Source organism: Dehalobacterium formicoaceticum (genome assembly GCF_002224645.1).
Classification (GTDB): Bacteria; Bacillota; Dehalobacteriia; order Dehalobacteriales; family Dehalobacteriaceae; genus Dehalobacterium; species Dehalobacterium formicoaceticum.
Genome location: NZ_CP022121.1, coordinates 3,507,501 through 3,738,186, shown reverse-complemented (window position 1 = coordinate 3,738,186; position 230,686 = coordinate 3,507,501). Strand labels below are relative to the sequence as shown.

General features: G+C 42.8%; 201 protein-coding genes, 7 pseudogenes, 2 CRISPR repeat arrays and 6 riboswitches (1 of these 216 running past the window's edge). Of the genes and pseudogenes, 161 read left to right on the top strand and 47 right to left on the bottom strand.

The window, feature by feature from the left end; all coding sequences use genetic code 11:
- The 9 genes from CEQ75_RS18085 to CEQ75_RS18045 all read left to right on the top strand — a co-directional run.
- Window positions 1-175, top strand: the final stretch of a protein-coding gene (locus tag CEQ75_RS18085) for a TDT family transporter (RefSeq protein WP_089612414.1). Its footprint begins 806 nt before the window's first position; only the last 175 of its 981 coding nucleotides appear in the window; its start codon lies off the left edge, out of view; its stop codon occupies window positions 173-175.
- A gap of 48 nt (window positions 176-223) precedes the next feature.
- Window positions 224-595 carry a hypothetical protein gene (locus CEQ75_RS18080; protein WP_338031980.1) on the top strand — a complete coding sequence of 124 codons (372 nt, stop codon included), beginning with the start codon at window positions 224-226 and terminating at the stop codon, window positions 593-595.
- 28 nt (window positions 596-623) lie between these two features.
- Window positions 624-2,894 (top strand): vitamin B12-dependent ribonucleotide reductase, encoded by a 2,271-nt coding sequence (locus tag CEQ75_RS18075; protein WP_089612700.1) that lies wholly within the window; start codon window positions 624-626, stop codon window positions 2,892-2,894.
- An 83-nt stretch (window positions 2,895-2,977) separates the two neighbouring features.
- Window positions 2,978-3,168: riboswitch (cobalamin riboswitch) on the top strand.
- A gap of 241 nt (window positions 3,169-3,409) precedes the next feature.
- Window positions 3,410-4,102, top strand: a complete 693-nt coding sequence (locus CEQ75_RS18070; protein ID WP_089612413.1) for an adenosylcobinamide amidohydrolase — start codon at window positions 3,410-3,412, stop codon at window positions 4,100-4,102.
- 227 nt (window positions 4,103-4,329) lie between these two features.
- A riboswitch (cobalamin riboswitch) is annotated at window positions 4,330-4,514 on the top strand.
- A 98-nt stretch (window positions 4,515-4,612) separates the two neighbouring features.
- Window positions 4,613-5,377 (top strand): cobalt ECF transporter T component CbiQ, encoded by a 765-nt coding sequence (cbiQ, locus tag CEQ75_RS18065; RefSeq protein WP_089612412.1) that lies wholly within the window; start codon window positions 4,613-4,615, stop codon window positions 5,375-5,377.
- A 10-nt stretch (window positions 5,378-5,387) separates the two neighbouring features.
- The gene (locus CEQ75_RS18060; RefSeq protein WP_089612411.1) at window positions 5,388-6,245 is read left to right on the top strand and encodes an energy-coupling factor ABC transporter ATP-binding protein; all 858 of its coding nucleotides are present in this window, start codon (window positions 5,388-5,390) and stop codon (window positions 6,243-6,245) included.
- A 238-nt stretch (window positions 6,246-6,483) separates the two neighbouring features.
- Complete coding sequence (locus CEQ75_RS18055) at window positions 6,484-8,805, top strand: xanthine dehydrogenase family protein molybdopterin-binding subunit (RefSeq protein ID WP_089612410.1); 2,322 nt, start codon at window positions 6,484-6,486, stop codon at window positions 8,803-8,805.
- Entirely contained in the window at window positions 8,802-9,638 is an 837-nt protein-coding gene (locus CEQ75_RS18050; RefSeq protein WP_089612409.1) for an FAD binding domain-containing protein, read from the top strand. The genes CEQ75_RS18055 and CEQ75_RS18050 overlap by 4 nt, the downstream gene beginning before the upstream one ends.
- Window positions 9,638-10,111 (top strand): (2Fe-2S)-binding protein, encoded by a 474-nt coding sequence (locus CEQ75_RS18045; RefSeq protein ID WP_089612408.1) that lies wholly within the window; start codon window positions 9,638-9,640, stop codon window positions 10,109-10,111. Before CEQ75_RS18050 ends, CEQ75_RS18045 begins: the two co-directional genes overlap by 1 nt.
- Before the next feature lie 167 nt (window positions 10,112-10,278).
- On the opposite strand, the gene secF is transcribed toward CEQ75_RS18045, so the two are convergent.
- From secF to CEQ75_RS18030, 3 genes are all read right to left on the bottom strand, one after another.
- Window positions 10,279-11,205 (bottom strand): protein translocase subunit SecF, encoded by a 927-nt coding sequence (gene secF, locus CEQ75_RS18040; RefSeq protein WP_089612407.1) that lies wholly within the window; start codon window positions 11,203-11,205, stop codon window positions 10,279-10,281.
- Window positions 11,202-12,461 carry a protein translocase subunit SecD gene (gene secD, locus CEQ75_RS18035; protein ID WP_089612406.1) on the bottom strand — a complete coding sequence of 420 codons (1,260 nt, stop codon included), beginning with the start codon at window positions 12,459-12,461 and terminating at the stop codon, window positions 11,202-11,204. Before secD ends, secF begins: the two co-directional genes overlap by 4 nt.
- A gap of 148 nt (window positions 12,462-12,609) precedes the next feature.
- A complete protein-coding gene (locus tag CEQ75_RS18030; protein WP_089612405.1) occupies window positions 12,610-13,017 on the bottom strand; it encodes a hypothetical protein in 408 nt (135 codons plus the stop codon).
- 783 nt (window positions 13,018-13,800) lie between these two features.
- Window positions 13,801-13,986: riboswitch (cobalamin riboswitch) on the top strand.
- Window positions 13,987-14,159: 173 nt separating this feature from the next.
- On the opposite strand from CEQ75_RS18030, the gene CEQ75_RS18025 reads away from it, so the two are divergent.
- The 14 genes from CEQ75_RS18025 to CEQ75_RS17965 all read left to right on the top strand — a co-directional run bounded on the left by CEQ75_RS18025 (window position 14,160) and on the right by CEQ75_RS17965 (window position 29,894).
- Window positions 14,160-14,921: an energy-coupling factor ABC transporter permease gene (locus CEQ75_RS18025; protein WP_089612404.1), complete on the top strand. Its 762-nt coding sequence runs from the start codon at window positions 14,160-14,162 to the stop codon at window positions 14,919-14,921.
- A gap of 3 nt (window positions 14,922-14,924) precedes the next feature.
- Window positions 14,925-15,248, top strand: a complete 324-nt coding sequence (locus CEQ75_RS18020; RefSeq protein WP_089612403.1) for an energy-coupling factor ABC transporter substrate-binding protein — start codon at window positions 14,925-14,927, stop codon at window positions 15,246-15,248.
- Window positions 15,249-15,377: 129 nt separating this feature from the next.
- Window positions 15,378-15,530, top strand: a complete 153-nt coding sequence (locus CEQ75_RS18530; RefSeq protein ID WP_242965321.1) for a DUF2292 domain-containing protein — start codon at window positions 15,378-15,380, stop codon at window positions 15,528-15,530.
- A 266-nt stretch (window positions 15,531-15,796) separates the two neighbouring features.
- Window positions 15,797-18,871 carry an S-layer homology domain-containing protein gene (locus tag CEQ75_RS18015; RefSeq protein WP_198306590.1) on the top strand — a complete coding sequence of 1,025 codons (3,075 nt, stop codon included), beginning with the start codon at window positions 15,797-15,799 and terminating at the stop codon, window positions 18,869-18,871.
- A 21-nt stretch (window positions 18,872-18,892) separates the two neighbouring features.
- On the top strand, window positions 18,893-20,170 hold the full coding sequence (locus tag CEQ75_RS18010; RefSeq protein ID WP_089612401.1) for a DUF4430 domain-containing protein: 1,278 nt from the start codon (window positions 18,893-18,895) through the stop codon (window positions 20,168-20,170).
- Between the two features lie 54 nt (window positions 20,171-20,224).
- A complete protein-coding gene (locus tag CEQ75_RS18005) occupies window positions 20,225-21,139 on the top strand; it encodes an energy-coupling factor transporter transmembrane component T family protein (protein WP_089612400.1) in 915 nt (304 codons plus the stop codon).
- Window positions 21,112-22,809 (top strand): ABC transporter ATP-binding protein, encoded by a 1,698-nt coding sequence (locus tag CEQ75_RS18000; RefSeq protein WP_089612399.1) that lies wholly within the window; start codon window positions 21,112-21,114, stop codon window positions 22,807-22,809. Before CEQ75_RS18005 ends, CEQ75_RS18000 begins: the two co-directional genes overlap by 28 nt.
- 26 nt (window positions 22,810-22,835) lie before the next feature.
- The gene (locus CEQ75_RS17995) at window positions 22,836-24,371 is read left to right on the top strand and encodes an S-layer homology domain-containing protein (protein ID WP_089612398.1); all 1,536 of its coding nucleotides are present in this window, start codon (window positions 22,836-22,838) and stop codon (window positions 24,369-24,371) included.
- 53 nt (window positions 24,372-24,424) lie between these two features.
- Window positions 24,425-25,123: an ECF transporter S component gene (locus tag CEQ75_RS17990; protein WP_089612397.1), complete on the top strand. Its 699-nt coding sequence runs from the start codon at window positions 24,425-24,427 to the stop codon at window positions 25,121-25,123.
- A gap of 278 nt (window positions 25,124-25,401) precedes the next feature.
- Window positions 25,402-26,211: a class I SAM-dependent methyltransferase gene (locus CEQ75_RS17985; protein ID WP_089612396.1), complete on the top strand. Its 810-nt coding sequence runs from the start codon at window positions 25,402-25,404 to the stop codon at window positions 26,209-26,211.
- A 171-nt stretch (window positions 26,212-26,382) separates the two neighbouring features.
- Window positions 26,383-26,745 (top strand): VOC family protein, encoded by a 363-nt coding sequence (locus CEQ75_RS17980; RefSeq protein WP_089612395.1) that lies wholly within the window; start codon window positions 26,383-26,385, stop codon window positions 26,743-26,745.
- Between the two features lie 268 nt (window positions 26,746-27,013).
- Window positions 27,014-27,499 (top strand): acyl-CoA thioesterase, encoded by a 486-nt coding sequence (locus CEQ75_RS17975; protein ID WP_089612394.1) that lies wholly within the window; start codon window positions 27,014-27,016, stop codon window positions 27,497-27,499.
- A 62-nt stretch (window positions 27,500-27,561) separates the two neighbouring features.
- The gene (locus tag CEQ75_RS17970; RefSeq protein WP_157677530.1) at window positions 27,562-28,365 is read left to right on the top strand and encodes a hypothetical protein; all 804 of its coding nucleotides are present in this window, start codon (window positions 27,562-27,564) and stop codon (window positions 28,363-28,365) included.
- A gap of 68 nt (window positions 28,366-28,433) precedes the next feature.
- Window positions 28,434-29,894, top strand: coding sequence for a trimethylamine methyltransferase family protein (locus CEQ75_RS17965; RefSeq protein WP_089612392.1), 1,461 nt, complete (start codon window positions 28,434-28,436; stop codon window positions 29,892-29,894).
- Window positions 29,895-29,961: 67 nt separating this feature from the next.
- Here the strand turns inward: CEQ75_RS17965 and CEQ75_RS17960 are convergent, their stop codons facing one another.
- The gene (locus CEQ75_RS17960) at window positions 29,962-30,759 is read right to left on the bottom strand and encodes a methyltetrahydrofolate cobalamin methyltransferase (protein WP_089612391.1); all 798 of its coding nucleotides are present in this window, start codon (window positions 30,757-30,759) and stop codon (window positions 29,962-29,964) included.
- 28 nt (window positions 30,760-30,787) lie between these two features.
- The gene (locus CEQ75_RS17955) at window positions 30,788-31,414 is read right to left on the bottom strand and encodes a cobalamin B12-binding domain-containing protein (RefSeq protein ID WP_089612390.1); all 627 of its coding nucleotides are present in this window, start codon (window positions 31,412-31,414) and stop codon (window positions 30,788-30,790) included.
- Between the two features lie 702 nt (window positions 31,415-32,116).
- Here CEQ75_RS17955 and CEQ75_RS17945 point away from each other — a divergent pair.
- The 14 genes and pseudogenes from CEQ75_RS17945 to CEQ75_RS17880 all read left to right on the top strand — a co-directional run bounded on the left by CEQ75_RS17945 (window position 32,117) and on the right by CEQ75_RS17880 (window position 49,088).
- On the top strand, window positions 32,117-33,076 hold the full coding sequence (locus CEQ75_RS17945; RefSeq protein WP_089612699.1) for a choline kinase family protein: 960 nt from the start codon (window positions 32,117-32,119) through the stop codon (window positions 33,074-33,076).
- Window positions 33,077-33,412: 336 nt separating this feature from the next.
- Entirely contained in the window at window positions 33,413-33,847 is a 435-nt protein-coding gene (locus CEQ75_RS17940) for an RrF2 family transcriptional regulator (protein WP_089612698.1), read from the top strand.
- A 41-nt stretch (window positions 33,848-33,888) separates the two neighbouring features.
- Complete coding sequence (gene metA / locus CEQ75_RS17935; RefSeq protein WP_089612388.1) at window positions 33,889-34,827, top strand: homoserine O-acetyltransferase MetA; 939 nt, start codon at window positions 33,889-33,891, stop codon at window positions 34,825-34,827.
- Window positions 34,828-34,878: 51 nt separating this feature from the next.
- Entirely contained in the window at window positions 34,879-36,048 is a 1,170-nt protein-coding gene (nifS, locus tag CEQ75_RS17930) for a cysteine desulfurase NifS (protein WP_089612387.1), read from the top strand.
- A gap of 47 nt (window positions 36,049-36,095) precedes the next feature.
- Window positions 36,096-36,461: a Fe-S cluster assembly scaffold protein NifU gene (gene nifU, locus CEQ75_RS17925; protein ID WP_089612386.1), complete on the top strand. Its 366-nt coding sequence runs from the start codon at window positions 36,096-36,098 to the stop codon at window positions 36,459-36,461.
- Window positions 36,462-36,602: 141 nt separating this feature from the next.
- Complete coding sequence (locus tag CEQ75_RS17920; RefSeq protein WP_089612385.1) at window positions 36,603-37,895, top strand: homocysteine synthase; 1,293 nt, start codon at window positions 36,603-36,605, stop codon at window positions 37,893-37,895.
- A gap of 24 nt (window positions 37,896-37,919) precedes the next feature.
- Window positions 37,920-38,849 carry a cysteine synthase A gene (gene cysK, locus CEQ75_RS17915; RefSeq protein WP_089612384.1) on the top strand — a complete coding sequence of 310 codons (930 nt, stop codon included), beginning with the start codon at window positions 37,920-37,922 and terminating at the stop codon, window positions 38,847-38,849.
- 249 nt (window positions 38,850-39,098) lie between these two features.
- Entirely contained in the window at window positions 39,099-40,520 is a 1,422-nt protein-coding gene (locus CEQ75_RS17910) for an S-layer homology domain-containing protein (RefSeq protein ID WP_089612383.1), read from the top strand.
- 153 nt (window positions 40,521-40,673) lie between these two features.
- Window positions 40,674-41,384: an ABC transporter ATP-binding protein gene (locus CEQ75_RS17905; protein ID WP_089612382.1), complete on the top strand. Its 711-nt coding sequence runs from the start codon at window positions 40,674-40,676 to the stop codon at window positions 41,382-41,384.
- Complete coding sequence (locus CEQ75_RS17900) at window positions 41,384-43,732, top strand: ABC transporter permease (protein WP_089612381.1); 2,349 nt, start codon at window positions 41,384-41,386, stop codon at window positions 43,730-43,732. Before CEQ75_RS17905 ends, CEQ75_RS17900 begins: the two co-directional genes overlap by 1 nt.
- An 18-nt stretch (window positions 43,733-43,750) precedes the next feature.
- Entirely contained in the window at window positions 43,751-45,001 is a 1,251-nt protein-coding gene (locus CEQ75_RS17895) for an efflux RND transporter periplasmic adaptor subunit (RefSeq protein WP_089612380.1), read from the top strand.
- A 51-nt stretch (window positions 45,002-45,052) separates the two neighbouring features.
- On the top strand, window positions 45,053-46,048 hold the full coding sequence (locus tag CEQ75_RS17890) for an NAD(P)/FAD-dependent oxidoreductase (protein ID WP_089612379.1): 996 nt from the start codon (window positions 45,053-45,055) through the stop codon (window positions 46,046-46,048).
- Window positions 46,049-46,328: 280 nt separating this feature from the next.
- Window positions 46,329-46,595 carry a metal-sensing transcriptional repressor gene (locus CEQ75_RS17885; RefSeq protein ID WP_089612378.1) on the top strand — a complete coding sequence of 89 codons (267 nt, stop codon included), beginning with the start codon at window positions 46,329-46,331 and terminating at the stop codon, window positions 46,593-46,595.
- A 49-nt stretch (window positions 46,596-46,644) separates the two neighbouring features.
- Window positions 46,645-49,088, top strand: a pseudogene (locus CEQ75_RS17880) (heavy metal translocating P-type ATPase).
- A gap of 9 nt (window positions 49,089-49,097) precedes the next feature.
- Here the strand turns inward: CEQ75_RS17880 and CEQ75_RS17875 are convergent.
- The 14 genes from CEQ75_RS17875 to CEQ75_RS17810 all read right to left on the bottom strand — a co-directional run bounded on the left by CEQ75_RS17875 (window position 49,098) and on the right by CEQ75_RS17810 (window position 64,914).
- Window positions 49,098-50,462, bottom strand: coding sequence for a B12-binding domain-containing radical SAM protein (locus CEQ75_RS17875; RefSeq protein WP_089612377.1), 1,365 nt, complete (start codon window positions 50,460-50,462; stop codon window positions 49,098-49,100).
- On the bottom strand, window positions 50,459-51,808 hold the full coding sequence (locus CEQ75_RS17870; protein WP_089612376.1) for a B12-binding domain-containing radical SAM protein: 1,350 nt from the start codon (window positions 51,806-51,808) through the stop codon (window positions 50,459-50,461). Before CEQ75_RS17870 ends, CEQ75_RS17875 begins: the two co-directional genes overlap by 4 nt.
- Window positions 51,789-52,460, bottom strand: a complete 672-nt coding sequence (locus CEQ75_RS17865) for a class I SAM-dependent methyltransferase (protein WP_089612375.1) — start codon at window positions 52,458-52,460, stop codon at window positions 51,789-51,791. Before CEQ75_RS17865 ends, CEQ75_RS17870 begins: the two co-directional genes overlap by 20 nt.
- 13 nt (window positions 52,461-52,473) lie before the next feature.
- Complete coding sequence (locus CEQ75_RS17860) at window positions 52,474-53,463, bottom strand: GNAT family N-acetyltransferase (protein ID WP_089612374.1); 990 nt, start codon at window positions 53,461-53,463, stop codon at window positions 52,474-52,476.
- Window positions 53,460-54,554 carry a hypothetical protein gene (locus CEQ75_RS17855; protein ID WP_089612373.1) on the bottom strand — a complete coding sequence of 365 codons (1,095 nt, stop codon included), beginning with the start codon at window positions 54,552-54,554 and terminating at the stop codon, window positions 53,460-53,462. Before CEQ75_RS17855 ends, CEQ75_RS17860 begins: the two co-directional genes overlap by 4 nt.
- Window positions 54,555-54,577: 23 nt before the next feature.
- Window positions 54,578-55,891: a B12-binding domain-containing radical SAM protein gene (locus CEQ75_RS17850; RefSeq protein WP_089612372.1), complete on the bottom strand. Its 1,314-nt coding sequence runs from the start codon at window positions 55,889-55,891 to the stop codon at window positions 54,578-54,580.
- Window positions 55,888-56,583: a Crp/Fnr family transcriptional regulator gene (locus CEQ75_RS17845; protein WP_089612371.1), complete on the bottom strand. Its 696-nt coding sequence runs from the start codon at window positions 56,581-56,583 to the stop codon at window positions 55,888-55,890. Before CEQ75_RS17845 ends, CEQ75_RS17850 begins: the two co-directional genes overlap by 4 nt.
- Window positions 56,584-56,778: 195 nt before the next feature.
- Window positions 56,779-57,159 (bottom strand): pyridoxamine 5'-phosphate oxidase family protein, encoded by a 381-nt coding sequence (locus CEQ75_RS17840; RefSeq protein ID WP_089612370.1) that lies wholly within the window; start codon window positions 57,157-57,159, stop codon window positions 56,779-56,781.
- Window positions 57,160-57,315: 156 nt separating this feature from the next.
- Window positions 57,316-58,110, bottom strand: coding sequence for an NADH-quinone oxidoreductase subunit B family protein (locus CEQ75_RS17835; protein WP_089612369.1), 795 nt, complete (start codon window positions 58,108-58,110; stop codon window positions 57,316-57,318).
- A 15-nt stretch (window positions 58,111-58,125) separates the two neighbouring features.
- Window positions 58,126-59,709: a hydrogenase large subunit gene (locus CEQ75_RS17830; protein WP_089612368.1), complete on the bottom strand. Its 1,584-nt coding sequence runs from the start codon at window positions 59,707-59,709 to the stop codon at window positions 58,126-58,128.
- 4 nt (window positions 59,710-59,713) lie between these two features.
- Window positions 59,714-61,186, bottom strand: coding sequence for a hydrogenase 4 subunit F (locus CEQ75_RS17825; protein WP_089612367.1), 1,473 nt, complete (start codon window positions 61,184-61,186; stop codon window positions 59,714-59,716).
- A gap of 4 nt (window positions 61,187-61,190) precedes the next feature.
- Window positions 61,191-61,847, bottom strand: coding sequence for a hydrogenase (locus CEQ75_RS17820; RefSeq protein ID WP_089612366.1), 657 nt, complete (start codon window positions 61,845-61,847; stop codon window positions 61,191-61,193).
- A 29-nt stretch (window positions 61,848-61,876) separates the two neighbouring features.
- Entirely contained in the window at window positions 61,877-62,824 is a 948-nt protein-coding gene (locus tag CEQ75_RS17815) for a respiratory chain complex I subunit 1 family protein (RefSeq protein WP_089612365.1), read from the bottom strand.
- A 44-nt stretch (window positions 62,825-62,868) separates the two neighbouring features.
- Window positions 62,869-64,914, bottom strand: coding sequence for a proton-conducting transporter transmembrane domain-containing protein (locus tag CEQ75_RS17810; protein ID WP_089612364.1), 2,046 nt, complete (start codon window positions 64,912-64,914; stop codon window positions 62,869-62,871).
- Between the two features lie 265 nt (window positions 64,915-65,179).
- Between CEQ75_RS17810 and CEQ75_RS17805 the strand changes: the two genes are divergently transcribed.
- Window positions 65,180-66,406, top strand: a complete 1,227-nt coding sequence (locus CEQ75_RS17805; protein ID WP_089612363.1) for a M20 family metallo-hydrolase — start codon at window positions 65,180-65,182, stop codon at window positions 66,404-66,406.
- Between the two features lie 49 nt (window positions 66,407-66,455).
- On the opposite strand, the gene asnS is transcribed toward CEQ75_RS17805, so the two are convergent.
- The gene (gene asnS / locus CEQ75_RS17800) at window positions 66,456-67,847 is read right to left on the bottom strand and encodes an asparagine--tRNA ligase (RefSeq protein WP_089612362.1); all 1,392 of its coding nucleotides are present in this window, start codon (window positions 67,845-67,847) and stop codon (window positions 66,456-66,458) included.
- 346 nt (window positions 67,848-68,193) lie between these two features.
- Here asnS and CEQ75_RS17795 point away from each other — a divergent pair, with 346 nt between their 5' ends.
- The 11 genes and pseudogenes from CEQ75_RS17795 (at window position 68,194) to mttB (ending at window position 79,804) form a co-directional block, all read left to right on the top strand.
- Window positions 68,194-68,883, top strand: a complete 690-nt coding sequence (locus CEQ75_RS17795) for a phosphoribosylaminoimidazolesuccinocarboxamide synthase (protein ID WP_089612361.1) — start codon at window positions 68,194-68,196, stop codon at window positions 68,881-68,883.
- Between the two features lie 225 nt (window positions 68,884-69,108).
- Window positions 69,109-69,288, top strand: a riboswitch (cobalamin riboswitch).
- Window positions 69,289-69,424: 136 nt separating this feature from the next.
- Window positions 69,425-69,790: a sirohydrochlorin chelatase gene (locus tag CEQ75_RS17790; RefSeq protein WP_089612360.1), complete on the top strand. Its 366-nt coding sequence runs from the start codon at window positions 69,425-69,427 to the stop codon at window positions 69,788-69,790.
- A gap of 53 nt (window positions 69,791-69,843) precedes the next feature.
- Window positions 69,844-71,088 carry a glutamyl-tRNA reductase gene (gene hemA, locus CEQ75_RS17785; protein WP_089612359.1) on the top strand — a complete coding sequence of 415 codons (1,245 nt, stop codon included), beginning with the start codon at window positions 69,844-69,846 and terminating at the stop codon, window positions 71,086-71,088.
- A 1-nt stretch (window position 71,089) separates the two neighbouring features.
- Window positions 71,090-71,761 (top strand): precorrin-2 dehydrogenase/sirohydrochlorin ferrochelatase family protein, encoded by a 672-nt coding sequence (locus CEQ75_RS17780; RefSeq protein ID WP_089612358.1) that lies wholly within the window; start codon window positions 71,090-71,092, stop codon window positions 71,759-71,761.
- Window positions 71,751-73,289 (top strand): uroporphyrinogen-III C-methyltransferase, encoded by a 1,539-nt coding sequence (gene cobA, locus CEQ75_RS17775; RefSeq protein WP_089612357.1) that lies wholly within the window; start codon window positions 71,751-71,753, stop codon window positions 73,287-73,289. Before CEQ75_RS17780 ends, cobA begins: the two co-directional genes overlap by 11 nt.
- A gap of 494 nt (window positions 73,290-73,783) precedes the next feature.
- Window positions 73,784-74,617, top strand: coding sequence for a pyrrolysine--tRNA(Pyl) ligase large subunit (gene pylSc / locus CEQ75_RS17770; RefSeq protein WP_242965319.1), 834 nt, complete (start codon window positions 73,784-73,786; stop codon window positions 74,615-74,617).
- 46 nt (window positions 74,618-74,663) lie between these two features.
- Window positions 74,664-75,749: a methylornithine synthase PylB gene (gene pylB, locus CEQ75_RS17765; protein WP_089612356.1), complete on the top strand. Its 1,086-nt coding sequence runs from the start codon at window positions 74,664-74,666 to the stop codon at window positions 75,747-75,749.
- Window positions 75,746-76,912: a 3-methylornithine--L-lysine ligase PylC gene (pylC, locus tag CEQ75_RS17760; RefSeq protein ID WP_089612355.1), complete on the top strand. Its 1,167-nt coding sequence runs from the start codon at window positions 75,746-75,748 to the stop codon at window positions 76,910-76,912. The genes pylB and pylC overlap by 4 nt, the downstream gene beginning before the upstream one ends.
- A gap of 45 nt (window positions 76,913-76,957) precedes the next feature.
- Entirely contained in the window at window positions 76,958-77,302 is a 345-nt protein-coding gene (gene pylSn, locus CEQ75_RS17755) for a pyrrolysine--tRNA(Pyl) ligase small subunit (RefSeq protein ID WP_089612354.1), read from the top strand.
- A gap of 225 nt (window positions 77,303-77,527) precedes the next feature.
- The gene (locus CEQ75_RS17750) at window positions 77,528-78,154 is read left to right on the top strand and encodes a cobalamin B12-binding domain-containing protein (RefSeq protein ID WP_089612353.1); all 627 of its coding nucleotides are present in this window, start codon (window positions 77,528-77,530) and stop codon (window positions 78,152-78,154) included.
- A gap of 135 nt (window positions 78,155-78,289) precedes the next feature.
- A pseudogene (gene mttB, locus CEQ75_RS19125) lies at window positions 78,290-79,804 on the top strand ([trimethylamine--corrinoid protein] Co-methyltransferase).
- Between the two features lie 67 nt (window positions 79,805-79,871).
- Here mttB and CEQ75_RS17735 read toward each other — a convergent pair.
- Entirely contained in the window at window positions 79,872-81,302 is a 1,431-nt protein-coding gene (locus tag CEQ75_RS17735) for a sigma-54 interaction domain-containing protein (RefSeq protein WP_089612350.1), read from the bottom strand.
- A gap of 403 nt (window positions 81,303-81,705) precedes the next feature.
- Here CEQ75_RS17735 and CEQ75_RS17730 point away from each other — a divergent pair, with 403 nt between their 5' ends.
- The 4 genes from CEQ75_RS17730 (at window position 81,706) to CEQ75_RS17715 (ending at window position 85,893) form a co-directional block, all read left to right on the top strand.
- Window positions 81,706-82,923: a phosphotransferase gene (locus tag CEQ75_RS17730; protein ID WP_089612349.1), complete on the top strand. Its 1,218-nt coding sequence runs from the start codon at window positions 81,706-81,708 to the stop codon at window positions 82,921-82,923.
- Window positions 82,924-82,968: 45 nt separating this feature from the next.
- On the top strand, window positions 82,969-84,027 hold the full coding sequence (locus tag CEQ75_RS17725; protein ID WP_089612348.1) for a DMT family transporter: 1,059 nt from the start codon (window positions 82,969-82,971) through the stop codon (window positions 84,025-84,027).
- Window positions 84,028-84,039: 12 nt separating this feature from the next.
- Window positions 84,040-84,324, top strand: a complete 285-nt coding sequence (locus CEQ75_RS17720) for a DNA-binding protein (RefSeq protein ID WP_089612347.1) — start codon at window positions 84,040-84,042, stop codon at window positions 84,322-84,324.
- A 102-nt stretch (window positions 84,325-84,426) separates the two neighbouring features.
- Window positions 84,427-85,893, top strand: coding sequence for a trimethylamine methyltransferase family protein (locus CEQ75_RS17715; RefSeq protein ID WP_257912348.1), 1,467 nt, complete (start codon window positions 84,427-84,429; stop codon window positions 85,891-85,893).
- A 249-nt stretch (window positions 85,894-86,142) separates the two neighbouring features.
- On the opposite strand, the gene CEQ75_RS17710 is transcribed toward CEQ75_RS17715, so the two are convergent.
- Window positions 86,143-87,006 carry a LysR family transcriptional regulator gene (locus tag CEQ75_RS17710; RefSeq protein WP_089612346.1) on the bottom strand — a complete coding sequence of 288 codons (864 nt, stop codon included), beginning with the start codon at window positions 87,004-87,006 and terminating at the stop codon, window positions 86,143-86,145.
- A gap of 851 nt (window positions 87,007-87,857) precedes the next feature.
- On the opposite strand from CEQ75_RS17710, the gene CEQ75_RS17705 reads away from it, so the two are divergent.
- From CEQ75_RS17705 to rbr, 24 genes are all read left to right on the top strand, one after another.
- The gene (locus tag CEQ75_RS17705; protein ID WP_089612345.1) at window positions 87,858-89,402 is read left to right on the top strand and encodes a BCCT family transporter; all 1,545 of its coding nucleotides are present in this window, start codon (window positions 87,858-87,860) and stop codon (window positions 89,400-89,402) included.
- A gap of 104 nt (window positions 89,403-89,506) precedes the next feature.
- Window positions 89,507-90,697, top strand: a complete 1,191-nt coding sequence (locus tag CEQ75_RS17700) for a M20 family metallopeptidase (protein WP_089612344.1) — start codon at window positions 89,507-89,509, stop codon at window positions 90,695-90,697.
- Between the two features lie 155 nt (window positions 90,698-90,852).
- A complete protein-coding gene (locus CEQ75_RS17695; protein WP_089612343.1) occupies window positions 90,853-92,043 on the top strand; it encodes an MFS transporter in 1,191 nt (396 codons plus the stop codon).
- A 411-nt stretch (window positions 92,044-92,454) separates the two neighbouring features.
- A riboswitch (cobalamin riboswitch) is annotated at window positions 92,455-92,633 on the top strand.
- Between the two features lie 111 nt (window positions 92,634-92,744).
- Complete coding sequence (cobU, locus tag CEQ75_RS17690) at window positions 92,745-93,305, top strand: bifunctional adenosylcobinamide kinase/adenosylcobinamide-phosphate guanylyltransferase (RefSeq protein ID WP_089612696.1); 561 nt, start codon at window positions 92,745-92,747, stop codon at window positions 93,303-93,305.
- Between the two features lie 59 nt (window positions 93,306-93,364).
- The gene (gene cobC, locus CEQ75_RS17685) at window positions 93,365-93,985 is read left to right on the top strand and encodes an alpha-ribazole phosphatase (protein ID WP_089612342.1); all 621 of its coding nucleotides are present in this window, start codon (window positions 93,365-93,367) and stop codon (window positions 93,983-93,985) included.
- A complete protein-coding gene (locus CEQ75_RS17680; protein WP_089612341.1) occupies window positions 93,982-95,490 on the top strand; it encodes a cobyric acid synthase in 1,509 nt (502 codons plus the stop codon). Before cobC ends, CEQ75_RS17680 begins: the two co-directional genes overlap by 4 nt.
- Window positions 95,483-96,430 carry an adenosylcobinamide-phosphate synthase CbiB gene (gene cbiB / locus CEQ75_RS17675; protein WP_089612340.1) on the top strand — a complete coding sequence of 316 codons (948 nt, stop codon included), beginning with the start codon at window positions 95,483-95,485 and terminating at the stop codon, window positions 96,428-96,430. The genes CEQ75_RS17680 and cbiB overlap by 8 nt, the downstream gene beginning before the upstream one ends.
- 5 nt (window positions 96,431-96,435) lie before the next feature.
- Window positions 96,436-97,506 carry a pyridoxal phosphate-dependent aminotransferase gene (locus CEQ75_RS17670; RefSeq protein ID WP_089612339.1) on the top strand — a complete coding sequence of 357 codons (1,071 nt, stop codon included), beginning with the start codon at window positions 96,436-96,438 and terminating at the stop codon, window positions 97,504-97,506.
- Window positions 97,499-98,896 (top strand): cobyrinic acid a,c-diamide synthase CobB, encoded by a 1,398-nt coding sequence (locus CEQ75_RS17665; RefSeq protein ID WP_089612338.1) that lies wholly within the window; start codon window positions 97,499-97,501, stop codon window positions 98,894-98,896. Before CEQ75_RS17670 ends, CEQ75_RS17665 begins: the two co-directional genes overlap by 8 nt.
- A 26-nt stretch (window positions 98,897-98,922) precedes the next feature.
- Window positions 98,923-99,564: a precorrin-8X methylmutase gene (locus CEQ75_RS17660; protein ID WP_089612337.1), complete on the top strand. Its 642-nt coding sequence runs from the start codon at window positions 98,923-98,925 to the stop codon at window positions 99,562-99,564.
- Window positions 99,554-100,675, top strand: a complete 1,122-nt coding sequence (gene cbiD, locus CEQ75_RS17655) for a cobalt-precorrin-5B (C(1))-methyltransferase CbiD (protein WP_242965316.1) — start codon at window positions 99,554-99,556, stop codon at window positions 100,673-100,675. Before CEQ75_RS17660 ends, cbiD begins: the two co-directional genes overlap by 11 nt.
- A complete protein-coding gene (cbiE, locus tag CEQ75_RS17650; protein WP_089612336.1) occupies window positions 100,668-101,297 on the top strand; it encodes a precorrin-6y C5,15-methyltransferase (decarboxylating) subunit CbiE in 630 nt (209 codons plus the stop codon). The genes cbiD and cbiE overlap by 8 nt, the downstream gene beginning before the upstream one ends.
- The gene (gene cbiT / locus CEQ75_RS17645) at window positions 101,284-101,862 is read left to right on the top strand and encodes a precorrin-6Y C5,15-methyltransferase (decarboxylating) subunit CbiT (RefSeq protein ID WP_089612335.1); all 579 of its coding nucleotides are present in this window, start codon (window positions 101,284-101,286) and stop codon (window positions 101,860-101,862) included. The genes cbiE and cbiT overlap by 14 nt, the downstream gene beginning before the upstream one ends.
- A 67-nt stretch (window positions 101,863-101,929) precedes the next feature.
- Window positions 101,930-102,484 carry a precorrin-2 C(20)-methyltransferase gene (gene cobI, locus CEQ75_RS17640; protein WP_089612334.1) on the top strand — a complete coding sequence of 185 codons (555 nt, stop codon included), beginning with the start codon at window positions 101,930-101,932 and terminating at the stop codon, window positions 102,482-102,484.
- 11 nt (window positions 102,485-102,495) lie between these two features.
- Entirely contained in the window at window positions 102,496-102,624 is a 129-nt protein-coding gene (locus CEQ75_RS19275; RefSeq protein ID WP_276327714.1) for a hypothetical protein, read from the top strand.
- 1 nt (window position 102,625) lies between these two features.
- Window positions 102,626-103,378: a precorrin-4 C(11)-methyltransferase gene (gene cobM / locus CEQ75_RS17635; protein ID WP_089612333.1), complete on the top strand. Its 753-nt coding sequence runs from the start codon at window positions 102,626-102,628 to the stop codon at window positions 103,376-103,378.
- On the top strand, window positions 103,375-103,743 hold the full coding sequence (locus CEQ75_RS17630; protein WP_089612332.1) for a hypothetical protein: 369 nt from the start codon (window positions 103,375-103,377) through the stop codon (window positions 103,741-103,743). Before cobM ends, CEQ75_RS17630 begins: the two co-directional genes overlap by 4 nt.
- Window positions 103,740-104,420, top strand: a complete 681-nt coding sequence (locus CEQ75_RS17625) for a cobalamin biosynthesis protein (RefSeq protein WP_089612331.1) — start codon at window positions 103,740-103,742, stop codon at window positions 104,418-104,420. The genes CEQ75_RS17630 and CEQ75_RS17625 overlap by 4 nt, the downstream gene beginning before the upstream one ends.
- 19 nt (window positions 104,421-104,439) lie before the next feature.
- Window positions 104,440-105,180, top strand: a complete 741-nt coding sequence (gene cobJ, locus CEQ75_RS17620) for a precorrin-3B C(17)-methyltransferase (RefSeq protein WP_089612330.1) — start codon at window positions 104,440-104,442, stop codon at window positions 105,178-105,180.
- Complete coding sequence (gene cobK / locus CEQ75_RS17615; protein ID WP_089612329.1) at window positions 105,177-105,950, top strand: precorrin-6A reductase; 774 nt, start codon at window positions 105,177-105,179, stop codon at window positions 105,948-105,950. The genes cobJ and cobK overlap by 4 nt, the downstream gene beginning before the upstream one ends.
- A gap of 116 nt (window positions 105,951-106,066) precedes the next feature.
- Window positions 106,067-106,780, top strand: a complete 714-nt coding sequence (gene rd / locus CEQ75_RS17610; protein WP_089612328.1) for a rubredoxin — start codon at window positions 106,067-106,069, stop codon at window positions 106,778-106,780.
- 37 nt (window positions 106,781-106,817) lie between these two features.
- Window positions 106,818-107,978, top strand: a complete 1,161-nt coding sequence (locus CEQ75_RS17605) for an FprA family A-type flavoprotein (protein ID WP_089612327.1) — start codon at window positions 106,818-106,820, stop codon at window positions 107,976-107,978.
- Entirely contained in the window at window positions 107,978-108,361 is a 384-nt protein-coding gene (locus tag CEQ75_RS17600; RefSeq protein ID WP_089612326.1) for a desulfoferrodoxin, read from the top strand. Before CEQ75_RS17605 ends, CEQ75_RS17600 begins: the two co-directional genes overlap by 1 nt.
- A gap of 21 nt (window positions 108,362-108,382) precedes the next feature.
- Window positions 108,383-108,919, top strand: coding sequence for a rubrerythrin (gene rbr, locus CEQ75_RS17595; RefSeq protein ID WP_089612325.1), 537 nt, complete (start codon window positions 108,383-108,385; stop codon window positions 108,917-108,919).
- Between the two features lie 92 nt (window positions 108,920-109,011).
- Here the strand turns inward: rbr and CEQ75_RS17590 are convergent, their stop codons facing one another.
- Both CEQ75_RS17590 and CEQ75_RS17585 read right to left on the bottom strand, forming a co-directional pair.
- Entirely contained in the window at window positions 109,012-109,554 is a 543-nt protein-coding gene (locus tag CEQ75_RS17590) for a sortase (RefSeq protein ID WP_157677527.1), read from the bottom strand.
- 73 nt (window positions 109,555-109,627) lie between these two features.
- Window positions 109,628-111,604 carry an Ig-like domain-containing protein gene (locus CEQ75_RS17585; protein WP_198306589.1) on the bottom strand — a complete coding sequence of 659 codons (1,977 nt, stop codon included), beginning with the start codon at window positions 111,602-111,604 and terminating at the stop codon, window positions 109,628-109,630.
- 542 nt (window positions 111,605-112,146) lie between these two features.
- On the opposite strand from CEQ75_RS17585, the gene CEQ75_RS17580 reads away from it, so the two are divergent.
- Window positions 112,147-112,389, top strand: a complete 243-nt coding sequence (locus CEQ75_RS17580; RefSeq protein ID WP_089612322.1) for a GIY-YIG nuclease family protein — start codon at window positions 112,147-112,149, stop codon at window positions 112,387-112,389.
- Window positions 112,390-112,480: 91 nt separating this feature from the next.
- Here the strand turns inward: CEQ75_RS17580 and CEQ75_RS17575 are convergent, their stop codons facing one another.
- The 6 genes from CEQ75_RS17575 to CEQ75_RS19110 all read right to left on the bottom strand — a co-directional run bounded on the left by CEQ75_RS17575 (window position 112,481) and on the right by CEQ75_RS19110 (window position 116,662).
- Window positions 112,481-112,945 carry a CBS domain-containing protein gene (locus CEQ75_RS17575; RefSeq protein ID WP_089612321.1) on the bottom strand — a complete coding sequence of 155 codons (465 nt, stop codon included), beginning with the start codon at window positions 112,943-112,945 and terminating at the stop codon, window positions 112,481-112,483.
- A 200-nt stretch (window positions 112,946-113,145) separates the two neighbouring features.
- Window positions 113,146-113,667 (bottom strand): hypothetical protein, encoded by a 522-nt coding sequence (locus CEQ75_RS17570; protein ID WP_089612320.1) that lies wholly within the window; start codon window positions 113,665-113,667, stop codon window positions 113,146-113,148.
- Complete coding sequence (locus CEQ75_RS19270) at window positions 113,654-114,265, bottom strand: J domain-containing protein (RefSeq protein ID WP_089612319.1); 612 nt, start codon at window positions 114,263-114,265, stop codon at window positions 113,654-113,656. Before CEQ75_RS19270 ends, CEQ75_RS17570 begins: the two co-directional genes overlap by 14 nt.
- A complete protein-coding gene (locus tag CEQ75_RS17560) occupies window positions 114,201-115,118 on the bottom strand; it encodes a DUF5685 family protein (RefSeq protein ID WP_157677526.1) in 918 nt (305 codons plus the stop codon). Before CEQ75_RS17560 ends, CEQ75_RS19270 begins: the two co-directional genes overlap by 65 nt.
- A 78-nt stretch (window positions 115,119-115,196) precedes the next feature.
- Window positions 115,197-116,006 carry a cardiolipin synthase gene (cls, locus tag CEQ75_RS19115; protein WP_242965502.1) on the bottom strand — a complete coding sequence of 270 codons (810 nt, stop codon included), beginning with the start codon at window positions 116,004-116,006 and terminating at the stop codon, window positions 115,197-115,199.
- Window positions 115,937-116,662, bottom strand: a complete 726-nt coding sequence (locus CEQ75_RS19110) for a PLDc N-terminal domain-containing protein (RefSeq protein WP_242965314.1) — start codon at window positions 116,660-116,662, stop codon at window positions 115,937-115,939. Before CEQ75_RS19110 ends, cls (CEQ75_RS19115) begins: the two co-directional genes overlap by 70 nt.
- A 317-nt stretch (window positions 116,663-116,979) precedes the next feature.
- Between CEQ75_RS19110 and CEQ75_RS17550 the strand changes: the two are divergent.
- Window positions 116,980-118,031, top strand: a pseudogene (locus CEQ75_RS17550) (glucose-1-phosphate adenylyltransferase); the annotation flags it as partial.
- Window positions 118,032-118,069: 38 nt separating this feature from the next.
- The gene (glgD, locus tag CEQ75_RS17545; RefSeq protein ID WP_157677525.1) at window positions 118,070-119,194 is read left to right on the top strand and encodes a glucose-1-phosphate adenylyltransferase subunit GlgD; all 1,125 of its coding nucleotides are present in this window, start codon (window positions 118,070-118,072) and stop codon (window positions 119,192-119,194) included.
- On the opposite strand, the gene glgP is transcribed toward glgD, so the two are convergent.
- Window positions 119,185-121,260, bottom strand: a complete 2,076-nt coding sequence (glgP, locus tag CEQ75_RS17540) for an alpha-glucan family phosphorylase (protein ID WP_089612316.1) — start codon at window positions 121,258-121,260, stop codon at window positions 119,185-119,187. The two genes, glgD and glgP, sit on opposite strands and share 10 nt — an antisense overlap.
- A gap of 166 nt (window positions 121,261-121,426) precedes the next feature.
- On the opposite strand from glgP, the gene CEQ75_RS17535 reads away from it, so the two are divergent.
- From CEQ75_RS17535 to CEQ75_RS17510, 6 genes are all read left to right on the top strand, one after another.
- Complete coding sequence (locus CEQ75_RS17535) at window positions 121,427-122,101, top strand: uracil-DNA glycosylase (protein WP_089612315.1); 675 nt, start codon at window positions 121,427-121,429, stop codon at window positions 122,099-122,101.
- Between the two features lie 201 nt (window positions 122,102-122,302).
- On the top strand, window positions 122,303-123,223 hold the full coding sequence (murB, locus tag CEQ75_RS17530; RefSeq protein ID WP_089612314.1) for a UDP-N-acetylmuramate dehydrogenase: 921 nt from the start codon (window positions 122,303-122,305) through the stop codon (window positions 123,221-123,223).
- A gap of 34 nt (window positions 123,224-123,257) precedes the next feature.
- Window positions 123,258-123,692, top strand: coding sequence for a hemerythrin domain-containing protein (locus CEQ75_RS17525; protein WP_089612313.1), 435 nt, complete (start codon window positions 123,258-123,260; stop codon window positions 123,690-123,692).
- A 20-nt stretch (window positions 123,693-123,712) separates the two neighbouring features.
- A complete protein-coding gene (gene queC / locus CEQ75_RS17520) occupies window positions 123,713-124,381 on the top strand; it encodes a 7-cyano-7-deazaguanine synthase QueC (RefSeq protein WP_089612694.1) in 669 nt (222 codons plus the stop codon).
- A 137-nt stretch (window positions 124,382-124,518) separates the two neighbouring features.
- Window positions 124,519-125,049 (top strand): hypothetical protein, encoded by a 531-nt coding sequence (locus tag CEQ75_RS17515; RefSeq protein WP_089612312.1) that lies wholly within the window; start codon window positions 124,519-124,521, stop codon window positions 125,047-125,049.
- A 177-nt stretch (window positions 125,050-125,226) separates the two neighbouring features.
- Window positions 125,227-125,922 (top strand): TerC family protein, encoded by a 696-nt coding sequence (locus CEQ75_RS17510; protein WP_157677524.1) that lies wholly within the window; start codon window positions 125,227-125,229, stop codon window positions 125,920-125,922.
- An 8-nt stretch (window positions 125,923-125,930) separates the two neighbouring features.
- Here the strand turns inward: CEQ75_RS17510 and CEQ75_RS17505 are convergent, their stop codons facing one another.
- Window positions 125,931-127,082, bottom strand: a complete 1,152-nt coding sequence (locus CEQ75_RS17505) for a glycosyl hydrolase family 18 protein (RefSeq protein WP_089612310.1) — start codon at window positions 127,080-127,082, stop codon at window positions 125,931-125,933.
- A gap of 225 nt (window positions 127,083-127,307) precedes the next feature.
- On the opposite strand from CEQ75_RS17505, the gene CEQ75_RS17500 reads away from it, so the two are divergent.
- On the top strand, window positions 127,308-127,523 hold the full coding sequence (locus CEQ75_RS17500) for a hypothetical protein (protein WP_089612309.1): 216 nt from the start codon (window positions 127,308-127,310) through the stop codon (window positions 127,521-127,523).
- A 34-nt stretch (window positions 127,524-127,557) separates the two neighbouring features.
- On the opposite strand, the gene CEQ75_RS17495 is transcribed toward CEQ75_RS17500, so the two are convergent.
- The 4 genes from CEQ75_RS17495 to CEQ75_RS17485 form a co-directional block, all read right to left on the bottom strand.
- Complete coding sequence (locus CEQ75_RS17495) at window positions 127,558-127,965, bottom strand: hypothetical protein (protein WP_089612308.1); 408 nt, start codon at window positions 127,963-127,965, stop codon at window positions 127,558-127,560.
- A 132-nt stretch (window positions 127,966-128,097) separates the two neighbouring features.
- Window positions 128,098-128,235: a hypothetical protein gene (locus CEQ75_RS18525; RefSeq protein WP_157677523.1), complete on the bottom strand. Its 138-nt coding sequence runs from the start codon at window positions 128,233-128,235 to the stop codon at window positions 128,098-128,100.
- Between the two features lie 50 nt (window positions 128,236-128,285).
- Window positions 128,286-128,495, bottom strand: coding sequence for a hypothetical protein (locus CEQ75_RS17490; protein ID WP_089612307.1), 210 nt, complete (start codon window positions 128,493-128,495; stop codon window positions 128,286-128,288).
- A 347-nt stretch (window positions 128,496-128,842) separates the two neighbouring features.
- On the bottom strand, window positions 128,843-130,234 hold the full coding sequence (locus tag CEQ75_RS17485) for an IS4 family transposase (RefSeq protein ID WP_420828388.1): 1,392 nt from the start codon (window positions 130,232-130,234) through the stop codon (window positions 128,843-128,845).
- Window positions 130,235-130,365: 131 nt separating this feature from the next.
- Here CEQ75_RS17485 and CEQ75_RS17480 point away from each other — a divergent pair, with 131 nt between their 5' ends.
- From CEQ75_RS17480 to CEQ75_RS17410, 15 genes are all read left to right on the top strand, one after another.
- A complete protein-coding gene (locus tag CEQ75_RS17480) occupies window positions 130,366-131,502 on the top strand; it encodes an O-antigen ligase family protein (protein WP_089612306.1) in 1,137 nt (378 codons plus the stop codon).
- Window positions 131,503-131,655: 153 nt separating this feature from the next.
- Window positions 131,656-132,177, top strand: a complete 522-nt coding sequence (gene purE, locus CEQ75_RS17475; protein WP_089612305.1) for a 5-(carboxyamino)imidazole ribonucleotide mutase — start codon at window positions 131,656-131,658, stop codon at window positions 132,175-132,177.
- A gap of 26 nt (window positions 132,178-132,203) precedes the next feature.
- A complete protein-coding gene (gene purB / locus CEQ75_RS17470) occupies window positions 132,204-133,496 on the top strand; it encodes an adenylosuccinate lyase (RefSeq protein WP_089612304.1) in 1,293 nt (430 codons plus the stop codon).
- Between the two features lie 44 nt (window positions 133,497-133,540).
- Window positions 133,541-134,962, top strand: a complete 1,422-nt coding sequence (gene purF / locus CEQ75_RS17465) for an amidophosphoribosyltransferase (RefSeq protein WP_089612303.1) — start codon at window positions 133,541-133,543, stop codon at window positions 134,960-134,962.
- 1 nt (window position 134,963) lies between these two features.
- Window positions 134,964-135,992, top strand: a complete 1,029-nt coding sequence (gene purM / locus CEQ75_RS17460) for a phosphoribosylformylglycinamidine cyclo-ligase (protein WP_089612302.1) — start codon at window positions 134,964-134,966, stop codon at window positions 135,990-135,992.
- A gap of 1 nt (window position 135,993) precedes the next feature.
- Complete coding sequence (purN, locus tag CEQ75_RS17455; protein WP_089612301.1) at window positions 135,994-136,626, top strand: phosphoribosylglycinamide formyltransferase; 633 nt, start codon at window positions 135,994-135,996, stop codon at window positions 136,624-136,626.
- A 52-nt stretch (window positions 136,627-136,678) separates the two neighbouring features.
- Window positions 136,679-138,205, top strand: a complete 1,527-nt coding sequence (gene purH, locus CEQ75_RS17450) for a bifunctional phosphoribosylaminoimidazolecarboxamide formyltransferase/IMP cyclohydrolase (protein WP_420828403.1) — start codon at window positions 136,679-136,681, stop codon at window positions 138,203-138,205.
- A gap of 36 nt (window positions 138,206-138,241) precedes the next feature.
- Window positions 138,242-139,507 (top strand): phosphoribosylamine--glycine ligase, encoded by a 1,266-nt coding sequence (gene purD / locus CEQ75_RS17445; protein ID WP_089612693.1) that lies wholly within the window; start codon window positions 138,242-138,244, stop codon window positions 139,505-139,507.
- A 222-nt stretch (window positions 139,508-139,729) separates the two neighbouring features.
- Entirely contained in the window at window positions 139,730-140,836 is a 1,107-nt protein-coding gene (gene gcvT, locus CEQ75_RS17440; RefSeq protein ID WP_089612299.1) for a glycine cleavage system aminomethyltransferase GcvT, read from the top strand.
- A gap of 36 nt (window positions 140,837-140,872) precedes the next feature.
- A complete protein-coding gene (gene gcvH, locus CEQ75_RS17435; protein ID WP_089612298.1) occupies window positions 140,873-141,256 on the top strand; it encodes a glycine cleavage system protein GcvH in 384 nt (127 codons plus the stop codon).
- Between the two features lie 2 nt (window positions 141,257-141,258).
- Complete coding sequence (gcvPA, locus tag CEQ75_RS17430; protein WP_089612297.1) at window positions 141,259-142,605, top strand: aminomethyl-transferring glycine dehydrogenase subunit GcvPA; 1,347 nt, start codon at window positions 141,259-141,261, stop codon at window positions 142,603-142,605.
- Window positions 142,602-144,059: an aminomethyl-transferring glycine dehydrogenase subunit GcvPB gene (gene gcvPB / locus CEQ75_RS17425; RefSeq protein ID WP_089612296.1), complete on the top strand. Its 1,458-nt coding sequence runs from the start codon at window positions 142,602-142,604 to the stop codon at window positions 144,057-144,059. Before gcvPA ends, gcvPB begins: the two co-directional genes overlap by 4 nt.
- Before the next feature lie 182 nt (window positions 144,060-144,241).
- Window positions 144,242-145,636 carry a dihydrolipoyl dehydrogenase gene (gene lpdA, locus CEQ75_RS17420; protein ID WP_089612295.1) on the top strand — a complete coding sequence of 465 codons (1,395 nt, stop codon included), beginning with the start codon at window positions 144,242-144,244 and terminating at the stop codon, window positions 145,634-145,636.
- Between the two features lie 20 nt (window positions 145,637-145,656).
- Window positions 145,657-146,658 (top strand): lipoate--protein ligase, encoded by a 1,002-nt coding sequence (locus CEQ75_RS17415; protein WP_089612294.1) that lies wholly within the window; start codon window positions 145,657-145,659, stop codon window positions 146,656-146,658.
- An 83-nt stretch (window positions 146,659-146,741) separates the two neighbouring features.
- Window positions 146,742-147,050 carry a YerC/YecD family TrpR-related protein gene (locus CEQ75_RS17410; RefSeq protein WP_089612692.1) on the top strand — a complete coding sequence of 103 codons (309 nt, stop codon included), beginning with the start codon at window positions 146,742-146,744 and terminating at the stop codon, window positions 147,048-147,050.
- 100 nt (window positions 147,051-147,150) lie between these two features.
- On the opposite strand, the gene CEQ75_RS17405 is transcribed toward CEQ75_RS17410, so the two are convergent.
- On the bottom strand, window positions 147,151-147,588 hold the full coding sequence (locus CEQ75_RS17405; RefSeq protein ID WP_089612293.1) for a hypothetical protein: 438 nt from the start codon (window positions 147,586-147,588) through the stop codon (window positions 147,151-147,153).
- 279 nt (window positions 147,589-147,867) lie between these two features.
- Here CEQ75_RS17405 and cas6 point away from each other — a divergent pair, with 279 nt between their 5' ends.
- From cas6 to cas5, 13 genes are all read left to right on the top strand, one after another.
- Window positions 147,868-148,608: a CRISPR-associated endoribonuclease Cas6 gene (gene cas6, locus CEQ75_RS17400; protein ID WP_089612292.1), complete on the top strand. Its 741-nt coding sequence runs from the start codon at window positions 147,868-147,870 to the stop codon at window positions 148,606-148,608.
- Window positions 148,609-148,792: 184 nt separating this feature from the next.
- A complete protein-coding gene (gene cmr1 / locus CEQ75_RS17390; RefSeq protein WP_157677522.1) occupies window positions 148,793-149,731 on the top strand; it encodes a type III-B CRISPR module RAMP protein Cmr1 in 939 nt (312 codons plus the stop codon).
- Complete coding sequence (locus tag CEQ75_RS17385; protein ID WP_089612289.1) at window positions 149,728-150,222, top strand: type III-B CRISPR-associated protein Cas10/Cmr2; 495 nt, start codon at window positions 149,728-149,730, stop codon at window positions 150,220-150,222. The genes cmr1 and CEQ75_RS17385 overlap by 4 nt, the downstream gene beginning before the upstream one ends.
- Window positions 150,219-151,487 carry a type III-B CRISPR-associated protein Cas10/Cmr2 gene (gene cas10, locus CEQ75_RS17380; RefSeq protein WP_089612288.1) on the top strand — a complete coding sequence of 423 codons (1,269 nt, stop codon included), beginning with the start codon at window positions 150,219-150,221 and terminating at the stop codon, window positions 151,485-151,487. Before CEQ75_RS17385 ends, cas10 begins: the two co-directional genes overlap by 4 nt.
- A 3-nt stretch (window positions 151,488-151,490) precedes the next feature.
- Window positions 151,491-152,564, top strand: a complete 1,074-nt coding sequence (gene cmr3 / locus CEQ75_RS17375; RefSeq protein WP_089612287.1) for a type III-B CRISPR module-associated protein Cmr3 — start codon at window positions 151,491-151,493, stop codon at window positions 152,562-152,564.
- Window positions 152,561-153,739 carry a hypothetical protein gene (locus tag CEQ75_RS17370; RefSeq protein ID WP_089612286.1) on the top strand — a complete coding sequence of 393 codons (1,179 nt, stop codon included), beginning with the start codon at window positions 152,561-152,563 and terminating at the stop codon, window positions 153,737-153,739. The genes cmr3 and CEQ75_RS17370 overlap by 4 nt, the downstream gene beginning before the upstream one ends.
- Window positions 153,740-153,768: 29 nt before the next feature.
- Window positions 153,769-154,716: a type III-B CRISPR module RAMP protein Cmr4 gene (gene cmr4 / locus CEQ75_RS17365; RefSeq protein ID WP_089612285.1), complete on the top strand. Its 948-nt coding sequence runs from the start codon at window positions 153,769-153,771 to the stop codon at window positions 154,714-154,716.
- A complete protein-coding gene (cmr5, locus tag CEQ75_RS17360; RefSeq protein WP_089612284.1) occupies window positions 154,716-155,123 on the top strand; it encodes a type III-B CRISPR module-associated protein Cmr5 in 408 nt (135 codons plus the stop codon). Before cmr4 ends, cmr5 begins: the two co-directional genes overlap by 1 nt.
- Window positions 155,113-156,252 carry a type III-B CRISPR module RAMP protein Cmr6 gene (gene cmr6 / locus CEQ75_RS17355; RefSeq protein ID WP_089612283.1) on the top strand — a complete coding sequence of 380 codons (1,140 nt, stop codon included), beginning with the start codon at window positions 155,113-155,115 and terminating at the stop codon, window positions 156,250-156,252. Before cmr5 ends, cmr6 begins: the two co-directional genes overlap by 11 nt.
- Before the next feature lie 27 nt (window positions 156,253-156,279).
- Window positions 156,280-158,085, top strand: coding sequence for a CRISPR-associated DxTHG motif protein (locus CEQ75_RS17350; RefSeq protein ID WP_089612282.1), 1,806 nt, complete (start codon window positions 156,280-156,282; stop codon window positions 158,083-158,085).
- A gap of 38 nt (window positions 158,086-158,123) precedes the next feature.
- Window positions 158,124-160,181, top strand: a complete 2,058-nt coding sequence (locus tag CEQ75_RS17345) for a hypothetical protein (RefSeq protein WP_089612281.1) — start codon at window positions 158,124-158,126, stop codon at window positions 160,179-160,181.
- Entirely contained in the window at window positions 160,174-161,124 is a 951-nt protein-coding gene (locus CEQ75_RS17340; RefSeq protein ID WP_089612280.1) for a CRISPR-associated protein, read from the top strand. Before CEQ75_RS17345 ends, CEQ75_RS17340 begins: the two co-directional genes overlap by 8 nt.
- 41 nt (window positions 161,125-161,165) lie before the next feature.
- Window positions 161,166-161,861, top strand: a complete 696-nt coding sequence (gene cas5 / locus CEQ75_RS17335) for a CRISPR-associated protein Cas5 (RefSeq protein WP_089612279.1) — start codon at window positions 161,166-161,168, stop codon at window positions 161,859-161,861.
- Window positions 161,862-162,145: 284 nt separating this feature from the next.
- Window positions 162,146-165,754: a CRISPR direct-repeat array (repeat unit 30 nt; unit sequence GTTTTTAGCCTACCTATAAGGGATTGAAAC).
- Between the two features lie 243 nt (window positions 165,755-165,997).
- Here cas5 and istB (CEQ75_RS17330) read toward each other — a convergent pair.
- The 4 genes and pseudogenes from istB (CEQ75_RS17330) to CEQ75_RS17315 all read right to left on the bottom strand — a co-directional run bounded on the left by istB (CEQ75_RS17330) (window position 165,998) and on the right by CEQ75_RS17315 (window position 175,689).
- Window positions 165,998-166,777: an IS21-like element helper ATPase IstB gene (istB, locus tag CEQ75_RS17330; RefSeq protein ID WP_089608935.1), complete on the bottom strand. Its 780-nt coding sequence runs from the start codon at window positions 166,775-166,777 to the stop codon at window positions 165,998-166,000.
- Window positions 166,774-168,363 (bottom strand): IS21 family transposase, encoded by a 1,590-nt coding sequence (gene istA / locus CEQ75_RS17325; protein ID WP_089608934.1) that lies wholly within the window; start codon window positions 168,361-168,363, stop codon window positions 166,774-166,776. Before istA (CEQ75_RS17325) ends, istB (CEQ75_RS17330) begins: the two co-directional genes overlap by 4 nt.
- A 105-nt stretch (window positions 168,364-168,468) precedes the next feature.
- Window positions 168,469-174,783: direct repeats of the CRISPR family, unit length 30 nt; unit sequence GTTTTTAGCCTACCTATAAGGGATTGAAAC.
- A 61-nt stretch (window positions 174,784-174,844) separates the two neighbouring features.
- Window positions 174,845-175,027 (bottom strand): annotated as a pseudogene (locus CEQ75_RS17320) (terminase small subunit); the annotation flags it as partial.
- A gap of 149 nt (window positions 175,028-175,176) precedes the next feature.
- A complete protein-coding gene (locus CEQ75_RS17315) occupies window positions 175,177-175,689 on the bottom strand; it encodes an Ltp family lipoprotein (RefSeq protein WP_089612278.1) in 513 nt (170 codons plus the stop codon).
- Window positions 175,690-176,005: 316 nt separating this feature from the next.
- On the opposite strand from CEQ75_RS17315, the gene CEQ75_RS17305 reads away from it, so the two are divergent.
- The 32 genes and pseudogenes from CEQ75_RS17305 (at window position 176,006) to ligA (ending at window position 208,823) form a co-directional block, all read left to right on the top strand.
- Window positions 176,006-178,423, top strand: coding sequence for a CRISPR-associated helicase/endonuclease Cas3 (locus tag CEQ75_RS17305; protein ID WP_089612276.1), 2,418 nt, complete (start codon window positions 176,006-176,008; stop codon window positions 178,421-178,423).
- 25 nt (window positions 178,424-178,448) lie between these two features.
- Complete coding sequence (gene cas4, locus CEQ75_RS17300) at window positions 178,449-178,958, top strand: CRISPR-associated protein Cas4 (protein WP_089612275.1); 510 nt, start codon at window positions 178,449-178,451, stop codon at window positions 178,956-178,958.
- A gap of 87 nt (window positions 178,959-179,045) precedes the next feature.
- On the top strand, window positions 179,046-180,041 hold the full coding sequence (gene cas1b, locus CEQ75_RS17295) for a type I-B CRISPR-associated endonuclease Cas1b (protein WP_089612274.1): 996 nt from the start codon (window positions 179,046-179,048) through the stop codon (window positions 180,039-180,041).
- Between the two features lie 103 nt (window positions 180,042-180,144).
- Entirely contained in the window at window positions 180,145-180,408 is a 264-nt protein-coding gene (gene cas2, locus CEQ75_RS17290; protein WP_089612273.1) for a CRISPR-associated endonuclease Cas2, read from the top strand.
- 260 nt (window positions 180,409-180,668) lie between these two features.
- Window positions 180,669-181,997 (top strand): hypothetical protein, encoded by a 1,329-nt coding sequence (locus CEQ75_RS17285; RefSeq protein ID WP_089612272.1) that lies wholly within the window; start codon window positions 180,669-180,671, stop codon window positions 181,995-181,997.
- A 2-nt stretch (window positions 181,998-181,999) separates the two neighbouring features.
- A complete protein-coding gene (locus CEQ75_RS17280; RefSeq protein WP_089612271.1) occupies window positions 182,000-183,589 on the top strand; it encodes a Cas10/Cmr2 second palm domain-containing protein in 1,590 nt (529 codons plus the stop codon).
- Complete coding sequence (locus CEQ75_RS17275; protein ID WP_089612270.1) at window positions 183,580-184,236, top strand: RAMP superfamily CRISPR-associated protein; 657 nt, start codon at window positions 183,580-183,582, stop codon at window positions 184,234-184,236. Before CEQ75_RS17280 ends, CEQ75_RS17275 begins: the two co-directional genes overlap by 10 nt.
- Window positions 184,237-184,239: 3 nt before the next feature.
- Complete coding sequence (locus tag CEQ75_RS17270; protein WP_089612269.1) at window positions 184,240-185,766, top strand: RAMP superfamily CRISPR-associated protein; 1,527 nt, start codon at window positions 184,240-184,242, stop codon at window positions 185,764-185,766.
- The gene (locus CEQ75_RS17265) at window positions 185,763-187,172 is read left to right on the top strand and encodes an RAMP superfamily CRISPR-associated protein (protein WP_089612268.1); all 1,410 of its coding nucleotides are present in this window, start codon (window positions 185,763-185,765) and stop codon (window positions 187,170-187,172) included. The genes CEQ75_RS17270 and CEQ75_RS17265 overlap by 4 nt, the downstream gene beginning before the upstream one ends.
- Window positions 187,169-187,750 (top strand): type III-D CRISPR-associated protein Csx19, encoded by a 582-nt coding sequence (gene csx19, locus CEQ75_RS17260; RefSeq protein WP_089612267.1) that lies wholly within the window; start codon window positions 187,169-187,171, stop codon window positions 187,748-187,750. Before CEQ75_RS17265 ends, csx19 begins: the two co-directional genes overlap by 4 nt.
- Before the next feature lie 2 nt (window positions 187,751-187,752).
- The gene (locus CEQ75_RS17255) at window positions 187,753-189,921 is read left to right on the top strand and encodes a TIGR03986 family type III CRISPR-associated RAMP protein (RefSeq protein ID WP_089612266.1); all 2,169 of its coding nucleotides are present in this window, start codon (window positions 187,753-187,755) and stop codon (window positions 189,919-189,921) included.
- 242 nt (window positions 189,922-190,163) lie between these two features.
- The gene (gene hisZ / locus CEQ75_RS17250) at window positions 190,164-191,300 is read left to right on the top strand and encodes an ATP phosphoribosyltransferase regulatory subunit (protein ID WP_089612265.1); all 1,137 of its coding nucleotides are present in this window, start codon (window positions 190,164-190,166) and stop codon (window positions 191,298-191,300) included.
- 19 nt (window positions 191,301-191,319) lie between these two features.
- Window positions 191,320-192,051 carry an ATP phosphoribosyltransferase gene (hisG, locus tag CEQ75_RS17245; RefSeq protein ID WP_276538686.1) on the top strand — a complete coding sequence of 244 codons (732 nt, stop codon included), beginning with the start codon at window positions 191,320-191,322 and terminating at the stop codon, window positions 192,049-192,051.
- Complete coding sequence (hisD, locus tag CEQ75_RS17240; protein ID WP_420828426.1) at window positions 192,029-193,312, top strand: histidinol dehydrogenase; 1,284 nt, start codon at window positions 192,029-192,031, stop codon at window positions 193,310-193,312. The genes hisG and hisD overlap by 23 nt, the downstream gene beginning before the upstream one ends.
- A gap of 5 nt (window positions 193,313-193,317) precedes the next feature.
- The gene (gene hisB, locus CEQ75_RS17235; protein WP_089612690.1) at window positions 193,318-193,902 is read left to right on the top strand and encodes an imidazoleglycerol-phosphate dehydratase HisB; all 585 of its coding nucleotides are present in this window, start codon (window positions 193,318-193,320) and stop codon (window positions 193,900-193,902) included.
- Window positions 193,903-193,920: 18 nt separating this feature from the next.
- On the top strand, window positions 193,921-194,556 hold the full coding sequence (hisH, locus tag CEQ75_RS17230; protein WP_089612263.1) for an imidazole glycerol phosphate synthase subunit HisH: 636 nt from the start codon (window positions 193,921-193,923) through the stop codon (window positions 194,554-194,556).
- The gene (gene hisA, locus CEQ75_RS17225) at window positions 194,534-195,268 is read left to right on the top strand and encodes a 1-(5-phosphoribosyl)-5-[(5-phosphoribosylamino)methylideneamino]imidazole-4-carboxamide isomerase (protein ID WP_089612262.1); all 735 of its coding nucleotides are present in this window, start codon (window positions 194,534-194,536) and stop codon (window positions 195,266-195,268) included. The genes hisH and hisA overlap by 23 nt, the downstream gene beginning before the upstream one ends.
- Window positions 195,268-196,020: pseudogene (hisF, locus tag CEQ75_RS17220) on the top strand (imidazole glycerol phosphate synthase subunit HisF); the annotation flags it as partial. The gene hisA and the pseudogene hisF, both read left to right, overlap by 1 nt.
- Window positions 196,000-196,398 carry a phosphoribosyl-AMP cyclohydrolase gene (hisI, locus tag CEQ75_RS19105; RefSeq protein WP_242965496.1) on the top strand — a complete coding sequence of 133 codons (399 nt, stop codon included), beginning with the start codon at window positions 196,000-196,002 and terminating at the stop codon, window positions 196,396-196,398. The pseudogene hisF and the gene hisI, both read left to right, overlap by 21 nt.
- Before the next feature lie 229 nt (window positions 196,399-196,627).
- The gene (fdhD, locus tag CEQ75_RS17215) at window positions 196,628-197,446 is read left to right on the top strand and encodes a formate dehydrogenase accessory sulfurtransferase FdhD (protein WP_089612260.1); all 819 of its coding nucleotides are present in this window, start codon (window positions 196,628-196,630) and stop codon (window positions 197,444-197,446) included.
- Between the two features lie 54 nt (window positions 197,447-197,500).
- Window positions 197,501-198,646, top strand: a complete 1,146-nt coding sequence (locus tag CEQ75_RS17210; RefSeq protein WP_089612259.1) for an aminotransferase class V-fold PLP-dependent enzyme — start codon at window positions 197,501-197,503, stop codon at window positions 198,644-198,646.
- A 270-nt stretch (window positions 198,647-198,916) separates the two neighbouring features.
- A complete protein-coding gene (locus CEQ75_RS17205) occupies window positions 198,917-199,204 on the top strand; it encodes a hypothetical protein (RefSeq protein ID WP_089612689.1) in 288 nt (95 codons plus the stop codon).
- 4 nt (window positions 199,205-199,208) lie between these two features.
- On the top strand, window positions 199,209-199,484 hold the full coding sequence (locus CEQ75_RS17200; RefSeq protein WP_089612258.1) for a phage holin family protein: 276 nt from the start codon (window positions 199,209-199,211) through the stop codon (window positions 199,482-199,484).
- Window positions 199,460-199,693, top strand: coding sequence for a hypothetical protein (locus CEQ75_RS17195; protein ID WP_089612257.1), 234 nt, complete (start codon window positions 199,460-199,462; stop codon window positions 199,691-199,693). Before CEQ75_RS17200 ends, CEQ75_RS17195 begins: the two co-directional genes overlap by 25 nt.
- A gap of 305 nt (window positions 199,694-199,998) precedes the next feature.
- Window positions 199,999-200,129, top strand: a riboswitch (molybdenum cofactor riboswitch).
- Between the two features lie 100 nt (window positions 200,130-200,229).
- Window positions 200,230-201,450, top strand: coding sequence for a molybdopterin molybdotransferase MoeA (locus tag CEQ75_RS17190; protein ID WP_089612256.1), 1,221 nt, complete (start codon window positions 200,230-200,232; stop codon window positions 201,448-201,450).
- A 52-nt stretch (window positions 201,451-201,502) separates the two neighbouring features.
- Complete coding sequence (gene moaA / locus CEQ75_RS17185; RefSeq protein ID WP_089612255.1) at window positions 201,503-202,465, top strand: GTP 3',8-cyclase MoaA; 963 nt, start codon at window positions 201,503-201,505, stop codon at window positions 202,463-202,465.
- Between the two features lie 3 nt (window positions 202,466-202,468).
- The gene (gene mobB / locus CEQ75_RS17180) at window positions 202,469-202,975 is read left to right on the top strand and encodes a molybdopterin-guanine dinucleotide biosynthesis protein B (protein WP_089612254.1); all 507 of its coding nucleotides are present in this window, start codon (window positions 202,469-202,471) and stop codon (window positions 202,973-202,975) included.
- A 52-nt stretch (window positions 202,976-203,027) separates the two neighbouring features.
- Window positions 203,028-203,468 (top strand): MOSC domain-containing protein, encoded by a 441-nt coding sequence (locus CEQ75_RS17175; RefSeq protein WP_089612253.1) that lies wholly within the window; start codon window positions 203,028-203,030, stop codon window positions 203,466-203,468.
- A 40-nt stretch (window positions 203,469-203,508) separates the two neighbouring features.
- Window positions 203,509-204,162: a molybdenum cofactor guanylyltransferase gene (gene mobA / locus CEQ75_RS17170; RefSeq protein WP_198306588.1), complete on the top strand. Its 654-nt coding sequence runs from the start codon at window positions 203,509-203,511 to the stop codon at window positions 204,160-204,162.
- Window positions 204,163-204,186: 24 nt separating this feature from the next.
- Window positions 204,187-204,480, top strand: a complete 294-nt coding sequence (gene hisE, locus CEQ75_RS17165; RefSeq protein WP_476700543.1) for a phosphoribosyl-ATP diphosphatase — start codon at window positions 204,187-204,189, stop codon at window positions 204,478-204,480.
- Between the two features lie 153 nt (window positions 204,481-204,633).
- Complete coding sequence (gene pcrA / locus CEQ75_RS17160) at window positions 204,634-206,793, top strand: DNA helicase PcrA (protein ID WP_089612250.1); 2,160 nt, start codon at window positions 204,634-204,636, stop codon at window positions 206,791-206,793.
- Window positions 206,794-206,825: 32 nt separating this feature from the next.
- Window positions 206,826-208,823: an NAD-dependent DNA ligase LigA gene (gene ligA, locus CEQ75_RS17155; protein WP_089612249.1), complete on the top strand. Its 1,998-nt coding sequence runs from the start codon at window positions 206,826-206,828 to the stop codon at window positions 208,821-208,823.
- 137 nt (window positions 208,824-208,960) lie between these two features.
- On the opposite strand, the gene cls (CEQ75_RS17150) is transcribed toward ligA, so the two are convergent.
- Entirely contained in the window at window positions 208,961-210,481 is a 1,521-nt protein-coding gene (gene cls / locus CEQ75_RS17150) for a cardiolipin synthase (protein WP_089612688.1), read from the bottom strand.
- Window positions 210,482-210,824: 343 nt separating this feature from the next.
- Between cls (CEQ75_RS17150) and CEQ75_RS17145 the strand changes: the two are divergent.
- Window positions 210,825-211,381, top strand: a pseudogene (locus CEQ75_RS17145) (HPP family protein).
- 120 nt (window positions 211,382-211,501) lie between these two features.
- Window positions 211,502-211,924, top strand: a complete 423-nt coding sequence (locus CEQ75_RS17140; RefSeq protein WP_089612248.1) for a universal stress protein — start codon at window positions 211,502-211,504, stop codon at window positions 211,922-211,924.
- A 519-nt stretch (window positions 211,925-212,443) separates the two neighbouring features.
- Here CEQ75_RS17140 and CEQ75_RS17130 read toward each other — a convergent pair.
- Window positions 212,444-213,726 (bottom strand): IS3 family transposase gene (locus CEQ75_RS17130; RefSeq protein WP_089612246.1). Its coding sequence is split into 2 segments (ribosomal slippage): window positions 212,444-213,420 and window positions 213,420-213,726, totalling 1,284 coding nucleotides; the frame shifts between segments, so codons are not numbered across the junction.
- An 83-nt stretch (window positions 213,727-213,809) separates the two neighbouring features.
- Between CEQ75_RS17130 and CEQ75_RS19625 the strand changes: the two genes are divergently transcribed.
- The 4 genes and pseudogenes from CEQ75_RS19625 to CEQ75_RS17105 form a co-directional block, all read left to right on the top strand.
- On the top strand, window positions 213,810-213,956 hold the full coding sequence (locus CEQ75_RS19625) for a group II intron maturase-specific domain-containing protein (RefSeq protein ID WP_242965308.1): 147 nt from the start codon (window positions 213,810-213,812) through the stop codon (window positions 213,954-213,956).
- A gap of 90 nt (window positions 213,957-214,046) precedes the next feature.
- Window positions 214,047-215,636, top strand: coding sequence for an IS21 family transposase (istA, locus tag CEQ75_RS17120; RefSeq protein WP_089608934.1), 1,590 nt, complete (start codon window positions 214,047-214,049; stop codon window positions 215,634-215,636).
- Window positions 215,633-216,412: an IS21-like element helper ATPase IstB gene (istB, locus tag CEQ75_RS17115; RefSeq protein ID WP_089608935.1), complete on the top strand. Its 780-nt coding sequence runs from the start codon at window positions 215,633-215,635 to the stop codon at window positions 216,410-216,412. The genes istA (CEQ75_RS17120) and istB (CEQ75_RS17115) overlap by 4 nt, the downstream gene beginning before the upstream one ends.
- Before the next feature lie 475 nt (window positions 216,413-216,887).
- A pseudogene (locus CEQ75_RS17105) lies at window positions 216,888-217,472 on the top strand (group II intron maturase-specific domain-containing protein); the annotation flags it as partial.
- Window positions 217,473-217,587: 115 nt separating this feature from the next.
- Here the strand turns inward: CEQ75_RS17105 and CEQ75_RS17100 are convergent.
- From CEQ75_RS17100 to CEQ75_RS17090, 3 genes are read right to left on the bottom strand one after another with little or no spacing between them, the layout of a single operon-like run.
- A complete protein-coding gene (locus CEQ75_RS17100; RefSeq protein ID WP_089612244.1) occupies window positions 217,588-218,160 on the bottom strand; it encodes a manganese catalase family protein in 573 nt (190 codons plus the stop codon).
- 21 nt (window positions 218,161-218,181) lie between these two features.
- Entirely contained in the window at window positions 218,182-218,454 is a 273-nt protein-coding gene (locus CEQ75_RS17095; protein WP_338031977.1) for a spore coat protein CotJB, read from the bottom strand.
- Window positions 218,444-218,617, bottom strand: a complete 174-nt coding sequence (locus CEQ75_RS17090) for a spore coat associated protein CotJA (RefSeq protein ID WP_089612243.1) — start codon at window positions 218,615-218,617, stop codon at window positions 218,444-218,446. Before CEQ75_RS17090 ends, CEQ75_RS17095 begins: the two co-directional genes overlap by 11 nt.
- 203 nt (window positions 218,618-218,820) lie before the next feature.
- Between CEQ75_RS17090 and CEQ75_RS17085 the strand changes: the two genes are divergently transcribed.
- The 5 genes from CEQ75_RS17085 (at window position 218,821) to CEQ75_RS17070 (ending at window position 225,808) form a co-directional block, all read left to right on the top strand.
- On the top strand, window positions 218,821-222,600 hold the full coding sequence (locus CEQ75_RS17085; protein ID WP_089612687.1) for a phosphoribosylformylglycinamidine synthase: 3,780 nt from the start codon (window positions 218,821-218,823) through the stop codon (window positions 222,598-222,600).
- A gap of 129 nt (window positions 222,601-222,729) precedes the next feature.
- Window positions 222,730-222,873 (top strand): hypothetical protein, encoded by a 144-nt coding sequence (locus CEQ75_RS18520; RefSeq protein ID WP_157677520.1) that lies wholly within the window; start codon window positions 222,730-222,732, stop codon window positions 222,871-222,873.
- 128 nt (window positions 222,874-223,001) lie between these two features.
- Window positions 223,002-223,727 (top strand): EcsC family protein, encoded by a 726-nt coding sequence (locus CEQ75_RS17080; protein ID WP_089612686.1) that lies wholly within the window; start codon window positions 223,002-223,004, stop codon window positions 223,725-223,727.
- A gap of 297 nt (window positions 223,728-224,024) precedes the next feature.
- Window positions 224,025-224,996: a 3'-5' exoribonuclease YhaM family protein gene (locus tag CEQ75_RS17075; RefSeq protein ID WP_089612242.1), complete on the top strand. Its 972-nt coding sequence runs from the start codon at window positions 224,025-224,027 to the stop codon at window positions 224,994-224,996.
- Window positions 224,997-225,043: 47 nt separating this feature from the next.
- The gene (locus CEQ75_RS17070; protein ID WP_089612241.1) at window positions 225,044-225,808 is read left to right on the top strand and encodes an exodeoxyribonuclease III; all 765 of its coding nucleotides are present in this window, start codon (window positions 225,044-225,046) and stop codon (window positions 225,806-225,808) included.
- A gap of 90 nt (window positions 225,809-225,898) precedes the next feature.
- Here CEQ75_RS17070 and CEQ75_RS18775 read toward each other — a convergent pair whose 3' ends face one another.
- Window positions 225,899-226,807 carry a C40 family peptidase gene (locus CEQ75_RS18775; protein WP_089612240.1) on the bottom strand — a complete coding sequence of 303 codons (909 nt, stop codon included), beginning with the start codon at window positions 226,805-226,807 and terminating at the stop codon, window positions 225,899-225,901.
- Window positions 226,808-227,075: 268 nt separating this feature from the next.
- On the opposite strand from CEQ75_RS18775, the gene gatC reads away from it, so the two are divergent.
- The 3 genes from gatC to gatB are packed head-to-tail and all read left to right on the top strand — an operon-like array spanning window position 227,076 to window position 230,292.
- Entirely contained in the window at window positions 227,076-227,360 is a 285-nt protein-coding gene (gene gatC, locus CEQ75_RS17060; protein ID WP_089612239.1) for an Asp-tRNA(Asn)/Glu-tRNA(Gln) amidotransferase subunit GatC, read from the top strand.
- 21 nt (window positions 227,361-227,381) lie between these two features.
- Window positions 227,382-228,842, top strand: coding sequence for an Asp-tRNA(Asn)/Glu-tRNA(Gln) amidotransferase subunit GatA (gene gatA / locus CEQ75_RS17055; RefSeq protein WP_089612238.1), 1,461 nt, complete (start codon window positions 227,382-227,384; stop codon window positions 228,840-228,842).
- Between the two features lies 1 nt (window position 228,843).
- Window positions 228,844-230,292, top strand: a complete 1,449-nt coding sequence (gatB, locus tag CEQ75_RS17050; RefSeq protein WP_198306586.1) for an Asp-tRNA(Asn)/Glu-tRNA(Gln) amidotransferase subunit GatB — start codon at window positions 228,844-228,846, stop codon at window positions 230,290-230,292.
- The last annotated feature ends 394 nt before the right edge of the window (window positions 230,293-230,686 follow it).

The following is a 230,686-nucleotide window of genomic DNA, read 5'->3' as shown; positions in this document are numbered from 1 at the left end:
CAAGGGGCAGCAAACGATACCTCTCCTTCATGAGCTAGCGTGGCTGCAGCTGTGGTTGGCTGTGTTGATTACCTTATATGTGTTTTTTAAGTATCTGCAATACTTAATCACTACAATGAAAGAGGAGAAAGAGAAAAAGGTCTTCTCCCAAAAAGATAAAACATATGAGATATAATAATAGAAGAAAATAAGGCTAGTTTTATTGAGAAAAGGAGGAAATAAGGTGACTTTATGTGAAAAATGCCGGGTGGAAATCCCGGCAGGAGATGAAATGAAGCTGCATGGGAAAATCGTTTGTGAGGATTGTTTCGTAGCTGGAGTTCAGCCTCCCAAGACTTGTGATGTTGCAGCGGTGCACAGCGCTAAAATGCATCGCCAAATGACCGGTCAAACGGGAACAGAAGGATTAACTGATTTACAGAAAAATATTTATGAATTTGTCCGGGAGCAGGGACAGGTTACCCGGGATCAACTAGTGGAGCGTTTTGCGCTGCCTTTGGCAGAAATCGAAAAACAATTTACTGTTTTAAGGCATTGTGAGCTATTAAAAGGGAAAAAAGAAGCAGGTGTTGTATATATTACTTTCATGAATTAATAAATAGATGATTGGCGGGGTACAGAAAATGTTAGATTTAACAGAAAATGCTTTAGCAATATTGGAGCGCCGGTATTTAAACCGAGATGAAAAAGGAGAAATAATTGAAAGTACGGAAGAGTTGTTTGATCGGGTCGCCAAGTCGATCGCGGAGATAGATCTGGTTTATGGAGCTAAGGAAGAAGAGGTGGCTGCACTTCACGATCGTTTTTATCATCTGATGACGAGCCTTGATTTTCTGCCCAACTCCCCTACATTGATGAATGCGGGGCTGCCATTGGGGCAGCTATCGGCTTGTTTTGTTTTGCCGGTGCCCGACACGATGGAGGGGATTTTTGAGGCAGTTAAGAATACGGCATTGATCCATAAGAGCGGCGGGGGAACCGGGTTTAGTTTCAGCCGGCTCCGGTCAAAAGGCTCCGTTGTGCGTTCCACCGGTGGGGTAGCTTCCGGTCCCATTAGTTTTATGAAAGTTTTTAATACGGCTACAGAAGCAGTCAAACAAGGAGGCAAGCGCCGGGGTGCCAATATGGGTATTCTTCGGGTTGACCACCCTGACATTTTAGAATTTATTAAATGCAAAGAAGATAAATCGGAGTTGACAAATTTTAATCTCAGTGTGGGTATTACCGAGGAATTTATGGCTGCGGTGAGAAAAAAAGAAACCTATCCGCTGAGAGATCCTATTGGGAAAAAAGTGATGGGTGTTCTGGATGCAGCCCAAGTATTTAAGCTGATAGTGGAAAAAGCCTGGGAAAGCGGGGAGCCGGGGATTGTCTTTCTGGATCGCATCAACGGGGACAACCCTTTGCAGCATATGGGGGAAATTGAAAGCACCAATCCATGCGGAGAGCAACCTTTGCTGCCAAATGAGTCCTGTAACCTGGGTTCTATTAACCTGGCCCGGATGGGAAAAGATGATGGTCGGGGCATTGACTACGAAAAGCTGAAGGAAACGGTTCATCTGGCCGTTCATTTTTTGGATAACGTCATTGATGCCAACACCTATCCTTTACCGGAAATCGGGGCCCGATCCAAAGAAACCCGGAAAATCGGTCTGGGGGTGATGGGTTTTGCCGATCTTTTAACTTTATTGGGAATTTCTTATGATTCGGAAGAAGCTGTCACTGTGGCGGAACAGATCATGAAATTTATCAATAGTGAGGCTAAGAAGGCTTCCATGAATTTGGCGCAAGATCGAGGTACTTTTCCACAGTATCATGGAAGCCGCTGGGAAAAAGAAAACATGCCCCTGAGAAATGCCACCACCACCACCATTGCCCCCACCGGCACCATCAGTATGATTGCCGGATGCAGCAGCGGGATTGAGCCTCTTTTTGCTGTGGCCTACACCAAGGTCTGCATGGATGAAGACAAACTGATGGAGGTTCATCCTGTATTTAAGCGCCTTGCCTTGGAAAAAGGCTTTTATACACCTGAATTAATGGAAAAGGTCAAAAAACTTGGTTCTGTGAGCATGATTAAAGGTATTCCTGATGAGGTGAAACGTATTTTTGTGACAACTCAGGATATTTCTCCTTATTGGCATGTCCGCTTGCAAGCCGCATTCCAAAAGTATACGGATAATGCCGTAAGTAAAACCATTAATTTTCCCCGAAATGCTCATGTAAAAGAAATTGAAGAAGCATATTTCCTGGCTTATGAATTGGGGTGTAAAGGACTGACTGTGTACCGGGATGGGTCGCGGGAGGGTCAGGTACTTAATGTAGGTGAAGTGACCGATCCGGATCAGATAAATGTGTCCAGTACCTCGGGTGATGGCAAGATTGCTCCTCGGCCTCGTCCGGAAATCACCCAGGGAATCACGGAAAAGGCAATTGCCGGTTGTGGGAATTTATATATCACGGTGAACTATGACACCAATGGAATTTGTGAAGTATTTACCAATTTGGGCAAAGGGGGAGGATGCCCTTCCCAGACGGAAGCCACCAGTCGTCTGGTGTCACTGGCTTTAAGATCGGGAATCAGCCCCGATGCTGTGATTGAGCAAATGAAAGGAATCCGCTGCCCATCGACCCTAAGCCGTAAATCCAAAGGGACAAATATCCGAGTTTTGTCTTGTCCCGATGCCATCGCCCGTTCTTTAGAAAAGGTTTTGGACGTTGCTGTGATGGAAAGCAATGGTCATGACTTGAATGATATGGCCAATGAAGTTGAGAATCTTTATAAGCAACAAGAAAAGAAGAAAGATATTACCTGCCCGGAATGCGGAGGTGATCTGGAACATGAAGGAGGCTGCGTCCTCTGCCGATCTTGCGGATATAGTAAGTGTGGTTAAGATCAGCCCAAAAGATTGTGAATAATATTGTGAAATATTTCTTGCTTTCTTTAAGGTTAGGTGTTAGAATGTTACAAACAAATGAATAGTACTTGGAATTAGGTGCCCTTGAATAAGAATCATCAAGGGGTAATAGGGAACCAGGTTAAAATCCTGGACGGTCGCGCCACTGTAAACGAGGAGTTTTGCTTTGAAATCCATTAAGGATTTTCATGATAGGAAAGCAAAATGATGATATGTGAGTCAGGAAACCTGCCTAGTTCGAAAGGTGTAATTTCCTTTCGCGGAAAAAGGGGTGCGCAGTATGCATTGTTTATAACCTCATTTTCTTAAGAAGATGAGGTTTTATTATTTTAGCCATAACAACTCCTTAATTTTTTGCCCGGCTTGTAATCTGGGCCGGGCTGAAAAATTTTTTTAGATCTTAAGGAGCGATGACATAATATAAAAGCATATTAAAAAAATCCAGGTTTGAGAGGGGATTTCAGTAGGTTTGAGGCAGGTGCAGAGGTAAAATGTTTGAATATGAAATTCAAGTACCGGGGATCAGGTTATATGAAAAAAATAATATATTAGTGCTTTGTTCAGAAAAAAAACTGATCACATTAAATTCTTCCGTCTTAGGCGGAGGATTCAATACGCCCAATTTTGTCGTAAACCAACAGGTCATATCCGGTTATTCCGGGGATGACCCTATGGAGGATCTTGCCAAGGGGATTAAAGAAATTGAAATATCACCGGATCAATGTGTGGGCATGATGACGGCTGCCCATGTGAAAGATGCAGCGGTGGAGTCTGAAGGTAATCAGGATATATCAGTTACTGCCATTGTCACTGCAGGAACCAGTAATGCCATGGCAGCGGGAGGCACCCCTCCACCCATGGATTTTCAGGGTATGGGTACTATCAACATCATTCTGCTTGTGGATGGCAATTTGACCGAGGGAGGCATGGTCAATGCTGTGATCACGGCCACAGAAGCTAAAACCATGGCTCTGCAAGATCTGAAAATTAAGGATATATTTACCGGTGAACCCGCTTCCGGTACATCTACCGATGCGGTAGTCATTGCCGCGACCGGGAAAGGGGAAAGCCTCCCCTATGCCGGTACGGCAACTGTAGTAGGTGGTATGATCGGACGTACTGTAAGGAAATCAGTGACAGAAGCCATCCATCGGTATTTCCGATATAAGGAGATTCATGGTTAAAAAAACTCACTTATCTTGGGTAGAAGATCTGTCTTCGGGAAATTACCGAAATCACGAACTCCTTCTGTATTTCGGAAGGAGTTTTTAATTATTAATATTGGTTTTAGGTCTTTATATTGTAGACAGGGAGATATGTACAGGTTTCTTTGTGTAAGTGTGTGAAAGGAATTAAAGATCATTTGATTAAGTAGTTGTATTTTGGAGATTACTGATGTAAAATACATTTAAATGAATATTGTATTTTAGGTGCCGTTAAGGAGAATAGGGAAACCGGTGTATATTCCGGTGCGGATCCGCCGCTGTAATCGAAGACGAATCCCCGTAATGCCACTGCCTGGTAGGTTCAGGGTGGGAAGGTGCGGGAGGAGGATGACACGAGAGCCAGAAGACCTGCCTTAAATAAAAGTTTTCGCCAGAGGAAACTGGGAAGACTATTATATAAGGATCATTATGGATTCCCTTGGCTGGAGGCTGAGGGATTTTTCATTTGCAGATAAGTGAGGGTTAATCATGTTTTATGTGGACCAATTTGTTTATACCAATAAAATGCGTGGGATTCATCCTGGGGAGAAGTTTGCTTTTGCCATGGCTACTCTGGTTATTTGTTTCACGGCTCATAAACCGCTGATTCATTTGCTTATTATCGGTATTATGTTGGGTCTTTTGGTTTTTAAAGCCCGTGTTCCCTGGAGGGTAGTTGCCAAACTGATGCTCGTACCATTGAGTTTTTTGCTGATTGGCGTAGTGACCATTGGTGTGCTCATTGTTGATGATCCTGCCGGAATGTTGGCCAGTCTAAAACTGGGACGCTTTTATCTGGGTGTCACGGAAACCAGTCTGGCTCAATCCTTTTCCATTATGATGCGGGCGCTGAGCGCGGTGACTTGCCTGTATTTTATTGCCTTAACCATACCGATGATTGAGTTGATTTATCTGCTGCAAAAAATGAAGGTGCCCGCGATATTTGCGGAATTGATGATGTTGATGTACCGCTTTATTTTTGTTTTTGTGGAAACGGCCTTTAATATTTACACTGCCCAGTCTTCCCGCTGGGGATATTGCAATTTTAAGCGGTCGATCTACTCTTTTGGCATCCTTTTTGGAAATCTGTGCCAGAAAGTATTTTTTAAAACAAAAGCTTTATATGATTGTTTATTATCCAGAGGTTATGAAAGCGAACTTAAGGTGATTAACCCCAAATATCACTTTTCTCTGGCGAATATTGCTGTTTTTAGTCTGATAGACCTTGGACTGATTATTTTAGCTTTCATTTAGGAGGTCAATAATGTCTGAATATATTTTAGAGGCAGAAAACCTGAATTTTTCTTATATGGATGGCACGGTTACCTTGAAAAATCTATCCTTGAAATTTGAGAAAGGGAAAAAGTTTGGAGTAGTGGGGAATAACGGTGCCGGGAAATCTACCCTCTTTTTACATTTTAATGGCGTGCATCGGCCGGAAAAAGGAAAGATCATTTATAAAGGGGCTTCAGTTAATTATAACTCCAAAAGTTTGAAAGAACTGCGCAAAAATGTAGGGATTGTTTTTCAGGATCCTGATAGCCAGCTTTTTTCAGCCAGCGTATATCAGGATGTTTCCTTTGGCCCGGTGAACATGGGATGGCCGGAAGAAAAAATTCGTACCAAGGTAGAACAAGCTTTAAAAAGAACGGGTACCTGGGATTTTAAAGATAAACCCACTCATTTTCTCAGTCATGGACAGAAAAAGAGAGTAGCTATTGCCGGTATTTTGGCTATGGAGCCGGAGGTCATCTTTTTGGATGAACCTACCGCCGGTTTGGACCCTTATTATTGTGCGGAAATGATGCAGTTATTGGATGATTTTAATCAAACGGGGGCGACATTGATTTTATCCAGTCATGATTTAAATGAGATATATGCTTGGGCGGACTATATTTTTGTTATGAACAAGGGAGAAATCATTGCCGAAGGATTGCCGGAGGAAATATTTCGTAATGCTCAGGTGTTAAGAAAGGCTAATTTGAGGAAACCCTGGGTGCTGGATGTCTTTGACGAACTGGTAAAAAACAAGGCGATTAAAGAAGAAACACCCATCCCCAGAAAAAAAGAACAATTAATGAGCTTATTTTCCCAATTGCAGGTTTTGGATCGTTTAAATTAATGTAAGAACAGCACCATATTTGAGTGCTGTTTTTTTTATCAAATTCCAAGACTCCCACTTCTATAAGTGGGAGCTCCTATTTTCACTTCAGGTGGGGTAGATTCCCCATCTGAAGGCCCCGATGTTCAGCTTTAGCTGAACGAGTTCACTGCTGTGCTTGTTCTTGCTATGATTATCATAATAAAACACGATTGGTGCAATAATAAGATAGATAAGACATGGTTAGGGGGGAAAAATTATGGCTGTTGGCGTCAGTGTACCCAGAAAGGAATCCTGGTCAAAGGTCACCGGCAGGGCGAAATACAATAATGATTTCCATGAACGGGGTATTTTATATGTAAAAATGTTAACCAGCACCATTGCTCATGGAAAGATCAAGTCCCTGGACATTAATGAAGCTTTGTCTGCCCCCGGAGTTCGGGCGGTAGTCACCGGTAACGATTTCCCGGTCTTGATCGGCACAGCTTTATTTGACCAACCCCCTATCGCTAAGGACAAGGTACGCTATTTTGGTGAGCCGGTGGCACTGGTGGTTGGGGAGAATGAATGGCAGGCTATGGAAGGGGTAAAAAGGATCAAAGTTGACTATGAACCTCTTCCTGCGTTGAATTCCCCGTCAGATGCCATGAAGCCTGAAGCCATTATTATTCATGAAAACTTGGGGCAGTATGCTGATAATCAGGAAATTGCGTCGATACCGGGCACCAACATTAATAATCATATAAAAATACGTAAAGGTGATCTGCAAAAGGGCTGGGCAGAAAGTAATACTGTGGTAGAACTAAGTTTCTCCCATCCCCAGGTAAATCACGTGGCTATGGAGACGAGAAACTGCCGGGCGGAAATTTTGCCCGACGGGAGAATCATAATTCACACCTCATCTCAAGCCCCTTTTTCTGTCAAGAAGCATTTGAGCCAGATCTTTCAGCTTGATGAAGGAAAAGTTATTGTGCGTACGACGTTGGTGGGCGGAGCATTTGGAGGTAAGGTAACTGGCCAATTGGAGATCCTGGCCTATATGGCCTCCAAATCGGTGGGAGGCAGGCCGGTGAAAATCGTCAACACTAGGGAGGAAGATTTTACCGTATCACCCTGTGGTATGGGGCTGGAAGGAAAAATTAAATTAGGCGCCACCAGAGATGGCATCATTAAGGCAGCGGAATTTACCTATCTGGTAGACTGCGGAGGCTATGCCGATATTGGCCCCCGTATGGCTAAATCCATTGCTATTGACTGCACTGGCCCCTATAATATTGAAAACCTTTGGTGTGACGCTTACTGTGTCTATACCAACCATCCCTATATCACTTCTTTGAGAGGTTTCGGCCATGGGGAATATACCTTCTGTATGGAACGGGCGGTAGACAAATTAGCATTTCTTCTAAAAATGGATCCTTTAGAATTACGTCTGAAAAATGCCCTCAAACCTGGTAATTTCTCTCCTACTCAGGTGAAGTTAACTTCCAGTAATCTGGGGGATTTAACTCAGTGTCTGGAGAAAATGAAAGCATTAATAAACTGGCAGGAAGGCATGCGTTTGGAAATCGGAGGAAACAAAGTACGGGCTAAAGGGATCAGCTGCCTTTGGAAAACCTCTAATTCTCCCTCCGATGCTATCTCAGGAGTGTTTATCAGTTTTAATACAGACGGCAGTATCAACCTAAATTGCGGAGCAACTGAAATAGGTCCGGCGATGAAAACTACCGCCGCTCAGATATTGGCGGAAAAAATGAAGATGGATGTCAATCGCATCCATGTTTATCTGGATGTGGACACCCAAACCTCACCGGAACACTGGAAGACAGTGGCCAGCATGACCACCTTTATGATGGGACAGGCTGTTCTGGAGGCAGCAGAAGACGTGATCCGTCAGCTGAAAAGTTTAGCGGCCACCGTGATGAGATGCTCGCCGGATCAATTGGATATTGCCGACGAAAAAGTCCTTTTGAAGGAAGATCCTGAGATTTATGTGGCATTTGCCGATGTGATCCATGGTTACAAGTACCCCAACGGCAATGGTATTGCCGGACAAATTTTAGGTCGGGGAAGCTATATCATGAATCATCTTACTCCCCTTGATCCGGAAACGGGAAAGGGTAAACCTGGCCCGGGTTGGACCGTGGGTGTCCAGGCAGTGGAGGTGGAATATGATACTGAGGAATTTACCTATCGATTGGTTAAGGCGGCCACAGTGATGGATGTGGGAAAAGTGATTAATCCCAAGTCTGCCCGGGGTCTTATTACCGGGGGGATGAGCATGGGACTGGGCATGGGCAGTCGGGAAGGATATACATATGGGGCGGACGGGATAGTGCTGGACACCAGTCTTCGTACCTACAAGGTAATGCATTTTGGAGAAAATCCGGAATATCTGGTGGAATTCGTAGAGACCCCCCAGGTAGATGCACCCTACGGTGCCCGGGGATTGGCAGAGCATGGTGTCATCGGCATGCCCGGTGCCTTGGCTAATGCTCTTTCCGCGGCGGCCCAGGTGGACTTAAACCATTTTCCCATTACTCCGGAATTTATTTGGAAAACGAAAACAGGAGGGATGACATGATTCCCTTTGATTTTGATTATTATCGACCGGATACCCTGGTTGAGGCGGCACATGCTTTCGATGAATTAAACAGGCAAAATAGATCCCCTATTTATTACGGAGGGGGTACGGAAATCATCACCATGGCCCGGACGGATAATATCCATACCCAGGCAGTGATTGATTTAAAAAACATTCCCGAATGTCGGGTACTAGAGATTAGGGACGATAAACTTATCATTGGCGCTGGGGTAACACTCACCCAGATTACCGAGTCAAGAATATACGCTCTTTTGGTGAAGGCCTGCGGTCGCATAGCCGATCACACCGTGCAAGGGAAGATTACCATCGGAGGTAATATTTGCGGCACTATTATATACCGAGAGACATCACTTCCCTTGCTACTTACTGACAGTGAGGCTGTTGTCGCCGGAATAAACGGGACGAGACGAGTACCTTTCCGAGAGATTTTTCGGGAAAGAATTAATCTGGGAAGTGGGGAATTCCTGGTACAGTTGATCATCAGTCAGGATTATCTTGAGCTTCCTTATATCCACGTAAAAAAAACGAAAAATGAAAAAATAGACTATCCACTGGTTTCCCTTGCAGCCATCAAAAAGGATGGCAAGATCAGGATAGGTTTAAGCGGGGTTTGTTCCTTCCCCTTTAGGTCAGTGGAACTGGAAGATGCTCTCAATAACAGAAGTAAATCGCCGCAGGAGCGGGTCAGTGATGCTCTGATGCATTTACCGGCACCCATTCTGGATAATGGTGTCGGCTCGGCAAAATTCCGAGAATATGTTTTAAAAAATACCCTGCTCAATTCGTTGACCACCCTGGAGGAGGCAGAGTAATGCAGATTTACCATGCGGGTCAAAATAATATTGATTTGAATATTAACAATCAAATCAGGTCGGTGTCCATTAGACCATCTGATACCTTATTATATGTATTAAGGGAACACTGCGGATTAACCGGTGCCAAGCCGGGCTGTGAGAACGGGGATTGCGGTGCCTGTACCGTGCTTATTGACGGTTGGCCTATTAAGTCCTGTCTGATGCTGGCCATAGAAGCCGTGGGCCATAAAATTACTACTGTGGAAGGTCTGGAAAACGCCCCTATTCAAAAAGCATTTGTGGAAAAGTGGGGTTTTCAATGCGGGTATTGCACCTCAGGTTTCTTAATGGTTTGCCATGCTTTGGCAACTATTCATCCTAATGCGGATGACCTGGTGATGGAAGAATGGCTGCAGTCAAATATCTGCCGCTGCACCGGTTATGAAGAAATCAAAGAAGCAGTACAAGCTGTCCTGGCTAATCAAGTTTAGATTTTTAGGTGTATGGTTAGTATAACTGAATCTTTGCATTATAAAACGAGGTACCTATCCCCTTGTGTCATGAAAAGAATAAAAAAAGGAAATGTTCCGGAAGCTATTTTTGCCTCCGGAACATTTCCTTTTGAATTTCATTAGCTTTTGTTAGGTTTTCGAATTATTTAGGCATGAGCGGATTTAACTTTTTGCTTGTGATTTTGCCACATGGTCCATAGCGGTCCGGCAATGCAAATTGTAGAGTAGCAGCCGGAAATTATGCCGAACATCATAGGCAGAGCAAATGCTCTGATAGATCCAATATCATAGATTTGGGCAAAGATGTATACAACAGTAATGCTCATAAATACGGCAACATTTGTATTGATTGAACGCGTCATTGATTGGGTGATACTGGTGTCAACCAACTCTTCTGTTGAGACCTTTTTGCCCAACAGCCTTTCATTTTCCCTGATGCGGTCGTAAATCACAATGGTGTCATTAATAGAGAAGCCGATAATAGTCAGTATGGCTGCGATAAAAGAGTCGTTTAACGGTATTTTGAAGATGATAAAAGCACCGGTTACGATTAAAGCGTCATGAAGCAGTGCTACAATTGCCATAGCGCCTGCGGAAAGCCCGCCGATGTTCTTAAACCGCAGTCCCACATACACCAGAATAAGGAGAAATGATAGTCCGATCGCAATCATGCCGTTTATAAAAAAGTGTCTGCCGATAAATGGCTCAACGGTTAAGGATTCGGACAATGCCAGCTTTGCGTCGGGAAATGCCTTAGTAAGCACCGATGTAATGGTTTCTTGCTCCTGTGAGGTAAGAGCTTCATTGCTTGCCAGGCTGACAATGAGCATTTGTTCATCTTTAGCCATATTGGATTGGAGTTGGCAGTTGGTTGTTCTTCCTACGGCCTGTTCCACAATTTTCTCCGCCTGCTCCGCGTTAATTTGGCCGGAATAGGTATACTTGACGATCGTGCCCCCCTTAAACTGAATATCAAGCTGAATGCCGTTGATAAAAGCGGCAACAATACTGCTTAAGATAAGGAGAATAGAAATTGCGAAAAATATCTTTCTGTGCTGATAGAATCTGATCATTTTACAGCCTCCTTTGCACCATAATACTGCGGTCTTTGTAATGCCTTAAAATTGCTGAGTGAGCGTATCATAAGACGTGATGCCGTAACCCCGGCAACAAAGTTCATGATCACGCCGCATAAAAGCGTATAACCGAAAGATAGCATGGAACCGGAGCCGAAAATAATCAAGATTATGGCTACTATCATCACCGTAATATTACCGTCAAAAACTGAGGAAAAGGCCCTTTCAAAGCCGCTGTTAATTGCACTTCGCAAAGTTTTTCCCGTATTAAGCTCTTCCTTAATCCGTTCAGATACGATAACATTTGCATCCACACCCATACCGATGGATAAAATCACACCGGCAATACCCGGCAGGGTCAGTGTGAACTGGGGTATAGATAAGGCTAATAGCTGGCCGGTTACCTGTAATAGTAAAGCGATGCATGCAACCAGTCCGGGTATGCGATAATAGAGAAGCATGAATAAACAAACCAGGGCAAATGCCACCTTTCCTGCCATAACCATCACGGACAAGGCATTGCTGCCCAGCGTCGGACTTATAATATTTAAATTTTTTACGACTAGTGAAAAAGGCAGGGCACCGGAGTTAATTTTATTTGAAAGTGCCGAAGCTTCTTCCAAACTTTCCAGGTTTGTTATTTCCGCATTGCCGCCGGTAATTTGTGATCTAACGACTGGTGCGGAAATTAGGGTTTCATCCATATAAATGGAAATACTTTGTCCAATCAGTCTTGCGGTAGCTTGGGCAAATTTAACCGCGCCATCATTGGATAATTCCAGTGTGACAACAGGTTGCATATTATTCTGTTGTATTTGGGCGGAGCTTTTTTTAACATCTGCGCCTTCTAAGACAATATTGCCATCCGGATCCCGAAAGGTCAGCTTAGCAGTTTCGCCAAGCTCGGATACGGCTTTTTGCGGGTCAAAATCTGCTTCATCGGATTTCCAAGGGAATCTAACAATAACCTTGCCGTTACTTTTGTCAACGGTAACATCCCGGTCAGTAATATTACTGGCATCCATACGTGTCTCAAGAATGGCTCTTGCTGCCTGGAGTTCACTCTCAGTTGGTGCCCGGTCCAGGTCTTTCGGCTCATAGGTGGCTTCTACTCCACCCCTGATGTCGATGCCGTAACGCATTTTGTCGGCACCTTTAAGCTCAAAATTGCCAATTTTTAATCCAAATACAGCAAGCAAAAACAAAGCAGCAGTTAATAAAACGATTATAAAAAATACAGGCTTTGACTTCATAAATAATTCCTCCAATTGTGATCCGTCATGTACCCTGCATTTCTTCAATAGTGCGGGATCCAGACGGATGAAATGTCACGGATAAGTATATTAAAAAAAGACTTATCCGGAAGGGACATATTATTATCCCATCATGAATTTAACCATGTCATTTCATACCATCTGTTTTATGGAGAAATGATAGCACAACGCTGAAATAAGACTGTGTATAGGCTTGATCCGAGAGCCTTGAATAATGGATAAAACAGGCTATTTGGATGATGACGATAGCAATAAGCGTACTTAGACTGTTTTGTGCAGCCAGCCACCGTAATTGCTTTACCGAAAAAATAAAGGATTCCATAGAGGTGTTTGCAGCGGCTAAATAATCAAAAAGACCGGTATTTGCTCCGCCGTTCACTGATGAATGTTCACTTCTGCCGCATAGAGGTGAAATATCAAACATATCAGAAGAGGTAACGCCACCGGTATTTAAAATAATTATGAAACTTGATAAAAATAAGGAGCATAAGAGCAGATACAATATAATACGATTGTTGGTGGTCTTTGTAATCATACTCCAGTTCTCCTTGTAGTATATTTCCGGGCGGTATATCCCGGCTAAATTAATATGGCTATTATGGCCAATAATATGATCCTGTATTTAAAGCAAAAATTATATACTAGCATATTATAGCACTGATTTATTGATAATAGGAATAAATTATAAATTTAATCATGAATTTAATAAAAATCAAATTTAACAAAAATTGTTATGGGGTACACTTTGTCTATGAATAAACTCTCACTTATACTGTATTACGGTTCTAGTGAGGTTTAGGTAACGCTTTAGAATTTGCCATTTGTTATTCCTTATTTGGTAGTTCGGCCGGCTTTATGCCGGTCTAGGTACATTTTTCTTGTAGTAAGTATTATCTTTGATGATTATTTTTATTTTTTAAATTCGCCAGATACAACTCAACACAATCCTTTCTTGTTATGATACCCGGCCAGGATTGAGCCGGGTAATTTTTTATCCGATAACTAACTGCCACTAATACCGCTGCAGAAACCCCTATTTTTGCCTAATTCAGTCTATATAGAGTATCACGAGCTATCATTGTCCACTACATATAGGGTAGAAAATCGTAAATTGAACTTTTTGCTGTGGAATCATATATTGCTTTTTTAAACCACCTATGTTATAAATATTGTAGTAAGATACAAATAATAGTGTATGCAAGGATTTTCTGGAAGATAAACTAGTAGAAACCTGCATGTTATAAGCTTTTAGCATAAAGATATTAAAAAGGCGTGTGTTTTGATCTCAAAGAGATATTTTGTTTGCATAGAAATAAAATTTAATATTGATCTATTAGGTGCCTGTATGGGAGAATAGGGAAACCGGTTTTATTCCGGTGCGGATCCGCCGCTGTAATCGAAGACGAATCCCCAAGATGTCACTATCCGGTTTTTATGTGGATGGGAAGGCGTGGGAGGAGGATGACACGAGAGCCAGAAGACCTGCCTTTTAGAAAGCTGTAGCCCGAGGAGAGAACGGCTTGGCTTGCTAAGGTTTACTGTATGTAGATTCCCCCCTGTATTAAAATTAGGGGGGATTTTTATTTTATAAAAGATTATATTACGGGAGGGAGGCGGTTAAGGTAGTTTGAAATTGTTACCTTCAAGAAATAAAAACAAAAAAAGGAGGAAAAATTCATGAAAAAGTATTTGCAATTGTTTGCAGCTTTTATACTTATGTTAGGAATTTTTAGTTTCTTTCCCCAAGAAGCTCGTGCTATGCACATTATGGAAGGATTTTTACCTGCCAAATGGGCAATTTTCTGGTCTGTGCTGACCTTGCCGTTTATTATCCTGGGTATTATATCCATTTCTAAAAAAGTTTCCAAAAACCCAGAGCTGAAGTTGCTGTTAGGAGTATCCGGTGCCTTTGCCTTTGTTTTGTCTGCGCTGAAGATTCCCTCAGTTACAGGCAGCAGCTCCCATCCTACAGGGGTTGGCTTGGGCACTGTGCTATTCGGGCCTCTTGCTATGGGTGTGATTGGTTGCATTGTTTTGTTGTTCCAGGCAATTCTTCTGGCCCATGGGGGTCTGACCACCTTGGGAGCCAATACTTTTTCTATGGGTGTGGCAGGTCCTTTTGTTGCATACGGTGTATTTGTATTTTCGAGGAAGGTCGGTTTATCCAACGGAATTGCCGTATTTCTGGCCGCCGCTTTGGGGAATTTGATGACTTATGTTGTCACCTCCCTCCAGCTAGCATTGGCTTTTCCAGCAGAAGTGGGCGGAATTGCTGCATCGGCGGTTAAATTTTTAGGTATTTTTGCCGTAACACAGGTTCCTTTGGCGATCAGTGAAGGCTTGCTAACCGTTGTCGTTTTTAATTTCTTGACAACTTACAGCAAGAACGAAATGGGATTACTTAATCTGATTTCCCCGAACAAGAAGGAGGCGAAATAAAAAATGAAGTATTCCTGGATTTTGATTCTAATCGTGATTATTTTAGCCGTAACTCCTTTATTCTTGGTGCAAGATTCTGAATTTGGCGGCGCGGATGGTCTTGCGGAAGAAGCCATTACGGAAGTTGATCCTTCTTATGAGCCATGGTTTACTCCTTTCTGGGAACCACCGGGAGGAGAAACGGAAAGTCTGCTTTTTGCGCTCCAGGCTGCTTTGGGGGCAGGATTTTTGGGATACTATTTTGGATTGAAAAAAGGACAGGCCAAGGCTGCAGCTAAATTAAGTAAGCTAGATGGCGAGAAATCAGGAGTTTTATCAAATAACTAACTAGCACTAAGTTCCTGGATAACGATTGTTAAGCATAAGATGGAGCAAAACTCCATCTTATGCCAAAAACTCTGTTTTAGGCATCAATAATTATTCGGACAAAATAAAATCAAATGGGAGGGGGATCGAGTGAAAGAAGCTAATTTAAAAATGATGGTGACGGAAAAGGAGAAAAAACTAATTGAGTTGATTCGCAGTACGGGATTTGGCGAATTGAAGGTTATTATCCAGGATTGGGAACCGGTGAGAATTGAAGAAATCACTAAATCTATAAAATTATAAGGCGTTCTTATTTAATGAAAATACCGAGCTTTGCATGAAAAACATATGGGAAGCAGATCCGAATATGTTGACGAAATAATGTACCTGGTTATAGAAAATGAGCTAGTGACGCTGACCGAACAACGGAGGCATCATCTTTTTGGATGATGTCTTTTTTTGTTTATCAAAAAGGATCAACCTTGCTGAAGCTAAGAGAAATTTTAGATTGACCTTGTCTGAACGTGTATTTTCAGTTTAAAGAAAAAATGAAAAAGAGGGGGATAAACATGAAAATTAAGAAAAGTATGCTTTGCTGTCTTCTAATAACTCTTTTACTTGTTTTTTCCGGTATCGTTAGCGCTAGTGAAAGTGTTAATTTTTATAAGGAAGCCCAGCAAAAGACAGTCATCTTTTACGCGGACAACAAGAATAACTTAACCCATTGGCAGGAAATAGTGGGATTGACGGAGGCTGGGGAGAATTTACAGGATGATCCATGGCAGCTGCCGGAATGGAATTTAGATACTTTAAATGAAGAGGCCGGTGTTTTGGATTATTTGTCTTTGATCCTTAGCATAGACGCGTCAGGAGAGGATCCGGCGAATATCGAAGGCAGAAACCTGGTTGCGGAATTAGCCGCATTGCAGGAAGACAACGGAGGTTTTGGCGCCGAAACGATGCTGACTTATTGGGCGATGATTGCCTTGGATCGGACTAACGGGAACTATAACACGGAAGCTGCTGTTGCTTATCTGTTAGGTCAGCAAAACGAGAGCGGCGGTTTTTCCTGGACTAATAAAGATCAGACTCCTGATACGGATTCTACTGGATTTGCTTTGGTGGCACTAGCCAACCATCAAGATGCAGATGGAGTGGAAGCAGCTTATGCAGAAGCTATGGATTATTTGCACTGTGTTCAGAAGGAGACGGGTGGATTCGGTACGGATGCAAATGCTTTAACAGAAAACTGTGAGTCTACCGCCAGTGTAATATTGGGTTTATTGGCTATTGAAAAGGATGTTACTGCAGTTGGATGGCAGAAGAATAATGATAACATGATTGATGCTTTGCTCCGTTTTCAATTGTCCGACGGTTCATTTAGTCATGTGGCCAATGCTTCTTCAGACTTGATAGCGACCAGATTTGCATTGATGGCCTTGGCCCAGGTTGTGGAAAGTGGTAATGGAGGTTCCGGAGGCTCCGGTGAACCGGGTGGTGATCCATCTGAGGAAAAAACTGTTCGGGTACGGGTGGAGGGACATGAAACCAACCTGGCGGATGAGAAAGTAACAGTGACCGGCACCGCTCTGGATGCCTTAAAAAAAGCGGTGGGAGAAGAAGAGGTTGAGGATTTTGACGGTTGGATCAGCCGGATCAAAGGAGAAGCCGGTCAGACGGGGATTGTCGAAGGGATAAATACAAATTGGTTGTATTACGTAATCCGGGATGGGGAGATTGAACCCGGTGCCTTTGATCTGGGATCAGGCGGTTATAAGGTGAAGGATGGAGATGAAATCGTCTTCTATATCGGAGCCGCCGATAATACCACTTGGGTGGGAAAAACCTATTTACCCCAGGTAAGTGTCAGTCCGGCAAATATTAAGGAAGGAGAGACGGTTACCATCACCATCGGCGCGAAAAAATATAATTGGCCGGACGGGCTGAGTGATTTGACTGAAGAGGAGAAAGGGGTTATTGGTAATTATGCTGTTAAGGTTGGAGAGACAAGCTATACCAGTGAAAATGGTCAGGTAAACATCGCCTATGTGACAAAGGGAACGATAAATTTTACGGTATCAAACAGCAGTGATCAAGGGTATCCCGATGTAGTTACCTATAATGGAAGTTTTATCGTGCAAGATAAGGGAAATTCCGGGGGAGGCGGTGGCAGCGGCAGTTCCGATGATATAACGGTAAAAGTATATATTGTGGGAAAAGGCGGTGCGAAGGATGTCCTCTTTGGACCCGACAATGTAACCATATCCAAAAAGGACACCTATGGTTGGACTGCGTTGGGGGCTTTGGATGCCGCTGGTTTGGACTGGGCAGCTTCCAAAGACAGTGAAGATCTGGTGGTGGAAATTGAAGGCCAAAAAAATCAGGGTCAAAACGGTTGGATGTTTAAGGTCAACAATACCGTGCCTGAGGTTGCGGCCGGAGTGACCAAGGTAAAAGCGGGGGACAAAATTCTCTGGTGGTACAGCATGGATGCCATGGATACCCATGGGCCTGATTGGCCCAGTGGTGCTTCAGCAGGGGCAGGAAGTGTTTCTGTTGGGACTGAGGAGAAAATTACAAAATCGATGGTCACAGCATACATAGACAATCTGGTAGGATTAAAGGAAAATAAACTGCTGAATGCTGATAAAAAAATGACGGCTCAAGAGGCGGTTGCTTTAAAAGAAGAATTGGAAAAGCATAATGTGTCTTTATCCTTGGATGCAGGCACAGAGGAGTCATTTTTATCTGATGGTGAAGTAGCTTTACTGATTTCGGCGCAAGCCCTGAGCCAAGGGGGAAAAATTAGGCTGAACGAGGTAGGTTCCGCTGACCGGCCCAAACAGTTTGCTGTAAAATTAGTCTCTTCTATTTATGAATTAGCTTCCGAGAGCGCGAAATTTAATCAGTCAGCAATTATTGCGATCAGGACACCTTTTACGGATGGACTGGAGATGAAACAAATATTCCCTGCTTGGTATAACGAAGAATCTGAAATGTGGGTGCCTGTTCCGGGAATAATTGACATGGAGACTGGTTTAGTTGTTTTCCGGGTTGACCATTTTACTAAAATCGCCGTGCTCCAACTGCCGGAAGGAAAGAGCTTCTCCGATGTGGATGAAAGTATGGCTTGGGCAAAAGATGCCATCGAGATTCTGGCCGGACAAGGTTATATCAGCGGTACCGGCGGCGGTTTTGAACCCAAGCGGTCGATCAACCGAGGGGAGTTTGTTAAGATCATGGTTGCAAGTGCCGGGTTGGAGCCTCAAGTATATGGGAATGGATTGTTTAAAGATGTAAAAGCAGATGATTGGTTTGCCGGTTATGTGCAACAAGCTTATGATATGAATATTATTACCGGTGAGGGCGGTAACTTCCGTCCCAAGGACAATATCACCAGAAATGAGGCCGCAGCTATTTTCTACCGGATGCAGGAAAAGGCGCCGATCGCCGATCAAAACCTGTCCTTAAACTTTAAAGATGCAAAGGGGATCCCGACATGGGCGGTGCCTGGAATTCACTTTGTGCATGAGCAGGGATTGATGACCGGATATGAAGACAATACTTTTAGGGGCGGTAATTTCCTGACCCGGGTAGAAGCGGCAGTAACAGTGTACCGGTACTTAGGAGCCGAAGGAAATTAACACCCGGGAGGTGAAAATGAAGTGAAAAAGAAATACGTTTTTTCTTTGTTGCTTTTGCTCTTTCTGATTCTACTTATGACTTGGGGATGCGGGGGGCAAGAAGCGGAAAATCCACCGTCGAACAATACCACCCAAGCGGTTACGGAAATGGATACCGATACAGGAAAGGAAAGGGGAGAAACCAAAGAAGAAAATAAGGTAGAAGCCGAAGAAACTAAAGAAACAGTGGAAACCGGGTCTGATATCAAGACGGAAAAAGCGTCAAAGGATTCAGAAAAATCGGCAGATAAAAAGCTGCCTGTGCAAGGGGAGACTGCTTCAAATAAGAAAACATCTACTCTGCAAGCAGATCAGGCAAAAGAAAAAAGCACCGGCCCGTTAAAAAAACTTGATCAGCAGAAAACACCGGAAAATTCAGTTAAACCGGTCAAGAAAAATGCCGTTACTTTGCTGGTAACCAAGGATTTTGGCGCTCAGGTAATCACTGCAAAAAAAGTGGAAATAGAAAAAGACGGGACCGTTTTAGATCTTTTGGAAGCTAATATGAAGATAGAAACCGATTATGACGGTGGCTTTATTAAGGGGATTAATGGTTTGAAGACGGATAAAGGAGGACTTTCCGGCAAAAGAACAGACTGGTTTTTTTATGTTAATGGGGTTTGTGCCGATATGGGAGCGGACGCATATCATCTTCAGGGGGGAGAAGTCGTTTGGTGGGATTATCATCTTTGGCATGGTATGGGTTCTGCCAATCCAGCGGTGATCGGCAGTTATCCCCAACCTTTTATACACGGCTACGGGGGACAGGCAGGCGCCACTACGGTGATGTATACACCGGATAAAAAGGCGCTGGGCGAAAAGATGAAAAAAGCTTTGACAACGCAAGGAGTAAAAACAGTAAGCATTAAAGAGATTGACGAGAATGTGCTAAAAAAAAGAAAAGGGCCGGTATTGGTTCTTGGAGAGTGGCAGGAATTGAATCAGATAAAGTGGCTCCAGGATTTCAATAACGCCTATCGGAAAACCGGGAGTTCGGTTCATTTTACGGACCAGGGGCTGGATCTGCTTCTATATAACGGGGAAGCGGGTCGGAGGGTCTCCGGCAGTACCGGCGTGCTTCTGGCTACCGGTTCCGGCTTGGGGGATAAAGCGCCTCTTTGGATCATGTCCGGTACAGACGAAAAAGGTTTGGAAGAAGCGGTAAATCTGCTGGCGAGTGAGCCGAATAAAATCAGCGGGATGTATAGCGCAGCCATTAAGGCCGGGAAAGTTGTCCGGTTGCCCCTGTTATCGGACTGATTTTAGCAAAGATTTCAAAATATTGCTTTAATAAAAAAAGAAAGCGGGAGAATTATGCTGGCGTACAAAGAAAAAAACAACTTAATTCACCAGCTCCATCCATTGACAGCTGTATCTTTTATCGGGGTGGTCTTTCTGTTGGCCTTGCTCTTTTCTCATCCGGTATATCTTTTGGCGCTTTTTGGTGGGGTAAGCCTGGTGATCATTGCCGCCGGCATTGTTCCACAGTGGAAGGGATACTTAAAATTTACCGTGATTATGGTGCTATTTATGATGGTGATCAATGCCATTTTTTCTAATGCTGGCACTACGATATTGCTCACCGGACCCAGGATTCCCTTATTGGGAGAAGTTGAAATCACTATGGAGGCCTTAGCCTACAGTGTCGGGATGGGGATACGTCTCTTGGTGATTATCAGCGTATTTTGCCTTTATTCCTATGGGGTGCATCCTGATAAGGTGCTGAAGCTTCTTAGCAGACGAGGCAACAAATCTGTCTTAGCCATCACCCTATCCACCCGGCTTTTTCCTTTGATTACCCAGGATTATCAACGCATCACGGAAATTCAGCGTTGCCGCGGGGTAAAATTTGATAAGGGAGGCTGGTGGGAAAGAATCAAAAAATCCATTCCCGTGATGAGCGTCCTGCTTCTGTCCAGTTTGGAACGTGCCCTGCAACTGGCGGAATCCATGCATGCCCGGGGCTATGGCAGCGGTCCCCGGACCGCTATTCGCCATGATCTGTGGCGTCCCAGAGATCGGATAATTATTGTGGCACTATGTATCGGCCTTGGTATTGGCCTTTGGGCAGTTTTTAGCGGAACATCTGCTTATGCATATTATCCCAGAATGGAAAGAATTCAAGTAGATTCAGTCAAAAACGCAGGAGTGTTAATCGTACTTTTGAGTACGCCGGCGTTGTTGAGTTGGGGGTGGGGAAAGTGGCCTTTATTCAGATCAAAAATTTGACCTATACTTATCCGGATCGTGAAGAAGCAGCTTTAGACCGGATTAACCTGGAGATTCCGGAAGGGCAGTTTGTGCTGATTGTCGGAGGATCCGGCTGTGGAAAATCCTCTCTGATCAGAGCCATATGTGGACTGATCCCGGAATTCTATGGGGGTACGATATCAGGTCAAGTGCTGCTGGATAGAGAGGATGTATCTCAAATGAACCGCAGAAAGCGCACCGGAAAAGTGGGCATGGTTTTTCAGGATCCTGAAGGGCAGTTGGTGATGACATCGGTGGAACAGGAATTAGTCTTTGGAATGGAAAATCTGGGGATGCCCGACAGTTTGATGAAGCGTCGTTTAATGGAAGTATCCGGCGCATTGGATTTGGGCGGGATTATGGGTGGTTTTGCCCCGGAATTATCCGGGGGTCAGAAGCAAAAAGTTGCGCTGGCCGCAGTTTTGGCGATGCAGCCGGAAATCCTGCTCTTGGATGAACCTACTTCCCAGTTGGATCCTGTTGCCGGTGAGGAAATATTGACTGTTATCCGCCGTTTAAATGAAGATAACGGGATTACCGTTGTGTTGATTGAACAAAGGCTGGAACGCTGTTTTCATCTGGCGGATCGGGTGTTGGTGATGGAGCAGGGCAAAATCCTTTCCGATCACCATGCTCCTGATACCCTGGCCCGGTGGGCTGCTGAGCATCAGATGCCCTTTATTCCTCCCTTGGTCAAATTGTTTGCCGGAGCCGGCTTCCCGGAAATTCCCGTGACGGTGAAAGACGGGAGAAAAATTCTCAGAACCTATTGGCCTGCGGAGGGTATTAAGATGCCGAAAGGTTCTTCGAGTCAGGAAATAACCGGAGAAGCTCCCCGCGATACGGAAAAGATGATGGTGCGGATGGAAAAACTGTGGTTTTCTTATCCGGGCGGGAAGGAGATTTTAAAAGATATTAATCTGGAGATACCCCAAGGGTCATTCACTGTGCTCATGGGGGAAAACGGGTCGGGAAAAACCACCTTGTCTAAATTGATTAACGGTCTTTTAAAACCGGATCGGGGGTGGATAGAAATTTTAGGCCGCAATACGGCAAAAATGTCCGTGGAAGAAATTGCTCCTTTGGTAGGTTATCTGTCCCAGAACCCTAATGACTATTTGTTTTTGCCTACTGTCCGGGAGGAAATTACTTTTGCATTGAAAAATTTTCATTTGGAGGACGGAGGGATTTCCGGAGAGATCACGGAAAAATTAGGGTTAACGGCACATCTGGACAGAAACCCCCGGGACTTAAGCTCCGGAGAAAGGCAACGGGTCGCCCTTGCTTCTGTGCTGGTATGTCGCCCTAAACTGTTGTTGCTGGATGAACCGACACGGGGACTGGATTACTCCCTAAAAGAAAAATTGGGCAAGATGCTTTTGGATCTGCAAAAAGAGGGGATAAGCATCTTGATGATTACCCATGATGTGGAATTTGCGGCTGAATATGCTGAGGATATTTTGCTCATGGCCGGCGGCAGGATCGTAGGACAGGGGGATAAATATGAAATGCTGGCGGATTCCACCTTCTATGCTTCCCAGGTGAGCAAGCTTTTCAGAAATATCGCAGACAGGGTGGTAACTTTATCCCAGGCACAGAGGATTTTGGAAGCTCTTCATCTGACTGATCAGCGGGCGGCAGCTCTTTAACTTTAATTTTATGGGAGGGATAATTTATGAAAAAATTGATAACTGCTTTAATTGGTGTGCTTTTTTTATGGGGAATGCTGAACCCGGGCGCGGCTTTTGCGGGAGAGCCTTTCGGTGGTAAGCAGGGAGAACAGGGCATTGAAAAGGCGCTGATATATTTTCAGGGGGTGCAGAATGCAGACGGAGGATTTACTGCGCAAAAAGGTGGAACCAGCAGTAAGAAATTGACCGGCTGGGTAATCATTGCTTTGGAAGCAGCAGGAGAAGATGCAGCTGATGGATCCTGGGCTCCTTCCGGAAAGAGTCCCCTTGATTTTCTGAAGAACAGCCCTCAACCCCTGGAAGAAACCAGTGACTACGCGCTTCAGTTGCTGGCGTATGCCGCTGCGGGCCAGGGTGCTTCTACGGAGGCTCAGGAGCTGACATCAAAAATTCTTTCTTTTCAACAGGAGGACGGACAGTTCTGGCAGCCTGATAAAGGGGAACAAGGGATGATCAATGCCCATATGTGGTCGGTCCTATCATTGTCTGCTGTGGGGAAGGAGATTCCTCAAAAGGATAAGGTAAAAAGCTGGCTGCTCCGTCAACAGAATCAGGATGGGGGTTTTGGCTGGCTGGAAGGCATGGATAGTGATGTGGATGATACCGCAATTGCAATACAGACATTGATTATGTTAGGAGAGACCCCTGATTCCCCATCCGTTCGGAAAGCCTTGGCCTTTATCAAAGGGCTGCAACAGGAAAACGGCGGCTTTAGCGCCGGGGATTGGATGGGAGGGGATGCGAATGCATCATCTAATGCCTGGGCGATTCAAGGGATCCTGGCGGCTGGGGAAAATCCTCAGGGGGCTGATTGGACTGTGGGGCAGCATAACCCTGTTACCCATCTACTCAGTCTGGCGAATCAGGATGGTTCCTTTAACTGGAAGGAAGGAGTCAGTTCCTCCCCTGTCAATACCACGGTATTTGCTGTGCTGGCTTTGGCCGGGAAACCACATCCCGTCAATATGACTTATGGGTTTCAAAACAGCACCGCGGGTACCTCGGGCTTATTTTCCGACTTATCATCTGACTATTGGGCTTATGAAAGCATTGAGGCCTTAGTGAAAGAAGGAGTTTTGAGCGGATATCCGGACGGTACTTTTGGTCCGGAAAGACCGGTAACTCGGGCTGAATTCACCAAGTTTTTGATTTCAGGGCTGGATTTGCCGAAAGGGAATAATGATTCTGCCGCCCGGTTTAGTGATATTCCTGAGAATCATTGGGCGCGGTCTTTTATATCTGCGGCAGTAGATCAGGGATATATTAACGGCCGACCGGACGGTACTTTTGACGGAAACGGAAAAATCATCGGAGCGGAATTGTCGGCAATGTTGGTCCGGGCCCTGCCGCAAGATAAGAAAGATCAATTGACGGAAGGACCTAAGTGGTATTCCAGTTATGTTGAGACAGCGCGAAAAGAAGGGCTGCTCTACCCCCAATTTGAGGAAAATGTCGTGGCTACCAGAGCCCAGTGTTCCTTTAGCATTAATCAATTGATAAAACTTTTGTCTAAAAATTAGCACTGCAATTAATTATAAAGGGAATTATAGTGAATTAAATGGAGATCAAAGAGATGAAAAAGAACCTTCTGCCCCTGGTGAGCATCATTTTAATGGCTCTGCTGCTCCTTTTAAGTACAGTGCCGGAAACTCCTTTTTACGGTATTAATTGGGCTCTTTTTTCCCTGATCATCGTGGGGATGGCATTGCTTACTTTTTTCCTGCGCTTTGAGCAGCAGGGGGTCTCTTCCAAGGTAGTGGCGCTGACGGCAGCAATGGCTTCCCTGGCCGCCATTGCCCGGGTGCCCTTTGCCGTGATTATGAGTCTACAGCCCACCACCTTTCTGGTTATGATTAGCGGTTATGTTTTTGGGCCGCAAACCGGCTTTATGGTGGGCGCCTTAGGAGCCCTGACATCCAATTTCTTCTTAGGCCAGGGACCGTGGACTCCCTGGCAGATGTTTAGTTGGGGAATGTGCGGGGTAAGCGGGGCACTGTTAGGCATGAAAAGCAAAGGCTATAAACCGGTATCTTTTGCCCTTTTAGGGTTTGTGAACGGCTATTTGTTTGGCTGGGTGATGAACCTTTGGCATTGGCTGGGCTTTATTTATCCCTTGACCTGGGAAACTTTCTTAGCCACCTACGCCATCAGCTTTCCTTTTGATACCATTCACGCCGTAGGAAATGTCGCTTTTTCCCTTGTCTTTGGTAAATCATTCTATCATATTTTAAGCAGGTTTAAAAAGAAGATGGTGATTTCTTTCAACCGATAAATTATAAAATATCCGACACCGGACAAGGAATACATCTTTACAGGGAAGCTTTGGTAATTTATCATTATTAATGATAAATGAATTTAACATTAAAGCGGTAATATCATATCAAAAAAATTTCTAAAGCAATTCTCTTTTCAATGGAGCGGCCTAAGTCAGAAAGGTGGATATATTGCCGGGATGGTATCTTTCGTCGCGAACCAGGGGGTGACTGATATGTGCTTGGATCTTTGGAAAGTGTGGTAGCTTTTAATGCTCTTTTTTGAAAGGATGATGAAATGAGTATGGAAGATATAATTTCTAAGTGGCAGTTAAAGGTAAAAAATAAACAGGCAAGCATTGATATGTGGAATTCGAGGGCCCCGGGCTTTGAAAAAAACAAGTCCTCATCCTTAGAAGAGAGCAGCTTTTTGCAGCTACTTGAAACCTACAAAATGCTCAACCCGGATGCATCCGTACTTGATGTGGGATGCGGTACGGGAAGCTACACAACCGCCATCGCCAGAAAATGCAAAGATGCTATTGGGCTGGACTTTTCTCCTGAGATGATTGAGATTGCCAAGAGAAAGGCTGCAGATGAGCGTATTAATAATGTTGAATTTCGCAGTGCAGACTGGCACGAAATTGATTTATCTGAGGCCGGTCTGGAAAAAAGGTTCGATCTTGTCATAGCGCGAATGACGCCGGCTGTACAGAGTGCGGTCACTTTTCAAAAACTTTCCTTGGCCAGCAAAGGCTGGTGTGTGCTGTCAAAAGCAACTCGCCGTGTCGATCCTGTTTCTGATGCGGTAAAAAAGCTGGTGGGGATCGAGGAAAGACGGGAAAGCGATCTGGATATTGTCTATGCCTTTGAGCTGCTTTGGTACCAAGGCTTGCAGCCACGTTTTGAATACGAGGAGCAGCACTGGCATCTGGAAAATACACCGGAAGAAGCATATGACTTATATATTAACCGTGTAAAAACCTATCGTGACATAACATCAGACGAGGAACAGGAAATAAAAGACTATTTGCAGTCCATTAAAATGAACGGACTGATCTGTGAAGATATTGACACCACAATAACCACATTGTACTGGCATGTTTAAATCATTTTGTTACCTAAAAAAATCGTCGCCGCTTGTGGCGAAGCAGGAAGACCTGCGCTGATATTGAAAATATTTTTATTATAAGTATAATATAATATATGATGAAAGATGTAGTTTTAATCTTTTCCTGAAAAGAGTAAGAAAATAGAAAAATAAGGCAGGCGAGAAAATATGAAATTTTGTTGGTGCACCATAAAGGTTAATAATTTGGAAGAATCTTTAAAATTCTATCAGGATATAGTAGGCCTTAACTTGGATCACAGGTTTAAATCCGGTCCGGTGGAAATTGCCTTTATGGGAAACGATGAAACTAAACTTGAATTGTTACATGACGAAACGGCAAATCAGGTAGATATGGGCCAGGATATTTCCCTGGGGTTTGAGGTTGAATCGGTAGATAAAATGATGGCATTTCTTAAAGAAAAAGGGATAGCAATACATAGCGGCCCAATCCAGCCAAATCCCCATGTAAGGTTTTTCTTTGTTTTGGATCCCAATGGGCTAAAAGTGCAGTTTGTAGAAAATATAGAATAAGAAAACAAAAGCAGCTTATTTGTGCTTCATTTACAAAGGGCAAGTATCCGAGAGGTAAATATTGCAAATTAAATAACAAATATCAAAGTATGTTGTTATAACAACATACTTTTTTATCTTCCCATGCATTTTATTTAAAATTGAAAAAAATTCAGAGATATTGTGGTACAATAAAAGGTAAATATTTTTGTTAAAATTGGAGAATGCTGACTAGAATCATATGATAAGGAGAACGGAACGAACCTTAAAATTATGCTGGGAGGAACCAATGGATAATTTTAAAAACAGGACCCAAATAACCATGTCCATCGTCACAGAGCGAAGTCAGGCAAATTATGCCGGCAATATCCATGGAGGAGAAATTATGAAACTGATGGATTCCGCTGCCGGTGCTGTGGCTTATAAATATGCCCGAACCAATGTCGTTACAGCCAGAGTGGATGAATTACAGTTTCATTTACCCATCTATATAGGTGCATTAGTGACATGTACGGCGACCGTGGCCTATGTTGGCAGCTCATCTATGGAGGTGATTGTTACTGTGGATACGGAAGATTTAAGGTCGGACAATCCTCCCCAAAGAGCATTGTCAGCTTATTTTACGATGGTATCGTTGGATGAAAATGGTATCCCAAGTAAACTTCCTGACCTTAAGATTAATACTGAAGAGGAAAGAACTCTTTATGAAGAAGGGAAAAAACGTCATGAGGAACATCGCAAGGCCAGAATAAAGTTAAAGAATTTCAAGGTATGATTGATGGTTTTATGGTAAAATTATTAGGACAAGTAAATGTAATAGAAAAGGAGAAAAAATACATGGAGCAGAAAGAACAGAATGTGAAGCTGTTTATTACGGATGAGCTCGAACTATTTTTAGATGCTGAGTCTATGATGAACGATGACGTAGAAAACTTATGCAAGTTATTTGGTATTGAAAGAAAGAATCGAGATGGAATGAAGATCCTACTGGAGTCACCGGGATTTAATGATATACAGGACGCTGAAATTTGGGTGCGGGACCAGCCTTTTTGGAAGCCTAAGGTGCGTTTTGCGAACATGCCGACCCTCTTTGGTGATGCTTTTAGGAAAATCAAAGTTAAAGAGTTACGGGAGATCAGAGACAGCTTATTAAATGATGAAGATGCTGTCGGTGGATTACAGTATGCCAAGACCATCATTACAGACCATCGGGATAAAGCAGATGCCCAGGATTATTATACCTGTGGATGTTGTTGTGCCTTTTTTGATGATGATCTGGCGGCGCAAAATTGTTTTGCAGAGGCATTGAGGTTAAAACCGGATTTTTATGAGTGCATGATCGATCAGGGAATGAATTTTCTGAAATTAGGTCGGGAGTCTGAGGCTTTTAAATTATTGAAACAAGCTTTTCAGCATCTGGATCCCACCGGGCCAGTTTGGTTTCAAGTGGGGCGATATCATTTAGAGAAAGGAAATCTGGCAAAAGGGATCAGTGCTTATCGTCAGGCTGTGGCATTGCAGCCGGAATTAGGGGATGAGGAAATTATTCTGGCCAAAGAAGATGGCCCGATAAAAATATCTCACATCATAGCCCAAAATGCTTCTATTGGGGAACTTTCTCAGGAGGAAGTCCTTTCATAAAGAGATAAATCTTTTGAGGATTAAGGTTTAAAAATTAAAATGACGAGAAACTATTTTAGGAGGCACAAATGTTCAGGCATCGAGCGAATTATTCAGAACAAGGACCGGTATTAAAATGGGTCACAGAAGATCAAGTGGAAGAATTGCATCTGGCTTCTTTGGAGGTTTTAGAACGAACGGGGATGCAGATAGATCATCCGGAAGCATTAAAACTCTTGAAGGATGCCGGCTGCATCGTGGAAAAAAACCGGGTGCGTATTCCCGGTTGGTTGGTTGAAGAAGCAATCCGACTGGCTCCCAGAAAAATTACAATTTCCAATCGGTTGGGAGAAAGAGTCATGCACCTGGAAAAGAATCGGGTTTATTTTGGATCAGGATCAGATTTGCCCTTTACCATTGATTTTGAAACCGGAATCAGACGCCGATCTGTCAAAAAAGATGTAGAGCAAGCATGTCAGGTCATGGATTACTTGCCAAATTTCGATTTTGTCATGAGTTACGCCATCGCTTCTGATTCACCAAGTCAGGCCAGTGACCTTCATCAGTTTGAAGCCATGACGCGCAATACGGTAAAGCCCATTGTCTTTACCACCCACAATGAAAAAAACACCCGGGCGCTCATTGAAATGGCAGCTGCTGTGGTGGGCGGTTATGAGGAATTACGCAAGAATCCCTTTTTAGTCCTTTATTCAGAACCTATATCTCCTCTCGTACATACCAAAGACGGCATTGGTAAAATGTTTGCTTGCATAGAGCATGGCATCCCTGTTACCTATGTTTCGGGGGTTGTAGCAGGAGGAACGACTCCTGTGACCAAAGCCGGTTGTATTGTGCAGATGAATGCAGAGACTTTGGCAGGACTGGTGATGGCTCAGCTTAAACAAAAGGGAGCTGCGATTATTGTTGGCGGCAACGGGACACCTTTGGATATGAAACATCAAACCACTCTTTATGGTTCCCCGGAACATGCCATGAATTACGCGATATTAACCCAGCTTTCTCAATACTATCAGATTCCTATTTTCACAGAAGCCGGATGTGTCAATGCACCCATACCCGATATTCAGGCCGGCTTTGAAGCAGGGATGAATCTTTTAATGGCGCGATTAAGCGGTGCCAACCTGGTCCATGACGTAGGATATTTAGAGGGAGGTAAGACAGCCTCATTACCTTTTCTCACCATGTGCAATGACTTTATAGATATGGTGCACTATATGGGGAAAGGGACTACGATTAATGAGGATACCTGTGGCGTTGATACCATTGATGAAGTGGGACCTGGAAACAATTTCCTGGCCAGCCCCCATACCTATACACATTTCCGAGATGAGATTTGGAATCCTCGTCTATTTACCCGGATGTTTTGGGAAATATGGGAAGAGAAGGGTTCGAAGAACATGCTGGAGCGGGCACGGGAATTGACGTCAAATATTCTGAAAACACATCAAACCCAGCCTCTTTCCCAGGAGGCAACGGAAGAAATGGCAAGAATCATTGCCCGTGTGGAAAAGGAAGATTTATTTCTCTAAGAAATAAAAAAAGATTAAAAGAAACAATTTGTTTCTTTTAATCTTTTTTAGTATTAAAGCAAGAATTTTATTCGTATAAACCGTTTCTATGAGCGGTTAAGTAATTCATGCAGAATTGATCCTGACCCAAAAGTGCTTGGGAGGCATAAACAAAGCCCATCATGGTTTTGTCCAAAGGATCAAGGATGTAGCCATCCATGCCTTTAACCATGGTTTGAATCATGAAGACGTGATTCAAAATCTTTCGGTTAGGCAAGCCATAGGAGATGTTGCTCAATCCGCAGATGCCGTGTACCTTGGGATATTTTTGTTTTACAGCGTAGATGGTATCTAATACTTCAACCCCGGCCATGTCACCTGTGCTTACAGGTTTTACCAAAGGATCAATATAAATATCACCCTCTGGAACTCCCGCTGCCACCATGTCGCCGATTAATTTATCGGCTATTTTTAATCGATCGGCTGCGGTTTCCGGCATCCCGGAATCATCCATGCAAAGACCAACGATTTTTGCTTTGTATTTCAAAACCATGGGTAAAATTATTTCAAAACGTTCTTTTTCTCCGGTGATGGAATTGATCATCGGCTGGCCATTTTTCACTAAAGCTAAACCCGCTTCCAAGGCTTTGGGATTGGGGCTATCCAGGCAAAGAGGAGCAGAAACTGCGGATTGTACCGTTTCTACAAGCCAAGCCATGGTTTCTTCTTCGTTAAAGACCATGGTGCCACAGTTAACATCTACATAGTCAGCACCGGCTTCAACCTGTTTTTTTGCCAGGTCTTTGATAAACTCAGCATCTCTGCTTTCCACAGCCGGTTTAATTGCTTTACGGCTGGTATTAATCAATTCACCTACGATTAACATCTATTCAATCACTCCTTCTTTGAAAGTATTAAGCCATCAATTTGCCGCAAAGATCTGTTGCCGATGCGGCATCAGGAGCGAATCCGTCTGCACCGATTTCATCAGCAAAGTCTTGGGAAATAGGTGCGCCGCCAATGATGCATTTTACTTTGAGGCCTTCTTCTTTCACCAATTCAATAGTATCCTTCATATGTAGCATGGTGGTGGTGAGAAGAGCGGACATAGCAATAATATCAGTGTTATATTCTTTGGCACCTTCCACGAATTTTTCCGGGGAAATGTCAGTACCCAAATTGATTACTTTGAATCCGCCGCTTTCCAGCATCATAGCGACCAAGTTTTTCCCGATATCATGCAGGTCACCTTTGACGGTTCCGATAATAACGGTACCTTTATTAGGCATATCCGAGTCAGCGATTAAAGGTTTAACAAGTTCAATACCGGAGGACATGGATTTAGCGGACATAAGAACTTCAGGAACAAACATTTCTCCGTTTTTGAAACGAGCTCCGACCACGTTCATACCAGCGATTAAACCTTGGTTGATAATTTCAAGAGGATCAGTACCTGCATCAATTAATGCTTGAGTTTGTTCTTTAACCTGCGCTTCTTTACCTGCGATAACACTCTGGGATAACGATTCAAAATTTGCCATAACTTTTCGTCTCCTTTGTTAATTTATTTTGACACTAAATAAATTAATGTGTCTTCTATATTTGATATTATACCATTTAAAATTGGTTTTACCAATTAGAATCAGAAGTAAATTTATCAAATTATTTGCCAAAAACATAAAATAAGTCTAATATTTTGACTATTTTGTTTACCTGAAATAAGTTGCGATGAACAGAACCGTTAAAATTCGATAAGGGTAAAAGGTTTTCCGCGGTTAAATATCATTATGGCTGCAAAATATCGTTCTGATGCATGGTATTATTTGTAATAGCGGAAGTCTTGGAATATGAGTTAATAATGACTGATAATAAGTCCGGTTGGACTTGGTAGGGTGGAGATTTCCTAATTGGCTTATTTATCCAAACAAGAAAGCCTTATTGCTAAGAGGAAAAGAACAAAAAAATATATTCTGAATTATACCAGGGGTTCGGCATGGAATTTGCAAGTGATATTATTGCAGAGTTATATTGTTAAAAATACTAGCGGGTCAATCGGTTTCTTGGACAATATAATTTCCATATTTTATATATTTAGATCTTCTGGAAAAAATCACATGACAGAGGAGGCTAATATCAAGAAAAAGACTCAGAAGACAGAATATGAATAAATGTTTAAGAAAGAATATGATCAAAATATTAAAGATAACAAAATTAACATCACAATCGAAGGGGAGAGATTAATTGTGAAGAGCCAACTCGTATATGATGCAGCTATCAGTCTTGAACATATTGGGAAAATATTTGAAATACTCAGTAAGGTTCCCGAATTTGTTGAAAAAAAATCTCAGGTGAGTGGGATAGAAATTCTGCCCGGTGGTCTTACGAACTTTAATTTTAAAGTCACTGTTGATGATGTAACCTACGCCGTTCGTGTTGCCGGTCCCGATACCCATGAATACCTTGATCGACCGGCAGAAAAATATAATGCCCAAATCATGTCTGATATCGATATTAATGCGCCAATTATCTACTATGACGAATATTATGGCCACCAGGTTTGTAAATATATAGATGATTGCATCACGTTGCATATTCCTGATTTTAAGAATAGTGAGGATTATTTGTCAAAAGCAGCAAAGGTATTTAGAAAGTATCATACTTGCGGCCAGCCATTTAAAGCTGATTTTGATCCTCTCAAAGAAACTTATGCTTATTTAAAAATTTTAAAAGAGAAGAATGCCGAATTGTACGAAGGCTCTGAACAGATGTTGGAATACGTGGAAAAAATCAAAGAGTCTTTTGCGCGGCATCCCCAGGAACTTGCTCCCTGTCATAATGACCCTTTATGTGAAAATTGGCTTGATGATAAAAAGAACTTCTATTTAATTGACTGGGAATATGGTGGAAATAATCAACCTATGTTCGACCTGGGTGCTTTAGCTATTGAAGCAGAATTAAGCCCGGAACAAGAAAGATTCTTCCTCAAAGAGTATTATGGCAGGGATATTACTGATAAAGAATATGGTCTTTTAATTATTAATCGCTTCCTGTGCGATTATCTTTGGTCATATTGGGCGATTCTGCAAATTGCTACAGGTAAGTCTCATGATGAATATTGGCCATATGGGCAGAATAGATTTAATAGAGCAATGAAATTAGTGGAAAACGGTTCCTTAGACAAAGCTCTGGCGGAGTTTAAATAAGATTATTTGAAAACAGTAAAATAGTAAAATAGTAAAAAAAGCAGTCTCGAAAAAGACTGCTTTTTTAATTATTAGAGGATTTTTGAATAATTCATTGAATTATTCTCTGTACCTATAGAAAAATGTAAATGGGGTAATATATTAGGAAGCGAAGCAAGTTGAAGTGTAAGTTTAAAATGGTCTTAGCCGTAATTTTTTACATTTTTTAAAGAAAATTTAAAATTACTATTGACAACTGCCGGGAAAAAAGATATAAATCTAAATAAATACTATTAATTTACTAGGAATTAAATAGCTGTTATGAGCATTGTTTTGGATCTGAATTGTGAGGTGAAAATGCTTAATATTTCAACGAAGGGAAGATATGGTTTACGTGCTGTATTGGATCTGGCGGTTCATCAAGACGGGGATCCTGTCCCTTTAAGCAATATCGCAACTCGGCAGAATATTTCCGAAGGTTATTTAGAACAACTAATGATCCCCTTGAAAAGAGCGGGTATAGTCAGGAGTGTGCGCGGTGCTCAGGGAGGTTATCTTTTAGTAAAGCCTCCTGGGGATATCTATGTAGGAGAGGTGATTCGAGCCCTGGAAGGTCCTATTGCGCCTACTGCTTGTGTTAATGAGCAGGACCCGGAGTATTGTGATCGGGGGGAATATTGTGCTACCAAGATCCTTTGGGAAAAAGTCAGAGATTCGGTAGCGGAAGTATTGGATTCTTTCACCTTGGAAGACTTGATTAAAGAAATGGATCAAAGTAATCAGAAGAGCTAAGTTCGTGATTCATAGTTATTTTATATTAAGGAGAAATTCATATGCCTGTAATTATTCCTAATGATTTACCGGCCAGAGACACTCTAGCCAGAGAAAATATATTCTTTATGGATGAAAGTCAAGCCTTTCGTCAGGATATTCGTCCTTTGGAAATCGCCATCGTTAATTTGATGCCGACAAAAATTGCAACAGAAACTCAATTAATTCGCTTGTTAGGGAACACGCCTTTGCAGGTAAGAATAAAGCTGTTAACGACGGAAACATACAAGTCGAAGAATACACCCGAGGAGCACCTGCTCAGTTTTTATAGCGGGTTCAGTGATATTAAAGATTTGAAGTTTGACGGCATGATTATTACAGGTGCACCGGTGGAAAAATTAGAGTTTTCGGAGGTGGATTATTGGGAAGAATTAGTTCAAATTATGGATTATTCCAGAACCCATGTTACCTCCACCTTGCATATTTGTTGGGGCGCCCAAGCCGGACTTTATCATCATTATGGAGTGCCTAAGTATTTATTAAGAGAGAAAATTTTCGGTGTTTTTCCCCAACGGGTTCTTGTTAAGGGCAATAATTTGTTAAAAGGATTTGATGATGTCTTTTATGTACCTCATTCCCGTTATACGGAAGTGCGGCGGAAAGATATTGATCAAATTCCGGAATTGGTTGTACTAGCTGATTCGGATCAATCGGGGGTTTGCATTGCAGCCTCCCGTAATGGCCGCCAGATTTTTCTAACCGGTCATGGGGAGTATGATCCGCTGACTTTGAGTACAGAATATAATCGAGATCTAGACCAGGGATTACCGATCTGCATACCCCAAAATTATTATTGCGGAGATGATCCCGCACAAGAACCTATCGTAACTTGGCGTGGACACGCTAACCTCCTTTATTATAATTGGCTCAATTATTCAGTATATCAAGCGACACCGTATAATTTGAATGAGATTACAGGATGGCAGGAAGAGGCTTGGTGAAACCTGTCGTCAATTGATAAAGGTGGGAAAAGACATTAAGGAGGGAAATGCATGAAAAAAGTGTACATGGATCACAGTGCCACCACACCCCTTCATCCGGAAGTTATCGATTTGATGAAATTCGCTATGGAGCATGTTTATGGAAATCCATCGAGCCTGTATTCTCTTGGACAGGAAGCGAAAAAATATGTGGACGAGGCCAGGCAAAAAGTGGCTGATTTAATCGGGGCTGGTTTTGATGAGATTTATTTTACCGGAGGGGGAACGGAGTCAGATAATCTTGCCATCCAGGGAGCTGTCTATGGTAATGAGAAAAAAGGCAACCACATCATTACCTCAGCCGTGGAACATCCGGCTGTTTTAGATTGCTGCCGAAATTTAGAGAAAAAAGGTTATGAACTGACGATTTTACCTGTGGATCAATATGGGATGGTGGATCCGGAGGAAGTAAATAAAGCGATTAAAAAAAATACCGTGTTAATATCAGTAATGCATGGTAATAATGAAAACGGAACGATCCAACCTGTTCAAGAAATCAGCAAAATTGCCAAGAAACAGGGTATTTTCTTTCATACCGATTGTGTGCAAACTGTTGGTAAAATTCCAGTCCATGTGGATGATTTAGGAGCAGATCTCTTAACCATTTCCTCTCATAAAATTTATGGGCCGAAGGGAGTGGGGCTGCTTTATAAAAGAAAGGGTGTCCGGGTGCAGCCTCTTATCTATGGCGGCGGACAAGAAAGAAGGATTCGTTCCGGAACGGAAAATACCCTGGGCATCATAGGTTTTGGTAAAGCAGCCGAAATTGCTGCCCGTGATCTGGAGACAGAAAACCGACGGGTTAAGGTTTTACGGGATAAACTCATTAAAGGGGTTCTGGAGAAAATTCCCCAGTCCTATTTAAACGGACATAAGGAAAAACGACTGCCCCATAATGCTCATTTTAGTTTTGCCTATGTGGAGGGAGAATCCCTGTTATTAAGTCTGGACATGAAAGGTATTGCTGTTTCTACCGGTTCTGCCTGCAGTTCTACTTCCTTACAGGCTTCTCATGTCTTAATTGCTTGCGGACAATCCCAGGAACTGGTACATGGCTCAATCAGATTTACCTTGGGGAGAGATAACACAGAAGAAGATGTTGACTATGTATTAAGTGTACTTCCCGGCGTGGTGGAACGTTTCCGGAGTTTTTCACCTCTGGGCGGTGAGAACGCACTATAAAGTGAAACTTTTAAATAAATCTAAAAGGTCCGAGAGGAGTGGTAAGTGTGTATAATCCAACAGTAATGGACCATTTTGAAAATCCCCGCAATGTGGGGGAAATTGCCGACGCGGATGGTATGGGTGAAGTAGGCAATTTATCATGTGGTGACATTCTGCGCGTTTATATTAAGGTAAAAGATAATATTCTGGAAGATGTTAAGTACAAAACCTTTGGTTGTGGTGCAGCCATTGCCAGCGGCAGCATGTTAACAGAGCTGGCCAAAGGCAAAACTGTGGAGGAAGCCCTGGCGATTACCAATAATACAGTGGCGGATGCTTTAGGCGGATTACCCCCCAAGAAAAAACATTGTTCCAACTTAGCAGCAGATGCCTTGCATAAAGCTTTGGAGGACTGGCAGACCAAGAAATAGGTTATTGAAATATTACGAGGGCTGAAATTCTTTTAATAAGAATTTGGCCCTTGTTACTATCCAAATGTTATTTCATGCTGTTTCTGAAAAAATAAATAGAATCCCTTTTAACATGGGAGCATAAGATAGGGAGTGATTTTCATGAGTGAAAGAGAGTTAAAATTTGATACCCTGCAGGTTCACGCCGGGCAAACAGTCGATCCTGCCACCGGTTCAAGGGCGGTTCCTATTTATCAAACCACATCCTATGTCTTCCGGGATGCGGAACACGCTGCGAATCTATTCAGCTTGCAGGAACCGGGAAATATTTATACCAGAATGATGAATCCCACTTCAGATGTTTTCGAAAAAAGAATGGCAGCTTTGGAAGGCGGGGTAGGTGCTTTAGCCTTAGCATCAGGTTCAGCAGCCATTACATATGCCATTTTTAATATTGCCGGCACCGGGGATGAAATTATTTCAGCCAGTACTCTTTACGGAGGAACTTATAATTTATTTTCTACAACTTTGCCTAAATTAGGCATTAAAACCATCTTTGTTGATCCCGATGAGCCGGAAAATTTCCGCCAGGCAATTAACGATAAGACCAAAGCCATCTATATCGAAACATTAGGCAATCCCGGGATTAATATTACGGATATTGAAAGGGTAGCAGTGATTGCCCATGAAAATGGTCTGCCCTTAATCGTTGATAATACTTTCGGGACCCCGTATCTGATCAGGCCGATTGAATTCGGCGCGGATATTGTTATCCATTCAGCGACAAAATTTATTGGCGGTCACGGTACGACCATGGGTGGTGTGGTGATTGATGCCGGCAAATTTGATTGGATCAAAAGCGGCCGGTTTCCCGGACTGACGGAGCCGGATACCAGTTATCATGGCTTGAGGTATGCGGTGGATTTAGGTCCTTTGGCTTATATCACAAAAATGAGAGTGCAGCTTTTAAGAGATATGGGTGCATGCATCAGCCCCTTTAACTCCTTTCTTTTGCTCCAAGGTCTGGAAACCCTCTCCTTGCGGGTGGAGAAACATGTCTCCAATGCCATGAAAATTGCCAAGCATCTTGATGAACATCCCCTGGTCAACTGGGTTAACTATCCCAGCCTGCCCACCAGTAAATATCATGCATTGGCTCAAAAATATGTGCCCAAAGGCTCAGGATCCATTTTCACCTTTGGCATTAAAGGCGGCGTAGAAGCGGGTAAAAAATTTATTAATAATGTGGAAATCTTCTCCCTTTTGGCCAATGTGGCAGATGCCAAATCCCTGGTCATTCATCCCGGAAGTACCACCCATGGCCAGCTCTCCGAGCAGGAACAAATATCTGCCGGTCTTAGTCCGGATATGATCAGGCTCTCTATTGGAATCGAAGATGTGGATGATTTGATTTGGGATTTGGATCAGGCTTTACAAAAAGCAACTGAGAAATAAGGTAAAGATTCTGGAGGTGGAGAAATGGCTAAAATTGCGCAGAGTCTCACAGATTTAATTGGGCATACTCCTTTGTTGGAACTAACGAATTTTAATCAAAAAAATAATCTTTCGGGAAAACTGATAGCGAAACTGGAGTATTTTAATCCCGCCGGCAGTGTCAAAGACCGGGTTGGTTATGGGATGATTGTGGATGCGGAAGAAAAAGGTTTGCTGCAAAGTGATTCGGTGATTATTGAACCTACCAGCGGCAACACCGGCGTTGCCCTGGCTTTTGTTTCTTCCGCTCGGGGCTACCGTTTAATTCTTACCATGCCGGAGACCATGAGCCAGGAAAGAAAAAGTCTCTTAAAAGCTTTGGGGGCAGAATTGGTCCTGACCCCAGGCACGGAAGGGATGCAAGGAGCCATTAAAAAAGCAGAGGAATTGGCCGCCGAAATTCCTCATGCCTTTATTCCCCAACAATTTGAAAATCCGGCTAATCCGGAAATCCACCGCAAAACCACTGCTCTGGAGATCTGGCAGGATACGGAAGGCCAGGTTGATATTTTTGTGGCCGCTGTTGGTACCGGAGGGACTCTTACCGGAGTGGGGGAGATTCTTAAGGCAAAAAATCCAAATGTGAAAATCATTGCGGTGGAGCCCCAGGTCTCACCGGTTATTTCCGGGGGTAAGCCGGGACCTGGCAATAAGATTCAGGGAATTGGTGCCGGATTTATTCCCAAGGTGCTCAACACGTCGATTATTGATGAAGTAATTCCTGTTAAAAATGAAGATGCTTATGAAACAACCCGCAGTCTGGCGCAAGCAGAAGGTCTGTTGGTGGGGATCTCTTCCGGAGCTGCCGCTTATGCAGCAATGCAGGTGGCGAAAAGACCTGAAAATACCGGAAAGACCATTGTTGTGATCTTTCCCGATACGGGAGAAAGATATTTGTCAACAGATCTTTTTTAAGGTAAAAGCTAACAGGAAGGTAGTTCTTGCTGAGGACTTTAAAAATTGGGGTCATGACCCTGATAGAAAAATGTGAGGATGAGGCAGTTTATGGCTTCATCCTCTTTGTTTTGGCCACTTTCCATGATTTTCTTCACATCTCTAAATGATCATTAAGTATTAACTCTGCATAACTTGGGAGGCAGAAACCCTCACAAATTAATTTCATGGTCCGAAATATATAATACAAAATTTAAAGGAGTTGAGTTCATGAAAAAATTCTTGACACTGGTTCTTGCACTGCTGTTTTTATTTGGGGCAGGAGCGCTGGCTGTTCAAGCAGACCAGAATTACAAGGAGAAAAACAGTCCGCAAAAAGGCTGGGAAAAGCATCAAAAGTTAAAAGATGTTAAAGGACATTGGGCGGAAGATGCAATTTTGATGATGAACACCAAAGGTTTTATCAAAGGTTATGAAGATGCAACTTTTAAACCCAATAAACCGGTAACCCAGCTGGAAGCCATCGTCATGATTGTACGTGCCCAGGGACTGGAAGATGAAGCGCAGGATCAGAAATTGAATGATTTATTGAAAAAAACGGCTCAGATTCCCGCTTGGGCAGAAGGTTATATGGCGGTTGCCTTGAAAGAAAACATTCTGGATGAGGGGGAAATGCTCTCTTTTCGTCCTAATCAGGGAGCTAAAAGGATTCAGGTTGCGTTGTGGATCACCCGGGCTTTAGATTTGGATGATTATCTGGATAGCGATGACGACCTGCCCTACCTGGATAAAAAGGATATCCCGGAAGATCTTTACAATGCAGTGGTTCTGATTTCTGAGTCTGGGATTATGAAAGGGAATAATAAAAACTATTTTCTGCCCAACAAAGCCATTACCCGGGCCGAAATGGCAATTCTTTTAGAAAGAATTAACGGCGCAGGAACCGATGCCAATATTTATATCAGTGAATTTAGCGGAATTATTACCGATGTGGATGATGATGAAATTACCGTTAAGGGATGGAGTGTCAGTAAGACTTTCGATTTTGATGATGAGGTCACCGTTTATCTCAATGGCAAAAAATCTGATGTCGATGATTTGGACGTGGATGACTATGTGAAATTGACCCTGAACAAGAAGGGTGACGTGATAGCTGTAAAAGCCACCTCTCCTGACCAAGATGATATTAATGAAGATGATGAAAAAGAATTCGAAGGAAAAATCGTTGCGATTAATTTAATTGATGATGATGAAGGTTTTATTACTATAAAATCAGGAAATAAAAACTACCGTTTCCAAGTGGATGAAGATACTGATGTTGAAATGGACGATGATGGAGAAACACTGGAACTGGATGAGCTGAAATTAGGTTGGAATGTAGAAATAATGGCAGAAGGTAAAATGGCTAGATCCATCATCATTGAATCTAGTGATAATGATAATGATGACGATGATGAAGAAACAGAGTATGAGGGTATCATTACCAAAATTGATAGCAAAAACAAACGTATCGTGATTAAAGATGAAAATGGCAAAACATATACATTTTTTGTCGATAAAAAAACTGAGATCACCATCGATGAAGATGACGATAAAGATGATGCCGAATTATCTGATCTTAGGATCGGTGATGAAGCAGAAATCGGAGCCAAGGGTAATCTTGCTCTGAAAATCGAGGTTGACAGAGATTAGGATCATTAGTGGTACCGGACTCCATGGGAGCCCGGTTTTCTTTTTTTATAATCCTTTAATTCCAAAATAAAGAGGCTGGAAAAATCGGTCAGGCCTGTTACAATAATGACAGAAGAATAATGTGAAACTTTGATAAAGAAAGGGGGGTGGATCATGACCCGGGAAACGGTGATGGAACTTGAGAACTTAAGCAAGACTTATCAAATGGGAGAGGTTACGGTTAAAGCTTTAATTGAGGCCAATTTTCAATTATTTGAAGGGGAATTTATGGTGATTCTTGGTCCCAGCGGGTCCGGGAAAAGCACCTTGTTAAATATCATGGGGGGCATGGATTTACCTACGTCCGGGCGTCTTTTGGTGCACGGGGAGAATATTGCCCAGTATAACGACCGGAAGTTAACATCTTATCGCCGGGAGCAGGTGGGATTTGTTTTTCAATTCTACAATTTAATGGCTAATTTAACGGCCCGGGAGAATGTGGAATTGGCCACGGAACTCTGTCGTGACGCCTTGGATATTGATATGGTGATGGAGGAAGTGGGATTGGGGGAGAGAAAGAATTTTTTTCCGTCTCAATTAAGTGGCGGGGAACAGCAACGGGTGGCCATCGCCCGGGCGGTGGCCAAAAACCCCACTCTGCTCCTTTGCGACGAGCCCACTGGTGCCTTGGATTACCAAACCGGTATCCTGATTCTTACTTTGCTGAAAAAAATCAATCTGGATTTTAATAAAACAGTAGTAATTATTACCCATAATGTGGCCATCGGTGGGATGGCTGACCGCGTTATCAAAATGAACAGCGGCCGCATTGTGGAAATAGGGGAAAATCAGCATCCCATTCCTCCGGAAAGGGTTGAGTGGTAATGCAAAAACTGGATCTCCGCTTAATACGCATGATATGCTATTCCAAGGGACAATTTATTTCGGTGACGGTAGTCGTGGCTGTTGCTTTGTCTATCTATATCCTGCTCAATGTAACAGGGGTCAATTTAAGAAATGCCATCAATTACTATTATGAGATTACCAAATTCAACGATATCTATGTCCAGTTGGTAAAACTCCCTCAAGGCGCCTTGGAAGAGGTAAGGACTCTTCCCGGAATTAAAGAGGTTCAGGGCAGAATCAGCGTGGATGTACCCTTGGAGGTGGAAGATGAGGATGAAAGGGTCACGATCCGATTAATATCTCTCCCTGAGGAAGAGAAGATTAATATCCTCTATCCCATTGAGGGAAATGCAGGGAACTTAGGGACAGACAATGTCCTGCTCCTGGAGCAGTTTGCCGAGGCGCGCAATATTCAGGTAGGAGATATGATTTACCCGATGATTAACGGCCGGGAATATCCCTTAACCGTTTCCGGTATTGTGGCCAGCGGAGAATTTGTCTATTTAATGGAGGATGAGCAGTCTATTTTACCGGCCCCGGAGCAATTCGGAGTGGCTTACGTGAATGAAGAGTTTGCCCGGTCGGTAACAGGTTACCGGGATAGCTTCAATGAACTTTTAGTGCTCCTTCAAGATCAGGATCAAATTGATGATCAGGTAGACAGACTGGAAGAAGAGCTGGATTCCTATGGGGTAAAACGCATTATTAAAAGAGAAGATCAACTGAGTCATAGTGTCTTGATGCAGGAAGTGGACGGGCTTGAGAAAATGGCCCAATCCATCCCTCTGTTGTTCCTGGTGGTAGCGGCTTTGATTATCTTTATCATGCTCTCCCGTATAGTACAAAATGACCGCATGGCCATTGGCATCTTAAAAGCTCTGGGTTATGGCAATCTCAGTGTCTTGGCTCATTACACCAAATATGCCTTGCTTATTAGCTTATTGGGATCTCTCATTGGAATCGGCAGCGGTTTGCTTTTGACCGATCCTTTAAGTCAGGTCTATGCCTTTTATTTTAATCTGCCGTTGATTAGGAATCAAATCCAATATTCCTATATCTTAAATGCATTTCTCTTAACGGCTGTTTTCTGTGTGACCGCCGGTTTTTTAGGTGCCAGACCGGTGTTAAAAATATTGCCGGCGGATTCTTTGCGGCCTGAGACGCCGAAATCGGGGAAACATATCCTGCTGGAAAAGATCCCTTTTATTTGGAACAAGCTATCATTCAGCTGGAAAATGGTGATTCGCAATATTGTCAGAACCAAAAAAAGGTTTGCTTTTTTAATGCTGGGACTTGCCTTGTCCTATGCCATTAATACTGTGCCTATGTATCTGGCGCAGATCATGCCGGAGATTTTCCACCTGCAATATCAGGTGTTTCAAAAAATGGATTATGCCGTTGAATTTACTCATCCTCTGCATCATCGGGCTGTTCGTGAGTTGGATCAGCTGATTCAGGCTGATGCAATTGAAGGAAAATTGGAATATCCTTTTGAATTAACCAATGGCTGGCTTAAAGAAACGGTAACGATCATTGGCATCCCCGGAGATTCGCAGGTTTATCATTTTTTTGATCAGAATCAGCAGCCGCTGATCTTGCCTGATCAAGGGATTGTCCTTACGGAAACCTTAGCCCAAAAACTTCAGGTGCAGGTGGGAGATGAAATTACAGTAAAAAACTTTGTGCCGGGGAGAGATGATGTTAACTTAGAAGTCGGTGGTATTATCCGACAGTATTTAGGCACTAATGCATATATGGAGTTAGATTATATGGGAGAGACCTTATTGGATCAGAACATGATTACCGGTGTCAATATTCTTTCCTCACATGATCCGAAAGAGAAATTAAAGGATGTAAAGAATATTGCTGCTGTAAGTTCCGTAGCTGATATGAAAAATCTGTTTTTAGAATATCTGGATACCATGAACCTTGCTACCTATCTCTATTTATTGTTTGGTGGTATTTTGGGCTTTGCGGTAATCTATAACGGAACTACCATCAGTATTGCAGAGCGCAGCAAAGAATTTGCCTCTTTGCGGGTCATGGGTTTTGATAAAAAGGATATTTTTAAACTGCTGAGCATGGAAAACTTGCTCATGTCGGTGCTTGCGATCTTGCTGGGAATTCCTTTGGGGATAGGAATGATTCAGGGGGTTGTGCATTCATTTAGTTCCGATATGGTGACCCTTCCTTTGATTTTAACGCCGAGAATATTTATTGAGACTATCTTTGCGACGGTTGTTTTTGTCATCATTGCTCAATTGGCTGCCAGGAACAAGATTTACCGGCTGGACTTTATTGATGCCTTAAAAAGCCGTATTTCCTAAAAAATCGGAGAGAAAGGAATGAGCGTAATGAAGAAGAAGTTTGTGGGGGCGGGATTGGCAGTTTTGGGACTGCTGCTGGCAGGATATCTGTTCTTTTTCCAGGATCAGGGTATCAGTGTAGAAACTAGCCGGGTAACGCGGGGTGATATTTATCAATACGTGGAAGAAACCGGGGTAGTTCAAGCCCGTGAGTTGGCTGCAGTTTATGCACTGGCGGGAGGAGCTCTCACGGAGGTTTTTAAAGAAGTCGGGGATCCGGTAAATACCGGGGATCTTCTGGCCAAAATGGACAATCGGGAAGTTCTTTTGCAGATCCAGGCTCTGGAGGCTCAGCAGCAATCGGCACAAGCACGGTACCAGGAAACAACTAAATCGGCGGACCAAAATATGATCAATAAACTGGCCGCCCTGTTGCGTTCAGCTGAGGCTTCTTATCAAGAGACGCAAAGACAGGCGGAAAACAACAAGATTCTATATGACAGCGGTGCCCTCAGTTTGGATAGTTATCGAAATTCCCTGACGCTATTGGCACAGGCTAAGGCTAATGCAGAAGCTGCCAAGAGCGATTTGGCCCAAGCCCAAAAAAGCACCTCTGTTAATGTCCAAAAGGAGATGCAGGGGCAAATTAACCAGATTCAGGCTGAGATTGATTTACTGAAAAAGCAAAGCACAGATTTGGTTATTAAAGCCCCTGCTGATGGTTTGGTTTTGACCAGGGAAATAAAAGCAGGCAGCTTTGTTCAGCCGGGTACCTTGCTTTTTGAGATCGGCAGTGCCGAGGACACTTTTCTGGAAAGCGACATTTTATTGGATAAAATCGGGCATGTGACAGAAGGGGCAGAGGTACTGATCACCAATGAAGACATGGGGATCAATGACCTGAAAGGCAAGGTACGAAAAATTTATCCCACGGCCTTCAGTAAAGTATCGGAGCTGGGTATTGAACAAAAAAGAGTGAAGGTGGAAGTTGATTTTAGCGCTGCTGAAAAGACCTTAAAGCCGGGATACGAAGTGGATCTTAAGATTATAACGGCCGGAAGAAAACAAGCCTTACTCATCGACGAAAAGGAAGTTTTTGACCGGCAGGGGAAAGACTATGTTTTTGTTGTGGAAAATCAGCAAGCTGTCCTGAAGGAGATTGAAACAGGGATCAAGAGCGGAGATCTGGTAGAAGTGCTTCATGGATTAACGGAAGGAGAAGAAGTTATCCTCTCCCCTGATGAAACCATAGAGTCTGGGAAAAAAGTCCAATCCCAATCCGGCTCATGAACAACACATAAGCTTTCATTTCCGGGAGACAATAATCCTGAGGTGAAATCAATGGAGAGGACCTTAATCCTGGGTGGTGGAACAGGTGGAATTGTCTCTGCCACTGTATTAAAAAAAACAATGGGATCAAGCATGGAAGTCACGGTTATAGATCGATTGGAAAATCATTATTATACCCCTTCCTTTCCCATGCTGATGATCGGAGCCCGCAGAGAGTCAGAAATAGTGCGCCCCCTTGCATGTCTGAGAGAAAAGGAGATTGGCTTTATCCATGAGGAAGTGAAAGGGATTGATCCGGATCATCAGCAGGTTATTACGAACAAACAAATTTTAGCATATGATTATTTAATTCTCGCCTTAGGGATTGAATATCATCCGGAAACTGTCCCAGGATTTCAAGAATTTGCTTTCAATGCTTATCAATTTGAGGATATTATCAGCATCAAAGATAGGTTAAGCCATTTTGAAGCAGGGGAAATCGTCTTTTTTATCTCCAGCGTACCCTATAAATGTCCTCCGGCACCTTATGAAATGATGTTTTTACTGGACCAGTTTTTTCGTCAGCGGGGAATTCGAAACAAGGTGAAGCTGACTTTAGTGACCCCGGATTTTTCTCCGGAACCTTTGGCCAAACCCAGGGTAGGTCAAAGTGTCCGCAATATGCTTCATGAGAAAAATATCGACCTGATCACCCAAGCGAAAATTTTGGCGGTGGAAAAGGACGGACTGGTTCTGGATCATGGCACAAGAATCCCTGCCCGCCTGCTTCTGGGTGTTGCACCCCATTGGACACCGAAGGTGCTGCGTAACACAGACTTGGTTGACAGCAGTGGTTATATGGAAGTGGATCCCCATACCCTGGAAACAAAGTATCCCAATATTTATGGGATTGGAGATGCTGCAGCCATTCGCCTGCCGGTCATCGATGCCTATGCTCCTAAAGCCGGCATTTTTGCTCATTATCAAGGAGAGGTGGTGGCACGCAATATTGCTCTTTTAGCTCAGGGATTAAATCCAAAATTCCGCTATACCGGGAAGGGTGCCTGAATTATGAATACCGGGTTCGGTCGAGCCCGTTATTCCACAGTACGTTATTATCATGAACCCGGACCCTTTATTACCCTAATGAAGCCGGCCAAAAGTACATATTGGGCTAAAATTGCTTTTGAAAAATACTGGTTAAACCGTTGGCTTTAAGTGAGAACAGAGCTATCAGAACCCTCATCGGAGGGTTTCTTTATTATTCTGGAGTGCTTGACATATAGAGTAATATATATTATCATTAAATCACCCCCCCTATGGGGGGTGGTAGAAGGAGGAGGTTGCCGTGAATAATCAAAAAAAGCAAGCGCTGAATTCAATTCAAACTGCCAAAGGACAGATGGAGGCCATTATTAAAATGATTGAGGATGATCGTTATTGTGTCGATATCTCCAATCAAATTTTGGCCGCCCAATCACTGCTCAAAAAAGCAAATCTTTTGATTTTGGAGCAGCATCTGATGCATTGTGTAAAGGAAGCTTTTGAACAGGGTAATGGCAGTGAAAAAATCGACGAGATTATGGGAATCTTATCAAGGATTTCCGGTAAATAAAACAGAGAAATTCATGAAGTATGATTTCACTATAAAGGAGTGAGAAAAGATGACCAATAAAACCTTGAAAATAGAAGGCATGACCTGCGCCGCATGTGCCAGAGGTGTAGAGAGGGCAACGAAAAAATTAGCGGGTGTGACCGAGGCCAATGTTAATTTGGCTACTGAAAAATTAAATATTACTTTTGATGAAGGGAAAGTATCCTTAGCCGAGATTCAAACTGCGGTGGAACAGGCCGGATTTATTGCCCTGACAGAGTCTCTGCCTAAAACCCTAAAAATAGAAGGCATGACCTGCGCCGCATGTGCCAGAAGGGTGGAAAAGGCTGCCGGGAAACTGGCGGGGGTAACTGAGGCTGGCGTTAATTTGGCGACGGAAAAATTAAGCTTTCGTTATGATCCCTCTCAAATTCGGATATCGGAGATTAAGAAGGCCATCGAAAATGCGGGCTATCAAGTTTTAGATGAAGAAACAACCGTAGATATTGATAAAGAGAAAAAAGAAGAGGAAATGAAGCTATTATGGCGCAGGTTTCTGATCTCGGCAATTTTTACCATCCCCTTGCTGTATATATCTATGGGTCATATGATCGGACTTCCTTTGCCTGACTTTTTAAGTCCGATGATGAATCCACTTGCTTATGCTTTATCCCAATTATTCTTAACGATCCCCGTTGTTTTGGCAGGAAAGCATTTCTATATCGTGGGTTTTAAATCCCTGTTCAGAAGAAGCCCTAATATGGATTCCTTAATTGCCATCGGGACATCTGCGGCGGTACTCTACGGGATTTTTGCCACCGTTCAAATTTTTTTAGGAAATGCAAGCTATGCTCATGACTTGTATTTTGAGTCGGCAGGAGTGATTCTCACTTTAATCACTCTGGGTAAATATTTGGAATCCGTTTCCAAAGGTAAGACCTCGGAAGCGATCAAAAATTAATGGGACTTACGCCCAAAACGGCCATCGTAATCAAAGATGATCAAGAAATCGAAATGGCTATCGAAGAGGTGGAAGTCGGAGATATCATCCTGGTGAAACCGGGTGAAAAAATGCCTGTGGATGGGGAGGTAGTGTTTGGAACCACTTCCGTGGATGAATCCATGCTTACCGGGGAAAGCATTCCCGTGGAAAAGAATGTGGGAGACGGCATTATCGGCGCCAGCATCAATAAAAACGGAACTATCCGCTATCGAGCCACCAAAGTGGGCAAGGATACCGCTTTGGCACAAATCATCAAACTTGTGGAGGATGCTCAAGGATCGAAGGCTCCCATTGCGAAAATGGCGGATGTAATTTCCGGGTACTTTGTACCCATTGTGATATCTTTGGCCGTAATTTCTGGCTTGGCCTGGTATTTGTCCGGAGAAACGGCAGAATTCGCCTTGACCATCTTTATTTCTGTTTTGGTAATTGCCTGCCCTTGTGCTTTAGGATTAGCCACTCCTACCGCTATCATGGTAGGGACTGGAAAGGGTGCGGAATATGGAGTCTTAATCAAGAGCGGAGCGGCCTTAGAAACAGCCCATCAGATTCAGACCGTGGTGTTTGACAAAACAGGGACGATTACCGAAGGAAAACCCCAGGTTACAGATGTGATCCCAATCCCGGGGATTACAGAAACCGAACTGTTGCAATGGGCAGCTTCTGCGGAGAAAGGGTCGGAGCATCCACTGGGAGAAGCGATTGTTCAGGGAGCAGAAGCACAAGGCGTACCTGTGATGAAACTGGATTACTTTCAGGCTATTCCCGGGCAAGGCATAGAAGTGATGATAGAGGCGAAAAAACTTTTATTGGGAAACCGCAAACTGATGGAGGAAAGAAAAATATCCTTAGGTGATTTGGAGGAACATGCCCAAGAACTGGCTGGAGCAGGGAAAACCCCCATGTATATTGCCATGGATGAAAAAATCGCCGGCATCATTGCTGTGGCGGATACGGTGAAGGAAAACAGCAAGAAGGCCATCGAAAAACTCCATGAAATGGGGATCGAGGTTGCCATGATTACCGGTGATAATCGTAAAACGGCGGAAGCAATTGGTAAGCAAGTTGGTATTGATCGCATCCTGGCTGAGGTGCTCCCCCAGGATAAGGCTGAGGAAGTGAAAAAACTTCAGGAAGAAGGGAAAAAGGTGGCCATGGTGGGGGATGGCATTAATGATGCACCAGCCTTAGCCCAAGCGGATATTGGGATTGCCATCGGTTCAGGAACGGACGTAGCCATGGAATCAGCTGATATTGTGCTCATGAGGAGTGATTTGATGGATGTCCCTACCGCCATCGATTTAAGTAAAAAGACCATCAGGAATATTAAGCAAAATCTCTTTTGGGCCTTTGGATACAATACCTTAGGGATTCCCATTGCCATGGGTGTGCTGCATATTTTTGGCGGACCATTATTAAATCCCATGATTGCCGGTGCCGCCATGAGCTTCAGTTCTGTCTCTGTGGTATCTAATGCTCTCCGATTGAAGGGCTATAAACCTTTAAGATAATGCTTTGGATTAGCCTTTGATCATGAACCTCAGATATCTGAGGAGAAACTTAAATGAACCCTTTAATAAGCGCAACAGGGTGCAAAGGCCAAATTTATTCACCAGATAGGAAGCATTATTCATGAAAAGATTGACATAAAAATTAGAGAGTAAAACCTCAAAATAATACCGGCGCAGGCTCATATTACCGGGGGCAATGGACACCAGGGAATAGCTCCATTGATCATAATCCTCCTTTTGGTACAAGGTTCTGTCCCGGTATTTTTTTGCCAAGAAACTGCCGGGGAAAGGGGTCAGGGGCGTAAGGGAGGAGATTTCCGGCCGAAGTATTCTAAGATACTTCCTGAATTCTTTAAAGTCCTGAGTAGTCCAATCCGGATGAAGGATAAAGGAGGCCCAGCAATCGATGTGATAATTTTTGAGGATTTTTCCGGCTGCGATATTGATTGCCCTGGTGGATTTTTTTTGATAATTGGCTAATTCTTCATCTTTAAAGGATTCATAGCCCACCAGCACAGCCTTTAATCCGTTTTCTGCCAGCCTTTTCATGGTCGTTTCATTTTGCACGATGCTTTGGGCACTGCCGTAGCAGATGAAATTTTTCCTGATTCCCCGCTCCTCCAGCAAAGCGCAAAAATTCTCCAACCGTTCCCGGTGATAAAGAAAATTGTTATCAATAATCATAATGCTAGGTTCCTTGATTTTCTCAATCTCCCGGATAATCTCCGTCAGGGGTTCGTCTTTTTCCTGACTGCCCTCAATTTTCCACCGTTGACAGAAGTTACACATGGAACTGCAGCCTCGGGAGGTTTGCAGCAAAGCGCAGGGCCGATAACCGAAGTAGCTGTAGTATTTTCGATATTGATCGGTACAGGAACGGTCCGGTTGAATATAGTCGTTGATACCCCTTACGCCAGTTCCTTCAAAATGATTTTCTTGGCTTCTGATGCCGTCGATCAGAGGTACCTGTGCTTTCTTTTGGAGATAAGAGCAGAGTGTTTTTAAGTTTTCTTTGGTGGTAAATTCCGCCACATGATCAATTTGGGGCACAAAAAAACTTTCCGGTGCTAGAAAGGTTTGGGTTCCTCCCACCATGGTAATGACATCGGGATGATGATCCTTCACCTGTTTTGCCAGATCAAGAACAGCGGGGACATCAATACATAAGGAAGTAAAGCCGATGACATCGGGACGATAGCTTACGCAGATGGTTAATAAATCCTCCTTGCCCACCATCAAATCCAAGACCTTTAATTCGTGCTCCTCTTTAAGCAAGGCAAAAACTGATTCCAAGCCCAGGGGTTCTCCATACATGAATTCCCCCAAGGTAATGGCTTGTTTTCTTCTGCCCGGCCGTACCAAGAGAATTTTCATGGCTTCTTGCTCCCAAGGATTTTTTTCAAATACTGACGGATAATCCTTAAAACCCCCAGAGCAATACGAAGATTGAGGGAAAACCCGTATTTAAGATTTCCTTTGATGTTTTCCGGAGTGAGACTGATCCGAAAATATACCTTTAAGATTTGATAATAATATCTGGACAAGGAGAGCCTGGTGGGTTGTACCACCAAATTGGCTAAGTCCCATTCTTCATATTTTTCCCGGGGTACTGCCAGTGAATCCTGGTACTTAGCAAATAATGGGGTACCGGGTAAAGGGGTTAAAGGCTGCAGGTTGACAAAACGCAGCTTTTGCTCCCTTAACCATCGAGAGAGATGGTCAAAATCACGGTCATCCCAATCCAGTCCTAAAATCATCGTGGCATAGCAGTCGATGCCATATTTGCGGAGAATCTTAATGGCCTTTTCATTGATTTCCACACTGCTGTTTTTGTGATATTCCTCCAATTCCCGGGGATTAGGGGATTCCACGCCGACAATTACCGCCCTTAATCCCTGGGCGGCAAACTTGGCTATGATTTCCTCATGTTGGGCGATAAAATCAGCCCGGCCATAGATCAGAAAACCTTTCTTAATGCCATGTGCTTTTAATAGGGTGCAAAAACGGTCGACACGCTGGGGATCCACTAAAAAGTTATCATCCACAATATAGATTTCCGGTTCTGAGATTTCGCTTAATTCTTCGATCACTTGATCCAGATCCCGCTCCCGGTACTGACCTTCGGTAATTTGACGACAGAAACAGAAGCTGCAGGAATAGGGGCAGCCATAGGAGGTTTTAAGTAAGGCGCAAGGCTTATGATATAAATAATAATAGCGGGAGCGGTATTTCACGGTAAGGGACCTTAGAGGAAAAAGGGACGGAATCTCAGGCACACCGAGTCCTTTAATGATCTTTTCCTTCAGTGATCCCAAAGGATCTTTTTCCCATAGATCCATTAAGGCAGCAAAGTTCTTGATGCCATTGCCGGAGAAAATAATGTCGATATGGGGATCCAGAAAATCCTCCGGCACTACATCAGCGTGCACCCCTCCCAAGACAACCTTAATTTGGGGATCTATTTTTTTAATGATCCGGGCATAGTCTTTTACCACGTTAACATGGGCAATATAGGCGGTTAATGCCACCACCTGGGGACGATGCAATTTAATAAAATGGGTGAGAGGTTTTTTCTCTAAAATCAGATCTACCAGTACTGCCTGGTGCTGATCCTGGATGGCGGCAGCTAAGTATTCCAATTCCAAGGGCTCACAAATCATGATGCTTTGCAAGCCGATGGTATTAGGGTGAGGTTTCGGTCTAACGAAGAGAATTTTCATGTTCTGCTCCTGGTGTTGAGATAGTGTAAACAATACTGGGGAAATAGAAAACTGTTTTTAATCTTTCTTCTTCTAGTGGAGTGAAGCCATTTTCCTTCAATTCCTTTGAGATCTGGGAAGAGGAGAGATAATTTGCAGAACCGGTGGTGCATTTCACCATGGACATCACGATTTTATCGTAAAAACTATTTTCAACTGCCTGGATTAAAAGGAGATGCCCCTTTGGTTTGATGATCCGGGCTAATTCCTGCAAAGCCAAGCTTTGATTGTGATAGTAAGGAAAGGAATGGCAGCAGGTAATGATCTCGAAAGTATGGTCGGGAAAGGGAAGATGGTGGACATCGCCGGCGAGAAATTTTACTCCTGAAAGCTGTTTTGCCTTTGCCTGACGGATCATCTCCGGGGAGGCATCTATGCCGGTAAGTTCCAATCGGGATGGGGGATAAGCTTCCGCCAGTTCCTGGAGTAATTGACCGGTGCCGCAGCCCATATCAAGAAGTTTTCCGCCCCTGAGAAGGTGCGGGTCCGAGTCGGCCAATTTTGCGATTTCCCTTCTGATCAACTGTCGGGTCGGTTTTAATGAATGTTTCTGCACCCATAATTTCTCATAATAGCGTGCCAAAAAATCCCAGGATTGTTTACCTTTGATCATGATGCTTTTTACCTCATCTCTCAATAAAAACCCGATAATGGTGTTCCAGCTTTTGATATTCTAAAAATCCCAGCAACCGGTTGGCTAAATTATGAAGGAAAGGGTTGGAATGAAAAAGCCACATGCGCTTCTCCTGTAAACGGCAACCCAGTTTTTCCTTGATCTCCTCTGTGGTTTGACCAAAATCAATCACTTTAAAATCATGTATTAATCCATAGTTGATGACCTCCAGTAACAGATTCAGGTAAATGTCTAAGGAGGGGTTTAGTGCATGGTCAAACCCGGTGAAAAGAAAAACCAACTCAGCACCGTTTTCGACTAGAAGGGCAAACCCCAGCACCTGGTCCTGGAAGCTGGCCTTGATTACTTGGGCTGGAAGAGGCAGATTCCGAAAAAAATCCAGGCTCAATTGCTCCAGCTTAAATTGTGATCTTTGATAAACTTCAAGGTATTGCTGATAGAGGATGGGCTCAAATTGCCTCGGTTTAATCAACTCCACTTTTACGTCCTGCCATTTAGCACGGGCTTTCTTCAATCGATAACGGTAATGACTGCGCAGAGCAGCCAAATATTGATCCATGCTTTTCCAGGCAAGGTCTAAGTGGCAGGAGGGCAGGGTTGCTCCTGATTTGCCCGGTAAAGATGTTGTACTGTTTAAGATCAGATGAGCCCCTTTCCGGGAGTGAATGTCATCTGCTAAGAATTGATCATATCCTTCCTGAACGACAAAGCCTTGTTTTGCCACAGAACAGGGAATACCAATAATTAGCACAGGAATTCTCAGGGGTAAGGACCGATAAGTGAAAACATTTAGTTTCAGTTGGTAGACCACATAAAGTGCCTGAAGCATCCCGGCGTCAAAGAGCATGCGGTAACGCTGCTGACAGGGATTGGTCTTTTCTAAGTGGGCTAAAAAAGCTCTTTTTAAAAAAATATTTGCGCCGGTTAGATTGTCCCAGCTGCCAGGGATGTCCTGAGCCCGGTTAAATTCCACCCATATCATAGCATCATCTGAAAAGCCTTGTATTTTTTATATTCCTGACACCCAACCTGCTCCCAGTGCATACCCAGGCCTTTTGATTTGAGGTTGTTTTCTTCCACCCATCCGGCCTCACAGTAGCGGTACCTTCCACCAACCAATTGATAAAGGAGAGCAAAGAGACCTAATACCGCGCCGGTACCCTGGTATTCCGGTTTTATGCCGATTTCTGCAATTTTCAAGCGATCAATTTTTTGCCTTCCGCCCAGCTTATTTCTGACCAGGGCTTGGAGGCCTAAGCCCTTGCCGGGAGGGATTAATTGATTAAAATCCGGATACCAAAGCATAAATCCGATGGGTATACCTGCCTTTTCGGCAATGAGCAGGTTTTCTCCCCGGATAAACCGGCGAAAAGGGTAAAGAAGTTCATAATCTTCTTCATAGCTCCGGTCTGCCCACCACAAATGGTCTTGGAAAGCATCGTTATTCAAGTCTGTGTAGATCTTCAGCTCCCGATCAAATTGTTTAAAGTCGGCACAGCGAAAGATATATTGATGTCTTTGGAGACGTCTTAAAATCGTCTCTTCCTTTTTCAGGTTAAATTGACTAAGATCAGTTAAAAAAGAAGTAAACTGATATGCTTTTAAACCACGAAAATAGTCCAGGTAATATTCCGGGCTGTAAGGAAAACCGAAACAGGGGGTAACATCAAAATGAGATGCCAGGAACCCCAACCCGTAATTGATGTGGCCGTCCAAACCGATGACCATGCTGGTGCATTGATGAAGGGCGGCGATCTTTCTGCCTTCCTCAAGCATGATGGAGACGGCTTCCGGGACGTCTTTTGCGGCTTCAAAGAAGGCAATCATCAGTGTATCCGGCATTTTCCGGTTGATCATATAGGCAGCTCTCAAAAGTATTTTGTTTTGATGCTGATCTTGCACGATAAAAGGAAAGAAAGAGCCATTTTTCAAATAACAGGTTTTGTGATCAAGAAAAAGTTTCAGGATCTCAGACATGGAGTCCCGATAATAGGGGTTTCCCTGATAAATTTCCTTGCCCAAGCCGATAAATTGCTTGATTTCATTTTTTGTCGTGACAAATTTTAGTTCCATAAACCACCTATTGATTTTGACATTCAGTTTAATCGACCGCGCAAGTCTTTTTTCCAAGTACCTGATTTAATGTTCATGATTAAGATCTTCAGGTTGAGGCGGTAAAATTCAAAATAAAATCTCCCCTTAGTAATCTTACCAGGCTTGGCTACCAGATGAAGAAAGTCCCATTGTTTCGGGTGATAAGCAGTCAGGCGGTGCTGATATTTTTCATGTTGTCCTGTGCCGGGTAAGGGAGTGAGGATCGATACGGTTGATAAATTCAAGCTGTGTTTTTTGATATAGCGGAAGAGCTGCACGAAGTCCTCTTTTGCGCTGTCAATATCCAGAACAAATAAACCGGTGCAGTCGATATCATGCTTTTTTAAGATGGCGAGACACTTTTCATTGACCGCGGCAGAGGTATTCTTATCATAACCTGCCAGAGCCTGGTCGTCAAAGGCCTCCAAGCCGATAATCACCATTTTTAAACCGATTTCTTTTAAACGAACGATGAGGTCTTCATTAGCGGCCACAAAATCTGCCCGATAATAGAGAATAAAATTTTTCTTGATTTGTCTTTCCCGGATCATGCGGATAAAAGCTTTCAGACGAGGAAGATCCTGATAAAAGGTATCGTCAACAAGCCAGATGTTTTCACACTCAATAGAAGATATCTCCTCGATTACACTATTCAGATCCCGGCACAGATACCGTCCCTGATTTAACAAGCAGCAATAACAGAAATTACAATGATGAGGACAGCTATAAGAAGTCTTTACCAGGGCACAGGGCCGAAAATAAAGGTAATTAAAATGATGCTGATGCCGGTAAAAAAAACTTCGATCAGGGTTGGGCGTTTCATCAGGGTTAAGAGGAATTTTTTTATTACAGGACCATTCGTGATCATGTTGGTGATAACAGATGCCCGGGATTTGGGGTATTTGTTCCAACATATTTTCGCTGATCAGCTTTAAAACCTCTTGAAAAGGACGAACCCCGCCGGAATGGACGATCAAGTCCACAGCAGGATGGAAAAAATCCCGGTAGTTGATTTCTGCATGAACGCCGCCGATCAAAACCTGGATTTGATGATGGTAAGCCTTGGTGATTTTGGCATAATTGATCATAAAGCTCTTTTGGGTAATATAACCGGTGATGGCTACCACATCAGGTTTAAATTCTTTTAAGATGGAGCGAAAATTTTTCTTATTTGTCATGGCATCATGAATCTCTGCCAGGTGCCCCATTTTTGTCACAGCGGCAAGCAAAATTTCCAATTCCAAAGGCTCAACTTGAACCAATTTCAGATGAGAAATGAATGAGGCAGCCGGGGGACGCACCAGCAAAATTCTCATTTTGATGCGCTCTCCATCGCATGTTTCATACAAAAATCTGTTTTGATCATATAGTATTTTCCCTTTTGGTTTAAGATACCTACATCCCTCAGTTCTTTCATGACCTGAGCTACCATGACCCGGGAGGCGCCAATCATATCCCCTAGTTCTTGTTGAGTAATATGCATCCGGATTAAGACTCCATCATTGGTAAGAACTCCATACTCATTAGTCAAGCGCAGGAATAATTTTAGCACCCTCTCTTTGACAGAAGTTCCTTTATAGTCACTTATTTGCTGCATTACTGTGTTTAATTTTTGTGACAAATGGCAGATGATTTTAACAGCAAATTGAGGATTCATTTCAATGATCTTTTCTAAATCTTCTCTCCTGAAGCCGAGCAACCGCACATCCTCAATCGCTAGGGCGCTAAACATTTGCTGCTGTTTTCGGAAGAGATTTGTTTCCCCCACTACTTCCCCGGGGCCGATAAATGTGACGATGGTTTCTTTGCCCTCTGCTGAATTCTGGAGGAGCTTTAAACGCCCCATTTTTACCAGATAAACAGAATCATCATTATCTCCCTGCCGAAATAAAAAATGTCCTTTATTGACGGATTTATTGATGACACCGGGACAGATTTCATTAAATTCAGAGGTACTAAGCCCTTCAAACAAGGGAATCTCTTTCAAACATAAGATCGGCTGCTTCATTATTTCACCAACTCTTCACCTTAAAATGATCACAAAATATGTTTCTGCGATGTTTACGCAATGATGCATAATAATTCTATCATTGAAGGCAGAATTCCTCTATTAAAAACAAAAGAGAACTTCGCATCCCATTAAATTTCTTACCTTTTGAAAAAAAAGATGCCTCTGATTGAGGCATCTTTTTTTGCATCATTCTTACTTTTTAACGCCGGCGTAAAAGATTTCGTTGATTTTGATTTTAACAACGTAAACCGGTTTAGGGAATTTCTTTTCTATAACTTTCGCGCTGACGGCATCGTATAATTCGCCTGAATTTAAAAGTTCAGCTTCCCCGACAAACTGATATCCTTCCATGGTTTTAAGATCACCCATTAAAACGCATACTTTATTATTCTCAAGTAAGTTCTTTCTTGTTTTAGCGGAAAAAATGTCGGCAAAAACCAAATGTTCGTCGTCCAAAACACTAAGGGTACCTTTGTAAGAGGCATTGGGCACACCGTTCTTGTCCGCACTTGCAATAATGCATAGTCCTACGTTTTTGATAAACTCTTTGTGTTCATTTGTTAACATCGCCATTGTTTTATTACCTCCCTATTTATTTTTATCTTAATCTGAAGAGAAAATAAACCTGATTCAGGCATCTCTCATGAAATTATTTTATAATAAACATAAATAAAAAGATGTAAATTATTTTACAATTCTAAAAATATAACATGAAATCTTTTAATGAGGTCAATCAATGATTCGATCCAAGGCTTTTAGAATACCGTACATGATAGCCTCCGGTCGAGGAGGGCAACCGGGAATGTATACATCCACTGGCAGGATACAATCGATTCCGTTTCTCGTGGCGTAACTATCACGAAAAATTCCTCCGCTGCAGGCGCAGGCACCTACGGCGACAACCAACTTGGGGTCAGGGGCGGCATTATACGTTTTCACCAATGCCAGTTCCATATTTCTGGTGGCGGTTCCCGTTACCAATAATAGATCTGCATGGCGGGGGGAAGCAACAAAATGCATGCCTAACCTTTCCAGGTCATTTACCGGATTATTCAATGAATTAATTTCATAGTCACAGCCGTTACATGAACCGGCGTCAACTTCTCTGATTTGCAGACTGCGGCCAAAGGTTTGGCGTGCTTTCTGCTGAATTTTTTCTCCCATGATTTCATAAGATAGACCGGGTATATCTTGCTTTTCGATCACTGCAGGTGTTTTGCGCAGGTCATTCCGATTTTTGACGGCTAATTCCACCTCATGGGTGATTCGAACAGCATTTACAGGACAAATCTCGCTGCATAAGGTACAGAAGATACACTGATCCAGATTGATTCCGATCTCTTTTTTTTCCGTAACCATCACAATGGCGGAAGCAGGGCAGCTGAGGATGCAAGCACCGCAGAAGGTGCATTGGGCCGAATCTATTTCCGGCTTACCCAGAATTGGACCGTGATCCAAAGCTTCTTTAGGGTATTTCCTTGTGATACGAGGATATTGGACAATTTTTTTAATCATATCAAACATTTTGTGTATTCCTTTCTACAGATCGTTTCCTGCATAGGATAAATTAAAACTTTTATTAATCAAAGGAAAATCTGGTACGATGTTGCCCTTGACAGCATGACATACGGCCGGCCAATTGCAGAAGGAAGGAGTTCTGATTTTATAGCGGAATAGGGTGTTATGTTCTCCCGTCATGATCCAATGGACATTTTCTCCCCGAGGAGACTCTGTCAGGCCGAAAGCAAACTGATAAGGAGGCACTTCGTTTAGGGGTTCCCGGATTTTTCCCTGAGGCATACCTTCGATAGCTTGATAAATGATCTCCAATGCAGCCAAGCATTCCTCAATTTTTACATTCATACGACAGTTCACATCTCCGTTTTTATGGTTCGGGATGGAAAAATGGAGTTTATCGTATACTTCGTAAGGGAAGGATTTACGCACATCATAGAGGATCCCTGAAGCCCGTCCTCCGGGACCAACGGTGTTCAAGTCCACAGCAATTTGGTGATCCAGAATTCCCGTGTGCTCCACCCGGTCTATAAACATGCTTTTCCCTTGGATAATAGTAATGGTATCGGTTAATTCCTTTTTAAGCCTTTCCATGCCTTGCAGGATCTTTTTTTCCTTGCCGGCAACAAAATCCAAGCGGCAGCCTCCCAACTTGTTCACACTGCGTAAAAACCGCATCCCACATAGTTCGTCGGCCAGGTTGTAAGCCCAGCCCCGCATCATATTAAACTGGGAAGCTGCAAAACCGTAAGCTACATCCTGGCAAATCCCCGCCAGATCTCCTAAATGGCTGGTGAGACGTTCCAGTTCTCCGAAAATGACCCTGGTATACATAGCTCGTTCCGGAATAGTTACATGGGCAATTTTCTCTATTGCCTGGCAATAAGCCTGGGAGTTGGCGAAGGTCTCATCTCCGGAGATTCGTTCCGCCACATAAAGGCAGTGTTCTATCGAGCGGCCTTCACACATTTTTTCAATGCCTTTATGTACAAAGAAAAGCTGTGCTTCCAGATTGATGATCGGCTCACCGGCAACGCTGAAACGAAAATGCCCCGGTTCGATGATGCCGGCGTGCACCGGTCCCACGGGAATCTCATAAACCCCTTCCCCCATGATCTGGGTAAAGCGCAACTCATGATTGGCATAAGGAGGCCTGTGCTGCCCATTAAAATCTTTGCGCAGGGGAAAGGTACCTTCCGGCCAGTTGCTATGAAATACCAACTTTTTAGGATCAGGATGCCCCAGGGGGAAGAGACCAAATAAATCATGGATTTCTCTTTCATAGGCGGCAGCACCGGGGATTTCCACGGCAATAGATGTAAAGACTGGATGTTCCGGTGAGACAGATGTTTTGATGATGATCAGTAATCCTTGCTTGCGTTCAGCAAAAACATAATAAAGGGCGAATTTCCCGGACAAGTTCCGCTCATCATTGGCAAATATGGAAATTAGGGGAAAGGTTAATTCCTGATAGATATAAGTGGCTATTTCCCGAAGCTTCTTTGGATTAACATCCAGATAAAATTCGTTTGCATGGGCAACTTTTTGGTGATAAATGTGTTCGGCAAACTTTGCGGAAATTATTTTGCTAAAACTCCTGTATATCATAATCTTATTCCCCCATCATAATCCGTTGCGCGCTGTAAATCAGTTCCTTAAGGTCATTGGGCAGATAAAAACCGGTGATCAAGATCAAAATGAGCAGAAGCAAAATTGCTCCGGTGCCAAGGAGATTGTTTTTTTGAACAGGGATTTCTTCATCTGCACTTTCGCCATAGAACATGGGCAGCATATTAAAAACAATCCCAGCAAAAATAACGGCCAGTAGAAAGGCAAATATTGCTCCGATGATAAATCTGCCATTTAAAAAAACAGCAGCGATAACGTTTACCTCACTGGCAAAAATACTAAAAGGGGGAGTTCCGGCAATGGCAAACAGGCCAAGAAGAAAAGCAGTACCGGAAACAGGCATTCTTTTCAGGATACCCTTAATTTTTGAAATCCGTCCCGTATGATAAGTGTGCAAAATATTTCCTGTAGCAAAAAACAACATGGATTTGGTCAAAGAATGATTTATCATATGAAGCAAGGCACCAAAAATAGAGGCCGGGGTAAAAAGACCTAATGAAAAGGCTATGATCCCCATATGTTCAATGCTGGAATAGGCTAAAAGATTTTTATATTCCTTTTGCGAAATAATAACCACAGCAGCAATTCCGATGGATAGGAGGCCGGCAGCTATTAAAAGATTGCCGGTAAAAGTGCTGCCGGCGAGATTTTTATTCACTATGGCTACCGAGCGCATAATGCCATACATCGCGCTGTTTAAGAGCACGCCGGAAAGAAGAGCGCTGATAGGAGACGGCGCCTGACTGTGGGCACCGGGCAGCCAGGTGTGCATTGGTGCCAACCCCGCTTTGGTGCCAAACCCCACAAGGATAAATAGAAAGGATAACCTTAACAGGGGGCTTTTTAATGCCTCTGCCTGAGCGAATAATGCAGTCCAATCCAGGAATTGTTCCTTACCCAGTACTCCTAAGGAGGAAAGATGAAGGAAAATGATTCCTAAAAATGCCAAAGAAATGCCTACAGAGCAGATAATAACATATTTCCAGGCAGCTTCCAGAGCTTTTTTGGTATTATAAAAGCCCACTAAAAAGACAGAGGCCAGGGTTGTTGCCTCAATCGCCACCCACATAATTCCTATATTTTTCACTGTTAGGGATAGAATCATGGTAAAAATAAAAGCGTAGAGGAGAATGTAATATAGGCGGATTCTTTTTTCATCAATCTTCCCTTGACGCACGTCTTCTTCAAGGTATCCTACAGAGTAAATACTGACCAAAAAGCCCAGGATAATCACAATGTCCAGGACGATGATACTTAATGCATCGACGTAAAAGAAACCATTCCAGGTAGGTTCATTGATTTGACCCCAAAGAAGGATTTTTTTTGTTAGCCCGATAGCAACCATGAACAATAGGGCGGAGGTGAACAGACTTAACCCATGAAGCAAGCGTCTGTTTTTAATTACCAATGCTAAAAGCACTGTGATTAACGGTATCATCAGCAAGAAAAGTCCCATCTGTCTATCCTCTCAAATTTTTCATTTTATTAATGTCAATTGAATCAAATTTTTCATTAATCTTAAAAACCATTAAACCCATAATTAGTACCCCTGTGAGGAGATCAATAAAAATCCCCAGATCCACGATGAACGGCATTCCTTGGGTAACAAACATGGCAGTAGCAAAAAGACCATTTTCCAGAACTAAAAAGCCCACGATTTGCCCAATTGCTTTTTTGCGTGTAATCATAAAGAAGAGTCCGATTAAAACCACAGAAACCAAATTGATCATCTGTAGGTTGACCTTCCCTTCATGGAGGCCTTCAATGGAGGAGAAGGAGAAGTAAGAAAATAAAAATAGCAGAAAGGAAATAAAAATTAAAATAGGTATATTAAGGAAGAAGTCCTTTTCCACCGTGTGATCCACATGGGCATAAGTGTTATCTAAGAGGTTGGGGATGTAGATTACTTTTAAGATGATCATGATCACGCTTAGGATCAAAGCATCAAAGCGTCCTTCCTGAGCAAAGCTTTCCAGACCAATTATCCCTGCCCCTATGGCAATAAACAATGATTGCAGTCGAAATGTTCTAATATAAGATTTGATCCTTTTATTGGCAATGAGAATAAAGGCGGTTAGTAAAACTAATAAAGATAAGGTATCTAGAAAATTTGTCATCGTTTTTCATTCCTTTGTCAAACAAGATATTATCTTCCCAGCAGGAAATAATTTATAAAACCTAAAAAGGATAAAATAAATGATAAAGCCGCCAAATTTGGCACGCTGAAGAGACGTAATTTTACGGTATTTACCTCAATGAGGGCAATCAGAACAGCCAGTAAAATCACCTTGATGATATAAAACAGCAGAGAAAGAATCAAGGCTCCCATCCCGGTCAGGTGAATCAGCTGATCATGGGGGAGGAAAACATTTGCTAATAGGGTGATTAAAACCAGCTGCTTGATCACAGCACCCAATTCCATCAAAGCCAAGTGCCGGCCGGAGTATTCCAGCATCATGGCCTCATGCACCATGGTTAATTCAAGGTGTGTGGCTGGATCATCTACCGGGATCCGGGAGGTTTCGGCAATGATGATTACCAAAAGGGCAATAAAAATCATTAGGTAAACAGGTTGTACTAAGGGTATCTCTAATAATTTTGCTGTACTCATCATTTGATAAATTGAGGTAGACTTAGAAATCAGCCCGATGGTGAATAGAGAAATTAGCATGGATGGTTCTATCAGTGAGGAGATCATCCCCTCTCTGCTGCTGCCCATTCCTCCAAAGGTGCTGCCAGTATCTAATCCTGCCAGCATAATAAAAAACCTGGTCAGGACGAAAATGTAAATTAGCATAATACCATCTCCGGGAAAGGAGGTAGGGGTAACCATAGTGGAAACGGGCACCAACAATGCTGCTGCCAGGGCAGTTGCAAAAACTAAATAAGGCGTGACATGATATATCCAGGATGATGTCTGAGAAATAACAACACTTTTTTTAAGTAATTTATATAGGTCAAAATACATCTGAAGAATGGGGGCACCTGTTCTCTTTTGTGTTAAGGCTTTTATTTTCTTGATAATGCCATTCACTAAAGGTGCCAGAAGTACAATCATCATAATTTGAATTGTAAAATAAATAAAGTTTCCCATGTTTGCTGCTCCTTTTTCCTACCATCAAACCTAAAATCATAGGTTTACACAAGCTGGTTATATAATAACAAGGCTAAGGTGGTGATTAAAATATACAAAAGATACATATGAATGCTTCCTGTTTGAATGGAGAGCCTAGTTTTAATGGAAAACTTGTTCATGATCAGGATGATCGGGTAATACAAGTATTTCTCAAAAATGGATTCGGTACTTACCTGATATTTTTGGGAAAGAGGGAAATAAGGTGAAGTCCCTTCTCCTGTTTTCAGTTCCCGACCAGGTCGATATAGAATTTTAAAAACAATTCTTAAGGGTTTGGAAAACCCGGTAGCACTGTATTGCATTCTGGGGGTTAATTCCTTGAATCCACAATCCCAAGTGTTATATTTTCTTTCCCGGTACTTTCCTCCCAGGATTCTTACCATAACCAGGCTGATAAGGATGAGGATTAATAAGGCAAGAAAAAAAGCCCATGGGGTGATGCTGTTACCTTCCACTTGTAAGGGCAGGTAGGCCATCAGCCATCCTCCTTGAAGATGATCAGTGACAGAGAGGCCGGTGAAGGACAAACCTACTTTGTCCACGATCCTTAAGAGAAAAAGAGGGAAAATGCCCAGTACCAGACAAATCATAGCAAGAAGACCCATCCCCAAAAGCATGGGCATGGGGACCTCTTTCGCCTCTGCTGCTTGGGTGCTGCGGGCAAGACCTAAAAAAGAGATGCCGAAAAGCTTGACAAAGCACACCGCGGCTAATGCTCCGCATAAAGCCAGAGCAGCTGCGGCGAGAAGATACAGCATATTGACGCCGGCATGTCCCAGATCAATATTGATAAATAAGGACTGATACGTAAGCCATTCGCTGACAAAGCCGTTAAAAGGCACGATGGCGGAGATAGCAAGAGAAAAACATAGTATAAAAACAGAAGTTGCCGGCATGTTTTTGATTAAACCGCCTAAATTATTAATATCTTTGGTGTGGGTGGTGTATTGGATTGCGCCCGCTCCCAGAAAAAGACCGCATTTAAACAACATATGGTTAAAGGTATGGAAAAGAGCTGCCATAAGCCCTATACAAGCAACAAATAAATTATGCTGGGCAAATGCGATAAAACTAACCCCTAAACCAATGAGAATAATACCGATATTTTCGATACTGCTAAAAGCAAGAAGTCGTTTGATGTCATGCTCAATGAGGGCATAAGCAATCCCTAATACAGCGGATATCACACCGAGGCAGAGGATTAATATGCCCCACCAGCTATGTTGGATGTTTAGGTATAAAAGCACAAAGCGGATCAGGCCATAAATGGCGGTCTTAATCATGATCCCTGACATTAAGGCTGATACATTGCTTGAGGACGCCGGATGGGCATAAGGCAGCCAAATATGCAGGGGAATCATCCCGGCTTTAGTTCCGAAGCCAACGAGGAGCAATAAAAAGATGATATTTTTTGCTGCTGCCGGTATGACAGCAGAACTCCCCAAGATATCGAAGGATCCGGTGTAGCGGAACATAATCATAAAGGCAATTAATAAAAAAGTGGCTCCGATATGGGTCATAATAATGTAGAGGGTGCCTGCTTTTTGATTTTCTTCTTTCTCAGATTCAAAAACTACGAGAAAATAAGAGAGGAGTGACATAATTTCCCAGGCGATAAAGAAAAAAATTGTATTTCCAGCAGTCATAACCAAGAACATGGATAAAATAAAAGAAGCATAAAGAAAATTAAAAAGACCGATAGGCCTTTTTCCGTAGTAGTGGGTGTTATAGCCTAAGGAATAGAGGGATACAGCAAGTACCAAGACAGATAAACCCAGCACAAAAAAACTTGTCAGATCATCGATAATAAGATCGAGAGCAATGAGGGGAATGGAGGTGCTAAAATGAACCAGCCTTAATATCTCATGATCAGATATCATATATCCTAAGGAAGCCAGGATACCAAGGAATGCTCCTGCAATACAAAGAAGATTAGCAAGAATATTGCATATTTTATGTTTTTTTCTTAATAAAAGAGAAAAAAAAGCAGCTGCTATGTAGAATAAAATATTTGAAAGGAATAAATTATCAGGCTGCAGGATAAACATGAAGCAGAAACCTCCTATGTTATGTATAAGCACAAATGATGACCTTTAAATTGAATTGAACTAATGGGCTGACACACCATGTTTTAGAGTAACACTTCTTAATATGTTCGTCAACATCCCTTTTGGATGATAATGCTCTTATCAAAAGCCGGAGTAAGGTGACGCCGGATGCTAACCATAGTCTGAAATGGAGGTTTATGTTAAAATATAGTATGATTCCATCACTATAAAGTTAGAATTATTGATACGAAAAGGAAGGAGATCTATGAATATAAAAGATTTGACTACCCTGGTGGAAAGCAGGCAGGAACAAATTGTCTCTGATATGGTGGCCATGAGTTCCATTCCAGCCATTAATCCCCAAAACAACGGCACAGGTGAATATGAACGCTGCCAATGGATTTTAGGGGTATTAAAGGAGCACCATGTCTCCTTTGAAGTTATCGAAGTGGCTGATGATCAGGTTCAGGAGGGGCAAAGGTTAAATATTATTGCCAAAATTCCCGGTACGGAAAATAAGGCAAAAACTCTATGGTTTATCGCCCATACGGACACCGTCTCTCCTGGTGATTTGAAAGCTTGGCATACCGATCCCTTTAAACCGGAAATAAAAGACGGGCGTATTTATGGTTTGGGTGTGGAGGATAACGGACAAGGAATCATTTCCATTCTTCATACCTGTCTGGTGATGCAGGAACAAGGAATCCGGGCTAAATGCAATATCGGTTTTATTTTTGCCGCTGATGAGGAAACGGGCAGCGATTTTGGCCTGAAAGAGTTGATCAGGAGGAAGGTTTTCTCAGCCGAGGATGAAGCCATTGTGCCCGATGCCGGATCTCCGGACGGAACCTTTATCGAAATTGCCGAAAAATCCATTGCCTGGCTGAAATTTACAGTAATGGGGAAACAAACTCATGGCTCCATGCCCCATTTAGGGATCAATGCCGGCTCGGTGGGTGCCCATTTGGCTGTGGAACTGGAAGATACCTTAAAGGAACTTTATGCGGATCATGACGAACTTTTTGATCCTCCTTACTCCACTTTTGAACTGACCCAGAAATTTTCCAATGTGGAAAGTCCGAATATAATTCCAGGAGAAGATGTTTTTGTCATGGATATGAGGGTTTTGCCAAAATTCAAACTGGCGGAGCTGGCAGATCATATTAATAAAACCATTGCCCGCTATGAGTATCGTGAAAAGGTACGTATCCGCTATGAATTTTTACAGAAAGTGGATGCTCCGGTACCCACTGCTCAGGATGCTTTGGTGGTGCAAAATCTTAAGGCTGCTCTGGCCGAAAGGAGCATTCAGGCTTATTGCGGAGGTATTGGCGGAGGAACATGTGCGGCCATGCTCCGGGCAGAAAATATTCCCGCCGTGGTTTGGTCCACAATTAATGAATTAGCCCATCAACCCAATGAATATACAGAAATAAAAAATATCATGCAGGATACCCTTGTTTTTTTAACAACTATTTCAAAATATTGCTAAAAGAAAAGAAAAGCAGGGGAAATCCTGCTTTTCTTACGTTAAAACTTGGCTAAAACTCGGCATTTTTCGGGGTTCGGGGGAAAGAAATCACATCCCGGATATTGGTCATGCCGGTAAGGTACATGATTGCCCTTTCAAAACCAAGGCCGAAACCGGCATGAGGGGTACCCCCGTATTTTCTGGTGTCCAAATACCACCAATAATCCTGGTGATTTAAACCCAGCTGGGACATTCTGTTTTCCAGGATCTCCAAGCGTTCTTCTCTTTGGCTGCCGCCAATAATTTCTCCTACCCCGGGAACCAGCAAATCCATAGCCGCCACTGTTTTCTCATCATCATTGAGCCGCATATAAAAAGCTTTAATTTCTTTGGGGTAATCTGTGACAAAAACCGGCTTTTTGAAAATTTGCTCTGTTAAGGCCCGCTCTTGTTCCGTATGTAAATCCTGGCCCCATGCCACCGGATACTCAAATTTGATCCCTGATTTTTGCAATAATTGGATCGCTTCTGTATAAGTGATCCGAGCGAAATCAGCATTCAAGACCTGCTCTAAACGATCCGACAGAGCTTTATCAATGAAACTGTTAAAGAAGGCCATTTCATCCGGGAGATTCTCCAGCATCTCCCGGATGAAATATTTCAGGAGTTCCTCTGCAAGATGCATGTTATCCTTGAGATCGGCAAAAGCCATTTCCGGTTCGATCATCCAAAACTCCGCCGCATGCCTGGCCGTATTTGAGTTCTCTGCCCGAAAGGTGGGGCCGAAAGTATAAACATTTTTAAAGGCCATGCTATAGGTCTCTACCGCCAATTGTCCGCTCACAGTTAAGTTGGTTTCCTTGCCAAAAAAGTCTTCGCCAAAGTCCAACTGTCCCTGGGGGTTTTTAGGCAGCTGCTCATAATCCAAAGTAGAAACTCGAAACATTTCCCCCGCCCCCTCACAGTCGCTGCCGGTAATAATGGGCGTGTGCACGTAGACAAAGCCTTTTTCCTGAAAAAATTTATGGATGGCAAAGGCAAGTGTTGACCGGAGACGGAAAACAGCAGAAAAGGTATTGGTTCTTGGCCGTAAATGGGCAATGGTTCTCAGGTATTCAAAGGAATGCCTTTTTTTCTGCAAGGGATAATCAGGCTCAGAAAGTCCGATTATTTCGATGACGCTTGCTTTTAATTCAAAGAGCTGTTTGGCGCCCAAGGATTTTACCAAGGTACCCTCCACATGAAGGGCTGAGCTTAGGGTTAATTTAGCAACTTCCTGAAAGTTATTTAAATTTTCATCAAAAACAATTTGAAGGTTGTTAAAAAATGTACCGTCATTTATTTCGATAAAACCGAAGTTTTTAGATACCCTAAGGGTTCTTACCCAACCCTCAACACTGATTGTTTGATTTAAAAAAAGATCCGGTTCCCGATATAAGTCTTTAATCGATATTTTATTCATCATCCCGCTCCTCTTTATCAAATTCCAAGACTCCCACTTCTATAAGTGGGAGCTCCTATTTTCACTTCAGGTGGGGTAGATTCCCCATCTGAAGCCCCGATGTTCAGCTTTAGCTGAACGAGTTCACTTTTTCGATCCTCTCACGTTTACTTGAATTATACCCTAATTTTAGAGAATTTACCTTGCTGCTTTAAAAACATCAAAAACTTGTCATTTGATTTCTTCATAATAACAATCAGCTCCTGCAATTATTTTCTTTTCTTATGAAGAAATTTTTGTTAAAATGGATAAAATAAAATATCAAGGGTTAAAGCACTACAATATATTATGAAAAGGGGCTTCGATCATGAATCTTGTATATCAAGGAAAAACCAAAGATGTTTATGCTTTAGAAGACGGAAATTATCTTTTAAAATTTAAGGATGATGTAACCGGTGTGAATGGTGTTTTTGATCCCGGAGCCAATACTGTAGGGCTTTCTATGGAAGGGGCCGGAAAAGCCGGGCTTCGTCTGACGAAATTCTTTTTTGAAAAATTAAATCAAATGGGCATCCCGACTCATTTCATTGATGCCGATTTAGATCAAGTAACTATGACTGTGAAAAAGGCCGCCCCTTTTGGTAAAGGCTTGGAGGTAATCTGTCGTTTTCGGGCGGTGGGCAGCTTTTTGCGCCGTTATGAAATGTATGCTGAGGACGGACAAGCCTTGGATGCTTTGGTCGAAGTGACTCTTAAGGATGATGATCGAAACGATCCTCCGATTTCAAAGGATGCCTTAGATATGCTGGGTATTTTATCAAAAGAGGAATATGAAATTCTCAAGGATCTTACCAAACAGATTGGTAATATTGTCAAAGATGAATTGGCCAAAAAAGGGCTGGAATTATATGATATAAAATTTGAATTTGGCCGGGTGGGAGAAGATCATCATATTGCCCTGATTGATGAAATATCCGGTGGTAATATGCGTGCCTATCGCAATAATACCCGCGTTGAACCCCTGGAATTGACAAAAATCATGGTTCAAGAGGACTAAGATTTATAATGATATGGAATAATTAAAGCAGGTATTTCAATATAGAAAGCAATTTGCTATTTCATTTAAATAAATATATGATATAATTTATCCGATAGCTAACCGTCGCTAAAACTCCCACTTCTCCAAGTGGGAGATAAGCGGCGCTAAGCTCCTGGATAACGATTTCTAAGCATCAGATGGAGTAAAAACTCCACCTGATGCCAAGAACTCTGTTTATATGCTATTGTTAATAATCTTTTAGGTGCCTGAAAAGGAGAATAGGGAAACCGGTGCAATTCCGGTGCGGACCCGCTGCTGTAATCGGAGACAAATCCCTGTAATGCCACTGCACGGATCGTTGTGGGAAGGTAGGGAGGAGAATGAACCGAAAGCCAGAAGACCTGCCTAAAAGTCGGATGCTGCCTGGGGAAGGGCGCAGAATGATTATTTTGGATTGGCTTGCGGGTGCTATCCTTAGCTTACAGCTAAGGGTTTTTTTATACTTTCTGAAAGTACAAGCGCAAGCCAGGTTTTCTTATGATAAAAAGGGGGAAGAATCATGAATAAAGCATTAATTATTATTAGCCACGGCAGCAGATCTCAAGATGCAGTGAATGCCTTTAATCAAATTGTCGAATTGGTTCGAGCTAAGGGTGGTTTCGATCAGGTGGCTGGAGCAGCTATGGAGCATAACGAACCTACTATTCCCCAGGCTATTGCCCAGGTAACAGAAACCGGCGTGCAAGAAATAATTTTTGCCCCATACTTTTTATATGAGGGGATTCATATCAAGGAAGATATTCCTCATATGCTTAATGAAATTGCACCCGATTATCCGGATGTAACCTTTAAATTGGCCAAACCTCTTGGTCCGGAATCGGTATTGGCGGACATTCTCTTTGAACGGGCTCTTGCCGTAAAGTAGTTTCTATTTTGCTAAACTACCTAACAAAAACTATGAGGAAAAGAGTGTACTAAATGGATATTGTTGTTGTCGGAGTGAGTTATAAGAATACACCGATTGAAGTTAGAGAGAAGCTTGCTTTTACAAAGAAGAAATTTGAAAAAGCTTATGACCGGCTTAGTTTGATTTTGGATGAATCGGTCATTCTTTCTACCTGTAATCGCAGCGAGATTTATGGAGTGTATTCAGACATGCCCCAGGCAATAGAACAAATTAAAGATTTTTTCTGCCTTTTTCATGGGTTGGAAAAGGGGACTCTGGATCAATATTTTTATGTCAAAGAAAATATGGACTGTGTTACCCATCTTTTTCAGGTGACCGCCGGTTTAGACTCTCAGGTTTTAGGGGAAGATCAGATTTTAGGACAGGTAAAATCAGCCCATCAAAGAGCTTTGGAATTACATATGTCGGGGCGGGTATTAAACAGACTTTTTCGGGATGGCATTACCAATGGTAAAAAAGTGCGCCTGGAAACAAAAATATCCCAAAATCCCACTTCGATCAGTTATCTGGCGATTCAATACTTGGAAAAATCTTTATCCGATTATCAAGAGCGCAATGTACTGCTAATTGGCGCGGGGAAAATGAACCGCTTAGCCTTGACTTACCTGAAAGACATGGGTTTTTCCCGCATCCTGGTAGCCAATCGCACTTATGAAGCGGCTCGATCTTTAAAGGAAGTTTATCCGGACATCGAAATCATTCTTTTTGATGAAATTGAAGATTATCTTTTCATCTGTGATGTTGTGATCAGCTCTACAGCAGCACCTCACCTGGTAATCAAAAGAGAAGAGATTGTGGGCTATAAAAAAGGCAGTATTTATCTTGATCTGGCGGTGCCCCGTGATATCGACCCCAGGGTAGGGGAATTAATAGGCATTACCTTAGTTGATTTGGATGCATTAGAAAAAATCCAAACCGAAAACCAGGAGAAAAGGCGGCAGGCCGGGGAGAAAGCGCGCTTTTTGATTGAAGAAGCGGTAGATGAGTTTGATCAGTGGCTGCAATGTATCCCATTGTTTCCTGCGATTAAACAAATTGAAAGCTATCATGAACATGTCTTAAATAAAGAAATGCCCAATTTAATTGACCGATTGAAAAATACGGAAGATGAGGCTAAAATGGCCGTCATTTTAAAAGGGTTTGTCAAAAAGATTTATTCCCCGCCCATGGTCAGATTAAAACAATTTTCTGTCCTGGAAAACAAGGAAGATCTGACAGAGATTTTAGAGACTCTGTATAAGGAGGAGTCTGTGTAATTTGGGAAACTATTATCCTTTGATGGTTGATCTAAGTAAGATGAGGTGCCTCGTTGTAGGAGGCGGGGCAGTTGCGCTGCGCAAGACTCTGACCCTTAAAGAGACAGGGGCAGATATCACCTTAATCAGTCCGGAAATTATGGCTCCATTGGTTCAATTGGCAGACGCAGGGGAAATTAATTTGATCAGGAGGCCTTATCAAAAAGGGGATCTTGAAGGCTTTCATTTGGTTTATGTCGCCATCAATGATAAAAAGGTGAGTGAGGAGATCAGCCGGGAAGCATTAGATACTGGGGTATTTTTTAATATTGCGGACCAGCCTGCTGCCGGTAATTTCATTGTGCCCTCTAAGATTCAACGGGGTGATCTGGTACTCTCTTTTTCTACCAATGGCAAAAGCCCAATATTATCCAAGAAGATTCGTCAAGAATTGGAGGAGCGTTATGGAGCAGAGTATGAGGAATTTCTCCAATTGTTGGGGCGGGAACGAGTTTGGGCACTTCGGGAAATAGAACAAATCGATCAAAGGAAAGCATATTTTAAAGCTTTGGTCTACTCCACCCTTCCGGAATTGTTAAAGGCCGGAAAAACAGCGGAGGTTCTGCGGCAAATCGCAGAAATTCGTGAAAAAACATTGTCCAAAGAAATAGGAGGAACAGGTAATGACAAATAAATACCATACTGCATATTTGGTAGGGGCCGGCCCGGGAGACTATAAATTAATCACATTGAAAGCTGTCGAATGCTTAAAAAAAGCGGATGTGGTGATCTATGACCGTTTGGCGAATAAAAAACTTTTAGATTTTGCCAAAGAGGGCAGCGAATTTATTTATGTGGGCAAGGCCAGCAGCTGTCATGCCCTTCCTCAAGATCAGATTAATAAACTCATCGTAAAAAAGGCTAAAGAAGGAAAAACTGTTGTCCGATTAAAGGGGGGAGACCCTTATCTTTTTGGCAGAGGCGGAGAAGAAGCGGAAGAATTGCGCCAGGAAGGAATTCCTTTTGAGATCGTACCGGGAATTACCTCGGCCATATCTGTGCCAGCTTATGCGGGGATTCCTGTGACCCATCGTGATTTTGTTTCTTCTGTACATATTATTACCGGACATGAACGACCGGAAAAAAATGTTTCCAGTGTTGATTACCAGGTGCTGGCGCAACTGAAGGGTACATTGATTTTCTTAATGGGGTTATCAAACCTAAGCAGTATCTGTAATAATTTGATTAAATTTGGCAAAGATCCGGATACCCCTGTGGCTGTGATTTCTAAAGGAACGACTCCGGACCAGAAAAAAGCCGTGGGTACATTGGCCACCATCGAAGAGATTGTACAGAATATAAAACTGCTTCCTCCTTCCATCATTATTGTCGGGGAGGTAGTAGGTTTGCATGACCGACTGGACTGGTTCCAAAAGAAACCTCTCTCCGGTAAAAAGATATTGGTTACCCGAACAAGAAAACAAACCAGTGTCCTGGCAGAAAAAATTGAGGATTTAGGGGGGGAGGTTTTTTCCTTTCCGACCATTAAAATCCTGGAACCGGAGGATTTCTCCCTCATTGATGAGAAATTTGCTCAGATTCAAAGTTATGATTGGATCGTTTTTACCAGTATCAACGGAGTTGAAACTTTCTTTAAACACTTAAAAGAAATGAAAAAAGATATGCGCAGTCTGTGTGGAGTGAAGATTAGTGCGATCGGCGCAGGCACCGGAGCGGCCTTGGCAGAAAGAGGCATTATTGCCGACTATATTCCCCATGAATATCAGGCGGAAGCTTTAGCCCAAGGTTTGAAAGAAAGAATCAAAAAAGATGAAAAAGTACTGCTGCCCACGGCGGATATTGCACGTACACTTTTGCCGGAAGAGCTTACTGCCCATGGTGCCTTGGTTGACAAAATAGATATGTATCGGACGGTCCCCGGAGAGGGCAATCGAGATCTCCTTTTGGAATGGTTGAACCAAAAGGAAATTGATATTATTACCTTTGCCAGTTCCTCAACAGTGCGCAACTTTATACAGATCTTAGGGCAGGAAAACCTGGCTTTGCTTCAAGATGTGAAGATTGCCTGCATTGGACCGGTAACGAGAAAGACAGCCGAAGAATCAGGCTTGGAGGTACAGATTTCTGCCGAGGAATTTTCTATTGATGGCTTGGTTCAAGCCCTGCTCAAAGAAGAATCGGGGGAAATTAACGTGAAATAAGTGTTGCAAAGGTCCTGAATTGTTTTCTGGGGCATCAGATCAAGCAAAATTCCATCTGATGCCCCAAAAAAATCTCTTTTTTTAAAAAGATGATTTATTTATAAAAAAATGTGGTATAATTATGACGAATCAAGTTGATTTTGACTGGGTGAAGTCTTTCCAGACTTAAACAAAGATTTTTAAGGACAAAAAAAAGAAGGGGTGTCGCCATAGAAAGAGAAAATTAAAAGGAATCGATCATAGTTTTTTCTTGATGCCAATTGAGTTTCGTCGATTCTTTCATTAATTCGTTGCGTTTTTATAATAATTGGCACAACAATTGCAAATAGGTATTGAAGGTAAGCAAACCATAATATATGGGGGGTGGATCGGATAGATCGCGCGGACTCTAAATTCGTGTAGCCGGGTGAAACTCCCGGACTCCTCGCCAAAATTAATGGTTTTTTTTATACTTTCCTATTTTGTAAGAACGGGTGCTTATGGGAGGGAATGTATTGGGTTTTTCATGGTCGATTATTCAGAAGCAACGGCTCAAGGAGCTGAATGCAGATGAAGAACAACAAAATATGCTGTTCGAAGATAAAAACGAGAGAGATCGTGTTTTCTTGGAGTTGGATCGCCAATTAATAAAAAAAGGGAAAGAACGGCTTGATAATCTGAAGAATATTGAACGGCGTCCTGCTCTGGCCCAACTAGAGAGTAAACTTGTTGAGGCCTTAACGTCCCATGGATATGTTCAGGTGGTGACTCCCATCATTATTCCAAAAAGATCTTTAGCCAAGATGTCGATCGATGACAGTCATCCTTTGTTTAGCCAGGTTTTTTGGGTGGATGAGAAAAAATGTCTGCGTCCAATGCTGGCGCCGAATTTATATACCCTCTGGAAAGATTTGCTTCGTATCTGGGAAAAGCCAATTAAGATATTTGAGGTTGGCTCTTGCTTCCGCAAAGAATCCCAAGGTGCTCATCATTTAAATGAATTTACCATGCTGAATGTAACAGTATTAGGTTTGCCCTTAGAAGAACGGGAAGCCTGGATAGAGGAAATGGCAGAATTAATTCTGAAAACTGCCGGCATATCAGACTATGTATTAGAAAAAGAAACCTCTGTTGTCTATGGCGATACCATTGATGTCGTTTCCGGCATTGAGCTTGGTTCCGGAGCTTATGGACCTCATCCTTTGGATCAAAACTGGGGCATTCATGACCCTTGGGCCGGAATCGGTTTCGGTTTAGAAAGATTGCTTATGATACGAGAAGGCGGGCAGAATATTCAAAGGATGTCTAAAAGCGTGACATATTTGGATGGGGTTCGCTTGAATATTTAATTATTTCGCATATCAGCAATATTCTAACACATAAGAGGGTGATTCGGTGAAAGAGGATGGACATGGTTTAAACTTAGAGTTTATTTTAGATAAAGCTTACCAGGAAAAATTTTTAAATAAAGAAGAAATTATTTTTCTCCTTTCCCAAAGGGAAGAAGAGAAGATTAAACAGATATATGCTGCTGCCAGAATGATGCGCCAAAAGTATTTTGGTCAAAAAATATTTATGTATGGTTTTATTTATTTTTCTACTTACTGCCGCAATAATTGCACCTTTTGTTTGTATCGCAAAGAAAATCATGCTTTGACCAGGTATCGTAAAAGTGAGACGGAAATCATGGAGACGGCAGCTTCCCTAGCAGCGTCCGGTGTTCATCTCCTTGATTTAACCATGGGAGAGGATCCCGAAATTTTAAAACAGCACTCTGAAGGATATGATCAGTTACTTCATATGGTGCGGGGGGTCAAGAAGGTCAGTTCCCTACCCTTAATGATTTCTCCCGGGGTTGTTCCTTCCGGCTTTTTGGGAAAATTAAAAGAGGCGGGCATTGATTGGTATGCCCTTTATCACGAAACCCACAATCGGGCATTATATGCTCAATTAAGATTAGGACAGGATTATGAACGCAGATGGCAGGCTAAAAAGCAGGCTCATGAATTAGGGATGCTGGTTGAGGAAGGATTGCTCACCGGAGTGGGGGATACCGTAGACGATGTGGCTGATTCCATGTTTGCGATGAAAAAACTTGGGGCGGAGCAGGTACGGGTGATGAGTTTTGTGCCTCAAGAGGAGACTCCCATGGCTCATTGGGATTCTCCGGCCCGCATCCATGAAATGCTAATCATTGCCGTGATGCGTTTGCTTTTCCCGGATCGTTTAATTCCCGCATCTTTGGATGTAGACGGTATTAAGGGACTTCAAGAGCGACTGGCAGCCGGAGCCAATGTGGTAACCTCAATTATTCCACCGAAGTCCGGCCTCGCCGGGGTATCTAATAATACTCTTGATATTGAAGATGGTAATCGGACGGTGCCAACGATTAACCGGGTTTTGGAGGAAGTTGACCTGATGCCGGCCACCCAGCAGGAATATCATAACTGGGTCTGTCTTTCCCGGGAGGCCGTCCGATGAGAATCGCCATTATTGGTGGCAAATTACAAGGGGTGGAAGCCTGTTATCTTGCTCAAAAAGCATCCTGGCAGGTGCTTCTAATTGATAAAGATGAAGATATTCCGGCCCGGGCTTTATGTGATGAATTTGTGCAGTGTGATGTGATAAAAGAAGACAATAAATGTCTGAATATCTTAAAAGAGTCGGATGTTATTCTGCCGGCCATGGAAAATTTAGCGGCCCTGCAAACAATATCTCGCTATGCAATCCAGTTGGGGATACCTTTTGTTTATGATCAGGGTGCTTACCAGGTATCCGGTTCTAAGATTATTTCCAACCAAGTTTTTTTGTCAACAGGAACACCACTGCCCCGCTTATATCCGGAAGGGCGTTTGCCCTGGGTTGTAAAACCGGCCTCTTCCAGCGGCAGCGCAGGTGTGATGAAGATAAAGAACGAGGCAGAATTTAAAAAACTTCAAGAGAAACCTGGATTTCCTGAGCAATGGGTTGTGCAAGAATTTGTCACCGGGCCTTCCTATTCCATCGAAGTGATCGGTTTTGCGGGAGAATATCAAGTATATCAGGTTACGGAATTGGAGATGGACGAGCAGTATGATTGTAAAAGAGTTTGGGCGCCGTCACATTTGGATCAGGCTTTGGTGAAAGAATTTAACCATATCGGTCTGACCCTGGCGCGTCATCTAAATCTGCAAGGAATTATGGATGTAGAAGTTATTCTCCATGATGGGCAATTAAAGGTCTTAGAAATTGATGCCAGAATCCCCAGCCAGACACCAACCGTCGTTTATCAATCCACCGGCGTCAATCTCGTTGAAATTTTGGGACAGAGTTTCACCCAGGGAAAACTTCAGAAAATATCGATGGAAGAGCAAGAGTATCAGGGAGCGGTATACGAGCACATCCAAGTAGCTGATAAAAGACTAAAGGTCTGCGGTGAACATATTATGAGTGCTGTTGGTTCCTTGAAGCTAATCCCCGATTTTTTTGGGGGGAGTGAAGGGATTACCAATTATAGCCCCGGTAAAAAAGAATGGGTAGCAACCTTAATTAATCGAGGGAAAACCCGGGAGGAAGCTTGGCAAAAAAGATGTCTGGTCATCGAGCGCATTATGAAAGAAGCAGATATTACTACATATATAGATCTTAGTCCGGAAGAAGAATGAACAAGCAAAACAATAAATTGCTTCAATTGACAGGAGGCAAATATTATGGTTGAACAAGGAAAAACGCAAAAAACCGTAGCCAAAGAAAAAAGAAGATATTACCGGAAAAATGTCGAGTTTTTCAAGTTATTGGATAAAATAAAATTATGGCCTTCCCGCAGCGGTACTTTGCATGGCATCAAATCCATGAAAATCTCCGGCGATACAGCCGAAATCATTACCCATTGCAATGAGCGTTTTCTGGTGCGAAATTCCAGAAACAGCCGCTCCGCCAGATGGTTGCGCAACAAATTGTTTTTTGGAGTTTGCAAAGGGTGCAAAATACCGGAATGGAAATTGGAAAAGTATTCCTCCACCTATTTGAACCAATATTATGGTAAGAATCTGTAAAATATTAGAGATTTTGTCTCGTTCATTATTTTACGGTAAATTTACGTATTTTATCAGGACCTGTAGTGAAATAATAATGGCAATCAAATTTTGTATTTGACTTTTCTAAAGGAGGGATGTTCAAGGCATAATGAGGATCAGATATGCAGAAATGCCGATAGAGAAAAAGATAGGCATAAGGACGTCTGTTTAGAAAAAAACTAAAAATAAAAGGAGATTATAATTATGGCAAATTTTGAATCCTTATCCCAAAGTGTAATTTCAGGTAAAGAAGCGCAGGTAAAAGAACAAACTCAAGCATTAATTGATGCAGGTACTGACCCTCTTGAAATTATCAACCAAGGTTTAATCGCCGGGATGAACGTGGTAGGAGCTCGTTTCAAAAACGGAGAAATGTTTGTTCCTGAAGTTCTCATGTCCGCTAAATCCATGTCCTCCGGTATTGAACTTGTTAAACCTTTAATCGCTGAATCAGATATGCCCAATAAAGGTACCGTTATTATCGGAACCGTCAAAGGTGACCTGCATGACATCGGGAAAAACTTGGTCGCCATGATGCTGGAAAGCGGCGGATTCAAAGTAATCAATTTAGGTATTGACATTTCTCCAGAAAAATTCGTAGAAGGTGCCAAAGAATATAACACAGATATTATTGCCATGTCCGCTCTTCTCACCACCACCATGCTACACATGAAGGATACTATTGAATTAGTAAAAGAAGAAGGCCTCAAAGTAAAATGTATCATTGGCGGCGCACCTATTTCCCAAGACTTTGCTGATGAAATCGGTGCTGATGGTTTCGCTCCCGATGCTGCCTCCGCAACAGATCTTTGCGGCAAATTGATGGCCTAATATTTGGTTGTTTATGCCTCCCAAGCACTTTTAGGTCAGGATCAATTCTGCATGAATTATTTAACCGCTCATAGCAACGGTTTATTATGAACACATCATTTTAGAAATAAAAATCACAAACTGGGAGAGATAATTATGACTATGAGAGGAATCCACGCCGGTTCCCGTCGTTTAGAAGGAATTGGATTAAATATGTTCACTGAAGATGAACTTTATGAGATTCACCTGGCGACATTGGATGTATTGTGGGATGTCGGTTGTAAGGTCGAAAGTGAAGAAGCCATTGAAATTTTTGATGGGGCAGGCTGCACCATCGACAAAGAAAAGAATATCGTAAAAATTCCTGCCTATTTGGTAGAAGATGCATTGCGTTCCATCCCTAAGACTTTTAGAGCATGCGGAAGAAATCCGGAAAATGACTGGATCAATGAACACAACAGACCTGGCTTTGTCAACTTTGGGGAAGCGGTGCAAATGATTGACCCCTATACCAAGGAACTTCGCAAAGCGAAGAGAGCAGACGTGGATAATGTTACCAAGGTCTGTGAATACCTGGATGAAATCATCATTTTCGAAAGAGCCCTGGCGCCTTCAGAGGTAGACCCTGATGTTGCTCAGGTGCATATTGCGGATTCTTTCTATAATAATTGCACCAAGCACGCTTATATTGGCATGATTCGCCCGGAAAATATGCGTGCTGTCGCAAAAATGGGTTATGTGGTTGCCGGCGGTGAAGATAAGTTCCGAGCAAGACCTTTATTCTCCCAGAGTACAGACCCGGTTAGCCCCCTGGTTCATTCTAAGGGCGCAACTGATACTTTAATTCAAGCCATTCGGTTGGGTGTACCGGCAAAAATTAACTCCATGGGGCTTTGCGGCGGCACCACCTGTGTGAACTTAGCCAGCACTTTGGTAACCCATAATGCAGAAATGCTGAGCATGTTTGTCCTGGGTCAATTGGTGAAGCGGGGATCCACCTTAGTCTATGGTACTTCTACCACGATGATGGATCTTAGAACAACCCAAGCATGCGTAGGAACACCGGAATTAGCTCTTTTTAGTGCTGCTTGCGCTAAAATGGCTCAATTTTATCAGGTTCCGGTCTGGGTAGCCGGTGGGTAGACTGACAGCAAGGTTCCTGATCCTCAATCTGCCTTTGAGTTTTGCATGACCGCGATGTTACCAGCGTTAGCAGGTGCTAACATGATATACGGTCTGGGTTTGCTTGAAGGCGGTTTGACCATCGACTATGCAATGCTGGTGATGCAGAACGAAATGGTGAAGCAGATCCTCCAATGCGTAAAAGGTATTCCAATGAATGATGAGGAAATGGCGTTAGAAGTCATCAAGTCGGTAGGACCCGGCGGTGAATTCATCAGCCATGAGCATACCTTCAATAATTTCCGCAAACTCTCTGCACCGACGTTAGCAGACCGCCATAATCGTGACGGTTGGACGGCAGCCGGCAGCAAGGATATTGTTGAAAAGTCCTATGAGAAGGCTCTTGAAATTATTGAAAATTTCAAGCCCACTCCTCTGCCGGAGAACATTCAAAAACAATTGAAAGACATTGTTGCTGAAGCTGAAGCCGAGACGACGGAAATTAAAGCCAAAGAAAAAGAAGCTTCCAGAAAGGCTTTCAAGAAATAAATTTAAAAGATAAAGAACCGGGATCTGATAGGTGTCAGATCCTGGTTCTTTATTATATTGGTATTTTTTAGACACTCTTATTTACAACATCATCTTGCTGACAATATTTGCGAATTAATCTGCTGGCTTTACTCTGACTGGTTCTTAATACCCGGGCGACTTCATAAGAACTGCCTAATTCTTTATATGCTTTGACAATAATATTTTTTTCCATTTCATTAATTGCTTCATCCAATGGGATTTGTTTATCAGGTGTTGTATTAGCATTACTGGGCACTGCTGCATCTTCATGAAAATGCTTCGGTAAGTGGTGATCTTCGATGATTGTTTCCGGGTTGACGACCACGATTCGTTCAATGGTATTTTCCAGTTCCCTTACATTACCCGGCCAGGAATATTTAGAGAAAACATCTAAGGCATTCTGGGAGATTGTATGGGACACTTTGTATTTATTATTAAATTTATCCAGGAAAAAATGGACGAAGGGGATAATTTCTTCCGGCCTCTCTCTCAAAGGGGGAATTTCAATTTCAAAAATATTCAAGCGATAATAAAGGTCCTCCCGAAAGGCGTCCTTTTCTACCATTTCTTTCAGATTACGGTTTGTTGCCGCAATAATGCGGCAGTTAGCCGTTTGCACTTCTCGTCCGCCAACCTTAAAATACTTATTATCTTGAAGTACCTGCAATAGTTTGGCTTGCATATTCAAGGGCAGTTCGCCAATCTCATCCAAAAATAATGTTCCCTCATCGGCAAGATCAATTAAACCGATTTTACCTTTTTCATTGGCCCCGGTGAAGGCGCCCTTAGCATAACCGAATAATTCAGATTCCATTAGTTCAGTGGGTATAGATGCACAATTAATGGGAATAAAAGGACCTTTTTTCCGGGGGCTTTTGCTGTGAATATACTTCGCAATAATCCCTTTCCCGGTTCCTGATTCCCCCAGCAATAGTACGGTAGAATCAACAGCGGCAATCCTATGGGCTATTTCTAAGAGATCGGTCATTTTTTTACTCTTGCAAATAAAACCGGGGTGGCGCAATTCTTTTTTCCTGAGCTTTTCCATTTCCAGTTTGTAATGATCTAACATGCGCATGCTGTTTTCCAGCTCAAATTTAATGCCTTCCGTTTCTGTAATATCCCGGGAATTTTCGATCACCAATTCCAAATTGCCATCTTGATCCCAGATAGGATTGGCGGTGTTGAGTAAAGTTTTCCCGGTACAGGTTTTTTGTTCCAAAGTAAAGCTTCTTTTCCTTTTGATGGCGATGGGGCTGACCCGGGGACCCCAAAGATTCTGGGCAGATATTTCATTGGAACTCTTGCCGATGATATTTTCTGCCTTAACTCCACAATGTTTTTCTACAGCCTTATTAACATAGACAACAATGCCTTCCGCGTTGGTGACATAGATTTCATCAAAAGAATTATCCAGAATTTTTTTTAGTGTATCGTAGTCCAGTTCTGTAATAGGGTTTTTATGATGTTGGGACATTCTTTTACCTCCAGTTTCTTTTCCAAATAGAAATCTAGATCATCATGCTAATAAATATTAGTAATAAGTATATTATAAACTTTTTTAGGTCTAAGGTAAAGAATGATGCTTTGAAAAAGTCAAAAGCGGATCATTATCAAGGCTTTATTAAGTAGCCGGTGACTCAAAGAAGTCAAAAGTGACTTGTGTTATTATGACATGAATGTTGAAATCCTTGCTATTTACCCGTTTTTTTTTTAAATAGCTATGGCATGATTTTTGCTATAAGTTAATTAATAAAATAGTCTTACAATACTGTTTTTAAGTTAAGAAAAGTGAACTAAAAAGGAGGATAGATTGTTATAGATCCGGTGATATTAAACGGATCCGGCAGTTAATCGAAAAGCGGAACAGGAGGCAAAAAATGGATACAAGCCGTATGCTTCAATTAACCAACCTGAACACCAGTGAATTATTTACGCTTTACACCCAAAGTGAAAAGTTGATGGAAGTTGCTGCAGATTTTAAAAGCAAATTGGAGCTGGCACTGGCCAGAAATCAGATTATTGATGCTTTTGAGTTTTATGACTTGGGAAAAGTGAAGGATGTATATCAAATTTTTGGCGGATATGTGAATACCAGTTTCGGGGTCTTTACGGAAAAGGACGGCAAAGAGTACTACTATTTTGTCAGAAAGTACAAAAAAGGAATCCAGGAAAAAGAGATGGAGCTGGAGCATTCATTAATTGATTTTTCCATCGCTAATGGTCTGGATGTGGCGGCGGGTTTGATTCGGAGCAAAGATGGCAAGACCTTTATCAAATTGCCGGAAGAATTTAAAGGAAAGACAGAATATCGCTATTTTGCTGTTTATGACTACCTTGAAGGAGAAGACAAATATACTTGGATTGATCCTTATCTGACGGATGAAGAGTTCGCCAATTTTGCCGGTGTTTTGGCTACCTTCCACAATGCATCCCGTAATTATGATCCCAAAGGCCGGGAAAGAGTGGAACCAAAGATCCTGGATTTTGTTAAAATCCTGCCCGATACTTTCAAAAAATTTGCCCAAACCGGATTAAACGATAAGTTTCATGGTTTTTATCTAAGAAATCTTGACGAGATCTTAACAGTTCTTGAACGTACCAGAGTACCTGAGGAAGACGTAGCCAAGATGGTCTTTAACCCCATTCATTCCGATTATCATCCGGGTAATGTGAAATTCCGGGATGGACAAGCGGTGGGCATCTTTGATTTTGACTGGGCAAAAATTGATTTGCGCTTGTTTGATGTCTGTTTTTCCATTGTTTATTCTTGTTGTGCTTGGGAAGATCTTCCTGATGGATCCACCGATGGAGATCTGCGCTTAGACAAATGTAAGATTTATTTACAGGGTTATCAAAATAAACTTAAGGAATTGGGGGGACTGGAACCTTTTAATGAAACAGAAAAGAAATATTTCCCCTTGATGATTGAAGCAGCTAATGCTTATTTAATTAACTGGTGTCTCTCCAGTTATTATGCAGATCAGGAAAACCTTAATGAGTATGAGTATTTGGCATATCTCACCCATCAGGTAAAAATGCTGAAATGGATTGAAGAACATCAGACAGATCTGGCAGAAATTGCATCTTCAATTTAAATAAGAAAAAAAGAAAAATAGTGCTTTTAAGAAAGGGGTAAGACTATGGCAGCAGGCAATAAATTAACTCCTCAACAAGCTCTTGAGGCGCATCAATTGAGATTTGCCAAAAAGGGTCTCGGGTGGGGTATTCTTTCCGGGGCAACTTGGGGGCTTCAAGGTGTTTTGATTACCATTGCAGGTTATATGGCTCCTTTTTATTTGGATAGTTACGCTTTAGGGTTGATTCTTGTGGGTGCTTTATGTACGGCGGCAATGCATGATTTATTTGCCGGTGGTTGGGTGGCACTTTATAATATTTTCACAGGCCGGGGTGCAGAATATCTTCGTAGTCTGAAAACAAGACCTGGTAAAATTGTTTTACTGGCGGCTATTTTTGGAGGTCCTATCGGGATGGGTGGCTATATCATTGCCGTGAATCTCTGCGGTGCGACTTATGCTTTAGCTATTTCAGCGATGTATCCTGCTGTTGGAGCTCTTTTGGGTTGGTTGATTCTGAAAGAAAAAATTACTCCCCGGGTTTGGTTCGGGATCGCTTGTTGTATGGTTGGAGCCTTTATTGTAGGTTATACTCCGCCCCAGGGCGGTTTGGAAGCATATCCTTATTTTTATCTCGGCATTGCTTTTGCCTTATGTCCTGTGATCGGCTGGGCTTCTGAAGGCGTTATATCCACCTTCGGTATGGATATGGTAGACTCTGATATTGCTTTAGGAATGAGGGAACTGTTTTCTGGTGTGATGCTTTTCATTATTGTGCTTCCTATTGCCGGAATGCTGGCCGGGGCCGGATTAAGCGGCTGGACGATCTTTGCCGGTGCCATTGGTGCTTTTACGCCCATGATGTGGGTTGCCATTGCGGGGATCTCCGGTGGACTGTCTTATGTAGCCTGGTACAAGGCACTGAATATGACCGGGGTAGGACGGGCTATGGCTTTTAACGTTACCTATGCTCTTTGGAGTATTCCTTTTGGCCTGTTATTTGCTAAAATGGGGCTATATACCTATTCTGTTACTTCCCAGGCAATCATTGGTGCTGTCATTATTACTTTCGGTACGATATTGGTAGTAGCTAATCCTAGAGAACTGTTAAAATTAAGAAATTAGGAGGCGATCATAATGGCAGACTTATTACCGTTGAAATTCCGCATTCTTCACTATGCATCAAAATCAAAGTCTCCCTTTTCGGTATTAAATCTGATGAAGGATTTAAAAGAAGAATACGGCTCTGATGGACAGTTTAATAATAAGATGCTTTCCAATCATTTAGATTCTTTGCGGGCCGTCGGTATGATTGAGACTACTAAAGCTGAGTTTGATTCCGCCGGTGAATTGGTCATCGATTATCAAATTACCGATTATGGAAAAAGCAGGCTCAAATATTTGCCGGCATCATGGCAATGAACCTGTTCAGCTTAAGCTGAACAACGAGGCTTCAGATGGGGAATTTGCCCCATCTGAAGTAAAAATAGAAACTCCCGCTTATCGAAGTGGGAGTCTTGGAATTTGATAAAGGAAGAGGTTATGATAATGGAATTTGCAAAATTTTTTAATCCTGCACAATTACAAAGAATCCATGACGCTTCTTTGGAGATTTTGGAGAATGTCGGCCTTTTGGTACACAATGAAAAAGCACGCAATATTTTCAAAAAACACGGCTGCATTGTTAATGAGCAATCCGGTTTAGTGAAATTTCCGCCGAAAGTAGTGCAAGGATGCTGCCAATCTTTTGTTCCCACCTATACCTTTACCGCCCAGGATCCTCAATATGACCGCATTTTACCGCATCATGGTCCTGTGGTAGTGACGGCCAGTTCAGCTCCTAACGTGATTGATCCGAAAACAGGACAAGAAAGACGAGGTACATCTACCGACATCGCGAATATTGCCCATCTTATCAATGAACTCCCGGCCTTTGATGTTTTCTCCATATCGGTTTTGGCGGATGATGCACCGGCAGATCAGATCAGTCTTTCCCGTTTTTATCCTGCGCTAAAAAACTGTAAAAAACCGGTGCGCAGCAATACCCCGACAATTCGGGATTTGGAGCAGGTTCTTGAATTAGGTTATACCATTGCCGGCGGTAAGGACGCTTATATGGAAAGACCTTTTATTAATCACCATTATTGTCCCGTTGTTTCGCCTCTCACCTTTGATGTGGAATCCACGGAATCCATTATTTACCTGACGGAAAAAGGCCTTCCTGTCTATGGGACCATTGTCCCTAATGCCGGACTTACCTCACCCATGAGTTTGCTGGGCTCACTGACCATGGGGAATGCTGAGTTTCTCGCTTTGTCTTGCCTGATTCAGATGATTCGTCCTGGAGCCCCGATGATTTATGCCGTATTAAGTACGGTGGCAGATTTGCGCAGCGGTGCCTATGCCTCCGGCGCGATAGAAACCGGTATCCTTCAAATGGGTCATACCATGATGGCTCGATTCTACAATGTTCCTTCCGGCGGTTACATCGGACTGACCAATGCTCAGACCACAGATGCCCAATCCGGATATGAGACGGGCATGAATACAACCGCCGCCCTTCTGGCAGGCGCCGATCTCTTTAATATGGGAGGGTTGCTGGGTGGCTTGATGGCCTTTGATTTTGCCAAGGCTGTTATGGATAATGAAATTGCGATGATGTTAAAACAAGTGAAAAAGGGCATTCAATTTAGTGAAGAAGAGCTTTGTCTTGATTTGATCAAAGAAATTGGACCGGGGGGTTCTTACATTGAGGCTATGCACACCATGGAACACCTGCGGGATGTTGCTTTTTATCCAAAAGTTGCCGACCGGGAAATGAGGTCCCAATGGTTAGTAAGCGGTCAACTAAATGCACGGGATCGTGCCATGGCAGAAGCCAACAGGATTCTAGCCCAGGAAAACCCGGCCAGATTTTCCGCGGAATTGGATGCCAGGGTGCGGGCCCATTTCCCCAATTTAGTACCTGGGGATTGCAAGTGGGAAGCCTAATTTGTGGTATCCTTATTTAATTAATATTTGATTACAGTGTTCTCTGCTTACTAATGGTTGAGAACACTGTTTTTTTATTTATCCATAGGAGAGAAGAGTCCCTGCAAAGGAGTTACCATGAGTCAAAATAATCATACAACAAAACAAAGAAAGAATTAGCACTAAAATAAACGAAAACGATTGAAAATTAAAGCATTACTGGAGGAAATGACGTTCTGACGGATTCGTTTGCGGTACACCTTAATTGTATCACCCAAAATAATTTTCCATATGCGATAAAAACATTCGGCAAGCATTATTCTTATATCTATTAACATTCCATGTTAAATAAATTTCCATTTTCGCAAAACTGTCAGTAAGATTTATCGCATGAAATTCGCAAGGATTTGGCAAACAAAAGTTTACATGAACCATAAGTGCATTCAAGGTTTTTGCGGCATCTAATAAGAGCATTGTTTCGCCTTCGAAAATAATTTTAGGGATAATATTTGCTTTATTAGAAATATCATCAATAAACCGCAAAATTCTAGCTTCAGAAGGCGTAGCAACAAAAGGTTCTTGTGATAATTCGTAAAAGCTAAGTGCATCATAATTACTGAGTGGATTATTTTTTGAAACTATAATAACGTATTCCTTTATGCCAATTAATTGAGAAGTTAGTAATTCGTTATCTATCTTAAAATTTGTAATAGTGAAATCGAGTTCTCCTGATATAAGACTATCCATCATTGCCTTTCCGCTGATAATTTGCTCTTTTACTTTAACATTAGGATTCTTACATAAAAAATCTGTCATCCACAGTGATGTAAAAATACAATTATTTGTGGCGAGAGATAATTGCCAACCAAAGTTATTATTGTATTCATCTAGTTCATTTTGGGCGTTAGTTAATTCTTTAAAAATAGAATCAACGTATTTTAAAAATATTTTCCCATTTTCATTAATAGAGATCCTTTTTCCCACTCTATCAAAAAGCTGGTAACCTAATTCATTTTCTAACTTTAAAAGCATGTTACTTAACGATGGTTGTGATATCCTTAAATAATTTGATGCCTTTGTTACATTTTCATATTGGGCTAATATTTTGAAATATCGAAAACTCAGCAAATTCATAAATAATCCTCCCACTAATAAACAATAATTCTAATATGTCTATATTACCGCCTATTCATAACGATGTAAGTGGTGTGGCTCCTAAATCCATATAGAGTTCCTTCTGCTTTTCAAGAAATTCACCAATACTCAGTTCCTGTCTAAAAATCTCAAAGCATTCAATGGCATCAAGTTAGTCGAGAGAACCTCATCTGTTTCAACCTTCTTATTTGGTATTTTACCACATACACATATTGTTCGATAAAAAAATTCATATTCAGGTTTCGTCTTGAAAGTAAAATCTCAGCGCACTACACCTTGTTCCCTTGTCTATATAGCCAAAGGACTATAATGTAATATCAATAAAAGTATTATATTATTACTAACATAAATGTTAACATATAACCAATATTAGGGGGCATAAATGATTGATGATACAATTTATGGTTGCCCTTATTAACTTAAACACATTATACAAGGAGGTGTATTTCATTCATGAATTAATTAAATGGTTATCGTATTGTTTTCAGTGATTTTCTTTATTCTGATAGTCAATGCATAAAGTTATTGTCATGTTTCTCTTGCAGAATGAGCAAATTGTAGTATGAACTGAGTAATTTTAATTAAGGGTTATATTCAAAAATATGATGCAACACATATTAAACAAGGGGTGAAAATTTCCTGCGTATTTAATTACACTTTACCAAAATAATAATAAAATCTAATGGAGGGAGCAAATTTAAATAATTTAAACTTAGACAAATTGACAAATTCGTATTTTAGAATTTCATTTCGCACATTGTAATTTGACTTAAAATATTATCGGAAAATAGTATTACAATCTCAAAAAAATTATAAAGAGGGTGTAATTTATGGAAGTGAAATTAAACACAAACCCGAATAATAAAAAACAAAAATACGATAAAACATTGATTATTATCCCTTTATTACTTGTGGCAATAGCATCTGTTTTTTTCTTAGTCTATCCGGAGAAAAGCGCTTCTGTTCTAAATAACGTATCAAATTATTTTGTATCTAAGACAGGCTGGCTGTTTATGAGTTTTCCACCTGTTATGTTGCTAATATCCATGTATTGGGCATTCTCAAAACGGGGCAACATTAGGATGGGCGGGGATAATGCCAAAGCTCCCATATCGATGTGGACATATATTATAATTCTGTTTAGTGCGGGTATGGGTGCAGGATCAGTCGTTTTCTCCATGGTTGAATGGGCATATTACTACAGTGCCCCCCCTTTCGGTATGGAGGCATTCAGCTTGGCTGCAGCTGAAATGTCGACAGCATACAATATGTTCCACTGGGGTATCAGTATTGCTACGCTGAATATGTTGCTGGCTATTCCGTTCTGCTATTGTTACTACATAAGAAAGCACAATACCCTGCGTTTAGGTGATATGTGCGGGATCATGATTGGTGAGGATAAGAAATATAGTAAGGTGCTGGTAAAAGTTATAAACCTGATTTTCATTATAGCTGTATTAGGTAGCTTGAGCACGACTTTGGGACTGGGTATTCCCCATATATCCAGATCTTTGTCCATAGTGTTCGGTTTCCCGGAAAGCAGTTTGATTAATATAGCAGTTATTTTATTTATTGCTGTATTATTTTCCTTTAGTTCTTACCTGGGTATTTCAAAAGGATTGCAGAAGCTGAGTGAAATCAACGTTTACTGGGGCTTTATATTTCTGGCTATCATTTTGTTTGGTGGTTCTACAATCTTCATCCTCGATAATATGGCCAATGCAATCGGATTAATGCTCCAGAATTACATTCGTATGTCTTTCAATTTGGATCCTGTTTTCGGAGGGGGCTTTGCACAAGACTGGACCATATTCTTTATCTGCTATGCGTGGGGTTTTGTCGCCATGACTTCAGTTGTCATTGTAAAGCTTTCTTATGGCAGAACCTTTAGAGAAATGATCTTAGGAAACATTTTTGGTGTTGCTGCCGGCCTTTTTGTTTTAATGGGTATCAATGGAAGCAACGCTTTGTCACTTCAGCTAGAAGGTAAATTTGATGTAGCCGGTACTCTAGCTTCAGAAGGAATCCAGTCCGCTATTGTTGGTATTCTGGGACAGACAGTGATGGGGACGGTTGTTGGTGTAATTGCATTTGCCATTATGCTTGTGCTGTTCATAGCCACAACAATGGATGGAGCATCTTTGACCCTTGCATCTGCCACAATTGATAAAATTGATGTACAAGAGGAACCTTCGCCTGTTATGAGACTGGTCTGGTGTGTGATTCTGTCTGTGATACCTCTTACCCTAACTGCAGTGGGGGCTGGATTGGGCACTTTGCAATCTCTTGTAAATCTTATTGGTTGGCCAATTATGATAATTGGTATCTTTATGTTAATTAAAACAGGTAAATGGGCAAAAGAAGACGGTTATTGATCATGGTTTTTAATTTTTATCGGCAAAGATTTTCTAAATTGATTTGTATTAAGATAAAGATCTGATATAACTCATAATATGATTCTAATGCAAGGAGGATAATAATGTATAACGCTCAAAAAGTGCATCAGGTTGTACAAGAAAATAAACAAGAACTTATTGATTTCCTGGTAGAGTGTGTGCAAACTCCCAGTGTTACTGGAGATGAACTAGCAATGGGTAAGGTCATTGTCAAATGGATTGAACGGATTGGCCTGGAACCCCAGGTATATGAAGCCCAAAAAGACCGCCCAAATATAATTGCAGAATGGTTTGGAAGCACATCTGGGCGGCGCTTTGTTTTTAACGGGCATATGGATGTTTTTCCGCCGGTAGAAGGTGATCCAGGATTATATGGCCCTTGGTCAGGTAAAATTGTAGATGGATATATATATGGACGTGGCACGGCAGATATGAAAGGCGGCCTCTGTGCTTCGATTATGGCAGTAAAGCTCTTAAAAGAGATGGGGTTTGACCCTAAAGGCAGTGTTTTGTTAAGCTGTGTTAGTGATGAAGAAAATGGCAGTAAATATGGAGTCAAATATTTATTAGAAAAGGGTTTATTAAATGGTGACTTTGGTATTTGCATGGATGTTACTTGCGGGAAAGTTCTAGTAACTGGAGGCGGTTCGATTGGTGCTTATGTCACATATAGATCTGTTCCAGGACATTGCAGTATACCTCATCCTTCAATTGATGCCCTAAAAAAATCAGTAGTTGCCATAAATGAGCTTTATAAACTTGACGCACGGTTAAGGGGGTCTTATTATCCCCCATTTAATTCATCTTCTTGCCTTTCAGTTTCATCAATACACTCAGGGGAAGCTACTAACAACCATCCTGCTATGAGTAGGTTTTCTATTGACTTTAGGATTATTCCAGGGCAAACTTTGGAATGGGCGCATAATGAAATACTTGGTGTACTAGATGGTCTCAAGGAGAAAGATCCCGAATTTGATTATACCTATGAAGTGGAACGCGAGTTTCCTACCTTAGAACTAGACCCAAATAGTGAGATTGTTAAAGCCGCATGTGCAGCATATGAGGATGTAATGGATAAACCTGCAGAGCTATATGAACGAAATGGCAGCTGCGATGCACATCATATTGTAAAGGCTACAGGTATGACCATGCCTAATTTTGGGCCTGGGGATGACATTGGAGAGTGTTGCCAAGCAAATGAAAAGTTGCTTATTGATGAGTATCTGTCATTTGTAGAAATATATATGATGACCCTTATTAGACTTTTGGGATAATGGCCAACCATGGGGGTAATTATTACGGCTCAAGGGAGCATTTGATACTTCCTCAAGGTATCTTCGGAAAGTTTAATATAAAGGGAAATTAAATATCAGCAGGGGCCTCTACCTCCCGGCTGATATTTGGTTAATTTAAGGGAGAGATAGTATTAATGAAACCTACGAAGGGGAAGCTCAAACTTTGGAATAAATATTATGTGATTGTTCTTTTCGTATCACTTTTTTGTTACTTTGCCGAGTATATTAACACCACTGCCATACCCCTTTTTACAGTTAGCATCGGAGGCGATGAATCCACAGCCGGCATCTTTATGACTGTCGTCAGCATCACCGCCCTCTTTTTTCGCCCCTATCTGGGATATGTGATGGATAAGAAAAGTAGAAAGCGGATTTTAGTCCTGGGAACGGTTTGTATGTCCATAGCCGCTTTATCTTTTTCCTTTGTAAATTTGATTCCCTTGATCATGACTCTGGCTATTTTTCAGGGGATCGCCGTGAGTTCCATAACAACAGCGGGCCCGACTGTGGTCACCGATGTCACAGTTCGCAGCAAACTTGCCGAGGGCATCAGCCTTTACAGTAATGCCCTAAATTTATCCATTGCCCTTGGACCCATGGTCGCCTTAGGGGTGATCAATAGATTTGGCTATGTAATTACTTTCCGAACTTCTTTCGCCATCAGCTTACTGGCTATAATTTTAGTAATTATGCTTAACTATGAGCATAAACAAACTTTCTCTTTAGGTTCTTCGGCTCCAAGGTCTGAGGGATTTAATATCAAAATTATTTTTGAGAAGACAGCCATAAAGCCCGCACTATATCAGTTTTTCATGGCTTTTTGTGCTGCCCTGATCTGGAGTTTTATTCCTTTATATGGCCTGTCCCGCGGCATAGAAAATATCGGCATGTTCTTCCCTGTTTATGCCGGTGCCACCATTATTGTATCACTTTTTACCGGAAAGCTGGTGCAGCGCTTCGGTGTCAAGAAAGTTTTTGTCCCCGGATTAATCATGCAACTGTTCGCTTTTATATCTTTGGCTTACGCCCAGTCTCTTCCTTTGATCATGCTCGGGGGATTTCTTTATGGCATGGGCTCGGCTTCGGGATTTGCCATTATCAGCTTTATCGTGATGGATTTAGCCCCATCCCATCGCCGCGGTGCCGCGAACGCCACCTTGTTTGCCGCCATGGATGTGGGTGTTGCCTTAGGCTCAGCATTAATGGGGATTATAACTGCCCAGTTCGGGTTTACGGTCACGTTCTCCGTTGCTGCAGCCATGATTGGCTTGAATATTATCATTTTTCTCCTGACCCAATCTTCTCAGCCTGCAAAACAGGGCTGACGCACATCTATTAAGTAACAGACGTTATCTCGTAGCTGTGGATGGCACGCAAAAATACAAGATGGATGAATGCTGGGATCCGCGCTATCTTCGTCGGATGATTCGAGGCAAAGAAGGCAAGGAAATCTAATTTCAGTATTATGCCTATGTCTTATAAGCCGTCTTTGACATCATGAACGGACGATTTTGATGGATTATTTATTATTTCCAAAAAACTAGGGCAGTTCTTTTTTAAAATGATCTTGAAGCTTCGAGTGATTAATACACTTTTTTATGCGTCAGCTCTAAGATGGGTAGGTTTTACAGACCGGTAACTACACAGACCGGTAACTTTTGCTTGACTCCCTTATGTGATTTTGTTACACTTAATTGTAGAAATTTTAAATTTTCTGCAAGCATGAAGTACAAAAAAATAGAATAATAGTATCTGGTGCCCAGTTAATGGGTTAAAAGGGAAAACGGTTTAAACCGTTGCAGCCCCCGTTACTGTGAAATGGGTATGAACTCCGATGAAGCCATTGGGTAACCGAGAAGGCTGGAAAGTAAGATGATCCATGAGCCAGGAAACCTGCCATGTACTTGTAAATGTTTTCTGCCTCGGGAGAGAGGATGAAATATTTTTTTGTTTTTATTTCCCGCACAGATTGTGCGGTTTTTTAATTTTCAGCGGTTTTTTATTTCAATGTCGAAAGGAAGACCTAATGGGAAAAGCAATTTTAGTTACAGGGGGAGCAAGGAGCGGCAAGAGCCGGTTTGCCGAACAGTTCATGCGGGATTTGTCCGGATCGGTGCTTTATCTGGCTACGGCCAAGGTAACGGATGAAGAAATGGCATTAAGAGTTAAAAAGCATCGGGAGTCCCGGCCCGGGGAGTGGGATACGATTGAAGCATACCAGAACCTGGGGGAGATCATTTCAAAACAGGGTCATCGTTATCAAGGGATCTTACTGGATTGTATCACCATTATGGTCACGAATCTGCTTTTTGATGTCCCGGAAATGCAGCAGGAAGAGATTTCTGTAGATGGAGCGGAAAAAGCGGAAAAGATGATCATGAAAGAAGCAGCGGATCTCATGGCGGGCATTAATGCTTCTCCTGCCACCGTGGTAATGGTTACCAATGAGTTAGGCAGCGGTATTGTACCTGAATATCCTGTGGCCCGGATTTTTCGTGATATTGCCGGGCGGGTAAATCAATATTTGGCGTCTCAAGCCGATGAGGTTTATCTGTCGGTATGCGGACTGCCCTTACGCTTAAAATAAAAAGAGTATTTGGCATCATGAGGAGATTTTGATTTTACTTTCGATTGGAGCTGACAGGAATGACACTTCTCTATCTGGTGAGGCACGGGGAGACGGAGCTGAATACTAAAGGTGTCTATTATGGGTGGACGGATTGTGCATTAAGCGATCATGGTGTTGAGCAGGGCATCAAAGTGGCAGCCATGTTAAAGGATGTTAACTTTGACAAGGTAATTTCCAGCCCCTTGCAAAGAGCCCGGAAAACTGCAGAGCTTGTCAGTGGTTTATCTGGGGAGAAAGTACGCCTGGATGATCGTCTTAAGGAATTAAATTTTGGTTTTTGGGAAGGAAAACATTATCAAACCATTCAAGCGGATGACCAGGAAAACTGGGAGCTTTGGGTAAATGACTGGAAAAAAGCAGCTCCTCCGGCAGGGGAATCTTTTTTGACTATGTACCACCGGGTTAAGGAAGCTCTTAATGAAATTTTAGAAAACAGTGCAGGACAAAATGTTCTTCTGGTCACCCACCAGGGCTGTCTGCGCATTATTATGTGCCTTCTTTTGCAGATGCCCTATGAAAGCTATTGGCGCTTTACCTTTGCCCATGATGCTTATAGTTTGATGGAGATCGAACAAGGATATGGGATTGTCAAGAAGATTAACCAAAGGATCGAAGAGGAAGAAGGACGTGGCTTATGAAAAAGAAAAGCATTATGATCCAGGGAACGGGTTCATCAGTGGGAAAGAGCCTTTTATGTACGGCCTTGTGCCGGATTTTTACCCAGGATGGATATCGGGTGAACCCTTTTAAGTCGCAAAATATGTCGAATAATTCTTACATAACAGCAGAAGGCCATGAAATGGGACGGGCTCAGGTAATGCAGGCGGAAGCGGCGGGGAAAGCACCCCGGGCGGTGATGAACCCCATCTTGTTAAAACCTACCTCAGATCACCGCTCCCAGGTGGTGATCCGGGGCAAGGTGTTTGATACCAAGGATGCTATAGAGTATTATGAATTTAAACCCCGCCTGAAAAGCATGGTGCAAGAGATTTACGATGACTTAGCCAATGAAAGCGACATTGTGGTGATTGAAGGTGCCGGGAGTCCGGCTGAAATCAATTTAAAACAGGACGACATCGTCAATATGGGCATGGCTAAAATGGCTCAGGCGCCTGTGCTGTTGGCCGGTGATATTGACCGGGGCGGTGTTTTTGCGTCACTAGCGGGAACTCTTCTTTTATTGGATGAGGATGAAAAAAAGTTGGTGAAAGGGGTCATTATCAATAAATTCCGGGGAAGCTTGGATATTCTGCAGCCTGGCTTGGAGATGCTGGAGGATATTATCCATCTTCCTGTTTTAGGCGTGGTACCCTATTTCCATCTCAATTTGGAAGATGAGGACAGTGTTACTGACTGGGACAAGTTTCGCAGCAACCAGCAAGGGGAAATTGATATCGCGGTGATTAAACTACCCCATATTTCTAATTTCACCGATTTCAATGTTTTAAAGCTCCATGAAGATGTTCATTTACGCTTTGTTGGTTTGGAAGATGATCTGGGCAGACCGGATGTGATCATGCTGCCCGGTACCAAGAGTACGGTGGCGGATATGGAAATGCTGTGGAAATCAGGCATGGCCAAAAAAATTCAAGACAGTCATGAAAAAGGCAGCTTTATCTTCGGTATCTGCGGCGGTTATCAGATCCTGGGTCGAGAGATTCTTGATCCGGATCATGTGGAATCTTCCTTGGATGGCATTAAGGGTTTAGATTTATTAGATATCGTGACGTCCTTCAGAGGAGAAAAAACCACCGTCCTTTCCGAAGGAGAAGATCAAATATTCCATGCTCATGTCAAAGGGTATGAAATTCACATGGGAGAAACCGTACTTCTGGAAGGGACATCGCCCCTGATTCAAGTGACCTCCCCGTCAGAGAGAAGTCTCCAGTCATATGACGGGGCGGTCAGTGGTGATCAAACGGTTTTTGGCACCTATTTTCATGGGGTTTTCGACAGTTCTGCCTTTACACGGGAATTTTTGAACCGAGTGCGTAATGCCAGGAATTTAGCTCCTTTACCCAATAAGGTGCAGGATTATTGGCAATACAAGGATGAGCAATATGACAAGTTAGCCGATGTGGTACGGGAAAGCCTGGATATGGATCAGATTTATCGCATTGTTGAGGCCGGATTGGATGGTTAATGTATGGGCTGCCTATCTCTTGGATTTAATCATCGGAGATCCCCGGGGTTTTCCCCATCCCGTTATCTATATCGGTAAATTAATTTCCTTTTTGGAAAACCAGATCAGAAAAAAAGCCAAAACGGAGCATGCTCTAAGGGTAGGAGGCGCATTTCTCACCCTGATCACAGTTCTGATTCCCTTTACCTTAACCTGGGGAGTGCTTTTTTTAGCGGGAAAGATCCATCCTTACCTGTTTTATTTTGTGAACATTCTCTTGATGTGGACCTGTTTGGCGACCAAATCCCTTCGGGTGGAAAGTATGAGAGTTTATCATGCTCTGGCGGAGGGGGATCTTCCCCAGGCGCGCATTAATCTTTCTTATATCGTGGGCAGAGATACCCGAGAACTGGAGGAAGATGAAGTGGTTAAAGCTACCGTGGAAACGGTAGCGGAGAACACCGCGGACGGTATTATCGCCCCGCTTTTTTATATGGCGATAGGGGGTGCTCCCCTGGCCATGGCTTACAAAGCCATTAATACCATGGATTCTATGATTGGTTATAAAAATGAGAAATATCTTCATCTAGGGCGGACTGCTGCTAAATTGGATGATTTGGTCAATTGGATACCGGCCCGGATCACAGGAATTTTCTTAGGTTTATCAAGTTTATTTCTCAATTTTAATGTGGGCGGCAGTTTCAAAATCCTGCTGCGGGACAGGAGGAACCATACCAGCCCCAATTGCGGTTATCCGGAAGCTGCCACGGCAGGGGCGCTGGATATTCAGTTGGGGGGCACCCATACTTATTTTCAGAAGACAGTTTATAAGCCTACCATTGGAGATGATATCCGACCGGTAGAAGGTGAAGATATTAAACGGACGGTAAAATTAATGTATCTGGCTTCATTTTTAACAATGGTGGTTTTTTCATTAATATTTTGGATGATTAAGGGGTAGATAAGATGAACTTTCATGGCGGAGATGTTTATTCTTGCACAGGAGAAGTGCTGGACTTCAGTTCCAATATTAATCCTCTGGGTGTGCCGGCAAGTTTTCGGGAAGCACTTTGGGAGCATTTGGATGATTTTACCCGTTATCCCGATCTTCAATACCGAGCCCTAAAGGAATCATTTGCCGAATACTTATCTTTTGACAAGCCGGAAATGATTATCCCGGGTAATGGGGCGGTGGAGATTATTTTTAAGGGGATTATGGCTCTGGATATCGATACATTAGTCAATTTAAGTCCTACTTTTTCCGAATATGCTCATGCCGCAGAGCAAAAAGGTGTGCCGGTGCTGGATCTGAATGCTTATAACGAAGATTACCAAGATCTGAATCTGGAGCATGTTTTATCTTTGATTCAACGGAAATCAGTGGTGGTCTTATGTAATCCCAATAATCCCACCGGTACTTTTGTGGACAAAGAAAAAATGTGCGCTTTGGCAGGAACATTAAAAGAAAAAGATTCTTATTTATTGATTGACGAAGCCTTCATTGAATTTACCGATGGCTATCCCCAAAACAGCATGGTTAGTGAATTAGGGCGTTTTCCAAATGTCCTGGTTATTCGTGCCGCGACAAAGTTTTTCGGGATGCCGGGAATTCGCCTGGGTTTTGGCGTTACGGGTAACTTAGCCTTGGTGCAAGGGATTAAAGAACAATTGGAACCCTGGAATGTGAATGCCGCAGCGGTAATAGCGGGATGCACTGTGTACCGGGATCAGAAATATATTGCTGCCTCCCGCCTTTGGGTTCAGGAAGAAAGACAATTTCTCTTCGACCGCTTACGGGAAATCCCTGAATTAACGGTATATCCTTCCCGGGTCAATTATCATTTGGTAAAAATAAATGAGGAGAAAATTGATGCCTGGAAGTTAAAAGAGCTGCTTTTAGGAAAAGGCATTTTGATTCGTACACCGGACGGTTTTCATCATTTGTCCCCTTATCATTTCCGTTTGGCGGTAAAAGATCGGGCATCTAATGAAATGATGCTGACCGCTTTAAGGGAGGTATGTTCTGTTTATGGATAAAGGGATCGGGCAAAAGATTCCCCGGCTGGTGATTGCGGCACCTTCCAGCGGCAGCGGAAAAACTACTTTTTCCATGGGCCTGATGGCAGCTTTTTGCCGCCGAGGCTTGAAAGTGCAGCCCTTTAAGGTAGGGCCGGATTATATCGATCCCGCCTTTCATACCGGGATTACGGGAAGGAACAGTATCAATTTGGACGGTTGGATGCTGGAGGAACCTGTGCTCAGGCAGCTCTTTGCCAAAGGCAGCCAAGGAGCGGATCTGTCTATTGTGGAAGGGGTCATGGGCCTTTATGACGGCTACGGAGCGGATCCCATGGAGGGCAGTACAGCAGGGATGGCAAAAATTTTGCAGGCGCCGGTGATTTTAATCATGACCATTGATGCCATGGCTGCCAGTGCCGCCGCCATTGCCTATGGCTTAAAGGAATTTGGTCCCGTTAATCTCAAGGGAATCGTAATCAATAAACCATCTTCACCCCACCATTATCAGATTGTCAAGGATGCCATAGAAAAATATGCGGGGGTTCAGGTGCTGGGTTTTTTGTCCAAAACAACAGATATTGAATTAAAAAGCAGACATTTAGGCTTGGTGCAAAGTAGTGAAACGGAGAATCTGCCTGAAATTGTGGATGTCCTGGCGGATTTAATCGAAGAAAATATTGATCTGGATCTGCTGCTGAAGGTCGCGGAAGATGCTTCCCCTTGGGAATTTGAAATCCCGGCCTCTCCGGATATCAGGAAAGCAGAATTTAAAATTGCCGTTGCGAGGGATCAAGCCTTTAGCTTCTATTATCACGAGAATTTATCGATGCTCTGCCGCTTAGGAGCGGAGCTGGTGTTCTTTAGCCCGATCCGAGATAAAGCATTGCCCCGAGACTCTTGCGGCATCTATATCGGGGGCGGCTACCCGGAGGTTTTTGCGCCGGAGATTGCGGCCAACACCGCCCTGATGCAGGATATCAAAGAAAAAGCAGAACAAGGAATGCCCATTTACGGGGAATGCGGCGGATATATGTACTTAAATAAAAACTTTACCAATGATGCAGGTGAGATTTTCCCCTTTGTCGGTATTTTCGACGGTGAGGCTGTCATGACTAATAGACTTCAAAATTTTGGTTATCTGGAAGTGCTGGGTTTGACAGATACGGTGCTCTTTGAGAAAGGGGAGCGGATCAAAGCCCATGAATTTCATAAATCTAAGATTTTAAGAACAGACGATAATTTTTGCATGCAAGGAGAAAAAGTAAAAAACGGTGCTAAGACCCAGTGGCATTGCGGTCGTAAATATAAGAATGTTTTTGGGATGTACCCGCATATTTATTTCCCCGCCAATGAGAAATTTGCTATAAATTTTGTCAGGCATTGCCGGGAGTATGCAGGGTTACGTTAATATAAAAAAATCAGGAGGATAATTTTATGGATCATCAATATATCAAAGATCCCATGGCAATTGAGAGAAAAAGCTTCGAAATGATCAGTGCTGAATTGGGAGAAAAGAATGGAACCGGTTTGAAAATGGATATGATTAAACGGGTCATCCATACCACCGCCGATTTTGAATTAGCCGGATTGCTCCAGTTTAAGGAAGAGGTGGAAGATAGACTACTCCAGGCTTTTAAAGGAGGAGCTACGATCATCAGTGATACCAATATGATCAAAGCCGGGATCAGCAAGAAAATGGCGCACCAATTAGGGGTTGAAATTAATTGTTTTGTCGACAGCGAAGAAGCACATCAGGAAGCCCAGGAAAAGGGTATTACCCGTTCCATGGCAGCCATTGATATAGCCGCCCGGCTGCCTGGTAAAAAAGTCTTTGTCATTGGCAATGCCCCCACAGCCCTTTATCGCATTCTGGAATTGGTGGAACAGAACTTTTTATCCCCGGAAGCTGTGATTGGTGTACCGGTAGGTTTTGTGGGCGCAGAGGAATCAAAAGAAGCATTATGGGCAGCAGATATTCCCTCGGTGATAACAAAAGGACGCAAGGGAGGTAGCACCATCGGGGTTGCTTTAGTGAATGCTGTCTTGAAGGAGGTAGTCAAGGATCTTGGAAAATAGTAAGATGGTATATAAAAACGGGAAACAGCTGCGCACCGGGTACACTACCGGCTCCTGTGCGGCGGCAGCGGCCAAAGGAGCTGTGATCATGCTCTTATCCGGCGAAGCGATTCAGGAAGTTGAGATTGATACGCCAAAAGGATGGCCTCTTACCCTGGAACTTAAGCATATCAGCTGGGAGGAAGACGGGGTGCGCTGCTGTGTCGTGAAGGATGCGGGAGATGATCCTGATGTGACAGACAAAATTGAAGTTTATGCCAAAGCAAAAAAAACTGCTGCTCAGGGAATTACTCTTTCAACCGGATTGGGCGTCGGTAAGGTCACCAAAGCCGGTCTTTTGATTCCCCCAGGGATGCCGGCAATTAATCCCGTGCCCCGGAGCATGATTATGAAGGAAGTGGGCGAGGTGCTTCCCGAAGATCAAGGGGTTGAGGTGGAAATTAGTATTCCCCAAGGGGTGGAAATTGCCAAAAGAACCTTCAATCCCCGATTAGGTATTGAAGGGGGCATCTCGGTGCTGGGAACCACGGGAATTGTGGAACCCATGTCTGAGGATGCTCTAAAGGATACCGTTGCTTTGGAACTTAGCTGCCGCAAAGCAGCAGGACAGGATAAGGTGCTGCTGGTTCCGGGAAGCTATGGAGAAAGATTTTGTCAGGAACATTTCTCCATACCGAAAGAAAAAGCCGTTAAAATGAGTAATTATTTAGGTTTTGCTTTGGAGAAATGTGATGAATATGGTTTCAAGAAAGTTATTATTGCCGGTCATTTAGGGAAATTAGTCAAACCCGCAGGGGGGATTTTTTATACCCATAGCAGGATCAGCGATACCAGGATGGAAATCCTCACCGCTAATCTGGCTCTACTAGATATGCCCAACGTCCACCTAAAGGAAATCATGGCTTGTATTACTACGGAAGAAGCCATCCCCATCATTGATAAATTAGGATATCAGGAGATTTATTCAGTCATTGCCGAGAAATGTGCCCAAAGATGTGAGGGTTATGTTTATGGCCATGTGGAAATAGGCGTCATCCTGTTTTCTATGAAACGCATGTTAGCAAAAAGCAGTAAGGCAGATCATATTTTGGAGGAAATCAGGCATGAATAAGGTTTGTATTGCCGGAATTGGACCGGGTTCTTTAGCTTATGTCACCCCTGCCGCACTAGAGGCGATTCAGAATTGTGATCTTCTGGTGGGAGGGAAAAGAAATCTGGATAGCTTTCGTCATTTAGAAAAGGAAACCTATGAATTTAAGTCCAGTTTGGAGGATTTGTACCTTTTTGTTGAAAGAGAACGCTGTCAGCGCAGAATATGCGTGATCGTCTCCGGAGATCCGGGATTTTTCAGTCTCCTGGATTTCTTCCTCAAAAAGTTGGGTAAGGATGCTTTAGAAGTGATTCCCGGGATCAGTTCCTTCCAGTATCTTTTTGCCAAGATGGCCAAGCCTTGGAAAGACTTTGCTTTATGCAGCATGCATGGCAGGGATACGGATCTGATCCGAAAATTAACCGAAAAAGATGGTGTTTTTCTCCTCACAGACCGGGTCAATAATCCGGGCATAATTGCCGATTTTCTCTTGGAACACGGTTTCAACGATTATGTGATGACCGTGGGAGAAAACCTTTCCTATCCTGAAGAACGGATTGTTTCCGGAAAACCGAAGGAAATCATTAAAGATCACTTTAGTAATTTATGTGTGGTGGTGATTGAAAAAGATGGCATGGAATAAAAACACCCTGGGGATACCGGAAGAAGAATTTGTCCGGGGAAGCGTACCGATTACGAAAAGGGAAATCAGGGTGCTGACCTTGGCGAAACTACAGCTGATGCCCGGGGCCCAACTATTGGATATTGGCTGCGGTACCGGCAGTGTGACTGTGGAGGCCGCCCTGCTCTGTCCGGAGGGCAGGGTTTTTGCCATAGATATGAATGAAGAGGCGGTAGCTTTGACCAAAGCCAATGTGGATAAGTTTTCTTTAGAAAATGTCGAGGTCATCACCGGTGCGGCACCAGAGGATTTACCGGATCGGGAATTTGACCGGATCTTTATTGGGGGCGCCAGCAATAAATTGGCTGAGGTGATTTCCTATGCCGGGGAGCATTTAAAAGCATCAGGCATTATTGTGGCCAATACCATTCTTTTGGATAGTGCCTGTCGTGTTTTATCTTTATTGGAGGAGCATCATTTTCAGCAGATTGAATGTATCTGTGTCAATATTGCCCGGGGTGAGAAGCATTCCGGTTGGATGATGAAAGCCTTAAACCCCATTTATATTATCAACGCAGTCAAGTGAACTCGTTCAGCTAAATAATGGGCAGGTGTTCTGAAAGAATCAGCCCGCATAAGGAGGAAAAAAATAAGTGGCAAAATTTTACGGCATCGGGGTGGGACCGGGGGATCCGGAGCTTCTTACCATTAAAGCTGCCAAGATCTTGAAAGAAATTGATGTATTGATTTTACCGGAATCCCGCAGCGGCAAAGAGAACATTGCCTATGAGATTGCTGCCGATCATATCAATAGTGCAGCAAAACTGATCAGCATGGAATTTCCCATGGTCACCGACAAGAAGATTATCGACCAAGCAGGGAAAATGGCTGCTGAAGTGGTGGAAAGGAACGTGCTGGCGGGCCTGAATACTGCTTTTATTACCTTAGGTGATCCTTCGACCTACAGTACATATCATTATATCCTAAAGCATTTATCAAGGGATGTTCAGGTGGAAACCGTCCCCGGGATTACCTCCTTCAGTGCTGCGGCAGCGCAAACTAATCGCTCCTTGGTGGAAGGGGATGAAATTCTCTCCATCATACCGGCAACTTCCTCCAAGGATTTGATGGAAAAAGCCTTAGAGGCAACGAAAAGTGCTGTCTTTATGAAAGTATATAACCAAAAGATAAGGTACGGGACATATTAAAGGAATTTCAGATGACAGAGAGCAGTGTCCTGGTGCAAAGATCCAGCTTTAAAGATAGTACGGTGGATTATGATATTGAGTCAGGTTTAGCTAGAGATAAACAATATTTGTCGATCATACTGAGCAGGAAGGAGTCATAACATGGTTTATTTTATCGGAGCAGGACCGGGAGATATTGAGCTGATCACAGTCAAGGGCATGAAGCTGCTGCAAAAGGCGGATGTGGTCATTTATACCGGTTCTTTAGTAAGCGGAAATATTCTTGATTATTGCAAAGAAGGGGTTACCATCTATAACAGTGCCTCTATGAGTCTGCCGGAGGTGATCGATGCTATCCAGGAAGGCATCGATCAGGGGAAAATGGTGGTACGCCTCCATACGGGTGATCCTTCTATTTATGGGGCGATTCGGGAACAGATGGATGAGCTGGACAAGCGGGGCATTGATTTTGAAATTATTCCCGGAGTAAGCTCTTTTGTTGCGGCCGCTTCCCGGGTGAAGGCAGAATTCACCCTGCCCGGTGTTTCCCAAACCATTATCATTACCAGAAAAGAAGGCCGTACCGGTACTTCTGAAGGAGGCAAGATTTCCGAACTGGCCAAACATCGGGCCTCTATGGCTATTTTCCTGTCCGTTCAATCTATATCTCAGGTGGTAGAAGAATTGCTAGAGGGTTACAACGAAAATACCCCTGTGGCCGTGGTCTATAAGGCTACCTGGCCGGAAGAAAAAATTATCAGAGGAACCTTAAAAGATATTGCAGAAAAAGTTGGAGATGAAAAAATCAATCGGCATGCCCAGATTTTGGTAGGGGATTTTATGGGATCTCAATATGAATTATCCAAACTTTATGATTCTTCCTTTTCCCATATGTATCGGAGCGGAAAAGAGTGAGCAGAGCCATTCTTGCTGTAACACTGGGGGGGAAGGTAACGGCTTTAAAGATCCAACGGTCTATCGGGGGAGAGCTATTTACCCTGACTAAATATTGCACCGGGGATCTTTTTCGGCCTATTCAGGGATCTTTAAAAACATTTATGCAGCATATTTTTCAAGAGTATCGGGAAATTATTATGGTCATGTCCTGTGGGATAGCCGTGCGCAGCATAGCCCCCTATGTGGCATCGAAAGTAACAGATCCGGCGGTGGTGGTGGTGGATGAGCAGGGGCATTTTGCCATCAGCCTCTTATCGGGTCATCTGGGCGGTGCCAATGAGTTAGCCCAGACGATTGCCTCCATTACGGGGGGCAGAGTGTGATCACGACGGCTTCTGATAATTTAGGCCTGATCTCGGTGGATATGATCGCCAAAAAACATCATTTACATATGGAAGATATGGAGCAGGTAAAGAAGGTCACAGCCGCTTTGGTCAATGGAAAAAAGGTTGTGATGATTAACGAAAGTCCTTATGATATTGAAGCCCCGGGTATTGTGCAGGTGGGGATCCCTCAGCTGGAAGCAATGAAACCCGATGCTTTAATCTATGTGGGCTGCAAAAAAGCATTAGACTTTCTCCGGGATGATATCCCTGCGGCAAAACTAATTCCCCGCAGCTTGGTATTAGGGATTGGCTGCCGGAAGAATATTGAGGAAGAAAAACTAAGAGAGGCCATTGATACCTTTATGGAGCAGAAGAACATAACATTAGCCGGGGTAAAGGCTGTGGCAACTGTGGATGTGAAAAAAGATGAGCCGGCGATTTGTGCCTGGACGGCAAAAAAGGGTCTTCCTTTGGTTATTGTGGACCGAGGGGACATTGCACCCATCCAGGAGCAGTTCTCCAGTTCTGACTTTGTCAAAAAGACTATCGGCGTAGGTTGTGTTTGCGAACCTGCCGCCTATCTTGTTTCTCATCAGGGCAGGGCTGTTGCTCCAAAAACCTCATTTAACGGGATTACCTTATGCATATATGAAGATATCAGGACCGGAAATTAAATTATTTGTGGAGGTCATCATGAAGGGGAAAATTTTTGTTGTTGGTTTAGGACCGGGAGATCCGGGCAACATGACACCGAGGGCTTTTCAAGCCATTGAAGACTGTCAGGTTTTGGTAGGATATACCGTATATATCGAACAAGTGCAAGAACTATCCGCAGGCAAAGAAATTATCAAAAAAGGCATGGGGCAAGAGATTGAAAGAGGAAAAATTGCTGTGGAAAAGGCGGCTGCCGGCAATACGGTAGGTGTGGTGTGCAGTGGAGACGGCGGTGCCTATGGGATGGCAGGACTTATTTTGGAATTGCTTAAGGATCATCCGGCACGGGAGGATATTGCCTGGGAAGTGATTCCGGGCATCACCGCGGCCTTGTCTTGCTCTTCCCTTTTAGGTGCACCGATTGTAGAAGATTTTTGCACCATTAGCTTAAGTGATTATATGACTCCTTGGGAAAAGATTATTACCCGATTGGAAAAGGCCTGTGAAGGAGATTTCACTTTGGCCATTTATAATCCGAGAAGTCTGGCACGGCCGGACTATTTAGGACTGGCCATGGATGTGATCAAAAAACACCACACAGAGGATACCCCGGTTGGGATTGTGCGCAATGCCTATCGGGAGGATCAATCGATCATCTTAACCACGTTGAAGGAGTTTGATCCGGAAGTGGTGGATATGTTCTGTACCATCATTGTCGGCAATAGCAGAACCTATATTGCCAATGGTGTAATGATTACACCCAGAGGGTATCGGATATGATATTAGTCCTGGGAGGAACCGGTGATGCCCTGGATATTGCATGTGCTCTTTACCGGATAACCTCGAATGTGATCATCAGCACGGCAACGGCATATGGTTTTGAGGTCTCCCAGGAGCGCTTTCCCGGAAAAATAGTTCATGGAAAGATGGATCGGGAGGCTCTAAAAAAATTTATTCTGGATCAGGCCATCGATTATGTGGTGGATGCCTCCCATCCCTATGCTGAGAATCTTTCCCGCAATGCTATTGCTGTTTGTCAGGATTTAGGGGTGAACTATCTTCGTTTCGAACGCTCGACGATCGAAGAGGGACGAAAAGAAAGAATTCTTTGTGCAAATTTGGCAGAAGCAGGCGCCGTTGCGGAAAATTTACCGGGCAGAATATTTATCACCACCGGGATCAATAATATTGATCAGATGATTTCTCGGATCACGGATAAAAAACGCCTTACGGTGCGGGTTCTTCCCCAATCAGATTCTATTAAAAAATTGGAAGATCTAGGCTTAAATCCGGATCATATTATCGCTATGAAGGGTCCCTTTTCTGAAGAGATGAATACTCTGATGTTTCAGGAGACCCAGTCGGCGATTTTGATTTGTAAGGACAGCGGTATTCAGGGGGGAACTGATAATAAGTTAAGGGCTGCTGAGCGCCTGGGTATGCAGGTAATCCTAATCCGCAGACCAGATCTGATTTATCCTAATAAATTTTCTAATATTGATGAAATTGGAGAATATTTCAAAAACCTAAGGCCACATAAACAATATTAATGATAATTATTATTAAAAATTTAAAGGAATTTGCCAATTCTATGCAGGATTTTATGGAAAATTGGTGAAGATAATAGTATATGAAATGATAAAAGACGAAAGGAGATTTTGTGAACATGGACACAAAGATTTTTCATAAATTAAGTTATGGGTTATACGTTATTGGTTCCACCAAAGATGGAGCAATGAACGGACAAATCGCCAATACTGTTTTCCAAATTTCCTCTGACCCAGCCACAGTGGCTATTAGCATCAACAAGAATAATTTAACCAATGAGTTCATCAAAGCCAGCAAAGTTTTTTCTGTTTCGATTTTACCAAAAACAGTTCCTTTAAATTTGATTGGACATTTTGGCTTTAAGTCCGGTCGGGAGTTTGATAAATATCAATCCATTTCATACAAAAAAGGTGTTGCGGGTGCTCCGATACTCCTGGAAAATTCGGTGGGTTATATAGAATGTGAAGTAATAAACAGCTTGGAAGTAGAAACCCATACGATTTTTATCGGGAAAGTTGTAGATGCGGAAGTGTTAAGCCAGGAAGATCCGATGACTTATGCTTATTATCATCAGGTGAAGCGAGGATCAGCACCTTCCGGTGCACCTGCTCAAAAGAATGAAGAACCTAAGAGTAAAACGGAAACAACAGATAACAAGGAGGGTAAAGGTATGAAAAAATATGTATGTTCTGTTTGTGGTTATGTTTATGATCCCGCAGAAGGGGATCCGGATTCCGGCGTCGCCCCGGGAACTGCCTTCGAAGACATTCCTGATGATTGGGTATGTCCGGTCTGCGGGGTAGGTAAAGATCAGTTTGAGGTGGAAGAATAAATCGGTTAAAGGAAAAAACACTTTTTGAGGTGGTAGAATGAAAGCTGTTAAGGTGAAAGATAATATATATTGGGTGGGGGGAATTGACTGGGATATCCGCAATTTCCATGGTTATCTTACTCCCAGAGGATCTACTTACAATGCTTATTTGATTATTGACGAAAAAATAACCTTAGTAGATACCGTAAAACATTATTTATTTGATGAGATGCTGGAGCGGATTTCCTCGGTGATTGATCCTCAGAAAATCGATTATGTGGTATCCAACCATGTGGAAATGGATCATTCGGGGGGTTTGCCTAAGACCATGGCTCTTCTCCCTAAGGCGAAGCTTGTGACCTCAGCCAGCGGAGAGAAAGGCCTAAAGGCTCATTATAGCGGGGATTGGGATTACATGGTGGTTAAGTCAGGAGATACACTGAATCTGGGCAGCCGTAATTTGACCTTTGTGCAAACCCCTATGGTTCATTGGCCGGATAATATGGTCACTTATTTGGGAGAGGATCGAATTCTTTTTTCCAACGATGCTTTTGGCCAGCATATTGCCTCTCCGGAACGCTTTGACGACGAGATGAAATTGGGGATTCTGCTGGAAGAGGCTGGTAAATATTATGCCAATATTGTTTTCCCTTACGGCAGCCAGGTCCAAAAGGCTTTAGAAGCAGTGGCCACTTTAGATATTGAGATCATTGCACCCAGTCATGGGATCATTTGGCGTTCTCAGATTCCGGCAATTTTAGAAGAATACAAGAAATGGGCCGGTAATGAGACGGAGAATAAAGCGGTCATTGTATACGATAGTATGTGGGGATCCACAGAAAAGATGGCCTATGCTATCTATCGGGCCTTTGAAGCTAAAGGGGTAAAAACCAGGGTCATGAACCTGAAGGTAGATCATATTTCCGAAGTGATACCGGAGGTCCTCACTGCTAAATATATATGTGTGGGTTCGCCTACCTTGAATAATAATATGATGCCCACGGTTGCAGCCTTCCTAACCTATATGAAAGGGCTGGCACCTAAGAATAGAATAGGCTTAGCCTTTGGTTCTTACGGCTGGGGAGGTCAGAGTGTTGGTCAAGTGGAAGAGGTGCTGCAAGGAGCCGGTTTTCAGATCATGGAGCAGGCCAAATTAAATTACGTTCCTACTGCTGATCAATTAGAGGCAATTACCAGAAAAATTGAGGAGGGAATATGATGACCAATTTAAGGGAGATTTATAAATGCACTACTTGTGCCAACCTGATTGAAGTTGTTTTTACCGACGGATCCCCCTTGGTTTGTTGTGGTGATTCCATGACCAAAATGGAGGCGAAGTCTGAAGATACCGGCAATGAAAAACATGTGCCCGTGGTGGAAGCTCATCCTGATGGAGGGATTCTCGTTAAAGTGGGCAGTGTAGCACATCCGATGGAAGAAAAACACTATATTGCATTTATTGAGGTGTTAACAAAAGATCGGGTGCTGCGGGCGGAGTTGAAACCTGGTCAGAAACCGGAAGCAGAGTTCTGCACAGATTTGGATCAGGTGGTTGAAGTCAGGGAATATTGCAACATCCACGGTCTTTGGACGAATAAATAATATTGACATGGGGGTTTTATCATGAAGGATTTGAAAGGAACAAAAACTGAAAAGAATTTATGGGAAGCTTTTGCGGGGGAATCGATGGCTCGAAATAAGTATACCTATTTTGCTTCCACTGCCAAAAAAGAAGGCTATGAGCAAATAGCCGGATATTTTCTGGAAACGGCCGATAATGAAAAAGAACATGCCAAGCTGTGGTTTAAAAAACTCCAGGGAATCGGCAACACGGCAGAAAACCTGAAGGCTGCAGCTGCCGGTGAAAACGGGGAATGGACCGAAATGTATAAACGAATGGCTGCTGACGCCCGGGAAGAAGGCTTTGAGGAATTGGCCCAATTGTTTGACGGTGTCGCAGGAGTGGAGCAAAAGCATGAGGAACGTTACCTGAAACTTCTTGCCAACCTGGAGGAAGGAAAAGTCTTCAAAAAGGACGGTAAAGTCTATTGGAAGTGCCGCAACTGCGGTCATATTCATGAAGGAGACGCGGCACCGGAGGTTTGTCCCGTTTGCGACCATCCCCAGGCTCATTTCGAAATCCTGTGCAAAAACTACTAAGGTTCAGCACCGTGGGATCAAGGATTTAAGATAGCAGATAAATATAAAAAACAAGGGAGAATATTTCTTCCTTGTTTTTTTTTCGAGTTCAATCAATCAATCAGTCGGGCTTGCACAGCCAGTCTGAGCTGATCACGACCTTGGCTATCACAGGTTGTTAAGGTTAAAGCGTTATAACCGCGGGGCTGAATCACTGTCCAGTCATCGCTGGCGATGGAGAATACCTTTTCTGTCTGATAAACATAGGTGTTCCCTTGATAGGTAAGGTTGATCACATCACCCTCTTGCAGCTTGTCAAGGTTGCGAAACCAAGATCCATAGATGTTCAAATGTCCGGCAATAGCCGTGTTTCCCTTCCCAGGCAAGGCTGATTCCTGATACCAACCTGGGCCGATGCGGAGATCTTTTGGCCTGGTTCCCTGAACCACTCCCACAGCCAGGTTGATGGCTGGGATTTCCAGTTTCATGATCATCTGTTTTTCCAGCTGGGTAGGCTCTTTTTCTTCAATGGCTGGAGGCTCCTGACCGGAATCAATCAGGCCTGGGTATTCTGTATCTTGGAAGGGAACATCTTCTTCCGTCAAATACCATTGTCCGATTCGGGAGTAAATAGAGGTAAAGAAGGGATACAGCATGAGCAGTATCCCTCCTAAAATGCATAAAGTAGCAAAAATTGATATAAGTCTTTTCTTTTTAAGATTCATCTCTTTACGATCTCTTGAGATAGATTCCCAGTCCAACTAACATTGTGCCCAGTCCAGCCAAGGGCAGGGGATTGGCACCAGTTTTCGGTAATTCATGAACCGGAGGCTTAGCCTGTGCTACCGGTGTGGGGCCTGGTGTCGGTGTTGGTGTTGGTGTTGGTGCCGGAGCAGGTGTCGGTGCCGGTGCGGGTTGCACAGGAGGCACTGGTTCCGGTTCCGGGGTAACTACCGGCGGATTCTGCGGACCTGGTTCAGCAGGAACTTCCGGAGTCGGCGTGTTATCTCGGGGATCATCATCCCTGTTGTTAGAGGAACCGCCGCCGCCACTGCTGCTGGATCTGATCGTAATCGTTACTGTGGCAAATTCACTGTAATATTTGCCGTCAAAAACCCGGTAGGTATAGGTGTCTTTTCCTGTGTAGCCGGTGTCCGGCTTGTAGGTAAAGGACCCGTCTTCATTTTGCGTTAAGGTGCCATGGTCGGGGTCGCTTACGGTATCAACATCAACTATAATGGTATCTCCGTCGGGATCACTGTCATTGACTAAAATCCCAGGCAGGTCAACGGTAAGTGTTCTGTTTTTTCGCGTCGTGTAGCGATCATCTTTGGCCACGGGGGGATTGTCATCATCGCTATTCGGGTCTTTGATGGTGATGCAGATGTTAGCTTCATCATAAAATTCCCCATCGAAAATCCGATAGGTAAAGCAGTCTCTGCCTACAAAGTCCTGATCCGGAGTGTAGGTGTAGGAACCGTCTTCATTGTCGGTAACAGTGCCGTGTTCCGGGTTGCTTGTGCGCTCAACTGTAAGCTCGTCTTCTTCGGGATCGCTGTCATTATCCAGGTAGTTGGTAATGTCAATGGGCTTATTCTTGTCCGTGGTGTATTCGTCATCATTGGCCACGGGGGGAAGATTCTCGTCACCTTGGCCCGGATCTTTGATGGTGATGCAGATGTTAGCTTGAGAAGTAAATTCACCATCGGAAATCTGATAGGTAAAGCAGTCTCTGCCTACAAAGTCCTGATCCGGAGTGTAGGTGAAGGTTCCGTCCTCATTGTCTGTAACAGTGCCGTGTTCCGGGTCGCCGGTACGCTCGGATGTGAGTTCGTCTCCTTCGGGATCACTGTCATTATCCAAGTAGTCGGTGATGTCAATGGGCTTATTCTTGTCCGTGGTGTACTCGTCATCTTTGGCCACGGGGGGAAGATTCTTGTCACCGGGATCCGCAGCTTTGACTGTGATAGTAATGGTAGCCTCAACAGTGCAATGACCGTCGCTTACGGAGTAATCGAATTTGTCTTTACCGACAAAGCCAGTATTCGGGGTGTAAGTGATAGTACCGTCGGAAGCCATGCTGGCTGTGCCTTTTGCCGGTTGGTTTACCAAGGCAAAGGTCAGCTCATCACCATCTTCATCATAATCGTTGTCCTGGTAGTCTTCGGGGGCAATCACCAAAGCTTCATTCATCTTTGTTTCAAAAGAGTCGTCCCCTGCCACCGGAGCCATGTCATCATCGTTGATTACCAGAATAGTTACTTTTGCTTCTGCGGTCAGTTCGCCATCGCTCACTTCATAGGTAAAGCTGTCCGGGCAAGTAAAGCAGGTGCCACTTCCGTCGCGATAATAGGTAAAGCCGCCATCTGCATATAATTTCACGGTACCGTATTTGGGCTGCTTCACCGGGGTGGTATTGACGGTAAGTTCGTCCCCATTAGAATCTGTGTCATTTTCCAATACGCCGGGTGCTTTTATGTACAGATGTTTGCTGCCTGATTCATACTCATATGTATCATTAGTTGCTTGTGGCGCTTGGTTGGGTTCACTTTCCTCATCACCGTAAATAGGGCTGGGGATCAGAAAACCTGTCAGAAGCAAATTGATCACGACCAACGATGCAATCAATCCTGTTCTTAACCCGTGTTTCTTTACGATTACCACTCCTTTCCCTTGCATTTTTTTAATGATTTTAGAAGTACGCATATTTCTCCCTCCTTTCTCGGTTTTTAGAAATTGCATCTGAAATGTTGATAAAATAGATACAATTTCCATAAGTATCGCAAAAATGTCATCCTCAACATGATTTTTGCTTATTTTAAATTGTATTTGCTTGTAATAAAGAAGGACGAAAAAATTGGATACTCTTACCTAATTTTAACCTAACAAAGAGAAAGTTTCAATATTTATTAAAAGATAATAATGACAAGGACTAATAGCACATCGAGCACGAAATCGCTGGATGCCTAACATCAACAGACAGTGAACTCGTTCAGCTAAAGCTGAACATCGGGGCTTCAGATGGGGAATCTACCCCACCTGAAGTAAAATAGGAACTCACACTTATAGAAGTGGGAGTCTTGGAATTTGATCAATAATAGAAAATAGAAATAGGCTGATATGAACTTGATTATCAGTTTTTTGAGTGGTAGGATTAGCAGAGTTGCAGCAGCATGCACTGCTTTTGCTCCCGTTAAAGAAGGATAGACATAAGCAGTAGCTAATTATAAAAAACAGGAGAAATAAAAATGAATTATGTCTATATGATACAGTGTCGGGACGGCAGCTATTATACCGGTTGGACCACAAATTTAGAAAAAAGATTAGAAGAGCATAATCAGGGAAAAGGGGCTAAGTACACCAGGGGACGGGGTCCGGTTCTTTTAAAATATCATGAGGAATTTGAGACGAAGGAGGAAGCTATGCGCCGGGAATATTTGATTAAACAAATGTCTCGTAAGGAAAAAGGGGAATTATTGAAGGGTCAATAGATTGCTCAGGAAATCAGTACTCATATCATAAGAAAAACATAAAAAGGTGTGCGGATGAACAGCTTCCTTCACACACCTTTCTGCATTTAGTTCACTCTTCCTTTTCTCCCCTGGGCAGGAAAGTCTTTAAAATATCTGCCCGGCTGACAATACCTATAAGTTTTTTATTTCTGAGTACAGGGACCCGGTTCACATTTTTGTTGACAAAAATTGATGCGATGTCAGCAACATCCATATCTTCCCGAATGGTCAGCACATCTTTGGTCATGATTTCTTCTGCAATGGTCGCTGAAAGCTTTTTAAAATCATCCCGATAGCGATCTAGTCCATTATAATAAATAAATCCGCCCAGCAGTGAGAACACGCCTGGTAATCTTGGTGCAGTTTCCTGGTGCAGTAAATCTCCTTCAGTCACGATTCCGATTAGGTGGTTGTCATCATCCACCACAGGTACGCCGGAAATATGATTTTCGATTAATATTGTGGCAATGTCTTCAATTTTGGTATCCTTTTTAATTGTCACCACATTTTTCGACATAATATCCTTTGCTTGCATCTTTTCACCCTCTTTCTTGAAGAAAAGCAATTGTTCTTATTGCCAGTATAACGGAAGACAAGTGTTCTGTCCATATGGACGCAAGTATTTGTTGGTAGAAATAGCCTTAGAGGAGTTGATTATCAGCCTTTTCAGAGTTTGTTTAAGATCGGCATGGAGTTACTTTTTGTGCTTCAGGCAATTTTTATGCAGAGATGAGATTAGTTGAGGAGTTTTCTTAATTTTTTGAGATAGAAACTGATGATTAATGTAAAGGCGTAATCATAAATCAGAAAAATGACTTGGAGCAGGATGAAAATCAAGATAGGAGCAAGGGGAATTACTAGTTGGATTAATAGCAAAGAAGCAAAAAGGTAATAGGCAATCCCGGTGAAAAAATTCAGCACCAAAAGTTTCAGAAAAACTTCCTGAATCGGATGGTTTATTTTTTCGATCCATGTTTTCCAAAGGGGATAATGACCTAAAATAAAGATGTAGGGGATGAGACGCAGTTTGTTGGGGATTAAAACAAGAGCGAGGAGCAGGGTGGCAAAATAGAAAAGGATTCCGGCCCTGATACCGTGCTCAATAATGATCAAGGCGCAGAATACCGTGCTTAATCCATAAAAAAAAAGGCGGTTGGTGGGTAAGGTAGTTGCCAAAAACAAGGTGATCAAACACAAGGCGCCCAGGATTCCGCTGAGGGCGATTCTTTTGGCAGGATTTTGGTCAGCAGCACTCAATTAAATCTCCTCCAGAGCATTCGCAGCAGCAGTCGCTGCAATAAAGACAGCTGCATATTTGACATAAACTGGCATCGTTGTATCCTTTTTGCCGGGCGGCCCCCTGATAATGGTAAGTAGCCTGGCGCATATTGTTCCAGGCAGCTGCATATTCCTGATTCATGGGATCCATTCTCATGGCAGTTTGAATTTGATTGATGGCCTGTTGATACCATCCCCTGTGTAAAGAAATCAGCCCGCTTAAATAATGCCAGTCCGGATGATTGCGGTCCATGGTTTGTAAAAGGTTGAAGGCAGCATCATAATTGCCTGATTGAATAAAAGACCGCACTCTCAAAAAACCTTCGTTACCCGGACTTTTTTGATAGCTGTGTCGTTCATACCCGGAAGAGGAATTTTGGTGCGCCGTGGTATTATTCATCAAATAATCATAGGCCTCATTGATTTCTTTTAATTTTTCTTCTGCTAAATCTGCCAAAGGATTATCCATATATTTATCCGGGTGATATTTTTTTACCAACTCCCGATAAGCGTTACGGATTTCTTCTTTGGAAGCATTTTCCCGGACACCAAGTATTTCGTAATAATTTTTCTTCACTTTTGGCACAACTCCTCTGATTTAAAACCTGTTCTGTTTGTTTATTCATACCCAGATAGATAATATTGTCCAGGATGCCTCGATTAGTCTTGATATCCAATAGCTCGTATGACTGGGCCACTTGACTTAAAGTATACCTCAAAATAAAATCTGCCTTGCTGCAAGCTCGCTTCCGAAAGGATTCAAAATCTTCCCCCGGCTGATAGCAGGCAGCAATAAAAGGGTTGTATTGATTCTTTTTATGGTCTTCTGCCAGATCGTCTAAAGCATCAATGAGATAAATCCATTTACCCAGATTATAGCAGAACCATTTAATGGCCTTTTGAGTGGCGGGAGGAAAATCCAAGACTGGACAAATATTTTCCAAAATCTTAGCAAAGGTATCTGCTGTCTCATCAAGAGAGGGACTTTTTTCTTTTTCCAATCCGGCTAATTCCCGGGTTTTTTCTGAGATTAATTGATCCAAAGCCGGATGGAGTCGGGCGGCTTTTTTATATTTCCCGGACAAGAAAACTAAACCTGCTAAGGCTAAGGGTGAATGTTCATCCTGCCAATTATCCTGTAGATTATGATAGGCTAACAAGAGGTTAATATCGGCCCCATAGGACAGCCATTTATTATCCATCAGGATGGTACGTTTTTTCCCGGGGTGGACCATACACCTACGGGAGGCGGTCTCTTCCGAAGTATCCGTAAGGGATGTGAGAAAGAGAGATAAAAATGTCACATCATAATTAAGTAAAAGGGTACTTAAGCGGCCGTACCCTTTTTTTAACTCCTGGCAAAGTCCGCAATAATAGGAACGAAAATGATTGTATTCTCTAATTTTTAATTCATCTTTGATAATTCTCACATATCCAAACATAAAGATAAGATTTCGCTAAAAAAATAATTCTCCTGCTAAAATATTTGATCTGGATAGGGATTGCATTTAAAGCAGGGGCGATAAAAGCCTGCATATGGCATCTTTCGTTTGAGCGCTAAAGGGACGCTCATTAAATTTTTTCAAGGTTATCTCTGTTGCATCATGCATATCATAAATAAACATTTCATCCAGTTTTTGAGCGGTTTCTTCATTATAAATAAAAGCGTTTACTTCAAAATTAACCCGAAAGCTCCTGATGTCCAGATTGGCAGTGCCCACTGAGCTGACAAAACCGTCTGAAGTGAACATTTTACTGTGGATAAACCCTTTATGATAGGCAAAGAAGCGTACCCCTGATTCTAAAAGCTCCCCGATATAGGACATGGCGGCCCAATGGACAAAAGGATGGTCGGGTTTTTCGGGTACGATTACTCTGATATCGACCCCGGAGAGGGCGGACATTTTTAAAGCGCTGAGGATTTCTTCATCAGGCACAAAGTAAGGTGTTTCGATATAGACATGGTCCCGGGCACTGTTAATGATTTTTAAATAACCGTTGCGAATGGTACGCCATTTGGAATCCGGCCCGCTGGAGACAATTTGAATGGCTGTATCTCCCTGGACTTCTTCATGGGCAAAATAGCTATCGTCAAAGATGATTTCTTCACCGGAGGCGAAACGCCAGTCCAAAAGAAATCGAAGCTCCAGATCATTGACGGCACTGCCTGCAATCTTCAAATGCATATCTCGCCAAAAACCAAATCTTTTTGACAAACCCAAATATTCGTTGCCGATATTAAATCCTCCTACGTATCCGACGATACCATCAAAAACACAGATTTTCCTGTGGTTTCGGTAATTGACCCGGAGGTTAATATAGGGAATAAAAGGGGGATAGAAGACAGCGACTTTCCCCCAGCCTGTACCAGAGGATCAAAGAAATCTTTGGGCAGGCGGATGCCGCCCATACCGTCATACAGAAACCTTACCTCGACACCTTTCTTTGCTTTTTGGCTTAAAAGGGCAATGATTTCAGACCCCAAGGAATCATTTCTGATAATATAGTATTCGATATGGATAAATTTTTGGGCTTGTCTGATGGATTCCATCAGGTCAGTAAATTTATCCTGGCCGTTGTTATAAATCTGCACCAGGTTATTATCACTAAAGGGCGCATCGCTGCTGTTTAAATGGAGCGTAATCATATCCGTATATTGTTTGATGCGTTCATCCTTAAATTTATATTGGTTACCGCTGAAAAGCGTTTTTTGATAGTGCACGGTCCGGATTAATTTGTCTTCCTCCTGATGCTTCAGAATAAAAAGTTTTCGCTTCCTTAAGTCTTGCCCCAGAAAAAGATAGAGTACAAATCCAATAATGGGAAAGAAAAAAATAACCATCAACCAAACCAAAGTGCTCATGGGATTGCGCCTTTCAAATAAAGCCATTACGATGGCCAGAAGCAAGTTGATAATGAGTAGCAGAGTAATAAAGAAAGAAAAGTCACGATAGATTAAAATAAATGGAGACATGTTTTTACCTCATAGTTTTTTATGCTTTCAGAAAGTATTAATTTTAAGGTTAAAAGTATAAGCGCAACTAAGGCTCAAGTTCAGCCTTCGGCTTGGCGTAAGCCAAGTTTTTTAATCATTATACCCAACTACCAGAATTATAGCACATAACAGGGATCATTTATTCGTACATTTCAAACATTTTTTTACCTAATTTCCCCTTTTTCTTGGGAAGGAAAAACCACATATATGGAGAAATGTATTTATATACAAACTAAAAATGAGCAGAAAAGGAGGCAGAAATTTTCAGCAAAATTTTATGTAAAGGAGTGGTGAAAATGAAAAAGGAATGGATAGCTTTAGTCATGGCAGGAGGACAGGATCACGGTTAGGGTTTTTAACTAAAACCTTGGCGAAACCGGCCGTACCTTTTGGTGGAAAATATCGCATTATCGACTTTACTTTAAGCAACTGCAGCCATTCCGGCATTGACACTGTCGGTGTCTTAACTCAATACCAACCTATGGTGCTAAATGCATATATCGGAATTGGCTGGCATTGGGATTTGCATCACTCGACGGGCGGTGTGATGGTGCTGCCTCCTTATGTAAAGCAACAGGGAGGAGAATGGTATAAAGGAACAGCAAACTCGGTATATCAGAATATGGAGTTTATTGATCTTTATGATCCGGATTATCTGATGGTTTTATCCGGAGATCATGTATATAAAATGGATTATTCTCTGATGTTGGAATATCATAAGGAAAAAGGTGCTGATGCAACGGTGGCGGTGCTCCAGGTCCCGTGGGAAGATGCCAGTGATTTTGGTATCATGGCTTGCAATGAAGAGGGTCGGATTGTTGAATTTGAGGAAAAACCAAAAGAGCCAAAAAGCAATTTGGCTTCCATGGGCGTCTATCTTTTTAGCCGATCTTTCCTTCAAAAATATTTGGAAAATGATGAGTCGGATCCCAATTCAGCCCATGATTTTGGTAAAAACGTGATTCCCGCAATGGTGCGGGCAAAAGAAAAAATTTATGCCTACCGTTTCCAGGGTTATTGGCGGGATGTAGGTACCATTGACAGCTATTGGCAGGCGCACATGGATCTGCTGGAACCGGAACCTGCCTTGAACCTCAATGATTCCAACTGGCGCATTTATTCTGAGAATCCGAATTTGCCACCCCAATTTGTGGGGTCTTCAGCTAAAATCACCTGTTCCCTGGTCAATGAAGGTTGTGTGATTCATGGTGCTGTAGATCATTCTGTTTTGTTCCATTCTGTTACGGTAGGGCAAGGAGCGACGGTGAAAGACTCCATTATTTTACCCAATGTGATCATCCCCCCCAATGCGCAAATTGAGCGGTCGATTGTGGATGAGGACGGAGTGACGTTGATATCTTAAAAATGAGAAAGGGGGTAAAGAATATGTTAAACGCCCTGGGCATCATTAATGTGATTGAAAATGATCAAGTTTTGGGTGAAGTATCGGAAAGTAGGCCATTTGCTGCGGTACCAATTGACGGTCGTTATCGTATCATCGATTTTCCTCTGTCGAATATGGTTAATGCCGGGATCAAAAGCGTGGGCATTTTTACTCATTATAAGATGGGTTCGCTTATTGCACACCTTAAGAATGGCCGGGAATGGAACCTGGATACAAAAAGGCGGGGACTTTTTTTCCTTTCCCCGGACTTCTCCAAATATATTTTTAGCCCCAACAAATGGGATATAAGTCATTTTACCAGCCGCCTGGGTTACATTCAATCCAGTACGCGCAAATATGTTTTAATCTCCGGGTGCAACATGATCTGTAATATTGATTACCACAAGGTACGTGATTTTCACGAAGAACGAGGTGCGGACATTACCATTGTCTGCAAGAGGATATCTCCTGAGGAACGGAAAAAATTTGAGCCATGTTTATTGATGGATGTCAACGAAGATCAGCAGGTGCATCAGTTTAAAGCCGCAAACGAACAATCAATGGATCATGAACATTTGTGTCTGGATATGTTTTTTTTATCCCGGGACTTGCTGTTGGAGATTATCGATGAATGTGCCAAACAAAATAAGTGGGATCTGGTTCAGGATGGCTTTATCAGGAATTCCAGAAATTTAAAAGTTGTCGCCTATCCTTTTACCGGTTATTTAGCCAAGATTAATTCCATCTCTAATTATTTTAATCATCATATGGATTTATTGAATCTTGATGTGTGGCGGGAATTATTCTATCAAGCCGGTCCTATTCTTACCAAGGCAAAAGACAGCGCCCCTACCAGGTATACGAAGGATTCTTCGGTGCATAATTCCTTAGTATCCAATGATTGTATTATTGCCGGTGAAATTGAAAACAGTGTTATCTTCCGAAGTATTAAAGCAGACCGGGGATCGGTCATCAAAAACAGCGTTATTTTGCCAAAATGCACCATCGAAGAAGGTGTGGAGCTGGAGTATGCAATTCTGGATAAAGGCGTTCATATTACTAAAGGAAAAACGATTAAGGGCAGCAAAGAGCATCCGGTAGTTATCAGGAAAAATGATCAATTATAACCCCGAAAAGCAGGAAGATATAGTTTTTTATAATAATCCTGGACCATTCTTTCTGAGTTATAATAGTGGGGAATAGAAATCAGGTTTTCCTTCATATGGCAGATCCATTGCTCGGGCACATGGTCTTTTTGATTGTAATAGCATGGAATGATTTCCTGCTCCAGCAGATGGAATAATGAGCGTTCATCTTCTTGATCCTGAATGCATTCATTGGAGAAATCCTGATCCCCTCCGATGGTGAATCCATTTTTCCCATTGAAGGCTTCCGGCCACCAGCCGTCGGAAACGCTGCAATTGATAACTCCATTTAGGGCAGCTTTTTGACCGCTGGTGCCGCATGCTTCCATGGGACGGCGGGGCGTATTCAGCCATAGATCTACCCCTTGAAGAAGGTAACGGGCCAGATGAATATCATAATTTTCTGCCAGGATAATCCTGCCTTGAAATTTCTTTTCTTGACTCAGATGCCAGATCCTCTTGATGATTTCTTGACCGGGATGATCCGCAGGGTGGGCTTTACCGGCAAAAATAATATTTACCGGTTGTTTAGGGTTATTCAATAATCGAGCAAGCCGATCTGGATCTTTTAAGAGCAGGTCGGCTCTTTTGTAAGTTGCAAAGCGCCGGGCAAATCCGATGGTAAAGGTCTCCGGGTTTAATTTATTCAGACTTTCTAAAATGACCGAGGGTGGCGCCAGATTTCGTTTCAAGCGTTGATAGAGATTGTATCTGACATATGAGATCATTTTCTTTTTTAAAGTCTGATGGGTCTGCCAAAGTAATTGATCCGGGATCAGTTTAATTTTTTTCCAACGATGCTGATTTGTATAATCTTCCATCCAATCCCAGCCTAAGTATTGGGCAAAAAGACTGGACATTTCAGGTGCGATCCAGGTCGGCAAGTGGACGCCGTTGGTAATCAAGGTGATATCATCATTGTTTAAAATTTTACGGCTGACCTCTCCATGGAGTTTACTGACACCATTGGTACGGACGGCGTTTTTCATAGCCAGTTGTGTCATACTAAATGATTGATGCTCATGATCCCAACCTAAGGAAAGAAACGCTTCACAAGAGATGGCAAATTGGACAACCATCTGGCCAAGATTTGGCAGTACAAAATCTTTAGGGAACAAATCATGACCGGCGGGAACGGCGGTATGTGTAGTAAATACTGTCCTGGCTTTCACCTCATGTAAAGCGGACTGTAAGGAAGCCCCTTCCTTTATTTTTTCCCTGATACGTTCCAGGATTAAAAAAGCAGCATGACCTTCGTTGATATGCCATACGGAAGGGGTAATTCCTAACTTTCTTAATGCCCTAACGCCGCCAATTCCTAAAACAATTTCCTGGGCAATTCTGGTATCCCGAACCCCTCCATACAATTGTTTCGTTATTTTGCGGTCATCCGGATTATTGAGGGGTATGTCTGTGTCTAAAAGGTAAATATGGGTCCGCCCAATTATTTGGCACCAAACCTGCACATAAATGATGCTTTCTTTGATGGGTACCGGCAGGATCAGGGGAGTTCCGTCTTGATTGCGGCACACGGATATGGGAATTTCATTAAAATTCGTCTCGGGGTAAGCAGCCTTCTGACGCCCTTCATGATCAATTTTTTGCGTAAAATACCCGTTTTTATAGAGGATACTGACCCCTACCAGGGGAATGCCTAGATTTTCACAGGACTTGCAGTGGTCACCGGCCAGAACACCTAAGCCTCCGCCATAGACAGGTAAAGATTCATGAATACCCAGTTCGGCAGAAAAATAGGCAACTAATAGACCTGGAGAAGGAGCTTGCCTCTGATACCAGGTCTTTTTATGGAGATACCGGTCATATTTTTCCACTAAATGATCATAAAGTTCCAAAAAGACAGAATTATGGGCGGCTTCGTCTAACCTTTTGGGATATAAATAGAGAAGAAATTTTACCGGATTATGGTTTATTTCCTCCCATAATTGCCGATCCATCAGGGAAAATAATTGATGCGTTTCCGGCTGCCAACTGAACCATATGTTGTATGCGATTTCCCTAATACGGGAAATCCTTTGGGGAATATCCATTTCCAGCCTCCTTGTGGTTTCTTCTATTTAGAATTTATTCATCAGAGGAGGGGATTATGTATATGGGCAACAAGGGAACCCAAGACAGCAAGGAACACATACTTTTACAGTATTTTCTTCCGAGGATTAAAATGTTAAACTAAAGGAAGAAGGATGGTGTACATCATTGGTCATACTACATAATGATTGGGATCACTTATTAAAGGATGAATTCCAAAAGGATTATTATCTAAAATTACGGAAGTTCCTGGCCCGGGAATATAAAACGAAGTGCATATTTCCTGATATGTACATGATTTTTGAAGCTTTAAAATTAACCTCTTATCAGGATGTGAAAGTGGTATTACTGGGTCAGGATCCTTACCATGGGGAAAATCAAGCCCATGGATTGGCTTTTTCTGTGCAAAAAGGGACGGGGATCCCTCCATCATTGATCAATATTTTCCAGGAATTGCAGACAGATTTGGGATGTTTTATACCCAACAACGGTTATCTGGAACCTTGGGCAAAGCAGGGGGTGCTGCTCCTTAATACCAGTTTAACTGTCGTTGCCCACAAAGCCAATTCCCATAAAAACATTGGCTGGGAAACCTTGACTGATGCCATTATTCAATTATTAAATCAGAAAAATGCGCCGATTGTATTTTTTTTGTGGGGTAATAATGCCAAGAGCAAAGCTCAATACTTAACAAATCCGCAACACTTGGTATTAAAATCCGTGCATCCCAGTCCGCTTTCTGCGCACAGGGGGTTTTTCGGCAGTAAACCATTTTCCCAGGCTAACACATGGCTGGGGGAACATGGCCAATCGGAAATAGATTGGCAAATCCCCAATCTTTAAATCAATAGATGATTTCCAGGGATGAAATAGGCAATGATAAGCAGCAATAGGATAAAGCCGAAAGGGGCAAAAATCCTGAGGGGAGAAGCAGCCTTCTTAAGGTCTAATCAAAAAGAGGGTGAATAAGATTAAGAAAAAATGTTATGATTAGCGCATGCTGAATTAAAAGAAAATCATAATATTGCACTGGAGGAAAATACCATGAATGATCATAGCAAGATCATTGACTTTATCAAAGAAAACATGAAGATGACAGAATTTCATACCGATGAGGATATGAGAAAATATACAACCTTTAATACCGGGGGCAGGGCTGATTTAATGGTAATACCCAAGGATATGGCCGAATTGGAAGGATTAATGCAATATCTTATTAAAGAGAAGATCTCCTATCATATCTTAGGGCATGGCAGTAATACCCTTGTGGGGGATAAAGGAATTCGGGAAGTGGTTGTCCTGATCGAAGATAATTTAAAAAAGATGATCGTTAAAGGCGAAGAAATTGAAGTGGAAGCGGGTTTACTGTTGGCAGATCTTGCCCAAGAGGCCAAGGAGCATGGTCTCACTGGGTTGGAGTTTGTTTGCGGTATTCCCGGGACGGTCGGGGGTGCCGTGGTCATGAATGCCGGTGCCTATGGGGGGGAGATCAAGGACGTTTTAGAAGAAGTGCAGGTTTTAACGGCTGAAGGGAAACGGTTAGTTCGTAAAGCAGATGAATTGGAACTGGCGTATCGCTCCAGCTTGATCCAAAAAAATGGTGACATGGTTTTAAAAGCCAAGTTCCGCTTAAAATCCGGGGATCAAATGGAGATTAAAAAGACTATGGATGAACTAACCAGGAATAGGGCTGATAAACAGCCCCTGGATTACCCCAGTGCCGGAAGTATTTTTAAAAGACCGGAAGGCCATTTTACGGGTAAACTGATCCAAGATGCCAATTTACAAGGGTATAGCATCGGTGGAGCCCAGGTTTCCATGAAGCACGCAGGCTTCATCATCAATACCGGCCAGGCTGCTACGGAGGATGTTTTAAATCTAATTTCCCATATTCAGCAGGTAGTAAAACAGCGCTTTCAGGTGGAACTGGAAACGGAAGTGAAAGTCATTGGGGAGTTAATTTAATAAATTTCTAAAATAAATTTGAGGCGGTGTAAATATGATTAATCAAATCGTAAAAAAACAACACCAGGAGATCAGGCAGGTAATTAAAGAATTAAGGGAAGATATTTATGATTTGGAAAGCTTAGCTTCCGGAAATATCCTTTTGGTCGCCCTCAAGATCGGCACCTTAAACGGGATTATGCAAATGCACCTGAAACATGAGGATGATTTTTTGTACCCAGCTCTGTTGAATAACAACGAAAATGTTGAAATAAAGGAAATTGCCCAAAAGTTTGTCACGGAGATGGGTAACCTGGCTGCTGTGTTTAAAGAATATCAGGAAAAATATATTCGTAATCCCGAAATCATCAGAAAAGATCTGAAACAATTTATTCAGGAGACAGAACAAATATTAAATGCGATTTCGAAACGGATTGACAGTGAAGAAGACGAACTTTTTAAACTATGGGAAGCGAATTCTGCAAAATGAGGGAAAGAGGAAGTGGGGAAATGAAAGCTGTAGTATTGTTGTCCGGCGGATTGGATTCTACCGTCTGTATGAGTATCGCTCAACAATCAGGGGTGGATATTATCCCCATAAGCTTTGATTATGGACAAAGACACCACCGGGAACTGGCATGTGCCAAGCAAGTAGCTGATTTTTATCAGGTGAAAAAACACGTGGTCATTGAAACCAATATGCGAGCCATTGGCGGCAGTGCTTTAACTGCAGATATTGAGGTGCCCCAAGGCCAGGAAGAACGAGAGCATGTTCCGGTAACCTATGTGCCGGCGCGAAACTTAATTTTTCTCAGCTATGCTCTGGGTTTGGCAGAGGTAGAAAACGCAGTAAAGATTTATATTGGCGTCAATGCCGTGGATTATTCCGGCTATCCGGATTGTCGGGCAGAGTTTATTGAAAAATTTCAAAGTATTGCAGATTACGCAACCAAGGCCAGTGTTGAAAATCATCGGATTATCATTGAAAACCCTTTGCAGTATTTAACGAAGGGTGAAATAGTTGCTCTAGGTATCAAAAACGGAGCTCCTCTTCATTTAACCACCAGTTGCTATCAGGGAGGAGCGTTAGCCTGTGGGGTATGTGATAGCTGTGTATTAAGACTAAAAGGATTTCGCGAGGCTGGTTTTACAGATCCTATTCCTTATCAAGATCAATAGACGAGAATTTTCGGTTTATTTAGCGATATCTTTCACTATAGGTAGAATTATTTCCCATTCAAGACAAGTTTTTTCGCCATTTTCTCATGCTTGAATTTGATATGATTTTAGTATTGAGAGATAGGGAGGGTTCTTTAATGGATGAGGAAATAAAGGGAAAAATCATTGATGAGATATGTTCTATGATCGAAAAAAAACCTGGTCTGCTAAAAATGTTTGAATTAATGGACAAGCTGTATTCTGATGTAGATCAACTAAAAGAGAACGTTGCTCAACAACAGCATGCAGCTCAGCCAAATCATTTAAGACTGCTGCAGGAATTAACGGAAACTATGCTCTTTAGCTTGTCGGAGATTGAAGCGAAGGGTGTTTTGGAAGAGAGAATTACGGAACAAAAAGAGATGATTTGTCAACGGGAAAGTCAAATAAAGGAAATCCAAGAAGCAGCACAGCAGATTGCCGCAACCAAAAGTCAGGAAGTAGGGGCAGTTCGTAATGAAATTACAGAAAAAGACAGCTTGCTGAAAGAAATTAAACACGGTTTGTCCGGGTTTTGTAATTTATCGCGGGCACAACGCTGGCGCTTGATGGTCAATGAAGACTCAATTATTTCTCACCTCAAAGGTGTGGAAGAAAAGATAGATCTTTTGATGAATACAAATAGCTAAATATAGCGGCAAAAAATAAAGATAATAGCTCATGCGACTGCGAAGGCAATTGAGATGAAAAAGAATCCCGGATCCCCAGGATTCTCTTTCTGTTTAAAAGGTATAAGAATTTTTAAGCTTTCATATGATGAGATGATATGATAAAATTTAGCTGAGGTTGTAAAAGAGGTGACTGTTTTGGAAAACACACTGCTGCATTTAACGGATATTAGATGGTTATGGCAAACTTTAACGGCCATTTTATCCATTACGATCATTGATTTGGTATTAAGCGGTGACAATGCTGCCGTGATTGGGCTGGCTATTCGGGGCCTACCCTATTACATGCAAAAAAAAGCGGCAATTTTTGGAGCCGGCGGTGCCATCGTTTTACGCATTACCTTTACAATTTTTGCTGTTTATTTACTTTCTGTTAAGTATTTAAGCGCGATTGGGGGCGTAATCTTAATTTTTATTACCTTTAAGTTATTGTCGGCAGATATCTCGGAAGGGGCCCATATCAAGTCTTCAAATAAATTCTGGAGCGCGGTGGGAACCATCATTATTGCTGATATATCTATGGCTTTTGACAATGTGATGGGTGTGGCAGGTGCCGCCCATGGAGAAGTATGGCTGGTGGTTTTTGGGCTTTTTCTTTCCATCCCTATTCTGGTCTGGGGCTCTACCTGGCTGGCTACGATGATGGGGAAACATCCGATCATTATTTATATAGGCGCCACGGTGCTTGCTCATACGGCTGTTAACATGATTTTTCGTGAAAAGGCCTTTCATTTAATCCAATACACAGGAGAATTTTTAGGGGCGGCCATTCCCTGGATCTGTGCTCTGCCGATTTTAATTTATGGTGCTATTACTTCCATAAAAAGGATTTGAGTCAAAGTTTACCTTAATTTTTTAATGCGAAAATTTTCTTGCAGCAACAGCCAATTCTGAGGAAAGGAATTGCTTAACTCCCAGTAACTGATACCACGCAAGTTCAATTCTTTAACCAGATTGAATTTTGCCTGCACGCTGCGGGCATCCTCAAACCAAACCACATGACTTCTTTGCTGACTGTCTACATAATAAAAAAAGGGTGCCTGGGCATTTATGTCATACTGAATTGGTGCATAATAAGTCAGAGCCAATCTTACTGCCTCCTGGGGACTGAGGACGCGAGCCGGAGGCCCTCCCGCAACGTAAGGTAAAGTCCAATCATAACCATATAATGGCATGCCCATAAGGATTCTTTCCGGGGGCATTTCCGTTAAAGCATAATTGAGCACCGCTCTCACCTGATGCAATGGAGCCACGGCCATCGGAGGTCCGCCCGACCAGCCCCATTCATAGGTCATCAGCACAACAAAATCCAAAATTTCTCCATGAGCCCGGTAGTCGTGAGCCTCATAAAGGAGCCCAGGTTGATTCGCACTGGTCTTGGGTGCCAAAGCACTTGAGGTCAGATAGCCCCGGGGTCTCAATTGATCTGTAACCCGAATCAGAAAGTCATTATAGAGTTCCCGATCACTTGGGTAAACGTATTCGAAATCAATGTTAAGACCGTAATAACCCTTTTCATCCATGATGGTTAAAACGTTTCGAATTAATTGATTTTGAACTTCCGGACTTGATAAAAGAGCATGGGCCAAATCAGAACTGAACCCGTCCTCGAAGAAATTGGTGATGACCATCAGGGGGGCGGCACCTGTGGTTTCAGCCGCAGCCAGAACAGCGGCATCATTTAGCGGTACCAGGTTGCCATCTTCTTCTGTATGATAACTGAAGGGACTTAAGTAAGTAAGTCCGGCTCCTACATTCAAGACTGCATTTGACTGCATACGGACAAGATAGCCGTTTACTTCGATATTCCCAAGGGATGCAGAAGACATAAAATTATTGCTTCCTTGCTCCGTTGGGATTAATAGGGCCAGGCCGGGTACTAATCTATTGGGATCAGGCAGCTCATTGATTTCTGCGATTTCCAGGTAGCTGACCTGGTAGATACGAGAAATAGTCCACAGAGTCTCTCCCATCTGTACGACATGAATAATCAAAATTTTCCCCTCCCCTTTTTAAGAATCTTATTGCCTTATCAGGTTATTCAAAATAAAGAATTTGGTGAGAAAAATAAGAACAGAAGCCTCTGTGCCTGTCTTTTATGAGAACTATGTTTATGGTGCAATCTTGATAGGATCCTTAAATTTTTTCTTATTCAGACACACAGTGATCTCAGTCATGCATAAGATAAGGTGACAGGCATGACAAAAGGGGGGATATAGATGAAATCGATGCCCAAAGTAAAATCTCTGGCAGATTTGAAATCTTTAATCAACAATCATCAAGGCGCTTTATCGGAGGGTAATGTGCGCATCATTAATGAAATTATCCGCGAGATGGAAAGATCAGGAGGAGTAAACGACAATAATCGTGATAGATTAAAGCAACTCATGAATCAGCTGGCTCAGAAAAACCACGTTAAAGTTCCTAAAAGATAATATCAAAAAAGATTAAGAAAGCCCGAAGGCTTTCTTAATCTTTTTGGGGATCATGGGTTTCCACATGGATCGGATCTACTCTCTTCTCAAATTTTGTATCGGTCATCGACTCACGCATGTTGGGGGAGACCATTTGCAAAAGCTGATCGAGAGAATCTTTGTCCTTTAGCATATGCATCAGATTAAAGTTCTGCCCTTTTCCTCCCCCTTGCTTGGGATTGACAAATACGTCGGCTAACTGAAATAGCTCTGATATCTGATTAAACTTATCCATATACCCTGCTACGTTTTTTAACTGGCCGGATAAAGTTCTTAAATCCACATTGGTAATCAGTGAAGATAAGGAATTGATTCTTCCGCTGTTTTTGGGTTGCTCCTGAGGTCTTCGTTGTGCTTCTTCCCGTTCTCTTGTTTGATGCCTTCTTCTTCGACGGCGACTCATATGCTCACTTCCTTCCCGTTTAATAATATGTATATGCTGCCCTATTGGTGCCTGCTCACGAATGTTTACCCGGGGAAAATAATGCTGCATCCGAAAATCGGATGCAGCGTATTTAAGGGTGTTTAGATCAGTTTAGCAGCAACGATGATTTTGCTGTCCAAGTACACAGGTGCAAAGGAATTGCAGCACGATTAATACGATGATCAGATCTACGATATCATCAAAACCACCGCACATATTACCTCCACCAAAACAACCAAGGAGACTCATAGGATACCCTCCTTTCTTCAGAGATTAATCGTACCTGTTATTCATTTTCTTTAGCAGCAGCACTTTTCATGTTCTTCTTCTTCTTCTTCCATCAGCAGGGAGCATAGGAATTGCAGCACGATCAAGATGATAATTAAGCAGACTATGTTGTCGAACATACCTTCATTGCGGTGGCAATCTACTCTTTCCCGTTCGCAACGTTCTTCCCGTTCACAGCGCTCTTCCCGCTCACAACATTCTCTTCGATGTCTTTTACCCATTATGCATTTCTCCTTTCCTAATCACGCACCACCATCCGCTTCAAGTGATGAACCCTACGAAGGTGGTTAGCTGATTGTCTTAGTACATGTTATGAAGGAGAGACATGTTTTGACACAATTCATAAAAAAATATTTAAAACCGGGAAAAAATGCACCATTTTTAAAAGTGTTTTATATTTTCCGGAAGTGCTTTATAATGGGGACTAGATTAAGTACGCATCTTAGGGTAATTATTGATCAATATAAATGGACTGAGGGATTTGCTTGGGTATCAGCGGATTTTTAATTGTTTTTTCGCCATTTCTAGTTTTCCTTCCGCAAATAGCTGCGATTTATCAATTGATAACTCAACTTTCGCAGAAAGAAACAGCCAGTCGTTCCTTGAAAAACGAGGGTAAATTGCTGATTAAGAAGTCAATCAGTTTGCGGATTTCTGCCTCTGCCAGTTGTAGTTGCTCTTGTAAAAATTGTTCCATTAGGAAGAAGATTCTCTGTAGCGCCTCCACTAAGCTGATATCCTGTAACTCGTCGCAACAGATGTAGAAAAGGTTGCCAATGGTTCTCGGGTCTTCACCGTTTCGGCTCTCCAAAGCCAGCATGATGTATCGGATAAACACGATGGTAACGTGCGCCACCATGGAATCATAAGAACGTCCCTGAAACTCTTTGGACAACCCGAGATAGGACTTGGACATCTTGAAGAAAACCTCGATGTTCCAACGCTTCCCATAAATGCGGATGACCTCTTCATCCGGAAGTTCAGTATCGGTGGTGAGGAGCGCTAGCCATTTCTTCTTGGCTCTTCTGTCCCTGACAAATACGATCTTAGCTTGTACTGGTTCGCCGCTTGACATCTGGCCAATTTCTACAATGATAGAGGCAAGGACTTTGGCCCGACCCCGTTTCTTTTTGACTGCGGCATACAGCTTGTTCAGGGTGAGATTTTGTCCCTGGTATTCATATTTGACTGTGGGCATCGACTTAAGCATACAGATGGTGTGAAGTTGCTGTTCCAATACCTTTCTGATCACGACGGGAAAGGAAAACCAACTGTCAAACAGGAGGTAGCTGGCCGGAACCATGTACGCCTTGGCTTGTTTTAGCAGTTCCAACAACACTTCAGTGCTCTTGTGGATAGCCTCTTTACGTCTCTTATAGCCGTTTGTCCGTTTGTCCATAGCATTCATGCCTTGTAGTCGGTTCGATTCCTTCTCTGAGCTAAGCAGGGAGAAGGCTAGAGGCAAAAAGGTGTTGCCGTCTGACCAACCCAAGGTTAGCATTCGGAAGCCTCGGACGTATTTGTGTTCCACATGGTCGTAGACCCTAGCCAGAAGTTCTACTGCCTTGCTTCGGGATCGACTGAAAAGGGAGTCATCGATGATAAAGACATTGACTCGCTTCTCGTCAGTGAGCGGTACGATGTGGTTTTGAATGATCTGGGAGCTGAGCAGCAGCAAGAACTTACGCCAGTTGTAGTAGCAGTTGTTCAGAAATCGGTAGACAGCATCTTTTTGAAATGGGGCGTTGTTGGCATCGGTGTTCAGATAGCGCCATAGGTTTTTGCCCATAAAGATCAGCGTCACGAGAAACTGTAGTAGGTCTTTGCAAGGAAAGCCCTTCTGTTTAAAAAAGTTCGACTGCTTTAATGTTTGGCCAATTTTATGTTCCTTGAAAAAGTTTGCAACGTAATTGGCTGACTCCTTTTCAGAAGCTATTTTTTTTGGTAATATAGAAGTCACAAGAACACCCTTCTTTCTATGGAATAATTGGGTTTTGTCACTTCAATTTTACCATATCGAGGGGGTGTTTTTGCTGTTAAATTTCATATTTACCAAGGGTTTGAGGACATTTTTCTAGTGCGAAAGTTGAGTTGATAAAAAACAGAAAACTGAATGCAGGTACCCCGTGGACCGGCGGCGTTTTACTTTTGTTTTTCTGGTCCTTGATTGTCGGCGTTGTAAATCAACAATGGCTTTCTTTTGGTGCCGGATTTGTTTTCCTGGGCTTTTATGGCATCTGTCTTTATTTGGACCAAAAAATGCATACGGTAGAATTGGTGGAGCGGCTGCTGCGTTATATCTTTTTTTTGACCCTGGCTTCTGCTCTTATAGGACTGTTGGAGAATTTTAATTTTATCACCCGTGAGGCAGCTTGGTGGAAGATCTGCTTTGGTCTCACCACGGTGGTCTCAAATGATGATACCCTTTTTCGCATTACCGGCACCTTTGGTAATCCAAACCTGGCCGCTTCCTGGTATGCTGTGATGATTTTGGTAGGGTATTACTTTTATGAAAAGACACCGAAAAATGAGCACCGCATTTTTTTCTATGGGATCCTGCTTTTGATCACAGCTTTGGTGTTGACTGGTTCCAGAGGCGCGATGATTGGTCTGATGATTGGTTTTGTAGTGTATGATTTAGCGGCAGGAAAAATGTTTCATGTTACGATTCGCATGTTATCATTTCTTATCGGAATGGGAGCCTTTATCGGTTCTTCAGATTGGTTTCCCAGGGGCGATTTATTGTCTTCTACCATCGATCTTAGATGGGCGATTTGGGAAAATTGTTTCAATATGTTTTTAAAGAAACCGGTGACGGGTTGGGGAATTATGGGGATTTATTTTGCGGATGATAACGTCTATCAGTATCTGCGAGTTTTACATGCTCATAATATGCTCCTATCCTGGGTAGTAATGTTAGGCTTAGTGGGATTATTCCTTCTTCTCTGGATGGAGTGGCATTTATGGGGCAGTCTTTGGCAATTATTTAAGGAAAAATGTCCCTTGATGCCCCTCTTGGTTGCAGTTCAGGCTTTTTTCTGGGGGCATGGCGTATTTGATTTTTCGATCATGTCTCCGCAAATCGGTTTATTATGTATGGTTTTTTCTTCGTTGATTTGTACTTTAGCCGGTTCAGAAAACTCGAAACCTTATTTTAGCGCACCAAAAAGATTTTTTTGCCGGCTGCAAGGGATAAGAAGTTTAAGAAAGACGAATAAAAATCAATAAACAGATATTAATGTTCGCATTTTCTTGACATTGAGGTGCGGGATTGATATATTTTAAGCAAGAAATCAATGAAGCTCCAGGTCGAAAAATACATATTTTTGCACCTAAAGCAGGAAGCTAAGGTATCAATAAATCGGAAAGGCGGGCATAAAAATGAGTGAATTCAAAGTGGCAGTTGTTATGGGTAGTGATTCGGATCTGCCGATTATGAAGGATGCAATACAATTTTTAGAACAAATGGGGATTTCATGTCAGGTGTATATTTCGTCTGCGCACCGAGTGCCTCATAAGACAGCTCAAATTGCGGAAACTGCCGAAGAAAAAGGAATTGAAGTGATTATTGCCGGTGCCGGGGGAGCTGCTCATTTGCCCGGGGTCATCGCCGCTTTTACCACCATACCGGTGATTGGCGTACCGATTAAAACAGCTACCCTCAATGGTGTGGATTCTTTATATTCCATTGTCCAGATGCCGCCAGGTATTCCTGTGGCCACCGTCTCCATAAATGGGGCCAAAAATGCAGGTATTTTGGCGGCCCAAATTTTGGCCTTGAAATATCCTGTGGTTCAAGAAAAACTCAAGGCCTTCAGAAAGGAAATGGCTGAGCAGGTAGCCGGGAAAGATGATCGTTTGCAGGAAATCGGAGTGGATGCTTACTTAGCAAATATGAAGTAATAAGTTGAATATGAGGAGGATGTGTGATGATTGACCGCTATACCCTGCCTGAAATGGGCAGCGTGTGGGAATCTGAAAATCGCTTTCAAAAGATGCTGGATGCGGAGATTTTTGCTTGTGAAGCGATGGCTGATTTAGGATTGATTCCTCAGGAAGCTTTTCAGGATATCAAAACGAAAGCCAGTTTTGATATCCCCAGGATTGAAGAAATTGAAAAAGTTACCAGACATGATGTCATCGCTTTTTTAACTGCGGTGGGAGAAAAGGTAGGGGAGGCCTCCAAATATATTCATATGGGTATGACTTCTTCTGATGTGTTGGATACAGCTCTCTCCGCACAAATGAGGGAAGCAGCGGATCTTCTGATCGCCCGCTTGCGCAAACTGCGTAGTGTGCTGGCTGAAAAAGCAAAAAAATATAAATACACCTTGGAAGTAGGACGAACCCACGGCATTCATGCGGAACCTGTTACCTTCGGATTAAAAATGGCTCTTTGGACGATGGAGATTGATCGATGTATTGAACGTATGCTGAAAGCAAAAGAAGTGATCTCTGTTGGGAAAATATCAGGTGCGGTAGGAACTTTTGCTAATGTTGATCCCCAGATCGAAGAACATGTTTGCCGTAAAATGGGACTGAAACCAGCTCAGGTATCGACACAAATCATTCAAAGAGACCGCCATGCAGAATTTTTAACCACATTAGCCCTCATTGGCAGTTCATTAGAAAAGTTTTCCACGGAAATCAGGAATCTGCAGCGTACAGATATTCTGGAGGTTGAGGAAGCTTTTGCCAAAGGGCAAAAGGGATCTTCCGCGATGCCCCATAAGAAAAACCCGATTACTGCGGAGCGCGTAACCGGTTTATCCCGAGTGCTCCGGGGAAATGCCCTTGCTGCCATGGAGAATGTCGCTTTGTGGCATGAAAGGGATATTACCCATTCTTCCGTAGAAAGAGTAATCATACCGGATAGCTGTATTTTATTGGATTATATGCTGCATCTTTTTATTAATGTAATGGAGCATTTAAATGTTTATGAGGAAAATATGCGCACCAATCTCAATAAAACCCTTGGGTTAGTCTTCTCTCAGCGGGTGCTCCTGACTTTGGTAGACAAAGGGCTTTTGAGGGAGACCGCTTATGAATGGGTTCAAAGAAATGCAATGATTGCATGGCAGACCAAAACAGATTTTGAATATCTTATTTTACAAGATAAGGATATTATGAGTTATCTTTCCCATGAAGAGGTGGATAGCCTATTTGATTATGATTACCATACCCGATATATTGATTACATCTTTCAACGGGCCGGCTTATAGAAATGATCAAATTCTTTTAAATAAAAGCCAAGGGGGGTCATTGTATGATCGATTTGCTGAATACAGATGAAAAACCAAAAGACGAATGCGGTCTTTTTGGGATTTATGGGCACAACATGGATGTGGCTACCATGACCTATTATGGGCTATATGCCTTGCAGCACAGAGGGCAAGAGAGTACCGGGATTACTGTTTCTGATGGTAAAGAGTTTAAGAATCATAAAGACATGGGTTTGGTGGGAGAGGTTTTCAACGAAAAAATACTGGCACCCTTGAAAGGCCATCTGGCCATTGGCCATGTACGGTATTCTACAGTCGATTCCGGTTTGGCGGTAAATACCCAACCCTTGGATTTCAGATATTTAAAGGGTTTAATTTCTTTGGCACACAATGGGAGCTTGATTAATGCCAATGAAATTCGTCAACGCTTAGCTTTAAACGGCTCGGTTTTTCAAACTACTTCCGATACAGAAGTGATTGTAAAACTTATTGCCCGCTATGGACAAAGCTCCATTGAAGAGGCGTTGATGAAAATGATGATCGATATTAAAGGCGCCTACTCTCTGCTGGTGATGACGGAGGATCAATTGATCGGTGTCCGGGATCCACATGGGGTGCGACCTCTGTGTATTGGAAAAAAGGGCAAATCATATATCCTAGCTTCGGAGACCTGTGCCTTAGATACGGTTGGTGCTGAATTTATTCGGGATGTTGATCCGGGGGAAATTGTCATCATTGATAATGATGGGCTGAGAAGCATCCATGCCATGAAAAGCTCTGAACAAGCTTTTTGTATTTTCGAATTTGTTTATTTAGCCCGGCCGGATTCTAATTTTGACGGCAGGAATGTAACATTGGTACGGCGTGCTATGGGACGGCAATTAGCTCAGGAATATCCGATAGATGCGGATATTGTGATACCGGTACCGGACTCCGGCGTGCCGGCAGCCTTAGGGTATGCGGAAGCATCCGGGATTCCCTACATGGAAGGTTTAATGAAAAACCGTTATATTGGGCGAACTTTCATCAAACCGACGCAAAAGATGCGGGAGACTGCAGTCAGGCTGAAACTAAACCCCATTCGGGATATTATTGAAGGAAAAAGAGTGGTGATGGTGGATGATTCCGTGGTACGAGGCACCACCAGCAAGCAGATCGTACAGATGATCCGGAATGCAGGCGCGAAAGAGGTCCACTTAATGGTGAGCTCGCCGACGGTCAAGTACCCCTGTTATTATGGTATTGATACTCAAGAAAGAAATCAGCTGATTGCGGTAAAACAATCAATTGAAGAAATAAGGGAATATATTGGGGCAGACGGTTTGCATTTTCTGAGTCTGGAGGGTATGGTTGAGGCCACCGGTTCATCCAAGGATAGTTTTTGTGCCGCTTGTTTTACCGGCGAATACCCTTTAGGTATTTCAAAACGTGTGGGTGAATACCCGATGGAGCAGGAGGTAGAGTAATATGGGGACAACCTATCAGGATGCCGGTGTAGATATTACAGCGGGGGATGAGGCCGTACAGCGTATGAAGCATCATGTTAAGAAAACTTTCCGACCGGAGGTTTTGACAGATCTGGGCAGTTTTGCCGGGTTATTCGCCTTGGATATTGACAAATATCATCAACCGGTCTTGGTATCCGGTACCGATGGAGTGGGGACGAAATTAAAAATTGCCATGATCACAGACAGGCACGATACCATCGGTATTGATGCAGTAGCGATGTGTGTCAATGATATCTTAGTCCAGGGAGCAGAACCCCTTTTCTTTTTAGATTACTTAGCCGTGGGGAAATTAAATCCGCCTAAAGTTGAGGAAATTGTCAAAGGAGTTGCCGCCGGCTGCCTTCAGGCGGGATGTGCTTTAATTGGCGGGGAAACGGCAGAAATGCCCGGCTTTTATGCTGAGGATGAGTATGATATTGCGGGATTTGCCGTAGGCGTGGTCAACAAAGATAAAATCATCAACGGCTCTGCCATTGTTCCCGGAGATGTGATCATTGGCCTTCCTTCTTCCGGTCTGCATTCCAATGGCTTTTCTTTGGCTCGTAAAGTGCTTTTGGAGCTGGCTGCTTTAAAAATGGACGAATTTATCCCTGAGCTTGATTGTACCCTTGGGGAGGCAATGTTGAAACCAACTCGTATCTATGTCCAGGATATGCTGCCTTTAATCGCCAAATACGAGATTAAAGGCATGGCTCATATTACCGGAGGCGGCCTGACAGAAAATCTGCCCCGGGTTTTTCCGGAGGGTGTACAGGCTGATATTGATCTCACAACGTGGGAAACTCCGCCAGTTTTTCGTTTGATCCAAAAATTAGGGCAGGTGACGGAAGAAGAAATGTTTCGGGTCTTTAATATGGGCGTAGGATATTGTATTATTTGTGATCCCTCTCAGGTATCGGGAATTCTAGCTGATTGTGCCGGCGCTTTTATCATGGGAAAAATCACGGCGGGTGATGGAAAAGTCCATTTCACCGTAAGGGAAAAATAAAATGGCACCTCTGAAATTAGCTGTGCTGGCTTCCGGCAGAGGTTCTAATTTGCTGGCAATTATCGAACAAATTAAAAACGGAAATCTCCAGGCTCAAATCAATGTGGTCATCAGCGATCATGAGGATGCACCGGCATTAAAGAAAGCGGAGGAAGAAGGGATCACCGGCATCTTTCTTGATCCGAAAAGCTTCCCCCAGCGCAAGGAGTATGATCTGGCATTAGGGAAGCTGGTTCGGCAGTATCAAGGGGAACTGGTGGTACTGGCCGGATTTATGCGGATCTTGGGAGAAGATTTCTTAACCAAATTTCCCCAAAGAGTGATTAATATTCATCCTGCTTTATTACCTTCTTTTCCCGGAACCCATGGGCAAAAGCAGGCCTTGGATTATGGGGTTAAGATCTCCGGCTGCACGGTTCATTTTGTGGATCCAGGAGTAGATTCCGGCCCGATTATTGCCCAATGCTCCGTACCTGTGGAAGAGGATGATACGGAGGAAAATCTGGCCCGACGCATTTTAGCAAAGGAACATGAATTGTATTCCCAAGTGATACAGTGGATCGCGGAAGGACGGGTTGAAATTCTGGGTAGAAGGGTCAAGGTGCATCAAGGACAGGACGCCGAACTCTCTTAAGGGAAGTAAATTCACTGAATAAAGGATGTGTTTTAAAGTGAAGAAAAGAGCGATGATCAGTGTCTCGGATAAAACCGGTGTGGTGGAATTGGCTCGTGAATTGGTGCAATTAGGTTACGAAATCGTTTCTACGGGGGGAACTTTTAAAACCATCACCCAAGAGGGCGTCGCTGCTACATATGTGACAGACATCACCGGTTTTCCGGAAATATTGGAAGGACGGGTAAAAACTTTACATCCCCATGTTCATGCAGGCATTCTAGCCAAGAGAACGCCGGAACATTTAGCCCAGCTGGCAGAGCTGGACATTGTACCCATCGACTTGGTGGTTGTTAACTTATATCCATTTAAAGAAACCATCGCCCGGGAAAATGTCACCCTGGCAGAAGCCATTGAAAATATTGATATCGGAGGCCCTGCCATGGTGCGGGCAGCAGCCAAAAATTACCAAGGGGTGGCCGTAGTGGTTAACCCCAAAAGATACCGGGAAATCCTTGAACAGCTGAAGTCAACAGGGACAATTAAGGAAGAAACCAGGTTTAGCCTGGCTCAGGAAGCTTTTGCCCATACGGCTGATTATGATACCCATATTGCAGCTTATTTGGCTCAGGTGAAGGACGAGCAAGGATCCTTTCCTGACCATTTATGTCTCCGGGGAGAAAAAATTCAGGAACTGCGCTACGGGGAAAATCCCCATCAAAAAGCGGCCTTTTATCGTGAAATAGGCGCTCATGGTGCAGGAATTGGAACAGCCCGGCAAATCCATGGTAAAGAGCTCTCTTTTAACAATATTGTGGACTTAAATGCGGCCTTGGAATTGGTCAAGGAATTTCCGGAAGCGGCAGCGGTGATCATAAAGCATACGAATCCCTGTGGCACTGCCTTAGGGGAGAGTCTCGCCATGGCTTATGAGCGGGCTTTTCAGGCTGACCCCGTGTCTGCTTTTGGCGGCATTGTGGGCTTAAACCGGGAAGTTGACCTGGAAACGGCGCAAAAAATGACGGAAACATTTTTAGAAGCCGTGATCGCCCCTTCCTTTACCAAGGAAGCTTTGGCGGTTTTGACGAACAAAGCGAACATTCGATTATTGGAAACAGGTGTATTTACTTCGGAAGATGTGAGCAGGTTTGATGTGAAGAAGGTTCATGGCGGGATACTGCTTCAAGATATAGATGGAGGAAAGCTGTCGGCCGCTGACTTAAAGGTTGTAACGAAAAGGAAGCCAACAGATGAGGAACTGACAGAACTGCTCTTTTCCTGGCGCGTGGTCAAACATGTGAAATCCAACGGGATTGTGGTCTCAAAAAATCACCAAACCTTGGGAGTAGGAGCAGGACAAATGAACCGGGTTGGTGCGGCTCAAATTGCTTTGACCCAGGGCGGACAGGAGTGCCGGGGAGCAGTCCTGGCCTCGGATGCTTTTTTCCCTTTTCGGGATACAGTTGATCAGGCCGGTCAGGCAGGCATTACTGCCATCATTCAGCCGGGGGGCTCCCTTAAAGATGAAGAATCTATTCTTGCTGCGGATGAACATAACATCGCGATGGTTTTTACCGGGATAAGGCATTTTAAACACTAAAAGGGGAAACCTATGGGAAAGGAGTGCTTTGAGGAGATGAAGGTACTGGTTGTCGGTGGCGGTGGACGGGAACATGCTTTGGTATGGAAACTGATCCAAAGTCCAAAGGTGAATAAAGTATTTTGCGCACCGGGAAATGCGGGTATTTCCCAAATGGCGGAATGCATTGAGATTAATGCCGAAGATATTGAAGGACTCTTATCATTTGCCAAAAAGGAAAAGATTGATCTGACAGTGGTCGGCCCGGAAATTCCTCTGACAAATGGGATTGTCAATCAGTTTCAGGCAGCTGGGCTGAAGATATTTGGCCCCTCGAAGGAAGCAGCAGAAATCGAAGGCAGTAAGGCTTTAGCCAAACGCATTATGGGAAAATATCAAATCCCCACTGCCCAATACCAGGTTTTTGAAGAGGCAGCCCCCGCCATTGATTATATTCGTAAGCAAGGCGCCCCCATTGTGGTGAAAGCGGATGGCTTAGCTGCAGGAAAAGGTGTAATCGTGGCTCCCGATGAGGAGACTGCTGTCAATGCGGTCCAGGAAATTATGGAAAACAAGGTTTTTGGACAAGCGGGGACCAGGGTGGTGATCGAGGAATTTTTAGAGGGAGAAGAAGTCAGTATTTTGGCTTTTACCGATGGGGAGCATGTGATACCGATGATCTCTGCCCAAGATCATAAGAGGGTCTTTAATGATGATCAGGGGCCGAATACCGGTGGAATGGGCGCTTATGCCCCTGCTCCCGTTTATACCCCGGAGCTTGCTGAAGATGTACTGGAAAGGATTATTAAACCCACGGTGGCAGGATTAAAGTCTGAAGGCAGAACTTATCAAGGCGTGCTTTATGTGGGGTTAATGTTAACGGGATCGGGGCCCAAGGTGTTGGAATATAATGCCCGTTTTGGGGATCCGGAAACCCAGCCGGTCATGATGCTTTTAAAAACAGATCTGGTTGATATTATCCAGGCAATTTTGGCGGGCGAGCTGTCCCGACAGGAAATCTTATGGTATGATGAGGCTGCGGTATGTGTGGTACTGGCCTCCGGGGGTTATCCGGGATCCTATGAGAAAGGCATGAAGATTCAAGGGTTAGGCTCTGCCCAGTCGGAGAGCATGGTTTTTCATGCCGGAACATCCTTTGCGGGAAATGATATTGTGACATCCGGCGGACGCGTCCTGGGCGTTACGGCAAAAGGCAATTCGGTAGCGGAAGCCATTAAAAATGCCTACAGGGAAGTGGACAAAATTAGTTTTCAAGGCATGCATTATCGCACCGATATAGGGAAAAAAGCCCTGGATAGATGATAAAAATATTGACAAATAGAACTGCTTCATGTAAAATTAAATAAATTAAAATTCATTTAAATAAACGCAATGATATAGCTGGATGAGAGGGTCAATAAACAGGGTATTGACGAGGTGTCATGCGCCCTGTTTTTTTTAATTAAACATTAATTTTTGATTCTTAGGTTGAGACAAAAGGTAAAAGGGAATAATATTCTCTAAATTGTCTAAAGGAGCATAAGCATGAAGAAAACACCATTATATGAACAACACGTAAATCTTAAGGGCAAGGTGGTTGATTTTGGTGGTTGGGCTTTGCCAATTGAGTATCAGGGACAAGGCATTCTCGTTGAGCATGAAGCAGTGAGAACCGCTGCCGGGCTCTTTGATGTTTCTCATATGGGAGAAGTTACGGTGAAAGGCCCGGATGCGGAAAAATTTATCCAAAAAATGATTGTCAATGATATTTCCCCCATGTCAAATTTTCAGATTTATTACTCCCCCATGTGCTATCCCGAGGGTGGAGTGGTAGATGATCTCCTGGTCTATAAGTATCATCAGGAAGAGTATCTATTGGTGATTAACGCTTCTAATACGGACAAAGACTTTCAATGGTTGCAGGAACATTTGGAAGGTGATGTGGAAATAAATAATATATCTGACCAATGTGCCGAATTGGCTTTGCAGGGCCCAAAAGCTGAAGTCATCCTGCAGAAACTTACGGATGCCAATTTATCAATGCTTGATTATTATCATTTTTTACCGGAAGTGAACATATCAGGCGTAACTGCATTGATTTCCCGCACAGGATATACCGGTGAGGATGGTTTTGAAATTTATCTGGATCCGAAGGATGCTTCCTTCCTTTGGGACAAACTGTTGGCAGCAGGTAAAGAAGAAGGATTGATACCTTGTGGATTAGGTGCCAGAGATACGCTGCGTTTTGAGGTTTGTCTCCCTTTATATGGACAGGAAATTGACCGGGATATCACTCCTTTGGAGGCTGGCCTAGGATATTTTGTTAAGTTGGATAAGAATGACTTTATCGGGAAAGATGCTTTAATGAAACAAAAGGAAATGGGCATCCCGCGGAAATTGGTAGGATTTGAAATGATCGATCGGGGCATTGCCAGAAGCCATTATGAAGTGCAGGCAGATGGAGAAAAAATTGGTTTTGTCACCACGGGCAGCTTTTCTCCCAGTTTGAAAAAAAACATTGGCTTAGCCTTAATAGATGCCAAGTATGCCGATGAGGGCGGGGAGATTGAGATCTTGGTGCGCAACAAGGCCTTGAAGGGAAAGATCATTAAAAAACCATTTGTTAAAAAGAGCGTTAAAGGAGCTAAATAAGGGGAAAATATAAAATATATATCAGGAGGGTTTATCATGGCCAATAGCAATGAATTTAAATTCACAGAAACTCATGAATGGGTAAGAGTTGAAGGAAATAAAGCTTACGTGGGCATCACAGATTTTGCCCAAGAACATCTGGGTGAAATCGTTTTTGTGGAATTACCCCAGGTGGGAGATGAATTAAGCAGCGGAGGCCCTTTGGGAGTTATTGAATCGGTTAAAGCAGCTTCAGATGTGTATGCGCCTGTATCCGGGAAAGTAGTGGAAATAAATGAAGACTTATTGTATGAACCGGGGAAAATCAATGAGCAAGCCTCGGAAAGCTGGCTTGTGGCCATTGAATTTAATGATTCTTCGGAATTGGATGGACTGTTGGATGATGCAGCTTATGAAAAACTCTGCCAAGAGGAGGACTAAACGTGTCCAGATACATCTCAAATACACCCCAACAGCAGTTGGGGATGTTAAATGACCTGGGACTAAATTCCACCGAGGATCTTTTTCAGGATATTCCTCAAGAAGTGCGTTTAAAGAGGGCATTGAATCTGCCTTCCGCCCTTTCGGAAATGGAATTGGTGAAACTCATGGCCGGGAAAGCAGGAAAAAATTTCAATCTGGATGATTATTCATGTTTTCTGGGAGCAGGTGCCTATGACCATTTTGTGCCCTCTGTGATTGATCATATCCTTTCCCGACAAGAATTCTATACCGCTTATACTCCTTATCAACCGGAAATCAGCCAGGGAACTTTGCAATCCATCTTTGAGTATCAAACCATGATCTGTGAGTTGACAGGAATGGACGTAGCAAATGCTTCCATGTATGATGGAGCCAGCGCTTTGGCGGAGGCAGGGATTATGGCTTGTCAAGCGGTAAAGAGATCTGAAATCTTAGTGGCCAAGACCGTTCATCCGGAAAGTCGAGTCGTGCTGAATACATACGCAAAATTTCGTGACATCAAAGTAGTAGAAATAGGGTATGATAACGGTCAGATTGATCTGAAAGATTTGGCGGAAAAAATCTCGCCGGATACCGCTGCGGTGGTCGTTCAAAGTCCCAACTTTTTTGGGATCATTGAATCCTTGCAGCAAATCAGTGATTTAGCACATCAAAATAAAAGCCTTTTTATTGTTTCAGCGGATCCTATTTCCTTAGCTTTGCTTAAATCCCCTGGAGAGTTAGGGGCAGACATTGTCGTGGGTGAAGGTCAGCCTTTGGGTAATGCTATTAGCTTTGGCGGACCGTATCTGGGATTCTTTGCTGCCAAGGATAAATTAATGAGAAAAATGCCGGGACGAATTGTGGGGGAAACGAAGGATACCTTTGGCAATCGAGGATTTGTACTCACCATTCAGACTAGAGAACAGCATATCCGCCGGGAAAAGGCCACTTCCAATATTTGTTCCAATCAGGCCTTAAATGCCTTGGCAGCTACGATCTATCTTACTTTATTGGGTAAGGAAGGCTTGAAGGAAGTTGCCGAACTTTGCCTGAACAAGGCTCATTATGCTTTTAATCAGCTGGTAGCAACAGGAAATTTCCAACCCTTGTTCAATGCACCGTTCTTTAAGGAATTTGCTCTGAAGAGCCTGACCCCTGTGGAACAACTTAATAAAAAGCTTTTGGATGAAAAAATCATTGGCGGCTATGCCTTAGGTAAAGATTATCCTGATTTGACAGATGGATGGTTAATCGCTGTCACAGAAAAGAGAACGAAAGAAGAAATTGATCTTCTGGCAGGAAAGGCGGGGGGGGAAATAGCATGAAAGACAAAGCATTAATTTTTGAGATCAGCAGGCCAGGGCGTATTGCTTATTCTCTCCCTGCATGCGATGTACCGGAAGGGAAAATTACAGAGATGATTCCTGGAGATCTGCTGCGTGACGCTCCTCCGGAACTTCCGGAAGTCAGTGAATTGGATGCCGTACGTCACTTTACCCAATTATCCCAACGGAACCATGGCGTGGACTCCGGTTTTTATCCTTTAGGCAGCTGTACCATGAAATATAATCCAAAGCTGAATGAATACGTATCCCGCATGGACGGATTTCTAAAAACCCATCCCTATCAACCGGAAGAAACGGTGCAAGGTTCCTTAGAGCTGATGTATAATTTGGATCAAATGTTATCAGAGATCACCGGGATGGAAAGAGTTTCGCTCCAGCCGGCAGCAGGAGCCCATGGAGAGATGACCGGACTGATGATTATTAAAGCCTATCATCAGCATCGGGGCGATGCGAAGCGTACCAAAATGATTATTCCCGATGCTGCTCATGGTACCAATCCCGCTTCCGCAACAGTTGTTGGGTTCGATGTCGTTGAAGTTAAATCCGATGCCAGAGGCGGAGTGGATTTGAACGCTTTAAAAGAGCTGATGAGTGATGAGATTGCCGGTTTGATGCTGACCAATCCCAACACCTTAGGTCTCTTTGAAGAAAATATTCAGGAAATTTCCCGGATGATCCATGAGGCCGGAGGACTCCTCTACTATGACGGTGCTAATGCCAACGCGATTGTGGGTATTACCAGGCCCGGGGACATGGGTTTTGATGTGGTTCACCTTAATATCCATAAAACCTTTAGTACGCCCCATGGCGGCGGCGGTCCCGGTTCCGGTCCTGTGGGTGTAAAAAAGGATTTGGTGCCATTTTTACCCAAGCCACTCGTAGAATATCGGGACGGCAGGTATTTTCTGGATGATGATCGTCCTTTATCCATCGGTAAGGTAAAAGCTTTTTACGGTAATTTTAATGTCATGGTTAAGGCCTTTGCTTATATTATGAGCATGGGCGGTGATGATCTGAAGCATATGTCCGAAGTTGCTGTGCTCAATGCCAATTATATTGCCGCGAAGCTAAAAGATCTTTATCTTTTGCCCTATGATCGGATTTGTATGCATGAGTGTGTACTATCGGGACAAAACCAGAAGAATAAGGGGGTATCCACTTTGGATATCGCCAAACGTCTTTTAGATTTCGGCTATCATCCGCCGACAATCTATTTTCCTTTGATTGTACATGAGGCCTTAATGATTGAGCCTACGGAATCGGAGAGCAAGGAAACCCTGGATGAATTTATTGATGTGATGCGCCAAATCGCCCATGAGGTGGATACGGATCCTGAAATGGTGAAATCCGCGCCCCATAACACAGTGGTGGGCCGCCTTGACGAAGCCGCTGCCGCGCGCAATCCTGTATTACGCTGGAAACCGAAAAATTAGTTATGAACCCCCCTTTCCCGAGGGGGATTCTTTCATAATCAAGCATGTTTAATGGTAAATTAGATTGATGAAGATTTCTCAGATAAAGATTTTTAAACATCAGATGGAGTAAAAACTCCATCTGATGCCAAGAACTCTGTTGATCAGGAACATTTGAAACAGAACTGTGAGGAGATGTTTGCATGGAAAAGGATATCATTATTATTGGTGGTGGCCCGGGAGGATATGTTGCTGCCATTCGAGCAGCTCAATTGGGCGCAAAAGTTGCTTTAATTGAAGCGGATCAAATAGGCGGCACCTGTCTAAACCGAGGATGTATTCCCACGAAAGCTTTGTATAAAACTGCTGAAATCATGCAAACATTAAATAAATCCGCAGATTTTGGCTTTCAATTAGATGGTTTTCAATTGAAGATGGAAAAAGCCCAAGAGCGAAAACGGGAAGTGGTGACGCGTCTGCGCACCGGAGTTGACAAACTTCTGGAAGGAAATGGGGTTGAAGTGATTTCCGGTAAAGGCAGTTTGGTAGACTCCCATACGGTTTTGGTTACCGATGGAGATGGGAATACCCAATCAGTGCAAGGAAAAAATATTTTGCTGGCCACCGGTTCCATTCCTAAAAGAATTACTAATCCCGGCGTAGATTTGCCGGGGGTGATCACCACTAATGAAGCTTTGGAGCTTGAGGAGCTGCCGAAATCCATGGTTATCATTGGGGGCGGAGTGACCGGAATTGAATTTGCTTCCATCCTCCAATCTTTAGGCACCCAGGTAACTGTTGTGAAATATTCACCGCGCATTTTGCCGCCGATCGATGAAGAAGTGATCAAGAGGGCACTGATTTCTTTCCGGAAACTGGGTTTCAAAATTGAAACAGGAATTAAAATAAAGGAAATTGTTCAAAGTGAAACAGGACTGAAAGTTCTAGCTGAAGGGAAAAAAGGTCCCCAGGATTTTGCAGGAGAAATGGTTCTGCTTTCGGCGGGCAGATCCATCAACGTGGACGGTCTTAATTTAGATGGAATCGGCGTGGCTTATGACGAGTTTGGCATAAAGGTAAACAGTCACTATGAAACCTCCGTGCCGGGGATTTATGCCATCGGGGATGTTATTGGCGGGCAGATGCTGGCCCATGTGGCCTCGGATGAAGGCAAGACTGTGATAGAACATATATTTGGTATCGAGACTCAAATCAATTATGATGCGGTCCCTACTTGTGTGTTTTCCTTCCCGGAAATCGCATCTGTAGGGTTGACGGAAGAAGAAACAAAGAAGCGGGGCATATCCTATAAGGTAAGCAAATTTATGTTTGCTGCCAATGGTAAGGCCTTAACCTTGGGGGAAGGTGACGGTTTGGTGAAGATCATCGCCAATGAAGCCACCCATAAAATATTGGGGGTGCATATTTTGGGCCCCCATGCCAGTGACCTGATCCATGAAGGGGCTTTGGCAGTTACCAATGGTTTGACGACAGCTGATATTATCTGTACCATTCATGCCCATCCCACCTTAGCGGAGAGCTTCCAGGAAGCCGTGCTTGGCGTTGAGGGAAGGGCAATTCATATGCTGAATAAATAATCAAAAAAGGAGGCGGGAGCATGGTTGACGGTGGAATACAGACAAAAATTGTCCGCTCACATTCCTTTGATCCCTGGTTTAATATTGCTCTGGAAGAAAAATTGCTCGCTGATCTTTTGGCAAACGAAATCATTCTCTATCTATGGCAAAATGATAATACGGTTGTCATCGGACGTAACCAAAATGCCTGGAAGGAATGTGCCTGGGAGCAGTTGGAAAAAGACGGAGGTAAATTAGCCCGGCGCTTATCCGGCGGCGGAGCGGTTTATCATGATTTGGGCAACTTAAATTTTACCTTTCTGGCGCCCCGCAAATACTATGATATCGAAAAGCAGTTATCGGTAATTTTAGCAGCCTTGAAAAAGCTGGGGGTAAATGCAGAGTTCTCGGGACGCAATGATCTCCTGTTGGACGGGAAAAAATTCTCGGGACATGCCTATTATTATCAAAGCCAAGCTGCTTATCATCATGGGACAATCATGGTACATTCCCAGTTGGAAAAGCTAAGTAAGTATCTGAATCCCTCAAAAAAGAAAATAGCGGCCAAAGGGGTTGAGTCCGTTCGCTCCCGAGTCACAAATATTGGGGAGAACTCAAAGGAAATTACCATATCGTCGGTAACGGAGAGCTTTATAGAGAGCTTCAGTGAGCTTTACCAAGAGCCTTCAGATGAGGTGCATATTCATGAGGAGGCCTCGGAGGTAATGGGGTTGTATGAGAAGTTTGCCTCATGGGATTGGAGATTTGGTCAAAGTCCTCTCTTTGATATTTCATTAACAGAACGTTTTCCTTGGGGTGAAATTGATTTGAAGCTGCACACGATCAATGGCAGAATCGATTCCTGCGCCGTTTATTCCGATGCCATGGATGAAGAAATGATTCGCAGGATTTCCCCTTTATTGACAGGTTGCCTGCTGGAAAAAGAAAATTTGGTTCGTGCCTTGGATCCTTTGGCTCGAGAGGTACAGGACAGTACCGTCATTGATGAAATAAAGCTATGGTTAGGAAGCCTTGATCTCTAACCTTGGAAGAAAGTTTTTTTAAAAAAGCAGGTAAATTGCCCTGCTTTATGGAATATACAAAAGGTTTCAGAGGAGGGGAAAACATGCCCGGAAGTAATATATGGAAGGATCCTTTTGTCGATTCCTTATTTGATGCAATTCTATCCTTGGAAAACAAAGAAGATTGTTTTCGCTTTTTTGAAGATCTGGCCACGATCGGGGAGATTAAATCCCTGGCACAGCGCTGGGAAGTAGCTAAAATGTTGGCCCAGGATGAAACATACAGCAAAATTGTTGAAGTAACCGGGGCGAGTACCGCAACGATCAGCAGGGTAAAACGCTGCTTGTTTTACGGAGCTGACGGTTATAAATTAGCCTTGGAAAAAATGGAGAGCAAGGAAAAGGACGGTTAGCCGTCCTTTTTGTGTTCTCAGTAAGGATAAGTTTTAAAGATTGTCTTTTTGACCAATTTTATGTTCCGGTTTTTGCGGTTTGATATTTTGTACTTTATTGCTAATTACTCACTTCTCTTCTTATGGCCCTGATTGCAATATCATGTTTCTCAACATTTCTTTCAATTTCATTAACCTTCTTATTCAAAATCTCTAATTTTTCATAGGTTAATCTATAACCGTCATATAAGGCCTTATGATTTTGCTCCATTTTATCTTCCATCAAAACTAATTTTTGTTCTATTTTAAATAAATCCTCTTTGGTTGCCATATTAGACAAATCTTCTTTAGTTGCCATATTAGACAAATCTTCTTTAGTTGCCATATTAGACAAATCTTCTTTAGTTGCCATATTAGACAAATCTTCTTTAGTTGCCATATTAGACAAATCTTCTTTAGTTGCCATATTAGACAAATCTTCTTTGGTTGCCATAATTGATTTAATATTTTCAATTTCTATATACATCTTTTCTAAAAATCCAAGTATCTTATCATCCATCCGATCTCTCCTCCCGCCCATATTAATTATTATCTATATTATAGCACTAAACAATCATTGTTTAAAATAAATTCCAATTAATAGTTTGTAATTGGAGTCGTCAATATTGGTTCGGCTTTCATCTTGGTGTCCATTTTATAACCAAGTATATTGCTGCCATATTCGTCCATTTTTTAATTAAATAGCTATCTTATTGAAAAGAGGAGTGAGGGCTCTGGTGTCAAATACTGTATATATTATCAAGATAATAGAGGATAAACATAGGGAGTGGTAAGGAAAATGAATTTAGAGATTTATTTTAAACCCCTAAGGGAACCCGTTGTATTGCCAATTCATTATAATCAATTGATACAAGCAGCCCTTTATAATTCTATCGACCAGGAACTGGCGTCCTTTTTGCATAATAAGGGCTATCGAGACGGAACCCGCACCTTTAAAATGTTCTGCTTTTCTTTAATCCAAGGTGCGTATCAAATGGACAGGATTAAAAAGACCATAGCTTTTGAAGGAGAGATAAAGCTTACCGTATCCTCTCCTTTACAAGATTTTTGTCAGTCATTAGTCAATGTCTTGCTCTCAAAGGGGGTTATGCGTATAGGTGCTCGGGAACTTGCGATTGACAGGATAAATGTCCGTCAATATGAGGTGCAGCAAAATAAGGTTATGGTTAGAACCCTTTCCCCAGTGGTATTGTATAGCACACTGCTTAGAGCTGACGGCAAAAAGTATACAGTATATTTTCAACCGGGGGAGACAGATTATACCCGCTTATTCAATGAAAATCTGCGTAAGAAATACCGGGCTCTTTATGCAGCAGAAGGACCGGAAGGGGAAGTGGAAATCAAACCGGTCGGAATACAAAGGATGAAGATTGTCAGTTTTAAAAACACGGTAATCAAAGGGTATGCCGGTAAGTTGCTTTTAATGGGAGCAAATGAACTGCTTCAACTGGCAGTGGATGGAGGAATCGGAAGTAAGAACAGTCAAGGGTTCGGATGTGTGGAGGCTGCAGACGTTTGATTTATCCAACATTAAACAATTTTATAGCGAAATCAAGTAAATTTTACAAATTATGTAGAGGTAAATTAAGTAGTTTGTGGAATATGTTAGTTACTGCATTTTACTGTAGAAATACCGTAGAAAATTTCTATTGTAGAAGGCTGGGGGCTGAACCTAGCCTGAAAATATATGGGGAGGAGTAGTGTTGGAAAAGCTGAGTTTCGAATGTGAACTTATTTCTCCATTGTTCCAGTATGGAGCGGATCAAAATAACCCGGAGTTCAGAGCACCGTCCATGAAGGGTGTTCTACGCTATTGGTGGCGTGCTGCGCAAGCTGAAGCGAATATATCCGCCCTAAGATCACTGGAAGGGCGGATTTTCGGCGGGACAAATACTAAAGCTGATCTGAACGGGAAGGCAGAAGGAGAAAAAAGTACTAAACAAGAAGGAAGAAGCTGTTTTGCGATAAGAATGACACATAAAAAAGTTGATATAAGAAAAGAGGCAATGTTGCCTCATAAAAAAGAATATAAAGCCAAGGCTAATGCCAATGCAATAGTGATGTATACCAATTTTGGAGTAGAATTCTCATTTATCCGTATGCCGGATGAATTCTCTCCAGCCCATTTGCAGACGCTGTTCGAACTAACCTCTTTACTTGGAGGTATGGGCGGACGTAGCCGAAGAGGGTTTGGGAGCTTTCGTATTTTGCGCTGCAATAACCTGAAATCAGAGATTGCTGAACTAAAGCAGGAAGACATACTACCTCAGATTTTAAGCAGACTTAATTTCCTATCTAAAAATAAATTCACCCTAAAAAATGAAATGATTCAACTGGAAAATAACAAAAACGCTTCTTATCCCTATATCGAAACCATCGCATTGGGAAAGCCGGAGCAAGATTTTCGGCCGCTTCTTCGCAAAATTAGTAATATCTCTCATGAGAATAACAGCGACTATACCGGCTATGGTAGCTATGGTGAACGCAAACGATTATCTTCGCCGGAATATGTATCCATCATAAAAGGTGAGCAAGGGAAAGTTTGGCCCATTAATACTTCTTTGCACCTGGCTTTAGAGCCGGGCTTTACTTTAAGGAGAAATGACACGAGAAAAGCGTTTAGAGAGGCGATTTTATCATGAGAAGGTATCTATTTATTTTTTCAATTACGCCTGTGCAGGGGTTTATTGAACAATCAAGAAAAACGCAGGATTTATATTCTGGAAGTGCGATTCTTTCCTATCTTTGCCGTCAGGCTATCATGATAGTAAAAGAGAAGTGGCAAGGAGAGATCGTATTTCCCAATGTGAAGTCACGATCACTGCCTAATCGCTTTTTAGCTATTGTTCAAGAGGATACGGAAGAAAATTTGAAAGAGCTGGGCCTTGCTTTAGAGAAAGAAATTTATAAGAAACTTGAAGAAGTTTTTGAGTATTGTCTTGGAATTTTCGGTATTCCCAAGCCCTCGGGATCATGGCAGCAGATCAAAAGCTACTTCCATTTTTATTGGGTTTTTGATCCCATGGACGCAGGTTATACGCAGGCCTATAAAACGATTGAAAGTCACTTGGGGCAAACCAAGATTCGCTCCTTTTCTCCTCTCCGGGAGGACGGGGAAGAAAATGCACACTGACTGGAGAACATAATGCTCTTTTTTATAGGAAAAATCGATATGGGCATAAATCGGCGGATATGGCCGAAAATGCGGTGGAATTAAACAACAGAATTCCCTTAAAGTACATGGCGCAGGGTGAAGCATTGGGTGCCGTGGCTTTCTTGAAAAGAACCGCACCAAAGTATTTCTTAGACCACAAGGAAGAAGATCTGCTCTATCAAGAATCCTTTCCTTCAACAGCTCGTATTGCACTGGCAGATATTTTAGATAAAATAGCCAAAGACAATCTCGAACTCGCCATTCTGCTTGAACAGGAATTTGATGAAGAATTAGTCTATGCACACCTTAATAACCAAGACCTGGCAGGAAGAGGAACAGAGCAGGAGTTGAAAATTGTCGATCAGATTTACCGGGCAATAAAAAAGAATCATTTTCAGGTCACATCATATTACGCAGTCATAATCTTCGACGGAGACAATATGGGGAAGTGGCTCTCTGGGAAAATGCTCAGTGAGCAGAATAAAGAACAATTGACAGCTTTCCATAAACATCTAAGTCAGGAGTTAGCACAATTTGCCCGTAAGGCGGCGGAAAAGATTTTAACGGCTCCCAAAGGAGTGACAGTGTATGCAGGCGGCGATGATTTCTTAGGGTTTGTAAACCTGAATTATCTGCCCGGTATCTTAAAGGAACTAAGGGCAGAATTTGATAAAATCGACGTATCCCAGTTTAGTTCAAAAAAGCTGACTTTCTCGGCTGGAGTGGCAGTCAGCCACTTTATGACCCCTTTAAGTGTTGCGCTTCAATGGGCAAGACGCATGGAAAAAGAGGCGAAGAATATGGGAGGCAAAGATGCCTTAAGCCTTGCCGTGCTGAAACGTTCAGGAGAGATCATCAAATTTAAAACGCAATGGCTAAACTCCCATGGTTGGTTTGCGGACCAGCTTAAATTTCTCTTAGATGGGTTGAGAGATCATTTTACCACTAACTTTATAAACCAATTTTGCGCTGAGTTTATCCATTTTGAAGGAAATATGAAGATTAAGAATCTTGATGGGATGGTAGATAGCGAGTTGGGGAGACTTCTTACTCGGTCTTATCTTGATCTTTCGGCCGGAGAAGCTTCAACCAGGATGAAACAGGATAAGGAGCAAAAAATTGCGGAGATGAAAAAGGTGTTGAATAATTTATATATCGAAAATAATCTGGAAGATTTTCTTGGATTATTAGAGATTATTTCTTTTTTGGCTAAGGGGGTGGAAATTCGTGCTGTTGCAGACTGAACCATTGGATACTCTTTTTTTCGTAATGGAAAACCATTTAACAGGGGAGAAAATAATTGGGGTGAAAGTCTTTTTCCGCCGTATCCGTCAGTATTCTATGGTGCCTTACGAACGGCCTTTTTTGCGCAAAATCCCCAATATTTCCCCCTTGCCGGAACATCAGATGATCCAACATCATCCTTAAGGATCCGAGGCATGTTCTTAAAAGCCTGGGGCGACAGCTATTACTTTCCACTGCCCCGGGACTTGATCCAGGAAAAAAACGCAGGTGATAATTGCGCCTTTCCTTTGCAGCTTCTGGATACCCCTTCTTTATCCAATTGTTCCCTGCCGAAGGTATTGGCCTCCCCGCCGGATCTTATTGCTGAGACGATAGGCGATGGGTGGATTGATCAGGTGACGCTTAGTGAATATCTTGCCAATAGCAGCAAGCAATTTTATTTCTCTGATCTCAAAGATTTTGTTACAGAAGAAGCGAAAATTGGGATAAAGCTTACTCCTGGTCGTTCAGCAGAGGATCAGATGCTCTATCGTGCCGGCATGCTAAGACTTTCGCCACGACAAGATAAAGGAAAAGCGCACCAGGAATGTTCCTTTATCATTGACTATGAGGGAATTAATTTACCGGAACAGGGGTTTTTAAAACTTGGTGGGGAAGGGAAAGCCACTCATTACAAGCATATCCATGAGTTAGATAAAAATTCCCTGATACCGGCTTATTCGGCTCCTAAGCACCAAGTTTTTAAAATTTACCTCTTAACTCCGGCCATTTTGAATAACGGATGGCTTCCGGACTGGATAAATCCGGATACTTTTTTTGGCCATTACCAGGGGTTGAAAGTTAAATTGCTAACAGCAGCACTAGGAAAACATCTCTTTATCGGTGGATTTGATATTAAAAAACGGAAGCCTAAGCCTATGCACCGGGCTGTACCTGCCGGGAGTGTATATTATTTTGAACTCCTTGAAGGCGAGGCTGAAAAGGTGAAAGAGGTCTTTCATTATCAGCCGTTTGAGAATACTCCTTACGCTATGGAAGGGTATGGCATTGGATTAGTAGGAGGAATGGATGAATGAAGAAGGTGATCACACCCGTTGGGACATCGATTTTTAAAAATTATGAAGAAGAATCAAATAAACTTAAAATTACGCTTCAGGTCTTGAAAGGTGAAAAAGCAGAGAATTGGGATAAGTTGCTGGGTACCCGAATCACACCGGTTCAAAATGAGCTTATAAGTTGGGCTGAAGATAATAAAGATGCATCTGCTGAGATAAAAAGTCTGTGGAAGATTTATGAGCAGGTCAATGAAGACCTGGAAGTTTACTTGATTTGTACAGAAACGATTCTTTCCCGGTTAGCTGCGGATATTATCACCCAGTACTTTAATAATCGGCCAGGTAGTCCAATCACGGTGCACTTTGATTATGAAAGAGAAGATAGAATAAAAGGCTTACAGGTAGAAGATCGCAAACGTTTCGAGCAAGAGGGAATTGTCAATCTGGTCAAACGCTTTAGCGAGATAACCGGAGGCTATACAGAAAACGTGATCATGAATGTGACAGGCGGATATAAGGGGGTGATTCCCTATTTATCTATTCTAAGTCAAATCAATAATGTACCAATTTACTACATATTTGAGGATACAGAAGAACTCATTCGCATCCCCCAGGCGCCTATCAACCTGGACAAAGGCCTCTTTGAGAAATACCATCTGCGATTTCAAGAACTTTACGATGGTATCATTGAGAGCTGGGAAGATTATCGCCGAAAAAATAATATTGGGGATGACTTTAAAAACTGCATCACCGAGGACATAATCGATGGTGAAAATATCATCTACTTAAATGGTATCGGGACTATGCTTTGGGTAGAGTACAATAGTAAATACGATATAGTTTATTTTCCTTATAAAGGCAAGTATTCAAAAGAAGAACAAACTAAGAAAAAGCATTTAGAAGAAGCCATCATAGAACTTTTAAGACGATTGCGTGAAATCAACGATTTTTCAGGGATTAAAAATAATGGAGATCTCAACCATTTAAATGATAAAGAGCCCTATGTCTATAAACACACAAATCCTCAACAGATTCGGATTCAGTACTGGTATGATATTAAAAGCAATAAGTTGGTAATTTATAACTATTATTTCATTACTGATGATACAATTGATAAAAATTATCCACGCAAACTAAAAGAGGAATACGAAAACTTGAAAGATCGTGAGCTTATCTCAGTTGCTATTAGCCGGTAGCTGACCTAATACGATAGGAGGAACATGATATGTATAAACTTGCTAAACCGTTTTTTTTAATATGCGAGACTCCATTACATGCCGGCAGCGGCAGTGATTTAGGAATCATCGATATGCCGATTCAAAGAGAAAGACATACAGGCTTTCCCAAGATAGAAGGATCCAGTCTTAAAGGAAGTATACGAGAGCGATTTGAGCGATGTAAGGATTTATACGATATTCAGTTTCGAGGGGGAAAATTAAGTGCTCAGGAGATAGGTCAATGTGTTAATCTTCTTTTTGGGCCGGAAAAAGGAGGAGACTTTGCCGCTGCCCTTGGTATTACAGATGCCAGGGTGCTGCTTTTTCCTGTAAAATCGGTAAAAGGTGTATATGCTTGGATCACTTGTCCCCAGGTATTGGAAAAATTCATCAATGAATTGGGACTATGTGGGGTAAATGTCAGCTTTGAGGTACCTGGAGACAAAGCCACCCCTCATGGCAGCAACCTCTTTGTTCGTGACGATAAAGTAATTTTAGAGGAATATACTTTCAAGGTTAACCATAAAGAAGATGAGCAATGCACCGCTCTAACTCAATGGCTTTCCGAAATTCTGCTTCCCGATGTTAAGGAATTTAAAACATTGAAAGAGAAAATCCGCAAAGATATCATTGTATTAAGTAACGATGAATTTCGGGATTTTGTTCAATGGTCTACGGAGGTCATCACACGAACTAAGATCAATAATGAAACGGGAACTGTGGCTGATGGGGCTTTATTTACCGAGGAGTTTTTACCCGCAGAGACTGTTCTATATGCTTTGGCGATGGCAGCCCCTGTGTTTAATCCTGAAAAAAGTGTGCTGAGTGATGGTGAAGGCGCCGTAATGGAATTCTTTCAGACTTATTTGCCGCAAATTTTACAAATCGGCGGCGATGCCACTATTGGTAAAGGGATTACCCGTGTCGAGAAAAGGCTATTGGGGGTCGAGGGTTAATGAAAAACACTGAGGATAGTATTAAAGGAATTGAACAAGGCCGTGCTTCCTTTGCATATAAAAAAGTTTTAGAGGCTAAAGATGAGCTTAAAGGGGAAGAAGCTAAGTACAAAGCTTATGTAAAGAAAATCCCAATGTATATCAAGACCAATGGCTTGGGGCCTACCTTCGCCTTTGTTAAATCTAAAGATAAAGAGAAGGCCTATCGATTAATCTATAAGCAAACAGGGGAGTGGTTAAAGCGAGATGCAAACTTTCTTGATGGACAAGGAGAATTAATCGAACAAATCATTAATTTAGATTCCGCCTCTTATCGTTGTGTCACAAACGAGGTCTTAGCATTATTTAATTGGTTACGGCGTTTCTCCGAAGGAACGATTAAAGGAGAAGTGGAAGATGAAATCTGAACGCATAAAGGTTCTTCAATTTAAAAACAATAGGGGCAAAGGCATCATTATTGGAGACAATTTAAAAGAATATGCTTTTAACATAAAAGATATTTCTGCAGAAGTTGTCAGCCAGCTTACTAAGGAAGTTGAAGTAGAGTTTAAAGTATCAGATCAAAAAGATCCTGCCACAATAACAGACTTAAAAATTATACTACCTGAAAAAGCACGAGCAAATTCTCAACAAAATACTTCTGCTCGAAAAAATAACTCTAAAAACCAGCGTGATCGGCAAGGTGATAATTCGCAGTCCAAAGGTAACGATAATTCTCAAAAACCACTACCTAAATATTTACCAGGGGATACTCGTGTGCTTATTATTAATTATGGTGATGTTGAAGAGATCAGTAATTATGAGCTCATGCTGAATCGGTTTCCGAGGGTTCAGGATGATAAGTTTCTCTTCTACAAGGCGGCGGACAAAAAGATGAAATCATCTTTTGGCAATTACAAGCATGAATTCCCGCAGATCAATTTCCAAGAGTTTTCTGCGCGGCAATTAAGAGCATTAAACGAGCTGGGCCTTTTAACCAAAAGCTTGACTCTGGAACCAGAATGGCGGATGATAGTTGGTTTGGGAGGTGCATCAGTTTATGAAACCTCGCTAACTCTGCATCATACTTATGGGATACCATATATTCCCGGCAGCGCTATAAAAGGGATTACCCGTTCATGGATAATAAGTAATTGTTTTGATGGCAACGAAAAAAAGGCATTAGACGACCAAGGATTCAAGCTGATCTTTGGAAGTCAGGGCAATAAGGGCAATGTATTTTTTTATGATGCATTTCCTCAGGGAAAGCCCAAGATCATCGTCGATATCATGACGCCTCATTATTCCGAATACTATTCGAAAGGTAAGGCACCTAGGGATTATGGAGATACCAAACTTATTCCCTTCATTACCATTGCAGAGACTAAATTTTGCTTTGTTATCGGCATTGATGCCCAAAAGAATGTTGCCATAGATAAGGATTATTTTAAAGGGTCATCGGTTATGGACGTAGCCTCTACCTGGATCAAGAAAGCTTTATTGGAGCATGGTGTAGGTGCCAAAACCGCTGTGGGCTATGGAATCATGAAGATGTAATTAGAGAATTCTCGATAGGGTGAGGCGATGAGACTTGTTAAAAAAATTAGCGGAGAGGAAAATATGGTCAGAAATATGAAAAAACATATACTTATCGCTGCTCTTAGCGTTACTCCAAGACCGACGAAATATGCGCTGGGAGACAAAGTAGCGGAAGCCAACCAATCTCCCTTGGCTTTGCTGCAACTTTTACCTGAGGATAGACTTCCTGATGAGGTCATAATTCTTTGTACATCTGAGATAGCTAAGGTGCAATTTCCCCAATTTAAGGAGCACATTGAGTCTGGAGAGTTTAGTACTCATATAACAAAACCCATCCGCGTATCAGCACTTGATATATCAGATGGGAAAAACGAGGAAGAGATTTGGGAGATTCTTCGATGCATTCTGAAGTGCGTGCCTGAAAACGCATATTTAACCCTCGACCTGACTCATGGCTATAGAAGTTTCTCTTTTTTGTATTTTACAGCAGCACTTTACCTTAAAGCACTGCGCAATGTGGGGTTAATTTCCACTTTCTATGGCAACGTTGAGATAAAAGAAGAACCTAAGCCATTACTCGATCTTTCCTTAATCCTTGAAATGGTAGAATGGTTCTTTGCGACACGGATTTTCCGAGAAACAGGGCAAGCCAATTACATTATCAATTTGCTGGAGCCTTTCACCAAAATACCGGAGGGTGTGCAAGGGAAGGACTGTATGCCCTATTCTCAAATCAGAAAACTGAGTGAGGTCTTCTCTAAGGCAACATCAGCCTATGAACAGGCACTTCCCATTGAATTTGGTTTGGAAGCTAATCGACTACACCAACTATTAGAGAAGGATTTACCTGGACATCTTATGGAGCGGATGCCCCTTCCGGAAGAACTTTTTGGTCAAGTTAAAGCTTTCATCGAGCCTTATGCTTTATCACAAATTAACGACAATGATAAGAAGATGAAGTTATTTTTGGACTATACGGAAATAAATCGTCAAGCTGCACTTGTGGATGAGTATTTTGGGCAAGGATATATCAATAGTGCAACAGCTCTGATGCGTGAATGGATAGTAAATGTTGCATTATTTCATCAGGAACATAGGCAAGGTAAAGGGATAATCGCTGGTATAGATTGGCTGCCCTATAAAAAAAGGAGGCCCATAGAGTATTCTCTGGGGCTGATGATGAAATTTGTGCAGAGTAAAGCCAAGGAAAACGGTAAGGTGCCATTAACCGAAGAGCAGAAGTGGCTGGCAGAAAAGTGGGATTACATTACTAACAAGCGTAATGGTCTATCTCATTGTGGTTTTAAAGAAGATAATGTTCATTTATCATTAAAGGCAATTGAGGAAATTAAAGAAAAGTGGCAGGAATTGAAGGATTCGATATATATGCAAGAGAAGTGGGAGCTCTATAAGAAACAGGGTGAAGGGATGCTCCTCATTTGTGCCTTAGGAAATTCAAAAGGATCCTTGTACTCAGCCTTAGCTACATTAGAACCGGATTATCTTTTTGTAATTCTTTCCGATAAAACCAAGGGAGCAATTAATGAGATATTGGAAAAAGTGAATTGGCAAGGAGAGCTGGCAGTTTATTGCATGGAAGATCCCTTTGCCGGGTTTATGGAAAAAAAGCTGGCTTCAGCAGAAGCAGAACCACTGATGGCTAAAGCTGAAGAGGTCGTGTATAACTTAACCGGAGGAACAACGGTTATGCAACATGTTCTGAATCAAATTACGAGAAAGAATAAAGCTACAAAACAAGTGGCATTTATTGATCGGCGTTCACTCTATGAGCAGCATGAAAACCCTTATGTCATCGGCGAGATGATTCTGCTGGAAGAAGAGAAGGGCTAAGATCAAGAGAAATGCACCGATAAGAAGAAGGTGATCCAATGCTTGCCGAAGCTATTATCCGCATCGGCCGTCCTATCAAAAACAGCGATATGCCTTGCCGGGACAAAATTCGGCTGTTGACTGATGTCAGCAGTGAAAACTGCAAGAACTACTTTCGCCATGTCTTCCTGATTGAGATTGCGAAAAAAAGAATCGGCTTTCAGTTGATGGAACTGGGTGACAAGGTTACCAAGGAGAAGAAGGAAACCTTCGAAGTCAATTCTATAAGAAATGTGGCCTTTCCTATTTTTTATCCCAATGGAGGGAACCCTCTCCATGCCCAAGGAATTTATCCCCTTCCGTGCTATCTGGTTTACGACCCTCATATTAAAGCCATGAAGGATAAAGCGGCCTTTAAAAAGGAGTTTCTTTTACCCCGATTAGGAAAAACTTTATTTTATCAGGATAGAACGGCGATAGAGAGAGAGGCTTTGGCCGACCGGATTGCTGAATTTCTGGCTACCAAAGGGTCTGACCTGATCAATGAGGAGAAGCAGCTGGGAGTCATGATGATCTTCGATGAAGAGTTGCCGATGTTTCATAAATATCAAGAAAAGAGAGAGAATGAGCATTCTCTGTGGATAAATGAAAGTCCGCTGACTCCCGGAGCCCACCTTCATTTAGATGGGGAAGCGGTTCTGAAAGGAATCGGCCAAGCCAAGTTTTACGAGGCTGCTGAATTGGGTAAAGAGAAGAATGCTGTATCCACCTTCACTAATCGGAAGGCGGATGAGGTAGTGTCGATCTACAACAAATCCTGGCTTTGGCTGTCTCCTACCTGGGAATCGCCTCGTTCTATCTATTGGAAGGACGATGAATGGACGAAGGGGATTAAAGTGGACGAGGAAAGCTATGCTGCCTATTTATACGGTGTCCATTTCCTCAAGGAAATTCAGGTTCCCATTTCCAATGCTATCCTCAAAGAGATGTTCGCCCCTATTACCAGTGTGGAAGCAAAAAAAATGATGAGTTTGGACAGTTTTGAATCCATTTACGGCATTCCCATGGTTATGCCTCTGACGGACGGCGATTCCCGGCAACTCTTTGCAAGATATAAAAAGTTGCTGAAAAAGAGCAACGAGAAACAAAGCGACAGTGATCTGCATTTAAAGATATTGGCGGGCATCGACAGGATTGTTCCGGAAATGGGAGATGAGCATCGCTTGACCATCCTCTATTACTCCGGTGATTTATCCCGGGGCAACATGCACATTCGGGCGGTGATCGAAGATGTGATTCCCAGCGTGGCCAGTCAGCTGGAAAAAATAATGCACCAGTTAGGCGCGAGAGAAATAGGTAAGATTCAGAAGGTCTTTGGTGTGAAGGAACAGCCCGTTTATCGCACTCAGAATCTTCCTGCACTCTTGGCTAATGTTTATGGTTCGGGCTATGTGTGGGAAAGTCTGCGGACCGTCTTTCACAAAGAGCCACTCAGATTAGAGCGGTTGTACATGGCAACTGCCCGGAAGCTGAACGAATTGGCCAATAAAGAAGACCGTGGGCAAATGATCCAAGAATTGGTCTTTCATTACAGTTTCTTATATTTTTTTAAACAATATGAAAAACAAATTTTACACAAGGAAGGGGGAGTGAAAACATTGTCGGATTGGGATGAATTTAAAACCCTTTATGGTCAGGGCAAGCTGGAGCTATGCCACCTGACAAAAACAGAACATTTAGGTTTTGCTGCCGGTTTATTGCTTAAACAGTTTTCCAACTCTTATTACAAAAAAACGGGCAAGGACTTTGTCAAACAACGGGTGATGAAATTCGGCAGCAAATTGACCCCGGAAATGATCTGGAAGAATGGTTTGCTGCGTTGTGAGGAACTGGCCCAGCAATGGTCTATGAAGCTGGGAAGTAATTTCCGCCCCGTGCTGGCTCAAGTCCTGCTGGGATTTTTGGAAAAAGAGAATAACCTAATTTCGGAAAAAGATACCTTTATGACCGCCTTTTGGTCCGGTTATTTACTTTATAAATCGGATAAGAAAAATGACGATGGAGATGAACTCGATACTGAAATTAGAGAAGAGGATGGGGGCAAGGATAATGAATAGCGGCGAGATTTTGTTTGTCAAATCGGTTAAGGATGGAATCCCCAACAGGGATCCCTTAAATGACAGTGATGCCAGGCGGTTGTTTCCCGAAGAAGATGGGCGGATCTCCTTAAGCGATGTGAGCATTAAAAGGGATGTTCGTGATTTTGTGATTGATTTGGAATCAGACGGAGGAAAGGACAGTAAAAACCATATCTTTGTTCAAGAGAAGATAAACGACAAAGGGAAACTACTTGGCCGGGGCAGTTTGGCGGCAGGGATTGCTAAAAGTGTGGGGAAAGAAAAAAAGGCCAAGGAAGACATGAAGAGTGTCTTGATCGAACATTGCTTTGATGTGCGCACCTTCGGTATCGTTTACTCGGTGAAACCCAAATTCAATCTGACCGGACCGGTTCAATTCGGATGGGCCCATTCCCTTCATCCTGTGGACACCCAATATGTACAAGGGACGGTGGTCATGCCCAGTACTGATACTACTGATGATGGGGAGGGAAAGACCCAAGGGACGATTTGGACCAGCTATACCCTACCCTTTGCCGTCTTTGCTATGCCGGCGGTGATCAACGCGAAGGCGGCGGAACACTCGGATATGACTCCAGAGGATCAGGAATTGCTGCTTCGGGCACTGTGGCAGGGAACTCAGCACCGCCAGGCCAGAGGGAGGGGGCAACAGCAGCCGCTGATTTTGGTTCATATTGAATACAGCGATCCCTTTTACCGAATTGGTTATCTGGAAGATCTGATCACAATGTCTCCCGATGCTGGGGAATGGAAAGCAGCCGGTAAACTGCCTTCATCCCTACAGGATGTTTCCTTTGATTTGACCCGGCTTTTGGCAGTGGTTGCTGAGAGACAAGATAAGATAGCCCAATGCCGGATTTGGACTCACCCCGGAGTAACCATCAATAACGATATCCAACCTTGGCAACAGCCGCTGTGGTAAGTATTCGCTATGTAAAAACACTATAGTAAAAGGAGAAAGTTATGAAAGGACTGGCATTTGATGTCTTGGGCACTGTAGGCCATTTTCGCCGTCCTGACACCACGGCGACCCAAATGACATATCCCTTTATTACGCCTACGGCGGCCAAAGGGTTGGTAGGAGCTATTTTGGGAATTGAGGACTTTGTGACTGATGACCGGATAGGCATTGGACTGCTGCGACCGGTACGAACGGTTGCGCAACAGATGTCCATGCTGGGGAAAGACTCGGGGAGCACCTTTAACCGTCCGACCACCATTGAACTGCTGGTAAATCCCGGCTATCGTATCTATTACACCGGAGAAGAATATACAGAGCAGTTATTTGAATTTCTCACCCGGGAAAGGGCGATTTACACTACTTATTTAGGTGTTGCCTATGCCCTGACGAAGCCGATGCTTTACCGGGTCTATCCGGAAGTATCCTATATGGTGCCAGAAGGAAAGGAGATCGAGCCCAAAACGGTTGTGCCTACGGCTCTTATCCGGGAAATAGTTCTCAAAGCGGATCGTTACTATTGCCGGGCAGGCGGGTTTATGTATAAGTATAAAGGGCGGCGAACCTTTGAAAAGTCGATAGATTTTCTTTATGAAAAGGATGGGAAATCCATTGCTTTTATTCCTAAAAAATGTGAAGACGATTCACCCCTGGATCTCAGTTTAGCTCATTTTGGGGAGGATTTGATATGCCTGATTTAATCCCCTTTGAGCAAGATAAATTTTTGAGAAAAAAGTATCTTAGAGTATAGTTTAAAAGGTTTTAGTGGTATAATTAGTTGTCAAGAGGCTAACTCTTTTTTAACAATTCCTAAAAGTTTGTGTTTAATTGAGTTATTTTAAACTGTCGTCGATGTGCAATAAGGTAAAAATGTCTGGAGATCGACGACAGAAGATATGGCTTAGTAAGCGGGATGTAGGAAAAATACAATTTATTGGGATTAGAATGTCTAATCATAAATACTGATTTAATGCGGGTAAAATGGGTTTTTAGCCTACCTATAAGGGATTGAAACAAGTCGGTTCAAAAGTTTCCTTTACTGGAAATGTTTGTTTTTAGCCTACCTATAAGGGATTGAAACTTGGATCTAAAACCCCCATCCCCGCATCATTTAGTCGTTTTTAGCCTACCTATAAGGGATTGAAACAGAATTACAAGAGCCTGTCCGACGCCGCCAGAGAAAAGTTTTTAGCCTACCTATAAGGGATTGAAACTACAGGGAGTGTTTCGTATTTTGTGTAATTAGTTATTTCGTTTTTAGCCTACCTATAAGGGATTGAAACTTTCAGAGGCTAAATACAGAAGTTCGATTCCTTGCTGGTTTTTAGCCTACCTATAAGGGATTGAAACGTCAGCACATGAAACTTGGATATGATTTTATTCTAGGTTTTTAGCCTACCTATAAGGGATTGAAACCTTCCCAATTCGGCCATTCTCTCTACCGCTGGGCCGGTTTTTAGCCTACCTATAAGGGATTGAAACACAAAATCGACTGGTCCCGATTTGGGTGTTAAGTATGAGTTTTTAGCCTACCTATAAGGGATTGAAACACGGCTGTTATGTCCAACTATGACACAGACGATATGGTTTTTAGCCTACCTATAAGGGATTGAAACCTTGCTCACGTCCTCCACCACCTTTTTTCCCTTACACGTTTTTAGCCTACCTATAAGGGATTGAAACGCCTCATATGGAGTATCTATCTGGACGTAAGACAACGTTTTTAGCCTACCTATAAGGGATTGAAACTCGAAACTTTTGTGTCCTAGTTCCATTTAAAACACCGTTTTTAGCCTACCTATAAGGGATTGAAACACAGTCGTGCCATAAAAGTTCTGCGGATCATTGGTATCGTTTTTAGCCTACCTATAAGGGATTGAAACCAATACGCCTGTGGGTATAAACTGGCGGAGAAAAAGTTTTTAGCCTACCTATAAGGGATTGAAACACATTCCTGATGCTGAACCTTTTCAAATTATGAAACGTTTTTAGCCTACCTATAAGGGATTGAAACCCGGAGGACTCATCATCATAGCCCATGCTGTCCAAAGTTTTTAGCCTACCTATAAGGGATTGAAACCATATACTTTCTATATAATTCCCGTCTGCGTTCCCCGGTTTTTAGCCTACCTATAAGGGATTGAAACGCAGGAGATAGCACCATATCAACCGCCTGTTCCTCCGTTTTTAGCCTACCTATAAGGGATTGAAACCAAAAACCCTTGCAAATAGCTGATGCTACTTTCTCGTTTTTAGCCTACCTATAAGGGATTGAAACTTCATACTGTGCTTGCGTAATCCTACCCATCTCAACGTTTTTAGCCTACCTATAAGGGATTGAAACAAACCGTAATCTTAACAATCAAAAGAGTATGACTAATCGTTTTTAGCCTACCTATAAGGGATTGAAACTCGCTCCAACTCAATCTTATCAAGCCATCGTTCATCGTTTTTAGCCTACCTATAAGGGATTGAAACCATAACTTTCGGATCGTTCGCATCAGGCGGCATATTGTTTTTAGCCTACCTATAAGGGATTGAAACGGACAAGTGTATCGCCTACTGCACCAACAGTATCAGGTTTTTAGCCTACCTATAAGGGATTGAAACTATCTCCCTCCATTGCCCTGTAATATATTTATATACGTTTTTAGCCTACCTATAAGGGATTGAAACACTGCAGCAGCTGCTCTATATTTTCTTTTTGTTTAGTGTTTTTAGCCTACCTATAAGGGATTGAAACCTCTAGTATCTCATTTAATTTATTTATGGCATCTTGTTTTTAGCCTACCTATAAGGGATTGAAACTTGATACGGTGCGCCCAGTTTTGGCCAAGCATGGCCTGTTTTTAGCCTACCTATAAGGGATTGAAACTATTTCCGATCAACTCAAAACCCTTAGTGGTTCTGCGTTTTTAGCCTACCTATAAGGGATTGAAACAACTCATTAAGGGGCATCGTCTCCCCGGTAAAACTGGTTTTTAGCCTACCTATAAGGGATTGAAACTACCTTTTTCCTGAATGATTTTTTCTTGCTTTCTGCTGTTTTTAGCCTACCTATAAGGGATTGAAACGCATATCCGGTAAGACGCAGCCTGTCAGGGAAATGTACGTTTTTAGCCTACCTATAAGGGATTGAAACTTATATATCTATGATGGGGCAGCGGCAGGAAGTATCCGGGTTTTTAGCCTACCTATAAGGGATTGAAACCGACAATCTCCGTATCGTCAATCAGCGGCTTTCCAAGTTTTTAGCCTACCTATAAGGGATTGAAACCATAGTTACATATGCCGCATTTCACTTCTTTCGTCGTTTTTAGCCTACCTATAAGGGATTGAAACATATCTAATACCGCTAAAGGACCAGCTTCACTTGCGTTTTTAGCCTACCTATAAGGGATTGAAACTAAAAGGAAAGCGCGGCGTTTCATCAGGATCAAAATGTTTTTAGCCTACCTATAAGGGATTGAAACAATATTTGGGACGAGCATGATATATATAGCCGTAAACGTTTTTAGCCTACCTATAAGGGATTGAAACAGATATGCCGTATCCGGCATCACCGGGAGAAAAGCTGGTTTTTAGCCTACCTATAAGGGATTGAAACCTGGATAGAATAGACGAAGATATGCTTGCAACCTACTGGTTTTTAGCCTACCTATAAGGGATTGAAACATATCTCTCATGCCGTTATCACTCTCCCCTCAGCTACGTTTTTAGCCTACCTATAAGGGATTGAAACGGCCCAACATGATTTTTTTGTTGGGCATTTGTTGGGTTTTTAGCCTACCTATAAGGGATTGAAACGCCGAAATCACATCCACGGCAAAGATATTAGGCCTGGTTTTTAGCCTACCTATAAGGGATTGAAACGCTCATCGGCAAGATAATATAATTTGCGTCTCGTCGTTTTTAGCCTACCTATAAGGGATTGAAACCTCTTTCTCCCCATAGGGGATTGGTAGCCCCTTGCGTTTTTAGCCTACCTATAAGGGATTGAAACTATGCTGCCGACTATGAGACTTACCATGGCACGGAGTTTTTAGCCTACCTATAAGGGATTGAAACTGACGCTGGCGGAGAAGTTCGTTGCGGTGATCCGGCGTTTTTAGCCTACCTATAAGGGATTGAAACACGGTATGAACGCGCAAGACACGGAATCACGTATTCGTTTTTAGCCTACCTATAAGGGATTGAAACGATTGAATTTGCGCCAGCGTTTTTGAGATTGCCGGTTTTTAGCCTACCTATAAGGGATTGAAACCTAAACTTCACCTTCATGCCGCGGACGGATTGTCCGGTTTTTAGCCTACCTATAAGGGATTGAAACTCTGTATTCTGCATTGGTAAAGTATTTAATATCTGCGTTTTTAGCCTACCTATAAGGGATTGAAACCGCTGTGTCGGGGACAATGCCGCCGATATGGTATTGTTTTTAGCCTACCTATAAGGGATTGAAACTGTACATGGAATCCATATGTTTGATGACGAATTTTACGTTTTTAGCCTACCTATAAGGGATTGAAACTTCAAAAAATGGCAGCACTCGTCACTTGAGGTCTAGGTTTTTAGCCTACCTATAAGGGATTGAAACCACGTTTTATTTCGTCGATGTTTTTCTTAAGTGCAAGTTTGTATTTGTCAACTTAAAATTAGGCCATATAGTCATTTAATTTTCGGCCACTAAGAAAAAAAAATTTAGTCGTTTCATAAGCATATTTAGTTTTCAAAGAGCATTGTTTCACGATGAATGCTAACGCGCTATCGCTTGTTACATCCTGTATAAATGTTTATCAAAAACATGATAAACCTTTATACAGGGTTATTGTTTTTTTCTTCATGCCAGTTGCTGTTGTTGTAACCACTCCTTCGTTTCTTTCATGCGGTACGAGTTTCCATTCATGTTGACGATGTATGACTGATGCGTCAACCGGTCAATCATGGCCGCCGTCATCACGGGATCCTGAAAAATTTCACCCCATCGTTCGAAGGATAAGTTGGTTGTGATGATTGTCGATTTGCGACCAGCCCTCAGCGACAAATGGGTAAACAATAATTCAGATCCTTCCTTATCAAAAGATATATAACCCATTTCATCGGCAATAACCAAATCATATTTTTCAAAGCGGTTCTGGAAGGCTCGAAGAGTTTGCTCTGCTCGGCATTCTTTAATCCGGTTAATGAGGAGGGGAACAGTTGTAAACCATACTTTATATCCCTCCAGGCAGGCCTTTAAGCCTAGCCCAATACTCACATGCGTCTTGCCTGTTCCCGGGTTCCCCGCCAGAATAATGTTGCGCCCCTCCTGAATAAACTCTAATGTTTTCAGCTGCTTTAACTTCTTTTGGGCATCATCTGGCAAATCCGCGATGACCAAATCTTCAAGGTACTTTTTATGTGTAAATTCAGCCAGACGAATGCGATTATGCCGCGAGGCTTCCCGACGAGCATCACATTCCTTCTCCAGTAACTGCGCCAGAAATGCTTCATAACTGGCATCCTGCTGCGTTGACTCCCGAACTTGCTCATCCAAATGCTTACGAATCATAGGGAGTCTCAGTTCTTTGCTATATTCCAATATCGCTTCCTTAAACGCCTTGCGCGGCGCGTTACTCATGCAACGTCCTCCTTTGCTTTTGGTGTATGGGTATCAAACATGTCATCGTACATGCGAAGCTGCTGTGCTGACCGCTCTACAATCTCTTTTCCCGTTTTCGAGAGATTTGGTTGAACAACAGGCATCGCGTCACGATTCCTAGCACAAAGCACTTTAATTTTATCCGTAGTCACTTGAGCCGGATGAATTTTCTCCAGCTCCCGAATAGCTTGCTCGACTTCCGCAAATGGGACATCGTCTCGAATATATTGCAATAGCTGTATAAATTCCTTGTCTTGTTTGGTATAATATGTTTCGTATATTTCTTTTATCCTTTTAGGAGCCTGCTGCCATGCCGCACTACCGGCAAATGCACCAGGTTTTTTCCTTAGCGTATCCAAATAATGATTCAGATCAAGCCGCCACTCGTGGTTGCCGGTTAATCGCACATGCTCCGCTACCAAGGATTCCTGATGGAAGCATCGCACCCGGGTCGCATATGCTTTAATCATGATCGATTCACCTACCAAATGATCCGGTACTGAGTAACGATTCTGATCAACGATGATGGTGGAATATTTGTTCACCCGTCCATAAATCACGCGAGCTGCATCAAATGGTGGAAGGGTGGGCAGCAATGCGGGGCGCTCTTCTTCCAATCGTTCCTCCGCCGTCTGGCCGTTGTACTCATCATGGGACTTACGATTACGCTTAGTGCACACATCCTGCAAATATTGATTTGCCTCCTCCAGGGATTCAAATTCGTCCCGAAAAGCGAAGGCTTTTCGGCGAACGACCTCGACGCTTCGCTCCACATGACCTTTTTCGTTGCCCTTGCGAATATTGCAAAACCGATACTGAAAACCATAGTAGAGCGACAATTGAAGCAATCCTTGCGTCGGCTCCTTCTCCGTTCCAATAAACCTTTTCACCGCGACTTTCATGTTATCGTACACCATGGTACGATACACTTGGCCGATATGCTGGAAAAACAGGGCGTGTGCTTCCTGAAAACACTCTGTTGTTTGTTTGGTGAACAGATAAGCAAAGCGATAGTTCCCGTAAGCCGTTGTGAATACGGCCATCTGAAAAACTTGAAATTTTCCATTAATTTTTAGTTTAACCTCACCCCAATCAAATTCGCAAATGTCTCCAAGTTCATACAGAGCCTTAATAAACGCTTCCTTTGGTTTCCGTTCCAAGCTTCTAATGGTTCGAAGAACGGTACTGTAACTTAGTTGAGTACCCTCGGCTTCCAGTGCTTCAAAGATATCAATGGCTTTTTTTTGCTGCTTGTGCCGCCCCTGATTTCGCTTAGTTTCATTCTCGTCAAGATAGAACTGGATCCTGTTCACAACCTCGTCAGTCATTTTTCTTTTGGGTCGAATGCCCACAGTATACTTGGGGGCAGAAGTGAGGGTGTCGACTAGTGCCTGGATATCTGCCGACCCGCTCGACAATAATTGCTGTCTCCCTTCCTCATATTGTCCAATGTACTTTCCTACGGTGTCCCGATTGATCCCTGTTATTTTCGCAATTTCCCGGCGCGATTTCCCTTCATGAATATGCATCATTAAAATTTGTTGCTTGATGTTCATTGTGATCATCTCTCCCAGCCCCTACCTGTTGAATTTCCTCTCAAGTAGGTTAATCTATTGTGGCCGGTTTTTCAATGACTACGGTGGCCTACTATTAGATTACCATAGACACAAGTTTTTAGCCTACCTATAAGGGATTGAAACAGTGAATAACGGAGCGTCTGAGCGGGTTCAACATACGTTTTTAGCCTACCTATAAGGGATTGAAACTAGAAAAAAACTATTGACAATTGCATAGTATATTGAGTTTTTAGCCTACCTATAAGGGATTGAAACAAGGTGTTTTCTGTCACATCTACAATAATAAAATTACGTTTTTAGCCTACCTATAAGGGATTGAAACCGACGCCAGGACTTCTAAACGCAACTATTTATATGTTGTTTTTAGCCTACCTATAAGGGATTGAAACCGGCTTTGTGTTTGCGTTCCGCTTGCGCTTGCCTGTTTTTAGCCTACCTATAAGGGATTGAAACTTTATCCTCAATGGCTCTGATTGCGCGGTATTGTGGTTTTTAGCCTACCTATAAGGGATTGAAACTAATGCCAAATTGTTTTTAGCCATAACTAAATCTCCGTTTTTAGCCTACCTATAAGGGATTGAAACATCTGGTCATGATAAACCCTCCTTTTTACCGTCATGTTTTTAGCCTACCTATAAGGGATTGAAACCGCACTAATCTCCAAGCGGATATACACCACCTAAAAAGTTTTTAGCCTACCTATAAGGGATTGAAACTGTATGTAAACCATCCCCCCTGCATCCCTTGCGACGGTTTTTAGCCTACCTATAAGGGATTGAAACAAGAACTGCACGAAAAAGGAAAGGACGGTTTTTCAGTTTTTAGCCTACCTATAAGGGATTGAAACCGCTCCGGAAAACGGATACGTTTCATTAGTTGCCGATAGTTTTTAGCCTACCTATAAGGGATTGAAACAATTCGTCAAAATTCTCTGGATTCATGACATACTTTCGTTTTTAGCCTACCTATAAGGGATTGAAACACATCTTATTCTCCCATAATTTCGTTCACAAATTTGTTTTTAGCCTACCTATAAGGGATTGAAACTGATCTTATATTAGTGGCCTATGATTATTTATATAGTTTTTAGCCTACCTATAAGGGATTGAAACCAAGCTGTCTAGACGGAATTTACACGGCGGATCAAGAGTTTTTAGCCTACCTATAAGGGATTGAAACTGGAAATGGCTGTCCGAGCGACAGCGGGTACTCTCAAAGTTTTTAGCCTACCTATAAGGGATTGAAACATCCTGTGAGATCACTTCTCCGCCAATATCATAGTAGTTTTTAGCCTACCTATAAGGGATTGAAACCTATCGGTGAAAGTAGTCTATGTATGTAAACCATCCGTTTTTAGCCTACCTATAAGGGATTGAAACTCATTGACGGTATGAATGCTCAGGACTCAGAGTCAAGTTTTTAGCCTACCTATAAGGGATTGAAACTGCGGAGAAAAGCATTGAGAATTCCGGAAAGTTCGGTTTTTAGCCTACCTATAAGGGATTGAAACAATATAAACTGTCTCCATGTAATTCGTGCCTCCTAAGTTTTTAGCCTACCTATAAGGGATTGAAACTGGTACCTGTAAAAGAGTGATAGTCTTCATACGTTTCGTTTTTAGCCTACCTATAAGGGATTGAAACCGCGAAAAATCCCCTCTACCACTCCTGTATTGGCTCGTTTTTAGCCTACCTATAAGGGATTGAAACGCAGGACGGATGCAGATAAGGGGGACGGAACAAAAAGTTTTTAGCCTACCTATAAGGGATTGAAACCGCGAAAAATCCCCTCTACCACTCCTGTATTGGCTCGTTTTTAGCCTACCTATAAGGGATTGAAACGTAGTCCATCCTGCTTGGGAAGTCCCTATCGTAAACGTTTTTAGCCTACCTATAAGGGATTGAAACAAGGCTACATTTAGTGCCGTTGTTGCGTCTGTTGGTGTTTTTAGCCTACCTATAAGGGATTGAAACAAGGAATGGAAAGATAAAATGATGGAGGAAGTTGAGGGTTTTTAGCCTACCTATAAGGGATTGAAACAATAACCATTTACTTATAAACTACTACATTACTAGGAGTTTTTAGCCTACCTATAAGGGATTGAAACTCATCAAGAGAAAAGCACGATGGCTTCCCTATATTGGTTTTTAGCCTACCTATAAGGGATTGAAACAGGCAAAAAAGCACTATGACCTCGGAGGAAACGTCGTTTTTAGCCTACCTATAAGGGATTGAAACCTGAGACACTCCCAGAGTCTTGGCAATTGCCGAGACTCGTTTTTAGCCTACCTATAAGGGATTGAAACCCCGTATAAACTCCCTCTAGACCGCCAGGAATGTCGGGTTTTTAGCCTACCTATAAGGGATTGAAACGAATTTTGGAAATAGCCTGCTGGGATACTCCCAGTGTTTTTAGCCTACCTATAAGGGATTGAAACGTAAATTGTAGCATACTTGATACTGTAGCTTTCCAGTTTTTAGCCTACCTATAAGGGATTGAAACCATCATCACCAATCTCTTTGGCTACCCGCAGGGCCATGGTTTTTAGCCTACCTATAAGGGATTGAAACGTGATATTAGAATAGGAGTCCTCATTTAAGGCCGTGTTTTTAGCCTACCTATAAGGGATTGAAACGAAACCGCAACGGCCAGTTATAAGCTAAGAGACGGGTTTTTAGCCTACCTATAAGGGATTGAAACCCCGCATAGACTCCCTCTAGACCGCTGGGAATATCGTTTTTAGCCTACCTATAAGGGATTGAAACTCTTTTCTTTTCCGTTTTTCAGGACACGTGTTCCTAGTTTTTAGCCTACCTATAAGGGATTGAAACAGCATAGAATCCTTCGATAACGAAGGATGAGAATGGAGTTTTTAGCCTACCTATAAGGGATTGAAACTGTGATGCAGGAAGTGCCTTGGCACGATAACACTAGTTTTTAGCCTACCTATAAGGGATTGAAACACAAAAAATAAAAAGGAGTGTATTTAAAATGAAATGTTTTTAGCCTACCTATAAGGGATTGAAACACCACCAGTGAATACATAAGAGAGAGAGTCTTAGAAGTTTTTAGCCTACCTATAAGGGATTGAAACTAGAGATCACCCCCTCCCCCGCCCCGGCACCTTGGCGCGTTTTTAGCCTACCTATAAGGGATTGAAACTGGGGGTATAGACCCAATCGTAGGGGGTGGGGTATAAGTTTTTAGCCTACCTATAAGGGATTGAAACTCATCATAGATGATAGCGTCTATGATAGCTTGTAAACGTTTTTAGCCTACCTATAAGGGATTGAAACAAACGCATTGAAGCAGCATCTGGAAACGACACGATCCGGTTTTTAGCCTACCTATAAGGGATTGAAACACTTCTAGGCAGGAGCAAATCCTGCACTATAGGAGTTTTTAGCCTACCTATAAGGGATTGAAACCCAAAAGATGTCACTTGAAGGCATGGATGATCAGGACATGTTTTTAGCCTACCTATAAGGGATTGAAACTATGTACCGTCCCCTACGATACGATTGATCATCCTGTTTTTAGCCTACCTATAAGGGATTGAAACAGACAAATGCAAACCAAAGTTTTGGAAATTTTTCCTGGTTTTTAGCCTACCTATAAGGGATTGAAACAGGTGAACTGCACGTCATCGGGTCTGCGACCATCGGAGTTTTTAGCCTACCTATAAGGGATTGAAACTCTAGAGGTTAAATTTAATGATTCTACCAGACCCTCGTTTTTAGCCTACCTATAAGGGATTGAAACCCGCCACAATCGTGGATTGTTACATTACGCAAGCCGCGTTTTTAGCCTACCTATAAGGGATTGAAACCTACATTCTGGTAACCTGATCTTTATCCTGATTCGGTTTTTAGCCTACCTATAAGGGATTGAAACTCTAGTGCTTCGACGATATTTTCGCCTCTGCATATAGTTTTTAGCCTACCTATAAGGGATTGAAACCTACATTCTGGTAACCTGATCTTTATCCTGATTCGGTTTTTAGCCTACCTATAAGGGATTGAAACCTTCTCCTCTGTCCACATTGCCCCTAGCAAATTCCAGTTTTTAGCCTACCTATAAGGGATTGAAACGCGCGTTTGACGCGCTTGATCGCGTCTATATCCGAGTTTTTAGCCTACCTATAAGGGATTGAAACGTACCTGGTCATAACACCTACTCATAACACCTACTCCCGTTTTTAGCCTACCTATAAGGGATTGAAACCTAATATAATATCATAATTTTTATGATATTTCAAGCGTTTTTAGCCTACCTATAAGGGATTGAAACATAGCTAACGCACCTTGTAAAAACTTAGTACCTGGTCGTTTTTAGCCTACCTATAAGGGATTGAAACACTATTCTCATCCCTATAAGGGATTGACTCCCGTTTTGTTTTTAGCCTACCTATAAGGGATTGAAACTAGATACCTGACTATCCCAGTCCACTGGGATTTCCCGTTTTTAGCCTACCTATAAGGGATTGAAACTCTATAAAAAATCCAAATACTGAAGCAAATCTCAAGTTTTTAGCCTACCTATAAGGGATTGAAACAATTTTCTGATTTTTTCAGGAAAGACTTCCAAAACTTTGTTTTTAGCCTACCTATAAGGGATTGAAACGCATCCGGGCAATAAGGTTTCTAGTAGTAGATACAGTTTTTAGCCTACCTATAAGGGATTGAAACATTTTCGGATCGTGTCGTTTCCCGATGTGCCATAAACTGTTTTTAGCCTACCTATAAGGGATTGAAACCTATCTGAGGAGAATTATAATACTTAACTTCATCTGTTTTTAGCCTACCTATAAGGGATTGAAACTCTATCCCGGCCAACACTATCCGCGAAGCATCGATAGTTTTTAGCCTACCTATAAGGGATTGAAACGCCTGCAGTAGATAAGGATCACCTCCTCTCATAAAGTTTTTAGCCTACCTATAAGGGATTGAAACTCACCTCCGCATACTTTTGATTTCGCTCAATCATATGCGTTTTTAGCCTACCTATAAGGGATTGAAACAAGCCGTGCCGATCTGTAAAAAAGCTTCTGGGTTCAGTTTTTAGCCTACCTATAAGGGATTGAAACAGCGCGGGGCTGCCGGAGACGAAGGGGAAGGCTGCTGGTTTTTAGCCTACCTATAAGGGATTGAAACTGCTGTCTGCGCTCCGCCTCAAAACCTTTGTCATTTCGTTTTTAGCCTACCTATAAGGGATTGAAACTATCCCAGGAGGAATATACATGGGGTATACGGGCAACGGGTTTTTAGCCTACCTATAAGGGATTGAAACTCAAAGGTAACTATGAAGGTGGAGAAGCAATAGGCCTTGTTTTTAGCCTACCTATAAGGGATTGAAACCTGGAAAGATAGGGGCAGGCCAATCCTACTGCGCGTGTTTTTAGCCTACCTATAAGGGATTGAAACCGATTTCGCTTGTAAAAGTATTGAGCCAGCCTTTGGTTTTTAGCCTACCTATAAGGGATTGAAACATCCACTTATTTTTCATTATTGAATACCTCCAAATGCGTTTTTAGCCTACCTATAAGGGATTGAAACTCTTAGGCATTGTCATCATCGACCAGGCGAATATCGTTTTTAGCCTACCTATAAGGGATTGAAACAAGCACCTGCATTGTACTTATTGAGCTTGTTGTATGTTTTTAGCCTACCTATAAGGGATTGAAACTCTTAGGCATTGTCATCATCGACCAGGCGAATATCGTTTTTAGCCTACCTATAAGGGATTGAAACTCTCATCATACTCTTCGACAACGAGGTCAAGGAACTCCTGTTTTTAGCCTACCTATAAGGGATTGAAACCATGATTAACCATGTCGTGCAGAGCAGTTTGCCTTACGTTTTTAGCCTACCTATAAGGGATTGAAACTTGTATTGGTGAGTAAATCAAGTTGATAGTCAAACGTTTTTAGCCTACCTATAAGGGATTGAAACTCCACTATACGGATAGCCCATACTTCCCCGCCTCGTTTTTAGCCTACCTATAAGGGATTGAAACCCTAATCAGGAATATATAAAAGTTGGACACCAAAAGTTTTTAGCCTACCTATAAGGGATTGAAACCTGCCAGTCCAAACAGAACCAGTTCTTGTTATATCGTTTTTAGCCTACCTATAAGGGATTGAAACTATCATAAAACTAAGCGAAATAGATAATAAAGATGTGTTTTTAGCCTACCTATAAGGGATTGAAACTTGGGACTGCTGGGACGCAAACCACTTCCCGTGCGGGTTTTTAGCCTACCTATAAGGGATTGAAACCCAAAATGCAGGAACTAGGGTATGCCGCTCTAGCAGTTTTTAGCCTACCTATAAGGGATTGAAACAATGAAAAGGAGAATGATTATGAGTAAAAGATCTAGTTTTTAGCCTACCTATAAGGGATTGAAACTCGGATTGAGAAAAGCAATCTTGGCCAACTCCTCGATAATTCGATCGGCGTTGACTCCGGTTCGCCTTGACCTTTCAGCCAGAGCTTTATCAATAGCATTTTTAATTTCAGGTTTTTTCAGGTTTTCATCGCCAATAGAATAAGCTGTCTGTGGTGAATACCCTGCCCGGATTGCTGCCTGGGTGGCATTCAGATCAATCAGATACTCCTCTACAAAACGTTTTTGCTTTTTTGTTAAGGCCATCCTGCCACACCACCTCACTAATAATTATTAGCACCCCGCCAAGGAGGGAGACGGGGTGCTCTGCCGGGTTGCGTTATAAGCCCGGGTCCGAATAGAAGAAAAAGAGCCCGAAGGCTCTTGTTATTTATATACTGCTAATATTTATAATTTTATTCCGGTAAATTATCAATTGCATATTGAGCTTGACTGTCAGTGTAGTTATCTCCATGTTCAGATGTTAGTTGATCAAAAAGTTCTTGGTCTGACATCGGCATGATTTTTTGATAGTTTTTAGCTGCCTCTAAAGCTTCCTCATTATAATCAACCTGCACATTCTCGATGGCATATTGTGCAGCTTCCGCTGGGTACTGATCTCCATACTCGGAGGTCAGCTGATCGTATAGTCCCTCCTTCGAAAAAGGCATGATATTAACATAGTTCTGCGCGGATTTTAACGCGTTCTTAAATTCGCGAGGTACATCGGCCTTTACCGGTTCCTCTTTCTTAGGCTCCCCCGCGACTAATGGATCAGCGTCAGCGGTTGCACCAACTTGTTCTGTCGGTTGTTTTTCTACCGTTGCATCTTCTTCGCCAATACTCCCTATTGCCCCAATAACGAAAATTGCAATAATTGCGATAAACCACCATCTCTTATAAATAGGTTTCCTTTGCTTTTCATTCATGTAAAATCCCTCCTTTTTTTCTTATATTCGACAAAAGGAAGGATGTTCCTGCCTTGCATGATCATCCCTTAAGGAACGCCCGGTGCAGAGTTTCCTCTGCTGTCCGGGCTCGTAATCAAAGTAAAAACATAACTCGCTGTACGGGAAACGATGTTTTGTAAGCTTTTTGAGAAAGCTGGAGACAAATACAACAAAATAAATATTGAAAAAATGGATAGGATAAAGGATTTTACAACATATGGTCGAATATTACAAGAATATGAAGTGCATATCATTGTGCATCTTGCGGTGAAAAATGGTTCAAAGGGGATTGGATATGTCAGACTTAGTTATTTTTGACAAATGCATTGCCCGGCCAGATGAACAGGACAGAAAGTATCTGCTGCGGGATCATTTGCTCGGGGTTAAGAAGGCTGTGGAACAACGGCTGGAAAGTGATTACGGCTTCCATTGCCACGATACTATATACATCCGCCTGGCTGGATTGGCCGGAGTTTGCCATGATATGGCCAAGGCTCATAGAAAATGGCAAAGATACATTCGAGGAAAGAGCAAGGGGGGACCCAATCATGCCCCAGAGGGGGCCTTCCTTTTTTCTTATTTGGGCTATCATCTGCTGCAGCAGGAAAGGCAGTGGCCCTCATATGCGGTCCACTGGCTGTGGCTGATCCGGGATATTGCCGATCATCACGGGGCACTGAAGCATCTCGACGATAAACATTGGATGGGAGCAGGGGCCTGGGAAGAGATGGATCTGCCGGGTATTGCCGTTTTTATGGAACAAGTCTATCCTGAACTTCGTCATGTTCCCATGACAGTTGAGGCTTTGGATCAATGGATTGACCAGGTTTATGATGTGTTCAAGGAGGCTTACGATCTGTTGGATGTGGGATACTCACCTGATTACGGCAAGGTCATGGATCAATTAAGTCTTTGGCGGGAAATCACCACGGCACTGATTGCCGGCGATCGTTTTCACGTTGCCACCATTGAAAAAACCGGATTTAATCAGGAAGATCATATTCGGCAAGACCGGAAACTGGATGAATATTGCCGAAATAATGGCGATCAGGCTATGGCGGAAATTCGCAACGAGGCTCAAAGTCAGATTCTCAGCCAGTTGGCAAAGGACCCAGGACGCAGAGTCTATACTTTGGAAATGCCTACCGGCTACGGCAAGACCATCACCGCTCTAAAAATCGCCGCCTGGCTGGGACGGGAACAAGGTTATGAAAAAATTATCTACGTGGCGCCTTACCTGTCTATTCTGGAACAGACCAGTGGTGTGATTGAAAAGGCCATGGATACCTCTGTTTTGGAACATCATTCCTTAGCCGTTGTGGCAGAAAAGCAGAAGGATGAAGACTTGGAAGAGGAAGGAAAGCTCCATTCCGGCCAACTGCTAATGGAATCTTGGGCCAACCCCGTGGTTTGCACCAGTTTCCAGCAGTGGTCCAAGGCCATATTTCCTGGAAAGGCTCAGGATACCCTGCGGCGGGCTTATCTTCATAATAGCGTAGTGATTATCGATGAACCACAGATTTTTGCACCGGAAAGCTGGAATGTTTTTTTGTGTGGGTTGGAGTCAGTCACCAAATTATATAATCTGCGCATTTTCTTTTTGTCCGCTACCATGCCTCCCTTTGATTACGGCTTGTCAGAGCAGCCTGGTTGCCTGGCTATAAACCCTGTGAAGGGAATGGAACGTTATCAGGTGGAGCAAAAGGGAGAAATGGATGAACAGGTAGTGGCCGAATATCTATTAAAACGAAGCCGAAATGGGATAGACGATAAAAAAGCTTTATCTCGGGCAGCCATTTTAAATACCATTGCCGATGCTTATCTAGTGTATAAACAATTGAGCGTCAAGATAAAGCCGCCGCACCTAAAGTTGTTGCACGGCATGATGATTCCTCTCCATAAACGGGTGGAAATCAAGAAGATCAAGCACTCTCAGGCGGAGAATAAGCAGGAATGCCAATATGTGATCTCTACTCAGATTATCGAAGCGGGGGTTGATCTCAATTTTGATCATATTATACGTGCTTTGCCCATCCTTCCTTCCATTATCCAGGCTGCGGGGCGTGTCAATCGCAATGGTTCCGGGGATCGGGGAATTCTGACGCTGATAACTTTTTTAAGAGGAGGAGAGAAAGATACCCGCGGCTCCATTTATCCTGCTACCTTGCAAAAGCTCACCGACGAACTTTTGCAGAAGCAGGAAGTATGGCTGGAGTCGGAGCTGTTGGAGTTGATCAAGGAATATTATAGAAAGATGTTTGCTCGCAACTCTTATGAGGCAGGCAAACAGGCGATTATTGATGCCTATGAAGGCAATTGGCCGTTGCTGGGGCAACAGTTTACGCCCTTTAAGGAAGATTATTTTAAATTACCGGTTTTTGTTCCCTGGCAGGTTGAAAAAGAAGATAGAGACTTTTTACCCCGACGGTTTGTGGAGCTGCAAAAGAGGTTGGGACTTTATTCGGCGGAGGATATTTATGCTTGCTATGAGGACAGGGATTATTATTCCCACATGTCCTTTGAAACCAGGAAACAATTTATGATCTTAATGAATCATTATGTGGTCAATGTTCCGGCTAAACTGGCTTTTTCCTTGGTAGGAAAAGATCTTTATCTAATAAATAGGATACCCTGCCTGTGGAGCGGAAGTGATTATGATTCAGTGGCAGGGTTGGCCAAGCGTGCCGTGGAAGGGTTTGATACCATAATTTAAGTCGGGTGGGGAGGAGGGAAGGCTTATGGAACATCCGGAGTTTAATATTACCGGGACACACATCTGGTATTATTATTGCTGCCCCAGGGAGGTCTGGCTCATGCTGCACCAGGTCAATCCCGATCAGGACGACGCCAATCTGGATTTGGGAAGGTTCATTCATGAAATGAGTTATGCTAGGGACAGAAACAAGGAGATCTCCCTGGGCAATATCCGTTTGGATATTGTGCGTCAGGATAAGGAAGGATTAGTTATTGGGGAAGTCAAAAAAAGTTCCAAGTACGCTAAAAGTGCCCGGATGCAATTGGGATTTTATCTCATGGAACTGAAAGAGCGGGGGATTGAAGCCAAAGGGGAATTGTTATTCCCCAAAGAGCGAAAAAAAGAAGAGGTGGTTCTTACGGAAGAAATGGAGAAAGAACTGCTGCAAACCATGGAAAAGATTGGGGAATTTGCCGCTATGGACAGACCTCCCCAACCCCAAAAGATTCATTTCTGCAAGAATTGCGCGTATAAGGAGTTTTGCTGGGCGTAATCCCTATTCAGGCTTGAATTAGCTGTGCCAGGTTTTGCTTAAATGGGCATCGGCGTACAACAGGTTGGAAAGGATGGAGGTGGAATAGTGAAAAAACCCTTATATATCTTCTCTAACGGTCAGCTTCGTCGTAAGGATAATACAATTTTCTTTGTCAATGAAGAGGGAGATCAGAAATACATCCCTGTGGAAGATACATCAGAATTGATGATCTTTGGAGAGGTGGATCTTAATAAGCGATTCCTGGAATTCTGTACACAGAAGGAGATTATGATTCATTATTTTAATAATTACGGCTATTATAGCGGAACCTTTTATCCCCGGGAGCACTATAATTCAGGGTATATGATCCTGCGGCAGGCGGAAGCTTATTTGGATGATGAAAGAAGGCTGGTGCTGGCACGGCAATTTGTAAACGGTGCCTATTTAAATATCAGACAGGTACTGAAATATTACGTCAATCGGGGCAAGGATGTAGAGTCTAAGTTAACAGAGATTGAAAGACTGAGTGAAGGAATAAAGGATGCCGACAATATTCCCCAATTAATGGCCTTTGAAGGGAATATCCGGGAACAATATTATAAAGCCTTTGATGCGATTCACGGTCAGCCGGAATTTATCTTTGAGGGGAGATCAAAGCGGCCTCCAAAAAATGAAATGAATACCTTGATCAGTTTTGGCAATTCCATTGTCTACTCCACAGTTTTAAGTGAAATCTACAAGACTCATTTGGATCCGCGTATAGGGTATCTTCATACCACTAATTTTCGTCGCTTCAGTTTGAATTTAGATGTGGCAGAAATTTTTAAACCTATTTTGGTGGATCGGGTGATCTTTACTCTGATCAGTAAAAAGATGCTCAAGAAAAGTGATTTCAAAAAAGAGTCCGGCGGCTTGATGCTGAAAGAGAGTGGGCGCAGGGTTTTTGTCGAAGAACTGGAAAACCGTTTAAAAACCACCATTAACCACCGTGATATCGGAACCCCTGTGTCTTATCGTCGTTTGATTCGTCTCGAACTTTACAAGCTGGAAAAACACCTCATGGGGGAGAAAGATTATGAGACTTTTGTCAGTCAGTGGTGAAGAACTGAGAGCATAATAATATGGACAGACAGAATATACCCATTTAGGAAAGTGATAGATAATGGATTTTGGGGAGCGAAAAACCGGAGGATGAGGTAAAATTATGTTTGTGGTCTTAGTCTATGATATGGGGGAAAAGAGGGTAACCAAGGCATTGAAGCGATGCAGAAAATATTTGAACTGGGTGCAGAATTCAGTCTTCGAGGGAGAGATTTCGGAAAGCAATCTGGCGAAATTGAAAATGGAATTGGACAAGATTATTGTGACTGAAGAAGACTCAGTGATTATTTATACATTAAGGACGACTCGTTATTCAGAGCGGGAAATCATGGGCTTGCGCAAAGGAGGACAGGATTTAATCATATAAAAGTTTCATAATTGTGCAGTAAGTTTCGACAATAACACTCAGTAACAGCAGGAAATCTTTCAGCAATTAAGCAATAAATTTACCTATATGTATGTTTAAAAAACCGGGATTAAATTACCGGTTTTTTTCATAGTTGCAAAAGAATAGCTAGATATGAATATTGGTAAAATTTGCAGGAAAATCAACTTATTTAATGAATAAATACATATATTGGTCTTTGTGACGGAATTTGTTCAATAAATAAAACATGAGGTGAGAGAATGTTTGAAGAAAAGTTTTCTGATTTAGTGTTATTGGTGGGAACAAACCCATTGCCTAACTATGTTGTAAGTAAGTACTTTCAAAATCAGAATAAAAAGCTGCGGCGAATTTGGTTGGTACATTCTGAAGAGGAAAGAAATATTAACCAAAGAGGGACAAAACATTTGGCGGAAAATATCAGACAGGCGATTCTAGGTGAATGGGACGAGGCAATTTCCATTAATTATGTTTCCCTTTCCAACATTGCCTCTGCGGAAAGAATTGAAAGGGATATAAAGGAATACCTTTCCCCGGCAGTTTTAACAAGCACAACAGGATTACATCTCAACTATACAGGGGGAACCAAAGCAATGGCAGTACACGTCTACCGCTCTTTGGAAGAATTATGGGATAGAAAGTGTTCTTTTTCCTATTTAAATGCACGGAATTTTTGCATTCATGTAGACCAGGAAGGGGTAATAACAGAGGATCTGAGAGATGAAGTGAAACTATCTTTGGAAGGATTGACCAAGCTTCATGGCTGTGAAAAGTCTAAGGAAGATAAGAATAAGCGGGAATGGCCGGAAGCAGATGCCGCTTTAGAAGATATGGTAAACAAGGGGGAAATTTCTAATTATTTAGACTGGGTGGAAAACACCCTAAAATATATTTATTTTGATACCGGGAAAAAACCAAATAATCTCAGGGAACATATGATTAATTTCCAAAAACTGGAGCGTTGGGAAGAGGTTAATAACGATGTCGTTAATGCTCCTGAATATATAAAGAATATCCTTAGGGGGATCCCCAGGGAGTATTCTCCCATTAATGATGATGGAAGTGTTTGGATTCCATCAGCTGATGTAACTAAGATAGAGGTTAAAAGAAGAGCTGATGATCCAATTGATGGTTATCTAGCCGGGAAATGGTTAGAGAAATATGTGGCAAATGTAATTAAGAGAAATATTGAGCAAGAAGATTTGAATTGGCCGACGGAGATGAATTGGTATATTAAAAATCATGAAAGCCATGATAAGAAATTTGAACTGGATGTTATCTTTATGAATGGTTATCAGGTTTGCTGTATTTCCTGTACCACAGCAAGAGCGGAAGGTATATGCAAGGGTAAAGGTTTTGAAGTCCTGCTGCGTGTGGAACAGATTGGCGGAGAGGAAGGAAAGCCGGTATTAGTGACCTGCCTGGAACAATCTAAAGTGCAAAAGGTTGAAAGTGATTTGGAAAAAATACGTGGGTCCGGGGACAGAAAACTTTTAGTACTTGGTAGGGAAGATCTTCAGGAAGATGTATTGTGGAGCAAAATCATAGAACACGTAAAGGGAGGGGATTGATTATGGGTAAAGTAACGGCAGTATTTTTGGATACGGTATCGATTCAGAAATATATCTTTACTAGTAACAGTCTCAAGGAAAACTTGGGAGCATCTTCTTTAGTGGAGAGAATTTTTCAGGAGTATCTCCATGAAACCATAGAAGAAATATGCGGGACAGAAATCGATATGGAGGCTTGGTTTAAGACGCCTGAAACCATCCAATTGAAAACAGATCAAACAAAGCTTGTTGAAATCGGCTATATCGGAGGGGGAAATGCTCTCCTTCTCTTCAGATCGGAGGACATGGCCAGATTATTTGTCAGGAAGTGGTCATTGAAGCTGTTGATAGAAACACCTGGTTTACAAACCGCGGCTGCCATTGATGATTATTTTAGCTTGAATCCCGAAGAATATCAGAAGAACATGGAACGTTTGACAAAAAGTCTGGATCAAGGTAAAAACACCTTATTTCCTAATAGTGTTTTGACCAAACATGGTATTACTGCAGACTGCATTTATTCCGGTAACTCGGCCGAGGTACCCTATATTGATGCGGAAGGAAGAGAAATTTATATTTCTGCAGTTTCCAAGGCGAAACGATTGCCTGCGGAAAACAACGAACATCATATGGATAAAGTTAAAGAGAAGTTCTTACCTAAAGGGTTTGCTTTTCCCCTGGAACATGAGCAATTGGGACAAAAAGAAGGTAAAAGCTATTTGGCAATTGTGCATATCGATGGTAACGGCATGGGTAAACGATTTATGGAGTGTAAAAGCCTGGTAGAAACCAGAAAACTATCTTGGGCTGTGAGAGCGGCAAGTGAAAATGCCTATAAAAAGCTTATCAGAAAATTGGCTAATTCCATGGAGTATTTTAAGAACCACCAGGAGGAATTTGAGATCTGGCAGGATAAAAATAATAGAACGATACTTCCTTTAAGACCCATTGTTTTTGGGGGAGACGATATTACCTTTGTTACTGATGGCCGGCTTGGGGTTTATTTGGCGGAGAAATTTATGGGGATATTAGCCCAGGAACCATTAGAGAAAGTAAAAAATCAAAATCCTATTTATACATCTGCGGGAGTAGCAGTAATTAAATCTCGATATCCTTTTTATCGAGGATATCAAATGGCGGAAGAGCTGTGCCAATCCGCTAAAAAAGCGGCAGCTAAGAACCCGGACAGTAACTGGTTGGATTTCTATATTTCCCAAGGAGGTTATTCCCAGGCTCTGGATGGCATTAGGCAAAAGCATTATCGAGTTAAAGAGGGGAGCTTGAATTTTGGCCCCTATCTAGTCGGTGAGAATAGTAAAGGAAAAGAAAATACTATGATCAACTTAAAAAATGGGATGAATGAACTTCGTAAATGGCCTCGTGCCAAAGTGAAGGAGTTAAGAAATATTCTCCCCATGGGTAAGGAAACGACCAAAAGATATCTGGAAAATTTAAAGGCTAGAGAACTTATATTACCAAAAATTGAAGGCCCTAGTGACTATTATAAAGATGGATGGAATAATGCAGTTACACCATATTTTGAGATGTTGGAACTAATGGAATTTTATCCGGAAATTGACTTTTTAAGCGAGGGAGAATTGGTATGGATTTAAAACTTACTATTAAAATAACTAATTTATCGTTTCTCCTTTTAGGTTCCGGGGAAGGATGGAGTGCGGCTATTGATAATGATCTGGCATATGACCAATATGGCTTTCCATATTTTCCTGCCAGACGATTGAAGGGTTTGCTGCGGGAAAGTGCCCAAGAAGTTGTGGAAATGTTTCATTGTTCCAATAACCGTTATTTCAAGCCGGAAGATGTAGATGAGTGTTTTGGACAATCAGGCAGTTTTCAACCATCTCCTTTGTCATATACTAATTTGTTTTTTGAAAACTTTCAATCTGCCATTCCTTGGCTGGAATGGTCTTTTGAAGAATTCGCCGGTGTTTTGTCACAACAAGAAGTATTAAATACCATGACGCAAGTTCTGATGCAAACCGCAATAGACGATAATGGACTTGCCCGGGAGGGAAGCCTGCGTACCTGTCGGGTACTTAAACCAGGCTGTACCTTCCAGGGAGAAATAATTTTGCAGGAAGAAAAACCGAAACTTATCCAGCTGATAACTTTGGCTTGCATAAATCTACGTCGGGTAGGTAGTGGCCGCAACAGAGGGCTGGGTGAAGTTGCATGTTCTCTTTATCAAGACGGACAGGAACTTAGTTCGGAGATCATAAAACAATTGAAAGGAGCATGATTTATGTACTCCATGGAATACCATCTAAAAACAAACGCCCCGGTTTTGATCAGCTCCGGCTCCGATGATTTGAATATGACCGGTACACTGGATTATATTCCCGGGAAAACCTTACTGGGGGCTCTGACTGCCCAATATATAAAAAGAAAAAAACTGGAAAATGCTCATGAAGATAAAGAATTTGCCCGCTGGTTTCTATATGGCAAGTTGATTTTTTCTAATGCTTATCCCCGGTGGGAAGGTGAACAATATTTTCCTGCACCTATCTCCTTACATGTAGGAAAGGAAACCGGGAAAATCTATAATCTTTTTGAAGATATTCTTGAGGAAACACCTAAAGGGATCAATGGATTCATTTATATAAACGGAGATGAACTAAAGAAAAAAACTCCGGAAAAATCCTTCTCTTTTCATAGTGCACGAAAAGATAGGATTAAAGGGAAAAGTACTGACGGAACGATTTTTAATTATGAGTCTCTCCAGGCTGGTCAAGATTTTTGCGGGTTCATTCGGGGAGAAAAAAAAGATCTAATGGCTGTAAAAAAAATGTTTGGAGACAGGCTGGAGTTGCAGATTGGCCGTTCCCGCAGCGTACAGTACGGAGCAGTTTCATTGGAATTCAAGGAGATTATTCCTTATAGCCAATTAAACAAAAGCATAGGCAAAAGGATTACAGTTACTTTATTATCTCCTGCTATCTTATGGAATGAATATGGTTATCCTGAGGTTTCAGAAGAAATTCTGAAACAATATTTAGAAGATGCCTTGGAAACAAAAGATTTCAAAATTAGCAGTTTTTATGCCCGTTCTGATGAAACAGAAAGCTATGTAGGCGTTTGGAAGTTAAAAAGCCCCAGTGCAAAGGCATTAGCGGCAGGGACAAGCTTTATGATGGAATTCCCGGAACTGAAAAATAAGACCAAAGAAAAGCTTCATGAATTAGCTTTTGAAGGAATTGGGGAAAGAACATGGGAAGGATTTGGCAGGGTGGAATTCAATATCTTGCCGGATGAGCAGATAAGGTTGGAAGAGCCCGGGAATAGAAAAGTACATAAACAAAAAAGGCCTATGGGTACCATGCCGGTTGAGCTGAATCAATGTTTCTCTCAGGTGGTGGAAGCTGTTTTGGAAAGACAGGTAAATGATCAGGGATTAAGGGATGCAGCTGATTGCTCTGATAATACTGCCGGAAAATCTCTGAACAGCAGCATGGTAGGGAAACTGGAGTTAATGTTGAAGAACGCCGACAGTCCTGAAGAATTTCGGGAAATGATTAAGAACATTAAAAAAATCGGTAAAGATAAGTTGAAGGCTTGTCGTAATAAAAAGAAAAGGATTACTTTACTGGACGCATTGGAAAGCGGGGGAATGCCATTTCGCCTGTCTATCGAAGGTGATTTGGGAAAGTTAACTAAAGAGCTTAGTTTTAGGCCGGAGAATCCAGATTTACAAAAACGTTTATACCGTGTATATTGGTTATCATTCTTTAATACCATGCGAAAATTGAATAAGAGGAGGGAGAGTAAATGAAGAATGCGGCAATAATCGGGAAAATTCTCCTTCAAGGAAAACTTATTTTGGACAGCCCACTTATTATTGGATCAGAAGAAACAGGCAATTCGGTGGATATTACTGTTTTAAAAGATCATCAGGGAAGACCATATATTCCAGCTACTTCTCTCACAGGAGTTATGCGGCACTTCTTTTTCGAAAGTTTTGTGCCCAATATGCAAGATAAGGAAAAGCAAGAGCAAATAAATATGTTCTGGGGATATGAGAATCGGCAAAATAAGGATAATTGCTTTCAAAGTGCACTTGCTATCTCAGACTCGTTCTTGTCTCCTCAAGAAAATCCTATCATTCGGGTACGGGATGGAGTAAAACTGGATAGCTATCTGGGGATTGCAGAGGATAAATGCAAATTTGACTATGAGGTTGTCGAACCGGGAATTACCTTTGATCTAAAGATGGAGATAACTTTGCGCGAGGCCAATCGGGAACATAAAGAAGTATATTTGGAAATCTTAGCTCTGTTGGCAGAGGCTATGGAACAAGGGGAAATCACTTTAGGTAGAATGACAACGAAAGGCTTTGGCCGGTTTCGGCTGGTGGATACCTCTTGGTACCAATATGATTTTACACAGGTTGCAAATGTCTTTGCTTGGCTAAACAGAGATTTAGAGCAGGTGAAAAAAACTTCCATCAAACCCAGCGATATGTTTACTAAAAAGGGTCGATCATTGGAAATTAAAGCTCACTTCTCGATAAAGAATTCCTTAATTATAAGATCTTATTCAGGAACTCCGGAAGAACCTGATGCTGTTCATATTACATCAGCAGGTAAGACTATATTACCTGGCACCTCAGTAAAAGGGGCAGTAAGAAATCGAGCTCTGGAAATTATAAATGTTTTAGGGGGAAATGGGGAGAAAATGACCAAATCTCTCTTTGGTTGGGCCGATACTGAATGTTCTGAAAATAAAGGTAAAACAAAGCAGAAAAGCCGATTGATAGTACGGGAAACGGAGATTAATAATACAATTTCCATGGTGCAAAATCGGATTAAGATAGACCGTTTTACAGGGGGAACTATAACCGGAGCTTTGTTTAACACCATGCCCCTTTGGCCGGGGGACGACAAGAAAGCGATGGTAACGATTGAAATGCTTGTGCCGGATTTTGAGGAATGGGAAGCGGGACTTCTTCTTTTGATTGTGAAAGACCTTTGGACAGGGGATCTTCCCCTGGGGGGAGAAAAGAATGTGGGTCGTGGGGTGCTTCAAGGTATTAGTGTGGAGATTAGGGTGGATAAAAATATTATTGCGATTTCAGAAACGCCTAATGGAAATTTATCAGTTGGGGGTGCTGCAGATATGCTGGAAGGACTTGTCACCTCCTTGGCAGCAAAGTGCCAGGCAGAAGGAGGGTGCTCATGAATAGTAAAGAATTGGGTTTGAATTTTAAAGAGATAAAAACTAAATCAGTACTCAGTGAATTGGTGTTGGACGATTATCAGGCTGTTGAGGCTGAGGCCTTAAATATGCCGGAAGGGTCTTTAGTAGTCACTTATTTACACTATAAGGTTTTAATTGGCATGATTACTGATGGAAAAATAAAGTTCCCCCAAGAAAAGACCTTTCTGCCGAAACATTTATTAAAAATGCGTATTTTTAATCAAGAACAGGAACTCCATTTATGGAAGAGTAAAGGAAATATATTTAAAAAGCGATTAAGGATAGATAATATTTCTGACGGAGAAGAACAGGAAGTTGTCGATGCACAGCAGATACTATGGGGAACTAAGGCAAACGCTGTTGGTTACTGGACGGAACTAAAGGAAGACAGAGGTACGGAATTAATCATACCTCTCCCAATTTCCGCATGTTCGGTTAATACCGGAAAAAAACGCATTGCATTAACCACAAGAAATTATATTTCTTATAATAACAGATGCCAGGCAGGGTATGTAGACTGCCGTTTTGTAAAGATAGCCAATTATGAGAGGGGGGAATAGGTATGGAAAAGGGAGTAATTATTGTTTTAAAAAGTAAAAAAGGTATATGTATCGGAAATATTAAAATGCAAAATGGGAAAACCATCGGTATAAAACCCTGGTTTACTGTTACTATGGATATGAATAATCAAGAAATTCAGTATACTCTTGAAAAAGGTCAGCTTACTGAAATCGAATATAACGGTAAAAAATATAATAGTTCAATCTCAACAAAAAAATTATCTCCAAATACTATCGTAAAAAATCAAGATAATACTCAAAAAATTTTTAAATCTAATAATAAAAGTTCCACATTTAATAAAATGCAGAATAATTATTCGGAAGAGTACAAATACACGGAGAAGAGAGAAGCCAAAGCCCCATACAATTTTGTTGACCTAAATGAAAAGGTGGTAACAGCTGAATTTCCCTCTCCTGGCGAACTTAAGGAGTGCATTCGAAAAGGTAAGGATAGGTTATCGGGACATATTAATTTAGAAGTTGAAACCATCACTCCTTTGTATATCAGAGGCGGATTGGCAAGGGATGAATTTATTGAATCCAAGGATGAAACAAAATGCGATAAGCCTGATTTTTTTGCTCCGAGTGGAAATATTAGAATTCCTGGAAGCAGTCTGCGGGGCATGATTCGGAGTCTTGTGGAAATTATTAGTTATAGTAAAATAGGACCAGTGGATAGGAGAAAACGTTTCTTTTTCCGGGCTGTCGCAGATACCTCAAAGCTTGGGCTTGATTACCGTACTTCAATGGTGGATGAGAATGATTCTTTCTATCCAAAAATTAAAGCTGGTTTTCTTGAAAAAAGCGAGAGTAGCTATTTCATTAAACCATCAAAGGTTATTCATAATACTCAAATCTATCGTGTTAATTTTAATACCAGAAATAGAATGCTTGAAAATTCACAGATTACATGTGACCCGTTTAGTTTAAAAGAAATATTTTTTGAGGCTGTTTCCCCAACTTTACACCGACATTTTAGAGGCCGTAACAAAGAAATTCCATATAATTTGAAGTATGCAAAGGTAACCAGAGTAAGTCTTAATGCTGAACAAGGATTAAAAAAAGGTTGCTTGGTATCTTCTGGTAATCTTGGAGACAAAAAGCATATGCATTGGATCATAAATTTAGCCGATGAAAATGTTGAACCCACTCAAATCCCTGAGGAACTGATATATAATTATACGGAAGATGCTAATCGTGACCCACGGGCAGATTTGCTTAATCAACTTAAAAAACATGGTGGTAGTGTTCCTTGCTTTTATCTCACTGATGAACAGGGAGAAATAACAGCTTTTGGTCATACTGGCATGTTCCGCTTACCTTATAAAAGAACAATTGGCGAAATAATACCCTCCTCTCATAATAATGAAGATGTATTTGATATTGCAGAAGCTATTTTTGGCAAGGAATCTCAATTTTCTTCACGAGTATTCTTTGAAGATGCTATTTTAAATCCAGGTCAGAGAAATGTGTTGATGGGGACATTATCGCCAAAAATCTTAGGATCACCTAAACCGACTACCTTTCAACATTATCTGAAACAGCCTCAAGGTGTTAATACCCCACTGAAATCTTTAGTACATTGGAACAGCAAAGAAGCACAGATAAGGGGCTTAAAAATGTATTGGCACCGGAATATAAATGGGAGCAATGATAACTGGGTTGAGAAAAAAGACCAAATCAAGGAATCTGATACCCAACATACCCAGATAAAACCGGTAAAAGAAGGTACCTGCTTTACTGGAAAAATTCGGTTTGAGAATTTGTCACGAGTGGAGTTAGGAGCACTGTTATTTGCCTTGAATTTTCCGGAAAAGCACTATCATAAGATTGGTATGGGAAAACCATTAGGCATGGGAACTATCAAAATTACACCTACATTAGTTATCAAAGATAAAAAAACGAGATATGCAAGTTTGTTTAAGGACGAAGATTGGGTGCGTGGAGAAGAAAAAGACGATATAGTTAAATACACAAAGAGCTTTGAGGAGTACATATTGAAAAACATAGATGGAACATCCTCTAAGTCTTTATGGGATATACCACGGATGAGGCAATTAAGTCATCTAACAGATTGGAATAAAACCACTTTAACTAATTGGTTGCAAAAAACAGATTATATGAAATTAGAGCAATTTAAGAATGTACTTCCTTCACCAGAAGAATATTAGTGCCAAAGGAGTTAATAGTTACCATAAGAATATGAGAGACACATATCTTTTTGTATCTTGCGGCTAGAACTTCTTCAGCACCTTGATTTTTTAGAAATCCAGGAGACGCTAAAACGTTGATTATTAAAATGATTGATGATAAAATTTGCGTAAAACTCATAAAAAAGATTGACGTATCAGCAGACGGATGTTAGAATTACTTTAATGCTTTAGCACGTTAAAGTAATAAAGGAGAGATTGGTTTGAAGGAGAAAAATAGCTTTCAATTGCCGAAAGGGATGAGAGATCTCCTCCCTGCAGAAGCCAGAGCCAAAAGGAAACTGGAGAACTGTTTAATTAATAAATTTTTAAGCTGGGGCTATGAAGAAGTGGCGACTCCTGCTTTAGAGTACTATGAAAATTTACGTCCTGCGGAAACCCCGGAAGATCAGTTTTTCAAATTGGTTGACCGGGAAGGACAAATTTTGGCCCTGCGTACGGATATGACAACACCCATTGCCCGGATGACGGCCAATCATTTTTCCCCGGCCGATTATCCCTTGAAGTTTTTCTATCTCACCCGGGTTTTTCGCTATGAAAATATTCAAATGGGCCGGCAACGGGAATTTTATCAAGGAGGCGTGGAATTTATCGGCTCCAAGGGAGCAGCTGCGGACGGCGAAGTCATCGCCTTGGCGGTGGAGACCTTAAAGGAATCAGGCTTAGCTGATTTTCAAATCAGTTTAGGTCACCGGGATTTTCTTCGAGGGATCATCGATCAGTTAAAACTGGATGAAGAGGATGAGCTGGAGGTTCTCAAAGCAGTATGGAAAAAAGATTACGTAAAATTAGAAACTATCTTAAACCGCGTTCAGGCAGCATCGGACATTAAAGAAGTAATTTTACTTTTACCTACTTTGAGAGGGGATATCAGCGTCATTCATCAGGCCTCAAAGGTCACCAATAACCCCACATCTCAAGCTGCTTTGGAGAATCTGGCAGAAATTTATCGTCTGCTCCAGGTTTTCGGCGTGGAGCAGCATGTTTTTATTGACTTTGGCATTGTACGGGATTTTGATTACTATAGTGGTATTATTTTTGAAGGTTATAGTCCTAAAGTGGGAGCACCCATTTTAGGAGGGGGCAGGTATGATGATCTTTTAAGCCATTATGGTGCTCCGGCACCGGCGACAGGCTTTGCCATCGGCTTGGAACGCTTGATGCTGGCCTTGGGGGAAACGGAGCATGATTCCGATGTCCTGGACTATCTGGTGATCTGTCAAGATTGGGCAGCGGGTATTAAAAAAGCTCAGGAATTGCGCCGGAGTGGTTTTAGGGTGCGGACGGCATTCAGCAAGAAGGAAACTTTGCCCCAAGCCAAAGAAGTGATTGAGTTATAAAGGCGGTGGAATTAAAATAATGAATGAAACCCATGAAATAAATAAAACAATAAAAGCAGATACCTTAACTATTGCTCTGCCCAAAGGAAAATTGGGTACAGATGCCATCGAGCTCTTGCAAAAAGCAGGTTATCCTGTGGAATCATTGGAGACAGATTCCAGAAAACTCTTCTTTGCATATCCGGAAGAGAATGTCAATTATATTATTTGCCGTCCTACAGACGTCCCTACCTATGTAGATTATGGTGCAGCAGATCTGGGGATTGTGGGTAAGGACTCCCTGGTGGAAAGCAATAAGGATGTTTTTGAATTGGTGGATCTTAAATTCGGAGCCTGTCGTTTTGTGGTAGCAATCCCCAAAAAACGGGCTGAAGAATTGGCCGATGAACAGGGTCATGTTTCCCTTTCTCACTTCAATCATACTCGGGTTGCGACGAAATTTCCCCGTGTCGCGGATGTATTTTTGCGGGACCAGGGCGTCCAGGTTGAAGTCATTAAGCTGCACGGTAATATTGAATTGGCGCCAAAAGTAAATCTTTCGGAAATGATTGTCGATATTGTGTCCAGTGGTGCCACCCTTAAGGAAAATGATTTGGTGCCGATTGCAGAGATTTTTTCTGCCTCAGCCCGTCTCATTGCCAATCGGGTCAGTTATCGTATCAAACACGAAAGAATGCAGGAACTAATTGAAAAAATGCGGGCATTAACCAAGGAGGAGACAGAGTCTGGTGATCAGAATAATCGATGCTAACAGCAAGGAATTTAGCCAATTAATCGAGAAAAAACAGGTGGAAGATCAAGGTTACCGTGGGTTGGTGGAAGACATTCTGGAGAACATAAAAGTGCGGGGGGATCAAGCCTTAATTGAGTATTCCCAAAAATTCGATTGTCCCACCCTGACCCTGGATGATCTTTTAGTTAAGAAAACAGAGATCGAAGCTGCATACGCCCAGGTGGATGAGGACTATCTTCTTTCTTTACGGATGGCCATGGATCAGATCCGTCGTTTTCACGAAAAGCAGCGCACCCATTCCTGGATGGAGCCGGATGAAAAAGGTTCCATCACGGGACAGATATACCGTCCTTTGGAACGGGTAGGGGTTTATGTGCCGGGAGGTACCGCATCCTATCCTTCTTCTGTGATGATGAATGTGCTCCCGGCTCAAGTCGCCGGCGTAGAAGAAATTATCATGGTTACCCCGCCGGGTAAGGACGGAACCCTCAATCCTTATACCTTGGTGGCTGCTCAAGAAGCGGGCGTCCAAAAAATTTATAAAATCGGGGGAGCTCAGGCGATTGCAGCATTAGCCTATGGTACCGATACGATTCCAAAGGTGGATAAGATCACAGGGCCGGGCAATATCTTTGTCACCATCGCGAAAAAAATGGTTTATGGCACCGTAGATATTGATATGCTGGCCGGACCCAGTGAGATTTTGGTGGTGGCTGATGAAAAGGCCAAACCGGAATTTTTGGCCGCTGATCTCCTTTCCCAAGCAGAGCATGATGTCCTGGCCACAGCACTTTTAGTGACCACCGATGGGGAACTAGCCCTTCAGGTGCAGCAGGAAGTGGAAAAACAGTTGCAGGTTCTTTCCCGGCGGGAGATTGCGGAGAAATCCATCAATGATCATGGCGCGATTATCTTGACCGCGGATTTAAAGGAATCCATGGAGATTGCCAATTTGGCAGCACCGGAGCATCTGGAGTTGATGGTGGAGAAACCTTTTGAGATTTTAGGACTGGTAAAAAATGCTGGAGCGGTATTTTTGGGAGCATATGCACCTGAACCTGTGGGAGATTATTGGGCAGGACCGAATCATATTTTGCCCACCGGGGGGACGGCACGCTTCTATTCTCCGGTGACGGTAGATACCTTTATGAAAAAAACCAGCGTCATTTATTTTACCAAGGAAAAACTGCAAAGTGACGGAGCACATATTATCCGACTGGCGGAAAAAGAAGGTTTGACCGCTCATGCCCAGGCAGTGCAAGTAAGGATGAAGGATTGATGATGATGCGGCAAGGAATGGTAGAAAGAAATACGGCGGAAACCCAGATCAAATTGATGCTGCAGTTAGAGGGTGAGGGCAAGCTGACAGGCAGCACGGGCATCGGCTTTTTCGATCATATGATGACCTTATTTTGCCGGCATAGCTTATTTGATTGTACCTTGGAAATGACCGGAGATTTAGACGTGGATGAGCATCATAGTATTGAAGATTTAGGTTTGGTGTTGGGACAGGCTTTCCGGGAAGCCTTAGGAGATAAAGCAGGGATTAACAGGTATGGTACTTTTTTTGTTCCCATGGATGAGACTTTGATAATGGTTAGTTTGGATCTGAGCGGGCGCCCGTATCTGGTATGTGATCTGGCCCCTCTTCCGGACAAGGTGGGAAATTTTGATACGGAGCTGGTTCCGGAATTTTTAAGAGCCTTTGCCTTTTCCGGAGGGATCACCCTTCATGTGCGGCAGATTTCCGGATCGAACAGTCATCATATTATCGAAGGAATCTTTAAAGCATTGGCGCGGGCTTTGCGCCAAGCTGCAGCCCGGGATAACCTGGAGAAAGGGATTCCCTCCAGCAAAGGCATCTTGTAAAAACAGGGAGATGAATTAATGATCGTCATTATTGATTATGGAATGGGAAACCTGGCCAGTGTCCAAAAAGGCATAGCTCGCACCGGATTTGATGGAGTGATCAGCAGTACCCCGGAGATACTCTCCCAGGCGGATGGGATAATTCTCCCCGGTGTGGGAGCATTTGAAGCGGGGATGAAAAATTTGCGGGAAAGAGGATTTCTTCCCGAGATCAAAAAGGCTGTTCAGGCCGGAAAGCCCTTATTAGGGATCTGTCTGGGCATGCAATTGCTTTTTGAAGAAGGGGAAGAACATGGGATTCATCAGGGTTTGGGTCTTTTTCCCGGCCGGGTTGTTAAATTTAATCATTTGCCGGACCAATTGAAAGTCCCTCATATGGGTTGGAATCAAGTGCGCAAAGCAGGGGATTATCCGCTTCTGAAAAACATTCCTTCCGATACCTATTTTTATTTTGTTCATTCTTATTATGTGATACCGGCAAATTCATCTCTCATTGGCGGTGTCACCCATTATGGCATAGATTTTCCGGCTGCGGTGGGAGAGGATCGCGTTTTTGGCATCCAGTTCCATCCGGAAAAAAGCAGCGCATGGGGGATGAAATTATTAAAGAATTTTGGAGAGTTGGTGGAAAATGTTAGTCATTCCGGCCATTGATCTCAGAGGTGGCAAGTGTGTGCGATTAATTGAAGGAAGACTTGATCAGGAAACGATTTATTCCGACGATCCGGCAGGCATGGCCCAAACCTTTGAACAAGCGGGTGCCGAAAGGCTTCATGTGGTGGATTTGGACGGAGCTTTTTCCGGTCAAATGGTAAATTTTGATGTCATTAAAAAGATCGTCCAAGGTATTAAAATCCCTGTTCAGCTGGGTGGAGGTATCCGTACCATGGACTCCATTGATCAGCTTCTGGATCTGGGGGTTAGCCGGGTAATATTGGGCACGGCAGCGATTTCCAATCTGGACCTGGTGCAAAAAAGTGTTGAGAAGTATGGCGGTCAAATCATGGTGGGCATTGACAGTAAAAACGGCCAGGTAGCCATTGAAGGCTGGGCAGAAACCGTAGGTAAAACGTATTTGGAGCTGGGCCATGAAATCCGATCCCTGGGGATCACCCAGGTGGTATTCACGGATACCCGCAGAGACGGGACCTTGCAGGGACCTAATCTGGCATCCTCGGCAGAATTAGCCCGAACTTGTGATTTAGAAGTCATTGTATCGGGAGGGGTATCCACCATCGAGGATATCAGAAAGATCCGGCAGCTGAAAGAGCCGGGGATTGTAGGCGTCATCATGGGCAAAGCTTTGTATGCGGGCAAGGTGGATCTGAAGGAAGCTATTAAAATCGGCAGAGGGGAGGAAGGATAATGTTGGCAAAACGGATTATTCCATGTTTAGACGTGACCGGGGGAAGGGTAGTCAAGGGAACGAATTTCGTTAATCTGCGGGATACAGGAGATCCGGTGGAATTGGCGCAGTTTTATGACCAATCCGGTGCTGATGAACTGATTTTTCTCGATATCACAGCCTCTTCCGAAGGCCGGGATATTATGTTAGATTTGGTGAAACGTACAGCAGAAGAGGTGACCATACCCTTTACCGTGGGCGGAGGACTAAGAACCATCGAAGATATCAGACAGATTCTTACTGCCGGAGCAGATAAGATTTCCCTGAATACCTCGGCGGTAGAAACCCCATCCCTCATCGAGGAAGGAGCGAAACAATTCGGCTCCCAATGTATTGTGGTGGCGATAGATGCCCGGCAGCAGGATGAGGGGCACTGGGAGGTTTATGTTAAGGGCGGTCGGGAGGCCACAGGCCTGGATGTCTTGTCATGGGCAAAAAAGGTGGAAGCTTTAGGAGCCGGGGAAATCCTCCTTACCAGTATGGACCGGGACGGAACGAAAGACGGCTATGATCTTCCTTTGGTCAAAGCCGTCTCCGAGGCAGTGCAGATTCCTGTCATTGCTTCAGGCGGGGCAGGCAATCTGCGCCATTTGGCAGATGGTCTCACCATCGGCGGATCCAGTGCTGTTTTGGCGGCTTCTATTTTCCATTTTGGTGAGGTTAGTATTAAGGAAGCCAAAACCTTTCTCCAGATGCAGGGCATTAATGTGCGTCCGGCAGAAATTCCTTCCTTACCTGACTTTACACAATTCTTAAAATTTGATGACCGGGGATTGATCCCGGCGGTTATTCAAGATGAAAAATCCGGCCAGGTGTTGATGGTTGCCTGGATGAATCAATCCTCCCTCCTTTTAACCTTTGTCTCCGGATATACCTGGTTTTATAGCCGCAGCCGGCAGCAACTATGGAAAAAAGGAGAAACTTCCGGCCATTTTCAACGGGTCAAGGAATTGTTTTATGATTGTGACGGCGATACTTTGCTGATTAAGGTGGACCAAACCGGTGTTGCCTGCCATACCGGGGAATTTAGTTGTTTTCATCATCAAGTGGATCTGGGGATCAAAGATCAGAGGCCTCTGCTCAATCTTTAACCTAAGGGATTCGACGCAGGTTTAGATTATGTATTGAAATAGAAATAACTGTACACAATGATTATGATGATGTGACCTTATTTTTTAAACTGATGGCAGGAACTTTTTCCGTCCTTGTGGAAGTAAGCATTAAACCGGTATCATCAAACAAATTATATTTAGGAAGTTGCAGAAAGTTAATGTTACTTCCTTTTTCTTTATATTTAGGATGGCATAGGGGGCTCATAAAATGGCAGATCATTCACCTGGGGCAACAGTAGAAATAACGGTCATTAAGATTGAAGGCACCGACCAGAAAACGGAAAGGGAATTGGTTGTGGTGGAAAAAGCATTGACAGTCTATGTCAACGACCAGGAATTTACTACCATGGTTTGTTCCCCCGGACAGGAAAAAGAGCTGATCGCAGGTTTTCTCTCCTCGGAAGGGATGATTCAAACTCCGGATCAGTTGGTAAAAACTTCATTAGACCAGGAAAAGGGCCTCATGTGGGTGGAGACAACCGGGGGGAGTGTGTTGGGGGAAACATTGTTCCTCAAGCGATATATTACTTCCTGCTGCGGCAAAGGAAAGACTTCCTTTTATTTTGCCAATGATGCCCGATTGACGAAAGAGATCACCAGTGCCCTCAAGATTACTTCGCGAGATGTAAGTCACTACATTAATCTTCTGGAAAGCAATTCAGAACTCTTCCATCAAACGGGGGGAGTGCATAGCGGTGCTTTCGCATCTCACGGACAACTGGATTCCTATGTCTTTGATATTGGACGCCATAACGTATTAGATAAGCTTTATGGCCATGCTTTTCTTAACGGGATTGATCTTACTCAAAAAGCAATCGTTTTCAGCGGACGAATTTCATCCGAGATTTTAATCAAGACCGGAAAAATGGGCTGTCCGATTTTAATTGGGGTGTCTGCTCCTACGGAATTGGCCATTAATTTGGCGGAAGAATTAGGTATTACTGTCATTGGCTTCGCCAGAAATAAGCGCATGAACGTGTATACCCATCCCGAAAGAATTCTTGTTTCTGATCAGCTATCTTCTTAAGGGCTGATCTTCTCCCATTTTAGATTATATAGATTATATAGGTGGTTTAAGAAAATGATTTATTTTGACAATGCAGCAACATCATGGCCTAAACCGGAGGCTGTGTATCAGGCGGTAGATCAATGCCTGCGAAAAAAAGGAGCCAATCCCAGCCGTTCAGGCCATCATATGTCATTGATGGCGGGACAGATTGTTTGGGAAACCCGCAGCTTGGTTGCTCAATTATTTAATATTCCCAATCCGGAACGTGTGGTTTTTACTTGCAACGCTACAGAAGGGCTTAACTTAGGACTAAAAGGAATTTTACATCCAGGAGATCACGTTATTACCAGTTCTTTAGAACATAATTCTGTGACCCGCCCTTTAGCGACAATGGAAGAAAAGGGGATTAAGGTTACCAAGCTGACAACTTCTATCTCACTGGGACTGGATCCCCACCAGGTAGCTGCAGCGATACAATCAAATACCCGTCTGATTATACTCAGTCACGCCTCAAATGTGACCGGGGTTTTGCATCCCATTGATGCCATTGGTAAATTGGCACGGGAAAAGGGAGTTTTATTGATGGTAGATGCCGCCCAAACAGCGGGCTCTTTCCCTATTGATGTTCAGGCCATGGACATAGATTTGCTGGCTTTTACCGGACATAAAGGCCTTTTGGGACCGCAAGGAACAGGGGGATTGTATATTCGGGATGGTCTCAGTCTTACGCCTTTGAAAGAAGGAGGGACCGGGGGAAATTCGGAACCTTCTTTGCAGCCCGAGGCGTGTCCGGAACGATATGAGAGCGGAACCCTTAACACCCCGGGTCTTGCAGGATTAGGAGCAGGGATTCGCTTTATATTGCAAATTGGATTAGCTGAGATTCGTGAGCAGGAAAGGGTATTGACAGAGAGATTATTAGGTGGTCTGGAAAGTATGCCAAATATTTCATTGTTTGGGCCTGAGCTTGGCAAGGACAGGGCTCCATTAGTTTCTTTTAATATTGGGAATAAAGAACCTGGGGAGGTATCCTTTATTCTGGACAAAGTTTTCAACATTGCGGCCAGACCAGGTCTGCACTGCGCACCGGATGCCCATCGTACCATGGGGACATTCCCTCAGGGTACGGTGCGGCTTAGTTTAGGATACTTTAACACTTTTGAGGAGGTAGATGTTGCTTTGGAGGCTATTTCTGCCATTGCTGCCAATCGAGCATAATAAATTGATCTCAAATAAATATTTCAATAGTGAAGAGCTGATTTTAACGGTTACGCACCTGAATAAAAATCAGCTCTTTTATATTAAAGTCATGATCATAAAAAGAACCAAATCATGGGATTATCACTAATTTATATCATTTGTAAAATATGAGATTATGATATAATGAGATAAAAGCAGATGTTTATTAAATATTTCTTTCAGAATAAGAGGAAAAAACAGATGGATAGCGAAAAAATATATAATATAGAAAGGAAAGGAGTGAAACGAATGGAAGAACAAAAGCAGGCAACGAATACAGAAAATCAAGGGACATCTTGGGATTTATCGGAAGTTAAAGCTTTTCTGGAAGTTACCTTGGAACAAGGGAGTAAGTTGTTAAAAGAATTATCCCAGAAGCCTATTGAAGGCGGAGAAGTATTATTAAAAAAAGCAGAGGATTACAGCAAAAAGGCTGTTGATAAGAGCACAGATGCTGTAAGACAACATCCGGTTATCACATTACTGGTGGCTTTTGGTTTAGGTTTCTTGGTGGTAAAACTACTAAAAAGGAAGTAAAGCTATGAACAGTATTGCAGAATTCTTAATTCAGGTAACAAATCTTATTGAAGCGGAATTTACTCTTCTGCAAGGAAGAGCAATAAACACAGCTATTGCTCTGGTAATGTTCATTGCAGCAGGCGTTTTATGCTTGGTGGCATTGCTTTTTGGTGTGTGGGGCATTTATTTAGGGCTTAGTCTCTTAATGCCGCGTTTTCTTGTTGCTTTTCTCATGGCAGCTGTAGCTTTGATCATGGGAGGGGGGTTGTTCTTGTGGGGCAAGAAAAAACTGTCCTAAGCGTGGAGGAAGCTAAGGAACAACTGCGCTTATCTGCTGCTAATGTTAATTTCAAGGAAGTCTGGCCTGATAATATGTGGCCTTTAACCATGGGAAGTTTTGCCGCGGGAGCGGTTGCTGCCAAAACAAGAAGTATTTCAATAGTTTTGACAGGAATCGGTTATGCCGCCCTTAGAAAGTTTATCAATATGGTGAGAAACAATTTGTAACCATTATCCCTCAATATTGATAAACAGAGTTCTTGGCATCAGGAGGAGTTTTTACTCCATCAGATGCTTAGAAATCGTTATCCAGGAACTTAGTGCCACTTATCCCATCGCTTTCAGAAGCGGGGGTATTAGTGGCAGTTAGTTATCGGACAAATATTTTCCGGAAAAATCAGAAGGAGTGCAACGAAAGATATTTTTCGCTGGACTCCTTTTGATTTTATTCTGGGATGTGCCTATTGAAATCTTGACACGGATTGAGGTATAATTTAAGAACCAATAAAGTATCAGATCCAATTAAAAATAATTAAAAACTTATGCTCCGAGCCTGACGATCCTAAGGCACCTGCTATGGATATCAGGCCTGGATTTAGATCCACAGAGTAAGGGCAGAAATGCTTTTGCTTGCTGATTGCGAAGGAGATGCATGATATCCGATTTTTTAAAAAAACCGGGATAATTGTCTGCATTTCATTGCAGGCTTTTTTTATACTCTTTAACCCTTGGACATGTAAGGAAGTTAACTTGGAGGTAACGAATTGAAAACAAATATTTCTTTAGAAGAAGCATTGGAACAATTACTGGCCTATTCCCATCCCACAGAAGTAGAAATGTGTCCATTGAATGATGCCCTGGGACGGATTCTGGGGGAGGATTTAACAGCTCAGGAAAACATCCCTCCCTTTGATCGTTCACCTTATGACGGCTTTGCTTTTCGGGCAGCGGATACGGCAACAGCAACGAAGGAACATCCGGTTACGATCGAAGTGATTGAAGAAATTCCGGCAGGTCATGCGCCTCAGCATAAGATTCGTGCTGGTCAGGGGGCAAAGATTCTGACTGGTGCTGCCATACCTGAGGGTGCTGATCTGGTGGTTCCTTTTGAGAAGACGGTATCTAAAGAAAACTACGTTACCGTTTTTCATGGTGGCAAATCAGGAGAGAATATTGTTCCCGCTGGGGAAGATATCCGAAAAGGAACCGTCTTCGCTCAAAAAGGCCTGAGCATTTCTCCTCCCATGATTGGGCTGATGGCATCTTTGGGATTCGCAAATATTCCTGTTTACCGCAAGCCCAGAATCGCTGTGTTTAGCAGCGGAGATGAACTTATGGATGTTTCCGAACAACTGGCTCCGGGGAAAATACGGAACAGCAATAGTTACACCTTAATGGGCTATATCAAAGAAATAGGGGCAGAACCGATTATGCTGGGCTTGGCCAGGGATCGGGTGGAAGATATAGCAGATCTGATGCGGCAGGGACTGGCTCAGGCAGATATGGTTATTTCTACCGGAGGGGTTTCGGTAGGTGATTATGATGTGGTAAAGGATGCCTATCCGCTGATTGGGGCGGAAACCTTATACTGGAAGGTGAAAATGAAGCCGGGTTCGCCTACAGCGGCAGCTGTCAAGGACGGGAAAATTTTATTGGGTTTGTCGGGAAATCCGGCATCAGCCATGGTGATATTCCAATTATTGGGCATGCCTTCTATAAAAAAGATGGCCGGGCAGCAAAACTATCTCCATGAAAAACTGGAAGTGGCGCTAAAGCAAAACTTTCATAAACAGAGCTCGAGCCGCAGATTTTTACGAGGCAGGCTGACTTTCAACGGCGGGAAATTATTTTTAGATATTTCAGGTGAACAAGGTAATGGGGTACTAAGTTCTATGGTGGGAAGTAATCTCTTGGCGGATATTCCGGCAGGAAGCGGACCTCTTGACTCCGGACAAAAGTTAAGTGCTTATTTGATTCAATCATAAGAGAACATGAAGGAAATGGACTTCGTGGCATAGGTAAACGGGGGGAGCCAGAATGATTGACAACTATGGTCGGGAAATCAATTATTTAAGGATATCTGTGACTGATTTATGTAATCTGAAATGCCAATATTGTATGCCGGCTCAGGGTGTAAAGAAAAAACGCCATGATGAAATTATGCGCATTGAAACCATTGAGAAGATTGCCCAGGCGGCGGTGAATATTGGCATCAAGAAAATCAGGCTGACCGGCGGGGAGCCTTTGGTGCGCAGGGGCATTATTGATTTGGTTTCTAGAATATCCAAGCTAAAATTCAAGGGGCTGGAGGACTTAGCCATGACCACCAACGGGTTGCTGCTGGAGCAATATGCCGCTGATCTCAAAAAAGCGGGATTAAATCGAGTGAATATCAGTTTGGATACTTTAGATCCGGTGAAATATCATAAAATTACCAGAGGCGGTGATCTGACCCAAGCTTTAAAAGGGATTGAAGCTGCTCAGAAAGCCGGGCTATCCCCGATAAAAATCAATGTGGTGCTGATCGGGGGTTTCAATGATGAAGAAATTGTTGATTTTGTCAATTTGACCAAGGATGAGAACTTTGAGGTTCGCTTCATTGAACTCATGCCTTTGGGGGAAGCAAGCGATTGGGATAAAAGTCATTTTTTGACGGGGGAAGAAATATTGCATCGTGTGCCCCAGTTAATTCCGCTGCCCACTAAAGGTAAGATCGGTGTCGCCCGTCTTTTTAAACTGCCTGACAGTAAAGGGAAGGTAGGCCTTATCAGCCCTTTAAGCAACCATTTTTGCCACGATTGCAATCGGGTGCGCATTACGGCAGACGGCAAGCTAAAGCCTTGTCTGCACGATGATGTGGAATTGGATATCCGAGATTACGATGAAGACCATTTGGAGCAATTCCTGATGGACGGCATCTATGGAAAACCTGTGCAACACCATATTCTGAAGCATGATTATATTCCGGTGGCAAGAAATATGAATGAAATAGGGGGATAATTGATGACAAGCATTCCGGTAATTTCTTTTGTGGGAAAATCGGAGTCCGGTAAAACAACCTTACTGGAAAAGGTAATTCGGGAATTAAAATTAAAAGGGATCAAACTGGCGATCATCAAGCATGACGCTCACCGTTTTGAGATTGACCATCCGGGAAAAGATACCTGGCGGCACGGACAAGCAGGGGCAGATATCGTCGCGATTTCATCACCTGAAAAGATGGCCATCATCGAAAAACGGGAACAGGAATTGACCCTGGATGAAGTCATTGAACGTATTTCACCCGTAGATATTATTATCACCGAAGGATATAGTCAAGGAAAAAAACCGAAGATTGAAGTTTTTCGATCTGAAGCTCATCAAAAGCTTCTCTGCCCGACCGGGGAACTATTGGCCATTGCCAGTGATATTCCTTGGGAGATTGGGGTACCCTGTTATCAGATTGATGATGCTGTTGGTGTGGCCTCAGAAATTGAAAAATATATCCGTACTTTTAGAAATAAAAAATGATTTTGAAAAGATAAATCTTGATAAATCGTAATAAATCTTTAGGAGGATTTTCATGGGGGAAATTGTCGCTGTGTGCTCCAGTGAAAAAAAAGGAGAGCGCAAAAAGAGAATACCAATAGGCCGTCTATTAGTTGATTTTGGGCTGGAAGGAGATGCCCATGGAGGGCCCTGGCATCGCCAGGTAAGTCTTTTAGCCATTGAAAGTATCGATAAAATGCGTGCCCAAGGTCTGGATGTTAATCCGGGAGATTTTGCAGAAAACCTGACGACGAAAGGGATCGATTTAGTATCCCTGCCTGTTGGTACCAAGATTCGGGTGGGGAAAGAAGCTATCGGGGAAGTCACCCAAATTGGTAAGGAATGCCATAATAAATGTGCTATCTACTATCAAGCCGGTGATTGTGTGATGCCTAAAGAAGGGATTTTTATCAAAATTCTACAGGCAGGGGAAGTAAAAGATGGGGATCCCATTGAGCTGGTAGAAAGATTATAGTTCGGCTTGGCATAAGCCAAGTTTTCTGATGGGGGGTTGGATGATGAAGGTAAGCGGTGTTATTCTTGCAGGAGGTAAAAGTCGGCGCATGGGGCAGGACAAAACCCTGATGACTTTTAATAATGAGACATTGATTGGGCATATGATCAAAGAATTAAAAGATGTTACAGACGAAATCATTATCGCCAGTAATCACAGCAATAAATATCAATTTCCCGGGATCACGGAAGTGGTGGACATCTATCCCGGTAAAGGCCCTTTAGCCGGTGTCCATGCCGGGCTGACAGCTGCCATGAATGAATATGCTTTTGTTGTATCCTCTGACATGCCTTTGTTTCAAGGAAAATTGGTGACCTATCTTGCTGAAAGGGCGCCGGACTACGATGTGGTAGTACCGAAACCCTTTGGTTACTGGGAACCTCTTTGTGCTCTCTATTCCAAGAATTGCCTTCCCGTGATGGAAAAATATCTCCGTGCATCTGATCATGCCGTAGCGGCGTTTCATTTTTATCCTGAAGTGAAGGTCTTAGAAATTAATGAAAAAGAATTAAGTGCATCCGGCAATATGAAGCATCTTTTTTATAATGTGAACACCCCGGAGGATTATCAGGCTTTAATGAGGCAGGAAAACCTAAAAGACAATAGGAAAAGTTTTTTTCATAAAGAAGCTTCTGATCAAAAAAAGGTGCTATAATAGATAGAAGCAGGAGGGATGAGCATGAGTGATACTAAACTAGGTAAGATTTTAAAAGAGGTTTATCAGGTGATTTTGGAGCGCAAAGAGGAGCGGCCGGAAGGATCTTATACCACTTATTTATTTGAAAAGGGACAGGACAAGATTTTAAAAAAGGTGGGGGAAGAAACGGCTGAAGTTATTATCGGTTCAAAGAATGATGATCAGGCCGAGGTGATTTACGAAAGTGCCGACCTGCTATACCATCTACTGGTGCTTTTTGCCTATCATGGAATAGAGTTGGATGAAATTGCTCAGGAGTTGGAAGGCAGAAGGTAAGAATAGACAAGGTAGGTTTTTTAAATCAAATTGCAGGATTGCAAAAGCTTACGGTAACTAATGTCGTTGCTTGGATTAGGTAGAATCATAAGAAGCCGGCCTCAAAGGGCTGGTTTTTTAAGTTACCTGGAGATAGATTCTGAGGAGGATACTATGGATTTGTTAACATCACTGAATCCCCAACAGCAGGAAGCCGTTAGATGTACAGAAGGCCCTTTGTTGATTATGGCCGGTGCAGGGTCGGGGAAAACAAGAGTTTTAGTTCATCGCGTGGCGTACTTAATTGAAGAAAAAGGTGTCGATCCTGCTCAAATACTGGCAATTACGTTTACGAATAAAGCTGCCCGGGAAATGCGGGAGCGCATTGAAAAATTGGTGGGAAACAGCAGCCGGCGTATGTGGATTGGTACCTTTCATGCCACTTGCGTCCGCATCTTGCGTCAGGACATCCACCATTTAGGATTTCATCGCAATTTTGTGATCTATGATGATAGTGATCAGCAGCTCTTAATTAAAAAATGCTTAAAAGAATTAAATATTGATGAAAAGAAATTCACACCTCGGGGTATGGCAGCAGCTATCAGCAACGCAAAAAATAAATGCTGGAACCCGGAAAAATTCGGCCAGATGGCAGGAGATTTTTTTGAAACTAAGGCGGCGGATGTATATAAACTGTATCAGAGGAAGCTCACGGAAAACAATGCTTTGGATTTTGATGATCTCATTATGAAAACAGTGGAGCTTTTCAGCAAGAAACCGGAGGTTCTTAGATACTACCGGCATAAGTTCTGCTACATTCTGGTGGATGAATATCAAGACACCAACCACAGTCAGTATCGTCTGATTCAGATGCTGGCGGAAGGTCACGAAAATCTGTGTGTCGTAGGTGATCCCGATCAATCCATCTACCGTTGGCGGGGAGCGGATATTCAAAACATTCTGGATTTTGAACAAGATTACCAAAATGCTCAGGTTATTCGTCTGGAACAAAATTACCGTTCTACGCAAAACATTCTTAATGCTGCTAATGCCGTTATTTGCCATAATATGGAGCGAAAAGAAAAAAACCTTTGGACGGACCAGGGGGCAGGGGCCAAAATTGTTTACCGGGTGACGGAGGATGAAAGGGCCGAGGGGGCTTTTGTGGCCGAAACAGCCTATGGTCTGCATGTACAGGAGGGCATCAGCTATCAGGACTGTGTGGTTCTGTACCGCACCCATGCCCAGTCTCGTGCCTTGGAAGATGCTTTTATCAAGTACAAAATCCCTTACCGGATTTATGGAGGGATTAAGTTTTATGATCGGAAAGAAATTAAGGATACCATGGCTTATTTGAAGGTGCTTTCTAATCCTGACGATGGGGTGAGTCTGGCCCGGATTATTAATGAACCGAAAAGGGGGATTGGATTAGCCAGCTGGGAAAAGGTAGAAAGCTATGCCGCCATGAAAGGGATCACTGCCTTCGCTGCCTTAGGAGAATTAATAGAGATTCCAGGTTTATCCGCCCGCGCCATCCATGCCTTGCAAGGGTTTTATGATTTCATGAAAACTTTGATGGAGAAGAAAAACCACTTGTTTTTAACCCCATTAGCAGAGGAATTATGGCAGCGCACCGGCTATATTAATGCTTTAAAGGAAGATAAATCTCCGGAAGGAGAGAGCCGTCTGGAGAATTTACAGGAATTTCTTTCTGTAACAGCTGAATTTGACCAAACAGCGGAAGAACCTACTTTAGAGAATTTTTTAGCACAAATATCCTTGTCCACAGATTTGGATTCTTTGCGGGAGGAAGACGCCGCCGTGACCATGATGACGCTGCATACGGCCAAGGGGCTGGAGTTTCCCGTGGTTTTTTTGGTGGGACTGGAGGAAGGAGTTTTCCCTCATGGCCGAGCCATGTTGGATGAAGAGGAGATGGAGGAAGAACGGCGTCTATGTTATGTAGGGATGACCCGAGCTAAGGAAAGATTATATATCAGCCGTTCCTATCACCGCATGCTTTGGGGAAAAAGTCAGTATAATGGTGAGTCACGCTTTCTTAAAGAAATCCCCGTGGAACTGATGGATGACGGTACCGGGGACCGTGGTACCGGGGATCGTCCTACCTCCGGAAACCAAAAAGCTATTTTATCTGCTCCCGGCAAGGCTGAGAGTTTGATGAATTTGGGGGATAAGGTGCAGCATGCCAAATTTGGCGTGGGTGTGATAGTAAAAACCAGCGGATCCGGGGAAGATATGGAAATCAGCGTTGCTTTTCCGGAACAGGGGATTAAGGGTTTTATGATTAAATATGCTCCGATAAAAAAGATTTAGCATCACCTGATTAAAAATAAGAGGTGTCTGGAATGGATTTTTCGACGGCAAGTGCCAGAGCAGATCAACTGAAAAAAGAGATTCAATATCATAATCAGGCCTATTACGAATTGGATCGGCCTGAAATCTCTGATGCAGCCTATGATCGGCTGCTGAAAGAGTTAATGAGATTGGAAAGTGAATATCCTCAACTGGCTGCTCCCGACTCTCCTACGCAAAGAGTGGGAGGCAAGCCATTAACCGGGTTTCAGACGGTGCACCATCCTGAACCCCTGCTTTCTTTGGGCAATGCTTTTAGCGCAGCTGATTTGAAAGTTTTTCACCAACGAGTGGTGCAAGCAGTGGGTGACCAGGTGGAATACGTGGTGGAACTGAAGATTGACGGCCTTACCGTAGCTCTGCGTTATGAGGACGGTTTTTTGGTCACGGGAGCTACCAGGGGGGATGGGACCACAGGGGAAGATATTACCCAAAACTTGAAAACCATTGTCACCGTCCCATTAAGTTTATCGGAGCCGGTCCCTTCCTTAATGGTGCGGGGAGAAGCTTTTATGCCCAAAAAAGCTTTCCTAAGGTTAAATGAGGAGCGGGATGAAGGGGGGGAAGCCGTTTTTGCCAATCCCCGCAATGCCGCTGCCGGCTCGTTGCGCCAATTAAGTCCTCAAATTGCTGCCTCCCGTCAGCTGCAGGTTTTTGTTTATGATCTGATCCATGTGGAAGGGAAAGAAATAAATAGTCATAGCCAAGCCCTAGATTATCTGGCGGAGCAGGGTTTCTTGGTGAATAAGGAAAGATATTTATCCGGCAGCATGCAAGAGGTGATTGATTACATTGAGCAGTGGACGGAAAAGCGCCACCGGTTACCTTATGAAATTGACGGCATGGTGGTTAAGGTAAATGATCTGGAGCAGCGCCGGGCACTGGGGGCAACCTCCAAAGCGCCCCGCTGGGCGATCGCCTATAAATTTCCGGCGGAGGAAGCAGAAACTCAGGTGCAGGATATTATCATCCGGGTGGGGCGTACCGGCGTCCTAACGCCTACCGCACTCTTAAAACCGGTGCGTTTGGCCGGCAGCACCGTCAGCCGTGCCACCCTGCACAATGAAGATAATATCAAAGAAAAAGATATTATGATCGGTGATAATGTGGTTATACATAAGGCGGGGGATATTATTCCTGAGGTAATCCAGGTGGTGAAAGATAAACGGACCGGAGCAGAAACACCCTTTGTCATGCCGGAAAAATGCCCGGAATGCGGTTCCCAGGTGGTGCGCTTAGACGATGAAGTCGCCTCCCGGTGTACGGGAGGAGCTTGTCCCGCACAGCTTCGGGAAACCTTAATTCATTTTGTTTCCCGGGATGCCATGGATATTGACGGTATGGGGCCGAAGGTTCTGGCCCAGTTGTTAGCATCGGGTTTGGTGCATGACGCGGCCGATCTTTATTATCTGTCTCAGGAGCAATTGGAAAAATTAGATCGCTTAGGGGAAAAATCTGCCCGTAACCTTTTAACTGCTTTGGAAAAGAGCAAGAATAATACCCTGGCCCAATTGATCTTTGCCCTGGGCATTCGTTTTGTGGGCACACGAACGGGAAAAATCCTGGCCCAGCACTTTAGTTCTCTGGAGGATTTAGGTGCTGCATCAGAAGAAACCTTAATAAAAATTCCGGAAATCGGCGCCAAGATTGCCCAAAGCATTACCATGTATTTTCGACAGGAACAGAATCTGCGCATCCTGGAAAAGTTAAAAGAAGCGGGGGTAAATATGACCGCTGAAAAAATGTCCCCAAAAGGAAACCTCACCGAGAAAACCTTCGTTATCACCGGAACTTTACCTACCTTGTCCCGAAAGGACGCCCAGAATCTGATTGAGGAAAGGGGCGGCAAGGTCTCCGGCAGTGTAAGCAAGAATACAGACTATGTGGTAGTGGGAGAAGATCCCGGTTCCAAATATGATAAGGCATTGGCCTTAAATATTCCCCTTCTTAATGAAGAAGAATTGTTGCAGCTGATCCATGCAGATAAATAAGTTTGCTCTATTGATCAAATTCCAAGACTCCCACTTCTATAAGTGGGAGTTCTTATTTTACTTCAGGTGGGGTAGATTCCCCATCTGAAGCCCCGATGTTCAGCTTTAGCTGAACGAGTTCACTCAGGATCATATGGTTACATCAGGGGGGCAAAGATTCTAAAGACGTCTTGCATAAGACGCAACGCTATGTTGAAGTCACATTCCTCCCTAGTGACTTCATGGCAGCTTTCCAAGGTATCAAGAAAATCCTTTAAGATATCCTTCAGCACTCCACTTTTATGAATCCATAGACCACATTCAAAATGGAGGTAAAGACTCCTGAAATCAAGATTAATCGTGCCTACCGTAGCGGTACTATCATCTGAGATAAAGGTTTTTGAATGAATAAACCCATCAGTGTATTCGTAAATGCGAACACCGGAGCTGATCAGTTCCCGGTAATATGAGCGGGTAGTGTGATGGACAAACCAGCGATCATGGCGATGGGGTGTAATGATGCGTACATCTACGCCGCTTTTAGCTGCTAAAGATAATGCGGAGATCATGTCATCATCGACAATCAAATAAGGTGTGCAGATATAGAGATACCTCTTGGCATTATTAATCATTTGCAGATAAATGTGCTCTCCTACATTTTCCGTATCCAAAGGAGAATCTCCATAAGGCAGGAAAAAACCGTCTGATTTACTATCCATAGACATCATGCCATCGGCACGATATTTCGTATAGTCTTCTGTAGTTTCTTTGCTGAGGTTCCACATATGAAGAAACATCAGGGTAAAGCTCCAAACGGCAGCCCCTTGCACCATAATCCCGTTGTCCTTCCAATGGCCGTGGAGATCAATTTCGTTGATATATTCATCGGCAAGGTTAATTCCTCCGGTAAAAGCAGTTTTTCCATCAATCACAGTAATCTTTCGATGGTCCCGGTTATTTTGCAAAGTGGATAGAACAGGCCGGAAGGGGTTGAAGACCACGCATTGAATGCCCATTCCTTCCAGAACCTTATGAAAATCAATTGGCAATTTAAGAAAACAGCCCATGTCGTCATACATGACCCGTACTTCAACGCCTTGCTGGACCTTCTTCTGCAAAATATCCAAAATGGAGTTCCACATCACGCCTTCTTTAATAATAAAATATTCCATAAAGATGAATTTTTCTGCTTTGTCCAGCTCTTCCAGCATGCGTGCGTGAGTTTCTTCCCCTGTGGGAAGATATTCAGCCTGGGTATTTTGATAAACGGGAAACCCGACAAAACCTTGCAAATAATTAATCTGAGGGAGATGATCCTTACTTACAGTATGAATTCTCTTAAGAGTTTCTTCATCTTGGATGAACAATGGATTGATGCCTTGTTCTACGTCCGCTAACAGGTTTTTCAATTTTCTATTGGAGGACTGGAACTGAGACAAAAGGTAGAACAGACTGCCAAAGATGGGGAAAAGGGCAATTTGAATCACCCACAATAGCTTATAAGCAGGTTTGCTTTTTTTGTTCATGATGTGCAAAACAACTATAACGCTGACCAGGGTTAAAATAGGATAGATTATTGCATAGCGTTCCACTGACCCGGTAATCATGACGGTGATCACAATCAACTGCAGCAAAATGAAAAAAGCCACCAAGAAACGGGTTCTAAAAAGTTTACGCATCCAATTTTTTTGTTGCACGACCCATGTCCTCCTTGAATTTCTCTGCAAATAAAGCACAAATAACTCTTCCTTAATATATTTTATCTATTTCCGTCATAATGTCTACTCTTTATTGCACACCTTTTCAATACTAATACTATTATGGACATAGAATATTTGCCCGATAACTTCGATAACTGATGGTCACTGATACCACGCTTCTCAAAATTCCCCCGGGAAAAAATTAAAGCGTTGAACGCTGATTATGAAAAGGATTTTTAAGATTATTGACGAAATCATACATAAATGTATAGATGTAACTGGATGTAAATATCGTTGAATGTACTGTTAAGGAGATCTTATAGTGTTAGAAACTGCTGCAGCTAAAAATAAAGAACAAGGCAAGGTATTAAAATATTTTGCAAAATTTAAGGGATTTAAGAGGGATACTCCCTTTGTGACACCGGTACCGATCGATATTATCATTGCCTTTGTGGGCTCTTTCTTGGCTCTTTCTTTCCTGGGGATATTAACATATATTTATCAGGCCCCGATGTTAGTTGCCCCATTAGGTGCTACCGCAGTATTAATCTACGGGTCCCCGGATGGACCATTATCTCAACCCCGAAACGTAATTTTCGGGCATACTCTTTCAGCGATCATTGGCGTTCTTACCTACCAGTTGTGCGGCCTTACCTGGTGGTCTGTTGCTTTGGGAACCTCAATTGCTTTATTGACGATGTTATTAACGAAAACCACCCATCCCCCTGGGGGGCTACGGCACTGTTTGCCATTTTAAGCGGAGCAGGCCCCATGTACATCCTGACACCAATATTATTGGGTGCTGTGATTATGGTCATCATTGCTGTTTTTATCAATAATCTTTCACCAAATCGCAATTACCCCCGGTACTGGTTTTGAAACAAGTTCATTGTTCAGGTGGAGCTTCCTTTACTCCGTCCGATTAACTGCAAATGCATGGCCTAGCTGGTGTTTGAATCCTTCAATTTTTGTCAGGAAAAATTAAAATGGGGTGTGAATATGTTAAAAAAAATCCTTGTCCCTACGGATGGATCTGAATATTCTCAACGGGCCTTGCTTATGGCAATTGATTTGGGCCGTCAGCTCCAGGCGGAAGTGATCTTGCTTCATGTGGCAGCGACTCCGGAGGCTTTGGGTTATGTACTTTCCAAGGATGCTGCTGTTGTTCAGGATCAGTATGTGAACAGTGAAGCTGTCTTGGCCACAACCATGAAGGATATAGATTTAGAAGGAGTTCAATTGGTTACAAAAAAGAAACCAGGTCATGCGGCACAAGAAATTTTAAATGAAATTGTCGACCAAGACATTGATCTGATTGTTATGGGAATGAGGGGCTATAGCCCTATCGCCGCTTCACTGATGGGAAGTGTTAGTCAAAAAGTGCTGACAAAAACAAAAAAACCGGTACTCCTGGTAAAATAATCACAATGATAGTGACTCTATCAGAAAAGAAGAAGTAAGGAAAAAGAGACTGTTTTTCAAGATGAAAACAGTCTCTTTTTTGTAGTGTGCCCGGCATGGGCGTAGTCTAACGGGTGAAAGTCCCGAGTGCGGGTTGATAGTACCAAGCACATAGCTAAAGGCAAGGGTGTCCACTGTGAGGGGGAATCTGAAGGAAGCCGGAGGCAAACTTCTGGTCTGACGAACAGAAATCACATAAGGCAAACGTAGGCTGGGCAAGGTTGCAACACCGGCTTAACCCCTCAATTCAGGACAATATCCTTGTATTTGTTTTGCAATCAGACTTTTTCGCAAACTTGCGCGGTTTGCCATTGACACGGAGCCTCTATGGTCATGGATTGATGCCCCAGGGGCATGCCTATTGAGGGCATACCGGCGGGCCAGGTTACCATGACCATCTCTCCATGTCAATGGTCCGCATAGCCAAACCTTAGTGTTGTTTATATCCTTGTTCCACCGCAATTTAGCTACTGAAGGCAATCATGCACTGAAGGATTCGATCTTTATGTTATCATTCATAAATGCCTTGTAAAACTCATTAGGAGCCATATATTTAATGCTGCCATGTCTTCTGCGTTCGTTATAGTACTTCATGTATTCGGATACTATAGAATAAACTTCCATAAAGCTGTTAAATTCGTTTCGACTATAGCACTCGCTTTCTAAAATTGAGTGGAATGATTCTATATGGGCAATCATATTTGGTGTTCTTACAGGAATTCTTTCATGGGTTATGCCTATCTTCTCTACAGCCTCTTTAAAGAGGTTAGAGGTAAATTGTGGGCCGTTGTCAGTTCTTATTATGGGCAAGTTCATTCCTTTACCCAGACCCCTTTTAATTAAGGAATTTTTCAGTATTCTTGCTGCATCTTTTGCTTTGCAGGATAATCCTAAATGATAGTCAATTACAGAGCGGTCATAGACATCTATTAGGGATAATTGAAAGAAGAATGAATCTGTTCCCGTTATATAGCCATATTTTAAATCCATTTGCCAAAGTTGATTTGGTTTGTTTATTTCAGCTTGTTTTGCTAAACGCTTGGGATGTTTATTGCGAATCTTTCTTTGGGGGCGGAGAATATCTAGTTCTTTACAGAGGCGATAGACCTTTTTACGGTTTATTAACAGGTTATAATCTTCTCTAAGGCAAATTGTAAGTTTATGGTAGCCATAAGGAAAACCGTCGCCGCATACGAGTTCGTTTAACCATTCTTTGATTTGTTCGTCTGATATCTTTTCACCCTTATTGGTAAGGGAATAGCCAGGAATGGGCCTTCCTCCTTTGTTTTTTATGGATTTGGAGGATGAATCAGATTCTATCGTTTCCGGTACTCTACTTTCTCTTGAGATATTCTCGTAATAGGTGGATGAGGGTAACCCGACAAAGTCCAGTATAAGGGAGGCTTTATATCCTTTACTGATCCACTTTTTAGCTATTTCAACTCTGTCGGTTACAGAGGGTTTAGTTTATCCCTCAAATCCCTTAGAACGGCTAATTCGAGTTCTTTTTCGCCTAATAGTTTTTTCAATGAGTTATTTTCGTTGCTAATGCTTTTAAGTCTCTGTTCTATTTCAAAAATGCGCTTGGCTTCATTTTTTGGTAATGAATTGACGGAGCCATTCTTCTTAAGCTTTCGTATCCAAGTATGAATGGTGTTAGGTGAAATTCCATGCCTTCGAGCTACTAGAGCTATATTCTGAACTTCCTGGCATTCTTTGATTAGTTGTTCTTTGAATTCTTCAGTATATTGTTTTTTTGTCATCGGTGTTTAACCCCCCTATTTATTATCTTAACATATACAAGAGGTTTGTCCAAATCCATTAGGGGGCTATAGAGCTACCAGCAATGGGAGAAAAGGCAAAGAAAGCTATACGAAAGAAAGTCCGTGGTTGGAAGTTGCAGTTAAAGCCGGATAAAGACTTGAGGGACATAGCAAATATGTTCAATAAACAGATACAGGGATGGATTAACTATTACACATGTCTATGGTAATCTAATAGTAGGCCACCGTAGTCATTGAAAAACCGGCCACAATAGATTAACCTACTTGAGAGGAAATTCAACAGGTAGGGGCTGGGAGAGATGATCACAATGAACATCAAGCAACAAATTTTAATGATGCATATTCATGAAGGGAAATCGCGCCGGGAAATTGCGAAAATAACAGGGATCAATCGGGACACCGTAGGAAAGTACATTGGACAATATGAGGAAGGGAGACAGCAATTATTGTCGAGCGGGTCGGCAGATATCCAGGCACTAGTCGACACCCTCACTTCTGCCCCCAAGTATACTGTGGGCATTCGACCCAAAAGAAAAATGACTGACGAGGTTGTGAACAGGATCCAGTTCTATCTTGACGAGAATGAAACTAAGCGAAATCAGGGGCGGCACAAGCAGCAAAAAAAAGCCATTGATATCTTTGAAGCACTGGAAGCCGAGGGTACTCAACTAAGTTACAGTACCGTTCTTCGAACCATTAGAAGCTTGGAACGGAAACCAAAGGAAGCGTTTATTAAGGCTCTGTATGAACTTGGAGACATTTGCGAATTTGATTGGGGTGAGGTTAAACTAAAAATTAATGGAAAATTTCAAGTTTTTCAGATGGCCGTATTCACAACGGCTTACGGGAACTATCGCTTTGCTTATCTGTTCACCAAACAAACAACAGAGTGTTTTCAGGAAGCACACGCCCTGTTTTTCCAGCATATCGGCCAAGTGTATCGTACCATGGTGTACGATAACATGAAAGTCGCGGTGAAAAGGTTTATTGGAACGGAGAAGGAGCCGACGCAAGGATTGCTTCAATTGTCGCTCTACTATGGTTTTCAGTATCGGTTTTGCAATATTCGCAAGGGCAACGAAAAAGGTCATGTGGAGCGAAGCGTCGAGGTCGTTCGCCGAAAAGCCTTCGCTTTTCGGGACGAATTTGAATCCCTGGAGGAGGCAAATCAATATTTGCAGGATGTGTGCACTAAGCGTAATCGTAAGTCCCATGATGAGTACAACGGCCAGACGGCGGAGGAACGATTGGAAGAAGAGCGCCCCGCATTGCTGCCCACCCTTCCACCATTTGATGCAGCTCGCGTGATTTATGGACGGGTGAACAAATATTCCACCATCATCGTTGATCAGAATCGTTACTCAGTACCGGATCATTTGGTAGGTGAATCGATCATGATTAAAGCATATGCGACCCGGGTGCGATGCTTCCATCAGGAATCCTTGGTAGCGGAGCATGTGCGATTAACCGGCAACCACGAGTGGCGGCTTGATCTGAATCATTATTTGGATACGCTAAGGAAAAAACCTGGTGCATTTGCCGGTAGTGCGGCATGGCAGCAGGCTCCTAAAAGGATAAAAGAAATATACGAAACATATTATACCAAACAAGACAAGGAATTTATACAGCTATTGCAATATATTCGAGACGATGTCCCATTTGCGGAAGTCGAGCAAGCTATTCGGGAGCTGGAGAAAATTCATCCGGCTCAAGTGACTACGGATAAAATTAAAGTGCTTTGTGCTAGGAATCGTGACGCGATGCCTGTTGTTCAACCAAATCTCTCGAAAACGGGAAAAGAGATTGTAGAGCGGTCAGCACAGCAGCTTCGCATGTACGATGACATGTTTGATACCCATACACCAAAAGCAAAGGAGGACGTTGCATGAGTAACGCGCCGCGCAAGGCGTTTAAGGAAGCGATATTGGAATATAGCAAAGAACTGAGACTCCCTATGATTCGTAAGCATTTGGATGAGCAAGTTCGGGAGTCAACGCAGCAGGATGCCAGTTATGAAGCATTTCTGGCGCAGTTACTGGAGAAGGAATGTGATGCTCGTCGGGAAGCCTCGCGGCATAATCGCATTCGTCTGGCTGAATTTACACATAAAAAGTACCTTGAAGATTTGGTCATCGCGGATTTGCCAGATGATGCCCAAAAGAAGTTAAAGCAGCTGAAAACATTAGAGTTTATTCAGGAGGGGCGCAACATTATTCTGGCGGGGAACCCGGGAACAGGCAAGACGCATGTGAGTATTGGGCTAGGCTTAAAGGCCTGCCTGGAGGGATATAAAGTATGGTTTACAACTGTTCCCCTCCTCATTAACCGGATTAAAGAATGCCGAGCAGAGCAAACTCTTCGAGCCTTCCAGAACCGCTTTGAAAAATATGATTTGGTTATTGCCGATGAAATGGGTTATATATCTTTTGATAAGGAAGGATCTGAATTATTGTTTACCCATTTGTCGCTGAGGGCTGGTCGCAAATCGACAATCATCACAACCAACTTATCCTTCGAACGATGGGGTGAAATTTTTCAGGATCCCGTGATGACGGCGGCCATGATTGACCGGTTGACGCATCAGTCATACATCGTCAACATGAATGGAAACTCGTACCGCATGAAAGAAACGAAGGAGTGGTTACAACAACAGCAACTGGCATGAAGAAAAAAACAATAACCCTGTATAAAGGTTTATCATGTTTTTGATAAACATTTATACAGGATGTAACAAGCGATAGCGCGTTAGCATTCATCGTGAAACAATGCTCTTTGAAAACTAAATATGCTTATGAAACGACTAAATTTTTTTTTCTTAGTGGCCGAAAATTAAATGACTATATGGCCTAATTTTAAGTTGACAAATACATACACACACTTCTATAAATCGGAGATATATGATACGTTAAGATATATCAATGTATGTCTCGTGAAATGGGTTCGTAGGAAATTTAAGAAACGTAGAGCGAGGCGAAGAGCCGAACATTGGCTAGGAGAGGTAGCAAAGCGTGATAGAAATCTGTTTGCACACTGGAAATTTGGGATACTGCCATCGGCTGGATAATGGGAGCCGTATGAGCTGAGAGGTTCATGTACGGTTCTGAGAGAGACTTAGGGGGAAGTTACTTAGGTCTACTTACTTAATGATTTTCTGTAAGAGCAAAAAGGCGGCTCAACGTACACTAGACCACATTATCCCATATATCGAGGGAAAGCTATTCCTAAAAGTAAATCGGGAAAAGACCCAAGTAGCCTATGTGGGTAGAGTCAAATACCTAGGGTACGGTTTCTATATCTACAAAGGAGAAGGAAGACTTAGAATACACCCCAAGAGTATCAGGAAACTAAAAGATAAAATCCGAGAAATCACCGGACGGAGTAACGGTATGGGGGTGGAGACGAGAAAAACCAGACTGAACCAAGTGGTTAGAGGCTGGATGAACTACTTCAAATTGGCAGATGCAAAGAAACTAATACAAGGATTGGATGAATGGATTAGAAGTCGCATACGGATGGTGACATGGAAACGATGGAAGAAAATCAGCACACGATTTGGAAATCTCAAAAAGCTAGGAGCTAAAAATGAACAAGCATGGATGTGGGCAAACACAAGAAAAGGCTATTGGCGTACTGCCCATAGCCCAATTTTGTCACGAACATTATCCAACGAGAGATTCAAACGTGCCGGTTACATTAGCTTGATGGAATGTTACTCTGCAAATTAACGTGTAAACTGTGGAAGCGCCGTATACCGAACGGTACGTACGGTGCTGTGGGAGGTCGGCTGACCAAATAATGGTCAGCCTCCTACCCGATTGTTTCCCCAGGGGGTATTACTGTTTAATAATATTTTTTTTCATTCAGTTTTTCCTGCACATGGTTTAAAGTTTCTCCAAAACGCTGGAAGTGCACAATTTCTCTTTCGCGCAGGAATCTCAGCGCTTCAATGATTCCGGGATCATCGGTCAGGTTGATTAAATGTTCATATGTAGCCCGGGCTTTTTCTTCTGCTGCCATATCTTCATGGAGGTCAGTAACCGGGTCTCCCAGGCAGGCCACATATTTGGCGGACCAGGGCACGCCATTGGAGTCCATCCAGAAAAGTCCGTTGTCATGCTGGGTATACCAGCCGCCTAACCCTGCTTCCTCCATTTCTTGAGGTGTTGCGTTTTTAATTAATTTATAGACCATGGTGGCAATCATTTCCATATGGGCCAGTTCCTCTGTGCCGATATCGGTAAGAACAGCCTTGGCTCTTTCCGTAGGCATGCTGTATCTTTGATTCAAATAGCGCAGGGAAGCCGAAAGCTCGCCGTCCGGCCCTCCGTATTGGGTGATCAGATATTTAGCCATTGCAATGTCTTTACCCATAACCCGCACCGGAAATTCTAATTTCTTTTCATATATCCACATGTGTTTATTCCTCCTTCATCATTAGTCTTCTTCCCATGGCCAGGGTTCTTCAATCCATTGCCAGGGGAAACGGCTGGGGCTGCCTCCAAAATTGGTCAATGGGCCGTATCTTGCTTCGTACATATTTTTTAAATTCATTAATTCTTCGGTAAATTTGTTGTAGTCGCATAATGCTTCCTCATGCTCCGGATTGGTGTCCAAAAAAGATTTAACTCGACACAGGCAAATTCCACTTCTTGAATTTTTCTTAAAAGATCTTTCCGGTTTGACTTCGCCAAAATTTTCACCTCCCATGATTTTTTTTCTTGTATGGTTGGTAGAGATTGGGGAAAATAGTCCCTTTAATCAAGGCTTCGTTTAAAGGGAAGAGACATTCATAAGGTTGATGGGGAACCCAAGCCTGGGCTAATCTTATCCCTGGCATTGGACTTGGCATAGGCCGATCTTTTTTACCCATTTATTTCACTCCTTTATGATTTATCGATACATTCTATTCAAGGGTTCCCATATTTGGTGACAAAACCGGAGCACCTGATACCCTGGGATGCTTTTTGATTGTTTTTCTTGATGCTCTTTGATAAAATGGAGTCAATTAAGGGTAAATTAAGCATGAAAAATATTTCTTTGAAAAATAACAATAAAAAGTCAGGAGAGTGCCTGGTGAATATTCAAATATATCGACTTTATGTGGAAAAGAAGCCTGGTTTTAATGTAGAGGCGCTAGATCTTTACTCAGATCTGAGAGAAAACCTGGGTGTGTCCGAATTGGAACAGGTACGAATAATACATCGTTATGATGTGGCCGGTATTACAGAAAAAGAGTATCAACAAGGGAGGAACACAGTTTTTTCCGAACCCATGGTAGATTTGGCCTACGATGAAGTCTTTCCTTTGGAAGGGGACGAACAAGCCTTCGCAGTTGAATACCTGCCTGGACAGTATGATCAAAGGGCGGATTCCGCGGCTCAATGTTTGCAGATTATCACGCAGCAGGAAAGACCTCAGGTTAAAACTGCCAAAGTGATTGTGCTGAAAGGGAATCTAGATGCTTCCGACTTAAAAAAGATTGAAGACTATTATATTAATCCGGTGGATTCCCGGAAGGCTTCTCCTGATAAACCAACAACCCTGGAGCTTTTCGTAGAAGAACCGCATGATGTTGAGATCCTGACCGGCTTTATCAAGAAAAACCAAGAGGAATTAAGTGCCTGTCATGAAGATCTGGGACTGGCCATGGGTATGGAGGATTTGATTTTCTGCCAGGGCTATTTCCGTGATGAAGAACAGCGTGATCCTACTATCACTGAGTTGCGCGTGATTGATACCTATTGGTCCGACCATTGCCGCCATACCACCTTTCTGACCAGGATTGAAGAAGTGGAAATTTTACCTGGCTATTATAATGTACCGGTGGAAACCGCTTATCGGGCGTATTTAAAATCAAGAGATGATGTTTATGGGTTTCAACCGAAGGATTATACTTTGATGGATATTGCCACCATCTGCATGAAGGAATTAAGCAAGAAAGGGGAACTGCCTGATCTGGATCAGTCGGAAGAAATTAATGCCTGCAGCATCATGGTTGATGTAGATGTGGACGGAAAAAATGAAGAATGGTTGATTATGTTTAAAAATGAAACCCATAACCATCCAACAGAGATAGAGCCTTTTGGTGGTGCAGCCACCTGCCTGGGCGGGGCAATCCGGGATCCGCTCTCCGGCCGATCTTATGTTTATCAAGCCATGAGGGTTACGGGAAGCGGAGATCCCCGGGGAAAAATAGAAGATACCTTGCCGGGGAAACTGCCCCAGAGAAAGATTACCACGGGTGCTGCCGCCGGATATAGTTCTTATGGAAATCAAATCGGTCTGGCGACGGGGCAAGTGGCAGAAGTATATGATGAGGGGTTTGTTGCCAAAAGAATGGAAATCGGTGCGGTGATTGGTGCTGCTCCCAAGAAAAATGTGGTACGAGAAAGTCCTGTGCCCGGGGATGTGGTGATCTTATTGGGCGGGCGCACCGGACGTGACGGTATCGGAGGCGCAACCGGTTCTTCCAAGGAACATACGGAAGAATCAATTTTGATCAGCGGTGCGGAAGTGCAAAAAGGGAATCCTCCTACAGAACGCAAGATTCAGCGTCTTTTCAGAAAACCAGAGGTCAGCACCATGATCAAAAGGTGTAATGATTTTGGTGCCGGCGGAGTTTCTGTCGCAATTGGAGAATTAACCGACGGTTTAAAGATCTATTTAGATGCTGTGCCCAAAAAATATGAAGGCCTGGATGGAACGGAACTGGCCATTTCCGAATCTCAGGAGAGAATGGCCGTGGTAGTTGCCGAAAAAGATCAGGAACAATTTATTGTGTATGCCGGAGCAGAGAATCTGGAGGCCACGGTGGTGGCGGAAGTTACTGCCCATCGGCGCTTGAAAATGAACTGGAGAGGCAAGAGTATCGTCAACATCAGCCGGGATTTTTTAAATACCAACGGAGTCCAGCAAACAACCTCTGTGCAGGTGCAAGCTCCTGACGAAGAGGCGAATTATTTTCAAACGGTCTCGTCTCAGGTATCCGGTCATTTCCCAGATCTAAAAAAAGCCTGGCTGGCTAATCTTGAGCAGCTTAATATATGCAGCCAAAAAGGTTTGGCGGAACGTTTTGACAGTACCATTGGTGCCGGAACAATACTGATGCCCTTTGGCGGGAGATATCAGGCTACCCCTGCGGAGGGGATGGCGGCTAAGGTTCCGGTGACAGGGGGCACAACAAATACTGCCACATTGATGACCTATGGTTACCATCCACAAATCGGAAAATGGAGTCCCTTCCACGGAGCGCTTTACGCCGTGACGGAAGCTGTATCAAAGGTGGTTGCCATGGGGGGCAGTTATCAAAATACTCGTCTTACCTTGCAGGAGTATTTTGAGAAACTGGGCGGAGATCCTTTGAAATGGGGCAAACCCATGAGTGCTTTGTTAGGGGCCTTTTATGCACAGAAAAAACTGGGCATACCTGCTATTGGGGGCAAGGACAGCATGTCTGGGTCTTTCAATGATCTTCATGTTCCCCCGACACTGGTAGCCTTTGCCGTCAATACCGTTAATGCAAATCGTGTTATTTCACCGGAATTTAAAGAGGAACAAAGTCAGGTGGTTTATATCCCTCTGGTCTGTGATCAATACGAAGTGCCCGATTTTGCTGAGTTAAAAGCAGCATATCAAAAAATTGAGGACTTAATGGGCATGGGTGTAGTTCTGGCCGCATCTACTGTTAAATCCGGCGGTTTGGCGGAGACAGTAAGCAAAATGTGTTTTGGCAATGGCCTTGGCTTTTCTTTTTGGGGCGATATGGATGAAGACAGCCTTTTCCTTCCGGATCACGGCTCCATCGTCCTTGAAATTAAAAAGGATGCCAATCTGCCGGAGCTGATGGGGGAGATTACCTATGATTTGATTGGGCATACCCTCAAGGAACCCTTGATTGTGGTCAATGATATCGAAATATCTTTAGATGAAGCCCATGCTGCCTGGGAGATGCCCTTAGAAAAGATTTTCCCTGTCTATACACCACCTTTGGACAAGAAACCCGGTAAGTTTGATTTTGATCAGCCTTTATTCGGAAAATCCTGTGCAAAGGTTGGAAAACCCCGGGTCTTTATTCCCGTTTTCCCGGGGACAAACTGTGAATATGACTCCGCCAAAGCTTTTGAAAAAACAGGGGCTGAAGTAGATACGATGGTTATCAGAAATTTGACGTCTAATGAAATTGTTGAGTCCGTTCAGGAAATGACTCGGAGAATTCAGCAAGCCCAAATCGTGATGCTGGTGGGCGGATTCAGTGCCGGGGACGAACCGGATGGCGCCGGGAAATTTATTGCCGCTATTTTCAGGAATCCCTGGGTCAAAGAAGCGGTCACTCGGCACTTAAAGGAAAAGGATGGATTGATGCTGGGTATTTGCAACGGCTTCCAAGCTTTGATTAAGTTAGGGCTTGTTCCTTTTGGAGAGATTGTAGATATGAAAGAAGATCATCCCACATTAACCTTTAACAGCATCGGCCGTCATATTTCTTGTTTAGTTCAGACGAGAGTAGCATCTACCCTTTCTCCCTGGTTCCATCATATGAAGGTTGGAGATATTCATACCGTTGCTGCTTCCCACGGAGAAGGTCGTTTTATTGCTGCGCCGGAAATACTGTCATCCATGATTAAGCAGGGACAGATTGCCACCCAATACGTGGACGATGGGGGAAACCCCAGTTATGATATCCGTTTTAATCCCAATGGTTCCATGGAGGCTGTGGAGGGCATTACCAGCCCGGATGGCCGCGTTTTAGGGAAGATGGGCCACACCGAGAGGATGGCTGCTCATGTTGCCATTAATGTTCCGGGACTCAAGGATCAGCCGATCTTTGCTGCCGGAGTTGATTATTTTAAATAAAAATCTTCTTTATTGCATATGATAAAGCAAGTTGTTGAAATATTTTTACGATCCATGAAAGGATGAAGGAGAAAAAATATTTATCACGAATGATATAAATCATAAGAAAAATAAAAGGGGGGTTTATTGATGCTGAACTGTGAAAATTGTGGCAAAGAAGTAGAGCAGGAAGAAATGTTGTATGAATTGCACGGTAAGAAAGTTTGTGAGAGTTGCGCCATGGAAGGGAGCGTCCTAAATAGTCCCTCGAAACCATGCGGACCTACCAGTTAGTTTTTCATCACCATAGAAGCATCATCATAGAGACCTTAAGAAGCCTCCCTTATGGGGAGGCTTTCCCGACTATTTCTTAGAAACGAAGGAAAACTGGAATGAAAATTCAAGGAAAAAACAAGGATAAAATGGATTTCTATCAGGTTCAGGTATACAAGGAATTGGTAAAATGGCAGGGAAAAATGGCTAAGAGACCTTCTTTAACCGGTGTTTTAACCAAAGAAGTACAAATGAAAGTCAATAACTTGTATCCGGAAAAATTTCATCAGGTGATGACGGCAGGGATTAAAAAAGTAGTGCAGGGCGTTCTGGTCGGTTCGGAATTTATTTCAGGTGCTCCTGCTGCCGCCGATTTGACATTACAAGAACGGGAAGTTTTGGTTCGGGAGAAAATTAATTTCTACAAAAAGACGGCTGCGGCAGAAGGGGCAGGAACCGGAGCTGGTGGGATATTCCTGGGACTGGCGGATTTCCCCCTGCTTTTAAGCATTAAGTTTAAGCTTCTTTTTGATATTGCACTTTTGTATGGATTTAATGTAGGAGAGCTGCGTGAAAGAATCTATCTGCTTTACATTTTTCAACTTGCCTTTTCCAGCGAAAAAAGACGAGTGGAGGTGTATCAGCACCTTCTTCATTGGGATGAATGGGTAAAAAAATATCCTGCGACCATGGATCATGTGGATTGGCGTACCTTTCAGCAGGAATACCGGGATTATATTGATTTAGCTAAAATGCTGCAATTGATGCCTGGAATCGGCGCTGTGGTTGGTGCGGTGGCTAATTACCGCTTGCTTGACAAGTTAGGCGAAACAGCGATGAATTGTTATCGTATGCGTGTTTTGCCCGATAACTAACTGCCACTAATACCCCCGCTTCTGAAAGCGGTGGAATAAGTGGCACTAAGTTCCTGGATAACGATTTATAAGTATCAGATGGAGAAAAAAATTCCACCTGATGCCATGAACTCTGTTTATTACCGAAAAAATAATAGCCAAAATGGGCACACCTCGTAGAGATGTGCCCATTAATTTCTGATAGTATTTAAAGTCGATTTTTAGAACATGTTTTCAGGGATCACAGATCATTGTATAATAAAATTAAGAGCTTATCATATATAAACGGGAATTTGTGGAAAAGAATGGGGGAGAAGAATGGGGATTAATCTGCTCAAGGCAGGAGACAATGTACTGGAGTTTTTTCTCTTGAAGTCGTCTGTATGCAGGACTTCAAGCAATAATAAAAAATACTTGGACTTAACTTTGGTGGATAAAACAGGGGAAGTGAACGGGAAATATTGGGATTGTAAAACAGAAGAGGTAGAAACCTTTCAAGCCCATCAATTGGTGAAGGTGCAAGGGGTAGTGCAGGAGTGGCAGCAACGACTACAGCTAAAAATTAACAAAATTCGCATTGCTTTGCCGGAGGATAATGTCAGCATCTCTGATTTTATTCCCACGGCATCGGAAGATCCCCAGGCCATGTATAAAGTAATATGGCGTTTTATCCATGAGATGACCAATGAAGACATCAAAAAAATCGTAGCGAAAATGGTAAAATCTAAAGAAGAACAATTGATGTTTTATCCTGCCGCCAAAGAGAATCATCATGCGATTATCGGGGGACTCCTTTACCATATCAAAACGATGCTTCTTGCAGGAGAAAAACTGGCGGAAATATATGGGGGCATTAACAAAGATCTGCTCTATGCCGGGATTATCCTTCATGATCTCAGCAAAACTGATGAAATGAAGGCGGGTCCGATCGGCTTAATCACTGAATATACCGTGGAAGGACAGCTTTTAGGACATATTATTCAAGGAGTCAGGGAGATCGATCAGACGGCAAAGGAAGTGGGAGCGGATAGTGAGGTTTCCTTGCTGCTCCAGCATATGGTCTTAGCCCATCACTATGTCCCGGAGTATGGGAGCCCTAAAAGACCAATGATCCCGGAGGGAGAACTGCTCCATTACCTGGATATGATTGATGCCAGGATGTATGACATGGGAAAAGTATTGGCAAATACTGCGCCGGGGGAATTCTCAGACCGGGTTTGGACCCTGGACAATCGTAAACTTTATCGGGCTCATCTTGAATCAAAAAAAGAATCATCACCTGAAGAATAGAAGCAAAACATAATTAAAAATTAAGATGAAGAGAGGAGCATAATGATTTGAAAGTATGTTCTTGGAATGTAAATGGCATCCGTGCCGTACAAAAAAACGGTTTTTTGGATTGGGTAGCTCAGGAACAGCCGGATATTCTCTGCCTGCAGGAAACAAAAATTCAAGCAGAACAACTCACTGATGAGTTGAAGCAAATACCTGGGTACCGATCTTATTTTTCTTTTGCCGAACGCAAGGGGTATAGTGGTGTGGCTACTTATACGAAAGAAGAACCTTCTGCAGTGCTAACCGGCATTGGGGATCCCAAGTTTGATGGTGAGGGCAGAATCCTTATCACAGAGTATCCTGATTTCACACTTCTTAATATCTATTTTCCCAATGGCCAAAAGGACGATTTTCGACTCCAATATAAAATGGAATTTTATGATGCTTTGTTGGATTATTCCAATCAATTGATAAGTCAAGGGAAAAAGCTAATTATTTGTGGGGATTATAATACGGCGCATCAGGAGATTGATCTTAAAAATCCCAAAACGAATGAAAAAAGGTCCGGTTTTTTGCCCATTGAAAGAGCATGGATGGATAAGCTGATCTCTCATGGTTATGTGGATACATTTCGCTGGTTACATCCCAATCTGGTGAAGTATTCATGGTGGAGTTATCGCTTTAAGGCCAGGGAAAAAGGGGTGGGATGGAGGATTGACTACCATTTTGTCTCACAAAACCTACTGGAACAAGTAACCAATGCTGATATCTTAGATGATGTGCTAGGCTCAGATCATTGCCCGGTGCTGATAGAATTACAGCGATAAGCAAAATTAATCAGGAATAAAAAATGGCACCCTCCTTCCACCATTCAATCAGATTGGTGAAACGAGGGTGCCTTATTGACGGTCGATTGATTATAAAACCCGTCGTGCTGTTACGTATCGTTTGGCATAATAAGTTTCGCTTAATGAGGATATTTCCACATCACGAGCACTGGTGCTGGCGTGAATAAATTTTCCCCCTCCTATGTAGAGACCAACATGAGAGATTCCTCTTGATGAAGTTTCAAAGAAAACAAGATCACCTTTTGCTAGATCGTCTTTCCTGACATATTCCCCTTTTTTTGCTTGGCTGGTGGAACTGTGGGGCAGACTAATGTCAAAATTGTCATAAACATACATGGTAAAGCCGGAACAGTCAAATGATTTTGGACCTGAGGCACCATAAGAATAGGAACAGCCTAAGAATTCTTTAGCATAATCTACGATATCTGAAGCTAACTCTCTTGATTCTCTTGATTGTCTGCTGCGTTCCCGGTCATCACTTCGGGAGGCCACTGTCTTAACCTGCTTAGCTCCGGGCAGGGTCAGGACTTGTCCAATTTTTAAAATATTTGGATTGTCAATATTGTTGGCAGCTTGGACCTGCTCAACGGTTAATCCGTGTCTTACAGCAATACTATGTAAGGTATCCCGGGGTTTAACTATGTAATTTACCTTGGGGGCACTTGCCGGAGGTGTTGCTGTCTTTTGAGCAACAACAGATGTGGTTGGTTTTGCTGCTGTGTTGGCGGCGTTATTGATGGGAATGAAAAGGGTTTGTCCAATTATGATTTGATTAGGATTGGCAATGTTGTTAAAGTCGCTAATTTTCTCTAAAGAAATTCCATATGTAGTAGCTATTCCATTAAGAGTTTCTTTTGCTTGTACCACATGCTTGGTCGAATTACTGTCTGCCGAGCCTTGGATGGGGCTGGTAGCAAAGGCTGAACACGATAGTGTCAATGAAATACAAAAAGCAGAAATCGTTACTAGTTTTCGCACGTGAGCTCCTCCAAATCTTCTTGAATTGTGAATTTATGTATAAGCATGGTTCTTAACATCAGATGGAGCTATTACTTTATCTGATGTTAAGCCCACACTCTCCTATGATTCTACATAAAGGAGAAAAATCCTGCCATGTGAAGAAAATTAATGTAAAAAGAGGGAATGAAACAAGATCAAAGGAGAAGCTTATTTGTTTATCTTGCCCTTTACCAAAGGCCTTGGTATACTTATTAAATGGTTATTGTTAGAAAAAGGATGGTGAAAAATGACTATTTCAATGAAAGAGATTGAGCAGACAGCGGTTTTAGCTCGGTTGGCATTGTCGGAACATGAAGAAGATTTGTTCTTAAAACAAATCGGATCAATCTTGGATGAGGCAGAACGGCTTCAAGAAGTAGACACCCAGGATATTCCCCCCACGATTAATATTTTACCCCTTCATAATGTGATGAGGGAAGATCTGGTACAACCTTCGTTGAAGAAGGATGAGGTTTTCCAAAATGCCGCTAATGAGGAAGATGGCATGTTTAGAGTACCAAAGATTGTTTAAAACCAGAAGGAGGCTAGTTCTTTGAGTATCTGCCAAAAAACAGCCCATGAACTTCATGAGCTATTGTCTAAAAAAGAAATCAGTGCAACTGAGCTGATGCAAAATATTTTATTAAGAATAGATCAGGTGGAAGACAAGGTCAGAGCATTTGTTTTGAAACCGGAACAGGATAATGCCTCGTCTAAAGCCCAGGACATGGATAAAATTCTGAACCAAGGTGAAGGACCTGTTCCCTTAGCGGGATTGCCAATGGTTTTCCAGGATAATATTTGCACTAAAGGAATCCGAACCACCGCTGCTTCCAAAATGTTGGAGAATTTTATTCCACCCTATAGTGCCACTGTTGCAGAAAAAATGCAGCAGGCCCAAGCCATTTTAATCGGTAAAACGAACCTGGATGAATTTGGCCTGGGTAGTTCTACGGAAAGTTCTTTCTTTGGTCCTACCCGAAATCCCTGGAACCAGGAATACGTACCGGGAGGATCCGGTGGAGGAACGGCTGCGGCTATTGCCGCCGATGAAGCGGTTTTTGCCCTTGGTTCCGACATCTTGAAATCCGCGGCTTTTTGCGGGGTGGTAGGGTTTAAGCCTACCTATGGCTGGGTATCACGCTATGGATTGGTTGGCACGTCTTCGTCTTTAGAACAGATAGGTCCTGTAACGAAGGATATCACGGATTGTGCCTGGGTTCTGAATGAACTTGTGGGTCGCGACCTCAAGGATACCGTTTCTTCAGAGATGCAAAAACCGGATTTTCGCGGTTTTTTAACAGGTGAGGTACGGGGTTTGAAAATCGGCCTGCCCAAAGAATATTTTGCCGGAGAAATGGATGATGAAATTAAAGCCCTGGTGTTGGCGGCAGTTAAGCAGCTGGAGTCGTTAGGTGCTGTAATTGAAGAAGTCTCCCTGCCCCAAACCACTTATGCCCAATCCGCTTATCAGATCATTGCTGCAGGGGAAGCCGGTTCTGTCATGGGTCGCTACGAGGGTGTGCGTTTTGGCTACCACCGGGAAGATGCCCAGGATATTGAATCCCATTATCGATTGTCCCGCAGCGAAGGCTTTGGACTGGCGGTGAAAAGGCAGATTATCTTAGGTACCCATGTGCTCAGCAAAGGGAATATCGATACCTATTATATGAATGCACTGAAAACCCGCACCTTGATCAGACAGGATTTTGATCAAGCATTTCAAAAGGTAGATCTTTTGGTAAGTCCCACCTGCTTTAAACCGGCCTTTAAATTGGGCGGGGGAACGGAGAATCTTTCCTATACAAATCCGGAGCTGGCAACGATGACATCGAGCCTGGCCGGGATACCTGCGATTTCTTTGCCCTGCGGTTTTCGACAGGGATTGCCGGTGGGTATGCAGTTTATGGGACAGGCTTTCAATGACGGCAAACTTTTGCAGGCTGCTTTTGCTTATGAGCAGGAAGCGAAATGGATGCTAAATAAACCGAACCTGTCAGGGGAGGGACAATAAAATGATCGATCCGGAATATGAAGTAGTTATTGGTTTGGAAGTACATACGGAACTCAAGACCAAAACGAAGATTTTTTGCAGCTGCTCCACAGAATTCGGACAAGAGCCCAATTCCCATGTTTGCCCCGGCTGCTTGGGGATGCCTGGAGTCTTGCCGGTTTTAAATAAAAAGGTTGTTGAATTTGCCATTAAAGCAGGTTTGGCCTTGAACTGTAACATTGAGGAATTTTCCAAGTTCGATCGAAAACATTATTTCTATCCTGATTTGCCCGCTAGTTATCAAATATCCCAATTGGATCAGCCTATCTGTCTGAAGGGATACTTAGACATTGATGCAGACGGGGTCTCCAAACGGATCGGAATCAACAGAATCCATATGGAGGAAGATGCCAGCAAGCTTGTTCATGGCGGTGAGACCATTTCTTCCTCTTTTTATTCCCTGGTGGATTATAATCGCGGCGGCTCTCCTTTGTTGGAGATCGTATCCGAACCGGATATGCGTTCCCCTAAGGAAGCCAGGGATTACCTGGAGAAATTAAAAGCCATTTTGGAATATACGGAAGTATCCGACTGTAAGATGGAAGAAGGCTCCCTGCGCTGTGACGCCAATGTCTCCATCATGCCCAAAGGAAGCAAGGTCTTTGGTACCAGAGTTGAAATTAAAAACTTAAATTCTTTCCGTGCTATGGAAAGGGCTTTGGAATATGAGATTCAGCGCCAGATTGAGGCTGTAGAAGACGGGGAACCTTTATACCAGGAAACCCGTACCTGGGATGAGACCAAAGGGGTCACCCTGGCCATGAGAAGCAAGGAAGAAGCCAGTGATTACCGCTATTTTCCCGATCCGGATCTGGTACCGGTTATTGTCAGCCGTGAATGGGTGGAAGAGGTGCAGCGGAATCTGCCGGAACTGCCCCAGGCCCGTAAAGAGCGCTTGATTAGTGAATATGGTCTGCCTGAATACGATGCTTCTATTATTACCGCATCGAAAGGATTGGCTGACTATTTTGATGCTTGCGTAAAATTATATCCCGAAGCAAAAACCGTAAGCAACTGGTTAATGGGGGATCTGATTCGCTTATTAAATGCCGAAGAGCAGGATATCAAAGAGTGTGCCGTGACACCGGAGATGCTGATCAATATGCTTAAATTAATCGATCAGGGTACGATCAGCGGAAGGATCGCGAAAACAGTATTCGAAGAAATGTTTAAAACGGGGAAAAACCCGGAAGTGGTGATTGAGGAAAAAGGGCTGGTGCAGATTTCCGATCAGTCCGCCATTGATGCCATGGTGGATCAGGTTCTGGCGGATAATCCCAAGTCTGTTGAAGATTATCAGGCGGGCAAAGAAAGGGCGATGGGATTCTTAGTAGGACAGGTTATGAAAATGTCTAAAGGGAAGGCCAATCCAGGCATGGTAAATGAATTATTGAAAGAAAAGTTGAAATAGACCATTTAATCATAGTCAATAAGATTAAGAGGAGTAACCGGATTTAAATCCGGTTACTCATTTTCTATTTCATATCGATTATTTAAATTAAAAAAGAATCAAAGATTTAAATATACCGGCGAAAGTATAGTTGACATCAGCTAAGTAAGCTGGTAAACTAATCGAGGTTCTGAAGTATAAGAGTTAAAATCATCAGAAAAAATGGTGGTTGACAAGAAGAGATTAGTTTGATAAACTAATCAAGCGCTCGAAAGAGGGCAAGGCAAGAAAAGAAAGAAAAGAAAAAAGTGCTTGACAAGCCAATCAGGATTTGATAAGCTATTCAAGCTGGTCTTTGAAAACTGAACAGTAACAAAGCCTGATGTTGAGCAGGAACCTCGAGAGAGGGGACTGC

Bases quoted from the DNA above. Each gene is read 5' to 3' on its own strand.
- CEQ75_RS18075 (WP_089612700.1), top strand. From the start codon at position 624: ATGTTAGATTTAACAGAAAATGCTTTAGCAATATTGGAGCGCCGGTAT.
- CEQ75_RS18070 (WP_089612413.1), top strand. From the start codon at position 3,410: ATGTTTGAATATGAAATTCAAGTACCGGGGATCAGGTTATATGAAAAA.
- cbiQ (WP_089612412.1), top strand. From the start codon at position 4,613: ATGTTTTATGTGGACCAATTTGTTTATACCAATAAAATGCGTGGGATT.
- CEQ75_RS18060 (WP_089612411.1), top strand. From the start codon at position 5,388: ATGTCTGAATATATTTTAGAGGCAGAAAACCTGAATTTTTCTTATATG.
- CEQ75_RS18055 (WP_089612410.1), top strand. From the start codon at position 6,484: ATGGCTGTTGGCGTCAGTGTACCCAGAAAGGAATCCTGGTCAAAGGTC.
- CEQ75_RS18050 (WP_089612409.1), top strand. From the start codon at position 8,802: ATGATTCCCTTTGATTTTGATTATTATCGACCGGATACCCTGGTTGAG.
- CEQ75_RS18045 (WP_089612408.1), top strand. From the start codon at position 9,638: ATGCAGATTTACCATGCGGGTCAAAATAATATTGATTTGAATATTAAC.
- secF (WP_089612407.1), bottom strand. From the start codon at position 11,205: ATGATCAGATTCTATCAGCACAGAAAGATATTTTTCGCAATTTCTATT.
- secD (WP_089612406.1), bottom strand. From the start codon at position 12,461: ATGAAGTCAAAGCCTGTATTTTTTATAATCGTTTTATTAACTGCTGCT.
- CEQ75_RS18030 (WP_089612405.1), bottom strand. From the start codon at position 13,017: ATGATTACAAAGACCACCAACAATCGTATTATATTGTATCTGCTCTTA.
- CEQ75_RS18025 (WP_089612404.1), top strand. From the start codon at position 14,160: ATGAAAAAGTATTTGCAATTGTTTGCAGCTTTTATACTTATGTTAGGA.
- CEQ75_RS18020 (WP_089612403.1), top strand. From the start codon at position 14,925: ATGAAGTATTCCTGGATTTTGATTCTAATCGTGATTATTTTAGCCGTA.
- CEQ75_RS18015 (WP_198306590.1), top strand. From the start codon at position 15,797: ATGAAAATTAAGAAAAGTATGCTTTGCTGTCTTCTAATAACTCTTTTA.
- CEQ75_RS18005 (WP_089612400.1), top strand. From the start codon at position 20,225: ATGCTGGCGTACAAAGAAAAAAACAACTTAATTCACCAGCTCCATCCA.
- CEQ75_RS17995 (WP_089612398.1), top strand. From the start codon at position 22,836: ATGAAAAAATTGATAACTGCTTTAATTGGTGTGCTTTTTTTATGGGGA.
- CEQ75_RS17990 (WP_089612397.1), top strand. From the start codon at position 24,425: ATGAAAAAGAACCTTCTGCCCCTGGTGAGCATCATTTTAATGGCTCTG.
- CEQ75_RS17985 (WP_089612396.1), top strand. From the start codon at position 25,402: ATGAGTATGGAAGATATAATTTCTAAGTGGCAGTTAAAGGTAAAAAAT.
- CEQ75_RS17980 (WP_089612395.1), top strand. From the start codon at position 26,383: ATGAAATTTTGTTGGTGCACCATAAAGGTTAATAATTTGGAAGAATCT.
- CEQ75_RS17975 (WP_089612394.1), top strand. From the start codon at position 27,014: ATGGATAATTTTAAAAACAGGACCCAAATAACCATGTCCATCGTCACA.
- CEQ75_RS17970 (WP_157677530.1), top strand. From the start codon at position 27,562: ATGGAGCAGAAAGAACAGAATGTGAAGCTGTTTATTACGGATGAGCTC.
- CEQ75_RS17965 (WP_089612392.1), top strand. From the start codon at position 28,434: ATGTTCAGGCATCGAGCGAATTATTCAGAACAAGGACCGGTATTAAAA.
- CEQ75_RS17960 (WP_089612391.1), bottom strand. From the start codon at position 30,759: ATGTTAATCGTAGGTGAATTGATTAATACCAGCCGTAAAGCAATTAAA.
- CEQ75_RS17955 (WP_089612390.1), bottom strand. From the start codon at position 31,414: ATGGCAAATTTTGAATCGTTATCCCAGAGTGTTATCGCAGGTAAAGAA.
- CEQ75_RS17940 (WP_089612698.1), top strand. From the start codon at position 33,413: ATGCTTAATATTTCAACGAAGGGAAGATATGGTTTACGTGCTGTATTG.
- metA (WP_089612388.1), top strand. From the start codon at position 33,889: ATGCCTGTAATTATTCCTAATGATTTACCGGCCAGAGACACTCTAGCC.
- nifS (WP_089612387.1), top strand. From the start codon at position 34,879: ATGAAAAAAGTGTACATGGATCACAGTGCCACCACACCCCTTCATCCG.
- CEQ75_RS17920 (WP_089612385.1), top strand. From the start codon at position 36,603: ATGAGTGAAAGAGAGTTAAAATTTGATACCCTGCAGGTTCACGCCGGG.
- cysK (WP_089612384.1), top strand. From the start codon at position 37,920: ATGGCTAAAATTGCGCAGAGTCTCACAGATTTAATTGGGCATACTCCT.
- CEQ75_RS17910 (WP_089612383.1), top strand. From the start codon at position 39,099: ATGAAAAAATTCTTGACACTGGTTCTTGCACTGCTGTTTTTATTTGGG.
- CEQ75_RS17905 (WP_089612382.1), top strand. From the start codon at position 40,674: ATGACCCGGGAAACGGTGATGGAACTTGAGAACTTAAGCAAGACTTAT.
- CEQ75_RS17900 (WP_089612381.1), top strand. From the start codon at position 41,384: ATGCAAAAACTGGATCTCCGCTTAATACGCATGATATGCTATTCCAAG.
- CEQ75_RS17895 (WP_089612380.1), top strand. From the start codon at position 43,751: ATGAGCGTAATGAAGAAGAAGTTTGTGGGGGCGGGATTGGCAGTTTTG.
- CEQ75_RS17890 (WP_089612379.1), top strand. From the start codon at position 45,053: ATGGAGAGGACCTTAATCCTGGGTGGTGGAACAGGTGGAATTGTCTCT.
- CEQ75_RS17875 (WP_089612377.1), bottom strand. From the start codon at position 50,462: ATGAAAATTCTCTTGGTACGGCCGGGCAGAAGAAAACAAGCCATTACC.
- CEQ75_RS17870 (WP_089612376.1), bottom strand. From the start codon at position 51,808: ATGAAAATTCTCTTCGTTAGACCGAAACCTCACCCTAATACCATCGGC.
- CEQ75_RS17865 (WP_089612375.1), bottom strand. From the start codon at position 52,460: ATGATCAAAGGTAAACAATCCTGGGATTTTTTGGCACGCTATTATGAG.
- CEQ75_RS17860 (WP_089612374.1), bottom strand. From the start codon at position 53,463: ATGATATGGGTGGAATTTAACCGGGCTCAGGACATCCCTGGCAGCTGG.
- CEQ75_RS17855 (WP_089612373.1), bottom strand. From the start codon at position 54,554: ATGGAACTAAAATTTGTCACGACAAAAAATGAAATCAAGCAATTTATC.
- CEQ75_RS17850 (WP_089612372.1), bottom strand. From the start codon at position 55,891: ATGAGAATTTTGCTGGTGCGTCCCCCGGCTGCCTCATTCATTTCTCAT.
- CEQ75_RS17845 (WP_089612371.1), bottom strand. From the start codon at position 56,583: ATGAAGCAGCCGATCTTATGTTTGAAAGAGATTCCCTTGTTTGAAGGG.
- CEQ75_RS17840 (WP_089612370.1), bottom strand. From the start codon at position 57,159: ATGGCGATGTTAACAAATGAACACAAAGAGTTTATCAAAAACGTAGGA.
- CEQ75_RS17835 (WP_089612369.1), bottom strand. From the start codon at position 58,110: ATGTTTGATATGATTAAAAAAATTGTCCAATATCCTCGTATCACAAGG.
- CEQ75_RS17830 (WP_089612368.1), bottom strand. From the start codon at position 59,709: ATGATATACAGGAGTTTTAGCAAAATAATTTCCGCAAAGTTTGCCGAA.
- CEQ75_RS17825 (WP_089612367.1), bottom strand. From the start codon at position 61,186: ATGGGACTTTTCTTGCTGATGATACCGTTAATCACAGTGCTTTTAGCA.
- CEQ75_RS17820 (WP_089612366.1), bottom strand. From the start codon at position 61,847: ATGACAAATTTTCTAGATACCTTATCTTTATTAGTTTTACTAACCGCC.
- CEQ75_RS17815 (WP_089612365.1), bottom strand. From the start codon at position 62,824: ATGGGAAACTTTATTTATTTTACAATTCAAATTATGATGATTGTACTT.
- CEQ75_RS17810 (WP_089612364.1), bottom strand. From the start codon at position 64,914: ATGTTTATCCTGCAGCCTGATAATTTATTCCTTTCAAATATTTTATTC.
- CEQ75_RS17805 (WP_089612363.1), top strand. From the start codon at position 65,180: ATGAATATAAAAGATTTGACTACCCTGGTGGAAAGCAGGCAGGAACAA.
- asnS (WP_089612362.1), bottom strand. From the start codon at position 67,847: ATGAATAAAATATCGATTAAAGACTTATATCGGGAACCGGATCTTTTT.
- CEQ75_RS17795 (WP_089612361.1), top strand. From the start codon at position 68,194: ATGAATCTTGTATATCAAGGAAAAACCAAAGATGTTTATGCTTTAGAA.
- CEQ75_RS17790 (WP_089612360.1), top strand. From the start codon at position 69,425: ATGAATAAAGCATTAATTATTATTAGCCACGGCAGCAGATCTCAAGAT.
- hemA (WP_089612359.1), top strand. From the start codon at position 69,844: ATGGATATTGTTGTTGTCGGAGTGAGTTATAAGAATACACCGATTGAA.
- cobA (WP_089612357.1), top strand. From the start codon at position 71,751: ATGACAAATAAATACCATACTGCATATTTGGTAGGGGCCGGCCCGGGA.
- pylC (WP_089612355.1), top strand. From the start codon at position 75,746: ATGAGAATCGCCATTATTGGTGGCAAATTACAAGGGGTGGAAGCCTGT.
- pylSn (WP_089612354.1), top strand. From the start codon at position 76,958: ATGGTTGAACAAGGAAAAACGCAAAAAACCGTAGCCAAAGAAAAAAGA.
- CEQ75_RS17750 (WP_089612353.1), top strand. From the start codon at position 77,528: ATGGCAAATTTTGAATCCTTATCCCAAAGTGTAATTTCAGGTAAAGAA.
- CEQ75_RS17735 (WP_089612350.1), bottom strand. From the start codon at position 81,302: ATGTCCCAACATCATAAAAACCCTATTACAGAACTGGACTACGATACA.
- CEQ75_RS17730 (WP_089612349.1), top strand. From the start codon at position 81,706: ATGGATACAAGCCGTATGCTTCAATTAACCAACCTGAACACCAGTGAA.
- CEQ75_RS17725 (WP_089612348.1), top strand. From the start codon at position 82,969: ATGGCAGCAGGCAATAAATTAACTCCTCAACAAGCTCTTGAGGCGCAT.
- CEQ75_RS17720 (WP_089612347.1), top strand. From the start codon at position 84,040: ATGGCAGACTTATTACCGTTGAAATTCCGCATTCTTCACTATGCATCA.
- CEQ75_RS17710 (WP_089612346.1), bottom strand. From the start codon at position 87,006: ATGAATTTGCTGAGTTTTCGATATTTCAAAATATTAGCCCAATATGAA.
- CEQ75_RS17705 (WP_089612345.1), top strand. From the start codon at position 87,858: ATGGAAGTGAAATTAAACACAAACCCGAATAATAAAAAACAAAAATAC.
- CEQ75_RS17700 (WP_089612344.1), top strand. From the start codon at position 89,507: ATGTATAACGCTCAAAAAGTGCATCAGGTTGTACAAGAAAATAAACAA.
- CEQ75_RS17695 (WP_089612343.1), top strand. From the start codon at position 90,853: ATGAAACCTACGAAGGGGAAGCTCAAACTTTGGAATAAATATTATGTG.
- cobU (WP_089612696.1), top strand. From the start codon at position 92,745: ATGGGAAAAGCAATTTTAGTTACAGGGGGAGCAAGGAGCGGCAAGAGC.
- cobC (WP_089612342.1), top strand. From the start codon at position 93,365: ATGACACTTCTCTATCTGGTGAGGCACGGGGAGACGGAGCTGAATACT.
- CEQ75_RS17680 (WP_089612341.1), top strand. From the start codon at position 93,982: ATGAAAAAGAAAAGCATTATGATCCAGGGAACGGGTTCATCAGTGGGA.
- cbiB (WP_089612340.1), top strand. From the start codon at position 95,483: ATGGTTAATGTATGGGCTGCCTATCTCTTGGATTTAATCATCGGAGAT.
- CEQ75_RS17670 (WP_089612339.1), top strand. From the start codon at position 96,436: ATGAACTTTCATGGCGGAGATGTTTATTCTTGCACAGGAGAAGTGCTG.
- CEQ75_RS17665 (WP_089612338.1), top strand. From the start codon at position 97,499: ATGGATAAAGGGATCGGGCAAAAGATTCCCCGGCTGGTGATTGCGGCA.
- CEQ75_RS17660 (WP_089612337.1), top strand. From the start codon at position 98,923: ATGGATCATCAATATATCAAAGATCCCATGGCAATTGAGAGAAAAAGC.
- cbiE (WP_089612336.1), top strand. From the start codon at position 100,668: ATGAATAAGGTTTGTATTGCCGGAATTGGACCGGGTTCTTTAGCTTAT.
- cbiT (WP_089612335.1), top strand. From the start codon at position 101,284: ATGGCATGGAATAAAAACACCCTGGGGATACCGGAAGAAGAATTTGTC.
- CEQ75_RS19275 (WP_276327714.1), top strand. From the start codon at position 102,496: ATGACAGAGAGCAGTGTCCTGGTGCAAAGATCCAGCTTTAAAGATAGT.
- cobM (WP_089612333.1), top strand. From the start codon at position 102,626: ATGGTTTATTTTATCGGAGCAGGACCGGGAGATATTGAGCTGATCACA.
- cobJ (WP_089612330.1), top strand. From the start codon at position 104,440: ATGAAGGGGAAAATTTTTGTTGTTGGTTTAGGACCGGGAGATCCGGGC.
- cobK (WP_089612329.1), top strand. From the start codon at position 105,177: ATGATATTAGTCCTGGGAGGAACCGGTGATGCCCTGGATATTGCATGT.
- rd (WP_089612328.1), top strand. From the start codon at position 106,067: ATGGACACAAAGATTTTTCATAAATTAAGTTATGGGTTATACGTTATT.
- CEQ75_RS17605 (WP_089612327.1), top strand. From the start codon at position 106,818: ATGAAAGCTGTTAAGGTGAAAGATAATATATATTGGGTGGGGGGAATT.
- CEQ75_RS17600 (WP_089612326.1), top strand. From the start codon at position 107,978: ATGACCAATTTAAGGGAGATTTATAAATGCACTACTTGTGCCAACCTG.
- rbr (WP_089612325.1), top strand. From the start codon at position 108,383: ATGAAGGATTTGAAAGGAACAAAAACTGAAAAGAATTTATGGGAAGCT.
- CEQ75_RS17590 (WP_157677527.1), bottom strand. From the start codon at position 109,554: ATGCTGTATCCCTTCTTTACCTCTATTTACTCCCGAATCGGACAATGG.
- CEQ75_RS17585 (WP_198306589.1), bottom strand. From the start codon at position 111,604: ATGCGTACTTCTAAAATCATTAAAAAAATGCAAGGGAAAGGAGTGGTA.
- CEQ75_RS17580 (WP_089612322.1), top strand. From the start codon at position 112,147: ATGAATTATGTCTATATGATACAGTGTCGGGACGGCAGCTATTATACC.
- CEQ75_RS17575 (WP_089612321.1), bottom strand. From the start codon at position 112,945: ATGCAAGCAAAGGATATTATGTCGAAAAATGTGGTGACAATTAAAAAG.
- CEQ75_RS19110 (WP_242965314.1), bottom strand. From the start codon at position 116,662: ATGTCTCCATTTATTTTAATCTATCGTGACTTTTCTTTCTTTATTACT.
- glgD (WP_157677525.1), top strand. From the start codon at position 118,070: ATGTTAAACGCCCTGGGCATCATTAATGTGATTGAAAATGATCAAGTT.
- glgP (WP_089612316.1), bottom strand. From the start codon at position 121,260: ATGGATATTCCCCAAAGGATTTCCCGTATTAGGGAAATCGCATACAAC.
- murB (WP_089612314.1), top strand. From the start codon at position 122,303: ATGAATGATCATAGCAAGATCATTGACTTTATCAAAGAAAACATGAAG.
- CEQ75_RS17525 (WP_089612313.1), top strand. From the start codon at position 123,258: ATGATTAATCAAATCGTAAAAAAACAACACCAGGAGATCAGGCAGGTA.
- queC (WP_089612694.1), top strand. From the start codon at position 123,713: ATGAAAGCTGTAGTATTGTTGTCCGGCGGATTGGATTCTACCGTCTGT.
- CEQ75_RS17515 (WP_089612312.1), top strand. From the start codon at position 124,519: ATGGATGAGGAAATAAAGGGAAAAATCATTGATGAGATATGTTCTATG.
- CEQ75_RS17500 (WP_089612309.1), top strand. From the start codon at position 127,308: ATGAAATCGATGCCCAAAGTAAAATCTCTGGCAGATTTGAAATCTTTA.
- CEQ75_RS17495 (WP_089612308.1), bottom strand. From the start codon at position 127,965: ATGAGTCGCCGTCGAAGAAGAAGGCATCAAACAAGAGAACGGGAAGAA.
- CEQ75_RS18525 (WP_157677523.1), bottom strand. From the start codon at position 128,235: ATGAGTCTCCTTGGTTGTTTTGGTGGAGGTAATATGTGCGGTGGTTTT.
- CEQ75_RS17490 (WP_089612307.1), bottom strand. From the start codon at position 128,495: ATGGGTAAAAGACATCGAAGAGAATGTTGTGAGCGGGAAGAGCGCTGT.
- purE (WP_089612305.1), top strand. From the start codon at position 131,656: ATGAGTGAATTCAAAGTGGCAGTTGTTATGGGTAGTGATTCGGATCTG.
- purB (WP_089612304.1), top strand. From the start codon at position 132,204: ATGATTGACCGCTATACCCTGCCTGAAATGGGCAGCGTGTGGGAATCT.
- purF (WP_089612303.1), top strand. From the start codon at position 133,541: ATGATCGATTTGCTGAATACAGATGAAAAACCAAAAGACGAATGCGGT.
- purM (WP_089612302.1), top strand. From the start codon at position 134,964: ATGGGGACAACCTATCAGGATGCCGGTGTAGATATTACAGCGGGGGAT.
- purN (WP_089612301.1), top strand. From the start codon at position 135,994: ATGGCACCTCTGAAATTAGCTGTGCTGGCTTCCGGCAGAGGTTCTAAT.
- purH (WP_420828403.1), top strand. From the start codon at position 136,679: ATGATCAGTGTCTCGGATAAAACCGGTGTGGTGGAATTGGCTCGTGAA.
- purD (WP_089612693.1), top strand. From the start codon at position 138,242: ATGAAGGTACTGGTTGTCGGTGGCGGTGGACGGGAACATGCTTTGGTA.
- gcvT (WP_089612299.1), top strand. From the start codon at position 139,730: ATGAAGAAAACACCATTATATGAACAACACGTAAATCTTAAGGGCAAG.
- gcvH (WP_089612298.1), top strand. From the start codon at position 140,873: ATGGCCAATAGCAATGAATTTAAATTCACAGAAACTCATGAATGGGTA.
- gcvPB (WP_089612296.1), top strand. From the start codon at position 142,602: ATGAAAGACAAAGCATTAATTTTTGAGATCAGCAGGCCAGGGCGTATT.
- lpdA (WP_089612295.1), top strand. From the start codon at position 144,242: ATGGAAAAGGATATCATTATTATTGGTGGTGGCCCGGGAGGATATGTT.
- CEQ75_RS17415 (WP_089612294.1), top strand. From the start codon at position 145,657: ATGGTTGACGGTGGAATACAGACAAAAATTGTCCGCTCACATTCCTTT.
- CEQ75_RS17410 (WP_089612692.1), top strand. From the start codon at position 146,742: ATGCCCGGAAGTAATATATGGAAGGATCCTTTTGTCGATTCCTTATTT.
- CEQ75_RS17405 (WP_089612293.1), bottom strand. From the start codon at position 147,588: ATGGATGATAAGATACTTGGATTTTTAGAAAAGATGTATATAGAAATT.
- cas6 (WP_089612292.1), top strand. From the start codon at position 147,868: ATGAATTTAGAGATTTATTTTAAACCCCTAAGGGAACCCGTTGTATTG.
- CEQ75_RS17385 (WP_089612289.1), top strand. From the start codon at position 149,728: ATGAGAAGGTATCTATTTATTTTTTCAATTACGCCTGTGCAGGGGTTT.
- CEQ75_RS17370 (WP_089612286.1), top strand. From the start codon at position 152,561: ATGAAGAAGGTGATCACACCCGTTGGGACATCGATTTTTAAAAATTAT.
- cmr4 (WP_089612285.1), top strand. From the start codon at position 153,769: ATGTATAAACTTGCTAAACCGTTTTTTTTAATATGCGAGACTCCATTA.
- cmr5 (WP_089612284.1), top strand. From the start codon at position 154,716: ATGAAAAACACTGAGGATAGTATTAAAGGAATTGAACAAGGCCGTGCT.
- cmr6 (WP_089612283.1), top strand. From the start codon at position 155,113: ATGAAATCTGAACGCATAAAGGTTCTTCAATTTAAAAACAATAGGGGC.
- CEQ75_RS17350 (WP_089612282.1), top strand. From the start codon at position 156,280: ATGAGACTTGTTAAAAAAATTAGCGGAGAGGAAAATATGGTCAGAAAT.
- CEQ75_RS17345 (WP_089612281.1), top strand. From the start codon at position 158,124: ATGCTTGCCGAAGCTATTATCCGCATCGGCCGTCCTATCAAAAACAGC.
- CEQ75_RS17340 (WP_089612280.1), top strand. From the start codon at position 160,174: ATGAATAGCGGCGAGATTTTGTTTGTCAAATCGGTTAAGGATGGAATC.
- cas5 (WP_089612279.1), top strand. From the start codon at position 161,166: ATGAAAGGACTGGCATTTGATGTCTTGGGCACTGTAGGCCATTTTCGC.
- istB (WP_089608935.1), bottom strand. From the start codon at position 166,777: ATGAGTAACGCGCCGCGCAAGGCGTTTAAGGAAGCGATATTGGAATAT.
- istA (WP_089608934.1), bottom strand. From the start codon at position 168,363: ATGATCACAATGAACATCAAGCAACAAATTTTAATGATGCATATTCAT.
- CEQ75_RS17315 (WP_089612278.1), bottom strand. From the start codon at position 175,689: ATGAATGAAAAGCAAAGGAAACCTATTTATAAGAGATGGTGGTTTATC.
- CEQ75_RS17305 (WP_089612276.1), top strand. From the start codon at position 176,006: ATGTCAGACTTAGTTATTTTTGACAAATGCATTGCCCGGCCAGATGAA.
- cas4 (WP_089612275.1), top strand. From the start codon at position 178,449: ATGGAACATCCGGAGTTTAATATTACCGGGACACACATCTGGTATTAT.
- cas2 (WP_089612273.1), top strand. From the start codon at position 180,145: ATGTTTGTGGTCTTAGTCTATGATATGGGGGAAAAGAGGGTAACCAAG.
- CEQ75_RS17285 (WP_089612272.1), top strand. From the start codon at position 180,669: ATGTTTGAAGAAAAGTTTTCTGATTTAGTGTTATTGGTGGGAACAAAC.
- CEQ75_RS17280 (WP_089612271.1), top strand. From the start codon at position 182,000: ATGGGTAAAGTAACGGCAGTATTTTTGGATACGGTATCGATTCAGAAA.
- CEQ75_RS17275 (WP_089612270.1), top strand. From the start codon at position 183,580: ATGGATTTAAAACTTACTATTAAAATAACTAATTTATCGTTTCTCCTT.
- CEQ75_RS17270 (WP_089612269.1), top strand. From the start codon at position 184,240: ATGTACTCCATGGAATACCATCTAAAAACAAACGCCCCGGTTTTGATC.
- CEQ75_RS17265 (WP_089612268.1), top strand. From the start codon at position 185,763: ATGAAGAATGCGGCAATAATCGGGAAAATTCTCCTTCAAGGAAAACTT.
- csx19 (WP_089612267.1), top strand. From the start codon at position 187,169: ATGAATAGTAAAGAATTGGGTTTGAATTTTAAAGAGATAAAAACTAAA.
- CEQ75_RS17255 (WP_089612266.1), top strand. From the start codon at position 187,753: ATGGAAAAGGGAGTAATTATTGTTTTAAAAAGTAAAAAAGGTATATGT.
- hisG (WP_276538686.1), top strand. From the start codon at position 191,320: ATGAATGAAACCCATGAAATAAATAAAACAATAAAAGCAGATACCTTA.
- hisB (WP_089612690.1), top strand. From the start codon at position 193,318: ATGCGGCAAGGAATGGTAGAAAGAAATACGGCGGAAACCCAGATCAAA.
- hisH (WP_089612263.1), top strand. From the start codon at position 193,921: ATGATCGTCATTATTGATTATGGAATGGGAAACCTGGCCAGTGTCCAA.
- hisA (WP_089612262.1), top strand. From the start codon at position 194,534: ATGTTAGTCATTCCGGCCATTGATCTCAGAGGTGGCAAGTGTGTGCGA.
- hisI (WP_242965496.1), top strand. From the start codon at position 196,000: ATGCAGGGCATTAATGTGCGTCCGGCAGAAATTCCTTCCTTACCTGAC.
- fdhD (WP_089612260.1), top strand. From the start codon at position 196,628: ATGGCAGATCATTCACCTGGGGCAACAGTAGAAATAACGGTCATTAAG.
- CEQ75_RS17210 (WP_089612259.1), top strand. From the start codon at position 197,501: ATGATTTATTTTGACAATGCAGCAACATCATGGCCTAAACCGGAGGCT.
- CEQ75_RS17205 (WP_089612689.1), top strand. From the start codon at position 198,917: ATGGAAGAACAAAAGCAGGCAACGAATACAGAAAATCAAGGGACATCT.
- CEQ75_RS17200 (WP_089612258.1), top strand. From the start codon at position 199,209: ATGAACAGTATTGCAGAATTCTTAATTCAGGTAACAAATCTTATTGAA.
- moaA (WP_089612255.1), top strand. From the start codon at position 201,503: ATGATTGACAACTATGGTCGGGAAATCAATTATTTAAGGATATCTGTG.
- mobB (WP_089612254.1), top strand. From the start codon at position 202,469: ATGACAAGCATTCCGGTAATTTCTTTTGTGGGAAAATCGGAGTCCGGT.
- CEQ75_RS17175 (WP_089612253.1), top strand. From the start codon at position 203,028: ATGGGGGAAATTGTCGCTGTGTGCTCCAGTGAAAAAAAAGGAGAGCGC.
- mobA (WP_198306588.1), top strand. From the start codon at position 203,509: ATGATGAAGGTAAGCGGTGTTATTCTTGCAGGAGGTAAAAGTCGGCGC.
- hisE (WP_476700543.1), top strand. From the start codon at position 204,187: ATGAGTGATACTAAACTAGGTAAGATTTTAAAAGAGGTTTATCAGGTG.
- pcrA (WP_089612250.1), top strand. From the start codon at position 204,634: ATGGATTTGTTAACATCACTGAATCCCCAACAGCAGGAAGCCGTTAGA.
- ligA (WP_089612249.1), top strand. From the start codon at position 206,826: ATGGATTTTTCGACGGCAAGTGCCAGAGCAGATCAACTGAAAAAAGAG.
- cls (WP_089612688.1), bottom strand. From the start codon at position 210,481: ATGCGTAAACTTTTTAGAACCCGTTTCTTGGTGGCTTTTTTCATTTTG.
- CEQ75_RS17140 (WP_089612248.1), top strand. From the start codon at position 211,502: ATGTTAAAAAAAATCCTTGTCCCTACGGATGGATCTGAATATTCTCAA.
- CEQ75_RS19625 (WP_242965308.1), top strand. From the start codon at position 213,810: ATGGGAGAAAAGGCAAAGAAAGCTATACGAAAGAAAGTCCGTGGTTGG.
- istA (WP_089608934.1), top strand. From the start codon at position 214,047: ATGATCACAATGAACATCAAGCAACAAATTTTAATGATGCATATTCAT.
- istB (WP_089608935.1), top strand. From the start codon at position 215,633: ATGAGTAACGCGCCGCGCAAGGCGTTTAAGGAAGCGATATTGGAATAT.
- CEQ75_RS17100 (WP_089612244.1), bottom strand. From the start codon at position 218,160: ATGTGGATATATGAAAAGAAATTAGAATTTCCGGTGCGGGTTATGGGT.
- CEQ75_RS17095 (WP_338031977.1), bottom strand. From the start codon at position 218,454: ATGGGAGGTGAAAATTTTGGCGAAGTCAAACCGGAAAGATCTTTTAAG.
- CEQ75_RS17090 (WP_089612243.1), bottom strand. From the start codon at position 218,617: ATGGGTAAAAAAGATCGGCCTATGCCAAGTCCAATGCCAGGGATAAGA.
- CEQ75_RS18520 (WP_157677520.1), top strand. From the start codon at position 222,730: ATGCTGAACTGTGAAAATTGTGGCAAAGAAGTAGAGCAGGAAGAAATG.
- CEQ75_RS17080 (WP_089612686.1), top strand. From the start codon at position 223,002: ATGGATTTCTATCAGGTTCAGGTATACAAGGAATTGGTAAAATGGCAG.
- CEQ75_RS17075 (WP_089612242.1), top strand. From the start codon at position 224,025: ATGGGGATTAATCTGCTCAAGGCAGGAGACAATGTACTGGAGTTTTTT.
- gatC (WP_089612239.1), top strand. From the start codon at position 227,076: ATGACTATTTCAATGAAAGAGATTGAGCAGACAGCGGTTTTAGCTCGG.
- gatB (WP_198306586.1), top strand. From the start codon at position 228,844: ATGATCGATCCGGAATATGAAGTAGTTATTGGTTTGGAAGTACATACG.